The 230,686-nt window shown below is 71.6% G+C and carries 184 protein-coding genes, 3 tRNA genes, 3 rRNA genes and 1 riboswitch (2 of these 191 cut by a window edge); of the genes, 118 read left to right on the forward strand and 72 right to left on the reverse strand.

The window, feature by feature from the left end; genetic code table 11:
- Nucleotides 1-1,174 carry the final stretch of a penicillin acylase family protein gene (locus ACWG52_RS22065; protein WP_389815339.1) on the forward strand. The gene continues 1,700 nt to the left of window position 1, outside the view, so only the last 1,174 of its 2,874 coding nucleotides appear in the window; its start codon lies beyond the left edge, outside the window; its stop codon occupies nucleotides 1,172-1,174.
- Between the two features lie 23 nt (nucleotides 1,175-1,197).
- On the opposite strand, the gene ACWG52_RS22070 is transcribed toward ACWG52_RS22065, so the two are convergent.
- The gene (locus ACWG52_RS22070) at nucleotides 1,198-1,812 is read right to left on the reverse strand and encodes a 5-formyltetrahydrofolate cyclo-ligase (protein WP_389815342.1); all 615 of its coding nucleotides are present in this window, start codon (nucleotides 1,810-1,812) and stop codon (nucleotides 1,198-1,200) included.
- Nucleotides 1,813-1,907: 95 nt separating this feature from the next.
- On the opposite strand from ACWG52_RS22070, the gene galU reads away from it, so the two are divergent.
- From galU to ACWG52_RS22105, 7 genes are all read left to right on the forward strand, one after another.
- A complete protein-coding gene (gene galU / locus ACWG52_RS22075) occupies nucleotides 1,908-2,810 on the forward strand; it encodes a UTP--glucose-1-phosphate uridylyltransferase GalU (RefSeq protein WP_030717144.1) in 903 nt (300 codons plus the stop codon).
- Between the two features lie 4 nt (nucleotides 2,811-2,814).
- On the forward strand, nucleotides 2,815-4,194 hold the full coding sequence (gene glp / locus ACWG52_RS22080; RefSeq protein ID WP_389815346.1) for a molybdotransferase-like divisome protein Glp: 1,380 nt from the start codon (nucleotides 2,815-2,817) through the stop codon (nucleotides 4,192-4,194).
- A 74-nt stretch (nucleotides 4,195-4,268) separates the two neighbouring features.
- Nucleotides 4,269-4,748, forward strand: coding sequence for a cyclic pyranopterin monophosphate synthase MoaC (gene moaC / locus ACWG52_RS22085; RefSeq protein ID WP_030012065.1), 480 nt, complete (start codon nucleotides 4,269-4,271; stop codon nucleotides 4,746-4,748).
- Between the two features lie 92 nt (nucleotides 4,749-4,840).
- Nucleotides 4,841-5,332 carry a MogA/MoaB family molybdenum cofactor biosynthesis protein gene (locus tag ACWG52_RS22090; protein WP_390140425.1) on the forward strand — a complete coding sequence of 164 codons (492 nt, stop codon included), beginning with the start codon at nucleotides 4,841-4,843 and terminating at the stop codon, nucleotides 5,330-5,332.
- 17 nt (nucleotides 5,333-5,349) lie between these two features.
- Nucleotides 5,350-5,958 (forward strand): GNAT family N-acetyltransferase, encoded by a 609-nt coding sequence (locus ACWG52_RS22095; RefSeq protein ID WP_375937664.1) that lies wholly within the window; start codon nucleotides 5,350-5,352, stop codon nucleotides 5,956-5,958.
- Nucleotides 5,959-6,138: 180 nt separating this feature from the next.
- The gene (gene sepX / locus ACWG52_RS22100; protein ID WP_389815350.1) at nucleotides 6,139-7,179 is read left to right on the forward strand and encodes a divisome protein SepX/GlpR; all 1,041 of its coding nucleotides are present in this window, start codon (nucleotides 6,139-6,141) and stop codon (nucleotides 7,177-7,179) included.
- A gap of 78 nt (nucleotides 7,180-7,257) precedes the next feature.
- Nucleotides 7,258-7,331: transfer RNA gene (locus tag ACWG52_RS22105), tRNA-Ala, on the forward strand.
- A gap of 280 nt (nucleotides 7,332-7,611) precedes the next feature.
- Here ACWG52_RS22105 and ACWG52_RS22110 read toward each other — a convergent pair.
- The 4 genes from ACWG52_RS22110 to ACWG52_RS22125 all read right to left on the reverse strand — a co-directional run bounded on the left by ACWG52_RS22110 (nucleotide 7,612) and on the right by ACWG52_RS22125 (nucleotide 10,598).
- On the reverse strand, nucleotides 7,612-7,923 hold the full coding sequence (locus ACWG52_RS22110; protein WP_389815353.1) for a hypothetical protein: 312 nt from the start codon (nucleotides 7,921-7,923) through the stop codon (nucleotides 7,612-7,614).
- Entirely contained in the window at nucleotides 7,920-9,062 is a 1,143-nt protein-coding gene (locus ACWG52_RS22115) for a polymorphic toxin type 44 domain-containing protein (RefSeq protein ID WP_390168384.1), read from the reverse strand. The genes ACWG52_RS22110 and ACWG52_RS22115 overlap by 4 nt, the downstream gene beginning before the upstream one ends.
- A 34-nt stretch (nucleotides 9,063-9,096) precedes the next feature.
- Entirely contained in the window at nucleotides 9,097-9,417 is a 321-nt protein-coding gene (locus tag ACWG52_RS22120) for a hypothetical protein (RefSeq protein ID WP_390140402.1), read from the reverse strand.
- A gap of 194 nt (nucleotides 9,418-9,611) precedes the next feature.
- A complete protein-coding gene (locus ACWG52_RS22125; RefSeq protein WP_389815356.1) occupies nucleotides 9,612-10,598 on the reverse strand; it encodes an aldo/keto reductase in 987 nt (328 codons plus the stop codon).
- A 128-nt stretch (nucleotides 10,599-10,726) separates the two neighbouring features.
- Here ACWG52_RS22125 and ACWG52_RS22130 point away from each other — a divergent pair, with 128 nt between their 5' ends.
- Complete coding sequence (locus ACWG52_RS22130) at nucleotides 10,727-12,088, forward strand: CoA transferase (RefSeq protein WP_389815359.1); 1,362 nt, start codon at nucleotides 10,727-10,729, stop codon at nucleotides 12,086-12,088.
- Nucleotides 12,089-12,347: 259 nt separating this feature from the next.
- Here the strand turns inward: ACWG52_RS22130 and ACWG52_RS22135 are convergent, their stop codons facing one another.
- Nucleotides 12,348-12,845, reverse strand: a complete 498-nt coding sequence (locus ACWG52_RS22135) for a GNAT family N-acetyltransferase (protein WP_266360831.1) — start codon at nucleotides 12,843-12,845, stop codon at nucleotides 12,348-12,350.
- Nucleotides 12,846-12,883: 38 nt separating this feature from the next.
- Between ACWG52_RS22135 and ACWG52_RS22140 the strand changes: the two genes are divergently transcribed.
- Nucleotides 12,884-13,687, forward strand: coding sequence for an exodeoxyribonuclease III (locus tag ACWG52_RS22140; RefSeq protein WP_389815363.1), 804 nt, complete (start codon nucleotides 12,884-12,886; stop codon nucleotides 13,685-13,687).
- Here the strand turns inward: ACWG52_RS22140 and ACWG52_RS22145 are convergent.
- Nucleotides 13,669-14,370 carry a MerR family transcriptional regulator gene (locus ACWG52_RS22145; protein WP_389815366.1) on the reverse strand — a complete coding sequence of 234 codons (702 nt, stop codon included), beginning with the start codon at nucleotides 14,368-14,370 and terminating at the stop codon, nucleotides 13,669-13,671. The two genes, ACWG52_RS22140 and ACWG52_RS22145, sit on opposite strands and share 19 nt — an antisense overlap.
- A 177-nt stretch (nucleotides 14,371-14,547) precedes the next feature.
- On the opposite strand from ACWG52_RS22145, the gene ACWG52_RS22150 reads away from it, so the two are divergent.
- The 3 genes from ACWG52_RS22150 to ACWG52_RS22160 are packed head-to-tail and all read left to right on the forward strand — an operon-like array spanning nucleotide 14,548 to nucleotide 18,067.
- Nucleotides 14,548-16,233 (forward strand): flavin-containing monooxygenase, encoded by a 1,686-nt coding sequence (locus tag ACWG52_RS22150; protein ID WP_390168398.1) that lies wholly within the window; start codon nucleotides 14,548-14,550, stop codon nucleotides 16,231-16,233.
- On the forward strand, nucleotides 16,230-17,186 hold the full coding sequence (locus ACWG52_RS22155; protein WP_390140405.1) for an alpha/beta fold hydrolase: 957 nt from the start codon (nucleotides 16,230-16,232) through the stop codon (nucleotides 17,184-17,186). The genes ACWG52_RS22150 and ACWG52_RS22155 overlap by 4 nt, the downstream gene beginning before the upstream one ends.
- The gene (locus ACWG52_RS22160) at nucleotides 17,183-18,067 is read left to right on the forward strand and encodes an SDR family oxidoreductase (RefSeq protein ID WP_389815372.1); all 885 of its coding nucleotides are present in this window, start codon (nucleotides 17,183-17,185) and stop codon (nucleotides 18,065-18,067) included. Before ACWG52_RS22155 ends, ACWG52_RS22160 begins: the two co-directional genes overlap by 4 nt.
- Nucleotides 18,068-18,170: 103 nt before the next feature.
- Here ACWG52_RS22160 and ACWG52_RS22165 read toward each other — a convergent pair whose 3' ends face one another.
- Nucleotides 18,171-21,452, reverse strand: coding sequence for a S41 family peptidase (locus ACWG52_RS22165; RefSeq protein ID WP_389815375.1), 3,282 nt, complete (start codon nucleotides 21,450-21,452; stop codon nucleotides 18,171-18,173).
- A gap of 152 nt (nucleotides 21,453-21,604) precedes the next feature.
- Here ACWG52_RS22165 and ACWG52_RS22170 point away from each other — a divergent pair, with 152 nt between their 5' ends.
- Both ACWG52_RS22170 and ACWG52_RS22175 read left to right on the forward strand, forming a co-directional pair.
- Entirely contained in the window at nucleotides 21,605-22,195 is a 591-nt protein-coding gene (locus ACWG52_RS22170; RefSeq protein WP_030717084.1) for a TetR/AcrR family transcriptional regulator, read from the forward strand.
- 130 nt (nucleotides 22,196-22,325) lie between these two features.
- Nucleotides 22,326-24,527 (forward strand): MMPL family transporter, encoded by a 2,202-nt coding sequence (locus tag ACWG52_RS22175; RefSeq protein WP_389815379.1) that lies wholly within the window; start codon nucleotides 22,326-22,328, stop codon nucleotides 24,525-24,527.
- A 116-nt stretch (nucleotides 24,528-24,643) separates the two neighbouring features.
- On the opposite strand, the gene ACWG52_RS22180 is transcribed toward ACWG52_RS22175, so the two are convergent.
- Nucleotides 24,644-25,051: an SsgA family sporulation/cell division regulator gene (locus ACWG52_RS22180; protein ID WP_033226709.1), complete on the reverse strand. Its 408-nt coding sequence runs from the start codon at nucleotides 25,049-25,051 to the stop codon at nucleotides 24,644-24,646.
- Nucleotides 25,052-25,221: 170 nt separating this feature from the next.
- Here ACWG52_RS22180 and ACWG52_RS22185 point away from each other — a divergent pair, with 170 nt between their 5' ends.
- The 4 genes from ACWG52_RS22185 to ACWG52_RS22200 are packed head-to-tail and all read left to right on the forward strand — an operon-like array spanning nucleotide 25,222 to nucleotide 29,011.
- The gene (locus tag ACWG52_RS22185; protein WP_453125701.1) at nucleotides 25,222-26,292 is read left to right on the forward strand and encodes an energy-coupling factor ABC transporter permease; all 1,071 of its coding nucleotides are present in this window, start codon (nucleotides 25,222-25,224) and stop codon (nucleotides 26,290-26,292) included.
- A gap of 1 nt (nucleotide 26,293) precedes the next feature.
- Nucleotides 26,294-27,055, forward strand: a complete 762-nt coding sequence (cbiQ, locus tag ACWG52_RS22190) for a cobalt ECF transporter T component CbiQ (RefSeq protein WP_389815386.1) — start codon at nucleotides 26,294-26,296, stop codon at nucleotides 27,053-27,055.
- Nucleotides 27,043-27,816 (forward strand): energy-coupling factor ABC transporter ATP-binding protein, encoded by a 774-nt coding sequence (locus tag ACWG52_RS22195; RefSeq protein WP_389815389.1) that lies wholly within the window; start codon nucleotides 27,043-27,045, stop codon nucleotides 27,814-27,816. The genes cbiQ and ACWG52_RS22195 overlap by 13 nt, the downstream gene beginning before the upstream one ends.
- A 28-nt stretch (nucleotides 27,817-27,844) precedes the next feature.
- Nucleotides 27,845-29,011 carry a serine hydrolase domain-containing protein gene (locus tag ACWG52_RS22200; RefSeq protein WP_390140415.1) on the forward strand — a complete coding sequence of 389 codons (1,167 nt, stop codon included), beginning with the start codon at nucleotides 27,845-27,847 and terminating at the stop codon, nucleotides 29,009-29,011.
- Here ACWG52_RS22200 and ACWG52_RS22205 read toward each other — a convergent pair.
- Both ACWG52_RS22205 and ACWG52_RS22210 read right to left on the reverse strand, forming a co-directional pair.
- Nucleotides 29,000-29,494, reverse strand: a complete 495-nt coding sequence (locus ACWG52_RS22205; RefSeq protein WP_390140417.1) for a YbaK/EbsC family protein — start codon at nucleotides 29,492-29,494, stop codon at nucleotides 29,000-29,002. The two genes, ACWG52_RS22200 and ACWG52_RS22205, sit on opposite strands and share 12 nt — an antisense overlap.
- Nucleotides 29,495-29,605: 111 nt before the next feature.
- On the reverse strand, nucleotides 29,606-31,246 hold the full coding sequence (locus ACWG52_RS22210; protein ID WP_453125702.1) for a penicillin-binding transpeptidase domain-containing protein: 1,641 nt from the start codon (nucleotides 31,244-31,246) through the stop codon (nucleotides 29,606-29,608).
- A 153-nt stretch (nucleotides 31,247-31,399) separates the two neighbouring features.
- Between ACWG52_RS22210 and ACWG52_RS22215 the strand changes: the two genes are divergently transcribed.
- Both ACWG52_RS22215 and ACWG52_RS22220 read left to right on the forward strand, forming a co-directional pair.
- Nucleotides 31,400-32,152: a DUF6193 family natural product biosynthesis protein gene (locus tag ACWG52_RS22215; protein WP_389815400.1), complete on the forward strand. Its 753-nt coding sequence runs from the start codon at nucleotides 31,400-31,402 to the stop codon at nucleotides 32,150-32,152.
- Between the two features lie 171 nt (nucleotides 32,153-32,323).
- Nucleotides 32,324-32,587, forward strand: a complete 264-nt coding sequence (locus ACWG52_RS22220; protein WP_389815403.1) for a hypothetical protein — start codon at nucleotides 32,324-32,326, stop codon at nucleotides 32,585-32,587.
- 54 nt (nucleotides 32,588-32,641) lie between these two features.
- On the opposite strand, the gene ACWG52_RS22225 is transcribed toward ACWG52_RS22220, so the two are convergent.
- Complete coding sequence (locus ACWG52_RS22225; RefSeq protein WP_389815406.1) at nucleotides 32,642-34,411, reverse strand: dolichyl-phosphate-mannose--protein mannosyltransferase; 1,770 nt, start codon at nucleotides 34,409-34,411, stop codon at nucleotides 32,642-32,644.
- Nucleotides 34,412-34,550: 139 nt separating this feature from the next.
- Here ACWG52_RS22225 and rsmI point away from each other — a divergent pair, with 139 nt between their 5' ends.
- The 14 genes from rsmI to ACWG52_RS22295 all read left to right on the forward strand — a co-directional run bounded on the left by rsmI (nucleotide 34,551) and on the right by ACWG52_RS22295 (nucleotide 52,449).
- On the forward strand, nucleotides 34,551-35,408 hold the full coding sequence (rsmI, locus tag ACWG52_RS22230) for a 16S rRNA (cytidine(1402)-2'-O)-methyltransferase (RefSeq protein ID WP_389815442.1): 858 nt from the start codon (nucleotides 34,551-34,553) through the stop codon (nucleotides 35,406-35,408).
- A gap of 160 nt (nucleotides 35,409-35,568) precedes the next feature.
- Nucleotides 35,569-36,063 carry a hypothetical protein gene (locus ACWG52_RS22235; RefSeq protein WP_389815409.1) on the forward strand — a complete coding sequence of 165 codons (495 nt, stop codon included), beginning with the start codon at nucleotides 35,569-35,571 and terminating at the stop codon, nucleotides 36,061-36,063.
- Nucleotides 36,064-36,073: 10 nt separating this feature from the next.
- Complete coding sequence (locus ACWG52_RS22240) at nucleotides 36,074-36,964, forward strand: TatD family hydrolase (RefSeq protein WP_389815412.1); 891 nt, start codon at nucleotides 36,074-36,076, stop codon at nucleotides 36,962-36,964.
- 319 nt (nucleotides 36,965-37,283) lie between these two features.
- Nucleotides 37,284-38,576, forward strand: a complete 1,293-nt coding sequence (locus tag ACWG52_RS22245; protein WP_389815445.1) for a ubiquitin-like domain-containing protein — start codon at nucleotides 37,284-37,286, stop codon at nucleotides 38,574-38,576.
- A gap of 29 nt (nucleotides 38,577-38,605) precedes the next feature.
- On the forward strand, nucleotides 38,606-39,526 hold the full coding sequence (rsmA, locus tag ACWG52_RS22250) for a 16S rRNA (adenine(1518)-N(6)/adenine(1519)-N(6))-dimethyltransferase RsmA (protein WP_030717038.1): 921 nt from the start codon (nucleotides 38,606-38,608) through the stop codon (nucleotides 39,524-39,526).
- Nucleotides 39,523-40,467, forward strand: coding sequence for a 4-(cytidine 5'-diphospho)-2-C-methyl-D-erythritol kinase (locus tag ACWG52_RS22255; protein WP_389815416.1), 945 nt, complete (start codon nucleotides 39,523-39,525; stop codon nucleotides 40,465-40,467). Before rsmA ends, ACWG52_RS22255 begins: the two co-directional genes overlap by 4 nt.
- Nucleotides 40,468-40,740: 273 nt before the next feature.
- Entirely contained in the window at nucleotides 40,741-42,069 is a 1,329-nt protein-coding gene (locus ACWG52_RS22260; RefSeq protein ID WP_453125707.1) for an acyltransferase family protein, read from the forward strand.
- Between the two features lie 28 nt (nucleotides 42,070-42,097).
- Nucleotides 42,098-43,900, forward strand: a complete 1,803-nt coding sequence (locus ACWG52_RS22265) for an ABC-F family ATP-binding cassette domain-containing protein (RefSeq protein ID WP_389818203.1) — start codon at nucleotides 42,098-42,100, stop codon at nucleotides 43,898-43,900.
- 126 nt (nucleotides 43,901-44,026) lie between these two features.
- Nucleotides 44,027-45,649 (forward strand): outer membrane protein assembly factor BamB family protein, encoded by a 1,623-nt coding sequence (locus ACWG52_RS22270; protein WP_453125710.1) that lies wholly within the window; start codon nucleotides 44,027-44,029, stop codon nucleotides 45,647-45,649.
- 251 nt (nucleotides 45,650-45,900) lie between these two features.
- Nucleotides 45,901-47,523 (forward strand): outer membrane protein assembly factor BamB family protein, encoded by a 1,623-nt coding sequence (locus ACWG52_RS22275; RefSeq protein WP_453125712.1) that lies wholly within the window; start codon nucleotides 45,901-45,903, stop codon nucleotides 47,521-47,523.
- 43 nt (nucleotides 47,524-47,566) lie between these two features.
- Entirely contained in the window at nucleotides 47,567-49,276 is a 1,710-nt protein-coding gene (locus ACWG52_RS22280) for an outer membrane protein assembly factor BamB family protein (protein ID WP_389818194.1), read from the forward strand.
- A 142-nt stretch (nucleotides 49,277-49,418) separates the two neighbouring features.
- A complete protein-coding gene (locus ACWG52_RS22285) occupies nucleotides 49,419-50,111 on the forward strand; it encodes a response regulator transcription factor (protein WP_389818191.1) in 693 nt (230 codons plus the stop codon).
- A gap of 112 nt (nucleotides 50,112-50,223) precedes the next feature.
- The gene (galE, locus tag ACWG52_RS22290; protein WP_033226551.1) at nucleotides 50,224-51,183 is read left to right on the forward strand and encodes a UDP-glucose 4-epimerase GalE; all 960 of its coding nucleotides are present in this window, start codon (nucleotides 50,224-50,226) and stop codon (nucleotides 51,181-51,183) included.
- 498 nt (nucleotides 51,184-51,681) lie between these two features.
- Nucleotides 51,682-52,449: a LuxR C-terminal-related transcriptional regulator gene (locus tag ACWG52_RS22295; protein ID WP_386238478.1), complete on the forward strand. Its 768-nt coding sequence runs from the start codon at nucleotides 51,682-51,684 to the stop codon at nucleotides 52,447-52,449.
- On the opposite strand, the gene ACWG52_RS22300 is transcribed toward ACWG52_RS22295, so the two are convergent.
- A complete protein-coding gene (locus tag ACWG52_RS22300; protein WP_030659599.1) occupies nucleotides 52,408-52,905 on the reverse strand; it encodes a MarR family winged helix-turn-helix transcriptional regulator in 498 nt (165 codons plus the stop codon). The genes ACWG52_RS22295 and ACWG52_RS22300 overlap by 42 nt on opposite strands.
- A 161-nt stretch (nucleotides 52,906-53,066) precedes the next feature.
- Between ACWG52_RS22300 and ACWG52_RS22305 the strand changes: the two genes are divergently transcribed.
- On the forward strand, nucleotides 53,067-53,924 hold the full coding sequence (locus ACWG52_RS22305) for a trans-aconitate 2-methyltransferase (protein WP_389818186.1): 858 nt from the start codon (nucleotides 53,067-53,069) through the stop codon (nucleotides 53,922-53,924).
- A 2-nt stretch (nucleotides 53,925-53,926) separates the two neighbouring features.
- Nucleotides 53,927-54,319 (forward strand): VOC family protein, encoded by a 393-nt coding sequence (locus tag ACWG52_RS22310; protein ID WP_389818208.1) that lies wholly within the window; start codon nucleotides 53,927-53,929, stop codon nucleotides 54,317-54,319.
- A gap of 82 nt (nucleotides 54,320-54,401) precedes the next feature.
- Here the strand turns inward: ACWG52_RS22310 and ACWG52_RS22315 are convergent, their stop codons facing one another.
- From ACWG52_RS22315 to ACWG52_RS22325, 3 genes are all read right to left on the reverse strand, one after another.
- Entirely contained in the window at nucleotides 54,402-56,189 is a 1,788-nt protein-coding gene (locus ACWG52_RS22315) for an FG-GAP repeat domain-containing protein (RefSeq protein WP_390168388.1), read from the reverse strand.
- Between the two features lie 194 nt (nucleotides 56,190-56,383).
- Nucleotides 56,384-57,058, reverse strand: coding sequence for a TetR family transcriptional regulator (locus ACWG52_RS22320; RefSeq protein WP_386186608.1), 675 nt, complete (start codon nucleotides 57,056-57,058; stop codon nucleotides 56,384-56,386).
- Nucleotides 57,055-58,035, reverse strand: a complete 981-nt coding sequence (locus ACWG52_RS22325; RefSeq protein ID WP_375945000.1) for an acyl-CoA desaturase — start codon at nucleotides 58,033-58,035, stop codon at nucleotides 57,055-57,057. Before ACWG52_RS22325 ends, ACWG52_RS22320 begins: the two co-directional genes overlap by 4 nt.
- Nucleotides 58,036-58,390: 355 nt before the next feature.
- Here ACWG52_RS22325 and ppc point away from each other — a divergent pair, with 355 nt between their 5' ends.
- A complete protein-coding gene (ppc, locus tag ACWG52_RS22330; protein ID WP_389818181.1) occupies nucleotides 58,391-61,153 on the forward strand; it encodes a phosphoenolpyruvate carboxylase in 2,763 nt (920 codons plus the stop codon).
- 76 nt (nucleotides 61,154-61,229) lie between these two features.
- On the opposite strand, the gene pth is transcribed toward ppc, so the two are convergent.
- The 5 genes from pth to ACWG52_RS22355 all read right to left on the reverse strand — a co-directional run bounded on the left by pth (nucleotide 61,230) and on the right by ACWG52_RS22355 (nucleotide 65,433).
- A complete protein-coding gene (pth, locus tag ACWG52_RS22335) occupies nucleotides 61,230-61,820 on the reverse strand; it encodes an aminoacyl-tRNA hydrolase (protein ID WP_109780297.1) in 591 nt (196 codons plus the stop codon).
- Between the two features lie 98 nt (nucleotides 61,821-61,918).
- Nucleotides 61,919-62,503 carry a 50S ribosomal protein L25/general stress protein Ctc gene (locus ACWG52_RS22340; protein ID WP_389818177.1) on the reverse strand — a complete coding sequence of 195 codons (585 nt, stop codon included), beginning with the start codon at nucleotides 62,501-62,503 and terminating at the stop codon, nucleotides 61,919-61,921.
- A gap of 192 nt (nucleotides 62,504-62,695) precedes the next feature.
- A complete protein-coding gene (locus ACWG52_RS22345) occupies nucleotides 62,696-63,673 on the reverse strand; it encodes a ribose-phosphate diphosphokinase (RefSeq protein WP_030008898.1) in 978 nt (325 codons plus the stop codon).
- A 133-nt stretch (nucleotides 63,674-63,806) separates the two neighbouring features.
- Nucleotides 63,807-65,252: a bifunctional UDP-N-acetylglucosamine diphosphorylase/glucosamine-1-phosphate N-acetyltransferase GlmU gene (gene glmU, locus ACWG52_RS22350; protein ID WP_389818174.1), complete on the reverse strand. Its 1,446-nt coding sequence runs from the start codon at nucleotides 65,250-65,252 to the stop codon at nucleotides 63,807-63,809.
- 109 nt (nucleotides 65,253-65,361) lie between these two features.
- A tRNA-Gln gene (locus tag ACWG52_RS22355) sits at nucleotides 65,362-65,433 on the reverse strand.
- 161 nt (nucleotides 65,434-65,594) lie between these two features.
- Between ACWG52_RS22355 and ACWG52_RS22360 the strand changes: the two genes are divergently transcribed.
- Complete coding sequence (locus tag ACWG52_RS22360) at nucleotides 65,595-66,887, forward strand: sensor histidine kinase (protein WP_453125721.1); 1,293 nt, start codon at nucleotides 65,595-65,597, stop codon at nucleotides 66,885-66,887.
- A 606-nt stretch (nucleotides 66,888-67,493) separates the two neighbouring features.
- On the opposite strand, the gene ACWG52_RS22365 is transcribed toward ACWG52_RS22360, so the two are convergent.
- Together ACWG52_RS22365 and ACWG52_RS22370 are read right to left on the reverse strand one after the other, a co-directional pair.
- Nucleotides 67,494-68,000, reverse strand: coding sequence for an SUKH-3 domain-containing protein (locus ACWG52_RS22365; protein WP_389815641.1), 507 nt, complete (start codon nucleotides 67,998-68,000; stop codon nucleotides 67,494-67,496).
- A gap of 2 nt (nucleotides 68,001-68,002) precedes the next feature.
- A complete protein-coding gene (locus tag ACWG52_RS22370) occupies nucleotides 68,003-68,590 on the reverse strand; it encodes a YwqJ-related putative deaminase (RefSeq protein ID WP_237546034.1) in 588 nt (195 codons plus the stop codon).
- A gap of 230 nt (nucleotides 68,591-68,820) precedes the next feature.
- On the opposite strand from ACWG52_RS22370, the gene ACWG52_RS22375 reads away from it, so the two are divergent.
- From ACWG52_RS22375 to ACWG52_RS22385, 3 genes are all read left to right on the forward strand, one after another.
- Nucleotides 68,821-69,816 carry an SMI1/KNR4 family protein gene (locus ACWG52_RS22375; protein ID WP_390140705.1) on the forward strand — a complete coding sequence of 332 codons (996 nt, stop codon included), beginning with the start codon at nucleotides 68,821-68,823 and terminating at the stop codon, nucleotides 69,814-69,816.
- Nucleotides 69,817-69,823: 7 nt separating this feature from the next.
- Nucleotides 69,824-72,337, forward strand: coding sequence for an SUKH-4 family immunity protein (locus tag ACWG52_RS22380; protein WP_453125724.1), 2,514 nt, complete (start codon nucleotides 69,824-69,826; stop codon nucleotides 72,335-72,337).
- A 139-nt stretch (nucleotides 72,338-72,476) separates the two neighbouring features.
- Nucleotides 72,477-73,349, forward strand: coding sequence for a coiled-coil domain-containing protein (locus ACWG52_RS22385; protein ID WP_389815634.1), 873 nt, complete (start codon nucleotides 72,477-72,479; stop codon nucleotides 73,347-73,349).
- 38 nt (nucleotides 73,350-73,387) lie between these two features.
- Here the strand turns inward: ACWG52_RS22385 and ACWG52_RS22390 are convergent, their stop codons facing one another.
- Complete coding sequence (locus ACWG52_RS22390) at nucleotides 73,388-74,284, reverse strand: alpha/beta fold hydrolase (protein WP_389815631.1); 897 nt, start codon at nucleotides 74,282-74,284, stop codon at nucleotides 73,388-73,390.
- Nucleotides 74,285-74,365: 81 nt separating this feature from the next.
- Here ACWG52_RS22390 and ACWG52_RS22395 point away from each other — a divergent pair, with 81 nt between their 5' ends.
- Nucleotides 74,366-74,920, forward strand: coding sequence for a CGNR zinc finger domain-containing protein (locus ACWG52_RS22395; protein WP_389815628.1), 555 nt, complete (start codon nucleotides 74,366-74,368; stop codon nucleotides 74,918-74,920).
- 4 nt (nucleotides 74,921-74,924) lie between these two features.
- On the opposite strand, the gene ACWG52_RS22400 is transcribed toward ACWG52_RS22395, so the two are convergent.
- Both ACWG52_RS22400 and ACWG52_RS22405 read right to left on the reverse strand, forming a co-directional pair.
- Nucleotides 74,925-75,800 (reverse strand): hypothetical protein, encoded by an 876-nt coding sequence (locus ACWG52_RS22400; protein ID WP_453125728.1) that lies wholly within the window; start codon nucleotides 75,798-75,800, stop codon nucleotides 74,925-74,927.
- Between the two features lie 80 nt (nucleotides 75,801-75,880).
- Nucleotides 75,881-77,491, reverse strand: coding sequence for an MFS transporter (locus tag ACWG52_RS22405; protein ID WP_453125729.1), 1,611 nt, complete (start codon nucleotides 77,489-77,491; stop codon nucleotides 75,881-75,883).
- Between the two features lie 345 nt (nucleotides 77,492-77,836).
- On the opposite strand from ACWG52_RS22405, the gene ACWG52_RS22410 reads away from it, so the two are divergent.
- Both ACWG52_RS22410 and ACWG52_RS22415 read left to right on the forward strand, forming a co-directional pair.
- The gene (locus ACWG52_RS22410; protein ID WP_389815622.1) at nucleotides 77,837-78,613 is read left to right on the forward strand and encodes an ABC transporter ATP-binding protein; all 777 of its coding nucleotides are present in this window, start codon (nucleotides 77,837-77,839) and stop codon (nucleotides 78,611-78,613) included.
- A gap of 53 nt (nucleotides 78,614-78,666) precedes the next feature.
- Complete coding sequence (locus ACWG52_RS22415; RefSeq protein WP_389815653.1) at nucleotides 78,667-81,192, forward strand: ABC transporter permease; 2,526 nt, start codon at nucleotides 78,667-78,669, stop codon at nucleotides 81,190-81,192.
- Nucleotides 81,193-81,273: 81 nt separating this feature from the next.
- Here ACWG52_RS22415 and ACWG52_RS22420 read toward each other — a convergent pair whose 3' ends face one another.
- On the reverse strand, nucleotides 81,274-82,680 hold the full coding sequence (locus ACWG52_RS22420) for a DUF2079 domain-containing protein (protein WP_389815620.1): 1,407 nt from the start codon (nucleotides 82,678-82,680) through the stop codon (nucleotides 81,274-81,276).
- A 216-nt stretch (nucleotides 82,681-82,896) separates the two neighbouring features.
- Here ACWG52_RS22420 and mfd point away from each other — a divergent pair, with 216 nt between their 5' ends.
- On the forward strand, nucleotides 82,897-86,427 hold the full coding sequence (gene mfd / locus ACWG52_RS22425; protein ID WP_389815617.1) for a transcription-repair coupling factor: 3,531 nt from the start codon (nucleotides 82,897-82,899) through the stop codon (nucleotides 86,425-86,427).
- Between the two features lie 89 nt (nucleotides 86,428-86,516).
- On the opposite strand, the gene ACWG52_RS22430 is transcribed toward mfd, so the two are convergent.
- Nucleotides 86,517-87,230: a hypothetical protein gene (locus ACWG52_RS22430; RefSeq protein ID WP_389815614.1), complete on the reverse strand. Its 714-nt coding sequence runs from the start codon at nucleotides 87,228-87,230 to the stop codon at nucleotides 86,517-86,519.
- Between the two features lie 215 nt (nucleotides 87,231-87,445).
- On the opposite strand from ACWG52_RS22430, the gene ACWG52_RS22435 reads away from it, so the two are divergent.
- The 3 genes from ACWG52_RS22435 to ACWG52_RS22445 all read left to right on the forward strand — a co-directional run bounded on the left by ACWG52_RS22435 (nucleotide 87,446) and on the right by ACWG52_RS22445 (nucleotide 91,776).
- Nucleotides 87,446-89,506 carry a class I SAM-dependent DNA methyltransferase gene (locus tag ACWG52_RS22435; RefSeq protein ID WP_389815612.1) on the forward strand — a complete coding sequence of 687 codons (2,061 nt, stop codon included), beginning with the start codon at nucleotides 87,446-87,448 and terminating at the stop codon, nucleotides 89,504-89,506.
- 168 nt (nucleotides 89,507-89,674) lie between these two features.
- Nucleotides 89,675-90,271, forward strand: a complete 597-nt coding sequence (locus tag ACWG52_RS22440) for a hypothetical protein (RefSeq protein ID WP_390169140.1) — start codon at nucleotides 89,675-89,677, stop codon at nucleotides 90,269-90,271.
- Nucleotides 90,268-91,776, forward strand: a complete 1,509-nt coding sequence (locus ACWG52_RS22445) for a protein kinase domain-containing protein (RefSeq protein WP_389815608.1) — start codon at nucleotides 90,268-90,270, stop codon at nucleotides 91,774-91,776. The genes ACWG52_RS22440 and ACWG52_RS22445 overlap by 4 nt, the downstream gene beginning before the upstream one ends.
- Here the strand turns inward: ACWG52_RS22445 and ACWG52_RS22450 are convergent.
- On the reverse strand, nucleotides 91,760-94,192 hold the full coding sequence (locus ACWG52_RS22450) for a YfhO family protein (protein WP_453125732.1): 2,433 nt from the start codon (nucleotides 94,190-94,192) through the stop codon (nucleotides 91,760-91,762). The two genes, ACWG52_RS22445 and ACWG52_RS22450, sit on opposite strands and share 17 nt — an antisense overlap.
- Before the next feature lie 277 nt (nucleotides 94,193-94,469).
- Between ACWG52_RS22450 and ACWG52_RS22455 the strand changes: the two genes are divergently transcribed.
- Both ACWG52_RS22455 and ACWG52_RS22460 read left to right on the forward strand, forming a co-directional pair.
- A complete protein-coding gene (locus tag ACWG52_RS22455) occupies nucleotides 94,470-95,093 on the forward strand; it encodes a SurA N-terminal domain-containing protein (RefSeq protein ID WP_390169144.1) in 624 nt (207 codons plus the stop codon).
- 54 nt (nucleotides 95,094-95,147) lie between these two features.
- The gene (locus ACWG52_RS22460) at nucleotides 95,148-96,191 is read left to right on the forward strand and encodes a nucleoside triphosphate pyrophosphohydrolase (protein WP_390169146.1); all 1,044 of its coding nucleotides are present in this window, start codon (nucleotides 95,148-95,150) and stop codon (nucleotides 96,189-96,191) included.
- Nucleotides 96,192-96,272: 81 nt separating this feature from the next.
- On the opposite strand, the gene ACWG52_RS22465 is transcribed toward ACWG52_RS22460, so the two are convergent.
- The gene (locus ACWG52_RS22465) at nucleotides 96,273-97,484 is read right to left on the reverse strand and encodes a globin domain-containing protein (RefSeq protein WP_390140724.1); all 1,212 of its coding nucleotides are present in this window, start codon (nucleotides 97,482-97,484) and stop codon (nucleotides 96,273-96,275) included.
- Between the two features lie 115 nt (nucleotides 97,485-97,599).
- Here ACWG52_RS22465 and ACWG52_RS22470 point away from each other — a divergent pair, with 115 nt between their 5' ends.
- From ACWG52_RS22470 to ACWG52_RS22510, 9 genes are all read left to right on the forward strand, one after another.
- Complete coding sequence (locus tag ACWG52_RS22470; RefSeq protein WP_389815597.1) at nucleotides 97,600-98,886, forward strand: cytochrome P450 family protein; 1,287 nt, start codon at nucleotides 97,600-97,602, stop codon at nucleotides 98,884-98,886.
- Nucleotides 98,887-98,989: 103 nt separating this feature from the next.
- Nucleotides 98,990-100,006 (forward strand): transglycosylase family protein, encoded by a 1,017-nt coding sequence (locus ACWG52_RS22475; protein ID WP_453125735.1) that lies wholly within the window; start codon nucleotides 98,990-98,992, stop codon nucleotides 100,004-100,006.
- A gap of 276 nt (nucleotides 100,007-100,282) precedes the next feature.
- Nucleotides 100,283-100,456: riboswitch (cyclic di-AMP (ydaO/yuaA leader) on the forward strand.
- Between the two features lie 3 nt (nucleotides 100,457-100,459).
- Nucleotides 100,460-101,182, forward strand: coding sequence for a transglycosylase family protein (locus tag ACWG52_RS22480; protein WP_389815592.1), 723 nt, complete (start codon nucleotides 100,460-100,462; stop codon nucleotides 101,180-101,182).
- A gap of 292 nt (nucleotides 101,183-101,474) precedes the next feature.
- Nucleotides 101,475-102,755 (forward strand): phosphopyruvate hydratase, encoded by a 1,281-nt coding sequence (eno, locus tag ACWG52_RS22485; protein ID WP_030763520.1) that lies wholly within the window; start codon nucleotides 101,475-101,477, stop codon nucleotides 102,753-102,755.
- A 99-nt stretch (nucleotides 102,756-102,854) separates the two neighbouring features.
- A complete protein-coding gene (locus ACWG52_RS22490) occupies nucleotides 102,855-103,343 on the forward strand; it encodes an FtsB family cell division protein (RefSeq protein ID WP_030763523.1) in 489 nt (162 codons plus the stop codon).
- Nucleotides 103,344-103,415: 72 nt separating this feature from the next.
- Complete coding sequence (locus ACWG52_RS22495; RefSeq protein WP_033222694.1) at nucleotides 103,416-103,982, forward strand: DUF501 domain-containing protein; 567 nt, start codon at nucleotides 103,416-103,418, stop codon at nucleotides 103,980-103,982.
- Complete coding sequence (locus tag ACWG52_RS22500; protein ID WP_386226961.1) at nucleotides 103,979-104,920, forward strand: Ppx/GppA phosphatase family protein; 942 nt, start codon at nucleotides 103,979-103,981, stop codon at nucleotides 104,918-104,920. The genes ACWG52_RS22495 and ACWG52_RS22500 overlap by 4 nt, the downstream gene beginning before the upstream one ends.
- Nucleotides 104,921-105,321: 401 nt before the next feature.
- Nucleotides 105,322-106,704, forward strand: a complete 1,383-nt coding sequence (locus tag ACWG52_RS22505) for an NAD(P)/FAD-dependent oxidoreductase (RefSeq protein WP_375939406.1) — start codon at nucleotides 105,322-105,324, stop codon at nucleotides 106,702-106,704.
- A gap of 177 nt (nucleotides 106,705-106,881) precedes the next feature.
- Nucleotides 106,882-108,291 carry a class I SAM-dependent methyltransferase gene (locus ACWG52_RS22510; protein ID WP_389815585.1) on the forward strand — a complete coding sequence of 470 codons (1,410 nt, stop codon included), beginning with the start codon at nucleotides 106,882-106,884 and terminating at the stop codon, nucleotides 108,289-108,291.
- A 71-nt stretch (nucleotides 108,292-108,362) separates the two neighbouring features.
- Here ACWG52_RS22510 and ACWG52_RS22515 read toward each other — a convergent pair whose 3' ends face one another.
- Nucleotides 108,363-110,915: an ABC transporter permease gene (locus ACWG52_RS22515; protein ID WP_390140726.1), complete on the reverse strand. Its 2,553-nt coding sequence runs from the start codon at nucleotides 110,913-110,915 to the stop codon at nucleotides 108,363-108,365.
- Between the two features lie 55 nt (nucleotides 110,916-110,970).
- Complete coding sequence (locus tag ACWG52_RS22520; RefSeq protein ID WP_106971448.1) at nucleotides 110,971-111,735, reverse strand: ABC transporter ATP-binding protein; 765 nt, start codon at nucleotides 111,733-111,735, stop codon at nucleotides 110,971-110,973.
- A gap of 407 nt (nucleotides 111,736-112,142) precedes the next feature.
- Here ACWG52_RS22520 and ACWG52_RS22525 point away from each other — a divergent pair.
- Nucleotides 112,143-112,227, forward strand: a tRNA-Leu gene (locus tag ACWG52_RS22525).
- A 563-nt stretch (nucleotides 112,228-112,790) separates the two neighbouring features.
- Here ACWG52_RS22525 and ACWG52_RS22530 read toward each other — a convergent pair.
- Entirely contained in the window at nucleotides 112,791-113,273 is a 483-nt protein-coding gene (locus ACWG52_RS22530; protein WP_389815582.1) for a glycine-rich domain-containing protein, read from the reverse strand.
- A gap of 127 nt (nucleotides 113,274-113,400) precedes the next feature.
- Nucleotides 113,401-113,766 carry a DUF6415 family natural product biosynthesis protein gene (locus tag ACWG52_RS22535; protein WP_389815580.1) on the reverse strand — a complete coding sequence of 122 codons (366 nt, stop codon included), beginning with the start codon at nucleotides 113,764-113,766 and terminating at the stop codon, nucleotides 113,401-113,403.
- A gap of 191 nt (nucleotides 113,767-113,957) precedes the next feature.
- Here ACWG52_RS22535 and ACWG52_RS22540 point away from each other — a divergent pair, with 191 nt between their 5' ends.
- Nucleotides 113,958-115,181 carry a transcriptional regulator gene (locus ACWG52_RS22540; RefSeq protein ID WP_389815578.1) on the forward strand — a complete coding sequence of 408 codons (1,224 nt, stop codon included), beginning with the start codon at nucleotides 113,958-113,960 and terminating at the stop codon, nucleotides 115,179-115,181.
- On the opposite strand, the gene ACWG52_RS22545 is transcribed toward ACWG52_RS22540, so the two are convergent.
- Nucleotides 115,162-115,827, reverse strand: coding sequence for an HAD family hydrolase (locus tag ACWG52_RS22545; protein WP_375939418.1), 666 nt, complete (start codon nucleotides 115,825-115,827; stop codon nucleotides 115,162-115,164). The two genes, ACWG52_RS22540 and ACWG52_RS22545, sit on opposite strands and share 20 nt — an antisense overlap.
- A 186-nt stretch (nucleotides 115,828-116,013) precedes the next feature.
- Between ACWG52_RS22545 and ACWG52_RS22550 the strand changes: the two genes are divergently transcribed.
- On the forward strand, nucleotides 116,014-116,862 hold the full coding sequence (locus ACWG52_RS22550; RefSeq protein ID WP_375939420.1) for a Bax inhibitor-1/YccA family protein: 849 nt from the start codon (nucleotides 116,014-116,016) through the stop codon (nucleotides 116,860-116,862).
- A 118-nt stretch (nucleotides 116,863-116,980) separates the two neighbouring features.
- On the opposite strand, the gene ACWG52_RS22555 is transcribed toward ACWG52_RS22550, so the two are convergent.
- Nucleotides 116,981-117,211, reverse strand: coding sequence for a DUF4287 domain-containing protein (locus tag ACWG52_RS22555; protein ID WP_030724673.1), 231 nt, complete (start codon nucleotides 117,209-117,211; stop codon nucleotides 116,981-116,983).
- Between the two features lie 101 nt (nucleotides 117,212-117,312).
- Here ACWG52_RS22555 and ACWG52_RS22560 point away from each other — a divergent pair, with 101 nt between their 5' ends.
- Entirely contained in the window at nucleotides 117,313-117,651 is a 339-nt protein-coding gene (locus ACWG52_RS22560; protein WP_365264556.1) for a hypothetical protein, read from the forward strand.
- On the opposite strand, the gene ACWG52_RS22565 is transcribed toward ACWG52_RS22560, so the two are convergent.
- The 3 genes from ACWG52_RS22565 to ACWG52_RS22575 form a co-directional block, all read right to left on the reverse strand.
- On the reverse strand, nucleotides 117,635-118,450 hold the full coding sequence (locus ACWG52_RS22565; protein ID WP_030724676.1) for a hypothetical protein: 816 nt from the start codon (nucleotides 118,448-118,450) through the stop codon (nucleotides 117,635-117,637). The genes ACWG52_RS22560 and ACWG52_RS22565 overlap by 17 nt on opposite strands.
- A gap of 536 nt (nucleotides 118,451-118,986) precedes the next feature.
- Nucleotides 118,987-120,207 (reverse strand): acetyl-CoA C-acetyltransferase, encoded by a 1,221-nt coding sequence (locus ACWG52_RS22570; RefSeq protein ID WP_389815570.1) that lies wholly within the window; start codon nucleotides 120,205-120,207, stop codon nucleotides 118,987-118,989.
- Nucleotides 120,208-120,406: 199 nt separating this feature from the next.
- On the reverse strand, nucleotides 120,407-121,405 hold the full coding sequence (locus tag ACWG52_RS22575) for an SGNH/GDSL hydrolase family protein (RefSeq protein WP_033222709.1): 999 nt from the start codon (nucleotides 121,403-121,405) through the stop codon (nucleotides 120,407-120,409).
- Between the two features lie 128 nt (nucleotides 121,406-121,533).
- On the opposite strand from ACWG52_RS22575, the gene ACWG52_RS22580 reads away from it, so the two are divergent.
- Entirely contained in the window at nucleotides 121,534-122,916 is a 1,383-nt protein-coding gene (locus ACWG52_RS22580; protein WP_389815649.1) for a cystathionine beta-synthase, read from the forward strand.
- 388 nt (nucleotides 122,917-123,304) lie between these two features.
- On the opposite strand, the gene ACWG52_RS22585 is transcribed toward ACWG52_RS22580, so the two are convergent.
- Nucleotides 123,305-123,688 carry a hypothetical protein gene (locus ACWG52_RS22585; protein WP_389815566.1) on the reverse strand — a complete coding sequence of 128 codons (384 nt, stop codon included), beginning with the start codon at nucleotides 123,686-123,688 and terminating at the stop codon, nucleotides 123,305-123,307.
- Nucleotides 123,689-123,828: 140 nt separating this feature from the next.
- Here ACWG52_RS22585 and ACWG52_RS22590 point away from each other — a divergent pair, with 140 nt between their 5' ends.
- On the forward strand, nucleotides 123,829-124,671 hold the full coding sequence (locus tag ACWG52_RS22590; RefSeq protein ID WP_161296029.1) for a MurR/RpiR family transcriptional regulator: 843 nt from the start codon (nucleotides 123,829-123,831) through the stop codon (nucleotides 124,669-124,671).
- Between the two features lie 39 nt (nucleotides 124,672-124,710).
- On the opposite strand, the gene ACWG52_RS22595 is transcribed toward ACWG52_RS22590, so the two are convergent.
- A complete protein-coding gene (locus ACWG52_RS22595) occupies nucleotides 124,711-125,859 on the reverse strand; it encodes an FAD-dependent oxidoreductase (RefSeq protein ID WP_389815564.1) in 1,149 nt (382 codons plus the stop codon).
- Nucleotides 125,860-125,964: 105 nt separating this feature from the next.
- Between ACWG52_RS22595 and ACWG52_RS22600 the strand changes: the two genes are divergently transcribed.
- The gene (locus ACWG52_RS22600; protein ID WP_389815562.1) at nucleotides 125,965-126,522 is read left to right on the forward strand and encodes a TetR/AcrR family transcriptional regulator; all 558 of its coding nucleotides are present in this window, start codon (nucleotides 125,965-125,967) and stop codon (nucleotides 126,520-126,522) included.
- Between the two features lie 45 nt (nucleotides 126,523-126,567).
- On the opposite strand, the gene ACWG52_RS22605 is transcribed toward ACWG52_RS22600, so the two are convergent.
- Nucleotides 126,568-127,938 carry a type III PLP-dependent enzyme domain-containing protein gene (locus tag ACWG52_RS22605; RefSeq protein WP_389815559.1) on the reverse strand — a complete coding sequence of 457 codons (1,371 nt, stop codon included), beginning with the start codon at nucleotides 127,936-127,938 and terminating at the stop codon, nucleotides 126,568-126,570.
- A gap of 103 nt (nucleotides 127,939-128,041) precedes the next feature.
- Here ACWG52_RS22605 and hutU point away from each other — a divergent pair, with 103 nt between their 5' ends.
- The 8 genes from hutU to ACWG52_RS22645 all read left to right on the forward strand — a co-directional run bounded on the left by hutU (nucleotide 128,042) and on the right by ACWG52_RS22645 (nucleotide 137,810).
- Nucleotides 128,042-129,706 carry a urocanate hydratase gene (hutU, locus tag ACWG52_RS22610; protein WP_389815556.1) on the forward strand — a complete coding sequence of 555 codons (1,665 nt, stop codon included), beginning with the start codon at nucleotides 128,042-128,044 and terminating at the stop codon, nucleotides 129,704-129,706.
- Nucleotides 129,707-129,717: 11 nt separating this feature from the next.
- Entirely contained in the window at nucleotides 129,718-130,908 is a 1,191-nt protein-coding gene (locus tag ACWG52_RS22615; RefSeq protein ID WP_030724689.1) for an allantoate amidohydrolase, read from the forward strand.
- Entirely contained in the window at nucleotides 130,899-132,239 is a 1,341-nt protein-coding gene (locus ACWG52_RS22620) for a formimidoylglutamate deiminase (protein WP_389815553.1), read from the forward strand. The genes ACWG52_RS22615 and ACWG52_RS22620 overlap by 10 nt, the downstream gene beginning before the upstream one ends.
- A gap of 146 nt (nucleotides 132,240-132,385) precedes the next feature.
- Complete coding sequence (hutI, locus tag ACWG52_RS22625) at nucleotides 132,386-133,564, forward strand: imidazolonepropionase (RefSeq protein ID WP_389815551.1); 1,179 nt, start codon at nucleotides 132,386-132,388, stop codon at nucleotides 133,562-133,564.
- 113 nt (nucleotides 133,565-133,677) lie between these two features.
- Nucleotides 133,678-134,370: an LPXTG cell wall anchor domain-containing protein gene (locus ACWG52_RS22630; protein WP_375939440.1), complete on the forward strand. Its 693-nt coding sequence runs from the start codon at nucleotides 133,678-133,680 to the stop codon at nucleotides 134,368-134,370.
- 16 nt (nucleotides 134,371-134,386) lie between these two features.
- Nucleotides 134,387-135,415 carry a COG1470 family protein gene (locus tag ACWG52_RS22635; protein WP_389815548.1) on the forward strand — a complete coding sequence of 343 codons (1,029 nt, stop codon included), beginning with the start codon at nucleotides 134,387-134,389 and terminating at the stop codon, nucleotides 135,413-135,415.
- Complete coding sequence (locus ACWG52_RS22640; RefSeq protein ID WP_389815546.1) at nucleotides 135,412-136,512, forward strand: neocarzinostatin apoprotein domain-containing protein; 1,101 nt, start codon at nucleotides 135,412-135,414, stop codon at nucleotides 136,510-136,512. Before ACWG52_RS22635 ends, ACWG52_RS22640 begins: the two co-directional genes overlap by 4 nt.
- Before the next feature lie 14 nt (nucleotides 136,513-136,526).
- The gene (locus ACWG52_RS22645; RefSeq protein ID WP_390140732.1) at nucleotides 136,527-137,810 is read left to right on the forward strand and encodes a hypothetical protein; all 1,284 of its coding nucleotides are present in this window, start codon (nucleotides 136,527-136,529) and stop codon (nucleotides 137,808-137,810) included.
- Nucleotides 137,811-137,875: 65 nt separating this feature from the next.
- Here the strand turns inward: ACWG52_RS22645 and ACWG52_RS22650 are convergent, their stop codons facing one another.
- The gene (locus ACWG52_RS22650; RefSeq protein WP_389815543.1) at nucleotides 137,876-139,396 is read right to left on the reverse strand and encodes a peptide MFS transporter; all 1,521 of its coding nucleotides are present in this window, start codon (nucleotides 139,394-139,396) and stop codon (nucleotides 137,876-137,878) included.
- A gap of 496 nt (nucleotides 139,397-139,892) precedes the next feature.
- Between ACWG52_RS22650 and ACWG52_RS22655 the strand changes: the two genes are divergently transcribed.
- Both ACWG52_RS22655 and ACWG52_RS22660 read left to right on the forward strand, forming a co-directional pair.
- The gene (locus tag ACWG52_RS22655) at nucleotides 139,893-140,570 is read left to right on the forward strand and encodes a response regulator transcription factor (RefSeq protein ID WP_389815541.1); all 678 of its coding nucleotides are present in this window, start codon (nucleotides 139,893-139,895) and stop codon (nucleotides 140,568-140,570) included.
- A gap of 37 nt (nucleotides 140,571-140,607) precedes the next feature.
- A complete protein-coding gene (locus ACWG52_RS22660) occupies nucleotides 140,608-141,873 on the forward strand; it encodes an ATP-binding protein (RefSeq protein ID WP_389815538.1) in 1,266 nt (421 codons plus the stop codon).
- 11 nt (nucleotides 141,874-141,884) lie between these two features.
- On the opposite strand, the gene ACWG52_RS22665 is transcribed toward ACWG52_RS22660, so the two are convergent.
- Nucleotides 141,885-142,424, reverse strand: a complete 540-nt coding sequence (locus ACWG52_RS22665) for a GtrA family protein (protein ID WP_161296043.1) — start codon at nucleotides 142,422-142,424, stop codon at nucleotides 141,885-141,887.
- 211 nt (nucleotides 142,425-142,635) lie between these two features.
- Here ACWG52_RS22665 and ACWG52_RS22670 point away from each other — a divergent pair, with 211 nt between their 5' ends.
- The 4 genes from ACWG52_RS22670 to ACWG52_RS22685 all read left to right on the forward strand — a co-directional run bounded on the left by ACWG52_RS22670 (nucleotide 142,636) and on the right by ACWG52_RS22685 (nucleotide 146,683).
- Nucleotides 142,636-143,775 (forward strand): 5-(carboxyamino)imidazole ribonucleotide synthase, encoded by a 1,140-nt coding sequence (locus ACWG52_RS22670; RefSeq protein WP_389815534.1) that lies wholly within the window; start codon nucleotides 142,636-142,638, stop codon nucleotides 143,773-143,775.
- On the forward strand, nucleotides 143,772-144,308 hold the full coding sequence (gene purE / locus ACWG52_RS22675; RefSeq protein ID WP_375941143.1) for a 5-(carboxyamino)imidazole ribonucleotide mutase: 537 nt from the start codon (nucleotides 143,772-143,774) through the stop codon (nucleotides 144,306-144,308). Before ACWG52_RS22670 ends, purE begins: the two co-directional genes overlap by 4 nt.
- A complete protein-coding gene (locus ACWG52_RS22680) occupies nucleotides 144,305-145,486 on the forward strand; it encodes a dipeptidase (protein ID WP_326748206.1) in 1,182 nt (393 codons plus the stop codon). The genes purE and ACWG52_RS22680 overlap by 4 nt, the downstream gene beginning before the upstream one ends.
- Nucleotides 145,487-145,627: 141 nt before the next feature.
- Nucleotides 145,628-146,683, forward strand: coding sequence for a membrane dipeptidase (locus ACWG52_RS22685; RefSeq protein ID WP_389815531.1), 1,056 nt, complete (start codon nucleotides 145,628-145,630; stop codon nucleotides 146,681-146,683).
- Nucleotides 146,684-146,830: 147 nt separating this feature from the next.
- Here ACWG52_RS22685 and ACWG52_RS22690 read toward each other — a convergent pair whose 3' ends face one another.
- The gene (locus tag ACWG52_RS22690; RefSeq protein ID WP_389815527.1) at nucleotides 146,831-148,174 is read right to left on the reverse strand and encodes a UDP-glucose dehydrogenase family protein; all 1,344 of its coding nucleotides are present in this window, start codon (nucleotides 148,172-148,174) and stop codon (nucleotides 146,831-146,833) included.
- Between the two features lie 194 nt (nucleotides 148,175-148,368).
- On the opposite strand from ACWG52_RS22690, the gene ACWG52_RS22695 reads away from it, so the two are divergent.
- The 3 genes from ACWG52_RS22695 to ACWG52_RS22705 all read left to right on the forward strand — a co-directional run bounded on the left by ACWG52_RS22695 (nucleotide 148,369) and on the right by ACWG52_RS22705 (nucleotide 151,602).
- Nucleotides 148,369-149,526 carry an acyl-CoA dehydrogenase gene (locus tag ACWG52_RS22695; protein WP_389815523.1) on the forward strand — a complete coding sequence of 386 codons (1,158 nt, stop codon included), beginning with the start codon at nucleotides 148,369-148,371 and terminating at the stop codon, nucleotides 149,524-149,526.
- A gap of 134 nt (nucleotides 149,527-149,660) precedes the next feature.
- Nucleotides 149,661-150,743 (forward strand): mannose-1-phosphate guanylyltransferase, encoded by a 1,083-nt coding sequence (locus tag ACWG52_RS22700; RefSeq protein ID WP_389815519.1) that lies wholly within the window; start codon nucleotides 149,661-149,663, stop codon nucleotides 150,741-150,743.
- A gap of 139 nt (nucleotides 150,744-150,882) precedes the next feature.
- Nucleotides 150,883-151,602, forward strand: coding sequence for a polyprenol monophosphomannose synthase (locus ACWG52_RS22705; RefSeq protein WP_382548288.1), 720 nt, complete (start codon nucleotides 150,883-150,885; stop codon nucleotides 151,600-151,602).
- A 74-nt stretch (nucleotides 151,603-151,676) separates the two neighbouring features.
- On the opposite strand, the gene ACWG52_RS22710 is transcribed toward ACWG52_RS22705, so the two are convergent.
- Nucleotides 151,677-152,990, reverse strand: a complete 1,314-nt coding sequence (locus tag ACWG52_RS22710) for an LCP family protein (protein WP_390140736.1) — start codon at nucleotides 152,988-152,990, stop codon at nucleotides 151,677-151,679.
- 106 nt (nucleotides 152,991-153,096) lie between these two features.
- Here ACWG52_RS22710 and ACWG52_RS22715 point away from each other — a divergent pair, with 106 nt between their 5' ends.
- From ACWG52_RS22715 to ACWG52_RS22725, 3 genes are all read left to right on the forward strand, one after another.
- Nucleotides 153,097-153,633 carry an acyl-CoA thioesterase gene (locus ACWG52_RS22715; RefSeq protein WP_389815514.1) on the forward strand — a complete coding sequence of 179 codons (537 nt, stop codon included), beginning with the start codon at nucleotides 153,097-153,099 and terminating at the stop codon, nucleotides 153,631-153,633.
- 173 nt (nucleotides 153,634-153,806) lie between these two features.
- Nucleotides 153,807-154,955: an acyltransferase family protein gene (locus tag ACWG52_RS22720; protein ID WP_389815511.1), complete on the forward strand. Its 1,149-nt coding sequence runs from the start codon at nucleotides 153,807-153,809 to the stop codon at nucleotides 154,953-154,955.
- A 90-nt stretch (nucleotides 154,956-155,045) separates the two neighbouring features.
- Entirely contained in the window at nucleotides 155,046-156,569 is a 1,524-nt protein-coding gene (locus ACWG52_RS22725) for a glycosyltransferase family 39 protein (RefSeq protein WP_453125752.1), read from the forward strand.
- 22 nt (nucleotides 156,570-156,591) lie between these two features.
- Here ACWG52_RS22725 and ACWG52_RS22730 read toward each other — a convergent pair whose 3' ends face one another.
- Entirely contained in the window at nucleotides 156,592-158,085 is a 1,494-nt protein-coding gene (locus ACWG52_RS22730) for an LCP family protein (RefSeq protein WP_389815506.1), read from the reverse strand.
- Between the two features lie 176 nt (nucleotides 158,086-158,261).
- Between ACWG52_RS22730 and ACWG52_RS22735 the strand changes: the two genes are divergently transcribed.
- The gene (locus ACWG52_RS22735; RefSeq protein WP_161296056.1) at nucleotides 158,262-159,287 is read left to right on the forward strand and encodes a glycosyltransferase family 2 protein; all 1,026 of its coding nucleotides are present in this window, start codon (nucleotides 158,262-158,264) and stop codon (nucleotides 159,285-159,287) included.
- Nucleotides 159,288-159,361: 74 nt separating this feature from the next.
- On the opposite strand, the gene ACWG52_RS22740 is transcribed toward ACWG52_RS22735, so the two are convergent.
- From ACWG52_RS22740 to ACWG52_RS22755, 4 genes are all read right to left on the reverse strand, one after another.
- Nucleotides 159,362-161,077: an LCP family protein gene (locus tag ACWG52_RS22740; RefSeq protein ID WP_453125754.1), complete on the reverse strand. Its 1,716-nt coding sequence runs from the start codon at nucleotides 161,075-161,077 to the stop codon at nucleotides 159,362-159,364.
- 60 nt (nucleotides 161,078-161,137) lie between these two features.
- Nucleotides 161,138-162,871 (reverse strand): LCP family protein, encoded by a 1,734-nt coding sequence (locus tag ACWG52_RS22745; RefSeq protein WP_389815502.1) that lies wholly within the window; start codon nucleotides 162,869-162,871, stop codon nucleotides 161,138-161,140.
- Between the two features lie 221 nt (nucleotides 162,872-163,092).
- The gene (locus ACWG52_RS22750) at nucleotides 163,093-164,316 is read right to left on the reverse strand and encodes an LCP family protein (RefSeq protein ID WP_389815500.1); all 1,224 of its coding nucleotides are present in this window, start codon (nucleotides 164,314-164,316) and stop codon (nucleotides 163,093-163,095) included.
- Between the two features lie 214 nt (nucleotides 164,317-164,530).
- Nucleotides 164,531-165,280 (reverse strand): TIGR03089 family protein, encoded by a 750-nt coding sequence (locus ACWG52_RS22755; RefSeq protein ID WP_389815497.1) that lies wholly within the window; start codon nucleotides 165,278-165,280, stop codon nucleotides 164,531-164,533.
- Nucleotides 165,281-165,419: 139 nt separating this feature from the next.
- Between ACWG52_RS22755 and ACWG52_RS22760 the strand changes: the two genes are divergently transcribed.
- A complete protein-coding gene (locus ACWG52_RS22760; protein WP_389815495.1) occupies nucleotides 165,420-166,808 on the forward strand; it encodes a peptidoglycan recognition protein family protein in 1,389 nt (462 codons plus the stop codon).
- Between the two features lie 179 nt (nucleotides 166,809-166,987).
- Complete coding sequence (locus ACWG52_RS22765) at nucleotides 166,988-167,986, forward strand: DNA-3-methyladenine glycosylase family protein (RefSeq protein ID WP_389815493.1); 999 nt, start codon at nucleotides 166,988-166,990, stop codon at nucleotides 167,984-167,986.
- Between the two features lie 283 nt (nucleotides 167,987-168,269).
- Here ACWG52_RS22765 and ACWG52_RS22770 read toward each other — a convergent pair whose 3' ends face one another.
- The 3 genes from ACWG52_RS22770 to ACWG52_RS22780 all read right to left on the reverse strand — a co-directional run bounded on the left by ACWG52_RS22770 (nucleotide 168,270) and on the right by ACWG52_RS22780 (nucleotide 171,149).
- Nucleotides 168,270-169,568, reverse strand: coding sequence for a coenzyme F420-0:L-glutamate ligase (locus ACWG52_RS22770; protein ID WP_390140739.1), 1,299 nt, complete (start codon nucleotides 169,566-169,568; stop codon nucleotides 168,270-168,272).
- Nucleotides 169,565-170,524: a 2-phospho-L-lactate transferase gene (cofD, locus tag ACWG52_RS22775; RefSeq protein ID WP_389815487.1), complete on the reverse strand. Its 960-nt coding sequence runs from the start codon at nucleotides 170,522-170,524 to the stop codon at nucleotides 169,565-169,567. The genes ACWG52_RS22770 and cofD overlap by 4 nt, the downstream gene beginning before the upstream one ends.
- A 73-nt stretch (nucleotides 170,525-170,597) precedes the next feature.
- On the reverse strand, nucleotides 170,598-171,149 hold the full coding sequence (locus ACWG52_RS22780; RefSeq protein ID WP_389815484.1) for a cysteine dioxygenase: 552 nt from the start codon (nucleotides 171,147-171,149) through the stop codon (nucleotides 170,598-170,600).
- Nucleotides 171,150-171,778: 629 nt separating this feature from the next.
- Between ACWG52_RS22780 and ACWG52_RS22785 the strand changes: the two genes are divergently transcribed.
- The 3 genes from ACWG52_RS22785 to ACWG52_RS22795 all read left to right on the forward strand — a co-directional run bounded on the left by ACWG52_RS22785 (nucleotide 171,779) and on the right by ACWG52_RS22795 (nucleotide 177,403).
- Complete coding sequence (locus ACWG52_RS22785; RefSeq protein ID WP_003983763.1) at nucleotides 171,779-172,042, forward strand: WhiB family transcriptional regulator; 264 nt, start codon at nucleotides 171,779-171,781, stop codon at nucleotides 172,040-172,042.
- A gap of 250 nt (nucleotides 172,043-172,292) precedes the next feature.
- Entirely contained in the window at nucleotides 172,293-175,922 is a 3,630-nt protein-coding gene (locus ACWG52_RS22790) for a glycosyltransferase (RefSeq protein ID WP_453125758.1), read from the forward strand.
- A complete protein-coding gene (locus tag ACWG52_RS22795; RefSeq protein WP_390169158.1) occupies nucleotides 175,919-177,403 on the forward strand; it encodes a DUF5719 family protein in 1,485 nt (494 codons plus the stop codon). Before ACWG52_RS22790 ends, ACWG52_RS22795 begins: the two co-directional genes overlap by 4 nt.
- Nucleotides 177,404-177,477: 74 nt before the next feature.
- Here ACWG52_RS22795 and ACWG52_RS22800 read toward each other — a convergent pair whose 3' ends face one another.
- Nucleotides 177,478-177,957: a metallopeptidase family protein gene (locus tag ACWG52_RS22800; RefSeq protein ID WP_371587864.1), complete on the reverse strand. Its 480-nt coding sequence runs from the start codon at nucleotides 177,955-177,957 to the stop codon at nucleotides 177,478-177,480.
- Nucleotides 177,958-177,972: 15 nt separating this feature from the next.
- On the opposite strand from ACWG52_RS22800, the gene ACWG52_RS22805 reads away from it, so the two are divergent.
- The 6 genes from ACWG52_RS22805 to ACWG52_RS22830 all read left to right on the forward strand — a co-directional run bounded on the left by ACWG52_RS22805 (nucleotide 177,973) and on the right by ACWG52_RS22830 (nucleotide 183,661).
- Complete coding sequence (locus ACWG52_RS22805) at nucleotides 177,973-178,422, forward strand: DUF3499 domain-containing protein (RefSeq protein WP_389815644.1); 450 nt, start codon at nucleotides 177,973-177,975, stop codon at nucleotides 178,420-178,422.
- A 79-nt stretch (nucleotides 178,423-178,501) separates the two neighbouring features.
- Complete coding sequence (locus tag ACWG52_RS22810; RefSeq protein ID WP_389815474.1) at nucleotides 178,502-179,875, forward strand: phosphomannomutase/phosphoglucomutase; 1,374 nt, start codon at nucleotides 178,502-178,504, stop codon at nucleotides 179,873-179,875.
- A gap of 245 nt (nucleotides 179,876-180,120) precedes the next feature.
- Entirely contained in the window at nucleotides 180,121-180,306 is a 186-nt protein-coding gene (locus ACWG52_RS22815; RefSeq protein ID WP_030724745.1) for a Trm112 family protein, read from the forward strand.
- A 13-nt stretch (nucleotides 180,307-180,319) separates the two neighbouring features.
- Nucleotides 180,320-181,453, forward strand: a complete 1,134-nt coding sequence (locus tag ACWG52_RS22820) for an SIS domain-containing protein (RefSeq protein WP_389815470.1) — start codon at nucleotides 180,320-180,322, stop codon at nucleotides 181,451-181,453.
- A gap of 48 nt (nucleotides 181,454-181,501) precedes the next feature.
- A complete protein-coding gene (gene manA / locus ACWG52_RS22825; protein ID WP_389815468.1) occupies nucleotides 181,502-182,665 on the forward strand; it encodes a mannose-6-phosphate isomerase, class I in 1,164 nt (387 codons plus the stop codon).
- 72 nt (nucleotides 182,666-182,737) lie between these two features.
- Nucleotides 182,738-183,661, forward strand: a complete 924-nt coding sequence (locus ACWG52_RS22830) for a cation diffusion facilitator family transporter (protein ID WP_389815465.1) — start codon at nucleotides 182,738-182,740, stop codon at nucleotides 183,659-183,661.
- 58 nt (nucleotides 183,662-183,719) lie between these two features.
- Here the strand turns inward: ACWG52_RS22830 and lepB are convergent, their stop codons facing one another.
- Nucleotides 183,720-184,397 carry a signal peptidase I gene (gene lepB, locus ACWG52_RS22835; protein ID WP_389815462.1) on the reverse strand — a complete coding sequence of 226 codons (678 nt, stop codon included), beginning with the start codon at nucleotides 184,395-184,397 and terminating at the stop codon, nucleotides 183,720-183,722.
- A 381-nt stretch (nucleotides 184,398-184,778) separates the two neighbouring features.
- Here lepB and ahcY point away from each other — a divergent pair, with 381 nt between their 5' ends.
- Nucleotides 184,779-186,215 (forward strand): adenosylhomocysteinase, encoded by a 1,437-nt coding sequence (gene ahcY, locus ACWG52_RS22840; protein ID WP_389815459.1) that lies wholly within the window; start codon nucleotides 184,779-184,781, stop codon nucleotides 186,213-186,215.
- Between the two features lie 109 nt (nucleotides 186,216-186,324).
- Nucleotides 186,325-186,945, forward strand: a complete 621-nt coding sequence (locus ACWG52_RS22845; protein WP_390141770.1) for a hypothetical protein — start codon at nucleotides 186,325-186,327, stop codon at nucleotides 186,943-186,945.
- Between the two features lie 4 nt (nucleotides 186,946-186,949).
- On the opposite strand, the gene ACWG52_RS22850 is transcribed toward ACWG52_RS22845, so the two are convergent.
- Nucleotides 186,950-187,885, reverse strand: coding sequence for an RDD family protein (locus tag ACWG52_RS22850; RefSeq protein WP_453125763.1), 936 nt, complete (start codon nucleotides 187,883-187,885; stop codon nucleotides 186,950-186,952).
- Between the two features lie 112 nt (nucleotides 187,886-187,997).
- On the opposite strand from ACWG52_RS22850, the gene ACWG52_RS22855 reads away from it, so the two are divergent.
- The 6 genes from ACWG52_RS22855 to ACWG52_RS22880 all read left to right on the forward strand — a co-directional run bounded on the left by ACWG52_RS22855 (nucleotide 187,998) and on the right by ACWG52_RS22880 (nucleotide 195,466).
- The gene (locus ACWG52_RS22855; protein ID WP_389815452.1) at nucleotides 187,998-189,005 is read left to right on the forward strand and encodes a stage II sporulation protein M; all 1,008 of its coding nucleotides are present in this window, start codon (nucleotides 187,998-188,000) and stop codon (nucleotides 189,003-189,005) included.
- Nucleotides 189,006-189,601: 596 nt separating this feature from the next.
- Nucleotides 189,602-191,125: ribosomal RNA gene (locus tag ACWG52_RS22860) — 16S ribosomal RNA — on the forward strand.
- 279 nt (nucleotides 191,126-191,404) lie between these two features.
- Nucleotides 191,405-194,525: ribosomal RNA gene (locus ACWG52_RS22865) — 23S ribosomal RNA — on the forward strand.
- 77 nt (nucleotides 194,526-194,602) lie between these two features.
- Nucleotides 194,603-194,719, forward strand: a 5S ribosomal RNA gene (gene rrf, locus ACWG52_RS22870).
- The 16S, 23S and 5S rRNA genes sit together here, the layout of an rRNA operon.
- A 100-nt stretch (nucleotides 194,720-194,819) precedes the next feature.
- Entirely contained in the window at nucleotides 194,820-195,083 is a 264-nt protein-coding gene (locus tag ACWG52_RS22875; RefSeq protein ID WP_389818310.1) for a hypothetical protein, read from the forward strand.
- A complete protein-coding gene (locus ACWG52_RS22880) occupies nucleotides 195,080-195,466 on the forward strand; it encodes a hypothetical protein (RefSeq protein WP_453125765.1) in 387 nt (128 codons plus the stop codon). The genes ACWG52_RS22875 and ACWG52_RS22880 overlap by 4 nt, the downstream gene beginning before the upstream one ends.
- Before the next feature lie 11 nt (nucleotides 195,467-195,477).
- On the opposite strand, the gene ACWG52_RS22885 is transcribed toward ACWG52_RS22880, so the two are convergent.
- The 5 genes from ACWG52_RS22885 to ACWG52_RS22905 are packed head-to-tail and all read right to left on the reverse strand — an operon-like array spanning nucleotide 195,478 to nucleotide 200,986.
- Nucleotides 195,478-196,788: a DUF58 domain-containing protein gene (locus ACWG52_RS22885; RefSeq protein WP_390169281.1), complete on the reverse strand. Its 1,311-nt coding sequence runs from the start codon at nucleotides 196,786-196,788 to the stop codon at nucleotides 195,478-195,480.
- The gene (locus tag ACWG52_RS22890) at nucleotides 196,788-197,774 is read right to left on the reverse strand and encodes an AAA family ATPase (RefSeq protein WP_030388623.1); all 987 of its coding nucleotides are present in this window, start codon (nucleotides 197,772-197,774) and stop codon (nucleotides 196,788-196,790) included. The genes ACWG52_RS22885 and ACWG52_RS22890 overlap by 1 nt, the downstream gene beginning before the upstream one ends.
- Entirely contained in the window at nucleotides 197,771-199,042 is a 1,272-nt protein-coding gene (locus tag ACWG52_RS22895) for a DUF4350 domain-containing protein (RefSeq protein ID WP_389818303.1), read from the reverse strand. Before ACWG52_RS22895 ends, ACWG52_RS22890 begins: the two co-directional genes overlap by 4 nt.
- Nucleotides 199,039-199,719, reverse strand: coding sequence for a DUF4129 domain-containing protein (locus ACWG52_RS22900; RefSeq protein ID WP_389818301.1), 681 nt, complete (start codon nucleotides 199,717-199,719; stop codon nucleotides 199,039-199,041). Before ACWG52_RS22900 ends, ACWG52_RS22895 begins: the two co-directional genes overlap by 4 nt.
- Nucleotides 199,720-199,726: 7 nt before the next feature.
- A complete protein-coding gene (locus tag ACWG52_RS22905) occupies nucleotides 199,727-200,986 on the reverse strand; it encodes a hypothetical protein (RefSeq protein ID WP_389818299.1) in 1,260 nt (419 codons plus the stop codon).
- A 313-nt stretch (nucleotides 200,987-201,299) separates the two neighbouring features.
- Here ACWG52_RS22905 and mtrA point away from each other — a divergent pair, with 313 nt between their 5' ends.
- The 6 genes from mtrA to ACWG52_RS22935 all read left to right on the forward strand — a co-directional run bounded on the left by mtrA (nucleotide 201,300) and on the right by ACWG52_RS22935 (nucleotide 208,604).
- Nucleotides 201,300-201,989: a two-component system response regulator MtrA gene (gene mtrA / locus ACWG52_RS22910; protein ID WP_199810456.1), complete on the forward strand. Its 690-nt coding sequence runs from the start codon at nucleotides 201,300-201,302 to the stop codon at nucleotides 201,987-201,989.
- Between the two features lie 22 nt (nucleotides 201,990-202,011).
- A complete protein-coding gene (gene mtrB, locus ACWG52_RS22915; RefSeq protein ID WP_389818313.1) occupies nucleotides 202,012-203,946 on the forward strand; it encodes an MtrAB system histidine kinase MtrB in 1,935 nt (644 codons plus the stop codon).
- A complete protein-coding gene (locus ACWG52_RS22920) occupies nucleotides 203,936-205,810 on the forward strand; it encodes an LpqB family beta-propeller domain-containing protein (protein WP_389818295.1) in 1,875 nt (624 codons plus the stop codon). The genes mtrB and ACWG52_RS22920 overlap by 11 nt, the downstream gene beginning before the upstream one ends.
- Before the next feature lie 66 nt (nucleotides 205,811-205,876).
- Nucleotides 205,877-206,626: a ComF family protein gene (locus ACWG52_RS22925; protein ID WP_390141191.1), complete on the forward strand. Its 750-nt coding sequence runs from the start codon at nucleotides 205,877-205,879 to the stop codon at nucleotides 206,624-206,626.
- A gap of 326 nt (nucleotides 206,627-206,952) precedes the next feature.
- The gene (gene hpf, locus ACWG52_RS22930; RefSeq protein WP_030774206.1) at nucleotides 206,953-207,648 is read left to right on the forward strand and encodes a ribosome hibernation-promoting factor, HPF/YfiA family; all 696 of its coding nucleotides are present in this window, start codon (nucleotides 206,953-206,955) and stop codon (nucleotides 207,646-207,648) included.
- Between the two features lie 209 nt (nucleotides 207,649-207,857).
- Nucleotides 207,858-208,604, forward strand: coding sequence for a response regulator (locus ACWG52_RS22935; protein ID WP_389818289.1), 747 nt, complete (start codon nucleotides 207,858-207,860; stop codon nucleotides 208,602-208,604).
- 71 nt (nucleotides 208,605-208,675) lie between these two features.
- Here ACWG52_RS22935 and ACWG52_RS22940 read toward each other — a convergent pair whose 3' ends face one another.
- Nucleotides 208,676-209,848: a winged helix-turn-helix domain-containing protein gene (locus ACWG52_RS22940; RefSeq protein ID WP_390169284.1), complete on the reverse strand. Its 1,173-nt coding sequence runs from the start codon at nucleotides 209,846-209,848 to the stop codon at nucleotides 208,676-208,678.
- Nucleotides 209,849-209,857: 9 nt separating this feature from the next.
- The gene (locus tag ACWG52_RS22945; protein ID WP_389818284.1) at nucleotides 209,858-210,448 is read right to left on the reverse strand and encodes a GNAT family N-acetyltransferase; all 591 of its coding nucleotides are present in this window, start codon (nucleotides 210,446-210,448) and stop codon (nucleotides 209,858-209,860) included.
- A 240-nt stretch (nucleotides 210,449-210,688) separates the two neighbouring features.
- On the opposite strand from ACWG52_RS22945, the gene secA reads away from it, so the two are divergent.
- Entirely contained in the window at nucleotides 210,689-213,487 is a 2,799-nt protein-coding gene (secA, locus tag ACWG52_RS22950) for a preprotein translocase subunit SecA (protein ID WP_389818282.1), read from the forward strand.
- A 155-nt stretch (nucleotides 213,488-213,642) separates the two neighbouring features.
- On the opposite strand, the gene ACWG52_RS22955 is transcribed toward secA, so the two are convergent.
- On the reverse strand, nucleotides 213,643-214,068 hold the full coding sequence (locus ACWG52_RS22955) for an Rv3235 family protein (protein ID WP_390169313.1): 426 nt from the start codon (nucleotides 214,066-214,068) through the stop codon (nucleotides 213,643-213,645).
- 326 nt (nucleotides 214,069-214,394) lie between these two features.
- Here ACWG52_RS22955 and ACWG52_RS22960 point away from each other — a divergent pair, with 326 nt between their 5' ends.
- The 3 genes from ACWG52_RS22960 to ACWG52_RS22970 all read left to right on the forward strand — a co-directional run bounded on the left by ACWG52_RS22960 (nucleotide 214,395) and on the right by ACWG52_RS22970 (nucleotide 220,919).
- Nucleotides 214,395-214,895 (forward strand): DUF6912 family protein, encoded by a 501-nt coding sequence (locus tag ACWG52_RS22960; RefSeq protein ID WP_389816155.1) that lies wholly within the window; start codon nucleotides 214,395-214,397, stop codon nucleotides 214,893-214,895.
- Nucleotides 214,892-215,587 carry an HAD family hydrolase gene (locus ACWG52_RS22965; protein ID WP_389816158.1) on the forward strand — a complete coding sequence of 232 codons (696 nt, stop codon included), beginning with the start codon at nucleotides 214,892-214,894 and terminating at the stop codon, nucleotides 215,585-215,587. Before ACWG52_RS22960 ends, ACWG52_RS22965 begins: the two co-directional genes overlap by 4 nt.
- A gap of 367 nt (nucleotides 215,588-215,954) precedes the next feature.
- Nucleotides 215,955-220,919 (forward strand): NAD-glutamate dehydrogenase, encoded by a 4,965-nt coding sequence (locus tag ACWG52_RS22970; RefSeq protein WP_389816161.1) that lies wholly within the window; start codon nucleotides 215,955-215,957, stop codon nucleotides 220,917-220,919.
- Between the two features lie 118 nt (nucleotides 220,920-221,037).
- Here the strand turns inward: ACWG52_RS22970 and ACWG52_RS22975 are convergent, their stop codons facing one another.
- Both ACWG52_RS22975 and ACWG52_RS22980 read right to left on the reverse strand, forming a co-directional pair.
- Nucleotides 221,038-221,826 (reverse strand): ABC transporter ATP-binding protein, encoded by a 789-nt coding sequence (locus tag ACWG52_RS22975; RefSeq protein WP_453125771.1) that lies wholly within the window; start codon nucleotides 221,824-221,826, stop codon nucleotides 221,038-221,040.
- A complete protein-coding gene (locus tag ACWG52_RS22980; RefSeq protein ID WP_389816167.1) occupies nucleotides 221,819-222,733 on the reverse strand; it encodes an ABC transporter permease in 915 nt (304 codons plus the stop codon). Before ACWG52_RS22980 ends, ACWG52_RS22975 begins: the two co-directional genes overlap by 8 nt.
- 137 nt (nucleotides 222,734-222,870) lie before the next feature.
- Here ACWG52_RS22980 and ACWG52_RS22985 point away from each other — a divergent pair, with 137 nt between their 5' ends.
- Entirely contained in the window at nucleotides 222,871-223,497 is a 627-nt protein-coding gene (locus ACWG52_RS22985; protein ID WP_389816170.1) for a TetR/AcrR family transcriptional regulator, read from the forward strand.
- Between the two features lie 19 nt (nucleotides 223,498-223,516).
- On the opposite strand, the gene ACWG52_RS22990 is transcribed toward ACWG52_RS22985, so the two are convergent.
- From ACWG52_RS22990 to ACWG52_RS23010, 5 genes are all read right to left on the reverse strand, one after another.
- Nucleotides 223,517-225,763, reverse strand: coding sequence for a bifunctional glycosyltransferase/CDP-glycerol:glycerophosphate glycerophosphotransferase (locus tag ACWG52_RS22990; RefSeq protein WP_389816172.1), 2,247 nt, complete (start codon nucleotides 225,761-225,763; stop codon nucleotides 223,517-223,519).
- 155 nt (nucleotides 225,764-225,918) lie between these two features.
- A complete protein-coding gene (locus ACWG52_RS22995) occupies nucleotides 225,919-226,944 on the reverse strand; it encodes a carbohydrate ABC transporter permease (RefSeq protein ID WP_389816175.1) in 1,026 nt (341 codons plus the stop codon).
- A complete protein-coding gene (locus ACWG52_RS23000) occupies nucleotides 226,941-228,233 on the reverse strand; it encodes a carbohydrate ABC transporter permease (protein WP_389816314.1) in 1,293 nt (430 codons plus the stop codon). Before ACWG52_RS23000 ends, ACWG52_RS22995 begins: the two co-directional genes overlap by 4 nt.
- A gap of 49 nt (nucleotides 228,234-228,282) precedes the next feature.
- Nucleotides 228,283-229,641 carry an ABC transporter substrate-binding protein gene (locus ACWG52_RS23005; protein ID WP_453125773.1) on the reverse strand — a complete coding sequence of 453 codons (1,359 nt, stop codon included), beginning with the start codon at nucleotides 229,639-229,641 and terminating at the stop codon, nucleotides 228,283-228,285.
- A gap of 97 nt (nucleotides 229,642-229,738) precedes the next feature.
- Nucleotides 229,739-230,686: the end of an FtsK/SpoIIIE domain-containing protein gene (locus tag ACWG52_RS23010; RefSeq protein WP_453125775.1), read on the reverse strand. It continues 1,980 nt past the right edge of the window; the window shows 948 of its 2,928 coding nt (coding positions 1,981-2,928); its start codon lies off the right edge, out of view; it ends in the stop codon at nucleotides 229,739-229,741.

Here is a 230,686-nt window from a genome sequence, read left to right on the forward strand (position 1 = left end):
GATGCCCGCCCCGGGCTGGGACTCCAAGTACGCCTGGAAGGGCACCAAGGACGGCAACGCCGGCTACATCCCGCAGAGCGAGATGCCCTGGGACCAGAACCCGTCCCGCGGCTACATCGTCACCGCCAACCAGGCGGTCGTGGAGACCGGGACCGGCGCCGGCAAGTACCCTAACCTGCTGACCACCGACTGGGGCTACGGCGCCCGCAGCCAGCGGATCAACGACCTCATCGAGGCGAAGATCAAGGACGGCGGTCGGATCTCGACCGACGACATGCGCACCATGCAGATGGACAACAGCAGCGAGATCGCCGCGCTGCTGACCCCGATGCTGGCGAAGATAGAGGTCTCGGACCCGGGCGTGCGGGCCGCGCAGAAGCTGCTCGACGGCTGGAACTACACGCAGGAGCCCGACTCGGCGGCCGCGGCCTACTTCAACGCCGTCTGGCGCCACATCCTCAAGCTGTCGTTCGGCGACAAGATGCCCAAGGAGCTGCGGATCGAGGGCAGCTGCATGAGCGTCGTCGGCAACGGCACCGGCCCGGCCGACGACCTCGCCAAGACCGTCCGCGAATGCGGCACCCGGGGCGCCGACTCGGCGCAGCCCGACGGCGGCGACCGCTGGTTCGAGGTGGTCCGTCGCCTGGTCAAGGACGAGAAGTCGCCGTGGTGGAGCACCCCCAGGACCGTCACCCTGCCGGCGGCCACCAACCGTGACGAGCTCTTCGCCCGGGCCATGCGCGACGCCCGCTGGGAGCTGACCGCCAAGCTCGGCAAGGACCAGTCCACCTGGAGCTGGGGCCGCCTGCACCAGCTGACGCTGAAGAACCAGACGATCGGCACCGAGGGCCCCGGCTTCATGCAGTGGCTCCTCAACCGCGGCCCGTGGGACGTGGGCGGCGGCGAGGCCACGGTCAACGCGACCGGCTGGAACGCCTCCAGCGGGTACGGGGTCACGTGGGTGCCGTCGATGCGCATGGTCGTGAACCTCAACGACCTCGACAAGTCGCGCTGGATCAACCTGACGGGTGCCTCGGGGCACGCGTACAACGCGCACTACACGGACCAGACGACGATGTGGGCCAAGGGCGAGCTGCTGGAGTGGCCCTTCGGCAAGGAAGCCGTCGACAAGGCCACGGTCGACACCCTGACCCTCAAGCCCGAGGGCTCGTGAGGGGCAGGGCGCGGATCAGGTCGTCACACACTGAAGCGGCGCACCCCTGACGGGGTCGCCACCGCTCGTACGGGGTGGTCGTGCGGTTCCTCCGGGACCCGCGCGACCACCTCGTCGTCGTAGAGGAGCACCACCAGCGCGGGATGCGCCCCGGCGCGTTCCAGCCGCTCCAGCACCCGGTCGTACGAGCCTCCGCCGCGGCCGAGGCGCATCCCACGGCCGTCCACCGCGAGCCCGGGCAGCAGCACGGCGTCGGCCCCGGTGACCGCGTCCGGTCCGAGCGCGGGGCCGGTCGGCTCCAGCAGCCGCATCTTGCCCGGGTGGGCGGCCTCGGCGAGCGAGGCCGGGCCTTCGTACGCGGCCCAGTCGAGGTCGTTGTCGGGCAGCAGCAGCGGGAGCAGCACCCGCTTGCCGGCCGCGCGCAGGGCGTCGAGGAGGTCCCGGGTGCCCGGTTCGGTGCCGATCGAGACGTACGCCGCCACCGTGCGGGCGCCGGCCAGTTCGGGCAGTTCGAACGCCGTGACGGCGAGTGCGGTGGCCGCCGTGCGGCACTGTTCGGGAGACAAGGCGCGGCGCGCGGAGAGCAATTCTCGGCGCAGCTCGGCCTTGGCGGAAGCGAGGGGCGGGTTCTCTGCCACGAGGAAATCCAATATCCTTCCGAATCGGGGCATATCTGCACCTACCTGCTGCGGACCCGTCCGGTGTTCGACGGAAGGCCACTATCGTTCGGGGCATGACTATGTTGCACCCCGTGATCAAGAAGGCCGTGATTCCGGCCGCTGGCCTCGGTACTCGCTTCCTCCCGGCGACCAAGGCGACCCCGAAGGAAATGCTCCCGGTTGTGGACAAGCCGGCCATCCAGTACGTGGTCGAGGAGGCCGTCGGGGCCGGGCTCGATGACGTTCTCATGATCACTGGGCGTAACAAGCGTGCCCTGGAAGACCACTTCGACCGGAACTACGAGCTGGAGTCGGCCCTCATCGCCAAGGGCGACGACGACCGCCTGAAGAAGGTCCAGGAGTCCAGCGACCTGGCGACCATGCACTACGTCCGCCAGGGCGACCCGCGGGGCCTGGGTCACGCGGTGCTGTGCGCCGAGCCGCACGTCGGCCGCGAGCCCTTCGCCGTCCTGCTCGGTGACGACCTCATCGACCCGCGCGACCCGCTGCTGCGCCAGATGGCCGACATCTACGCCCGCACCGGCGGCACCGTCATCGCGCTCATGGAGGTCGACCCGGCCAACGTCCACCTCTACGGCTGCGCCGCCGTCGAGGCCACGGACGAGGAGGACGTGGTCCGCATCACCGGCCTCGTCGAGAAGCCGGACCCCCAGGACGCCCCCAGCAACTACGCGGTCATCGGACGCTACGTCCTCAACCCCGCGATCTTCGACATACTGCGGGAGACCGAGCCGGGCCGCGGTGGGGAGATCCAGCTCACCGACGCCCTGCAGAAGCTGGCCGCCGACGAGACCGTCGGCGGTCCGGTGCACGGCGTGATCTTCCGGGGCCGTCGCTACGACACCGGGGACCGCGGCGACTACCTGCGGGCCATCGTCCGTCTCGCGTGCGAGCGCGACGACCTGGGCCCCGAGTTCCGCACCTGGCTTCACCGTTACGTCACGGAGGAGATGTAGCACCTTGAGCAGTTCCGCACCGCAGCATCCACGCTTGGCGGGCGGCCACCGTCTGTGGTCCGTGGACGAGCACCTCGCGGACGTCCTCTCGGCCGTCCGGCCGTTGGAGCCCATCGAGCTCCAACTGCTGGATGCCCAGGGCTGTGTCCTGGTCGAGGACGTGACCGTGCCCGTCGCCCTCCCGCCCTTCGACAACAGCTCCATGGACGGCTACGCCGTCCGAACGGCCGACGTCCAGGGTGCGAGCGAGGAGTTCCCCGCGGTGCTGACGGTCGTCGGGGACGTCGCGGCGGGCAGCGGTGAGCTGCCCACCGTGGGCCCCGGCGAGGCTGCCCGGATCATGACCGGTGCCCCGCTGCCGCCCGGCGCGGAAGCCGTCGTACCGGTCGAGTGGACCGACGGCGGCACGGGCGGCGGCGCGGCCGCCGGGATGACCCCGGCCAGCGCCGCCCCCGAACACGCGGGCGGCGAGGTGCGGGTGCACCGCGCCGCCGAGGCCCGGGCGCACGTCCGCGCGCGCGGCAGCGACGTCCAGGCCGGCGACCTTGCCCTCGCGGCCGGCACGATCCTCGGGCCGCCCCAGATCGCCCTGCTGGCCGCCATCGGGCGCGGCACCGTACGGGTGCGGCCGCGCCCCCGCGTGGTGGTCATGTCCACCGGCAGCGAGCTGGTCCAGCCGGGCGAGGCGCTCACGGCGGGCACCATCTACGACTCCAACAGCTTCGCGCTCGCCGCGGCCGCGCGGGACGCCGGAGCCATCGCCTACCGGGTCGGCGCCGTCGCGGACGACGCCGACACCCTGCGCGCCACCATCGAGGACCAGCTGATCCGGGCCGACCTGCTGGTCACCACGGGCGGGGTCAGCGTCGGCGCGTACGACGTCGTCAAGGAGGCGCTGTCCTCCGTCGGGCACTCCGACGCGGTCGAGGGCGCGGACGGCGGGGCCGCCCGCGGGGCTGACGGCGGCCGGATGGACTTCCGCAAGCTCGCCATGCAGCCCGGCAAGCCGCAAGGCTTCGGCACGATCGGCCCCGACCACACCCCGCTGCTGGCGCTGCCCGGCAACCCGGTGTCCTCCTACGTCTCCTTCGAGCTGTTCGTGCGCCCCGCCATCCGCGCCCTCATGGGGCTGCCGGAGTCCGAGGTCCGGCGGCCGAGCGTGCGCGCGGTGCTGGACGCCGACAAGGCACTCGGCTCCCCGGCCGGCCGCCGCCAGTTCCTGCGCGGCACGTACGACGCCGAGAACGGCACGGTCAGCCCGGTCGGCGGATCGGGCTCCCACCTGATCGCCGCGCTGGCGCACGCGGACTCCCTGATGGTCGTACCGGAGGACGTCACCTCGGTGGAGCCGGGGACCGAGCTCGAAGTGATCCTGCTCGGCTGAAGTCGGGCCGGTGCGGGTAGCGTGTGTCGCACCACACAGGCTCCCCGGGGAGCCCAGAGCGGAGCGGCGCAGCAATGAGTACCGAAAGCAGGCTCACCCACATCGACGAGGCCGGCGCGGCCCGGATGGTCGACGTGTCCGGGAAGGACGTCACCACCCGGACGGCACGGGCCAGCGGACGCGTCCTCGTCGCCCCGCGGGTGATCGAACTGCTGCGCGGCGAGGGTGTTCCCAAGGGCGACGCCCTCGCCACCGCGCGCATCGCCGGGATCATGGGGGCGAAGAAGACCCCCGACCTGATCCCGCTCTGCCACCCCCTGGCCGTCTCGGGCGTCAAGGTGGACCTGCGGGTCGCCGACGACGCCGTCGAGATCCTCGCCACCGTGAAGACGACCGACCGCACGGGCGTCGAGATGGAGGCGCTGACCGCCGTCGCGGTCGCGGGCCTCACCGTGATCGACATGGTGAAGGCGGTCGACAAGGGCGCGGTCATCACGGACGTCCGGGTGGAGGAGAAGACCGGCGGCAAGTCCGGCGACTGGGCGCGCTCGTGAACGCCCCGCGCGGCGGCGACGTGCACAGCCACAGCCACGGCACCCCCACCCCCGACGAGCCGGCGGGGTCCCCGCGGACGCTCGGCCGGGCGCTGGTCGTCACGGCTTCGAACCGCGCCTCGCAGGGCGTCTACGCCGACAAGGGCGGCCCCCTGCTGGCCGAGGCGCTGGAGCGGCTCGGCTTCACCGTGGACGGCCCGCGGGTCGTCCCGGACGGCGACCCCGTGGAGCAGGCGCTGCGCGAGGGCGTGGCCGCCGGGTACGAGGTCATCCTGACCACCGGCGGGACCGGGATCTCGCCGACCGACCGCACCCCGGACGCCACCGCGCGGGTGCTGGACTACGAGATCCCCGGCATCCCGCAGGCCATCCGTGCCGAAGGCCTGGCGAAGGTGCCGACCGCGGCCCTGTCCCGGGGCCTGGCGGGCGTGGCCGGGCGCACCCTCATCGTCAACCTCCCCGGCTCGACGGGCGGGGTCCGCGACGGCCTCGCCGTCCTGGCGCGCGTCCTGCCGCACGCGGTGGACCAGATGCGGGGCGGAGACCATCCCCGACCGGCGGCACCCTCCGGGAGCCCGAGCTGAACGGCCCGACCTGGCCGGTGGTCCTGTCGGACGGCGATGTCACCCTCCGGCCGATAAAGCTGCGGGACCAGAAGGCCTGGCGCGAGGTCAACCGGCGCAACCGCGACTGGCTCCGGCCGTGGGAGGCCACGATCCCGCCGCCCGCGCCGTGGGGGCCGGTGGTCCAGCGGCCCACGTACCGCCAGATGGTCCGCCATCTGCGGGCGGAGGCGAACGCGGGCCGGATGCTGCCCTTCGTCATCGAGTACCAGGGCCGCCTGGTGGGCCAGCTGACGGTCGCCGGGATCACCTGGGGCTCGATGTGCGCCGGCCACATCGGCTACTGGGTGGACCGCGAGGTGGCGGGCCGCGGCGTGATGCCGACGGCGGTCGCGTTGGCCGTGGACCACTGCTTCGGGAAGGTCGGCCTGCACCGGATCGAGGTGTGCATCCGCCCCGAGAACATCCCGAGCCGACGGGTCGTGGAGAAGCTGGGGCTGCGCGAGGAGGGGCTGCGGCCGCGTTATCTGCACATCGACGGGGCCTGGCGCGACCACCTCGTCTACGCGGTGACGGTCGAGGAGGTCCCGGAGGGGCTGCTGCGCCGCTGGCACCGGGCGCGCCACTCGCCGTCCCCGCCGAAATAGCGGCGGTCTCACCGCACACCGATAAGCGAATATTTGTTCGAATTAATGGCCTCGGGTAACCGATTCGCCCATAACCTGATCCGAAGAATCACAAAAAAAGTCCGTGATATCAGCGAGATCGTGCGACACACCGGCCCAATTGGCCGATCCCCTCGGCCGCGCCCCTCTACGGTGTGAGGTGTGAGCAGCAGCGGCCTCATCTACGCAGTCATTGTCGGGGCCTGGGCCGCCTACTTGGTGCCCATGTGGCTCCGGAGGCAGGACGAGCTGAACGAAGCCCGTCCGACGGAACGCTTCTCCACTGCCATTCGGCTGCTTTCCGGCCGAGCGGGAATGGAGCGCCGTTACGCCAAGGGGCTGCGTGAGCGCGGTGACGAGCAGGCGGAGCCCCAGCCCCACGCGGACCCGGACGCCGCGACGGAAACGGTTGATTCCGTCGACGCCGACGCCCGGGCCTTCGGCGTGCCCCCGACCAGGGCGGAGCCGAGACCGGCCACCGTCGAACGGGAGCAGCGCGCGGAGCGGGCCCGGCGCGAACAGCGCCTCCAGGTCCTCGCGCGCCGCCGGCGCACCACCGCGCTCCTCTTCCTGGTCTTCACCGTCGGCGCGGTCGTCGCCGCGGTGGGCGGCCTGCACTACCTGTGGGCGCCCGCCGTCCCCGCGCTGCTGCTGAGCGCGTACATCGTGCACCTGCGGGTCCAGGAACGACGGCGCTACGAGTTCACCATGGACCGGCGGCGCGCCGAGGCGGCCGCGCGGCAGCTGCGGGAGAACCGCCCGAGCCGCCGGGAGCCCGAGGCCGCGTCGGGCGGCGAACCGGACCCCGCGCCACCGGTCTCCCCGCAGGAGGCCGGACGGCGCGCACTGGTCGAGCAGACCGATCACGCCGAGTGGGTGGACCAGCAGCGCGAGCGCGAACGCGGCCCCGCCCGCGGTGAGAGCTGGGAGCCCGTCCCGGTCCCGCTGCCGACGTACGTGACCGCCCCGGTGGCCCCCCGCGCCACGGGCCCGGCGGCCCCGGACGCCTGGAGCGCGACCCGCTCCAGCACGGCCGAGCCGACGGAACCCCGCCTGCGCGCCCAGCCCGCGGCCCCCAAGTCGGAGCAGGGGCCGGACCCGAAGGCCCAGACCACCCCGCGCCCGCGCGGCCAGGGCCGGGGACGCACCCCGCTGTTCGACCAGTACGAGGGCGAGGACCGCCCGCGCGCCGCGAACGAGTGATCGATGACCTGCGCGGACGCTCCGGGATATCGGTTTTGGAGCACCCGCGCGGGGATGCTAATGTTTCACACGTCGCAAGGGCCTGTGGCGCAGTCTGGTAGCGCACCTCGTTCGCATCGAGGGGGTCTGGGGTTCAAATCCCCACAGGTCCACAGACGACAGTTCGCGAGTAGCTCTCGGGAACGTCACGAGATCCCGTCCGGTCGAAAGACCGGGCGGGATCTCGGCGTTTGTGGAGCGTGCTGCCGCAGGCCCACCGACTCGGCTTCTGTGCAGGGTGGATGAGTGTTCGGCTCGGCATGCGTTCGGGCCGGGGCCGCCTCCCGCACTCGCTCCAGGCTGGAGCTCCCCTTTCCGCAGGGCCACACATCGGCACGGCCGGCCCTCGGTGGGGGTGGCGGATCGGCGCTTCACCGCGCCCGGGTGGTCTCGTCAGCAGCGGTAGCCGTCGGGGACCTGGAGGAGGGCTACGAAAATCCACACCATGACCGCGGTGCCGGCCGTGCCGCCCAGGAGGGCGACCGTGAGGTTCCAACGTCCCACGTACCCGATGAGCACCGCCCACCACGCCGCTGCCGTGATCGCGAGCAGGGCTCCGTAGAAGATCAGCGCGAGCCCGTTGGCCGCGCTGTTCACCCCTACGTCACATGCCCGCCAGGCGGCTGCCAGCAGTACCGACCCGAGCACGCCGGCGGCCAGACCGGCCACGGGGGCGACCGCACAGCCCCACTGCCCCCGCGTCACTTCCGATTCCTGACCTGCGGGACGTTCTCGCCGTTGCGCTGCGCTTGTTCCATCCGGTCCATCGCGTCGTTGATCCCTTGCCGGAGCTGTTCCTCGGTCAGGTTGTCGCCGTACTTGTCGTAGAGGTCCATGCCGACGCGCATGGTGATCTGATCGCCTTGGTCGTCGTCCCCGGTGAGTAGCGTTTCTCCAAGGGAGGCGCCCTTGATCAAGGTGTCCGCGTCGAAGCCGGCCGCACGGCCGACGTATCCGTAGTGGACGTTGGAGTAGATGTCGTAGAAGACTTCGCGGTTCGTTCCGGGCTGCTTGAAGTAGTAGTCGTCACGCGTCTGAAGGTCGTACCGCTCCTGGAGCTGCGGCTTGTGGTCCCAGTCCTGCCCCGGAGCCACCTTCACGCCCCACATCGTCAGCGCCGCGTTGATGTCGGAACCGTAGTTGCGCCCGAATTCGTACCACTCGGGTTTGTCCAGCAGGGAACGTATCTGCCCGACCGTGTCCGACTTCGCGTTCCGCTTCATCTCCTCGAAGATCCACGTCTCGGCATCGGTGAACTTGTGCTCGCTCCGCGCCGCCCCCGTCGGCGGGATGACGGGACTGGCCGAGGCGTTGAACCCCCCGACGGTGCCGTCGAGGACGTTCCCGTCCACGACCACGGCTTCGAGCGCCTGCTTGACGGCCTTGTCGAACTCGTCCACCGCCCTCACCGCCGCGGCGATGTGCGTGGTCCAGGACTCCTCCACGCTCTTCAGATCCGGGTCGCGCCGCAGCATCCGTGCTTGCGCGGGGTCCTGGACCCGCGTGAAGTCGAAGGTCGCACGTCCCTCTGCCGAGACCGCCATTCCCGCGGCCACGGCGTCGTCCCGCGCCGATTCGACCTTCTTCTTCAGGTCCACGAAACCGGTGTGCGCGTCTGTCAGGAGCTTGGCCACTGCCTTCGCCTCGGTCTGCGCTGACTTGTACTCGCGCCGAGTCGTCGCGAACTTGGTCTGCGCCGCTTCCACACTGAACCCGAGCCAGTTCTGCCCCAGGGTGATCTTCTGGACCGTCTCCCCGTAGCGCTCTTCCACCTTCGACAGATCAGCGGCCACGGATTGCCACTTCTCCGCGGCTGTCGTCAGGACGCCGAGGTCAGTCGTCATGACTTCCTGGTACGTCAACACGTGCCCGATCCCCCTACAGTCCTTCGAGCTTGGATTTCGGTCCCAGTGTCCGCAGTTCGTCACCTGTGTGTACGTCGTTCCGCACGAACAGGCCCGAGGTGCCACGCAGGGAGGTTTTTTCGGCGCTCAGGCGTCCCATCAGCGTCTTGACCTGCTGGTTCCAGGTCTCCGTCAACTTCTTCAAGCCGGAAGCCGTCTCCCAGCCGTCAAGGGTCCTTGCCGCCGCGCTCGTGTTTTCCTTCGCACCGTCTGAGGCCTTCTGGGTGTTGGGCTCCAGCTCGGTCTCGATGGTGTTCGCGGCTGCCTTCTTGTCCGTAGGAGTCGAGCTGAACACGCTTCCACCTCCCGGAGTCAGGAAGCCGCCCGGTACACCATCAGCGCGGTTCAGTTTTGGTCCTGTGCTGTTTGCGTCTCCTGACATGCTCATCCTCCCCAGTTCCCTGGTTCGGATCGTAGGTGGCCCCCGAGCCGCAGCCATAGGTATGGCCAGAGGTGTCCGTAAACAGCCGTCGGGCGCGTGCTTGTGGGTCAGTGCGCCGTGTCGAGGCGGGTGCGCTGGGTCGGGGTGAGGTCGAGGTCGACCGCGGCCAGGTTCTCCTCCAACTGGGCCACCGAGGAGGCGCCGACCAGGGGCAGGACCGGTATGTCGCCGCCCATCAGCCAGGCCAGCACCACCTGGTTGACGGTGGCTCCGGTCTCGGCGGCCACCTCACGGACCGCGCGCAGTCGCGGCTCGGTACCCGCGTGGTCGAAGCCCGGACCCAGCGGCTTGTCCTCGCGGACGTAGGCGCCGGCGATCAGCGGGGAGTACGCGACCTGCGTCAGCGACGGGTTGTCCCGGACGTAGCTGAGCAGATCGCCGCCCACCAGGCCCTGGTTGCCGTCCGGCGAGCGCAGGCTCGGCAGATCGGTGCGCTGGCGCAGGTAGCTGTGGTGGTGCTGGAGCACCTCGTAGCCGGGGACGCCGGCCGCCGCGGCCAGCGTCCGGGCGCGCTCCACCCGCCAGGCCCAGTGGTTGCTCGCGCCCAGCAGGCCCGCCGTGCCGTCCGCGACGACCTCGGCGAAACCGCGGACGGTCTCCTCCAGCGGGGTGTTCTCGTCCATGATGTGCGCGTACAGCAGGTGGATGCGTTCGATGCCGAGCCGCTCCCGGCTGCGCTCCGCGGACTCCCGGATGACCTTCGCGGACAGCCCCTCCACATCGAGGCTGAAGCCGCTCGTGGGCTGGTTGGGGCGGGCGCCCAGCTTGGTGGCGACGGTGATCTCGTCGCCGATGCCGCGGCTGCGCAGCCAACGGCCGACCAGTTCCTCGCTCTCCCCACCCTGGGTGCCGTTGACCCAGAACGCGTAGTTGTTGGACGTGTCGACGAAGGTGCCGCCCGCTTCCACGAAACGGTCGAGGATCGCGTACGACGTGGCCTCGTCGACGGTGGTGCCGAAGGTCATCGTGCCGAGGCTCAGCACGCTCACTTCGCGGCGGGTCTCGACGGCGGTGCCGATGACGCGGTACTTCACGGTGATGCCTTTCGGTTCAGGGATGTCCGGCCCGCGGGCCGGCCGCACAACGTACCCGACACCACCGGCCGGGCGAAGTGCTTATTTCCTCGGTCCCGTCGGGGAGTTGGCCGGGCGAGGATGCGTTCATGACGATCGGTGAGGAACGAAGCAACGGAACGGCCCAGGCCTGGGAGGCGCTCGGCGGGGCGCCCGAACTCGTCGGGCGGGTGCGCCACCGCGGGGTCGGCGATCTGGGACAAGGGCCGCTGCCGGTGGCCGAGTTGGCCCGCGCCACCGTCGCGGCCTGCGGACTGGCCGCCGGGGAGCTCGCCGCGGTGCGGGCCGGGGGCGGGGCGCGGGACGTGGCTCCGCTGGTGGTGGACGAGGGCGCGGTGGCCACGGCGTTCGTCAGCGAGCGACACCTGCGCGTCGAGGGTCGCGCACCGGTGACCTTCGCGCCGTTGTCCGGCTTCTGGCGGACGGCGGACGGCTGGGTACGGACGCACGCCAACTATCCGCACCACGAGGCCGCCTTGGTACGGGCCCTGCGGCTGCCGTCGGCGACGCCGGAGGCGGTACGTGCGGCGGTCGGCGGGCGGACGGCGGTCGAGGTGCAGGAACTCGCCTACGGGGAAGGTGGACTCGCCGTCGCCGTGGCGCGGGAGTACGGGGAACCGCAGCCGCTGCTGGAGCCCGTACGGGAATCAGGGGCGCGGGGCCGGCCGCTCGGCGCGGCCCCGGCCGGCCGGCCCGCCGCGGGGGTGCGGGTGCTGGACCTGACCCGGGTCATCGCCGGGCCCGTCGCCACGCGCACGCTCGGGCTGCTGGGGGCGGACGTGCTGCGGATCGACCCGCCGGGGCTGCCGGAGTCGGACGACGCGTACGCGGACACCGGCTTCGGGAAGCGGTCGGCGCTGCTGGACCTGGCGGAGGCCGAGGACCGGGCCGTCTTCGAGGGGCTGCTGGCCGAGGCGGACGTGGTGGTGACGGGCTACCGGCCGGGGGCGCTGGAACGGTACGGGTTCGGGGCGCGGGAGCTGCTGGAACGGTGGCCGGGTCTGGTGGTGGCCGAGCTGTGCGCGTGGGGGTGGCGGGCGCGGGGCCCTTGGGCGGGGCGGCGGGGGTTCGACTCGCTCGTGCAGGCGGGGTACGGGATCGCTGCGGCGTGTGGGGAGCCGGGAGGGGAGCCCGGAGTGCTGCCGGCGCAGGCGTTGGACCACGGGACGGGGTATCTGGTGGCGGCCGGTGTCCTGCGGGCGCTGGCGCAGGGCGGTGGGCGGGGGCTGCGGTTCTCCCTGGCGGGGACCGCGTCGTGGCTGGTGCGGGGGCTGGGGCGGGAGCCGGTGGGGGCGCCGGTGGGGGCTGCGGGGGGCTACTCGGCGGAGCCGTGGCTGCGGGTGACTCCGTCGGGGTACGGGGTGCTGCGGCACGCCGCCAGTCCCTTCGGGGAGTGGGCGTTGGGGCCGTCGCGGTGGGGGGCCGATCGGGCCGGCTGGCTCCCGCGGTAGGGGTGGACGGGTGCGGCGCCGTTGCGGGGGCGCCGCCCCCGGACCCCCGCGCCTCAAACGCCGGCGGGGCTGGAGGGGGAGCCTCGGACGTCGGCGGGGCTGGAGGGGGAGCCTCGGACGTCGGCGGGGCTGGAGGGGGCGCCCCGAATGCCGGCGGGGCTGGAGGGGGAGCCTCGGACGTCGGCGGGGCTGGAGGGGGCGCCCCGAATGCCGGCGGGGCTGGAGGCGGCGCCGGCGGGACTGGGAGAGCCGGTCGGGGTCAGGCTTCGGTCAGGGGCTTGGTCATGCAGCGGCTCGACTCGTAGAAGCGGTAGTGGCCGAACTTCTCGGACAGGGCGTAGCCCGAGGAGAGGTACAGGGCTATCGCCTCCGGCTGCTGGTCGCCCGTCTCCAGGACCATGCGGTGGCGGCCCGCCGCGCGGGCGTCCTCCTCCAGGATCGCCAGGATGCGGCGGGCGAGGCCCAGGCCCCGGGCCTCCGGGACGACGTACATGCGCTTGAGCTCCGCGTCGCCGTCCGCGTAGCCCTCGTCGTTCTCGTCCTGGGTGCGCCAGCCGCCGCTCGCCACCGGGGTGCCCGTGGCGTCGTAGGCGAGCAGGTACAGGCCGTGCGGCGGCACGAACATCGCCGGGTCGAGGTGGGTGGCGTCGCCCTCACCGTCGTACCGCTCCTGGTACTCCAGCTGGACCTGGTCGTTGAGTTTGACCGCGTCCGGGTGGTCGTACGGCACGGTGCGGAGGTCTATCCGGTGAGACATTCGAATATCGTACGGAACCCTCCCGCTATGGTGCTGGGATGCTCACTGTGACCTCCGTGAATGTGAATGGGATCCGCGCCGCCGCCAAGAAGGGCTTCGGGGCGTGGCTCGACGGAACCGACGCCGATGTGGTCTGCCTGCAGGAGGTACGGGCCGAGGAGGGGCAGATCCCGGACGGGATCCGGACCCCCGCGGGCTGGCACACCGTCTTCGCTCCGGCCGCCGCCAAGGGGCGGGCCGGGGTCGCGCTCTACACGCGGCGGGAGCCCGAGCGCGTGCAGGTGGGATTCGGCAGCGCGGAGTTCGACGACAGCGGGCGGTACCTGGAGATCGATCTGCCGGGTGTGACCGTGGCCAGCCTCTACCTGCCCTCGGGCGAGGCCGGGACGGAGAAGCAGGACGAGAAGTACCGGTTCATGGACGAGTTCCTGACGTACCTGGCGGCGCTGAAGGTGCGGGCCGCCGCCGACGGCCGCGAGGTCGTGGTGTGCGGTGACTGGAACATCTGCCACCAGGAGGCCGACCTCAAGAACTGGAAGACGAACCGGAAGAACGCGGGCTTCCTCCCCGAGGAGCGGGAGTGGCTCGGCAAGGTGTACGCGCAGGCGGGCTACGTCGACGTGGTGCGGGAACTGCACCCGGACGCCGAGGGGCCGTACTCCTGGTGGTCCTACCGCGGGCGGGCCTTCGACAACGACGCCGGCTGGCGGATCGACCTCCAGGTGGCCACCCCCGGGCTGGCGGCGAAGGCGGTGAAGGCCTTCGTGGAGCGGGCGGAGACGCACCCCGAGCGCTGGTCCGACCACGCGCCCGTGACCGTCGTCTACGAGCTGGGCGCCTGACCCGGGCCGTCCGGGCCGCCCGAAGCAAGTAGGCGGTCCATCGCCATCGTCAGCTCGGCCTCGACCACGCTCTTCGCCAGCGGGCGCAGGCGGGTGAGGGCGTCGGGTGACATGTGGGCCGATATGAGATCGGTGAAGAGCAGGGCCATCGCGTCCGCGTGCTCGCGGACGCGGCGGCCGGTCTCCAGGACGGCCGCCAGCGGCACGCCCTCGCGGACCAGGGCCGAGGAGACGTCCAGCAGGCGGCGGCTGACGTGCACGATCGCGTCGCCGTCGACGGCGACGTAGCCGAGGTCCAGTGAGGCCGCCAGGTTCTCCGGCGTGACCTCGCCCTCGAAGTAGTCGGCGAGCGCCTCCGGGGTGAGCCGGACCGGGGTCTCCTCGGACCAGCCGATGCCGAGCAGCTCGCCGAGCTGGCCGACGTCGCGACCGCTCTCGAAGGCGGCGGTCAGCTCGGCGATGCCGCCGAGGGTGTGGCCGCGTTCCAGCAGGGCGGCGATGGTGCGCAGCCGGGCCAGGTGGTGGTCGTCGTACCAGGCGATGCGGCCCTCGCGGCGGGGCGGTGGGAGCAGTTTGCGCTCGCGGTAGAAGCGCAGGGTGCGGACCGGGATGCCGGCCGCTTCGGCCAGTTCCTCCGTGCGGTACTCGCGCACCGTCTTCGCTTGCGTCTCTTCCTTCGCCACAGACGCACCTTATGGCGTACCGGCAGTAACTTTCCGGGTCCGCCCCCTACCCATGAGTACGGAGCTGCTCTACCCTCCCGATTGTGCCAGTGATTGCTGGCAGTGTTTCGATGGTGTGGCGTTGCGGTGCGGTGCGTGGCTGGGACTGCGGATGAGCGGAAGGCGGCGGGCATGGGCATGGGCGGGACGAGCGGCAAGGACGGGCGCGAGCACGTACGGGTGGCGGTGATCGGGTCCGGATTCGGCGGGCTCGGCGCGGCCGTACGGCTGCGACGTGAAGGGATCACGGACTTCGTCGTACTGGAACGGGCCGACTCGGTCGGCGGCACCTGGCGCGACAACAGCTACCCGGGGTGTGCGTGCGACGTGCCCTCGCACCTCTATTCGTTCTCGTTCGCCCCCAACCCCGACTGGCCGCGGACCTTCTCCGGACAGCCGGCCATCCGCGCCTACCTGGAGCACGTCGCCGACACCTTCGGACTGCGCCGGCACATCCGGCTCGACACCGAGGTGCTGATGATGCGCTGGGACACGGACGAACTGCGCTGGGAGATCGAGACCTCGGCCGGGGAGCTGACCGCCGACGTCGTCGTCTCCGCGACCGGGCCGCTGTCCGACCCGAAGATGCCGGAGATCCCCGGGCTCGCCGAGTTCCCCGGCAAGGTCTTCCACTCCGCCCGCTGGGACCACGACTACGATCTGCGCGGCAAGCGCGTCGCCATGATCGGAACCGGTGCCTCGGCCATCCAGATCGTCCCGGCCATCGCCCCCGAGGTGGAGCGACTCACCCTCTTCCAGCGGACCCCGCCGTGGGTCATGCCGCGCACCGACCGGTCCATCACCGCGGTGGAGCGCTGGCTGCACCGCCGGCTGCCCTTCACCCGGGCGGCGCGGCGCGGGCTGCTCTGGGGGATCCGGGAGCTCCAGGTCAGCGCCTTCACCAAGCGCCCGAACCAGCTCGGCCTCATCGAGTCCCTGGCCAAGGCCAACATGGCGCGCTCGATCAAGGACCCGGCACTGCGCGCCCGGCTGACACCCTCCTACCGGATCGGCTGCAAGCGGATCCTGCTCTCCAGCGAGTACTACCCGGCGCTGGCCCGGCCCGATGTGGACCTGGTCGCCTCCGGGCTCAAGGAGATCCGCGGCTCGGTGCTGGTCGCCGCCGACGGGACCGAGACCGAGGTCGACGCGATCATCTTCGGCACCGGCTTCCACGTCACGGACATGCCGATCGCGGACCGGGTGGTGGGCGCGGAAGGGCGGACCCTCGCGGACGCCTGGAAGGACGGGATGCAGGCGCTGCGCGGGGCCACCGCCGCCGGCTTCCCCAACTGGATGACGATCATCGGGCCGAACACCGGGCTCGGGAACAGCTCGATGATCCTGATGATCGAGTCGCAGCTCAACTACATGGCCGACTACCTGCGGCAGCTCGGCATGCTCGGCGGGAAGGTCGCGCTCGGCGCCCGGCCGTCCGCCGTCCACCGGTGGAACCGGCAGGTGCAGGCCCGTATGGAGCGGACCGTGTGGAACACCGGCGGCTGCACGAGCTGGTACCTGGACGCGCAGGGACGCAACACGACGGTCTGGCCGGGGACGACGGGCGAGTTCCGTCGGGAGACGCGGAGCGTCGATCTGGCGGAGTACGAGGTCCTGCGGGTCGCGGAGCCGGAGCGGGTCCCGGTGGCCGTGGCGGCCACCGTTTCGCCTGCCGGTGCCGGTGCCGGTGCCGGTGTCGGTGTCGGCGCGGCACCGTTGCCGGGGGCTCTGCCCCCGGACCCCCGCGCCTCGAACGCCGGCGGGGCTGAGCGGGGCGGCTCAAGCGCCGGCGGGGTCGTATCCGAGGCGGAGGACGTCGCGTGAGTCGGCTGACGCATGTGGTCTCCGGGCCCTACGCCCCGCCCGTCGCACGGCGGGAGCTCGTCGCCGTCTCCGCCGACGGGGCCCGCCTGCACGTCGAGGTCCACGGGGACGAGGACGCGCCTGCCGTGGTGCTGGCCCACGGCTGGACGTGTTCCACCGCCTTCTGGGCCGCGCAGATCCGGGCCTTGGCCGCCACCCACCGCGTCGTCGCCTACGACCAGCGCGGGCACGGGCGCAGCCCCGCCGGCCGGGTGCACAGCACCACCGCCCTCGCCGACGACCTGGTGGCCGTACTGGAGGCCGCCCTCGCCCCCGGGGAGCGGGCGGTCGTCGCCGGGCACTCCATGGGCGGAATGACGATCATGGCGGCCGCGGGCCGGCCCGAGTTCGCCGCGCGGGCCGCCGCCGCGCTGCTGTGCAGCACCGGCAGCTCCCGGCTGGTGGACGAGGCGCTGGTCGTGCCGGTGCGCGCCGGGCGCGTCCGGACCCGTGTCACCGGCGCGGTCCTCGGCTCCCGCGCCCCCCTCGGGCCGGTCACGCCGGTGGCCCGGAAGGTCCTCAAGTACGCCACCATGGGCCCCGGTTCCGCACCCGACAAGGTCGAGGCGTGCGCCCGTATCGTCCACGCCTGCCCCACCGGGGTGCGTCACGCCTGGTCGCAGGTGCTGGCCGGCCTGGACCTCGACGCCGACGTGGCCCGCCTCACGGCACCCACCGCCGTGATCGGCGGCACCGCCGACCGGCTCACCCCGATCGTGCACGCCCGCGGGCTCGCGGCCGCGCTGCCGAACTGCGTGGGCCTGACCGAGCTCACCGGCATGGGGCACATGACGCCGGTCGAGGCCCCCGAGGCCGTCACCGGCGTCCTGCGCGAGCTCGCCGAGCGGTACCTGGGTACCGCGCGACCCGACACCACCGATCTGGGCACCACCGAGAAGGAGAAGACGCCGTGAGCGCTCGCAGGAGTCTGGAAGGCCAGGTCGCCGTCGTCACCGGCGCCGCCCGCGGGGTCGGCGAGCTGCTGGCCCGCAAGTTGTCGGCCCGAGGCGCGAAGATCGCCCTCGTCGGCCTGGAGCCGGAGGCCCTCAAGGAGGTCTCCGAGCGGCTGCACACCGACAGCGACCACTGGTACGCCGACGTCACCGACCACGAGGCCATGGCCCGCGTCGCCGAGGAGGTCAAGCAGCGCTTCGGCAAGGTGGACGTCGTCGTCGCCAACGCGGGCGTGGCCGCCGGCGGCCCGTTCGCCGACTCGGACCCGGACGCCTGGCGCCGGGTGATCGAGGTCAATCTGATCGGCGGGGCCGTCACGGCCCGCGCCTTCCTGCCCGTCCTGACGGAGAGCCGCGGCTACTTCCTCCAGATCGCCTCGCTCGCCGCGATCACCCCGGCGCCGATGATGACCGCCTACTGCGCCTCCAAGTCCGGGGTCGAGGCCTTCGCGCACTGCCTGCGCGCGGAGGTCGGGTACAAGGGGGTCAAGGTCGGCGTCGGCTACCTCTCCTGGACCGACACCGACATGGTGCGCGGCGCCGACCAGGACGAGGTCATGCGGGAGTTGAGGCAGCGGCTGCCGTGGCCGTCGAACCGTACGTACCCGCTGGGGCCGGCCGTCGACCGGATCGTCGCGGGCATCGAGCGGCGCTCGCCGCACGTGTACGCGCAGTGGTGGCTGCGCGGCATGCAGGGGATGCGCGGCTACCTGCCGGGAATCATCGCGACGGTCGGGCAGCGCGAGATGAAGCGCTTCGAACCGCGCCTGGGCGGTGTGTCCAAGGGGCTCGTCGGAGCCGGCGGGGCGGCGGACGAGAAGGAGCGCACACAGAGTCACTGATCGACCCAGGCTTCCGGCCCGTCCGTCACGGGCCCGCACACGGCGCCGAGGGGCGCGATCCCCGCTGTTCCCGGGATCGCACCCCTCGCGCACGCGGTACCGCTCACTCCCTGGGGGGCAGCTTCGGACGGCGCCGGTCCGGTACGTCGGTGTAGCCGGGCGGCACCGCGGCCGGATCCTGTTCCAGCAGTTCCAGCGCCAGGTGCACGGCGTCGTCGAGTTGGGCGTGCCGCCCCTCCGCCCAGTCGAGGGGGGTGCGCTGGATCTCCAGGTCCGGCTCCACGCCGTGGTTCTCCACCGACCAGCCGTACTCCGGGAACCAGGCGGCGTTCATCGGCACCGTGATCACCGTGCCGTCCCCGAGCGTGTGGCGGCCGGTCATGCCGACCACCCCGCCCCAGGTGCGCAGGCCCACCACCGGTCCCAGGCCCAGCAGTTTGAAAGCGGCGGTGATCATGTCCCCGTCCGACGAGGTCGCCTCGTCGGCCAGGGCCACGATCGGCCCCCGGGGCGCGTTGGAGGCGTAACTGACCGGCTGGGCGTTGCGCGTCAGGTCCCAGCCGAGGATGGAGCGGGTCAGCTTCTCCACCACCAGCTCACTGATGTGCCCGCCCGCGTTGCCGCGTACGTCCACGATCAGCGCGGGCCGGGACATCTCCATCCGCAGGTCGCGGTTGAACTGGGCCCAGCCCGAGCCGCCCATGTCGGGGATGTGGAGGTAGCCGCAGCGGCCGCCGCTGATCTCCCGGACCGCCTCGCGCCGCTTGGACACCCAGTCCTGGTAGCGCAGGGGCCGTTCGTCGATCAGCGGCACGATGGCGACCCGGCGGGCCCGGCCCTCGCCCGCCGCGGGCTGGAAGGTCAGCTCCACCGTGGTGCCGCCGGCGGCCGCCAGCAGCGGGTAGGGCCCGGCGACCGGGTCCACCGGGCGGCCGTCCACGTGGGTGAGCACCGCGCCCTCCCGGATGCCGGTGCCGGCCAGCGGGGAGCGGGCCTTGGAGTCCGAGGACTCGCCGGGCAGGATCCGGCTGACCACCCATTCCCCGTCCCGGGGGAAGAGGTTGGCGCCGAGCAGGCCGATGGCCCGCTGGTAGTGCGGCGGTCCCTCGTTGCGGCGCGCGGGGGAGACGTAGGCGTGCGAGGTACCGAGTTCGCCGAGGACCTCGCGCAGCAGGTCGGCGAACTCGTCGGGCGAGGAGACCCGTTCCACCAGGGAGCGGTACTGGGCCAGCACCCCGTCCCAGTCGATGCCGCACATCTTCGGCTCCCAGAAGTACGCGCGGATGATCCGCCCGGCCTCCTCGTAGGCCTGGCGCCACTCGGCCGCCGGGTCCACCTCGTGCAGGATGCGCCGCAGGTCCAGGTAGACGGTCGAGTCGCTGTCGCCCGACTCGGTCGCCGGGACCGCGCGCAGGTCGCCGTCGTCGTTGATCACGAGCCGGGTGCCGTCGCCGCTGACCGCGAACCAGTCCAGCCCGGAGGCCAGTTCGGTCTTGCGGGCCTTGGTGAGGTCGAAGTGCTCCAGCGTCGGCTTGCCGCTGATGTCGGCCGGGTTGGCGAAGGTCTCGCCGAGCGCGCCGGAGATCGGCCAGCGCAGCCACACCAGCCCGCCGCCGTGCACCGGGTAGAGGGCCGAGTACTTGGACGCGGTCACCGGGAACGGCGTGACGCGGCTCTCCAGTCCCTCCACCTCCACGGTCACGGCGCCGTCGGCCTCGCCCGAGTCGCCCTCGGCCACGTCGAGTCCGCCGGCCGCGGGCCGACCCTCGGCGGACAGCGCGAAGGGGGAGGGGGTCGCGGAGTTCAGCGGCACCAGGTACGGGCGGCAGCCCAGCGGGAAGGACAGGTCGCCGGTGTGCACGTCGTAGACCGGGTCGAAGCCGCGCCAGGACAGGAAGGCGAGGTAGCGCCCGTCCCGGGTGAAGACCGGATTCTCGTCCTCGAAGCGGCCGTTGGTGACGTCCACGATCGTGCGGGCGCCGGGGCCGGAGATCCGGGCCATCTTGATCTGCCGCAAGGAGCGCCCGATGCCCGGGTGCGACCAGGTCAGCCAGGCTCCGTCGGGGGAGAAGGCCAGGTCGGTGACGGGGCCGTTGATGGACGCGATCAGCTCGGTGACCTCGCCGTTGGACTCCTCGGTGGCGTCGAGGAGCAGCAGCCGGCCGTCGTTGGAGGCGATGGCGAGCCGCTCGCCGTCCGGGTCCGAGAGCAGCTCGGTGACCCGGCCCAACTGGCCCGAGGCCAGCCGGCGCGGCGCCCGTTCCCCGGAGGCCCGTGGCAGGTAGGCGATCTCGATCGCGTCCTCGCCCTCGGCGTCGGTGACGTAGGCGACCTGCCCGCCGCTGCCGAGCATCTCCGGCAGCCGGACGCGTACGCCCGGGGTGTCGGCGATGGTGCGGGCCGGGCCGTCGCGGTGGGTCAGCCAGTAGAGGCTGCCGCGCACCACGACCGCGCTGGCGCGCCCGGTGGCGTCCACGGAGAGCGAGTCGACGTGGCTGGCGGCCGGCACCTGGTACGTACGCCGGCCCGCGCGCGGGCCGCCGAGGCGGACGTCGAGCTTGCGCGGGACGGCGTCCCGGTCCAGGGACTCGACGAGCCAGAGGTCGCCGGCGCACTGGTAGACGACGCGGGAGCCGTCGCTGGAGGCGTGCCGGGCGTAGAACTCGTCGTGGTCGGTGTGGCGGCGCAGGTCGGTGCCGTCGGGCAGGCAGGAGTAGAGGTTGCCGATGCCCTCGTGGTCGGAGAGGAAGGCGATCCGGCCGTCCACGAACATCGGGGAGTCGAGGTGGCCCTCGACGTCCTCCAGCAGTCGCTGTCCGTGCAGCCACAGCCGGCCGGTGGCGCCGCCGCGGTAGCGCTTCCAGGCGGCCGGCTCGTGCGGGGGCTTGCCGGTGAGCAGCAGGGAGTGGTGCGCGCCCTCCTCGGTCTCGCGCACCTGGATGTCGGAGACGGGGCCCCAGGGCAGGCGGCCGCCGGGGCTGCCGTCGGTCGGGAGGCTGTAGGCCCAGGCGAAGTAGGAGAAGGGCTGGCTGTGCGAGGACACGGCCAGGATGTCGCTGCGGCCGTCCTCGTCGGGCGGGGTCCAGCCGCAGACGCGGGTGTCGAGTGCGCCCCAGTAGCTGAGTTGGCGGGCGGGGCCGCCGTCGACGGGGGCGAGGTGGATCTCGGGGTCGAGGCTGCGCCAGCTGGTGAAGGCGATGTGCTTGCCGTCGGGGGAGAAGCGCGGGTGGCCGACGCGGGTCCGGTCGACGGTGATGCGCCAGGCCCGTCCGGGGGTCTGGCCGTCGGGGACCAGCGGGGCGACCCAGAGATCGTCCTCGGTGGCGAAGCAGAGAAGGTCGTCGTGCAGGTGCGGGAACCGGAGGTACGCGACGTCGTGACTCACCCCCCAATGCTTTCCGCGTAGGGGGGCCCTGGCAACTCGTACAGGTGATCCATGACACTCCCCCAAGCGAAACGGAACGGTTTCGTTTCGCTTGGGGGAGGGGTATCGTCTTAAGCGTACGGAACAGTTTCGCTTCGACGGGAGGCACGGACATGACCGAGGCGATGGCGGCCCGGCGTAGCCGGATCACCCCGGAGCGGCAGGCCGAACTGCACGAGGCGGTCCTCGACCTCCTGCGTGACGTCGGCTACGAGGCGCTGACCATGGACGCGGTCGCCGCCCGTACGAAGTCCAGCAAGGCCACCCTCTACCGCCAGTGGGGGAGCAAGCCGGAGCTGGTCGCGAAGGCCCTGCGCTGCACGCAGCCGGTCTCGCTGCGCGAGATCGACACGGGCAGCCTCCGCGGGGACTTCGCGCGCATGGTCGAGCACTCCGACGACGCGCAGATGGCCAAGGACACCGCGCTGATGCGGGGTCTGGCCCATGCCGTCCACGAGAGCCCGGAGCTGCACAAGGCCCTGCGCGACCTGTTGGTCGACCCGGAGATCAACGGTCTCCAGGCGATGCTGCGGCGTGCGGTGGACCGGGGCGAGATCCGCCCGGACTGTCCCGCGCTCGACTTCGTACCGCACATGCTCATCGGGGCGTTCATCGCGCTCCCGTTGATCGAGGACCGCCCGGTGGACCGGGCCTTCCTCGGTGACTTCATCGACGCCGTGGTCTTCCCCGCCCTCGGCGTCTGATCCTCACTCCTCCCCGTCCCCAGCACGGCTCCTCGCTGTTCCTGACACGCCGCTCTCGTCGTCGGGCCGGCTCCTCATGCCCTGATCCGATCCGGATCCATCCCACGACCTGAACGGGAGAACCACCGACGTGGCTACCTTCCTCTACCGACTCGGCAGAGGCGCCTTCCGGCGCCGCGGCCTCGTCGCCCTCCTCTGGGTGGCGCTGCTGTTCGCCGCCGGCTTCGGCGCCGCCTCGGCGGGCGCGCCCACCTCCGGCTCCTTCTCGATACCCGGTACGGAGGCCCAGAAGGCCTTCGACCTGCTGGACGAGCGCTTCCCGGGGATGGCCGCCGACGGCGCCACCGCCCGGATCGTCATCAAGGCCCCCGAAGGCGCCAAGATCACCGACCCCGGCCCCAAGGCCGAGGTGCAGAAGATCGTCACCGGGCTGAAGACCGGACCGGGCGCGGCGGAGATCTCCTCGATCGCCGACCCGTACGAGGCCCAGGCCGTGAGCCAGGACGGCTCCACCGCCTACATCAGCGCCAAGTACACCGTCAACGGCATGGAGCTGAAGGACGACACCCGCGAGGCCCTCAAGGTCTCCGGTGAGGGCGCCAAGGCCGCCGGCCTGAACGTCCAGATCGGTGGCGACGCGCTGATGGCGGCCCCCGAGACGGGCTCCGGCGAGATCATCGGCATCGCGGTCGCCGCGATCGTCCTCGTCATCACCTTCGGCTCGCTGATCGCGGCCGGTCTGCCGCTGCTGACCGCGCTGATCGGCGTGGGCATCGGTGTCTCCTCCATCACCGCGCTCGCCAACGTGCTGGACCTCGGCAACACCACCGCCACCCTCGCGACGATGATCGGCCTCGCGGTCGGCATCGACTACGCCCTCTTCATCGTCTCCCGCTACCGCGTGGAGCTCGCCGAGGGTCGGGCGCGCGACGAGGCCGCGGGCCGCGCCGTCGGCACCGCCGGTTCCGCCGTCGTCTTCGCGGGTCTGACCGTGGTCATCGCCCTGGTGGGCCTGGCCGTCGTCAACATCCCGATGCTGACCAAGATGGGCTTCGCGGCCGCGGGCACCGTGGTCATCGCCGTGCTCGTCGCGCTGACCCTGGTCCCGGCCATCCTCGCCTTCGCGGGCAGGATGGTGCTGCCGGCGGGCGAGAAGAGCCGGCTCTTCGGCAAGGGCAAGCCGGCCGGCGCCGAGAAGAAGGCCAACGGCGGCACCCGCTGGGCCCGCTTCGTCCTGCGCCGCCCCGTCATGGTGCTGCTGGCCGGTGTGATCGGCCTCGGCGTCATCGCCATCCCGGCGAGCAAGCTGGAGATGGGCCTGCCGGACGACGGCGCCCAGCCGGTCTCCACCACCCAGCGCCAGGCGTACGACATGCTGTCCGACGGCTTCGGTCCGGGCTTCAACGGCCCGCTGATGGTGGTCGTCGACGGCGACAAGGCGCTCGCCGACTCCACCGTCGACCGGATCAAGGGCCTGGACGGGGTCGTCGCGGTCACCCCGCCGACCCTCAACAAGGCCGGCGACGCCGCGGTCATCACCGTCATCCCGAAGGACCGCCCCTCCTCCACGCACACCGAGGAACTGGTCCACGAGATCCGTGACGGCAGCGACGAGAACGTCCTCGTCACCGGCGCCACCGCCATGAACATCGACTTCTCGCAGAAGATGAACGACGCGCTGCTGCCGTACCTGGCGCTCGTCGTGGGTCTCGCCTTCCTGCTGCTGATGCTCGTCTTCCGCTCGATCCTGGTCCCGCTCAAGGCGGCCCTCGGGTTCCTGCTCTCGGTCGTCGCCGCGCTCGGCGCCGTCGTCGCGGTCTTCCAGTGGGGCTGGCTCGGCTCGGTCTTCGGGGTGGAGCAGACCGGTCCGATCATGTCGATGATGCCGATCTTCATGGTCGGTGTGGTCTTCGGCCTGGCCATGGACTACGAGGTCTTCCTCGTGACCCGGATGCGTGAGGCGTACGTCCACGGCGAGCGCCCGGGCCAGGCCGTGGTGACCGGCTTCCAGTACAGCGCGCGGGTCGTCGTGGCCGCCGCCGTCATCATGATCGCGGTGTTCGCGGGCTTCATCGGGGCCAGCGAGCAGATGGTCAAGATGATCGGTTTCGGTCTGGCCGTCGCCGTCTTCTTCGACGCCTTCGTGGTCCGCATGGCCATCGTCCCGGCGGTGCTCGCCCTGCTCGGGCACAAGGCCTGGTGGCTGCCGAAGTGGCTGGACCGGCTGCTGCCGAACGTGGACGTGGAGGGCGAGAGCCTGCGCAAGCACCTGGAGAAGTCCTCGGACTCCCCGAAGGGCCCGGACAAGAACCGCGAGCTGGTCGACGCCTGAACCTGACGGCCTCGTACGGGCCGACAGCACAGGCACAGCACCGCACAGCACCGCACGACGCAGCCCGGCCCCGTACCGCCTGATCACCAGGTGGTACGGGGCCGGGCCCGTTGGGCCTATCGGGTGGCGGACGCGGCGGACACCGCGGGCGCGTAGGTGCGGCGGAGGAACCGGCGCAGCGCGGCGATGTCGAACTGGACGACCGCGACGCCCTCGGGGGAGTGGAACTCGACGACCGCCTGGACGCGGCCGCAGGGCCAGACGCGTACGTCCCCGGTCCCGGTCGGAGCCTGGAGCCCGGCCTCCAGCAGGGCCCGTGGGAAGACCCACTCGTTGTCGGTGCCCTCGGGGGACAGGCCTGCCGGGAAGACGATCCGTACGGCCAGCGGCTCGGCGGCGGCGAAGCGCAGGGCGACGGGGATCGTCCGGTAGAGGGGATCGTCCGTGATCACACGGGCGCGTACCCGCTCCTCGACGGCGCTTGCGGTGGCGGTCGCTGGTGGATTCTCGGCGGTGGCTGACATCGACAAGACTCCTCGAAATCGGAACATTTGCGTCCGTTTGTCCCGTCCAGCCTCGCACATTCCCACGAAAGCGCGCGGTTCTATTTGTGATGCCACCGCTCTTGCCAACGGTTTGCAACTGGGCACTATGGTTGAACAGCTAAAGACTGAGTAAGAAGCGGAGCCACTCCATGCATGTGCCCGACGGATTCATCAACGCACCCGTGTCGGTGGCCGCCGGAGTGGTGGCCGCCGCCGCGGTGGCCGTCAGCCTCCGCGGCGCCCGACGCGAACTCGACGAGCGCACCGCGCCGCTCGCCGGTCTCGTCGCCGCCTTCATCTTCGCCGTCCAGATGCTGAACTTCCCGGTCGCCGCCGGCACCAGTGGCCATCTGCTGGGCGGCGCGCTCGCCGCGATACTCGTCGGCCCCTACACCGGCGTGCTGTGCGTGTCCGTCGTCCTGCTCATGCAGGGCATCCTCTTCGCCGACGGCGGCCTGACCGCCCTCGGCGTCAACATCACCGTCATGGGCGTCGTCACCGTCGTCGTCGCCCACGCGATCTTCCGCGGGCTGCTGCGGATCCTGCCGCCCACCCGCCGCTCGGTGACCGTGGCCGCCTTCACCGGCGCCCTGCTCTCCGTGCCCGCAGCGGCCGCCGCCTTCACCCTCGTCTACGCCGTCGGCGGCACCACCGACGTGCCCATCGCCAAGGTGATCACCGCCATGGTCGGCGTGCACGTGCTCATCGGCATCGGTGAGGCCGTCATCACCGCGGCCACCGTGGGCGCCGTGATCGCCGTCCGTCCCGACCTGGTGCACGGCGCCGGCCAGCTGACCTCGCGCCTGAAGCTGCGCGTCGACGGCGCGCTCGTCGACGCGCCGGCCGCTGCCGCCGCGCCCGCGCCCGCCGGCGCCGGCTCGACCCGCAAGGTGTGGGTGACCGGCCTGGTCACCGCCCTCGTGCTCGCCGGGTTCGTCTCCTTCTACGCATCCGCCGACCCCGACGGCCTGGAGAAGGTCGCCGCCGACAAGGGCATCGACGAGAAGGTCGAGGAGCACGCTGCGGCGAACTCCCCGCTCGCCGACTACGGCGTCAAGGACGTCGACGACGCACGCCTGTCCGGCGGCCTCGCCGGGGTCATCGGCGTCGGCGTGACCGTCGTCGCCGGCACCGGCATCTTCTGGGCCGTGCGCCGCCGCCGCACGGAGGACCTGACCGCGACCTCCACCGCCCCTTCCACCTCCGCCTCGGCAGGCTGACATGGGGGCCGGCCACGCCCACAAGCTCTACCGCGAGGGCCACTCGCCGGTCCACGATCTGCCCCCGCACTGCAAGCTCGCCGCGACCCTGGCCTTCGTCGTGGTCGTCGTGTCCACACCGCGCGAGGCGGTGTGGGCCTTCGGCCTGTACGCCGTCCTCCTCGCGGCGGTGGCCGCCGTCGCCCGGATCCCGGCCGGCTTCCTGCTCCGGCGGCTGCTGATCGAGGTGCCCTTCGTCGCCTTCGCCGTGCTCATGCCCTTCGTCGCCGAGGGCGAGCGGGTGGAGGTGCTCGGCATGTCCCTCAGCGTCTCGGGCCTCTGGGGCGCCTGGAACGTCCTCGCCAAGGGAACCCTGGGCGTGGCCGCCTCCGTCCTGCTCGCCTCGACGACCGAGCTGCGGGCCCTGCTGCTGGGCCTGCAACGGCTGAAGCTGCCGCCCCTGCTCGTCCAGATCGCCTCCTTCATGATCCGCTACGGCGATGTGATCGGCGACGAGCTGCGCCGGATGTCCATCGCCCGCCGCTCCCGCGGCTTCGAGGCCCGCGGAATCCGGCACTGGGGGGTGCTGGCCAAGACCGCCGGCGCGCTGTTCATCCGCTCCTACGAGCGCGGCGAGCGGGTCTACCTCGCCATGGTCAGTCGCGGCTACGCCGGTTCGATGCCGGTGATCGACGAGGTCGCCGCCACGCGCGCCCAGTGGGCGTACGCGTCCGCACTCCCGGTGACGGCCCTCGCCGTCTGTCTGATGGGATGGACCCTGTGACCCGTACTCCCTCACTCCCTCCCTCCCTCGAAGTCGCCGGCCTCGCCTACGCCTACCCCGACGGCCACCAAGCCCTCTTCGGCGTCGACCTCACCGTCGGACAGGGCGAGCGGGTCGCCCTGCTCGGACCCAACGGCGCGGGCAAGACCACGCTGGTGCTGCACCTCAACGGCATCCTCGCCGGCGGCGTCGGCACGGTGACCGTCGCCGGGCTGCCGGTGGAGAAGCGCAACCTCGCCGAGATCCGCCGCCGGGTCGGCATCGTCTTCCAGGACCCCGACGACCAGCTGTTCATGCCGACCGTGCGCGAGGACGTGGCCTTCGGCCCGGCGGCGGCCGGCATGCGCGGCGCCGAGCTGGAGGAGCGGGTCCGGGAGGCCCTCGACCAGGTCGGCATGGCGGACTTCGCCGACCGGCCGCCGCACCACCTGTCCTTCGGCCAGCGCCGCCGCGTCGCGGTGGCGACCGTCCTGGCCATGCGGCCCGACATCCTGGTCCTGGACGAGCCCTCGTCCAACCTGGACCCGGCCTCGCGCCGCGAGCTCGCGGACATCCTGCGCTCGCTGGACGTGACCGTGCTGATGGTGACGCACGACCTGCCGTACGCGTTGGAACTGTGCCCGCGCTCGGTGATCCTCAGCGAAGGGGTCATCGCGGCCGACGGCCGCACCCAGGACCTGCTGTGCGACGAGAAGCTGATGCGGGCCCACCGGCTGGAGCTCCCCTTCGGCTTCGACCCCCGTTCGGTATCGGTGGCATAAGCACCGGTCCGCGTTTGTTGGACCGCACGTGGACATCCATGGTGTGGTGACGGAGGGCTTCGAGCCCGTCAGGGACGCGTTCGTACGCAACTTCGAGGTGCTCGGGGACCGGGGCGCGGCCGTGGCCGTGTACCGCGACGGCCGCAAGGTCGTCGACCTGTGGGCCGGCACGAAGGACGCGCACGGCACCGAGCCCTGGACCGAGGACACCGCGCAGATCGTCCGCTCCGCGACCAAGGGCGTGGCGGCCGCCGTGCCGCTGCTGCTGCACCAGCGCGGACTGATGGACCTGGACGCGCCCGTGGGCTCGTACTGGCCGGAGTTCAAGACCGGCGGCAAGGAACGGATCCTGGTCCGCGACGTGCTCGCGCACCGGGCGGGCATACCGGCACTGGACCGGGGGCTGAGCGCCACCGAGTCCGCCGACGGGGTGTCCGGGGCGCACGCGGTCGCCGCGCAGCGGCCCTTCTGGGAGCCGGGCACCGAACACGGCTACCACGCGCAGACCTACAGCTGGCTGCTGTCCGAGCTGGTGCTGCGGGCGACCGGCCGCACCCTGGGCTGCGTCCTGGCGGAGGAGATCGCCGAACCGCTGGGGCTGGAGTTCTGGATCGGCCTGCCGGAGACCGAGACCCACCGGGTGGGCCGGGTCGCGCCGGTGGAGCCGCCCGAGAGCGCCGGCACGCTGCGGACCCGGCCGAGGCGCAACGTGTCCGAGGCCTACGCCGACCCTGACTCCCTCACCCGCCGCGCCTTCGCCGCCATCGACCCGCTGCCCGACGAGAACGACCCCGCCTACCGGGCCGCCGAACTCCCCGCCTCGAACGGCATCGGGACGGCCCGCGCCCTGGCCCGGTTCTACGGAGCCACCATCGGCGTGGTCGAGGACGGCGCGCGGATCTTCACCCCGGCCACCACCGCCCTCGCCGCCCAGGAGCACTCCGCCGGGCCGGACCGGGTGCTCGTCGTGAACACCCGCTTCGGCGCCGGCTACATGCTGCACGGTCCGGCCTCGCCGCTGCTCTCGCCGGCCTCCTTCGGCCACCCCGGCCGCGGCGGCTCCCTGGCCTTCGCGGACCCGGAGGCGGGCATCGGCTTCGGCTACGTCACCAACGCCCACGCCAAGTCGGTCACCGCGGACCCGCGGGCACAGGCCCTGGTCCGGGCCCTGAAGTCGGCCCTGTCAGCCCTCTGAGTCCCGCGCGGCCCCCTCGCGTACGTCGGCGAGCGTGGCTCCCGCGTACGCGATGAGCTCCTGCGGGGCCATCGGGAACACCGTGGTCGGGGTGCCGGCCGCCGCCCAGATCTCCTCGTGGGCCAGCAGTGAGCGGTCGGCCAACACCCGGGTCCGCGTGCGGTGCCCGAAGGGCGGGACCCCGCCGATCGCGTAGCCCGTGGTCTCCCGGACCAGGGCGGCGTCGGCCCGCGTCACCTTCCCGGCGCCGAGCTCGCGGCGTACGGCCTCCACGTCCACGCGCGAGGCCCCGTCCATCAGGACCAGCACCGGGACCCCGTCCGCGGCGAAGATCAGCGACTTGACGATCTGGCTCAGCTCGCAGCCGATCGCGGCCGCCGCGTCGGCGGCCGTCCGGGTCCCTTCGGGGAAGGTCCGGACGGTGAGGTCGAGGCCCAGCCCGGCGAGGGCCTCGGCGAACAGGGGGTGCGTGGACGTCGTCATGCCGCGACGCTATCGCCGCCGGGCGCGGCGACACGACCGATTTCGGCCGGGACCGAGGCCCGGGACCGAGGCCCGGGCCCGGTCGCGTCGCCGACACCCGGTCGGCCCCCGTCAGCCCGCGTTCAGCACCTGGGCGACGATCGGGCCCGCCGCCTCGCCGCCGTGGCCGCCGCCCTCCACCATCGCGGCCGCGGCCACGTCACCGCTGAAGCCGGTGAACCAGCTGTCCGGGCTCTCCCCGGCGCCGCCGACCTCCGCCGAGCCGGTCTTGGCGCCCTTGTCCGCGCCGCGGACCGAGGCCATCGCCTTCTGTGCGGTGCCGCTGGTGGCCGTCAGCTTCATCATGCCGACCAGTTGCTGCTGCACCGAGGACTTCATCCTGCGCTCGGCCGTCGCGAGCTTGCGGCCGTCGAGCTCCGGCGAGACCAGCACCGGCTGGCGGAAGACGCCGGTGCGTGCCGTCGCGGTGATGGACGCGACGTTCAGCGGGTTCATGGTGATCTGACCCTGGCCGATGTACTCGGCGGCCGCCGCAGCGCCCGTGGCCGGCGGGACCTTGCCGTCGGTGGACAGGATGCCGGTCTTCCAGTCGAGGCCGATGCCGAAGACCTCCGTGGCCTCGTCCGGCAGCGCGGAGTCGTCGTCGACGGGCTTGATCTGCTTGATGAAGGCGGTGTTGCACGAACGCGCGAACGAGGTCGCGAAGTTGGTGCCGGGCGGCAGATCGAAGTGGTCCAGGTTGTGGAACTCGCGACCCCAGGTCACCGTCTTCTCGCACGGCGCCGGCTTGTCCGCGGCGACCAGGCCGCGGTCCAGCAGCATCGCCGCCGTCACGATCTTCATCGTGGATCCGGGCGCCCGGTTGCCCCGCATCGCCGCGTTGAAGCCGTCCTTGCGGTGGTTCGCGACGGCCAGGATGTGCCCGTTGCTCGGCTGCACGGCGACCACCGAGGCCTCCGGGAACTTGGCGACCGCCTGCTCGGCAGCCGCCTGCACCTTCGCGTCCAGGTACGTCTTGAGGGTGCTCGGCTCGCCCTCGACGAGGGTCAGCAAGGTCCGCTTGGGGGCGTCCTTGGCGGCCGGTTCGATCCACAGCTCGGCCCCCGCCTTGCCGCCCGCCTTGCTGCCGTAGCTCTGGCGCAGCTCGTCCAGGACCTGGCGCAGCGAGGGGTACTTCTCCGCGGTCAGCTCCTCGCCGTTGCGGTCGACCGCCTTGACCGGCGGGTTCGCCGGAGCGCCCGCGCGCAGCTTCTCGTCTTTCTGGAGCTGCGGGTGGATCACCGAGGGCTTCCAGTCGACCAGCGGCTTTCCGCTGGTCAGCCCACGCACCACGGTCAGCTGGGAATCGTAGGCGAGCGGCTTGGTCGTGCCCTCGTACGTGATCTCCGCCTCGACCTTGAACGGCACGACGGTGCCGTTCGGCGTGCCGGGGGTGATCACGATCTTGGACACGTACGACTTGGTCCTGAAGTCCCCGACCGCGGCCTGCGCGGCCGCGGCGTTGTTCGTCAGGTCGGCGGCCACCCGCTCGTCCCCGGCCGTCCACGCGGCCAGGAAGGCCTTGGCGGTCTTCGCGGCGTCCTTCTCGCTGACCGGCCCGCTGCCCTTCTCGGCCTGGACGGAGGTCTCGCCGTCCGGGCCCTTACCCTCTCCGTCGGCGTCGCCGACCAGCGTGTACACCCCGTACCCGGCGCCGCCGACCAGGGCGAGGAACACCCCGCCGATGACGGCACCCTTCGCTGCCCCGTTCACTTGAGTCCTTCCCCCATGAATACGGCTCTCTGAACATGTTCAAAGAACCCTTGGTGCGGACTTTACTCTGTGCAGCCTTCCGGTACGTCGTTGTTACCGGACCGCGACATCCGGCGGAAGTCCCGGCTCGCGGGCCGGGCACAATCGGGAGCTGTGTCCACACCTCCCGATCCCGCCGTCCTCTACCCCGACGTCGCGGCCCACGGCAGCCTCGCCGCGGCGCTCCGAGCCGCCGCTGACGGCCGCCTCGACGCCGTCCTCGTGGCCTCGCCCGACTCCGGTCCACTGATGTACGCGAGCGTCGCGAGCGCACTGCCGCACCGCCGGCCGCTGCGGATCGACGCCTCGACACGCGAGCGGTGCTGGTCGATCCGCGGCGGGGAGCCGTTCCAGGGCATGTGCCTCATCGACGGGGACACGGACGACCTGGCCCAGGTCGCCAGGGCGGCCCGGGCCTGGCACGACGGCGAATCCCTCGACGACATCCGGCGGGCGGCCCCGTTCGCGCACCTGACCGGCCGCTTCGAGGTGCCCGACCTCGACCCCGTCCGCCTGGTGGAATCGGAGTGGCAGGGCATGCTCCGGGAGGCGCGCGAGCTGGAGTACGCCTGGCAGGCGCACTACCAGGCCCTCATCGAGGCGGCCCACGCCGAGCCGGCCCTGCGCGCCCTCTACCCGTTCACGAGCCACTGGACGCTGCGCTTCTCCTCCACCACCCGCCCGAGCCTGACGCTCGGCAGCCCGTGCCTGAGCGCGGGCGGCGACGGCACGTACGGGGTGGGCACCGGCTTCATCACCCCGAACCTCGGCGTGTTCACCACGGCGTCCGAGGCCGCGGCGCTGGCCGTGCGCCATCTGCCGACCGACTTCGGACCGGTCACGCTCGGCCGGCCGCTCAAGGCCTAGGCCGGCCCGAACGTGCGTGCTCCGGTGCCGTGTTCTAGCGTCGGAAGGGCGAGGGTGACCGTTGCGCCGAGCCGGTCGCCCACCGGAGTGCCCGCTCCCCACCGCCGCCCCCGCCCGCGGTCCGGCGCGTCGGCGGACCGCGTGACCCACCGAGAGAGCAGGTGCATCCGCATGCGTCCGTCGACTCGTATCCCCAGCGTCCTGGCAGGCCTCGCCCTCGCCCTCGGCGGCGCCGTCGTCGCCGCCCCGTCCGCCCAGGCGGACGTCAAGGCGTGCGAGCAGTACGTCGCCCAGCACGCCCCGAAGGCCACGGACGGCGCCGGGGAGGCGTGCTACCAGGGGTACATCGGCAACCTGACCAGCTGCAACGCCAGCCTGGTCGCGGTCGGCGCGAGCAAGGACGCCGCGCAATCCGCCTGCGAGGCGTCCCGGTAACGGCGACGACGAGGGCCCCGACGCCGTCCGGCATCGGGGCCCTCGATTCGGCTGCTAGACCCAGGTGTCCAGCCACATGCGGCCGCGCCAGGAGTCCATCGGGAGGGTCTGGCCCGTGTAGATGGGCCAGAAGTAGATGAAGTTCCAGGCGATCAGCAGGACCAGGACGCCCGCGCCGATCGCGCCCAGCGCCCGGCGGCGTTCGCTGGATCCGGCCGGGCCCAGCAGGGCGCCGATCATCATCGCCACCGCCAGGCACAGGTACGGGACGAAGACCACCGCGTAGAAGTAGAAGATCGTCCGCTCCTGGTAGTTGAACCAGGGCAGCAGACCCGCACCCAGCGCGCACGCGATCGCGCCCGCCCGCCAGTCACGGCGGAAGAACCACCGCCACAGCACGTACAGCAGCGCGAAGCAGCCCGCCCACCACAGCAGCGGGGTGCCCAGGGCGAGCACCTCGCGGGCGCACTTGCCCGCCGCGGTCGCCGGGCAGCCGTCGGTGCCGGGTTCGGGGGACTCGTAGAAGTAGGAGACGGGCCGGCCCAGGACCAGCCAGCTCCACGGGTTGGACTCGTAGGTGTGCCCCGAGGTCAGGCCCACGTGGAAGCTGTAGACCTCGGTCTCGTAGTGCCACAGGCTGCGCAGCCACTCCGGCAGGAAGCTCAGCGAACTGCCCTGGTCGTACTTGGCCGCCCAGTCGCGCAGATAGCCGCCCTTGCCGTTGTCCGGGCTGAGGATCCAGCCCGACCACGAGGCCAGGTACGTGGCGATCGCGACCGGGACGGTGGACACGAAGGCGGGCAGCGCGTCGCGTCGCAGCATCGAGGCGTACGGGGCCCCCGCGCCCGCGGTGCGGCGCGCGGCGGCGTCCCACAGCACGGTGAGGACACCGAAGAAGGCCAGGATGACGAAGCCGTTCCACTTCGTGCCCGCGGCCAGACCCAGGCAGACGCCCGCCAGGATCCGGTACGGCCGCCACCCCAGCCGCAGCGTCTCGGCGATCTTCGCGTCGGGCCGGGTCCGACCCTCCTCGTCCACCGGCAACGCGTCCGCGAGCCGGGCTCTGGCCCGGTCGCGGTCGATGAGCAGGGCCCCGAAGGCGGCGAGCACGAAGAACATCAGCACCAGGTCCAGCAGCGCCGTCCGGCTCATCACCAGGTGCAGACCGTCCACCGCCAGCAGCGCGCCCGCCAGGCAACCCAGGAACGTCGAGCGGAAGAGGCGGCGCCCGATCCGGCACAGCATGAACACCGACAGGGTGCCCAGCACGGCGGTCATGAACCGCCAGCCGAAGGGGGTGAAGCCGAACATCCACTCGCCGAGCCCGATCACCCATTTGCCGACCGGCGGGTGCACGACGTAGCCCGGATCGGTCGGGAGGGCGACCCCGTCCGGGTTGGCGAGGATCGAGGCGTCGATGTCCTTGGGCCAGCTCGCCTCGTAGCCCTGGCGGATCGTGGCCCAGGCGTCCTTGGCGTAGTACGTCTCGTCGAATATCACCGCCTTGGGGCTGCCCAGGTGCACGAACCGCAGCACCCCGGCCACCAGCGCCACCAGCAGCGGCCCCACCCACGAGACGATCAGCCGCCAGGTCCCCCACACCTGCGGTGGCAGGCCGAAGGTCATCCACAGCTGCTCGGACGGCTTGGCGTACGGGGGCACCAGGCGGGTGCGGACGTCCGCGCGCGCGGAAGCGGCGGCGGGCGGCACGTAGCCGAAGCCGCGCAGTCGGCGCAGCCAGGTGGGCGGCTCGTCCTCGCGTCCCGCCGTCGAGGCGGGCGGTGCCCCCGCGGGGCTGGGCGGTGGCGTCGCGGTACTGGTCACCGGCACATCGTAGGGAAGAGATCTGTGTGCGCCACCAGTGGCGTGGGGCGGCGAGGCACGGGGCTGAGAGGATGGGCGGGTGACGACTGACCAGCCCCGCGGTACCGAGCCCACCACCACCGCCGCCCCGGCCGAGGGCCTGATGGGCACGCTCGTGCTCGCCGGCACCCCCATCGGCGATCTCGCGGACGCCCCGCCGCGACTGGCGACCGAGCTGGAACGGGCCGATGTGATCGCCGCCGAGGACACCCGGCGGCTGCGCCGGCTGACCCAGGGGCTCGGTGTGCACACCACCGGGCGCGTCCTGTCGTACTTCGAGGGCAACGAGTCGGCGCGCACCCCGGAACTGGTCGAGGCCCTGACCGGCGGCGCGCGCGTCCTGCTGGTGACCGACGCGGGCATGCCCTCGGTCTCCGACCCCGGCTACCGGCTGGTCGCCGCCGCCGTGGAGAAGGACATCAAGGTCACCGCCGTCCCCGGGCCGTCCGCGGTGCTCACCGCGCTCGCCATGTCCGGGCTGCCGGTGGACCGGTTCTGCTTCGAGGGGTTCCTGCCGCGCAAGGCGGGGGAGCGCCTGAGCCGACTGCGCGAGGTCGAGGGCGAGCGGCGCACGCTCGTCTACTTCGAGGCCCCGCACCGACTCGACGACACCCTGGCCGCGATGGCCGAGGTCTTCGGGGTCGACCGGCGGGCCGCCGTCTGCCGCGAACTCACCAAGACCTACGAGGAGGTCAAACGCGGCGGGCTCGGCGAGCTCGCGGCCTGGGCCGCCGAGGGCGTGCGCGGGGAGATCACCGTCGTGGTCGAGGGCGCCCCGGCCGCGGTGCCCGGCGATGTGGACGACGAGGAGCTGGTGCGCCGGGTACGGGTGCGCGAGGAGGCGGGGGAGCGGCGCAAGGAGGCCATCGCGGCGGTCGCGGCCGAGATCGGCGTACCCAAGCGCGAGGTGTTCGACGCGGTCGTCGCGGCAAAGAACGCGGCACAAAAGATGCCGTAGGCAGGTAAAGGGCTAGCCTGAAAAGCAAAGCTCAGACCGCGCAACGGGCACTTTCGGAATGAGTCGCCCAAGGACCGTCCAACAGTAGACAGGGCCTGATGCGCTCCCGCCCGTCGAGGCGTCCACTGGCAATGGCACCAGTGGAACAAGAGGAGCTGGCATGAGTGAGATCGCAGACACCCCGGTACCCGTCCCCGCCGCAGTCCCTGTCGCTGTGACCGCTTCCGACGTGCACACCGTGCACGAGGCCTACTCCTTCGCGTGCATGAGGTGCGGGTACGGATGGGAGCAGGCGTACGCGATCGAGCACCACGTCGACGCCAAGGGCGAGCCGTTCATCATGTACAAGGTCGACGACGAGCGGGTGCCCTCCCCCCTGTCCAACCCGACCTGCCTGAACTGCGGCGGACACGTCGTACGGATCATGCGGGCCGGACAGGTCTCCTCGGTGATGGGGATGATCGACCACATCTACCACCACCAGATCGCTCCCGGGATCGCCGGACCCGTACCGGCCGGGGCGAACGTCCCCCGGCAGCCCAGGCCGCGCAGGTCCGCCCGGTCGCACGCCTCGCCGGGGCCGGTGGCCGTCGACCCGACCGAGGAGCGCCGGGGCCTGCTCTCCCGTCTGAAGGGGCTCTTCCGCCGGTCATAAGATCGGCCGTATGAGCACACGCGTGGAGAAGACGCAGCCCAAGGACGCACCGCCGCCGCTGCCCGAACCCCTTCGGGTGGCGGTCGCGGACTCGCACACCCACCTCGACATGCAGGCGGGGACCGTCGAGGAGGGCCTCGCGAAGGCCGCCTCGGTGGGCGTGACCACCGTCGTCCAGGTGGGCTGCGACGTGAAGGGCTCCCGGTGGGCCGCCGAGACCGCGGCCGCGTACGCGAACGTCCACGCGGCCGTCGCCCTCCACCCCAACGAGGCCCCGCGCATCGTCCACGGCGATCCGGACGGCTGGTCGCGGCAGGGCGCCCGGTCCGGGGGCGGCGAGGCCGCGCTCGACGAGGCGCTCGCCGAGATCGAGGCGCTGGCCGCGCTCGACCACGTCAAGGCGGTCGGCGAGACCGGCCTCGACCACTTCCGCACCGGGCCCGAGGGCATGGCCGCGCAGGAGCGCTCCTTCCGCGCGCACATCGAGATCGCCAAGCGGCAGGGCAAGGCGCTGGTCATCCACGACCGGGACGCCCACGCGGACGTGCTGCGCGTCCTGCGCGAGGAGGGCGCCCCCGAGCGGACGATCTTCCACTGCTACTCCGGGGACGCCGACATGGCCCGCGAGTGCGCCGCCGCCGGGTACTACATGTCCTTCGCCGGGACCGTCACCTTCAAGAACGCCCAGCCGCTGCGCGAGGCCCTCGCCGTGGCCCCGCCGGAGCTGGTGCTCGTCGAGACGGACGCGCCCTACCTCACCCCGGCGCCGTACCGAGGACGGCCCAACGCTCCGTACCTCATTCCGCTGACGGTCCGGGCGATGGCCGCGGTCCGCGGTATCGACGAGGACGCGATGGCCACGGCGCTGGCGGCCAACACCGCCCGCGCCTTCGACTACTGATCCTCCACCCGATCCGACACGCTGAGTAGTCGATCCGCTTTGGAGCGTGACGATTCCTCCGCTAGGGTGCCGTGCCCGCACCAGAGGGTGCCGGATCACCAGTGGAGCGAGCGTCGTGAGCGATACGCAGGGCAGTCACCGCCGTGGCGGTCCCCTCCCCGAGGCGTACGAGGCCCAGCCCGTGGCCCCCTCCATGGCACGGTCCTCGGTCCGGCCGGCCGGTACGGGTGATCCCGGGCCCGCGGCCTGGGCCCCGGAGCCGGCGCTCCCGGCCCCGGAGGTCCCGGCCCCGCGCGGCGGGCGCCGTCGCCGGCCCGGCATGTCGCCGGTCGAGCTGGCCGAGGCCGACACCCTGGCCGCCGCGCCCGTGGCGCCCGGCTCGGGCCGCCGCCGAGCCGTGGCCCCCGCGGCCGCCACACCCACCCTCGCCCCGGCCCCCGCCCCGCACGCCCCCGCCCCGGCGGGGGCGGTGCCCGGCCGACGCCGGGCCCGGGGCCGCTCCGCCCCCGTCGAGACCCTCGGCGGGAACTGGCGGCGGATCGTGCCCCAGGCCCTCGTCGTCGCCTTCCTCGCGGGCGGCACCACGGCGTTCGTCGCCGCCGACAAGGCCGTACGCCTCACCGTGGACGGGGTCCCGCGCAACCTCCACACCTTCGCCGACGACATCGGCGAACTGCTCGCCGCCGAAGGCCTCGGCGTCGGCCCCCACGACCTCGTCGCCCCCGCCCCCGGCGAAGCCCTCACCGACGGCGAGGAGATCGTCGTCCGCTACGGCCGCCCCCTGCGCCTGACCCTCGACGGCCGGCAACGCCAGGTGTGGACCACCGCCCGCACCGTCGAGGGCGCCCTGCGCCAGTTCGGCATCCGCGCCGAGGGCGCCTACCTCTCCGCCCCCCGCACCGCCCCCGTCCCCCGTGCGGGCCTGGCCCTCAGCGTCCGCACCGAACGCAGCGTCACCTTCATGGCCGACGGCCGCGAACGCACCATCCGCACCAACGCCGCCACCGTCCAGGAAGCCCTCGACCAGGCCGGCATCACCCTCCAGGGCCAGGACACCACCTCCGTACCCCCCACCGACTTCCCGCGCGACGGCCAGACCGTCACCGTGCTCCGCATCACCGGCACCCGCGAGGTCCGCGAGGAGCGCATCCCCTACGCGACCGAGGAGGTCGAGGACCCCACCCTGTTCGCCGGCACCGAGGTCGTCGAGCGCGCCGGCCGCCCCGGGGCGCGCAGGGTCACGTACAGCCTGCGCACCGTCAACGGGGTCCGGCAGAAGCCCCGGCCCATCGCCGACGAGGTCGTCCGCGAGCCCGTCACCCAACTGGTCAAGGTCGGCACCAAGGCGCTGCCGAGTTCCGTCTCCGGTGCCGACGGCCTCAACTGGGCGGCCCTCGCCCAGTGCGAGTCCGGCGGCCGCCCCGCCGCCACCGACGCCTCCGGCACCTACGGCGGGCTGTACCAGTTCGACGTCCGCACCTGGCAGGGCCTCGGCGGCAGCGGCCGCCCGCAGGACGCCTCGGGCGCGGAACAGACGTACCGGGCGAAGAAGCTCTACGTGCAGCGGGGGGCGAGTCCGTGGCCGCACTGCGGCCGCAGGCTCACGTCGTAGCGGGCGCGGCGATCTGAGACGCTTTACCGGTGAGCACCGCAGAGCAGCAGCCCGAGAACACCGAGAACACCTCCCCCGCCGCGCCCGACGCCCTCCTCGGCCCGGCCGACATCAGGGAGCTGGCCGCCGCCCTCGGCGTACGCCCGACGAAGCAGAAGGGGCAGAACTTCGTCATCGACGCCAACACGGTGCGCCGGATCGTGCGCACCGCCGAGGTCCGCCCGGACGACGTCGTCGTCGAGGTCGGCCCGGGACTCGGCTCGTTGACGCTCGCGCTGCTGGAGGCCGCGGACCGGGTCGTCGCCGTCGAGATCGACGACATCCTGGCCGCCGCCCTGCCCGCCACCATCGAGGCCCGGATGCCCGCGAAGAAGGACCGCTTCGCGCTGGTCCACTCCGACGCGATGCTCGTGACCGAACTGCCCGGCCCTGCGCCGACCGCGCTCGTCGCGAACCTGCCGTACAACGTGGCCGTACCCGTCCTGCTCACCATGCTCGACCGGTTCCCGACCATCGAGCGCACGCTGGTGATGGTGCAGGCGGAGGTCGCCGACCGGCTGGCCGCCGAGCCCGGCAACAAGGTCTACGGGGTGCCCTCCGTCAAGGCCAACTGGTACGCGCACGTCAAGCGGGCCGGAGCCATCGGCCGCAAGGTCTTCTGGCCCGCCCCGAACGTCGACTCCGGTCTCGTCTCGCTGGTGCGCCGCACCGAGCCCATCAAGACCACCGCCACCAAGGCCGAGGTCTTCGCGGTCGTCGACGCCGCCTTCGCCCAGCGCCGCAAGACGCTGCGCGCCGCGCTGGCCGGCTGGGCCGGCTCGGCGGCGGGCGCGGAGGCCGCGCTGGTCGCCGCCGGCGTCTCGCCGCAGGCCCGCGGGGAGTCCCTGACGGTCGAGGAGTTCGCGGCGATCGCCGAGCACAAGCCCGCGGCGGAGAGGCCCGCACTGTGAGCACGTTCGCCACGTCCGGCACACCCGGCACACCCGGCACGCCCGTGACCGTACGGGTCCCCGCGAAGGTCAACGTCCAGCTGGCGGTGGGCGCGGCCCGCCCCGACGGCTTCCACGACCTGGCCAACGTCTTCCTCGCCGTGTCGCTGTTCGACGAGGTGACGGCCACCCCGGCGGACACCCTGACCGTCACCTGCGAAGGTCCGGACGCCGACAAGGTCCCCCTGGACCGCACCAACCTCGCGGCGCGCGCCGCCGAGATCCTCGCGGCCCGGGCCGGGCTCGAACCCGCCGTCCACCTGCACATCGCGAAGAACATCCCGGTCGCGGGCGGCATGGCGGGCGGCAGCGCGGACGGCGCGGCGGCCCTGCTGGCCTGCGACACCCTGTGGGGCCTGAACACCCCGCTATCCGAACTCCTCGACATCTGCGCGGAGCTCGGCAGCGACGTCCCCTTCAGCCTCGTCGGCGGGGCCGCGCTCGGCACCGGCCGGGGCGAACTGCTCACGCCGGTCGGGGCGGGGACGTTCCACTGGGTGTTCGCGGTCGCCGACGGCGGACTGTCCACCCCGGCGGTGTTCCGCGAGTTCGACCGCCTCGCCGAGGCCGCCGGTACGGCGATCCCCGAGCCGCAGGCCTCGCCGGCGCTGCTGGCGGCGCTCGCCTCGGGCGACGCGGAGGCGCTGGGCGCGGCGCTGGCCAATGACCTCCAGGCGGCCGCGCTCTCCCTGCGGCCCCAGCTCGCGCGGACGCTGGCCGCGGGCGTGGACGGCGGTGCGCTCGCCGCGCTGGTCTCGGGATCCGGGCCGACGACGGCATTCCTGTGCCGGGACGCGGAGTCCGCGGAGAAGGTGGCGGCGGCTCTGTTCGCGTCCGGCACGTGCCGGGCCACGCGGATCGCCTCCAGCCCTGCCCCCGGGGCCACGGTCCTGCCGTCCTGACACCGCGGCTGAAAACCCAGCCCCGCCGGCGTTTGAGGCGCGGGGTCCGGGGCGGAGCCCCCGGGGGACGGCCCGAGCCGGTTCTCCTTCCTGCGGGCCGGTCGCCGGGGGCGCTGCCCCCGGACCCCCGCGCCTCAAACGCCGGCGGGGCTGGATGTGCGCCCGGCGGGCCTGTTCTTCAGCCCCGCCGGCGTTCGAGGCGCGAGGTACTCAGGGCTGAGTTGAGTATCCGCGCCCTGTCGGGAGACACCCGGCAGGGGCGACCGTGGGCCCATGACAGCCACCGCACGGGACCTGACCGAGGCCACCCCCGCCGACCGCGACCGGTACGTCGACCTGCTGCGCGTCGCCTCGCTCGGCACCGTCATCGCCGGGCACTGGCTGATGGCCGCCGTCAGCGGCGACGGCATAGGGAATCTGCTCGCGCTCGTGCCCGCCCTCCAGGTGCTCACCTGGGGGCTGCAGATCATGCCCGTCTTCTTCTTCGTCGGCGGGTTCTCGCACGCCCTGTCCTACCGTTCCCTGGCTCGTCGTACCGACGGGCCCGTCTACGCCGCCTTCCTGCGCGCCCGGCTCCAGCGGCTGCTGCGCCCCACCCTCGTCTTCGTCCTGGTGTGGGCCGCGGTCGCGCTCGCCGTGCAGCTCGCCGGGCACGGCGGCGGAACGCTGGCCGGGGCAGCGCTGCGGCTCGTCACGCAGCCGCTGTGGTTCATCGGGATCTACCTCGCCATGGTCGCCTTCACCCCGCCGCTGCTGAAGCTGCACGAGCGCCACGGCTGGGCCGCCTTCGCGGCCCTGGCCGGGGCGGCCGCGCTGGTCGACGTACTGCGCTTCGCGCTCGGGGTCCCCTACGTGGAGTTCCTGAACTTCGCCTTCGTCTGGCTCGCCGTCCACCAGCTCGGCTTCCTGCGCGCCGACGGCCGCATCCGCCGGCCCGCCCTCCTCGCCGCCGCGGGACTCGCCGGCGCCGCCCTGCTGGTGGCGTACGGCCCCTACCCGCTGTCCATGGTCGGGATGCCCGGCGAGAAGGTCTCCAACATGGCCCCGCCCACCCTGGCGCTGCTCTGCCACGGCCTGTGGCTCGTCGGCGCCGTCCAGCTGGCGGCCGGGCCCGCCACCGCGTGGCTGCGCCGCCCGCGCGTGTGGCGCGGGGTGGTCGCGGCCAACGGCCTCGCCATGACCGCCTTCCTGTGGCACCTGACCGCGATGCTCGGCGTGTACGCCGCCCAGCTCGCCCTCGGCCTCGACCTGCCGGCCCCCGCCACGGCCGGCTGGTGGGCGCAGGTACCGGTACGGATGCTCGCCGCAGCCGCGCTGACGGGGGTTCTCGTCGCACTGTTCCGCCGCTTCGAGACGCCCCGGCCGAGCGCGCCCGCCCCCGCCCGGCGCACCGGCGGCCCCGTCGCCGCCCTCGGGATCACCCTGTGCCTGCTGGGCGTCCTGGGCCTGTCCATGACCGGACTCGGCGGGCTGCTCGACGGACACAGCGCGACGCTGATCGCCCTGCCCGTCACCGCGCCGGCCGCGATCGCGATGGCACTGGGCGGCTGGTATCTCGTAGAACGGTCTGCCCCGGCCCGGAGGGTTAGGCTGAGGGGCTGATCCACACCCTTTCCCTGGAGCGCGTCTGATGGCCGTCAATCTGGTCAATGTCGAGGCAGTCAGCAAGGTGTACGGCACACGTACCCTGCTGGACGGCATCTCCCTCGGCGTGTCCGAGGGGGACCGGATCGGCGTGGTCGGCCGCAACGGCGACGGCAAGACCACCCTCATCCGGATGCTCGCCAAGCTGGAGGAGCCCGACACCGGCCGGGTCACCCAGTCCGGCGGCCTGCGCATGGGCGTCCTCACCCAGCACGACTCCCTCGACCCCCGGGCGACCATCCGCCACGAGATCATCCGGGACATGGCCGACCACGAGTGGGCCGGCAACGCCAAGATCCGTGACGTCCTCACCGGACTCTTCGGCGGCCTCGACCTGCCCGGCTTCGGCCAAGGCCTCGACACCGTCATCGGCCCGCTCTCCGGTGGCGAGCGCCGCCGGATCGCCCTCGCCAAGCTCCTCATCGCCGACCAGGACCTCCTGATCCTCGACGAGCCCACCAACCACCTCGACGTCGAGGGCATCTCCTGGCTGGCCAAGCACCTCCAGGAGCGCCGCTCCGCGCTCGTCTGCGTCACCCACGACCGCTGGTTCCTCGACCAGGTCTGCACCCGCATGTGGGACGTGCAGCGCGGTGACGTGCACGAGTACGAGGGCGGCTACAGCGACTACGTCTTCGCCCGCGCCGAGCGCGACCGCATCGCCGCGACGGAGGAGTCCAAGCGGCAGAACCTGATGCGCAAGGAACTGGCCTGGCTGCGCCGCGGCGCACCCGCCCGGACCTCCAAGCCCCGATACCGCATCGAGGCGGCCAACGAGCTGATCGCCGACGTGCCGCCGCCGCGCGACACCAGCGAGCTGATGCGGTTCGCCAACGCCCGCCTCGGCAAGACGGTCTTCGACCTCGAAGGCGTCAGCGTCCACGCCGGCCCGAAGGAACTGCTCAAGCACCTCACCTGGCACCTGGGCCCCGGCGACCGCGTCGGCCTCGTGGGCGTCAACGGCGCCGGCAAGACCTCTCTGCTGCGCGCCCTCGCCGAGGCGGCCCGCACCCAGGGCGAGGTCCAGCCCGCCGCCGGCAAGATCATCGTCGGTAAGACCGTCAAGCTGGCCTACCTCTCCCAGGAGGTCGGCGAACTCGACCCGTCCCTGCGCGTCCTGGAGGCCGTCCAGCGCGTCCGTGACCGCGTCGACCTCGGCAAGGGCCGCGAGATGACGGCGGGCCAGCTCTGCGAGCAGTTCGGCTTCACCAAGGAGAAGCAGTGGACGCCGGTCGGCGACCTCTCCGGTGGTGAGCGCCGCCGCCTGCAGATCCTGCGCCTGCTGATGGACGAGCCCAACGTCCTGTTCCTCGACGAGCCCACCAACGACCTCGACATCGAGACCCTGACCCAGCTGGAGGACCTCCTCGACGGCTGGCCCGGCTCGATGATCGTCATCTCCCACGACCGCTTCTTCATCGAGCGCACCACCGACACGGTGATGGCGCTGCTCGGCGACGCGAGCCTGCGGATGCTGCCGCGCGGCCTGGACGAGTACCTGGAGCGCCGGCAGCGGATGATCGAGGCGGCCGCTCCCGCGCCCGTCCCGTCCACCGGCGCCGCCAAGTCCACCGCCTCGGGGGACTCGCGTGCCGCGAAGAAGGAACTCCAGAAGATCGAGCGGCAGTTGAACAAGCTGTCCGACCGTGAGGGCAACCTGCACGCCCAGATCGCCGAGAACTCCACCGACTACGACAAGGTGGCCAAACTCGACGCGGAGCTGCGCGAACTCCTCTCGGACCGCGACGACCTGGAGATGCGCTGGCTTGAACTGGCCGAGGAGGCCTGAGCGGAGCCCGAGCGGAACCGGGCCGGTCACACCCTCGGAACGGGGGCGGACCGGCCCGGTGCGTGGTCGCCGGCAGTGGTAGAAAGGTCATCCTCCTCGACCTCCTGATGCCGAAAGCGTGCGCTGATGACCGAGCTGCCCCAGCCGCCGAACCAGCCGCCGAACCGGCCGCCGACGCCTTCCGGGTACGGGCATCTGCCGGGTCCGCCGCAGCAGGGTCACGGATTCCCGCCGCCGGGCGAGAACCCGTACGCGCAGCAGCCCGGGTACCTGCCGCAGCCGCCCACCGTGTCGCAGCAGCCGGCCGGTCCCGGTGGCCCCGGCTCCGGGCCGGGCATGGCGCCGAAGAAGAAGCGCACGGTGCTGATCGCGGCGTCGGTGGCCGCCGTCCTCGTCCTCGGTGGTGTGGGCCATGTGGCCTTCTCCGGTGAGGACAAGGGGCAGAAGCCGGTCGCGCAAGGGTCCGCCGACGCCAAGCCCTCCGGTTCCCCTTCGGTGGACAAGGGCGACGGCAACGGGAACGGCGGCGGCCGGCAGGTGGACCTGAACTCCGGCCGCAAGCAGGGCGAGGACAAGGTCCTGTGGCTCAAGACCACCAAGATCGACGGCCCCGGCATGGGCGTCGAAGCCGCCGGCCAGTGGGTCGTCGGCGACACCGTCGTCAAGAGCCTCTGGAGGAACCTCACCGGCTACGCGGTCACCGACGGCAAGGAGAAGTGGACACTCCCCTTCCCCGCCCAGATCTGTTCCGTCGCCCCACAGAGCACGGCCGAGGGCCGAACGGTCGTCATGTACCGCGACGGCGAGGGCGAGAACACCTCCTGCAACCAGCTGCGCGTGGTCGACCTGAAGGCGGGCAAGGAGGTCTGGTCGAAGGAAGTGCCCAGCGAGGGCGTCTTCGACAACTTCACCACCCCCACCCTGTCCATGATCGGGGACACCGTCACCGTCAGCCGCGGCGGCACCGCCAGCGCCTTCAGGATCAGCAACGGCGACAAGCTGTTCGCCAACCCGCTGGGCGACGGCTGCAACGCGGACTCCTACGAGGCCGGCAACGGCAGGATGATCGCCCTGGCCACCTGCTCGGACGAGGACTCCACCGCCGAGGTCCAGGGCATCGACCCCGTCACCGGCGCGAAGGCCTGGGCCTACCGGCTCCCCGCGAAGTTCAAGGTCACCAGCATCTACTCGGTGAACCCGACCGTCATCGACATCGGCGACGAGAAGACGAAGCAGCGCTCCATCGTGGTCCTGGGACCCGACGGGAAGCAGACCGCCACCCTCGCGGGCGAGGGCAGCTTCGCCGTCGGCTGCGGCGACACCGGCCTCTTCCGCTCCCTGGTCACCTGCCCCTCGGCCGTCGTCGACGGGAACTCCCTCTACCTGCCCACCGCGGCGGGCACCCGCAAGACGAACGAGATCGTCGCCTTCGACCTGACCACCGGCAAGGAGAAGTGGCGGGTCCCGGCCGGGGACAAGCGCACGCTCACCCCGCTCAAGGCCCTCGACGGCCGGCTCATCGCCTACCGGAAGGCCGAGCAGGAGCAGGGCGGCGAGGTCCTCTCCGTCGAGGCCACCGGCGGCACCCCGACCGCGCTGCTGCGCCACCCCTCGGGCCCCGCCGCCCCGATCGAGCGGACCTTCACCCTCCCGAAGCTGGACTACGTGGACGGACGGTTCTTCATCTCCTCCACCCGGCTGCGGGCCCAGGGGCAGGACGAGAAGCTCCTGATGGTCTTCGGCACATGAGGACCCGTCGGGCCCGGTGCGATCGGGCCCGGCGAACTCCTGCCGAGCCGCCAGGATTTGGTGGCGCATCGAGGCGGGAGGCGCGGGGAAGCCTGGATTCCGCCGGTCTTCGGGGGCAACTGGCCGGATAACGGCGGCGTCACGGGCCGGTCCTCCCTTGGGAACAGGGGACGGACCGGCCCGATGTATGAGCGCTGTCAGTGATAGAAAGGTCATCCTCCCCGACCTTCCCGATGCGAAAGCGTGCGCTGATGACCGAGCTGCCCCAGCCGCCGAACCAGCCGCCGACGCCTTCCGGGTACGGGCACCTGCCGGGTCCGCCGCAGCAGGGCTACGGGTTCCCGCCGCCGGCCGAGAACCCGTACGCGCAGCAGCCCGCGTACCCGCCGCAGCCGCCCACCGTGACGCAGCAGCCGGTGGGCCCCGGTGGCCCCGGCCCCGGCTCCGGGCCGGGCATGACGCCGAAGAAGAAGCGCACGGTGCTGATCGCCGCGTCGGTGGCCGCCGTCCTCGTCCTCGGTGGTGTGGGCTATGTGGCCTTCTCCGGTGACGACAAGGACCCGAAGCCGGTCGCGCAGGAGCCCACCGACGCCAAGCCCTCGGGCTCTCCCACCGTCGACAAGGGCGACGGCAACGGGAACGGCAACGGCAGCGACATCCCGACCGACCTCAACGCGGGCCGCAAGCCGGGCGAGGACAAGGCGCTCTGGCTGAACACGGTCAAGATGGAGGGCCCGGGAGCCGGTATCCCGGCCAAGGGCCTGTGGGTCGTCGGCGACACCGTCGTCAAGACCGTCGACAAGGCCGTCATCGGCTACGGCGTGGGCGACGGCAAGGAGAAGTGGAAGATCGACCTCCGCACGGAGATCTGCGGACTCACCGGTCAGACCAGCCCCGACGGCCGGACCGTCATGGTCGTCAAGAACGCCGACGGCTCCAACTGCAACCAGATGAAGCTCATCGACCTCAAGGCCGGCAAGGAGGGCTGGACGAAGGAGCTCGCCATGGAGGGGCTGTTCAAGACCGCCGCCTCCGCCACGGTCTCCCTCGACGGCGACACCTTCGCCCTCGCCTGGATGGGGGGCCAGAGCGCCCACCGCCTGAGCACCGGCGACAAACTCTTCTCCGACGCGGGCCCCGAGGGCTGCAAGCCCATGACCTACGCCGCGGGCAACAACAAGATGATCGCCGTGGCCCTCTGCATGGACGCCGACCGGACCATCGAGATCCAGGACGCCGACCTGACCACCGGCAAGAAGACCTGGAGCTACCGCCTGCCCAAGGGCTTCCAGGTCAACGCGGTCTACTCGGTCAGCCCCACCGTCATCGACGCCGGCAACCGCGACACCAAGGAGCGGGCCATCCTCGTCCTCGACGAGAAGGGGCAGAAGCGCAACACGCTCTCCGGTGACGGCAACTTCCTCGTCAACTGCGGTGGTTCCAGCTCCAGCGACGGCCTCCAGAACTGCGGGAAGTCCGCGGTCGACGCGGACACCGTCTACCTCTCCGCCGGGGACAAGACCACCGGCAGCGAGATCGTCGCCTTCGACCTCGGCACGGGCAAGGTCAAATGGCGCGCCAAGGCCGGTGACAAGAAGGTCCTCGCCCCGCTCGAAGCCGCGAACGGCCGGCTGACCGCCTATCGCGCCAACGTCGGCGTCGCCGACGAGCCCGGCGAGATCGTCTCGTTCCCGGCCGGCGGAGGAGAGCCCACGACGCTGCTGAAACTCCCCTCGGGCACCTCCGCACGGATCGAATCCTCCTTCCTGACTTCCCAGAGCGCCGCCTACGCGGACGGGCGGTTCTTCCTCTCCGTCACCCGGCTGGCGGGCGACAACAAGGACGAGAAGCTCCTGATGGCCTTCGGCAAGTGACAACGCGTCCCACGACCCGCCCACCGAGAGGCAACAGCAACCGATGAGTATCCCGCCGCCCCCCAGCCAGCCGCCGTCCGGCGGCTTCGGAGCCCCGCAGGACCCGCCGCCCGGCGGATTCGGCGCGCCCGTGCCGCCGCCCGGACCGGCCGCGCCACAGGCCGGGCCCCCACAGCAGCCCGCGTACGGGTACCCGCAGACCGGCCCCGGCTACGGCTACCCGCAGCAGCCCGGCAACCCGCCGCCGTTCGGCGCCCCGGGCGCCCCCGGCGCGCCCATGGCCGCCCCGCAGTCCCCGGCCCCGGCCGCGGGCTCCGGCAACGACAAGCGCACCCAGCTGATGATCGTCGGCGCGGCCTTCCTGGCCTGCGTCCTCATCGTCGGTGGCGGCCTCTGGTACACCTCCGGCGACAGCGGCGGCGGGAACAAGGCCGACAGCAACCCGAGCGCCTCCCCGGGCAACGACAAGCCCGGGGACTACGTGGCCGGCACCGAGAAGGCGCCCGGCAACCCGAAGTCGAAGCCGCTCCTCAACCAGCCGAGCCCGGTGCCGGGCGATGTCGCCAGCGTCGCCGGCTCCTGGGTGACCGAGACCACCTACATCAAGTCCGACCTGTCGAAGGTCGTCGGCTACAACCTCGTCGACGGCGGCAAGAAGTGGGAGCTGCCGCTGCCCGGCGAGCTCTGCGGCGCCACCAAGCACGTCAGCGACAAGAAGGCTGCGGTCCTCTTCAAGGCCGCCCAGCCGACGCCCGAGAACAAGTACGTCGCGTGCACCGAGGTCGGCGTCATCGACCTGGAGAGCGGCAAGCTGCTCTGGTCCGGCAACGCCAAGAGCGCCACCGGCGGTGACAAGCCCGTCACGTTCAACACCATCACCCTCAGCGGCCAGACCGTCGCCGCGGCCGGCATCTCCGCGGGCGGCGCCGCCTGGAACCTCGCCGACGGCAAGTCCCTGTGGCTGCCCAAGGTCGACGGCGAGAGCTGCCGCGACGTGGGCTACGGCGGCGGCGAGGCCCTCGCCGCCATCCGCAAGTGCGGCCAGAGCCCCAACTACACGCTGTACGGGCAGCTGCTCGACCCGGCCACGGGCGCGCCCACCGTCTCGTACAAGCTCTCCCCGGGCATCGAGGACGCGTACATCGTCTCCACCAAGCCCCTGATCGTGGGGGCCGACGTCGGCAAGACCGCGAAGAACGCCACCGGCGTCAGCGACCTCTTCGTCGTCGACCCCAAGGGCGAGCTGAAGGCCCGTATCCCGCTCGCCTCCGGAGACTTCGGCGCCAGGTGCAGCTCCGAGGTCGAACGGTGCATGAACATGGTGGTCGGCAACGGCCGGATCTACCTGCCGTCGTACGAGCACCAGGGCCAGGCCTCCAGCTCCCGCACCAACGAGCTGCTCTCCTTCGACCTGGAGACCGGCAAGCAGACCACCGACCGCGCCGACGCGGGCGAGCGGTACACGATCTTCCCGCTGCGCATGGACGGGTCGAACATCATCGCCTACAAGCGGCCCCCGTACGACAAGGGCGGCCAGATCGTCAGCATCGACAGCAGGACCATGAAGGAAACCCTCCTCATGGAGAACCCGGCGGACAAGGCGAGCCAGCGCGCCGAGACCGGCTTCTCGCCCGAGTACTCCGAGTACCGCTACCACAACGGGAAGTTCTTCATCTCCCGCACGATGGTCAGCAAGCCCTACTCGGACAAGGCGGACCCGGAGTACCTCTTCGTCTCCTTCTCCGCGAGCTGACGCACACCGCGCCCGCTCCGCAGCACGCCACGGAAGCCCCCGAACGGTCCGCACCGATCGGGGGCTTCTGCGCGGTATCCCCCTCGCATCGTCGAACAAGCGTGTAGCTTGCCGGGTCAGAAGGGTGGGGGGTGGTTCCTCGATGGGCGTACGGGTCGTGGTCGTGGACGAGCACCGGCTACTGGCCGAGGCACTCGCCTCTGCCCTGAAGCTGCGCGGCCACCGGGTACTGGCCGCCGCCGCTCCGGCGGCGGGCGCCGCCGAGCTGGTCATCAGCCGTGCGCCGGAGGTCTGCCTGTTCGGCACCGCCACCCCCGCCGAGCCCGGTGTCTTCGAGCCCGTCGTGCGCGTCAAGCGGGAGCGCCCGCAGATCGCCGTGGTCGTCCTCGGCCCGGTGCCCAGCCCGCGCGGGATCGCGGCCGCCTTCGCCGCCGGAGCCTCGGGCTACGTACGCCAGGACGAGCGGATCGAGGGCGTGGAGCGGGCCCTGGCCAAGGCCAGGGCGGGGGAGGTGGCGATCGCCCCGCAACTGCTGCAGGGAGCCTTCGCCGAGCTCCTGAACCCCGCCGCGCAGCCCGACGACGAGGGCAGCCGGCTGCTGCGGCTGCTCACCCCGCGCGAGGTGGAGGTGCTCGTGCGGGTCGCGGAGGGCGAGGACACCCGGCTGATCGCCGCGGGCATGGAGATCGCCCCGAGCACCGCCCGTACGCACGTGCAGCGGGTGTTGATGAAGCTGGGCGTGGGGTCGCGGCTGGAGGCGGCCGCGCTGGCCGCCCGCACCGGTCTGCTGGACCGGGCGCTGCCCGTGCTGCCGGCCGCCGGCGCGCGCGACTGACGTACCGGTCGGTCCGGCCGTCCGATTTCCCCAAGGGCGCGGAATCGGGTAAGCCAGTGTCCAAGCACGCGCACGTACCCGCGCGCGCTCCCCCGCGAGAGGCAGTAGGCGAGTGAGCAAGTACCTGGTAACCGGTGGCGCAGGATACGTCGGCAGCGTGGTCGCGGCCCACCTTCTGGAGGCCGGCCACGAGGTCACGGTCCTCGACGACCTGAGCACGGGCTTTCGCGTAGGGGTCCCGGAGGGCGCCACCTTCATCGAGGGCCGGATCCAGGACGCGGCCCGCCACGTGGACTCCTCGTACGAGGCGGTGCTGCACTTCGCGGCCTCCTCGCAGGTCGGCGAGTCCGTGGTGAACCCGGGCAAGTACTGGGAGAACAACGTCGGCGGGACGCTGGCGCTGCTGGCCGCCATGCGCGGGGCGGGCGTGCGCAAGCTGGTCTTCTCCTCCACCGCCGCCACCTACGGGGAGCCGACGGAGGGCCTGCTCACGGAGGCCTCGGTGACCGCGCCGACCAACCCGTACGGCGCCTCGAAGCTGGCCGTCGACCACATGATCGCGGGGGAGTGCGTGGCGCACGGCCTGGCCGCGGTCTCCCTTCGCTACTTCAACGTGGCCGGCGCCTACGGCGCCTTCGGCGAGCGGCACACCCCCGAGACCCACCTGATCCCGCTGGTCCTCCAGGTCGCGCTGGGCGAGCGCGAGTCGATCTCGGTGTTCGGCGAGGACTACCCGACGCCGGACGGCACCTGCGTACGCGACTACATCCACGTCGCCGACCTGGCGGAGGCCCACCTGGCCGCCCTGCGGGCCGCCACCGACGGGGAGCACCTGATCTGCAACCTGGGCAACGGCAACGGGTTCTCGGTCCGCGAGGTCGTCGAGACCGTCCGCAAGGTCACCGGCCGGGACATCCCCGAGGTGGTCGCGCCGCGCCGGGCCGGCGACCCGGCGATGCTCGTCGCCTCCGCGCGCACGGCCCACGAGCGCCTCGGCTGGACCCCGAGCCGCTCGGACCTCACCGGGATCATCACCGACGCGTGGAACTTCGCGCGTACGCACTCCTCCTGAACCTCCCGGAGCGCCCGGACCTCCGGTACCCGTCCGGACCTCCCCGCTTCCGCACGCCCCCCGCACCCCGATCGGTGCGGGGGGCGCGTGCGTGTCGGTCGTGCGCCGCGGACGGGCGCTGTGCGCGGGCGCCCGGCGCGCACACGCCGGGTGAAATGCCCCCCGTGCAACTGCCCGGGGCACACGCCGGTACCGAAGCCGCCATCAGGACCTTCAGGGCAGGCGATTTCAAGCCAGTACAAAGCCGGTTCGCAGCGCCCGCGCCGGAAAATCCCTGGGAAAACTTCTGCTATTCGGCCAACCGTCGGACGCCCACGGCCCTACGCTGATGCGTGACACCGGTGGGGGCCGGTGTTGATTCAGGGGTCGAGACAAGTCGGGTACGGCGTCCGGTCCGGGGTAGTGCAGAGATGTCTCGGCGGCGGCCGGGGCAGCTGCGGATCACCCGGTCCGGGCGCCGTACCCGCCGTCGTCCGTTCCCCTACCCTTGGGGGTTTTGTGGTTCGTATCCGGGTTCTCGTCGTCGACGATCACCGCATCTTCGCCGAATCGCTCGCAGCCGCGCTCGCGGCCGAGCCGGACGTGGACGTGTCCGCGGCCGGCAGCGGCCCCGCCGCGCTGCGTTGCCTCGAACGCGCGGCGGCCGAGGGCCGTCGCTTCGACGTCCTGCTGGTCGACGCCGATCTCGGCGCGGCCCCGGGGGCCGTGCCCGCCCAGCGGGAGTCCGGCTCCGGGCCGCCGCCGGCAGTCTCGGACGGGATCGCGCTGGTCGCGGGGGTGCGGGTGTCCCACCCCGGGGTCCGTACCGTCGTGCTCGCCGAGCGCGACGACCCCCGTCGGGCCGCCCTCGCGCTCCAGGCGGGCGCCTCGGGCTGGGTGGCGAAGGACTGTTCGCTCTCCCGGCTGCTGGCCGTGATCCGCGGGGTCCTGCGCGAGGAGACGCATCTGCCGCCCGCGCTGCTCACCGGGGTGCTCCGGGAACTGACCGCGGCGCGCAAGCACCGCACGGACAGCGAGCGGCTCGTGGAGTCGCTGACCCCGCGTGAACACGAGGTGCTGCGCTGCATGGTGGCGGGGCTGGGCCGCAAGGACGTCGCGGCGCGGCTGTTCCTGTCCCCGCACACGGTCCGCACCCACATGCAGAACGTGCTGGGCAAGCTCGGGGTGCACTCCACGCTGGCCGCCGTGGCCCTGGCCCGGAGGGCCGGCGTACGACCGGCGGACCTAGCCGGGGATGTTGTCGAACGGAGCGGTCAACTGGCGTAGCAGCCCGGCGAGATCGCCGCGCTGGCTCTGCGAGAGCTGGGCCAGGATCGCCCGTTCCTGGGCCAGCAGCCCGGCGAGGGCCTGGTCGGCGCGGTCCCGGCCCTCGGGGGTGAGCCGCACCAGGACCCCCCGGCGGTCGCTGGGGTCCGGGAGTCGTTCGACGAGGCCCTTCTTGGCGAGCCGGTCGATGCGGTTGGTCATGGTGCCCGAGGTGACCAGGGTCTGGGTCAACAGCTGTCCGGGGGAGAGCTGGTAGGGGGCGCCGGCGCGGCGCAGCGACGTCAGGACGTCGAACTCCCAGGGCTCCAGGCCGTGCTCGGAGAAGGCCAGCCTGCGGGCGCGGTCGAGGTGGCGCGCGAGCCTGCTGACGCGGCTCAGGACCTCGAGCGGTTCCACGTCGAGGTCAGGGCGCTCCCGCCGCCATGCCGCCACCAGTCGGTCGACCTCGTCCTCCATGCCGATCAGTGTAAGGGGTCTGTCGATGTGAAGTCTCTTCATACCGAGTATCTCGACCACGAGTATCTTGACATCGAGATATAAAGGGGGCGAGCATGGGGCATGGAGGGGGCCGGAACGGATTCCGCTTCCGATCGCCCCGCCAGCAGGGAGGCTCGAACATGTATTCCGATACCGCGCGCGCCGGGACCCCCACGTCCACCGCGCCCTCCGCCCCCACCTGGGATCCCCAGCAGTACCTCCGGCACTCGGGCCACCGCACACGGCCCTTCCTCGACCTGCTCACCCGCATACCCGAGCTCCCCCACGGTCCCGCCCGTATCGCCGACCTCGGCTGCGGCCCCGGCAACGTCACCACCCTCCTCGCCGAGCGTTGGCCCGATGCCCGCATCACCGGCTTCGACCTCTCCCCGGAGATGCTCCACCGCGCCACCGAGGAGTACGCCGGGCCCACCCCCGGCGGCGGCAGCCTCGAATTCCGCCACGGCGACCTCGCCACCTGGCTCCCCGAGGAGCCCTACGACCTGATCGTCTCCAACGCCGCCCTCCAATGGGTCCCCGGCCACCCCGGCTCCTTCGGGGCCTGGATCAACGGCCTGCGCCCCGGTGGCACGTTCGCCTTCCAGATCCCCGGCAACTTCACGGCCCCCAGCCACGCCCTGCTCGCCGAGCAGTGCGACACCCCGCGCTGGCGGGCCCGGCTCGCCGGCCACGGCGCCCGCTACATCCATCTCCTCGAACCCGCCGAATACCTTGCCCGGTTCACCGAGCTCGGCTGCGCCGCCGACATCTGGGAGACCACCTACCACCAGCTGCTCCAGGGCCCCGACCCCGTCCTCGACTGGGTCAAGGGCACCGCCCTGCGGCCCGTCCTCACCGCCCTCGGCGAGGACCGCGACGCCGTGGACGCCTTCCTCACCGAATACCGTGACCGGCTCCGCGCGGCCTACCCGACCGGCCCGCGCGGCACCGTCTTCCCGTTCCGCCGCATCTTCGCCGTAGCCCGCAAGGAGGCATGACCGTGCTGACCGCAGTCGACCACGTACAACTCGCCGCGCCGCCGGACTCGGAGGACCGGCTCCGCGCGTACTACACGGACGTCCTCGGCATGACCGAGATCCCCAAGCCGCCCGTGCTCGCCGCCCGCGGAGGATGCTGGTTCGCCGCCGGACCGGTCCAACTGCATCTCGGCGTCGAGGAGGACTTCCGGCCCGCCCGCAAGGCCCATCCGGGGCTCCGGGTGACCGACATCGAGGCGTACGCGAGCAGACTGCGGGAGCGGGGGGCCACGGTGGTCTGGGACGACGACCTGCCGGGCCACCGCCGCTTCTACTCCGAGGACCCCGTCGGCAACCGGCTCGAATTCCTGGAACGTCACCACCCCGAACCCGCGGCTCCGGAACCCTGCGCATAGGACGTGGCGGGAGGCATGACACGACGGCGCCCCGCCACCGGGTCCTCCGGTGGCGGGGCGCCGTCGTGCAGGTGTCGGGCGGTCAGCCGATGCTGCGGTAGTTCAGGCCGCCCTTGAAGAAGACGGGCCCGGTGAGGACCTCGCTGCCGAAGAGGCTCTTGCCTCCCTCGGAGCGGAAGACGTTGCCGTTGGCATCGGTCAGGACCAGGTCCGCCTTGCCGTCACCGGTCAGGTCGCCGGGGGACACGGCGTCCTTGAAGTTCTGGTAGCCGCCGCCGACCAGCCAGCGGGCGGCGAACGGCGCGTTCGCCTTGCCGGCGCCCGGGTGGAAGTACAGGTCGCCGCTGTTCGTGATGCCGACCGCGTCGGCGTAGCCGTCGCCGTTGAAGTCACCGGAGGCGACCAGCCTGTACTGATCCCAGCCGTTGCCGACGTTGACCGGGGCGGCGAAGGCGTTGCCGGTGCCGTTGCCCTGGTGGACGTAGAGGTTGCCCCAGATGTCACGGGTCAGCAGGTCGCCCTTGCCGTCGCCGGAGACGTCGCCGCCGCCGACGACCAGGTTCGTGACGCCCCACCAGTCACCGGCGATCGGCTGGTTCGTGCTGCGGTTGGTCAGACCCCACTGGTTGAACTGGAACTTGTGGCCCCAGTTCACCTTGTCCAGGCCGGAGGCCACGACCAGCTTCGACCCGTCGTCCGGCCAGACGAAGTCGCCGGCCTTGCGGGGATCGAAGAGCGAGCCGTCGCTCATGGCGTTGTGCGACCAGTACTGGCCGGCGGCGTCGAGGGTGCCGACGTTGTGCTTGCCGTAGACCGGCGTGACGCCCGAGCCGAGGAAGAGCTCGGTGCTCTTCCAGTTCGAGCCGCAGTCGTACTGCGGGGAGAACAGGCCGTTGCCCTGGGAGAAGTGGCAGAAGAGGTCACCGGTGACGGTCACGCCCATCATGTCGGCCTTGCCGTCGCCGTCGAGGTCGTCGGCCGCGATGATCTGCGTGTAACCGGTCCAGCCGCTGGCGATCTGGTTCCGCCACTCCAGCGGGGCGGCACCGTTGCCGGTGCCCTTGTGGATGAACAGGTCGCCCGTGTACGTGCGGCCCATGACGTCGCCGTCGCCGTCGCCGTCGATGTCGCTCAGGCCGACGATCTGGTCGTACTGGTTCCAGCCGCCGCTGACCTTGACCCGGTCCGCGAACGGGTTGGAGAGGTTGCCGGTGCTCTTGTAGTAGTACAGGTCGCCGGCGTGCGTACGGGCGAGCAGGTCCGGACGGCCGTCCTTGTTCAGGTCGCCCGCGGCGATGACGCGGTTGTAGACCTGCCAACCGGTGCCGGTCCACTTCGGAGCGCCGGCCGTGCCGCCGGAGGTCTCGCGGAGCTGGAGCTTGCCGTCGAAGGTGAGCGTGAGGATCTCGGGGTTCCAGCCGCCGCCGACGTTGCCGAGGGCAATGATGTCCTTGACCGTCTCGGTCTCGTCGCCCTCGATGCGGAAGTCGGTGGACGGACCGCCCTCGGGGGCGCCGGTCGCGAAGACACCGGTGTAGCCGAGCGTCGAGCGGAAGACCAGGTCGCTGAAACCGTCGCCGTCGAGGTCCAGACGCGGCTGCGCCACGCTGCTCGCGGCCGCGAGGCCCTGCGGAGCCGCGGCGCGCGCGCCCTTGTCCTTGGCGGGCGCCTTCGGCGCAAGGACGCCCGGGGCCGGGGTGGCGGCGTGCGGGACGGTGGACTTGGGGGCGGTCGAGGCCTTGGCCGTGGCGGGCGCCGGGCGGTCCGAGGCCTTGCCGGCGGCGGTCGCCTGACCCACGGAGAGCAGGGTGCCGGCGGAGAGGGCGAGTGCGGTGCAGGCCGCGATGCGGCCGAGGCGCGAAGAGCGCAAGAGGGTTCCCCCGTGATCGCAGGTAGAACCGGGTGGCCGTGACGAGGACGACCGGCGCACGCGGAAAGCGGCGCTGCGGATCGTCTGGACGTCCCCCCCGGGAAGTGATCACACAGTACCGCTGCATTTCCCGAGGTAGAAGTGGTTTTCTGCACAACCTTTCGATTTCGGGGCGGCGTGGCGCCGCCGCCCGCTCAGCTCTTGCGCCGGCCCACCAGCTGCGGCTTCGACTCCAGCCCGTCCAGCCCGTGCCAGGCCAGATTCACCAGGTGCGCCGCCACCTCGGCCTTCTTGGGCCTGCGCACGTCCAACCACCACTGCCCGGTCAGCGCCACCATCCCGACCAGCGCCTGCGCGTACAGCGGGGCCAGCTTGGGGTCGAAGCCCCGCGCCTTGAACTCCAGACCCAGGATGTCCTCGACCTGCGTGGCGATGTCGCTGATCAGCGAGGCGAAGGTGCCGGTCGACTGGGCGACCGGGGAATCGCGGACGAGGATGCGGAAGCCGTCCGTGTAGGACTCGATGTAGTCCAGCAGCGCGAACGCCGCCTGCTCCAGCAGCTCCCGCGGATGCCCGGCCGTCAGCGCCCCCGTCACCCCGTCCAGCAGCTGGCGCATCTCCCGGTCCACGACGACCGCGTAGAGGCCCTCCTTGCCGCCGAAGTGCTCGTACACCACCGGCTTGGAGACCCCGGCCTTCGCCGCGATCTCCTCCACCGAGGTGCCTTCGAAGCCCTTCTCGGCGAACAGCGTCCGGCCGATGTCCAGCAGTTGCTGGCGCCGCTCCGCGCCCGTCATTCGAACCCGGCGGCCGCGCCTGGGCTTGTCGCTGCTGGAATTACCGCCGTCGATCGCCACGCCCCCCATCATGCCGCGTTCGACTCGATTTCCCTGCGCCGGGCGTCGATGCGGGCCGCCGACGGCCAGCGGACGTCCGTCGCCCAGCCCAGCTGCTCGAACCAGCGGATCAGGCGCGCGCTGGAGTCGACCTGGCCGCGCAGCACACCGTGGCGCGCCGAGGTCGGGTCGGCGTGGTGCAGGTTGTGCCAGGACTCGCCGCACGAGAGCACCGCCAGCCACCACACGTTGCCACTGCGGTCCCGGGACTTGAACGGCCGCTTGCCCACCGCGTGGCAGATCGAGTTGATCGACCAGGTCACGTGGTGCAGCAGCGCGACCCGGACCAGGGAACCCCAGAAGAACGCCGTGAACGCGCCCCACCAGGACATCGTCACCAGACCGCCCACGAGCGGCGGGATCGCCAGCGAGAACATCGTCCAGAAGATGAAGTCCCGCGAGATCCGGCGGATCGCCGGGTCCTTGATCAGGTCGGGGGCGTACTTCTGCTGATCGGTCTGCTCCTCGTCGAAGAGCCAGCCGATGTGCGCCCACCACAGCCCCTTCATCAGGGCCGGCAGCGTCTCCCCGAACCGCCACGGCGAATGCGGGTCACCCTCGTGGTCCGAGAACTTGTGGTGCTTGCGGTGGTCCGCCACCCAGCGCACCAGCGGCCCCTCCACCGCCATCGATCCCATCACCGCGAGGACGATCCGCAGCGGCCGCTTCGCCTTGAAGGAGCCGTGCGTGAAGTAGCGGTGGAAACCGATGGTGATCCCGTGGCAGGCCAGGAAGTACATGAACACCATCAGGCCCAGGTCCAGCCAGCTCACCCCCCAGCCCCAGGCCAGCGGCACCGCCGCCAGCAGGGCCACGAAGGGCACGGTGATGAACAGCAGCAGAGCGATCTGCTCGATGGACCGCTTGTTCTCGCCGCCGAGCGTCGCGGACGGCTCGGATGTGTCGGAGGGTGCGGAGGCACCCTCGATCAGATCGGGACTGGTGGTCATGGGTGTCCCCTGGGGGGTGAGAGAAGTCGGCAGGCTCCCTGGTCACGGAACCCTACGGACCCGTAACCTACGGCATCGTAAGTATGGCAAAGCCGGGTACGCAGGCAAGAGGGACAGCGCCGGGAGAAGGAGCGCGCGCGAGGTGTTCACGCGCCGCCTGATGAGACGTTTGTCCAGGCACACGCGTCGGACACCTATCCTGGGTCCCGTCGGACAGCGCGGTCCGCACGGGCAGCCCGAGCTGCGCATCAGGAGCGGAGATCCCGCCCCCGGACCGAGTCCGGGGAAGGCATCACCGCACGTCGCCGGGAGCCCACCGCCCAGTAGCGCTCGAACACTGCAAGGAGCCGCACCTGTGAGCAGTGCTGACCAGGCCCCCCAGGGCCAGGCCCCCGTCACCCAGGCCGAGACCGCCAACGCGGAACTGCGCGCGGACATCCGCCGCCTCGGCGACCTCCTCGGGGAGACCCTCGTACGCCAGGAGGGCCAGGACCTCCTCGACCTCGTCGAGCGCGTCCGCGCCCTCACCCGCACCGACGGCGAGGCCGCCGCCGCCCTCCTCGGTGACACCGATCTGGAGACCGCGGCCAAGCTCGTGCGCGCCTTCTCCACCTACTTCCACCTCGCCAACGTCACCGAACAGGTGCACCGCGGCAAGGAACTGCGCGCCCACCGTGCCGCCGAGGGCGGGCTCCTCGCCCGTACGGCCGACATGCTGAAGGACGCCGACCCCGACCACCTGCGCGAGACGGTCAAGAACCTCAACGTCCGCCCGGTCTTCACCGCGCACCCCACCGAGGCGGCCCGCCGCAGCGTCCTCAACAAGCTGCGCCGCATCGCCACCCTGCTGGAGGAGCCCGTCACCGGCGCCGGCGACCGCCGCCGCCACGACCTGCGCCTCGCGGAGAACATCGACCTCGTCTGGCAGACCGACGAGCTGCGCGTCGTGCGCCCCGAGCCCGCCGACGAGGCCCGCAACGCGATCTACTACCTCGACGAACTGCACGCCGGCGCCGTCGGTGACGTCCTGGAGGACCTCGCCGCCGAGCTCCAGCGCGTCGGCGTCGAGATCCCCGCCGGCACCCGCCCGCTGACCTTCGGCACCTGGATCGGCGGCGACCGCGACGGCAACCCCAACGTCACCCCCGAGGTCACCCGGGACGTGCTGATCCTCCAGCACGAGCACGGCATCACCGACGCCCTGGAACTCATCGACTACCTGCGCGGACTCCTCTCCAACTCCATCCGCTACACCGGAGCCACCGAGGAACTCCTCGCCTCCCTCCAGGCCGACCTGGAGCGCCTCCCCGAGATCAGCCCGCGCTACAAGCGGCTGAACGCCGAGGAGCCGTACCGCCTCAAGGCCACCTGCATCCGGCAGAAGCTCCTCAACACCCGCGAGCGCCTCGCCAAGGGCATCCCGCACGAGGAGGGCCGCGACTACCTCGGCACCGCCGAGCTGCTCACCGACCTCACCCTCATCCAGACCTCCCTGCGCGAACACCGTGGTGCGCTCTTCGCCGACGGCCGCATGGACCGCACCATCCGCACCCTGGCCGCCTTCGGCCTGCAGCTCGCCACCATGGACGTGCGCGAGCACGCCGACGCGCACCACCACGCGCTCGGCCAGCTCTTCGACCGGCTCGGCGAGGAGTCCTGGCGCTACGCCGACATGCCGCGCGAGTACCGGCAGCGCCTGCTCGCCAAGGAACTGCGCTCCCGTCGCCCGCTGGCGCCCACCCCGGCCCCGCTCGACGCCGCCGGCGCCAAGACCCTCGGCGTCTTCGGCGCCATCAAGGACGCCTTCGAGAAGTTCGGTCCCGAGGTCATCGAGTCCTACATCATCTCGATGTGCCAGGGCGCCGACGACGTCTTCGCCGCCGCCGTCCTCGCCCGCGAGGCCGGCCTCATCGACCTCCACACCGGCTGGGCCAAGATCGGCATCGTCCCGCTCCTGGAGACCACCGACGAACTGCGCGCCGCCGACGTCATCCTCGACGAGATGCTCGCCGACCCCTCCTACCGACGCCTGGTCTCCCTGCGCGGCGACGTCCAGGAGGTCATGCTCGGCTACTCCGACTCCTCCAAGTTCGGCGGCATCACCACCTCCCAGTGGGAGATCCACCGCGCCCAGCGCCGACTGCGCGACGTCGCCCACCGCTACGGCGTGCGCCTGCGCCTCTTCCACGGCCGCGGCGGCACCGTCGGCCGCGGCGGCGGCCCCTCCCACGACGCGATCCTCGCCCAACCCTGGGGCACCCTCGAAGGCGAGATCAAGGTCACCGAGCAGGGCGAGGTCATCTCCGACAAGTACCTGGTCCCCTCACTGGCCCGGGAGAACCTCGAACTGACCGTCGCCGCCACCCTGCAGGCCTCCGCCCTGCACACCGCGCCCCGCCAGTCCGACGAGGCCCTCACCCGCTGGGACGCGGCCATGGACGTCGTCTCCGACGCCGCGCACGCCGCGTACCGTGCACTCGTCGAGGACCCCGACCTGCCCTCGTACTTCTTCGCCGCGACCCCCGTCGACCAGCTCGCCGACCTCCACCTGGGCTCCCGACCCTCCCGCCGCCCCGACTCCGGCGCCGGACTCGACGGCCTGCGCGCCATCCCCTGGGTCTTCGGCTGGACCCAGTCCCGCCAGATCGTCCCCGGCTGGTACGGGGTCGGCTCCGGCCTCAAGGCCCTGCGCGAGGCCGGCCAGGAGGACGTCCTCGCCGAGATGGGCGGACGCTGGCACTTCTTCCGCAACTTCCTGTCCAACGTCGAGATGACGCTGGCCAAGACCGACCTGCGGATCGCCCGCCACTACGTCGACACCCTCGTGCCCGACCACCTCAAGCACGTCTTCGCCCGCATCGAGGCCGAGCACGAACTCACCGTCCGCGAAGTCCTGCGCATCACCGGCGCCGAGGAGCTCCTCGGCTCGAACCCGGTGCTCCAGCAGACCTTCGCCGTACGCGACGCCTACCTGGACCCGATCTCCTACCTCCAGGTGTCCCTGCTGGCCCGCCAGCGCGCGGCCGCCGCCCAGGGCGAGGAAGCCGACCCGCTGCTCGCCCGCGCCCTGCTGCTCACGGTCAACGGCGTCGCCGCGGGCCTGCGCAACACCGGCTGAGCCCTCCGCGGGGGCCCGGCGCCCCGCACACGAGGAAGCCCCCGTACCGGCCGGTGCGGGGGCTTCCTCGTGTCCGTCAGGAGTTGTACGTCGACTGGGCGCGCTCCAGGCCCTCGGCGATCAGGCACTCCACGGAGTCGGCGGCCCGGTCCACGAACCAGTCCAACTCCTTGCGCTCCGTGGAGGAGAAGTCCTTCAGCACGAAGTCCGCGACCTGCATCCGACCCGGCGGACGTCCGATGCCGCAGCGCACCCGGTGGTAGTCGGGGCCCATGGACTTGGTCATCGACTTCAGGCCGTTGTGCCCGTTGTCCCCGCCGCCCAGCTTCAGGCGCAGCGTCGGGTAGTCGATGTCCAGCTCGTCGTGGACCGCGACGATCCGCTCCAGCGGCACCTTGTAGAAGTCGCGCAGTGCCGTCACCGGTCCGCCGGACAGGTTCATGTAGGTCATCGGCTTGGCCAGCACCACCCGGCGGTTGGCCGGTCCCGGCGGGCCCATGCGGCCCTCGACCACCTGGGCGCGGGCCTTGTGCGCCTTGAACTTCCCGCCGATCCGCTCCGCCAGCAGGTCGGCCACCATGAAGCCGATGTTGTGGCGGTTGCCCGCGTACTCCGGTCCCGGGTTCCCCAGGCCCACGATCAGCCAGGGCGCCGCGTCGTCCGACATCAAAAGCTCCTCGGTTCCTCTACGAAGACGACCGCCGTCCCGCTCCAGTGGAGCCGGACGGCGGTCGGTCAGCAACTGCTGAGGGGGTGGGGTGAGGCTCAGGCCTCGTCGCCCTCGGCGGCCTCGGCGGCCGGCTCCTCGGCCTGCGGGGCCACGACCTGCAGAACGGCGATGTCGCCGTCGACGGCCAGGGTGGTGCCCTTCGGGAGGACCAGGTCCGACGCGTGGATGGTGGCGCCGGCCTCCAGGCCCGCGATGGAGACGGTGACCTCGGTCGGGATGTGCGTGGCCTCGGCCTCGACGGAGATGGTGTTCTGGAGGGTCTCCAGCATGTTGCCGCCGGCGGCCAGCTCGCCCTCGGTGACGATCGCGACGTCGACGGTGACCTTCTCGCCCTTCTTGACGATCAGGAAGTCGACGTGGGAGACCGAGCGCTTCAGCGGGTGCTTCTGCACGGCCTTCGGGATGACCAGCTCGGTGCCGGCGTCGCCCAGGTCCAGGGAGATCAGGACGTTCGGGGTACGCAGCGCCAGCTGAAGGGCGTGGGCGTCGACGTTGACGTGCTTCGGGTCCGTGCCGTGGCCGTAGATGACGGCGGGGGTCAGGGCGTCGCGACGGGCCTGACGGGCAGAGCCCTTGCCGAAGGTGTCACGGATCTTGGCGGAAAGCTTGACCTCGGACATGCTCACTCCTCGTGGGGTGACGGAAATGGACGGAAGTCACCCGGCCGGAACGGCCTGCTACGAAGAGCGCGTCGATAACGGAGCATCCGTACCGCAAACAGGTACGGCCTCCCTCGCCGAGCAACTCATGGAGTGTACCCGGCGGGGGAGGCCGCACCAAAAGGATCTACCGCGGAGCGGTCACCTCGGGTTCTACTGCTGCTCCTCGAAGAGGCTGGTGACCGAGCCGTCCTCGAAGACCTCGCGCACGGCGCGCGCGATCATCGGGGCGATCGACAGCACCGTGATCTTGTCGAGCTCCAGGTCGGACGGGTCCGGCAGGGTGTTCGTGAAGACGAACTCGCTGACCTTGGAGTTCTTCAGACGGTCGGCGGCCGGGCCCGACAGGATGCCGTGCGTGGCCGTCACGATGACGTCCTCCGCGCCGTGCGCGAAGAGCGCGTCGGCCGCGGCGCAGATGGTGCCACCGGTGTCGATCATGTCGTCGACCAGGACGCAGACGCGGCCCTTGACCTCACCGACGACCTCGTGGACGGTCACCTGGTTGGCGACGTCCTTGTCACGGCGCTTGTGCACGATCGCCAGCGGCGCGTCCAGGCGGTCGCACCAGCGGTCGGCCACGCGCACGCGACCGGCGTCCGGGGAGACGATCGTCAGCTTGGTGCGGTCCACCTTGGCGCCGACGTAGTCCGCGAGGACGTTCAGGGCCGAGAGGTGGTCCACCGGGCCGTCGAAGAAGCCCTGGATCTGGTCCGTGTGCAGGTCGACGGTGAGGATGCGGTCCGCGCCCGCGGTCTTCAGCAGGTCGGCGACCAGACGGGCCGAGATCGGCTCGCGGCCCTTGTGCTTCTTGTCCTGGCGGGCGTACCCGTAGGACGGGACGATCACCGTGATGGAGCGTGCCGACGCGCGCTTCAGCGCGTCGATCATGATCAGCTGCTCCATGATCCACTTGTTGATCGGAGCCGTGTGGCTCTGGATCAGGAAGCAGTCCGCGCCGCGCGCCGACTCCTGGAAGCGGACGTAGATCTCGCCGTTCGCGAAGTCGAAAGCCTTGGTCGGCACGAGGGCGACGCCCAGCTGGTGCGCAACCTCCTCGGCCAGCTCGGGGTGGGCGCGGCCGGAGAAGAGCATCAGCTTCTTCTCGCCGGTCGTCTTGATCCCGGTCACAGCACAGTCTCCTCAGACGTGTTGAAGCTGCTCGCCCCCATGTGCGTCCGTCCCGCACACGGTGAGCCAGCCGAATTGCGTGCACCTATCACGGTACGCCGTCGCGGCCGTACCTGTTTCCGGTCAGTTCACCTCAGGGGCGCTCGGCGTCCTCCGAGGCCGCCGACTGCGCCGCCGTGGCAGCCGCGCTGCCCGGACGCTTGCGGGCCACCCAACCCTCGATATTCCGCTGCTGGCCACGGGCCACGGCCAGGGCGCCGGGCGGAACGTCCTTCGTGATCACGGATCCGGCGGCCGTGTAGGCGCCGTCCCCGATGGTGACGGGAGCCACAAACATGTTGTCCGAGCCCGTCTTGCAGTGTGAGCCGATGGTGGTGTGGTGCTTGTGCTCACCGTCGTAGTTCACGAACACGCTCGCGGCGCCGATGTTGGTGTACTCGCCGATCGTCGCGTCGCCCACGTAGGACAGATGGGGGACCTTGGTGCCCTCGCCGATCGTCGCGTTCTTCATCTCGACGTACGTGCCGGCCTTGGCCTTGGCGCCGAGGTTCGTGCCGGGGCGCAGGTAGGCGAAGGGGCCGACGCTCGCCTGCGGGCCCACGACCGCGCTCTCGGCGACCGTGTTGTCCACCCGGGCGCCCGCGCCCACGTGGGTGTCCTTGAGCCGTGTGTTGGGGCCGACCTCGGCGCCCTCGGCGATGTGCGTGGTGCCCAGCAGCTGGGTGCCGGGGTGCACGATCGCGTCCTGGCCGAAAGTGACCGTCACGTCGACGAAGGTGCCGGCCGGGTCGACGATCGTGACGCCGGCGAGCATGGCCCGCTCCAGCAGGCGTGCGTTCAGCAGCGCGCGGGCCTCGGCGAGCTGCACGCGGTTGTTGATGCCGAGGATCTGCCGGTGGTCGCTGCCGACGGCCGCGCCGACGCGGTGCCCGGCCTCGCGCAGGATGCCGAGGACGTCGGTGAGGTACTCCTCGCCCTGGCTGTTGTCGGTACGGACCTTGCCGAGCGCGTCGGCGAGCAGGGCGCCGTCGAAGGCGAAGACGCCCGAGTTGATCTCGCGGATCGCGCGCTGGGCGTCGGAGGCGTCCTTGTGTTCGACGATGGCCGTCACGGCGCCGCCGGCGTCGCGGACGATGCGCCCGTAGCCGGTGGAGTCGGGGACCTCGGCGGTCAGCACGGTGACGGCGTTGCCGTCGGCCTCGTGCGTCCGCGCGAGCTCGGCCAGGGTCTGCCCGGTCAGCAGCGGGGTGTCGCCGCAGACGACGATCACGGTGCCGTCGATCGGCCCGCCGAGCTCTTCGAGCGCCATGCGGACGGCGTGTCCGGTGCCGTTCTGCTCGTACTGGACCGCGGTGCGGACGTCGGCGTCGATGCCGGCCAGGTGCGCGGTGACCTGCTCCCGGGCGTGGCCGACGACCACGACGAGGTGCTCGGGGTCCAGCTCGCGGGAGGCGGCGACGACGTGACCGACGAGCGAGCGCCCGCAGATCTCGTGGAGAACCTTGGGAGTCGCCGACTTCATGCGGGTGCCTTCACCCGCTGCGAGTACGACGACGGCTGCCGGGCGGTTGGCGCTCACGGGTGTGCCCTTCGGCTTCGGGGGTGGACCCGTGCAGGATACCGGGGCGTCGGTGCCCCCGAACGAACACGGGCCCCGACCTTGAAGGTCCGGACCCGGAGTCGATCAGCTCCCCCGCCAGGACTCGAACCCGGACATAAGGCACCAAAAGCCTCAGTGCTGCCAATTACACCACAGGGGATAGTAAGTGTGGCTCAATCAGACATTTCGGCGTACCGATCAAGCTGGCCGTCCCTACTATGCCGTACCACCTGCCCTCACCGCGACGGTACCCGTGCGCGCCTTTTCGGTGGCGGGGTATTTCCCCGGGGCGCCGCGCAGGCCGCCCGTACGCTGGACGGCATGACCGAAACGGGGGAAGTGGAAGGGCGGGCCGGCCCGCCCTTGTGGTGGGCGCGGCGGCGGGATGCCGTGTGGGACGTGGCGCTCGGCGGGGTGTCCGCCGTGGAGTGCGCCTGGGAGGGCGTGCCCTTCGCCGCCGAGGCGGGGCTGCCGACCACGGTCGGAGTGCTGTTCGGGTTCGTGGTGGGGGCCACGCTCGTCCTTCGCCGGCGGTGGCCGATCGCCGTGGTGCTCGTCGGGATCGCCGTGTCACCGGCCGCGATGGGCTTCCTGCTCGCGGTGGTCGGGATGTACACGCTGGCCTCCTCCGAGGTGCCCCGGCGGATCACGGCCACGCTGGCCTCGATGTCGTTGGCCGCGACCTTCGTCGTGATGTACATGCGCACCCGCGGGGACGTCGAGGCCGACCCGACGCTCGTGGTCGTGCTGTCCGTCTTCGTCGCGGTGGCGCTGACCGTGCCACCGGTGCTGTTCGGGCTCTACATCGGGGCCCGGCGCCGGCTGATGGAGAGCCTGCAGGAACGTGCGGACTCGCTGGAGCGGGAGCTGTCGCTGCTGGCGGACCGGGCGGAGGAGCGGGCCGAGTGGGCCCGTACGGAGGAGCGCACCCGGATCGCGCGGGAGATGCACGACGTGGTCGCCCACCGGGTGTCGCTGATGGTGGTGCACGCGGCCGCGCTGGAGGCGGTGGCCGTCAAGGACCCGGCGCGGGCCGCGAAGAACGCGGCTCTGGTGGGGGACATGGGACGGCAGGCGTTGACGGAGCTGCGCGAGATGCTCGGCGTGCTCCGGGCGCCGCCCAAACCGGCGCCGGCTCCCGTACCCGCACCCGCACCCGACCTCGTGCCGGTCGCCGCGGTCGCGGCCGGCGCCGTTGCCGGGGCCGTCTGCGGGGCGGAGGACGGGCCCTCGCTCGGTGAGCTGGAGGCACTGGTCGGTCAGTCGCGGGCGGCGGGGATGGCCGTCGAGATGCTGGTGCACGGCGAGTGCGCGGCGTACGCGGCGGACGTCGAGCAGACGGCGTTCCGCGTGGTGCAGGAGGCACTGACCAACTGCCACAAGCACGCCCCGGGCGCACGGGTCGTGGTGCGGCTCGCGCACCGCGCGGGGGAGGTGGCGATGCAGGTGGAGAACGGCCCCTGCGACGGCAAGGCCCCCGAACCGGGCCTGCCGAGCGGCGGGAACGGACTGGTCGGGATGCGCGAGCGCGTGCTGGGCCTGGGCGGGGTGTTCGTGTCGGGCCCGACGGACGCGGGCGGCTTCAAGGTCTCGGCGGTCCTCCCGACGGCTTAGGCGGTCCGCTCCCGCGGCGGGTGGCGGTCCGGGTCGACCGTTCCGCTCCCGCGGCGGGTGGCGGTCCGGGTCGACCGTTCCGCTCCCGCGGCGGGTGGCGGTCCGGGTCGACCGTTCCGCTCCCGCGGCGGGTGGCGGTCCGGGTCGACCGTTCCGCTCCCGCGGCGGGTGGCGGTCCGGGTCGGCCGGGCCCGATCCGTATCGGTCTGCCGGGCGGGGTCCGATGACGGTGCGGGTCGGTCCGCGGGGCCGGGCAGGGGTGTCTCCTCGGCTCGCGCGATGCGGGCGTGTCTCGGCTGTGGGCGGTGGTTGCGCGCTCGTCCTGCGGGGACACCCCTGCCCGTCCCCGCTCCCCACGCGTCGGGGCGGCTTCGGGGGGCACTGTCGAAGTCCTGCCGTGGGGCGGGGACACGGCGGAGTGTCCCCGCAGGACGAGCGCGCACCCCCGCGAACAGCCGAGAAAGGCAGTACCGCGCGAGCCGAGGAGACACTCCGGCGGGGCACCGCCCCACACCACCCAGCCCCGCCGGCGCTTGAGGCGCGGGGTCCGGGGCGGAGCCCCGGAACCACCGATCGGCCGGAGCCCCCGCAGCGGCGCCGCACCGGCTAGGTGGTGAGGCGGGTCGGCTGGAGGCCCGTCAGGAGGAGGGTGAGGGCCTCGTCGAGGTCGGAGCCGAGGTACCAGTCGCCGGTGTGGTCGATGCCGTAGACACGGCCCTCGCGGTCGATCCCGAGGTGGGAGCCGCCGTCGGCCTCGACGCCCAGCGGGCAGAGCTGGGTCGACAGGGCCCGGCCCAGGTCGGCGAAGGTGCGCGCGAGGTGCAGTCCGGTGAGCGGGTCGATCCTGACGGCCGTGGGGGCGATCTGGCGGCCGGGGCCCTGCCCGGCGACCGTCAGGCCGCCGAACTCGGCCCACGCCTCGACGGCGGCGGGGAAGACGGTGTGCCGGTGTCCGGCGGGCGTGGTGTGGTCCCGCAGGGCGTCGGCCCAGTACTCGGCCTGTTTGATGTCCCACCGGCCGGGTTCCCAGCCGGCGGTGCGCAGGGCGGAGTCCACGGCGACCGGGAAACGGGTGGCCGAGGAGCGGTCGTAGGAGGCGGAGGCGGCTGTCATGGCTACTCGGAGGGGGTGAGGTCGACGGAGCGTACGCCGAAGTGGGCGAGGAGTGCGTCGCAGGACCGGCAGGGCGCCGCGTAGCTGCCGTGGAGGGGGTCGCCGTCCTCGCGGATGCGCCGCGCGGTGATCTTCGCGTGCTTGAGGGAGCGGCGGGCCTCGCTCGGCGAGAGGGGCTTGCGGGAGGCGCGGCGCGAGCGGGCGCCCTCGACGGCGGTCAGGTGGCGGGAGAGCAGGATCGCCTCCGGACATCGGCCGGTGAAACGTTCGCGCTGGCCGCTGGTGAGGGTGTCGAGGAAGTCCTGGACGAGCGGGTGGAGCGTGGGCGGCTGGTCGGCCTTGCCGGCGGTGCCGGTGAGGGTTTCGCCGCGTACGGAGAGGGCGGCGGCGACGGTGGGGAGGATGCCGTCCCGGCGGAAGCGCAGGACGGGCACGGCGGGGCGGCCGTCGGTGCTGCTCCAGCGCAGGCGGGGGTCGCCGGCGGGACCGGCGGCCTCGCCGGTCGGGCCCGCGGCGCCGGGAGCGCCCGGTGTGCCTGGTGCGTCCGGCGTGGTGTCGCCGGATTCTGTACGTGTTGCCGTGTTGTGCATGGTCGCGCTTTCCCTCCCGTGGCGGCGGTGGTGACCGCTGTCGCTCACGCCCCCGTGCTGCGGGGACAGCCTGTCAAATGTCACCTGTCATGCGGAAGCGGGGTCGAATATTCGTATCAATTCGGATGTTCCTGGCCCTCGGGCGGGTGCGCCGGTCGGGCGCGGGTGAGGCTCTTGCCCCAGCGCATAGGCTGTGGTGAACCAGCCAGATCCAGCAGGGGGCTACCGCCATGACGACAGGTCGGCTCGGGCAGCAGGCCGCGCCACCCAACGCCGCTTACTCGGGGCAGGTCGTGCATTTCCCGGACCCGGTCCGGGCCGCTCGGCATCCCCACGGGGTGCGGATGGACGGCAATGGGCATCCGGACTTCTCCGCCTACGCGCGCGCGGCCGTGGAGATCGCCGAACCGCCGGAGGGCTTCGGCGTGGACGAACTGCGACTGACGGACTACGTGTCCGCGAACGCGGCGATGAAAGCCGCCGGGCACGAGCTGTGGGACACGGTCGGGCCGGTGGCGACCCCGCACGGCTGGACCTGGCACCACGTGGCCGGTTCGCGGCGCATGGAGCTGGTCCCGGTCGAGGTGAAGGCGCTGCTGCGGCATCACGCGGGCCTGGCGACGGCGCCGGTGGACCACGAGAAGCGCGGCACTCGGCCGCTCCAGGAGGTGCGCCCCGCGCACCTGGGGCTGCCGAAGTCGGTGGTGTCGGTCGCCGAGGAGCAGGTCCAGGGCGTCGAGGAGGACCTCGGCTACCGGCTGCCGGAGGCGTACCGCTCGTTCCTGAAGGCCGCGGGCGGCTGCGCACCGGTCGGCGCGGGGCTGGACGTGGACCTCGGCCTGCTGGTGGACCAGCCGTTCTTCACGGTGCGTGAGGAGGCGGCGATCAACGACCTCGTCTACGTCAACAAGTGTCTGCGCGACCACCTGACGAAGGACTACCTGTGCGTGGCCTTCGTCCAGGGCGGGCTGCTCGCGCTGAAGGTCAAGGGTGAGGGCATCGGCTCGGTGTGGTTCTCCCCGTACGACGACGCCCGCGACCGGGACGGCTGGTCGGTCCAGGAGCGCGTGGAGCGGTTGTTGCTGCCCTGCGGTGCAGATTTCGACGCCTTTCTCGAACGGCTGGCCGGTAACCCGCCGGAGCTGGAGACGGTGGCCGGTCTGATGGTGGACGGCGGATTCGCACGTTCGGTTCCGGTGTCGGGTTCGGCACCGGTGGAGGGGTGAGCGCGCGATGGTGACGTTTGCGCAGGCGCAGGAGCGCGCCGAGGAATGGATCAACGGGGACGTGCCCGCGTACCAGCACCGAGAGGTGCGCGTACGGGAGTTCGGGCTCGGGTTCGTGGTGTGGGCGGAGGACCGCGCGGCCGGTCCCGTGTCCGGTGGTGGGCGGCAGCGGCTGGTCATCGCCCGGGACAGCGGGGAGGTGACGCTGTGGCCGGGACTGCCGGTGGGCGAGGTGATCCGCCGGTACGAGGAGGAGTACGGGGCCGTGGCCGTGGCCGCGTCGGAGGCCTCGGTGCCGCCGCCGCGGATCGACTCGGAGCAGACCTCGTTCATGCTGAGCCCGCCGGAGTGGCTGCAGGAGGCCGCGGACCGGGCGGGCATCGCGCCGAGGTCGACGGCCGCGCCGGCTCCGGCCGCGCCCGTGGACCTCGTGGCCGGGCCCGGGCCCGAGCCCGAGCCCGAGCCCGCATCGGCTCCCGCGGCGCCGGCGCCCGTCGAGGCCGTGCCGCTGCGACGCGGGGGCGAGATCCCCTACGAGCCCACGGCCAACGACGGGGTTCCGGCGACGCCCCCGGCTCCGGCCGCGGTGCCGATCGGTGCCACGCCCTGGGCGGGCACCGATGTGAACTCCGGTTCGGACGACGCGTCCGTACCGCTTCCCGCGACCGTGTTCGCGCCGCCGCTGTCCGGGTCGGACCTGGAGGACGCGCCGTCGTCCGGGGTGGCCCCGGAGGCGAAGACCACGCTGATGCCGGGCGGCAGCCAACTGCCGAGGACCGCGGTCGTACCGGCGCTGGGTTCGCCGGGCGACGCGGAGGGCGGTTCGCAGGGCGGTCCGGCGGGTGGTTCGTCGGCGAGCGACATCGCGGACGCGCCGACCAGCAAGGCCCAGATCTCCCGCCCGTCGACGCCGCCGGGTCCGCCCGGCGCGCCCGGCGGGGCGCACCACGCCGCCACCATGCTGGCCGGCCCCGGTGTTCCGCAGCCGCCCGGTCCGCCCGGTCCGCCCGGTGCTCCGGGTGCGGGTCAGCCGCCGGCTCCTCCCGGTCCGCCCGGGACCCCCGGGTCGTTGGGGCGTGGGCTCGACCATGCCGCGACGATGCTGGCCGGTCCGGCCGTCACCGGTCAGCCGCCGGCGCCTCCCGGCCCCCCCGGTGCTCCCGGGGCGGGCGCGCCTCAGCCTCCCGGTCCTCCCGGTCCGCCCGGGGCTCCGGGGTCGTTGGGGCGTGGGCTGGACCATGCGGCGACGATGCTGGCCGGTCCGGCCGTCACCGGTCAGCCGCCGGCGCCTCCCGGCCCGCCCGGGGCTCCTGGCGCTCCTGGTGGCGGGGCCCATCACGCCGCCACCATGCTCGCGGGTCCCGGCGTACCGCAGCCGCCCGGTGCCCCCGGTGCTCCCGGTGCTCCCGGTGGCGGGATCGACCATGCCGCCACGATGCTGGCCGGCCCCGCCATGGTGCAGCCGCCCGGGCCCCCCGGCCCGCCGCCCGGCGTGCCCGGTGGTCCCGGTCCCGGCGCGGCGCAGCCTCCCGTACCGACCGGTGCGCCCACCGTCGGTCCCGGATACCAGGCCGTGCTCCGCTACCGCGCGCCCGACGGCTCCGAGCAGCAGCTCATCCGCCGCTCGGCGCCCGGTACCCCGCACCCGGAATGGCAGATCCTCTACGAGCTGCGCGCCATGAACGTGCCGCCGCAGCAGGTGCTGGAGCTGCACACCGAGCTGGAGTCCTGCGAGCTGCCCGGCGGTTACTGCGCCCGGATGATCCGGGAGACCTGGCCGCAGGTGCGGATCACGAGCGTCGCCCCGTACGGCCAGGACCACGCGGGCCGGCAGCAGGGCATGCGGCATCTGCTCACCCACCAGGGCGAGCTGCACCAGGTGGCGGACGGTCCGGCACGCCCCGCGCCGGTACGTGCGCCGCTGCCGCAGGTTCCGCTGCAGCCGGCGATCCCGCTGGAGGCGATCGCGCAGGAGCTGACGGCGGCCTTCGGTCCGCAGGGCGTGTTCCGCTTCGACCAGCGGGCGGTGTCCCGGCAGGGTGTGCCGGAGATCGTGGCGCAGACGCTGATGTGGTCCGGTCTGCCCGTCGATTTCGGGCCGTTCTTCTGGGCGCAGGCGGTGCCGGGCCAGCCGGTGCCGACGCTGGCCGAGCTGGCTCAGCAGCGGCAGGTGCAGCCGGCCTCGGACGCGGGCTCGTACCTCGTCGTCGGCAGCGACTTCGGCAAGGCGCTGTGCGTGCAGTACGGGACCGCGCACATCGTGGCGGTGCCGGTCGAAGGCGGCCCGGGAGGCGCTCCCGTACCGCCGCAGTTCGTGAATTCGAGCCTGCCGCAGTTCGTACGGTCCCTCGCGATGCTGGGTCACATGTGGCGGCTGCGCCAGCATCTGACGCCGGAACAGGCGGGGCGCTGGACCGTCGATTTCCAGGCGAATCTGGCCGGACTCGACAGTGCGGCGCTGGCCTCGCCGGAGAGCTGGTGGTCGGTGCTGCTGGAGCAGATGTGGGACGGGCTGCTCTGATCGGCTGACCGTGTGAATGTGTGATCGGTCGGGTGGCCGGGTCGGGACCTTCGAACAGGGTCTCGGCCCGGCCATTCCGGCTTCTGGGATCAAATGGCGCATCCTTGACGGGAATCCCCGCGAGAGAGGCGCATCCAGGATGAGTGCACCCATTGCGACCGTGCGCGGTCGTGGCTACCGCATGGAAGAGGTCGACCGGTACCTCGCCCGGCTCTCCGGGAGCCGGGACGAGGCCTGGGAGCGGGTGGCACGGCTGACGGTCCTGGCCAAGCAGATGGAGGCGGAGGCGGCGAGGCTGCGCGAGGCGGTCTCCGCGCTGGCTCCGCAGACGTACGACGAGCTGAGCGAGCGGGCCCGCCGGATCCTGCTGCTGGCCGAGGAAGAGGCGGACGCCGTACGGACGGACGCGCGGGTGGACGCGGCGGCGACGATGGGCGCGGCCGAGGCACGCGCCGACCGGGCGGCGGAGCTCGCGCGGAACGACGCGGAGGCGGTGCGCGAGCAGACGGAGGTCCGGGCCCGGCAGGGGCTGTTGCGGGCGCAGCGCGAGGCGGACGACGCGCGGGCGGGGGCGATGGAGGACGCGGCGGCGTGGCGGGCGCAGGCGACGGCCGCGCTGGCGGAGACGCGGCGGCGGGCGGAGGCGGAGCGGTCGGAGCGCGAGCAGGAGCAGACGGAGCGCCGGGAGGCGGCGGAGCGGGAACTCGCGGCGCGGGAGGCGGATCTGGAGGCGCGCCACGCGGAGCTGGAGCGGTACGCCGAGGCCCGGCTGGCGGAGGCGCGCCGCGATTTCGCCGAGGCGGAGGAGTCGGCGCGGCACGGGCAGGAGGACGCGGAGGCCCGGGCGGCCGAGCTGGTCGCGCAGGCGCGGGTGGCGGAGGAACGGATCGGGCGGGAGACGCGGGGGATCCTGCGGGAGCACGGGGAGGCGGCGGAGGAGATGCGGGCGCACATGAACCACGTCCGATCCAGCCTGGCGGCACTGACGGGTCGGGCCCCGGCGGAGGGCTAGGGCGTGTCCGCCGCCAGGAACGAGACCGGACCGCGCACTCAGTACGCGGCGGTGACCGTCGGGCGGAGCTGGGTCAGGAAGTCCTCGATCAGCGGGGCGATCCGCGGGAGGTGGGTCTCCAGGGCGAAGTGGCCCGCGCCCTCGAAGACGTGGACCTCGGCGTCCGGGGCGTCGCGGAGGTAGGCCTTCGCGCCCGCCGGGGTGAAGAAGGGGTCGCCCGCGCCCCAGACGACCAGGACCGGGATCCGGGCGGTGCGCAGCCAGGCCTGCCAGGCGGGGTAGTGGGCGAAGTTCGAGGCGTAGTCGAAGGCGAGGTCGGCCTGGGCGTCGGCGCGGCCCGGCAGGCCGAGGTGGCGCACGTCGAGGGTCCAGCTGTCGGGGGAGAGGAGGTCGGTGTCGGCGACGCCGGTCTCGTACTGGAAGCGGGTGCCGTCCAAGGTGAAGAGCCCTCGGACGCGCTCCTCGTCGCCGGGGACCTCGCGCCGGAGCCCGGTGAACGCGCGGGCCGCGTCCGAGAGGCCCTCCTCGTAGGCGTTGCCGTTCTGGACGATCAGCCCGGTCACCCGCTCCGGCCGGCGTGCGGCGATCCGCAGGCCGATCGGGGCGCCGAAGTCGAAGACGTACAGGGCGAAGCGGTCCAGGCCGAGGGCGTCGGTGAAGCCCTCCGTGATGTCCGCGAGCCGGTCGAAGGTGTACGTGAATCCGGCTGGCGCCTCGGTGCGGCCGAAGCCGGGGTGGTCGGGGGCGATCAGGCGGTACGGGGTGTCGCCGAGGGCGTCCATCAGGCGGGCGAACTGGTGCGAGGCGGTGGGGAAGCCGTGCAGGAGCAGCAGGACGGGGCCGTCGGCGGGGCCGCTCTCGCGGTAGGCGACGCGGACCCCGTCCACCTCGACGGTGCGGTGCCGGATGGTGGGAATGGTGCGACGAGCGGTCATCACATGCCTCCTGCGTCCTTGTTTCCATTAGCTTTGCCGATGATCGCTAATGGGTCAAGTGGTTGCAGTAGCATTAGTGGCGTGACAGTGACCTTTCCGCTCATCGGTGAGCCCCTCGCGCTGGACCTCCTCAACACCGAGGCCTCGGTGGGCGACCTCGTCGCCGACCCGGCGGGGCTCACGGCCTGGCTGGCCGCGCAGGCCGGGCGGCTGACCCCCGTCGACGTCGTGGGGGAGGGGGAGGTGGCCGCGGTCCGGGCCCTACGGGCGGCCGCGCGCCCGGCGCTCGACGCCGTGCGGCGCGGCGAGCGGCCCCCGGCCGGGGCGCTCGCCGTGCTGAACGAGGCCCTGGCCGCGGCGCCCGCGCACCGGGTGCTGGCCTGGACCGAGGAGGGTGGGCTCGCCGCCGACGCGCAGCGGCCGGCGGATCCGGCCCGGCGGCTCGCGGCGGAGTTGGCCGAGGCGGTCGCGGAACTGCTGACGGACCCCCGGGTGGGGCAGGTGCGCGGGTGCGAGGCCCACGACTGCGTGCTGCTGTTCCTGCCGGCGCACCCGCGACGCCGCTGGTGCGTGGCGTCGGTCTGCGGGAACCGGGCCCGGGTGGCCCGCTACTACGCCCGCCACAAGGGGGACTAGCCGGTCAGGCCGTCGGTCGCTGCTGGGCCGGGACCGGGACGGGGGGCTTCGGCGCGGGCTCGTAGCGGTACGGGTCGCTGCGGAGGCCGCGAGCCGTGACGACCACCGTGAACGGAGGTGTGCCCGGGGCCGGGAGGGTGGCGGTCAGGGCGCCCGTCAGCGGGTCGGTCCCGGTCGGGAGCGGGGTGTCGTCGACGGTGAGGAGGGTCGGCGGGCCCGTCGGGACCGGGGTGAAACCGCCGCCCTCGACCGTCAGCCGGCCGTCCTCCAGGGCGACGTTCGTGATCACCGGGTTGGGGCGCACGGCCATCTTGTTGACCAGGTACGCGCCCGCCGGGGCGCCGGTCAGGGCCCACATCTCGGCGGGCAGGCGCGGCAGTCCGCCGCCCACGTCCGCGAGGAAGAACAGCACCACGTACAGCATGGTGACCGCGCTGAGGACGACGTACTGGAGGTCCACGAGGTCGGTGCGCCCGCTGTCGTTCGCGATCAGCTCCCGCAGCGGCCGCCGGCCCGACTCCGTCGGCTTCGCGGCGGGCTTGGCCATGCTGCCGTGCTCCACGCGCAGGCCGACGACCGCCTTCGCGGCGATCAGGGCCACGTACGGGCCGCCGAGCAGCGGCAGGTACACCGTCGTCAGGGTGGACAGCGGGCCGACGGCGCCCCGGAAGTACGCGACGCCGCCGCCCGCGGTGAGCCCGTAGCCGAGGATCGCCAGCAGCAGCCAGACCAGGATCACCGTCCAGGCGAGGGCGAGCACGATCGACGTGGAGAGGCGGCCGTCGCGGCCGGTGACGAAGCCCGGGTCGCGGCCGAGCCGCAGGCAGATCGGGCCGGCCAGCGCGGCCAGTAACGCGAGTGCGCAGAGTGCGGATGCCATGTCGTCGTCCCCCCGGAAACGGTCCTGGCACGAGGGTTACCCACTGGCCCGGCCATGACAAGGCGACTTTCCGCGTACCCCTAATCCTCCTCGCGCAGTTCCGGCAGGACGGGGAAGCGTCGCGGGGCCACCAGCAGCAGGACCAGCAGCGCGGCCACGGCGGCGGCCGTGGCGCCGAGGAAGATGTGCTCCACGGCGGCGGCCACCGCCTCGCGCAGGTGGTCGGCGGCGGCGGCCGGCAGCAGCTCCGGTCGGTCCAGTGCCTTCGCCACGTCGTCCAGGTGCTCCGGCAGGCCGGAGACGGGGGCGTCCGTCAGGCGCGCGGCGAAAGTGGCGTTGGCCACGGCCGCGAGCAGGGCGGCGCCCACGCTCTGGCCGACCTGCCGGCAGAACAGCACCGAGGCGGTGGTGGTCCCGCGCTCGGCCCAGCCCACGGTGGACTGGACCCCGACGATCAGTGGGAGCTGGAAGAGGCCGAGGGCGCCGCCCAGCAGCAGCATGATCAGTGCGGGCTGCCAGGGTCGGGCCGGATAGGGCAGCAGGGTGAAGGAGAACAGGATCAGTGCGGCGAGCGCGATCCCGACGGCCGCGGTGTCGCGGAAGCCGATGCGCCGGTAGACGTGTTGGCTGCAGGCGGCGGTGACGGGCCAGCTCAGGGTCATCACCGACATGACCAGGCCGGCGCCGACGGGGCCGAGGCCGAGTACGGACTGCGCGTAGGTCGGCATGAAGACCATCGGGGCGACCATCAGCAGGCCGAGCGCCCCCATGGCCAGATTGACGGCGGCGATGGTGCGCCGGCGCCACACCCAGCCGGGCAGAATCGGTTCCTCGGCCCGGCGTTCCACCCGGACCACGACGGCGGCCAGCAGCGCGCTCCCGCTGAGCAGCCCGAGCGAGGGCGCGGACAGCCAGGGCCAGGCGACGCCGCCCTGGACGAGTGCGAAGAGCAGCAGCCCGCCGCAGGCGAAGACGGCCAGCGCTCCCGCCCAGTCGACCGGTCCCCGGCGGCCGGGCGACCGTACGGGCTCGGTCAGGTGACGGGCGATCATCCACAGGGCGAGGCCGGCCAGCGGCAGGTTGATCAGGAAGATCCAACGCCAGTGCGCGTACGAGGCCAGCAGCCCGCCGAGCGCCGGGCCGGCCACGGCCGAGGTGGCCCAGACGCTGGACATCCGGGCCTGGATCCGGGGGCGTTCCTTGAGCGGGTAGAGGTCGGCGGCAAGCGTTTGGATCGTGCCCTGGAGGGCGCCGCCGCCCAAGCCCTGGACGATGCGGAAGGCGATGAGGGCGGCCATGTTCCAGGCGGACGCGCACAGCAGCGAACCGACGAGGAAGAGGCCGATGCCGAAGAGCAGGACCGGCTTGCGGCCGAAGGTGTCGGACAGCTTCCCGTAGACGGGCAGGGTGACGGTCACCGCGAGCAGGTAGCCGGAGAAGAGCCAGGAGAAGACGGAGAACCCGCCGAGGTCGCCCACGATCTGCGGGACGGCGGTGGCCACGATGGTGCTGTCCAGGGCCACGAGGGCCATGCCGAGCATCAGGGAGGCGACCACCGGGGTCGGCGGCCGCGCGGCCGGCTTGTCCGCGGCGGCGGCGCCGGTCGCGCTCCCGGCCGGAACGGGGGTGTCGGCCGCGGGCCCCGAGGGTGTGCCGTCCGGGCCCGCGCCCGTGCTCTCCGCCGATGCCACCGAGATTCCTTCCCCCTGCACGTAACTCCGGGGAACACCATCTCACCGCCACCTGCAGGGCGGTATCCCTCAGGGTCCGTACGCCGAAGGGTGCAGATCCCCTAAGGGTCCCTCCGCACTACGGGCCAGGGGCCGTTCCTCCCGGCGGAGGAGGTGAGCGGCCCTTACGCGGTCTTGACTGGAACCTACGCACAACAAGGCCGGGGGGTGGGGTTAACCCCCGGGCGGATACGGCGATGGGCACCAGCGCGCCGAGCTTCCGCCCGGCGGAGACTTCATGACGGCGACGCAGGCACCGACGCAGACGTACGCATTCGAAGAGGGAGAAAGACCGTGACAACGGCTATGACCGAAACCAGGCACGGGGGTACTGGAGGGCATGCTGCCGTCGCGGCCCGGGCACGCAAGGTCGTCAAGGCCTACGGCTCCGGGGAGACGCGCGTCGTCGCCCTCGCCGAGGTCGACGTCGACATCATGAGCGGCCAGTTCACCGCGATCATGGGCCCCTCCGGCTCCGGCAAGTCCACGCTGATGCACTGCCTCGCCGGTCTCGACACGGTGACCAGCGGCCAGATCCACCTGGACGACACCGAGATCACCGGGCTGAAGGACAAGAAGCTCACGCAGCTGCGCCGCGACCGGATCGGCTTCATCTTCCAGGCCTTCAACCTGCTGCCCACGCTCAACGCCCTGGAGAACATCACGCTCCCCATGGACATCGCGGGCCGCAAGCCCGACGCGGAGTGGCTCAACCGGGTCGTGGAGACCGTGGGCCTCGCGGGCCGGCTCAAGCACCGCCCGACCGAGCTCTCCGGCGGCCAGCAGCAGCGCGTGGCGGTCGCCCGCGCCCTCGCCGCCCGCCCGCAGATCATCTTCGGTGACGAGCCGACCGGAAACCTGGACTCCCGGGCGGGCGCCGAGGTCCTCGGCTTCCTGCGCCGCTCGGTGGACGAGCTCGGCCAGACGATTGTCATGGTCACGCACGACCCGGTGGCGGCCTCCTACGCGGACCGGGTCATCTTCCTGGCCGACGGCAAGATCGTCGACGAGATGCACGGCCCCACCGCCGACCAGGTTCTCGACCGCATGAAGGACTTCGACGCACGCGGGCGGACCTCGTGAGCAACACCGTCCTGAAGACCTCGCGACGCAACTTCATCGCCCACAAGGGGCGGATGGCGCTCTCCGCCGTCGCCGTCATGCTCTCCGTCGCCTTCGTCTGCGGCACCCTGGTGTTCACCGACACCATGAACACCACCTTCGACAAGCTCTTCGCCGTCACCAACTCCGATGTGACCGTCACGCCGAAGGAGGCGAAGGCGGGGGAGGAGACCTCGGACCGCGGCCGCCCCGAGACGCTGGCCGGCTCGGCCGTCGAGCAGGTGCGCAAGGTCGAGGGCGTCAAGAGCGCCGAGGGCGGCGTCGTGTCGATGTCCGTCACGGTCGTCAACGCCAAGAACGAGAACATGGGCTCGACCACCGGCGCCCCGACCATCGCGGGCAACTGGAGCGACAACGAGCTCAAGTCCATGAAGATCACCTCGGGCAACGCGCCGCGCGGCCCGACCGAGGTGATGGTCGACGCCGACACCGCCGAGAAGCACCACCTGAAGCTCGGTGACGAACTGCGCACCATCGCCATCACCGGCGACACCCGCGCGAAGATCAGCGGTATCGCCACCTTCACCGTGACCAACCCGGGCGCGGCGATCGTCTACTTCGACACCGCCACCTCGCAGCAGGCGCTGCTCGGCTCCCCGGGCGCCTTCACGCACGTCAACGTCACCGCCAAGGACGGGGTGAGCGACGAGCAGCTCAAGCAGAACATCGCGAAGGCCGTCGGCACGGACACCTACAAGCTGCAGACCGCCAAGGAGGCGGCGGACGCCAACCGCAAGGACGTCGGCTCCTTCCTGAACGTCATGAAGTACGTGATGCTCGGCTTCGCCGGGATCGCCTTCCTCGTCGGCATCTTCCTGATCTTCAACACCTTCTCGATGCTGGTCGCCCAGCGCACCCGCGAGATCGGCCTGATGCGCGCCATCGGCGCCGACAGCGGGCAGGTCCTGAAGTCCGTGGTCGTCGAGGCCTTCCTGCTCGGCGTCGTCGGCTCGATCCTGGGCGTCGGCGCGGGTGTGGGGCTCGCCATCGGCCTGATGCAGCTCATGGGGTCCATGGGCATGCACCTGTCGACGGACGACCTGACGGTCGCCTGGACCACTCCGGTCATCGGCGTCGTCCTCGGCGTCGTCGTGACCGTCGTCTCCGCCTTCATCCCGGCCCGCCGGGCCGGCAAGGTCTCCCCGATGGCCGCGCTGCGCGAGTCCGGCACGCCGGGCGACAAGAAGGCCGGCGTGGTCCGCGCCGTCCTCGGTCTGGTCCTCACGGGCATCGGCGGCGCCGGTCTCTACCTCGCCACGGCCGCCGAGAAGGCCGGACCCGGATCGCTCTGGCTGGCCCTGGGCGTCGTCTTCACCCTCATCGGTTTCATCGTGATCGGCCCGCTGCTCGCCGCGGGCGTGGTGCGGGTGCTCTCCGGAGTGGTGCTGCGGCCCTTCGGGTCCGTGGGCCGGCTCGCCGAGCGCAACGCCCTGCGCAACCCGCGCCGCACCGGTGCCACCGCCGCCGCGCTGATGATCGGCCTCGCGCTGGTCGCCTGCCTGTCGGTGGTCGGCTCCTCGATGGTGGCCTCCGCCACCGATGAGCTCGACAAGTCGGTCGGCGCGGACTACATCGTCAACTCCGAGACCGGTCAGCCCGTCCTGCCGCAGGCCGAGCAGACGCTGCGCGCCACCAAGGGCCTCGACCACGTCACCGCCTACCGCGAGGTCGCGGCCAGGATCACGGCCCCCGACGGCACCTCCGAGGAGGACGGGCTCGGCGCCACCGACCCGACGTACGCCAAGGACATCCGGCGCAAGATGGTCGCCGGCGAGCACGCCGCGGCGTACGGGGCCAACGCGATGTCGGTCGGTTCCGAGTACGCCACGAAGCACGGCGTCAAGGTCGGAGACGAGCTGACGGTCGCCTTCACCGGCGGCAACACGGTCAAGCTGAAGGTCGCCGGGATCACCAGCGACGAGGGCAACCTCGACAAGGGCATGAAGTACATCAGCACCGAGACGGCCCGGGCGAACGTCCCGGCCGACAAGCTGCCGCTTCCCTTCATGCTGCTGGCCAGCGCCCAGGACGGGCAGTCGGACGCCGCCTACGGGTCGGTCAAGACGGCGATGGCCGAGTACCCGCAGTACAAGGTGCGCAACCAGACCGACTACAAGCAGGCGCTCAAGGACCAGGTCGGCCAGCTGCTGAACATGGTCTACGGCCTCCTCGGCCTCGCGATCATCGTCGCGGTCCTGGGCGTCGTGAACACCCTGGCCCTCTCGGTGGTCGAGCGGACCCGTGAGATCGGCCTGATGCGCGCCATCGGCCTCTCCCGCCGCCAGCTGCGCCGCATGATCCGCCTGGAGTCGGTGGTCATCGCCCTCTTCGGCGCCCTGCTCGGCCTCGGCCTGGGCATGGCCTGGGGGATCGGCGCCCAACAGCTCCTGGCGCTCCAGGGCCTGAAGGTGCTGGAGATCCCGTGGCCGACGATCCTCGGGGTGTTCGCCGCCTCGGCCTTCGTGGGCCTGTTCGCCGCACTGGTCCCGGCCTTCCGGGCAGGACGGATGAACGTACTGAACGCGATCGCGAGCGAGTAGAGGCTCACGGTCGTTCGGGGGAATGCCGGTCCGGGACCTTCGGGTTCCGGACCGGCGTCGTTTCCGGGGACGGCTCTCCGGTCACTGCCGCTGCATCAGGACGATGCCGCCGGCCTCCCCCACCAGGGTGAACCGCTCGCCCGGGTGGAGCTGGTGGGCGTAGTCGGTCGGATCCTCGCCGGCCCACTTGGAGGAGTTGTCGATGGTGATCCAGTCGGGGACCACGCCCTTGCTGCCGCCGATCCACAGCACGCGGCAGCGGGAGGTCAGCCGGGTCAGCGGGGTGGTGTCGGCCTCCACGGTGGCCCCGTCGGGGATCCGGTCCAGGAGCCGCTCGATCGCCGTGACCCGCTCGGGCTTCTGGTACGTACGGGCCTCCGCGAGCTTGGCGGTCGGCATGGCGGTCGCGCTCAGGGCGAGGGCGGCGGCCAGGACGGCGGCCGGCAGCTGCAGGGCGTACGAGCGCAGCCAGGGCCGCTCGCCGCGCCGCACGGTGTCGATGGCGTCGACCAGGGCGAGCGTCACCACGGGCATCAGGACGGCGCTGTAGTGCCAGTCGGTGGACCAGTAGTGGTCGTCCCCGGACAGGAACCGCCAGCCGAGGGTGGGCGCGGCCACCAGGAGCAGCGGCGAGCGCAGCGCGAGCAGCCCGGAGGTGGGGATCAGCACCCACGCCAGGGTGGTGAGCTTGGTGCCGATGCCGCCGAGCGGACCCGCCCCGTCGATCTTGTCCCAGTAGCCGTAGCCCGCGGTGGCGAAGGCCGGTATGAACACGGTGAACACCAGGACGGCGAAGACGCAGGCCGCGGCGGCGACGCCGAGCGCGGCCACGCAGATCCGGCGGTTGCCGTCGCGGGCCCGCCAGGCCACCACCACGGCCAGCGCGGCGAGCGTGAAGCCGAGGTCCTCCTTGACGAGGACCAGCGGCAGCCCCCACAGCAGGGCGGCCCGCCAGCGCCGGGCGAGGACCGCCTCCAGCGCGAAGGCCAGCAGCGGCACCGCGAAGGCGATCTCGTGGAAGTCGAACTCGACGGCCCGCTGGATCCCCCAGGACAGCCCGTACGCGATGCCGACGGCGATCCCGCGGGACCGGCCGAGGAAGCGTACGGCGGCCCGGGTGACGGGCACGGCCGACAGCGCGAACAGCGCGGACTGCACGACCAGCAGGGTGAGCGGACCGGGGAAGACCCGGTAGACGGGGGCGACGAGCGCGATGATCGGGCTGAAGTGGTCCCCGAGGATGTTGGCCCCCGGCCCCTTCAGGTCGACGACGGGCTCCTGGAGGTGCGCGTACGCGCGGATCGCCTGCTCGAAGATCCCGAGGTCCCAGGAGGCCCAGTCCATCCGCCGGAACCGGCCGACGGACAGCACGAGGTAGACGAGGAACAGCCCGGTCGCGACCAGCCAGGGCGGAGCCCACACATACCGTCCCGGCCGGACGGGTGCCGGTACCACCGGCGCCGGGCGGGCTATCGCATCGCTCGTCACGGACTCGTGCTCCTCCGGGGAAAGTCGTCTCCCCGGCGGAAGACGACGCGGCGAGCTCGGACAGTCACAACACGAACATCGTAAAGCGGCGCGCGGGGCGTCGTCGTAGGGTGGGAACCCCCGGCCCGTGCGACGTGTCGGGCCCTTCGCGTTGCCCGCTCCGCACCCCCGCACCTTTCACAGCCCCAGAACTTCACCGGACGGAAAGCCTCTTTCATGAGCCTGCACGGACTGCTCGACGCCGTCACCCGTGATGCCGCCCTCGCCGAGGCGGTCACCGCGGCCGGGGACGGCAAGCGCATGCACGTGGACCTGGTCGGCCCCGCCGCCGCGCGGCCCTTCGCGATCGCCGCGCTGGCCCGGCGGACCGGGCGGACCGTCCTGGCGGTCACCGCCACCGGGCGCGAGGCCGAGGACCTGGCCGCGGCGCTGCGCTCGCTGCTGCCCCCCGACGAGGTCGTGGACTACCCGTCCTGGGAGACGCTCCCGCACGAGCGGCTCAGCCCGCGCAGCGACACCATGGGCCGTCGGCTCGCCGTCCTGCGCCGCCTCGTGCACCCGAGCGAGGACGACCCGGCCGCCGGTCCCGTGAGCGTGCTCGTCGCACCCATCCGCTCCGTGCTCCAGCCGCAGGTCAAGGGGCTCGGGGACCTGGTCCCGGTCAGCCTGCGCCAAGGCGGCGGCGCCGACCTCGGGGAGATCACCGAGGCGCTGGCGGCCGCCGCGTACGCGCGGGTCGAGCTCGTCGAGAAGCGCGGGGAGTTCGCCGTGCGCGGCGGCATCCTCGACGTGTTCCCGCCCACCGAGGAACACCCGCTGCGCATCGAGTTCTGGGGTGACGAGGTCGAGGAGATCCGCTACTTCAAGGTCGCCGACCAGCGTTCCCTGGAGATCGCCGAGCACGGGCTGTGGGCCCCGCCCTGCCGCGAGCTGCTGCTGACCGACGCGGTACGGGAGCGGGCCGCGGCCCTCGCCGAGGCCCACCCCGAGCTCGGCGAGCTGCTCCACAAGATCGCTGAGGGGATCGCCGTGGAGGGCATGGAGTCCCTCGCCCCGGTCCTCGTCGACGAGATGGAACTGCTGATCGACGTCCTGCCCGCCGGGTCGATGGCCGTGGTCTGCGACCCGGAGCGGGTCCGCACCCGGGCCGCCGACCTCGTGGCCACCAGCCAGGAGTTCCTGATGGCCTCCTGGGCGGCCACCGCGGGCGGCGGCGAGGCCCCCATCGACGTCGGTGCCGCCTCCCTGCGCGGGATCGCCGACGTCCGCGACCGGGCCCGCGAGCTGGACATGATGTGGTGGTCGGTGTCCCCCTTCGCCGCCGACGAGAGCGCCGGCGGCGACACCCTCAAGCTCGGCATGCACGCCCCGGAGGCCTACCGCGGCGACACCGCCCGGGCGCTGGCCGACACCAAGGGCTGGATCGCCGACGGCTGGCACACCGTCTACCTCACCGAGGGCCACGGCCCGGCCGCCCGTACGGTCGAGGTGCTCGGCGGCGAGGGCATCGCGGCCCGGCTGGAGCCGGAACTGCGTGCCCTGGAGCCGAGCCTGGTCCACGTCGCCTGCGGTTCGATCGACAACGGATTCGTCGACCCGGTGCTGCGCCTTGCCGTCCTCACCGAGACCGACCTGACCGGCCAGCGCACCGCCACCAAGGACCTCGGCCGGATGCCGACCCGGCGCCGCAAGACGATCGACCCGCTGACCCTGGAGGCCGGCGACTACATCGTCCACGAGCAGCACGGCGTGGGCCGTTACGTCGAGATGGTCCAGCGCACGGTCCAGGGCGCCACCCGCGAGTACCTGCTCGTCGAGTACGCGCCGGCCAAGCGCGGGCAGCCCGGCGACCGGCTCTACATCCCCACCGACCAGCTGGAGCAGGTCACCAAGTACGTCGGTGGCGAGGCCCCGACCCTGCACCGGCTCGGCGGCGCCGACTGGACCAAGACCAAGGCGCGCGCGAAGAAGGCGGTCAAGGAGATCGCCGCCGACCTCATCAAGCTCTACAGCGCGCGTATGGCGGCCCCCGGCCACACCTTCGGCCCGGACACCCCCTGGCAGCGCGAGCTGGAGGACGCCTTCCCGTACGCGGAGACGCCCGACCAGCTCACCACCATCGCCGAGGTCAAGGAGGACATGGAGAAGTCCGTCCCGATGGACCGGCTGATCTGCGGCGACGTCGGTTACGGCAAGACCGAGATCGCTGTGAGAGCCGCATTCAAGGCGGTCCAGGACGGCAAGCAGGTCGCCGTCCTCGTCCCGACGACCCTCCTCGTGCAGCAGCACTTCGGCACCTTCTCCGAGCGCTACAGCCAGTTCCCCGTCAAGGTGAAGGCGCTCTCGCGGTTCCAGAGCGAGAGCGAGTCCAAGGCCACCCTGGAGGGCCTGCGCGAAGGCTCGGTGGACGTGGTCATCGGTACCCACCGGCTGTTCTCGCAGGAGACCCGGTTCAAGGACCTGGGCCTGGTCATCGTCGACGAGGAGCAGCGGTTCGGCGTGGAGCACAAGGAGCAGCTGAAGAAGCTCCGCGCCAACGTCGACGTGCTCACGATGTCCGCGACCCCGATCCCGCGCACCCTGGAGATGGCGGTGACCGGCATCCGCGAGATGTCGACGATCACCACCCCGCCGGAGGAGCGGCACCCGGTGCTCACCTTCGTCGGCCCGTACGAGGAGAAGCAGATCGGGGCGGCCATCCGCCGTGAGCTGCTGCGCGAAGGCCAGTGCTTCTACATCCACAACCGGGTGGAGTCCATCGACCGGGCGGCCGCCAAGCTGCGCGAGATCGTGCCCGAGGCGCGGATCGCGACGGCCCACGGCCAGATGTCGGAGCAGGCGCTGGAGCAGGTCGTCGTCGACTTCTGGGAGAAGAAGTTCGACGTGCTCGTCTCGACCACGATCGTCGAGTCGGGCATCGACATCTCCAACGCCAACACCCTGATCGTGGAGCGCGGCGACAACTTCGGCCTGAGCCAGCTGCACCAGCTGCGCGGCCGCGTGGGGCGTGGCCGCGAGCGCGGGTACGCGTACTTCCTGTACCCGCCGGAGAAGCCGCTGACGGAGACCGCGCACGAGCGCCTCGCGACGATCGCCCAGCACACCGAGATGGGCGCCGGCATGTACGTGGCGATGAAGGACCTGGAGATCCGCGGCGCGGGCAATCTGCTCGGCGGCGAGCAGTCCGGTCATATCGCGGGCGTCGGCTTCGACCTCTACATCCGCATGGTCGGCGAGGCCGTGGCCGACTACCGGGCCGCGGTCGAGGGCGGCGTGGAGGAGGAGCCGCCGCTGGAGGTCAAGATCGAGCTGCCGGTCGACGCGCACGTCCCGCACGACTACGCGCCGGGCGAGCGGCTGCGTCTGCAGGCGTACCGGTCCATCGCCTCCGCCACCTCCGAGGCCGACATCAAGGCGGTACGGGAGGAGCTCACCGACCGCTACGGCAAGCTGCCGGAGCCGGTGGAGAATCTGCTGCTGGTGGCCGGGCTGCGGATGCTGGCCCGGGCCTGCGGGGTCGGGGACATCACCCTCCAGGGCAACAACGTCCGGTTCGGGCCGGTGGAGTTGCGCGAGTCGCAGGAGCTGCGGCTCAAGCGGCTCTATCCGGGGACGGTGCTCAAGCCCGCCACCTCGCAGGTGCTGGTCCCGCGCCCCAAGGCGGGCAAGATCGGCGGCAAGCCGGTGGTCGGGCGGGAACTGCTGGCCTGGACGGGGGAGTTCCTCACCACCATCCTCGGCTCGTAGGAGCCGGAGCGCCCCGGGGGGTGACGACGGGAACGGCCGTGGCCGGGGACCTCACAGGTCCCCGGCCACGGCCGTTCCGCGTCCCCGGCTCAGCCCGGCTGGTCGGCGTCGATGACGTCCTTGCCGGTCGGCGCCTCGGTGTTCACCGGCTTGTCGAAGCCGCTGAAGGAGACCTCGGCCGGCTCCTTGCCGGTGATGCTCGCCTTGAGCAGGTAGGGCTTGCCCTCGGTGGCCACCTGCAGGGTCTCGGTGCCCTCGTCGGTCTTCGTGGTCAGGGTGAGGGCCTTCTGGCCGTCGACCGAGGTGACCTTGCCCTTCTCGGCGCCCTTGCTGTCGTCGAACTCCTTGAGGAGCTCGTCCAGGTCGCAGAGGGAGGCGAGGTCCTTCGAGTCGGCGTCCGAGGCCTTCGACTTCAGCCAGTGGCCGGCCAGCTGCTTGATCGCCTCGTCCGCCTCCGCCTTGGGCAGGTCCTTCATCTGGGAGCGGTAGAAGGGCTCGTCCGCCTTGATGAACACGAACTCGGAGGCGCGGAGCATCTCGAAGGAGCCGTCCTGGCCGGCGATCGTGCCCCGGCAGTCGCCGGACTTGCTGACGGCCATGTTCAGCTCCAGCGGCTTGCCGTCGTCCCAGACCTTGCCGCTGACGGTGAGCGAGGCGGCGCCCCGCAGGGCGTCCACGGACTTGTCCGCCACCTCGGAACCGGTCAGGTCCGCGAACGGGCCGGACGCGAAGCATCCGGTGAGGCCGAGGGTGGCGGCGCAGGCGAGGGCGGCGGTGACGGTGAAGCGGTGAGCGGTGCGCATGGGGACTCTCTAGGGCTTCTGGAAGGTGGGGGTAAAGGAAGATTAAAGGAGAAGCGGAAGATTGTATTCCGTCTGCGGTGGATCCCGGCAGTCCGGCGGGTGATGGCGTGCCGATCAGAGCAGATTCTTGTGAACCGAGTCAACATGCTTCTCAGGGATTCTTGAGTTCACGCTGTGAATCGGTCTCTCCGGTGTGAGCGGGTAAGCTCCCCGGCATGCCCGAGGAGAACGCCGCCGCAGAGGTCACCGCCGCAGAGGTCGCGGCGGCCGAGGTCACCGCCGCCGAGGTCGCCCGCCTGGCCGGCGTCGGCCGCGCGGCCGTCAGCAACTGGCGGCGCCGCCACGCCGACTTCCCCAAGCCCGTCGGCGGCACCGAGACCAGCCCCTCCTTCTCCCTGGACGAGGTGGAGCACTGGCTGCGCGCCCAGGGCAAGCTCGCCGAGGTCCCGCTGCGCGAACGCGTCTGGCAGCAGATCGCCGCCCACCCCGGCGGGGCCGTCGTCGCCCTCGTCCAGGCGGGCGGCGCCCTCCTCGTCGTACGGGACCGGCCCACCGACTGGCTGGAGCTGACCGCCGTCTCCGACGCCCGCATGGCCACCCTGCTGCGGCCCGTCCTCGACCGGGCGCTCGACGCCCGCCTCGGGCCGGGCCACGCGCTCGCCGAGATCCCGCTGCGCCCGGCCGCCATGCCGCTGCTGCGGGCCACCGCCGAACTCGCCGCCGAACTCGGGGCCCGCCAGGCCTTCGAGTTCCTCCTCGGGCGCCACCTCGACGCCAACCCCCGCCAGTACACGCTCACCCCGGACGGCCTCGCCGCTCTGATGGCCGCCCTCGCCGGACCTGCCGTCCGCACCGTCCTCGACCCCGCCTGCGGCACCGGCACCCTGCTGCGGGCCGTCCGCGGCGCCACCGCCCTGTACGCGCAGGACTCCGCGCCCGAACTCGCCGCCCTCGCCGCCCTGCGCCTCGCCCTGAACGGAACGCCCCAGGTCCGCGCCGCCGCCGCCGACAGCCTGCGGGCCGACGCCTTCGCCCAGGACACCGTCGACGCCGTGCTCTGCCACCCGCCGTTCAACGAACGCGCCTGGGGCCACGAGGAACTGGCCTACGACCCGCGCTGGGAGTACGGCTTCCCGGCCCGCACCGAATCCGAACTCGCCTGGGTCCAGCACGCCCTGGCCCACCTGCGCGAGGGCGGCACCGCCGTCCTGCTGATGCCGCCCGCCGTCGCCGCCCGCCGCTCCGGCCGCCGCATCCGCGCCGACCTGCTGCGCCGCGGCGCGCTGCGCGCCGTCGTCGCGCTCCCGGCCGGCGCGGCGCCCCCCTACGGGATCCCCCTGCACCTGTGGGTGCTGCGCCGACCCGCCCCGCACGCGGCGCCCCCGGCCGGGCTGCTGCTCATCGACACCGCGGCCCTCGCCTCCGACGACCGGCCCCGTTCCGCCTGGCCCGCCGTGCACGAAGCGGTGCAGGACGCCTGGAGCGCGTACGACCGCACCGGCTCGGTGGCGCAGGCGCCGGGCGTCAGCCGCGTCGTCCCCGTCATCGAGCTGCTGGACGACGACGTGGACCTCACCCCCGCCCGCCACCTGCCCCCGCCGACCGCCGGGGGCGGCCCGGCCGAGCTGACCGCCGTACGGGAGCGGCTCGGCGAGACCCTCGGCCGGGCCGCCCGGCTCACCCCGCCCGCCGCGGCGGCGCCCGCCGGCGGTACGGTCCGGCCGCCCATGACCACCGTCGGCGAACTGGCCCGCGCCGGAGCCCTGGAACTGCACACCGGCACCGGCGGCGGCACCGGCTCGGCTCCCGTCCTCACCGAACAGGACGTCTTCACCGGGTCCGGCCCCACCGGCACCCTGGCGCCCACCGCCGACGAGCCCGTGCTCACCGCCCCCGGCGACGTCCTCGTCCCCCTCGTCGGCGGCGCCGCGATCGCCCGCGTCGTCGACGAGGCCACCGCCGGCGCGGTACCCGGCCGCGGCCTGGCCCTGCTGCGCCCGGACCCGGCCGCCCTCGACCCGTGGTTCCTGGCCGGATTCCTGCGCGGCACCGCCAACACCCGCCGCGCCAGCAGCCACGCCTCCACCGCCACCCGGCTCGACGTCCGCAGGCTCCGACTGCCCCGGCTGCCCCTGGCGCAGCAACAGGGCTACGGGCTGCGCTTCCGGGCGCTCGCCGAGTTCGAGGACGCGCTACGGCTCGCGGCGCGGCTCGGCGAACAACTCGTCCAGGGTTTCCACGACGGCCTCTCCGACGGCACGGTCACGCCGGAGTGAACAGCCGTGCAGCGAGCGTGCAACGGTTGCGCGCATCCCCTCACCCCTGGCCGGGAACGCTGTATACCCTCAGACCCGAAACCTCTTCCGCACGGCCCGTCAGGAGCAGCGATGCACGGCCCCGGCCTTCCGCCGCAGCACGGCCCCCAGTCCGATTCCGGGGGTGTGATGGCATTGCGCGTGGTGTTCGTGCTGCTGCCCATCCTCAGCTGCGGCTTCCTCGCCTGGGGTTCCCTGCTGCGGCTCGCCCTGGTCACCCGCAAATCCCGTGACTGGACGCTGATGGTGGTCAGCGGCGTGCTGGCCGTCGTGTGGATGACGCTCATCCAGATCGACCCCACCCCCGACGTCAACGGCTGGCAGGGCAACCTGGGCGCCGGCGGCTCGATCTTCAGCGGACTCGCGATCTGCGTGTACTTCCTCGTCGCCGACATCAAGCACCACGAGGCCCGGCGCACCGCCCCGACCGCGCAGTGGTACCCGACGCAGTCCGCCCCGTACACCCACCCGCAGTCCTCCGGGCCCGCCTACGGATACCCGCCCGCCACCGCCACCACCCGGCCCTCCACCCCGACGTCGACCCCGACCCCGACGCCGGTCCCCGCGCCCCCGCAGGTGCCGCCGCAGCCGACCCCGCCCCCGCGCATCGGGCAGGTCCGCGCCGAACTCGACGAGCTCAGCGAGCTGCTGCGCAAGCAGACCCCGCCGACCGGCGGCCCCCGCACCGACCCCCACCAGACCCCGTTCCAGGACCCGCACCAGTGACCGACCGGCTCATCGGCGACCGCTACCAGCTCGCGACCGTCCTCGGCCAGGGCGGCATGGGTCAGGTCTGGACCGCCTACGACCGGCGCCTCGACCGCCGCGTCGCCGTCAAACTGCTGCGCCCGGACAAGGTCGCCGGCCCCGGCACGGTCGCCGAGGAGCTGCGCCGCCGCTTCGTCCGCGAGTGCCGGGTCACCGCGCAGGTCGACCACCCCGGCCTGGTCACCGTGCACGACGCGGGCAGCGACGGCGACGAACTCTTCCTCGTCATGGGCTACGTGGAGGGCGCCGACCTCGCCGACCACCTCGCCGAGCACGACCCCTACCCCTGGCAGTGGGCGGTCGCCGTCGTCGCGCAGCTGTGCTCGGTCCTGTCGGCCGTGCACGCGGTGCCGATCGTGCACCGGGACCTGAAGCCGCGCAACGTGATGGTCCGCCCGGACGGCACCGTGCTCGTCCTGGACCTCGGCGTGGCCTCGGTGATGGACACCGACACCACCCGCCTCACCAGCACCGGCTCGCCCATCGGCAGCCCCGCCTACATGGCCCCCGAGCAGGCCATGGGCGGCGCCGTGGGCCCGTACACCGACCTGTACGCCCTCGGCGTGCTGCTCTACGAACTCCTCACCGGCAACGTCCCCTTCGCCGGGTCCACCGCTCTCGGAGTCCTGCACCGCCACCTGTACGAGCCCCCGGTCCCGGTCCGCCAGATACGCCCGGAGATCCCGCCGGATCTGGAGAAGCTCCTGCTCCACCTCCTCGCCAAGGACCCGCAGGACCGGCCCTCCTCGGCCCAGGAGGTCTACGAGGCCCTGGCCCCGCTGCTGCCCGCCCGCGACAGCCGCACCCCGTCCGGCCCGCTCGACCCGACCCGGCCCTTCCTGCGCCCGCAGGCCCCCTGGCCGGACCGGGCCGCGGTCGTCCCCCCGCGGCCGAGCACCCCGCCCGCGCCGCCCAAGGCCGACGTCCCCGGCGCCGTGGACGAGGCCCGCAAGGCGCTGGACGAGGGCCGGCTCACCCAGGCCGTGGACATCCTCGGCGGCATCCTCCCGGCGGCGGCCGCCGAGCACGGGGAGCACTCCCCGGTGGTCCGCTCCCTGCGCAAGCAGTACGCCGCCACGCTCATGGACGACGGCCAGTACCGGCGCGCCCTGCCGGAACTGCGCCGCCTCGCCGACGAGTTCCCGGCCGGGGACCCCCAGTCGCTGCGCTTCCGCTACGACTCGGCCCAGTGCCTGGAGCAACTCGGCGAGCCGGCCGCCGCCCTGGCGGAGTACCGCTCGCTGCTCCCGTTCTTCGAGAACCACTACGCCAACCCGGATCCGGGCCTGCCGCTGGAGGTCCGCCGGCGGATCGCCCACCTGCTGCTCTCCCTCGGCGACCGCCAGGCGGCCCACGACACCCTGGCCCGGCTGCTGTTCGACGCCGAACGGCTGCACGGCCCGGCCCACCCCTTCCCGGCCGAGATCCGCCGCACCCTGCACTGGCTCAGCCAGGTGCGCTGACCGGCCGGGCCCGTACCCGCAGAGCCGTGATCAGCACGATCCCCAGCGCGCCCGCCGCGACCGCCACCCCCGGGACCAGGCCCGGCGGGCGGAACACGCAACTCACCGTGGTCGTGCCGGGCGAGATAGGGATCGCCACCAGACCCAGGTGGTCGGTGGCCGGGCGGCCGTCGCAGGTCCAGCCGGCGATCGCGGGGACCGACAGGACCGCCGTGCCGGTCGCGCCCGGCGGGAGCGTGGCGTGGACCTCGGACGGACCGACCCGGACCGAGGTCGCGGACGTTGCCCGCAGGCCGGCCACCGCGCGGTCGAGCCGCGCCCGGTCCAGGCAGGCGAGGGTCCACCGCGGCGGCGGGGCCGCGTCGAAGACCAGGGCCGAGGAGCCCCCGCGGGAGGGGCCCAGCGGCTGGAGCGCCGCCCGGTTGCGCGGGGCGTTGCCGTTCAGGCGGAAGGCGGGGCCGTCCGCGAGGCGGGCCGTCGCGTTGTACTCCGGGGCCCACAGGTAGGCCTCCGTGCCCGCGCGGCAGACGCCGGGCGCGAGCGGGTCCTCGTACACCCGGGCGCCCAGCAGCAGCTCCTGGTTGGCGAAGGGGGAGTCGTCGGCGTAGGAGAGGGCGGCGCCGGGTGGACGGGTCGTCACCAGCGGGGGCACCTCGGCGCGCCGCACCGTGCCGTCGGGCCGCAGCCGGGCGCCGACCGCGAAGACGGCGTCCGTCACCGGGTTGTCGATGCTCTGGACGTTGCGTCCGCGCGAGGTCCAGCCCGCCCCGAGCGCGACCATCGTGCGGGTGAACACGTCGGGAGTGTGGCTGCTGTAGTACGAGCCGCCCTCCCCGCCGAGCAGCAGCGGATCGTTGCCCGTCAGAGCGGGCCGGCCCGGGTCGGTGCGGTAAGCGGGCCAGCCCTCGGCGGCGGCCAGGGCCTCGGCGCGCGCGGTGTGCGCCGGCCCCCAGGACGGGTAGTCGTCCAGGCCGCCCAGCTTGCCCCGGTGGCCGTAGGCGATGGTGGCGGCGGCCTGCGTCAGCAGGACCAGCGCGAGCACCCCGGCAGCCGGCCACGCGAGGCGGCGGTGGCGCAGCGCCCACCAGGCCGCGGCCGCGAGCGCCAGCCCGCCGCCGAACAGCGCGTAGCCCGCCGCCGTCACCAGCGGGCTGTCGTACGCCCACAGCGCGGCCCCCGCCAGGACGCCCGCACCCGCCACCAGCGCCGGCGGCCGCGGCAGACCGGCGGCCAGTCCGGTCCAGGCGGCGATCACGGCGATCCCCGCCAGTACGAAGGTCTGCCGGTACGGGCTTCCGTTCGGGGTGGCGAACAGGTGCCAGGCCAGGTGGGTGGGCGCCCACTGGAGGGAGAGCCCCACGGCCACGGTCAGTCCCGCCCAAGCCAGCCGGGTGCGGGCGGGGACCACCCGGTGGAAGGGCAGGGCGGCCACCAGCAGCAGCGTTCCGGTGCCCACGAACACGGCGGGGGAGGAGAAGGAGTAGGTGCCCGGCAGCAGCCGCGCGAACAGGTCGGCCGCGGAGACCGGCCGGAACTCCTTGACCCACCCCGGGTACGCCTGCCCGGAACTGAGGAAGAGGGGAAGGAGCACGGGCGCCGCGAGCGCGATCCCGAGCACGGTCGTGCCGGCGCCCCGCGCGATCACCGACAACCGGACGCGCACGCCCTCCCGGGTGAGCACCACCCGCACCAGCAGCACCAGGGCCGCGCCCAGCGTCGCCATGTAGGCCGTGTAGAAGTTCGCCGTCCAACAGACCGCGACGACCAGCGGCGCGAGCAGGATCCGGCGCCCGCGCAAGGCCCATTCACCGGTCAGGCACAGCAGCGGGAAGGCGATCAGCCCGTCCAGCCACATCGGGTTGTAGGCGGCCTCGATCACCGACCAGCCGCACAGCGCGTACGAGGCCCCGAGCAGCCCGGCCGCCCACCAGGGCCCGCGGCGCTGCGTGCGCAACAGCCAGGTCATCGCCGCCGCGGCGGCCGCCGTCCTGACCACGGTGACGACGTACACGGCGAGGTCGATGTCCGCACGCGGGAAGAGCCCGACGAGGACGGCGAAGGGGCTGGTCAGATAGGTGCCCAGGTCCGGCAGGAAACTCATGCCGTATCCGGAGCGCCAGTTGAACAGCAGCCCGCCCTCGGCCCGGCCGTGCAGCAGGTCCCACAGCTGCGCGTGGAAGGGGACGAACTGGTTGCCGAGGTCGTTGACGCTGCGGTGGCGCGCTCCGTAGGGGAACACGCGGGCGGCGGCGTCCCCGGCGCACACGGCCACCGTCGTGAGCAGGGCGGCGAGCGCCGAGCCGAGCAGACTCCGGCGGCGCGGTGAGGGGCGCAGGGACGGGCGCGGCGAGCGACGGGGTGCGGGACGCGGCGGGGTACGCGGCACGGGGCGCGGCGAGCGGTGCGTTGTCGACATGGTGGGGCGACCTTGGCAGTGCCGGGTGACCGAAGGATGGCCTCAGGGTTGCCGATGGCCGATCCGGCCGTCCCCGGACCGCGAGGTCCCCCGGACGGGTGACGGGTGGCGCGCCGGACCCCCGGAAGCCCGCCGACTCGCCTATGAACGGTGCGTGTTCGGTCCGCGCGCGAATCGTTGGTCGAACCAGTGGTCCGGATCACCGTGACCTCATAACATCGATCACCGCACGGCCCTTTGTGCACCGACGCACAATCTCCCGGCCCTGGAGGCTCCTTTGCACCGTCGCACAGCGCTCTCCGTATCCGCCGCCCTGCTGGTGGCGGCGCCCCTGCTGTCCGCCTGCTCGGGCGAACCGCGCCCCGGCACCGCGGCCGTCGTGGGCGGCGAACGGATCACCACCTCCGCGCTCCAGGCCCAGGTGAACGACGTCCGAGCGGCGCAGAACCGTTCCGGGCAGGCCGCCGCCGAACTCATCGCGAGCACCCCCCACCTGGAACGGCAGAAGCTCGACGCCCTCCTCCAGAGCCGGATCATCGACAAGATGGCCGACACCGCGGGGCTCACCGCCACCCAGAAGGACATCGAGGACGAACGCAAGGCGTACGTCGAGGAGAACGGCGGCAACGAGCAGTTCGAGGCACTGCTCCTGCACAAGGGGGCCATGGCCCCCGGCCAGGTCGACCGCTTCCTCCGCGACCGGGTGCTCCTCACCGCGCTCACCGCCAAGTACGGAGCCGGGAAGCTGGAGGAGCCGGCCCGCGCCGCCGTCGAGGCCCTCCACATCGAGGTGAACCCGCGCTACGGCGTCTGGGACGCCAAGGAGATCAAGCTCGGCACCGGGCAGACGCCCTGGATCAACCAGCGGACGCGCCCCGAGGCGGCTCCCGCCGGGGCCTGACGCCCCGGGGTCCCCCAGGCCCGGGGGCCGGCCCGGCGGAGGTAGGTTCGGAGGGTGACCGACCACTCCGAACCCACCGCCACCCCCGACGCCGACGAGCCCACGGGCCGCATCGTCCTGCTGACCACCAGCCACCGGGTCGCCCCCGGGGTGCTGTCCTGGCCGGCGTGGCAGACCCTGCACGCCGCGGACCGGGTGCTGTGCGCCGACCCCGGCCACCCGCAGCTGCCGTACCTGCGGGAGGCCGGCATCGAGGTCGCGTTCGAGAGCCCGGACGCGCACGCGCTGGTCGAGGCCTGTGCGGGCGGCCGCACCGTCGTCGTGCTCCCGGGCGGCGAGGGCGACCAGCGGCTCACCGACGGGCTGGCCCGGCTGGCCGGCTCGGGCCGGGTCTCCATGCCCGACCTGGAACTCCTGCCGGGCTCGTACGACCTGCCGGGCGCCCGCCTGCTCGACCTGGTCCAGGTGATGGACCGGGTCCGGCGCGAGTGCCCGTGGACCTCCCGGCAGACCCACCGGGGCCTGGCCAAGTACGCGATCGAGGAGGCGTACGAGCTGGTCGAGGCCATCGAGGACGGGGACCGCGAAGAGCTGCGCGAGGAGCTCGGAGACGTACTGCTCCAGGTGGTCTTCCACGCCCGGATCGCCGAGGAGGCCGGCGGAGACGGCGGGGACGACGAGGACGACGAGGGCGCGAACGAGGCCTTCTCCATCGACGACGTAGCCGGGGCGCTCGTCACGAAGCTGATCCACCGGCACCCGCACGTCTTCGGCGACGCGAAGGCCGAGACCCCGGAGGACGTCAGCGCGCACTGGCAGCGCACCAAGGCGGTGGAGAAGCGGCGCGCGTCGGTCACCGACGGGATCCCGGTGGGCCAGCCCGGTCTGGCGCTCGCGGCCAAGCTCGCGGGCCGGGCCCGTACGGGCGGCGTGGCCGTGGAACTGCCCCGCGGCGAGGGCATCGGGTACGAACTGCTGGAGCTGGCGGCGCGCGCCGAGGCGGCGGGGATCGACCCCGAGACCGCGCTGCGCGCGGCGGCCCGCGCCTACCGGGACGCGATCCGGGCGGCCGAGGGCCTCACGGAGCCGGGCGAGTAGCGAGCGACCCCTCCGTTCGGGCCAGGGCCTGTCTTTCGGATCATGCCGGGCCCGCGGCCGGCCTGATCCAAAAGACAGGCCCTAGTACTCCCTCGGCGCGCGGGCCGAGGGGTCGAGCCAGTGGGGCGCCGGGCGGTCCAGGAACCACTCGCCGAAGCCCAGGGGGCGCTCCCCGTAGCCGTGGCCGTGGGCCGGTACCGCGTCGTGGAAGAGGCGGCCGGGGCGGGCGCCCAGTTCGCGGAGCAGGTGGGCGGTCTCGTCGACGAACTGCGGCGGACCGCTCAGATAGACGTCCTGGTCCGGCCACAGGCCCCGGTGGCCGAGCGCGGTCGCGAGCCGGTCGGTGGCCTGGTTGCGGTGCTGCCCGGGGGCGGGCGTGATGTAGGTGACGGCGAGCCAGCCGCAGCGGGCGGCGTACGCGTCGATGAGCGGGCGGTCGTAGAGGTGCGCGCCGTCCCGCGCGACCACGAAGAGCCGTACGTCCTGATCGGGAGGGCGCTCCGCGAGGTCCTCCAGCAGGGCCCGGATCGGCGCCCAGCCGGTGCCGGCGGCGATCAGGCTGACCGGTCGGTCCTCGCGGCGGAAGGTCAGCTGCCCGCCGGCGGCGCCGAGCCGCACCATGTCGCCCGGCCGGGTCTCGCGGACCAGGGTGGTGCTCAGCCGGCCCTGGTCGACCCGGCTGACGTGCAGGTCGAGGGTGCCGTCGGGGCGGGGGGCGTTGCCGATGGAGTAGGTGCGCCAGGTCGTCGGGAGGCGCCGGCTGCTCACGCTCGTGTACTGGCCGGGGAGATAGGGGAAGGGGGCGTGCGGCCGGAGCGTCAGGACGCCTATGTCCGTCCCGTACTGAAGGTGGCGTACGACCTCCGCGTCCCACCACGGCGGGTCCACGCCGGAGTCGGCGCCGGCCGTCATCGCGTCGGCCATCACCTGGTAGGCCTCGGCCCAGGCCTTCTCGACGGACGGGGTCCAGGCCGAGCCGGAGGTCTCCGCGAGCGCGGCGAGCAGGCTGGCGCCGACGGCCGCGTAGTGCTCGGGGCGGACCAGGAACTTGCGGTGGTCGCGTCCCAGGTCGCGCAGGTAGGGGCCGAGGGTCTCGTCGTCGAGGTGGGCGATCACGTGGGTGAGCGCGGCGAAGAGCCGGTCCCGCTGGCGTTCCATGTCGTGGAGGGAGTCCGGGAAGAGGGCGCGGACCGAGGGGTTGTGCCAGAAGAGGTGGGAGTAGAAGAACTTGACGGCGTGCTCGGCCCGTCGCTCCACCACCGCGAAACTGCTCTTCAAGATCCTGACGTCCACAAAACCGAAAGTAGGAATGCCGGAGAAGTTCAGGTCAAGAGATGGACGATCTACGGACAGCCGCGACGAACCACCCATATCGGATGGGGGTTCGGTGCCGGGATACGGTCATCAGGTGCACGAGCAGACCTCCGGAACCCCCGCCGAGACCCCCGCCGACACCCCTTCCGCCGAGGGTCCCACCCTCTTCGACTGGGAGTTCGCGACCGACCCCTACCCGGCCTACGCCTGGTTGCGCGAGCACTCCCCGGTGCACCGCACCAAGCTGCCCAGCGGGGTCGAGGCCTGGCTCGTCACCCGGTACGCCGATGCCCGTCAGGCCCTCGCCGACCAGCGGCTCAGCAAGAATCCGGCGCACCACGCGGAGCCGGCGCACGCCAAGGGCAAGACCGGGATCCCGGGGGAGCGCAAGGCCGAGCTGATGACGCACCTGCTCAACATCGACCCGCCGGACCACACCCGGCTGCGGCGGCTGGTGTCGAAGGCGTTCACCCCCCGCAGGGTCGCCGAGTTCGCCCCCCGGGTGCAGGCGCTCACCGATCACCTGATCGACGCCTTCGCGGCGAAAGGTGAGGCCGATCTCATTCACGAGTTCGCCTTCCCGCTCCCCATCTACGCCATCTGCGAGATGCTCGGGGTCCCGCGCGAGGACCAGGACGACTTCCGCGACTGGGCGGGCATGATGATCCGCCACGGTGGTGGTCCGCGCGGCGGAGTGGCCCGGTCGGTCAAGCAGATGCGGACCTACCTCGGTGAACTCATTCACCGTAAAAGGGATGATCTGGGCGACGATCTGATCTCCGACCTGATCCGGGCGAGCGATCACGGGGACCATCTGACGGAGGGTGAGGCCACCGCCATGGCCTTCATCCTGCTTTTCGCCGGTTTCGAGACCACCGTGAACCTCATCGGCAACGGGGTCCACTCCCTCTTCATGAACCCCGAGCAGCGCGAGCGCCTCCAGTTCTCCCTCGCCGCCGGGGAGAGCGAACTACTGGCCACCGGGGTCGAGGAACTGCTGCGGTACGACGGCCCGGTGGAACTCGCCACCTGGCGGTTCGCCACCGAGGCGCTGACCCTCGGCGGCATGCGGATCGAGGCGGGTGATCCGGTTCTGGTGGTCCTCGCGGCCGCCGATCGGGATCCGGAGCGCTTCGCGGAGCCGGACACGCTCGACCTCTCCCGGACCGACAACCAGCACCTCGGGTACGGTCACGGCATCCACTACTGCCTCGGCGCTCCGCTCGCCCGGCTCGAAGGGCAGACCGCGCTCGCGACTTTGCTGACGCGTCTACCTGATCTGGAACTGGCTGTTCCGCCTCAAGACCTGCGCTGGCGCGGGGGGTTGATCATGCGAGGGCTACGTACTCTTCCCGTTCGATTCGCGGCTCAAAACACTTGAGCGAAAACTGATTAAAAGTCAGATCCGACTTGAACTTGTGACAATCGTTCGAAGGCCGCTAGGTTCTGCCGTTACCTAGCTGTTATGCGAAAGGTGATCCTTCATGCTCTCCGGGAACGGCCGTCACAGACGCCCCCGCCAGGTCCCCGCGCTGGTCGTCACAGCCGGTGTCACTGGCTCCGCGTTGGCCATGCCACTGCTGGCCGCCACCAGCGCCACCGCCGCCGACACGTCCACGTGGGACAAGGTCGCCGAGTGCGAGAGCGGTGGCTCCTGGAGCGCCAACTTCGGCAGCGGCGCCTACGGCGGACTCCAGTTCACCCAGGAGGAGTGGCAGAGCGCCGGCGGTCTCGAGTTCGCCGAGCGCCCCGACCTGGCGAGCCGCTCCCAGCAGATCGCGGTGGCCGAGCGGGTGCTCGGCTCCACGGGGCCGCAGGCGTGGCCGCTGTGCGCGGCCTCGGCCGGCCTGGTCAAGGAGAGCCCCGCCGCACAGGTGGACCCCGGTCTGCCCGGCGGTCAGGGCTCGGTCGCTCCCGCGCCGTCCCGTCCGGACGAAGCCGTTCCGTCGGCCGGTGGTGGCAAGCCGTCCACGGACTACGGGTCCCCGACCCCGGCCCCGTCCGGCACCCCGTTCCTGATTCCCGACGCCCCGTCCATCGGACTGCCCGTCATGCCCGCGCCGGACGTCCCGACGACGCCTCCGGTCGAACCGACGGCTCCGGTCCGGCCGGGCGACCCGACCGGTACGCCGACCCCCGTCGACCCGACGCGGCCGGCGGACCCGACCACGCCGCCCACCACCGCGCCCGTCACGCCGGGGCTGCCCCCGGTCGACCCGACGGCCCCTGCGAACCCGGAGGTCCCGCAGACCACCGGTGCCACTCCGGTCGAGGGCAACGGCAAGCACCGCGGTGCGCCGGAGACCGGGCCTTCGGCCCTGCCTGACGTCTCGTCGAACCCCGTCTACACGGTCCAGGCGGGCGACAGCCTGGCGACCATCGCGGTTGCCAAGGGCGTAAAGGGGGGCTGGAACGGTCTCTACCAGGCCAATGAGCAAGTCATCGGCGAGGACGCCGACCTCATCAAGCCCGGCCAGAATCTGGATCTAACCACCCAATAAGGACAGTTCAGTTATCCGGAAAGAGTTGAATGTCGGATTTCTGTAAGTGAGACATGTGTCTCTTCCGGTCAACTGGCGTGTCTCACCCGGGGCATTGCGCAAACCCTGCCCTCACCTGCGCAAACACCCCTGTGAGGGACGCAAGTAGGGGTCGTTTCTCCCCGATGTTGCTCGTTGAACATCGGGGAGAGACCTGTCTACCTTCTGAATCGCTCGCCACCGCGAGCTCCTTCGACCGCATCGCCGAATCCTGCCGGCGGACGGAGGGAACAGTCGTCGCGTCAAGCGCCGAAGGCAGGAGCGGGGGAACCAAGGTAGGTGCCGGGAGCGGCCGTCGAGAAGACGGTCACGCCACCGGCTTGGGGTCAAGACGTGCGCTAGGTCGCACGGCCGGGCAACTCACTCGCCCGAACCCGACAGCTCACCTCGTAGGCGTCGGTGAGGAGAAACTCCATGCTGCTTTCCGGCAAGGGCAAGCACCGTCGCGGTACTGCAATCGAGCGGTCTGTCCGGATCGTCACGCTCGCCGGTGTCGCCGGTGTGGCCGTGGCCGCCCCCCTGATGGCCGCGGGCACCGCCAGCGCCGCCACCTCGTCCGAGTGGGACAAGGTCGCGCAGTGCGAGTCCGGTGGCAACTGGGCCATCAACACGGGCAACGGCTACTACGGCGGCCTGCAGTTCTCGCCCTCCACGTGGTCCGGCTTCGGCGGCAAGTCCTACGCCCCGCAGGCCAACCAGGCCACCAAGGCACAGCAGATAGCCGTCGCCGAGAAGGTCCTCAAGACCCAGGGCAAGGGTGCCTGGCCGTCCTGCGGCAAGGGCCTGTCGAACTCCTCCTACACCGGTGGCGGCGCCGAGACCCCGGCCTCCAAGCCGCAGTCGAAGCCCAAGGCCGAGACCAAGAAGACCGAGACCAAGAAGACCGAGACCAAGGCCGCGCCGAAGCAGGAGACCAAGCGTCCCGCGGCTCCGACCACCCGCTCCGAGCGCGCCGAGGCCCCGGTCGCGCCGAAGACCGGCAACGGCTCGTACGAGGTCAAGTCGGGCGACACCCTGGGCACCATCGCCGAGGCCAACGGCGTCAAGGGCGGCTGGCAGAAGCTGTTCGAGCTGAACAAGGACATCGTCTCGGACGCCGACCTGATCTTCCCGGGCCAGAAGCTGAAGCTCAGCTGAACACCGCGGTGAAGCCGCGCGAACATCTACGCGGCGTCAGCTGACCCCGTGCAGGATGTCCACCGCCCGGCGCGTGCCCCACGCGCCGGGCGGTGCCGCGTCCGCCTCCCGAAACCCGATGATCAAGCGACTCTATGTCCCGGAAGAGGGGTATTCGGTCCCTTTTTCGTCCCAGGGTCCGGGCGGTCGGGCGGCCCAGTGCCCGGAGCCGGTTAGGCTCTAGGCGGCAAGGCCATCCCACGGCCTGACATGCCACCGCACACTCAGCGTCACATCCCAGAAGGAGATGCTCGTGCCGTCCATCGACGTCGTCGTAGCCCGGGAAATCCTGGACTCCCGAGGCAACCCCACGGTCGAGGTCGAGGTGGGCCTCGACGATGGCAGCACCGGCCGTGCTGCAGTTCCGTCCGGCGCCTCCACCGGTGCATTCGAGGCCATCGAGCTGCGTGACGGTGACCCCGACCGTTACTTCGGCAAGGGTGTCGAGAAGGCCGTCCTCGCCGTCATCGAGCAGATCGGCCCGGAGCTCGTCGGCTACGACGCCACCGAGCAGCGTCTGATCGACCAGGCCATGTTCGACCTGGACGCCACCGACAACAAGGGCTCGCTCGGCGCCAACGCCATCCTCGGCGTGTCCCTGGCCGTCGCGCACGCCGCGTCCGAGGCCTCGGACCTTCCGCTCTTCCGCTACCTCGGCGGTCCGAACGCGCACCTGCTGCCCGTTCCGATGATGAACATCCTCAACGGTGGGTCGCACGCCGACTCCAACGTGGACATCCAGGAGTTCATGATCGCCCCCATCGGCGCGGAGTCCTTCTCCGAGGCGCTGCGTTGGGGTGCCGAGGTCTACCACACCCTCAAGAAGGTCCTGCACACCAAGGGCCTCTCCACCGGCCTGGGCGACGAGGGCGGCTTCGCCCCGAACCTGGAGTCGAACCGCGCCGCGCTCGACCTCATCATCGAGGCCATCAAGCAGGCCGGCTACACCCCGGGCACGGACATCGCGCTCGCGCTCGACGTCGCCGCGTCCGAGTTCTACAAGGACGGCCAGTACGAGTTCGAGGGCAAGTCCCGCTCGGCCGCCGAGATGACCGACTACTACGCCGAGCTCGTCGAGGCGTACCCGCTCGTCTCCATCGAGGACCCGCTGTTCGAGGACGACTGGGACGGCTGGAAGACCATCACCGACCGCCTCGGCGCGAAGGTCCAGATCGTCGGTGACGACCTGTTCGTCACCAACCCGGAGCGTCTGGCCCGCGGTATCGAGGAGGGCTCCGCGAACGCCCTGCTCGTGAAGGTGAACCAGATCGGTTCGCTGACCGAGACCCTGGACGCCGTCGAGATGGCCCAGCGCAACGGCTTCAAGTGCATGATGTCCCACCGTTCCGGTGAGACCGAGGACGTCACCATCGCCGACCTCGCCGTCGCCGTGAACTGCGGTCAGATCAAGACCGGCGCCCCGGCCCGCTCGGACCGTGTCGCCAAGTACAACCAGCTGCTGCGCATCGAGGAGATCCTCGACGACGCCGCGGTGTACGCGGGCCGCTCCGCCTTCCCGCGCTTCAAGGGCTAATCACCCCCCTGAGGGGCTGGCCTCCGTACGTCCCCGCACTCGGTCCCGTACCGTGTGCGGGGACGTATTGCGTAGTGCGTACCTAGGGGAGGCGGACCAATGGCCGGGAACCGGGATCGGTTCTCCACCTTCTCCACCGCGACCAGGCTCAAGCAGCTCGGGGAGCGGACCGCCGCCCACGTCTACCGGTCGCAGTCGCGGCGTCAGGTCCGCCGCAGCCGGCTCACCGGCCGCGCCGCGCTCCTGGTGCTCGTCCTCTGTACGCTGGTCGTCGCCCTCGCGTACCCGATGCGCCAGTACGTCTCCCAGCGCTCGGAGATCGCGAAGCAGCAGCGGGCCGCCGCGGCCGCGCGGGACCGCCTGGAGCGGCTCCGCGACGAGAAGGCCCGCTGGCAGGACGACGCCTACGCGGAGCAGCAGGCGCGCAAGCACCTGCACTTCCTGCGCCCGGGGGAGATCGGCTACATCATGAGCGACCCCGGGGCCCAGCCCCCGCAGCCGCACCGCACCGGTCAAGCCGGCTCCGACCGCCCCTGGTACTCCAACGTCTGGGACGGCGTCGACAAGGCCGACCGCCCCGGCGAGTGATCCGGCCCGCAGGGCCGAAGCACCACAGCACCGCAGCACCCATCCACGAGAACGAAGAGACTTCCTCCAGGCATGCAGACGCCCCCGCCCCAGACCGACCGGACCGAGCCGACCGACGCGGACATCGAGGCGTTCGAGCAGCAGCTCGGCCGCCCGCCGCGCGGGCTGCGCGCCATCGCGCACCGCTGCCCCTGCGGGCAGCCGGACGTGGTGGAGACCGCCCCGCGGCTCCCCGACGGCACCCCCTTCCCGACGCTGTACTACCTGACGTGCCCGCGCGCGGCCTCCGCGATCGGCACGCTGGAGGCGAACGGCGTGATGAAGGAGATGCAGGCCCGGCTCGCCGAGGACAAGGAACTGGCCGCCGCCTACCAGGCCGCCCACGAGGACTACATCCAGCGGCGCGACGCCATCGAGGTGCTCCAGGGCTTCCCGAGCGCCGGCGGCATGCCGGACCGGGTGAAGTGCCTGCACGTGCTGGTCGGCCACTCCCTGGCCGCCGGCCCCGGGGTGAACCCGTTCGGCGACGAGGCCCTCGCCATGCTGCCGGAGTGGTGGGCCAAGGGCGCCTGCGTCGTGCCGTGCGGGGAGAAGAAGACGGACGAGAAGGAGACGGGCGAGAAGGAGTCGGGCGCGTGACCCGGGTCGCCGCCGTCGACTGCGGTACGAACTCCATCCGGCTGCTCGTGGCGGACTGCGACCCGGCCACCGGCGAGCTGATCGAGCTCGACCGCCGGATGACGATCGTCCGGCTGGGCCAGGGCGTGGACCGGACCGGCCGGTTGGCCCCGGAGGCGCTGGAGCGCACCTTCGCCGCCTGCCGCGAGTACGCGGGAGTGATCAAGGAGTTCGGCGCGGAGCGGGTGCGCTTCGTGGCGACCTCCGCCTCCCGGGACGCCGAGAACCGGGCGGACTTCGTCCGGGGGGTCCTCGACATCCTGGGTGTCGAGCCCGAGGTGATCTCCGGTGAGCAGGAGGCGGAGTTCTCCTTCACCGGCGCCACCAAGGAGCTCACGGCGCACGAGCACCTGGAGCGGCCGTTCCTGGTGGTGGACATCGGCGGCGGCTCGACCGAGTTCGTGGTCGGCGAGGAGCACGTACGGGCCGCCCGGTCCGTGGACATCGGCTGCGTCCGGATGACCGAGCGGCACCTGGTGGTGGACGGGGTCGTCACCGACCCGCCGACCGCGGAGCAGGTCGCCGCGATCCGGGCCGACATCGAGGCGGCGCTGGACCTGGCCGCCGAGAGCGTCCCGCTGGCCGAGGCGCGCACGCTGGTCGGCCTGGCCGGCTCGGTGACCACGGTCGCCGGGATCGCGCTGGAGCTGCCGGCGTACGAATCGTCCGCGATCCACCACTCCCGGATCTCCTACGAGCAGGTGCGCGCGATCAGTGAGCGCATGTTGACGCAGACGCACGCCGAGCGCGCGGCGATCCCCGTGATGCACGCGGGCCGGGTGGACGTGATCGGCGCGGGCGCGCTGGTGCTTCTGGCGATCATGGAGCGCATCGGCGCTTCCGAGGTTGTCGTGTCGGAGCACGACATCCTCGATGGAATCGCTTGGTCGATCGCCTGAACGACCTTCGAAGCAGGTTGTGAGGGGCTGTCGCGGGGCCGTTGGACCCGTGATCCACATTAAGTTCGTGAAGTTCTTCACAAGGAAAAAGGGTCTGTGAGGCCGGCGGAAGGGTCCTTTGGGGCCCTCCGGGGCCCCGCAGGCCCTTTTTCGCGTGCGTTCGTGCGATCGACGGAGGCGACGGGATCCGCGTCAGAGGTATGGACGAAGCCCTGTGGTCCAGTCCGCTTTCGGCCTTGGAGGCCAGTTCAGGACGGGTGAACAACGACTCCGGACGTCTTCTGGTTCCCATCGTGCGTCATGACCTCCGTCACGTGGGCGGCGGAGTGTAGCAGAGGGTCTCTCAGTCCTTGTGAAGGGGCTCACGAGCGACACCCCTTTGGGTGCTGGATACTCGTTCCATGAGCACCACGGAGCGTCCCAGGATCCTCGTTGTAGGAGGTGGGTACGTAGGCCTGTACGCAGCCAAGCGCATCATGAAGAAGATGCGCTACGGCGAGGCGACCGTCACGGTCGTCGACCCGCGCTCGTACATGACCTACCAGCCCTTCCTCCCTGAAGTGGCCGCAGGCAGCATCTCGCCTCGGCACGTCGTCGTCCCGCTGCGACGCGTGCTGCCCAAGGCAGAGGTTCTCACCGGCCGGGTCACCAGCATCGACCAGGACCGCAAGGTCGCCGTCGTCACGCCGCTCGTCGGCGAGGCGTACGAGCTGCCCTTCGACTACCTGGTGATCGCGCTCGGCGCCGTCTCCCGCACCTTCCCGATCCCCGGCCTCGCCGAACAGGGCATCGGTATGAAGGGCGTCGAAGAGGGCATCGGCCTGCGCAACCACGTCCTTGAGCAGCTCGACAAGGCCGAGTCCACGACGGACGAGAACGTCCGCCGCAAGGCCCTCACCTTCGTCTTCGTCGGCGGCGGCTTCGCCGGTGCGGAGACCATCGGCGAGGTCGAGGACATGGCTCGGGACGCCGCGAAGTACTACTCCACGATCAAGCGCGAGGACATGCGCTTCATCCTGGTCGACGCGGCCGACAAGATCCTTCCCGAGGTCGGGCCCAAGCTCGGCACCTGGGGCAAGGAGCACCTTGAGTCCCGCGGCATCGAGATCTACCTCAACACCTCCATGGACTCCTGCGTGGACGGCCACGTGGTGCTGAAGAACGGCCTTGAGGTCGACTCCAACACCATCGTGTGGACCGCCGGCGTCAAGCCGAACCCGGTGCTGGCCCGCTACGGCCTGCCGCTGGGCCCCCGCGGCCACGTGGACGCCCAGCCGACCCTCCAGGTCACGGGCACGGACTACATCTGGACCGCCGGCGACAACGCCCAGGTTCCGGACATCGCCTCCCGCAAGGCCGGTGTCGAGAACGCCTGGTGCCCGCCGAACGCCCAGCACGCGCTGCGCCAGGCCAAGGTCCTCGGCGACAACGTCATCTCGGGCATGCGGGGCTTCCCGCAGGCCGAGTACTCGCACTCCAACAAGGGTGCGGTGGCGGGCCTCGGCCTCCACAAGGGCGTCGCGATGATCGTCATGGGCAAGACGAAGATCAAGCTCAAGGGCCGGCTGGCCTGGTACATGCACCGTGGCTACCACGGCATGGCCATGCCGACCTGGAACCGCAAGATCCGCGTCTTCGCCGACTGGACCCTCGCGATGTTCCTCAAGCGCGAGGTCGTCTCCCTCGGTGCGCTGGAGACTCCCCGCGAGGAGTTCTACGAGGCCGCCAAGCCGGCGCCGGCTCCGGCCGCCGCCGCCGCCCCGGCCGCGAAGGCCAAGGCCTGACCGGTGTGACCGGCAGGACCTGAGCTCCACCTGCTCCCTTGCTCCATCCGCTTCACCTGTACGACCTGTACGACCCCGAAGGGGCCGCCCGCCATCCGTGGTGCGGGCGGCCCCTTCGGCGTACCCGGGGTCAGGGATGGGTAGACGGAGGGGTCGGAGCTTTTGTGGAGGTGCGCCATGACCGACGCCGCGCCGCGGCTCGCCGTTGTTGCCGAGACCCTGCTGGGTGCCCCGCTGCCGGTACGTCTGCGGGCCTGGGACGGCAGCGAGGCCGGCCCGCCCGACGGCCCCGTACTCGTCATCCACGACCGCCGCGCCCTGCGGCGGATGCTCTGGAGGCCCGGCGAGCTGGGGCTGGCCCGAGCCTGGGTGGCAGGCGAACTGACGGTCGAAGGCAATCTGTTCGACCTGCTGGACCGGGTGGCGGGCCTGCTGTGGGAACGCGGGCCGGACCAGCCGCCCGTCGGCCCCACCGTCTCCACCGCCCAGGGCGGTCCCGGACCGTTCGCGACCCTCACCGGCCTCGCGCGCCGCGCCGGGCTCCCCGCCCTCTCCGACCTCCCGGGGGCACGGTGGCGCGACGCCGCCCACCGGGCCGCCGCGCGCGAGCTGATCGCCCTCGCCGGACCGCTGCCCCCACCCCCGCCCCCCGCCGAGGAGGCGGCCTCCAGGCGGGGCGGAGCCCGCCACAGCAAGGGCCGCGACCGCCGGGCCGTCAGCCACCACTACGACGTCGGCAACGACTTCTACGAGCGGGTCCTGGGCCCGTCCATGGTGTACTCCTGCGCCTACTGGAGCCCCGGCTCCACCCTGGCCCGGGCCCAGCACGACAAGCTCGACCTGGTCTGCCGCAAGCTCGCCCTGCGCCCCGGGGACCGGCTGCTCGACGTCGGCTGCGGCTGGGGCTCCATGGCGCTGCACGCGGCCCGCGAGTACGGCGTCCGGGTCACCGGCGTCACGCTCTCCCGCGAGCAGGCCGTGTACGCCCGTAAACGGGTCGCCGACGAGGGACTGACCGACCTGGTGGACATCCGGATCCAGGACTACCGGGACGTCAAGGACGGCCCGTACGAGGCCATCTCCTCCATCGGGATGGCCGAACACGTCGGAGCCGACCGCTACCGGGACTACGCGCGCACCCTGCACGCCCTGCTGCGTCCCGGCGGGCGGCTGCTGAACCATCAGATCGCCCGCCGGCCGGAACCCGACGAGGAGGCGTACCGGATCGACGAGTTCATCGACGCCTACGTCTTCCCCGACGGCGAGCTCTCGCCGCTCGGCACCACCGTCGGCGAACTGGAGCGGGCCGGCTTCGAGGTCCGTGACGTCGAGGCGCTGCGCGAGCACTACGGGCTGACCCTGCGGGCCTGGGTGGCCCGGCTGGAGGAGCACTGGGCGGAGGCGGTACGGCTGACCTCGCCCGGGCGGGCCCGGGTCTGGCAGCTCTACATGGCGGCCTGCGCGTTGGGCTTCGAGCGGGGCCGGCTCGGGGTCAACCAGGTGCTCGCGGTACGGCCCACGGCGGCCGGGGACGCCCGGCTGCCCCTGCGGCTGCGGACCTGGGACGCGGAAGCAGAAACGGTCTAGCAAGGAGGACATGGACGCGGAAGGGCCCCGGGCATCGCCCGGGGCCCTTCCTGTCGTCGTCCGTGCCGTCGCTACTCCGTCTTGATGGCGGTGAGCATGTTCAGGCGGGCGGCGCTGCGGGCCGGCCACATGGCGGCCAGGACACCGACCACGGCGGCCAGCAGGAGGAAGATGCCGATCCGGTCCCACGGGAGGATCAGTTCGTAGTTCGGCATGGACTTCGCCAGCGTGCTGCCGACGGCCCAGGCGAGGAAGACGCCGATGGCGACACCCAGCGCCGCGCCGAAGAGCGAGATCGACACGGCCTCCAGGCGGATCATGTTCTTGACCCGGCCCCGGTCGAGACCGATCGCCCGCAGCATGCCGATCTCCTGGGTCCGCTCGAAGACGGACATCGCCAGCGTGTTGACCACACCGAGCACCGAGATGAGCAGTGCCATGCCGAGCAGGCCGTACATGACGTTCAGCATGGTGTTGATCATGCCGCCCATCTCGTTGCGCATGTCCTGCTGGGTGGCGACGTTGATGGCCGGGTTCTTGCCGAGCGCGTCGACGACCTTCTGCTGACCGGCCTTGGAGGCCCCGCCGTCGACGTTGACGTACACCTCGGAGACGGCGCTCTCCTCGCTGTGCTTGCTGAGGATCTTGTCGTCGAGGACGTACGGGGAGAGCAGGCCCTCCATGTCCTTGTAGACCGCGCCGACCTTGAGGGTCTCCGTCTGGCCGTCCTCGTACTTGACGTTCACCGTGGAACCGACGGCGAGGTTCGCCTTCTTCGCGGTCTTCTCGGCGACCAGGATCTCGCCCTTGCCGAGGGAGTCCAGCGAGCCGCTGACGGTCTCGATGTTCAGCAGCTGACCGATGCCGGCCGGGTTGACGCCGGAGGCGGACCGGAAGTCGTCGCCGACCATGAAGTACCCGGCGGTCTGCGGGGAGACCGCCTTGATGCCGGGGGTCTTGGCCAGGGTCTCGGTCACCGACCGGTCGAGGTAGCCCATGCCGCCGGCCATGGAGACCTTGTAGTCGGCCTTGAGCTTCTCGGTGCTCATCCGGTCGACGACCTTGCCGACGGTGATGCCGAGCACCGACAGGGTGGTGACCAGGGTCAGGCCGATCGCCAGCGAGGCGGCGGTGACGGCGGTGCGGCGCGGGTTGCGGACGGCGTTCTGGGAGGCCAGCTTGCCGGGGATCCCGAACGCCTTCTGCAGCAGCGGGCGCACGGCTCCGATGACCGGCCTGGCGAGCAGGGGCAGCAGCACGATCATGCCGATGAGCATGAAGAAGGCGCCCGCGCCGATGGTCATACGGCCGCTGTTGCCGCCGCTCGAGACGCCGAGCAGGACCAGACCGATACCGATGACGCTGATGATCGAGCCGATGATGTTGCGGACGAGCAGGGACTTCGCGCTGGCCGGCAGGTGGGCGCTGCCCATGGCGGCGACCGGGGCGATCTTGCCGGTGCGCCAGGCCGGCAGCACCGCGGCGACCGTGGTGACCAGGACGCCGATGACCAGGGCCGCGACGATGGTGTTCGGGGCGATCACGAGGTCACCACCCGGGAGCTTGGCGCCGAACGATTCGAGCACGGAGCGCATGCCGACCGCGAGGCCGATGCCGCTGAGCAGGCCGACGACGGCGGAGACGACGCCGACGACCAAGGCCTCGGCGAGCACCGAGCGCATGACCTGACCCCGGTTGGCGCCGATGGCGCGCAGCAGGGCCAGCTCCTTGGTGCGCTGGGCGACCAGCATGGTGAAGGTGTTGTAGATCAGGAAGATGCCGACGAAGAGCGAGATGCCGGCGAAGACGAGCAGCATGGTGCCCATCTGGCCGAGGCCCTTCTCGATGTCCTTGGCCTGCTTCTCGGCGAGCGCGGCGCCCGTCTGGGCGGTGGTGTGCTTGCCGTCGACGAGCGGCTTGATGTCGGCGAGCAGCTTCTCGTCCGAGGTGCCGGGCTTGGCCGCTACCGACATCTCCTGGAAGTAGCCGGGCTTGAGGTACAGCTCCTGGGCGACCTTGGTCTCGAAGAGCACGAGGCTGCCGCCGGCCTGGACGCCGCCGTCCTCGGTGGTGAAGATGCCGGCGAGGGAGTACTCCTTCACCGGGCCGTTGGTGGCGACGCGCACCTTGTCGCCGACCTTGTACTTGCCCGTCTCTGCGGTCGCCTTGTCGAGCGCGATCTCGTCGGCCTTGGCCGGGCCGGCGCCCGCGATGAAGGCGTAGCGCGGGTTCTTGCCGTCCTTGACGGGCGTGAAGTTGGAGCCCTGGTTGGACCAGCCGGCGCCGATCAGCTTGCCGTTCTCGTCGCCGACGCCGGCGAAGCCGGTGACGCGTCCGGAGACGGACTCGACGCCCGGGAGCGCCTTGACCTTGTCGAGGGTGGCCTGGCCGAGGCCCGGCTCGCCCTCCTTCTCGCCCTGGTCGTTGCGGCCCTGGCCGTAGGAGGTGACGGAGACGGCGACGCCCGCGTAGTCCTTGGCGGACTGGCCGGACAGGGACTTCTTGAGGGTGTCGGTGAAGACGAGGGTGCCGGAGACGAAGGCGACGCCGAGGGTGACGGCGAGCACCGTCATCAGCAGTCGGGCCTTGTGCGCGAGGACATTGCGCAGGGCTGTACGGAACATGGGTTTCGAGTCCTGGGGCTGGAAGTCTGGAGGAGGGCTTCGGAGGTGGCCCGGATCAGCTGGTGCGGCCCTTGGCGTCGAAGGCCTTCATTCGGTCCAGCACGCCGTCGGCGGTGGGGTTGTGCATCTCGTCGACGATCGCGCCGTCGGCGAGGAAGATGACGCGGTCCGCGTAGGAGGCTGCGGCCGGGTCGTGGGTGACCATCACCACGGTCTGGCCGAGCTCGCGCACCGAGTTGCGCAGGAAGCCCAGGACCTCGGCGCCGGAGCGGGAGTCGAGGTTTCCGGTGGGCTCGTCGCCGAAGATGATCTCCGGGCGGGAGGCCAGGGCGCGGGCCACGGCCACGCGCTGCTGCTGGCCGCCGGAGAGCTGGGTGGGGCGGTGGGACAGGCGCTCGGAGAGGCCGACCATGTTGATCACGGTGTCCAGCCACTGCTTGTCGGGCTTACGGCCGGCGATGTCCATGGGGAGCGTGATGTTCTCCAGGGCGGTCAGGGTCGGCAGCAGGTTGAAGGCCTGGAAGATGAAGCCGATCTTGTCCCGGCGGAGCTGGGTGAGCTGCTTGTCCTTGAGGCTCCCGAGCTCGACGTCGCCGATGCGTACGGAGCCCTCGGAGAAGGTGTCGAGTCCGGCGACGCAGTGCATCAGCGTGGACTTGCCGGAGCCCGAGGGGCCCATGATCGCGGTGAACTGTCCCTGCGTGAAGTCCACGCTGACCTTCTTGAGGGCGTGCACCTGGGTCTCGCCCTGGCCGTACACCTTGGAGAGGCCGGTGGCGCGGGCGGCCACGGCCTGGGAGGTGTGCGGGGCGTAGTTCATGGTGGTCACGGGACGGCTCCTCGGTCTGCGGTGCGGGACGTTTCCATCCTCACCGCGGGTACCCCCGCTCCGGATCAGCCGCCGTGCCTGTTCCTCGGCCCACTGGAGTCTGACGGCGGACGGGCGCGTGTCCTCCTCTGGTATGACAGGAGCCTGACCAAACGGGTGGTGGCCCGGGGTGGCGGGAGGGTGGCGCGGGGGGTGGCGAGGGCCATCGAAATCCCGTCATTCCCGTACAGGTGGTGATCGACGTCCAGAACGGGCCGACCGTGCATTCTCGGGCCTGACGAACCCTCAAGCGCCAATAAAATCAGACAACATCGGAAAGTTCGCAGGTTGGCACGGGGAGTGATCCGGATAGGCTCGACTCAGCGTTCAAGGCTTTTTCACGGGGGCCGCCACGCCTTGCCCGGATGGTGGAATGCAGACACGGCGAGCTTAAACCTCGCTGGCCTTCGGGCCGTGCCGGTTCAAGTCCGGCTCCGGGCACCATCAATGGCACGGTGCCCGCCCTCGGGGGATCGACCGATGGTGAAGGCGGGGGACGCGAGCGCCGCCCACACCTTCCCGCACGACAGTCCCGAGACCTTTCCCGGCGACGTCAACAGGACCGGACCGCCGTCGCTCGCCGAGCCGGGTGAAGACCGACCGGTACGCCTGCGACCGACCGGCCCCACCGAGTTCCCGTCGATCGAGCGCCCTCAGGATTCACGGAACGAGGCTGCCCCGAGCGGATGGCATCTCCGACCGGGGCGCATTCTCGTGAATCAGGCCTCAGACGGGCAGCAGGTCCCGCACTGGATGTTCCGAGGCGTGCGAGTCTTCGGATTGACCATGATCGTCACCCCGGCTCCGTGGGGGCAGATTCGGCGGGCCCGCCTCCCGGGCAGGCGTTCGACCCGGTTCGCACCCCAAAGCTCCACCACGTCGCGGAACCGAGGGTCGACCCACACCCTCCGCCATGCTTCCTCTTCGCTCACCGCAACCCCTTCCTCGCGGAATGTGGTCGACAGTAGTGCAGTGGTGGTTCCCGGAGCCTGCTCCGGTCGAGGACATCAGGCGGCCGGCGGCGGGGCGGCGCATGCGGACCCGCCCTCGGTGCACTCGCTGTGCATGCAGTCACCGGCGTCGATCTCCACGTCCGACAGGGGTCCCCACAGGTACGCGTCCGGCTCGTACCCGGCCTCCCTGATCGCATCCATCGTGCGATCCAGGGTGTCGGCGTCACGCCGCAGCGATTGCGGGCCTTCAGGCCGGTGGTCGACGAACCGGCCTCCTGCGCTGCACAGCTCCCGGTACAGGGCAGTGTGGAGGATCAGCGCGTGCCATCCCAGATCCACCGACTTGGACGGCCGTAGGTGCCGGCCGGTGGCCCGTGTTGCCGCTGCTACGAACTTGAGGGCCTCGTCGACGATGCGTACGGCCAATGCCTCCGTCACGCTCGCGTTGTCGCGTTGAACGAGGTGCACGACGCGGGTGAACCCCTCGTCCGACAGGAGATGTCGGGCGGAGGGATGCAGAGCGGTGGGTGTTGCCATCGGTATTCCTTTCACACCGGAAGGGGTGACCGGCGACCCGAGGAGGCCGTCCGGGCCGAAGGGTGAGAGTGAGGGGTGCGCCGGTACGGGTAGGAGCGTCCGTCCTCGGGGCAGATGGGAGTGGCGGTCATGGCCCTCCGTCCGCGACCTGTGGACAAGCCGCGCGGCCCGTTGCACGGCCGCATCCGCCCTCTTCCGACAAGGCGTTGTGGAGCGTCCGAACGACGCGTGCGAGGCTCCGCGCGTAACTCCAGTTGCCGAGGGGCTCGTCCTCCGGCCCGCGCGACCTCAGATGGCTCCAGTCCTGAAGGCACCTCCTCACCGCAGGTGCGTCGACGAGGTGCCGGGCTCGGGCTGTATAGCGCTCGCCGTAGGTGAGCAGGTCATCCGTGAGTGAGGAAAGCTCGGTGGCGTCGGGTTTCAGGTTGTACGACCCGAGAGCTCGGCGGACGAGTTTCGTCACCTCGGTGATTTCATCTTGGCTCGGCTGCATGCAGGTGCTCCTACCGTGGTCAGCGTGCGGTGAGGACACTCTGAAGGGAAAGAAGTCCCATCGGGAGGACTTTCATCAGGGCTTTCTCTGCAACAGAAGAGGACTTGTATGGGCTCGTTCCGGTGAATGGTCCCCTAGGGCAGGGCTTCCTGGGAGAGTGGCCATCTACCCATCCCTCCATGGAGGTTGGAATGAGCCGACCTACAGGTAACGCACGGCTGCGGGCCGCCCGGATCGCAGCCGGGTACCCCTCGCAGCAGGCCCTCGCAGACGCGCTCACCGCTCGTGGTGTACCCGTGGGCCTCCGGCAGGTTCGTCGCTGGGAGTCGGACGCGCCACCGCTGCCGCAGCCCGACATTCGGCAAGCCCTTGTCGAGCTGCTCGGGAGAGACCCGCACGAGCTCGGCTTCAGCGTGCCTGCCGAGCCGGTTCGCCGGACAGTGGCGAGCGCTCTGCCGCCCGCCGACCGAGGCCCGCTGCGCACCCCGAGCCCGCTGCAGCCGGCAAGCGCCGCCACAGACTTTCTCGCTGTGACCCGGGCGCACCGGCGCCTCTATTGGACCGTCGCACCGGCCACACTCCATCCAGCCGTCAGCGCGCACGCGACACTCGGCGGACAGCTCATGGACGCGACCGCCGGCCTGACCCGCCAAGGCCTGGCTACGGCCCTGGCCGAGTCCTGGCTTCTGGCAGGGCGGGTGGAGTTCTTCGACCTGCGGGAACCGTCTCGGGCCGGGGATACGTGGGTACGGGCCCTCCAGGCCGCGGGTGAGGCCGACGATGCGCTGTTCGGCGCGGCTGTCCTGGCACACATGGCTTTCATCCCAGGATGGGCGGGCCAACACGCGGCGGCCGCGGAACGCATGGTCGCGGCCCGTACATACGCCCGCCGGGGCCCGGCGAGTCCGGAGTTCCTGGCGTGGCTGGACGCCGTCGAGGCCGAATGCGAGACCCGCTGCGGGAACACCCGGGCCGCGCTCAACCTGATCGCCCGCGGTGAGGCCGTGCTGGCGGCGGGAGGCGATCACATGACCCCCGACTGGATGGACTGGTTCAGTCCGGTCCGACTCGCCGCGTTCAAAGGCAATACGCAGTTGATTGCGGGTCACCTGCCGCAAGCACGAGAGACGCTGCTACGCGTTCTGGAGGAACTCCCCGAAGACGAGGACAAGCAGCGCACGGTCGTCCTCGGGGACCTCGCTGCCGTGGAAGCCGCAGCCGGCCGCCCGGAGGAGGCCGCCGCGTACGCGGTCAGCGCGCTCCTCCTGCTCGAGAGGCACTGGTACGCGACAGGCCTGGAGCGGGTACGCGACGCACGGCGCGCTCTCACCCCGTGGCAGCATGAGCAGTGCGTTCGCGACCTCGACGACCGGCTGTACGGCTGGGGAGCGGTGGTCAGCGCTCTCGCACGTTGAACTCGGCGATCCGGGCCGGCAGCTCCGCCAGGCTCTCCACCCGGAACGTCGGCAGCTCGCGGGCCTCGGCGGTGGTCCACTGGATCGTGGCCCACGGGCCCCGGCGCACCAGCGCGGTGTGCATCCCCGCCGCGGCGCCGGGACGCAGGTCGTTGTCGACACGGTCGCCGACGTAGAGGATCTCGTTCGCCGCGAACGGGACCACCGCGGCGACCCGGACGAAGAACTCGGGGTCCGGCTTGCTCGCACCCCAGTCGTCCGAGGTCCCGATCAGGTCCACGTCCTTCGTGAAGAGCTCGCGCAAGAGGCCGCCGGCACGAACGGTCTGGTTGCCCGCGATGCCGAGCCAGAGGCCATCGGCGCGGAGCCGCGCGAGCGTCGGCCGTACGTCCGGGTAAAGGTCCTCCTCGCCGAACCACTCCGGCCGGCCGGCGGCCGCACGAGCCTCCCGCTGCTCGGCCAGGTCGAACCCGGGTCGGAACTCCTGGAACACGTCGCGGTAGTCGCGGCCCTGAGCGATGACTGCGCCGAACACGGCTGCGAACGTGTGCCTCGGTACGTCGAGCCAGTCGGCCCAGGTGCCGTACTCCCTGGTCTCGTCGACCAGGCACTCTCCGACGTCGAAGACCACAGCGCGAATCGTCATGCGGGTCAGGGTAAGGGGAGGTCGCAGGTGCGTGAGCGCCCTCGTCGACGGCCGGGCCTGCCACCTTTTTATTCACTGCGTTCCGACGTGGCCTCTCCTAAGATCCTCCTCCAGCAGTAGGGTGCTTTCTTTGCGAGCGCATTACTCTTGTTGCAAGGCCGCGCTCGGTGGCCACGGAGGAGTGAGATGAGGAGCAGTAACCCGGTCTTCTCGCGACGGGGGTTCAGCCGCGACAACGGTGGCTACGCGGGCTTTGACGCGCAGCCGCAGCAGGCCGGGACCAACCCGTACGCGACCAACCCGTACGCCGCCGACCCGACCACCGGCATGCCGCAGGCCCCGGCCCGCGCCAACGTGATGACCATGGACGACGTCGTGAGCCGCTCGGCCATGACGCTCGGCACGCTCATCGTGACGGCCACCCTCGCCTGGGTGGCGCTGCCGGTCGACCCGGACAAGCTCGGCATGTCGTACGGCATCGCCATCGGCGCCGGTCTCATCGCCTTCGTCTTCGCGATGATCCAGTCCTTCAAGAGCAAGCCCGTCCCGGGCCTGATCCTGGCGTACGCGGCCTTCGAGGGCGTCTTCCTCGGCGTCATCAGCGCGGCCGTCAGCACCTACCTCGGCCCCGGCGTGGTCATGCAGGCCGTGATGGGCACGATGTGCGTCTTCGCCGCCGTGCTCTTCGCGTACAAGATGCGTTGGATCCGCGTCACCCGGCGCTTCTACGGCTTCGTGATGGCCGCGACCCTCGGCTTCATCCTGCTGATGCTCGTGAACACGCTGTTCGCGGTCTTCGGCGGCGGTGACGGCCTCGGCTTCCGCAGCGGCGGCCTCGGCCTGCTGTTCGGTGCCATCGGTGTCATCCTCGGCGCCTGCTTCCTCGCCCTCGACTTCAAGCAGGTCGAGGACGGCATCGCCTACGGTGCCCCGCGCGAGGAGGCCTGGCTGGCGGCCTTCGCCCTCACCATGACCCTGGTCTGGATCTATGTCGAGATGCTGCGCATCTTCTCGATCCTCTCGGGCGACGACTAGCAGGACCCGCACGCCGACCACCGGCCTGCGCACAGCATGGGGAAGGCCCCGCGAGCACTCGGCTCGCGGGGCCTTCCCGCGCATAGGGGTACGGGAAACGGGGTCGGGGGAGAGGGGCTCAGCCGAGCCGGCGTGCGGCTCTGCGCAGGTCGTACTCGTGGATGATCGCCTTGGCCTGGCCGTACGACAGCTCGTGCGCGCCGCGCAGCCAGCTGACCTTCTCCTCGAACCGGACGAGTGAGGGGCCGTCGTCCACGGTGCGGAGCCAGTCGGAGACTTCACGACCGGTGGTCTGGGGGATTCTGTCGATCATGTTGCGGTGGGTCTGTTCGGAGAACTCTACGGACATGGGCGCCTCCGGAGGTATCGCCGTGCTGTTCTCTTCACGCCACCGTGCCGGAGAGTTCGCCCGTTGGCAATGGGGCCCGGGCGGCGCGTAAGGTCGGCCGGGTGCTTGATACTTCGCCCCTGACCGCCGTCGTGGAACGTTTCGCCGACCGGCTGCGGGCCGCGCCGCAGAGCCGCCTGCAGCAGGGTGCCGCCGCCGCGGCGCTGGACCTGGCCCGCGAACTCTCCGTACGGGCCCAGCGGATCGAGACCCCCGGGCAGGAGCCGAAGGAGGTGCCGGACGCGGGCATCTTCGTCGTCGGCGATCAGGTGGCGGTGACCGGACTGGACCTCGCCGAGGCGCTGCGCGCCGCGGCCCCGGACAGCGCGAAGGCCCCGTCCGAGGTGCTGGACGAGGCCGTGCGACTGGTGGAGCGGGCGGAAGTCAGAGCGATGCGATGACGCGGTCCGCGAGGATGTAGACGTTGCTGTCGGGGTCCTCGGTGTCACCGCAGGAGAAGGTCAGCGCGTAGGCGCCGGAGATGCCCGAGCCGCCCAGCAGGACCGGCGCGGTGCCCGAGCGCAGGGCCTCGGCGAGCCGCTCCGCGGTCTCCCGGTGTCCCGGCGTCATGCACAGCGTCGTGCCGTCGGTGAAGACGTACACGTCGAGGGTGCCCAGCGGGCCCGGACGGACGTCCGCGAGGGCCGTACGGGCCTCCGCGAGCTCCTCCAGGCGGTTCACGGTGCGCTCGTGGTCGGCGCCGGGGTGCGAGGCCTGGACCGGTACGAAGTCGGGGTGCGAGGGGTGGCGCCGGCGCGCGGCGGCGAGCTCGGCCGAATCCTCGGGATACCCGGGGAGCTCGTCGAGGATCTCCTCGCCGAGTACGGGCTCCAGCCCCACCAGGTCGGCCTGCCGGGGCAGGAAGACCGGGCTGTCCTCGCCGAGCCCGGGCAGGCCGCCCAGCAGCGAGGGGGCGTCGGCGGCGTCACGGGCCTCCTGCGCGGCCCAGAAGGCCCGCGCCTCGGCCAGCTCGCGCTCGCGCTCCTCGGCGAGGGCTTCGGCCACGGCGGCTCGTATCTCCGCGGCGGGGGACTCCACGGCGCTGCGGGCGTGCGGGACGGTCGCACCGCGAGGGTGGACCGGCACCGCCAGCTCGGTGCGCAGGGCGGCGACCTGCTTGCGCAGACCATGGACGGCGTGCAGCGCAGCAGCGCCCACGGCCGTGGCAGCGGCCGTGGTCAGCAGCAGGGCAAGAGACATGGCGCTCACTGACTAACTCCTGAGGTGATTCGATCCCCCGACTTCCTACATCAGAGTGTCCCGACCTGGGAATGGCGTGCAGTGCATTACGTCACGAAATGGACAGGGCTTTGGTCACACCAGCCGCATCCGTACCAGCCCTGACCTGGTTAAACACCGATCCCCCAGGAGATAGGTCACATCCTGGGGGAAATTTGGTCACAGGTCGGCCGCGAACGGGTTAGAACCGGTGTCAGTACGCCGCAAGGGAACCTCCCGGATCCCTTGCGGCGCCTGGGCCCATCCTTGATCGAACGCTCGCTCGGCCGCGGCGGCCCCTACCCTCCGCTACGGCTCAGCTCAGGCGCTCGTTTCTTCGGTCGCGCTGATCCTCGCCACCGCTGCGGGCAGGTGCCGCCACTCGTTCCTCGGGCGACCCCTACCCTCCGCTCCGGCTCAGCTCAGGCGCTCGTTTCTTCGGTCGCGCTGATCCTCGCCACCGCTGCGGGCAGGTGCCGCCACTCGTTCCTCGGGCGACCCCTACCCTCCGCTCCGGCTCAGCTCAGGCGCTCGATGACCATGGCCATGCCCTGGCCGCCGCCCACGCACATGGTCTCCAGGCCGAACTGCTTGTCGTGGAACTGCAGGCTGTTGATCAGCGTGCCGGTGATGCGCGCACCGGTCATCCCGAACGGGTGACCGACGGCGATGGCTCCACCGTTGACGTTCAGCTTCTCCAGCGGGATCTCCAGGTCCCGGTAGGACGGGATGACCTGGGCCGCGAAGGCCTCGTTGATCTCGAAGAGGTCGATGTCGCCGACCGTGAGGCCGGCCCGCTTCAGGGCCTGCTTCGACGCCTCGACCGGGCCCAGGCCCATGATCTCGGGGGAGAGGCCGGTGACACCGGTGGAGACGATCCGGGCCAGCGGGGTCAGGCCCAGCTCGCGGGCCTTGGTGTCGCTCATGATGACCAGCGCCGCGGCGCCGTCGTTGAGCGGGCAGCAGTTGGCGGCCGTGACCAGGCCGTCGGGGCGGAAGACGGGCTTGAGGCCCTGCACGCCCTCCAGGGTCACGCCGGCGCGCGGGCCGTCGTCCCCGGAGACGACCGTGCCGTCCGGGGTGGTGATCGGGGTGATCTCGCGGGCCCAGAAGCCGTTCTTGATGGCCTCTTCCGCCAGGTTCTGCGAGCGGACGCCGAACTCGTCCATGTCCTGACGGGTCACGCCCTTGATGCGGGCCAGGTTCTCGGCGGTCTGCCCCATCGCGATGTACGCGTCCGGGACCAGACCGTCCTCGCGCGGGTCGTGCCAGCTGGAGCCGGTCGACTCGGCCACGGCCTTCGTACGGGCCTCGGCGTCCGCGAAGAGCGGGTTGTGGGTGTCGGGCCACGAGTCCGAGTTGCCCTTGGCGAACCGCGACACCATCTCGACGCCCGCCGAGATGAAGACGTCGCCCTCGCCCGCCTTGATGGCGTGCAGCGCCATCCGGGAGGTCTGCAGCGACGAGGAGCAGTAGCGGGTGATCGTGGTGCCGGGCAGGAAGTCCATGCCCATCTGCACGGCCACGATGCGCGCCAGGTTGTTGCCCTGCTCGCCGCCGGGCAGACCGCAGCCGAGCATCAGGTCGTCGATCTCGCGCGGGTCCAGCCCGGGGATCTTGGCCAGGGCGGCCTGGATGATCGTCGCGGTCAGGTCGTCCGGCCGCACGTCCTTGAGGGACCCCTTGAAGGCGCGCCCGATCGGGGAGCGGGCGGTGGAAACGATGACGGCTTCGGGCATCGGGACTCCAAGGGTGTGTTGCGGCTCTGTGCGGGACCGCAAGCGAAGTTACCGCCCCGTACGGTCCAGGTCACCGGCCGGGGCGTGTGACACGGGCCGCACTCGCCCACGGCATCCGGCCGTAGGCGCGGGACATGACGCGGTTCCGGGCGCCCGGACGGGCGGTGCGCACCCGCGCGGAGCGCCCGCAGGGCGCCTTCTACGGGACCACGGGCTGGGCCGGGTCCGTGGCGGGCACCCGACGCCGCCGGCGGTGCTTGAGCAGCACCCAGGGGCCGCGGGCGGCCGTGACCTCCGTACCCGCCTGGCCCGCCGCGGCCGACGCGGCCTTCGCCACCGGCAGCATGTCCTCGTCCCGGGACACGTCCAGCCGGTCCGACTCCGGCCACAGGCCCAGCGCCGCGCACAGCGTCGGCAGCACGGCCATGGCGGCGGTCGCGTACCCCTCCGCCGACGGATGGTAGGAGTCCGGGCCGAACATCTCGCGCGGGTTCGCGGCGAACTCCGGGCCCAGCAGGTCTCCCATGGAGACGGTTCGGGCACCCAGCGCGACCACTCCTATGGTCTGCGCGGCGGCCAGCTGCCGCGAGACCCGGCGGGCCAGCCAGCGCAGCGGCTGGTAGACCGGCTCGATCGTGCCCAGGTCCGGGCAGGTGCCCACGACGACCTCGGCGCCGGCCATGCGCAGCCTGCGCACGGCCGCGGTCAGCAGACGCACCGACTGGGTCGGTGGCATCCGGCGCGTCACGTCGTTCGCACCGATCATGATCACGCAGACGTCCGGGGGCGGCGCGAGGCCGTCCAGCAGCAGGCCGACCTGCCGGTCCAGATCGTCCGACATGGCCCCCGAAAGGGCTACGTTGCGCAGCTCCACCGGCCGCTCGGCCACCGCCGCCAGCCCGGAGGCCATCAGGGCCGCCGGAGTCTGCCGGGCCCGCCGTACGCCCAGTCCCGCGGCCGTGGAATCACCCAGCATGCCCAGCCGCAGCGGGCCCGGGCTCTGCTCCGGCCCGCCGAATTCGCTCCCGTACAGCCCGTCGGCGCGCGGTGGCTCGGGCAGCCCGGACCCGACCGCCCGCCTCGCGAACTGCATCTCGGCCACCACCAGCCCGACCGCGGCGGCCCCCACCAGTCCGAGTCCGCCTCCGCCGTACGCCGCCCCCGCCGCGATCCGGCGGGCTGTCCTCGCCCTGGACATCCTTCAGGCCACCTCCTCGGTCCTCATTGATCCCTACCTGCCCCGTACGTACGGTCGGCCAATCCCTTTCCGCATACTCTGGCCGGACCTCCCGGAGAACCCGTGGAGTCCCCTCCTTGGAGAACATGGTGCAATTCCACGACTCGATGATCAGCCTCGTCGGCAACACCCCGCTGGTGAAGCTCAACCGTGTGACCGAAGGCCTGCAGGCCACCGTCCTTGCGAAGGTCGAGTACTTCAATCCCGGTGGATCCGTGAAGGACCGGATCGCCGTACGGATGATCGAGGCCGCCGAGCAGAGCGGAGCCCTCAAGCCCGGCGGCACCATCGTGGAGCCGACCAGCGGCAACACGGGTGTAGGACTCGCCATCGTGGCCCAGCAGAAGGGCTACAAGTGCATCTTCGTCTGCCCTGACAAGGTGTCCATGGACAAGATCAACGTGATGCGCGCGTACGGCGCCGAGGTCGTGGTCTGCCCGACCGCCGTCGACCCCGAGCACCCGGACTCGTACTACAACGTGTCCGACCGCCTCGCGCGTGAGCCCGGCGCCTGGAAGCCCGACCAGTACAGCAACCCGAACAACCCCCGTTCGCACTACGAGACCACCGGCCCCGAGCTGTGGGACCAGACGGACGGGAAGATCACCCACTTCGTCGCGGGCGTCGGCACCGGCGGCACGATCTCCGGTACCGGCAACTACCTCAAGGAGGTCAGCGGCGGGAAGGTCAAGGTCATCGGCGCCGACCCCGAGGGCTCGGTCTACTCCGGCGGCTCCGGCCGTCCGTACCTGGTCGAGGGCGTCGGCGAGGACTTCTGGCCGACCGCCTACGACCCGAACGTCACCGACGAGATCATCGCGGTGTCCGACAAGGACTCCTTCCAGATGACCCGCCGCCTGGCGAAGGAGGAGGGCCTGCTCGTCGGTGGCTCCTGCGGCATGGCCGTCGTGGCCGCGCTCAAGGCCGCCGAGAGCCTGGGCCCGGACGACGTCGTCGTCGTCCTGCTGCCGGACAGCGGCCGCGGCTACCTCAGCAAGATCTTCAGCGACGAGTGGATGGCGGGACACGGCTTCCTGGAGGAGGCCGGCCCCGCCGCGCGCATCGGTGACGTGCTGAACGACAAGGAGGGCGGCATCCCCTCCCTCGTCCACATGCACCCCGAGGAGACCGTCGGCGAGGCCATCGAGGTCCTGCGCGAGTACGGCGTCTCGCAGATGCCGATCGTCAAGCCGGGCGCCGGTCACCCGGACGTGATGGCCGCCGAGGTCATCGGCTCCGTGGTCGAGAAGGAGCTGCTGGCGGCGCTGTTCGCCCAGCGGGCCTCCCTGACCGACCCGCTGGAGAAGCACATGAGCTCCCCGCTGCCGCAGGTCGGCTCCGGCGAGCCGGTGTCCGAGCTGATGGCGGTGCTCGGCGAGGCGGACGCGGCGATCGTGCTGGTCGAGGGCAAGCCCACCGGTGTGGTGAGCCGTCAGGACCTGCTGGCCTTCCTGGCCAAGGCCGCGAAGTAACCCGCGGGGCGCCCGGGGGCGGAGCGCGGGCCCACGGCCCGCGTCCCGCCCCGGGCCCGTGGCGCGGCCGTCGCGCAAACGGTACGGGCATGACACGTGACGGCAGCACCCGCTTAACACGGCTCGGGCACAGTGGTGGTTGTCGGCAGGGAGGACCGGGAGACCGGAACCCGGCCGGCACCACGGAACGGCGTGTGCGTACCTCCGGAGCGGCTCCCGGACCTCGCGTACGCCACGGACGCGGACGGCCCTGACCCGGCCGTGTCCTTCGCGGGGACCGCCGTCGTCCCGCCCCTCGGTCACCCGAGGGTGCGGCGGTCCCCGCGCGTTCCAATTTTCCGGGCCCGGTTCGCCTGCGGATCCGGCGCGGATTCCCGAGCGGGTGTGGTCAGCCCGCGTCGTCCGGCCGGGCGCGCCGCAGGCGGGCGGCGTGGATGAAGTTCACGCCCACGATCCCCGCCCAGGTGACGATCAGCCCCGGCAGCCGCGCCTGCGTGGCGGCGATCGCCGACAGCGGGACCGCCAGGACCAGCGTGATGATCGCGAAGCCGAAGCGTTCGCCGAAGTTCCCGTCCCCCGGGGCGGCGGACGGCGTCCGGCCGTCACCGCGGGCCGCGGACAGGCGTTCCTCGGCCAGCCGGCGCCGGACCTGCGTGTCGACCTTCTCGACGAACGAGTCCACGAGCGCGGCCTCGTACTCCGGACCCAGCTCGCGGCGGGCGTCCAGCGTCGCGTCGAATTCCTTCTTCAGCTCTCGGGCGTGCGCGTCCATGCCCCCACCGTAGGAACCCCGGCGGACCACGGCACTGGGGCTAGCACCCCTATCCGGATCGCGGGCACGGCTTGCCCCGCTGCATAACCGCATGCAGAGTGCTCCGTGACTGAATAACTCACCGGGACGGAGGGGACGGGATGAGTGACAGCCCGGCCGCGCGGCTGCAGAAGCTGTTCGAGGGGCACCGGCTGACGCCGACCCAGCGACGGATCGCGCACTGCATGGTGCGCGGGGCGGCAGAGGTGCCTTTCCTGTCGAGCGTCGAGCTCGCGGAGCTGGCCGGGGTGAGCCAGCCCTCGGTGACCCGGTTCGCCGTGGCGCTGGGCTTCGACGGCTATCCGGCGCTGCGCCGCCACCTGCGCGAGGTGGCCCCCGCCGAGCGGCCCGAGGTCGCGCGGGAGGACTCGTACAACGAGTACCAGCAGGCCGTTCTCGGCGAGATCGAGAACCTGCGGCAGCTGGCGGCGATGCTGGCCGATCCCGCGCCGGTCCAGGAGGCGGGGCGGCTGCTCGCCGCCTCGACCCCGCTGCTGGTGCTCGGGCTGCGGGCGGCCTCCTCCCAGGCGCGCGGGTTCGCGTACTTCGCGTCGAAGGTCCACCCGGACGTACGCCTCCTCGACGAGGGCGGCTCGATGATGGAGGACCGGATCGACGCGGCGCGCTACGAGGGCGCCACGGCGCTGCTCTGCTTCGCGCTGCCCCGCCACCCCCGGGAGGTCGTGGACACGCTGGAGCGCGTCCGAGGGGCCGGCCTGACCGTGGTCACGGTCGCCGACTCGGCCTTCGCCCCGGTGGCCCGCCACTCGGACCTGCTGATTCCGGCGCAGGTCGGTACCGGGCTGGCCTTCGACACGGCGTGCGCGCCGATGCTGCTGGGGCGGGTGCTGCTGGAGTCGATGGCGGACGCCCTGCCGGACGCGCAGGCCCGGCTGGAGGCCTTCGACACGCGGGCGGCGGCGCGCGGCCTGTTCGTCGAGTGAGCGGCGGAGTGAGCGGCGGAGTGAGCCGTGGAGTGAGCCTCAGCGGTAGGTGAGCTCCGCCAGCTCGGCGGCGAGGCGGTCACGCAGCGCCGGGACGCGGGCGAGCAGCGGCAGCAGGGCGTTGCGCGCGGCGCGCAGGACCGGGTTGCGGGTGGTCGCGGCCCGGGTCATCCGGTGCGTGAGGGCCACCACGCGCCGGGCGACGGGGCGCCGCCGGGCCTCGTAGTCGTCGAGGTCCCCGGTGACCAGGGCGCGGCCGAGGGCGTAGCCGTCCTGGATGCCGGTGTTCATGCCCTGACCGCCGGCCGGGCTGTGCACGTGGGCCGCGTCCCCGGCGAGCAGCAGCCGTCCGGCGCGGTACCGGTCGGCGACCCGGTGATGGATCCGGAACCGGGAGGACCAGACGAGTTCGCGGACCGCGGCCCGGCCGGGGACGCGCTCGTCCATCAGGGCCCGGACGAAGGCGAGGTCCGGCTCGGCGGGGGCCTCGGCGACGGCGGCGACGATCCGGTAGTGCCCTCCGGGCAGCGGGGCGACCACGGTGGGCCCGGCGGTACCGAAGGCGAGCGTGACCTCGTGCGGGCCCGGGGCCCAGTCCATGACCACATCGGCGAGGACGAAGGACTCCGCGTACGCACTGCCCTCGAAGGCGATGCCGGCGGCCCCGCGGACCACGCTGTGCATCCCGTCGGCGCCGACCGCGTGGGCCGCGCGCAGGGTCTCCCCGGTGGCGGTGGTGAGGGTGACCCCGTCCGCGTCCTGGGTGACGGAGGTGACCTCGTAGGGGCGGTGGACGTCACCGCCCAGAGCGCGCAGGCGCGCCAGGAGCACGGCTTCGGTCTCGTACTGGGGGACCATCAGCGCGTACGGGTGGGCCGTGGGCAGGCCGTCGAAGTCGACGGCGGCGAGCGGGCGGGCGCCGTCACGGATCCGGAACCGGGTGACGCGGACGCCGCGGCCGACGAGCTCGCCCGAGAGGGCGCCGCTCGGATCGAGCTCGTCGAGGACCTCCAGCGTGCGGGCGTGCACGACGGCGGCGCGGGAGGTGTTGGCGCCCTCGGCCTGCCGGTCGAGGAGGACGAAGTCGACGCCGGCCTCCGCCAGGGTCACGGCGAGGGCGAGGCCGGTGGGTCCGGCGCCGACGACGGCCACGTCCGTACGGGTCGGGAGTGCGGCGGTGCTGGTCATACGGGCCTCCTCCGTCAGGCCAACGCTTGTTGGCCAACAGTTGTTGATATGAGAGTGCGCCTCTCCCGCTGGTATGTCAACGCTTGTTGGCCTACGCTCGTTGGCATGACCGCGCGACGCACTTCCGACACGACCAAGACGGCGATCCTGCGGGCGGCCCGGGAGCGCTTCGCCGCGCAGGGCTACGAGCGCACCACCATCCGCGCCGTCGCGGCGGACGCGGAGATCGACCCGTCGATGGTCATGCGCTACTTCGGCAGCAAGGAGCGGCTCTTCGACGCCGCCCTCGCGGTGGACCTGCGCCTGCCCGACCTGGGCGCCGTGCCGGCCGGGGAGCTCCCCGCCGCCCTCGTGCGGCACTTCGTGGAGCGGTGGGAGGGTGATCCGGCCGACGACGCGCTGCTGGTGCTGTTGCGCTCGGCGGTGACGAACGAGCAGGCCGCGGCCCGGATGCGGGAGGTCTTCGCGGCGCAGGTCGCTCCGGCGTTGGCGGCCGCCGTCGGCCCGGAGCGGGCCGCGGCGGTGGCGGGCCTGGTCTCCGCGCAGCTGCTGGGCCTGGCCCTGACCCGCTACCTGCTGCGCCTGCCGGGGGTCGTCGCGCTGACCCCGGCCGAGGTCGTGGCGGGCGTCGCCCCGGCCCTGGCGGCCACCCTCACCGGCTGAGTCCGTCGCCCGGCGGGCGGAGCGGCGGGGCGCCGCCCCGGGTGCTCACAGCAGTGCGTCCCGCAGGTCTCCGCCCGCTTCCGCGACGATCGCCGACACGTCCTGCGCGGGGCGCACCAGACGGAAGGCGACCTCCCCCGACTCCGTGACCGTGAAGCCGTGGACCGCCGGCCGCGGCAGGCTGTTGTAGCCGTAGTGGGCCGTGAAGAAGTACGCCCCGGTGTCCGGGACGCCGATCAGGTCGCCGGGGGCGAGCAGGGGCAGCTCGCGGGCGGTCGCGAGCAGGTCCCCGGCGAAGCAGGCCGGGCCCGCGACGTCCTGGGCCACCGGGTCGCCGGTCTTCGGGGCGCCCTTCGCGTCGTACGGCAGGATCCGCACCGGCCAGGCCGCCGGGGCGTACGCGGTGCGGGTCGCCACCTGGACCCCGGCGTGGGTGAGCGCGATCGACCGGGAGCCGCTGGTCTTGGTGTACTCCACGCGGGCCAGCACCAGGCCGTGCTTGGCCAACAGGGCGCGACCGAATTCCGTGACCAGGCCGTACGAGCCGTCGAACAGGGCGGGGACCGCCTCGCGCAGCGCCGCCACGTAGCCCGCGAACGTCGGGGTCTCCTCGTCGGAGGCGAAGTTCACCGGCAGGCCGCCGCCGATGTCGAGGGTGTCGACCTGGCGTCGCCCGGCCGCCGCGTTGATCTCCTCGGCGAGCGCGTGGAGCTCCCGTACGCCTTCCGCGATCAGCGGCAGGGGTACGCCCTGGGAGCCCGAGTGGATGTGCAGCCGGGTGAGCCACGGCCGGTCCAGGTAGGCGCGTACGAGCCAGGCGCGCGCGCCCGGGTCGCGCAGGGCGATCCCGAACTTCGAGGTGGCGGTGGCCGTGGACAGGGCGTCGATGGCGCCTGCCCCGGTCTGCGGGTTGATCCGTACGCCGATCGGGGCCGCGGGGGGCGTGGCCGACCGGCCGACGAGCCCGTCCAGGCGGGCCAGCTCCTGCGGGTTGTCGGCGTTGACGGCGATGCCCAGGGCCAGGGCCTCGCGCAGCTCGGCCGGGGTCTTGGCGGGGGAGTCCAGGACGGTCCGCTCCGCGGGCACCCCGGCCGCCCGGGCCAGCGCCAGCTCCCCGGGGCTCGCCACCTCGCAACCGAGCCCGGCGTCGGCGAGCAGCCGCAGGACCGGGACGAGCGGGGCGGCCTTGACGGCGAAGGCGTGCAGGACGGGGGTGCCGGGCGCCAGGGCGGCCGCGAAGGCGCCGGTCAGGGCCGCGGCGGAGGCCCGGATCCCGGCGACGTCCAGCAGGCAGACCAGGGGCCGTGCCTCCTCGCCCCCGCCCACGAGGCCCTGCTCGACGGCGGCCCGCACGGCCGGATCCCGGCGCCCCGCGGCGCTCGCGGCGACACCCTCGACCTCGCTGTTCGCAGCCATTCGGCCATCCCATCACCCGACGGGGCCGAACGCAGCTGTTGACTGAATCTATTCAGGGCAGGAGGATGTGAATAGATTGACCAACATCGGAGGAGGCACCGCCATGTCAGGACCCCGCCCCGTACGTGCCGCGCGAGGCACCGAGCTCAGCACCCTGGGATGGCAGCAGGAGGCCGCCCTGCGGATGCTGCAGAACAACCTCGACCCCGAGGTCGCCGAGCACCCCGACAAGCTCGTCGTCTACGGCGGCACCGGCAAGGCCGCCCGCGACTGGCGCTCGTACGACGCGATGGTCCGCACCCTGCAGACCCTCAAGCAGGACGAGACGATGCTGGTCCAGTCCGGCCGCCCGGTCGGCGTGATGCAGACCCACGAGTGGGCGCCGCGCGTCCTGCTCGCCAACTCCAACCTCGTCGGCGACTGGGCCAACTGGGAGGAGTTCCGCCGCCTGGAGCACCTGGGCCTGACCATGTACGGCCAGATGACCGCCGGGTCCTGGATCTACATCGGCACCCAGGGCATCCTCCAGGGCACCTACGAGACCTTCGCCGCCGTCGCCGCCAAGAAGTTCAACGGCACCCTCGCGGGCACCATCACCCTCACCGCCGGCCTCGGCGGCATGGGCGGCGCCCAGCCGCTGGCCGTGACGATGAACGACGGCGTCGCGATCTGTATCGACGTCGACCCGCGCGCCATCGACCGCCGCATCGAGCACCGCTACCTGGACGTCAAGGCCGACAACCTCCGCCACGCCCTCCAGCTGGCCGTCGAAGCCCGCGACGCCCGCAAGCCGCTCTCCATCGGCCTCCTCGGCAACGCCGCCGAGCTGCTCCCGCAGATGCTCGCCGAGGGCGCCCCGATCGACATCGTGACCGACCAGACCTCGGCCCACGACCCGCTCGCGTACCTGCCCGTCGGCGTCGACTTCGACGACATGGCTTCCTACGCGGCCAAGGACCCGGCCGGCTTCACCACCCGCGCCCGTGAGTCCATGGCCAAGCACGTCGAGGCCATGGTCGGCTTCATGGACGCCGGCGCCGAGGTCTTCGACTACGGCAACTCCATCCGCGGCGAGGCCCAGCTGGCCGGCTACGACCGTGCCTTCGCCTTCCCCGGCTTCGTCCCGGCCTACATCCGCCCGCTGTTCTGCGAGGGCAAGGGCCCCTTCCGCTGGGCCGCCCTGTCCGGCGAGGCCTCGGACATCCACAAGACCGACAAGGCCATGCTGGAGCTCTTCCCGGAGAACGAGTCCCTGCACCGCTGGATCAAGATGGCCGGCGAGCGCGTCCACTTCCAGGGCCTGCCCGCGCGCATCTGCTGGCTCGGCTACGGCGAGCGCGACAAGGCCGGCGAGCGCTTCAACGACATGGTGGCCGACGGCACCCTCGCCGCGCCCCTGGCGATCGGCCGCGACCACCTCGACTGCGGCTCGGTGGCCTCCCCGTACCGCGAGACCGAGGCCATGCTCGACGGCTCCGACGCGATCGCCGACTGGCCGCTGCTCAACGCCATGGTCAACGTGGCCTCCGGAGCCTCCTGGGTCTCCATCCACCACGGCGGCGGCGTCGGCATGGGCCGCTCCATCCACGCGGGCCAGGTCACCGTCGCCGACGGCACCCCGCTCGCCGGTGAGAAGATCCGCCGCGTCCTCACCAACGACCCGGGCATGGGCGTCATCCGCCACGTCGACGCCGGCTACGACATCGCCGAGTCGGTCGCCGACGAGCGCGGCGTCCGCGTCCCCATGCGTGAGGGCGACGACGCGTGACCTTCCACGAGATGTGGGCGGAGCTCGCGCCCATCGGCCGCGACGCCGGCACCGGCGGATACCGCCGGTACGCCTGGAGCGGGGCCGACGCCGACTGCCGGACCTGGTTCCAGGAGCAGGCCGAGGCGCGCGGGCTGACGTACGAGACCGACCGCAACGGCAACCAGTGGGCCTGGCTGGGCGACCCCCTCGCGGGGGACGCCGTGGTCACCGGCTCGCACCTGGACTCCGTCCCCGACGGCGGGGCCTTCGACGGCCCCCTCGGGGTGGTCTCCTCCTTCGCGGCCCTGGACGAACTCCGCAGGAGGGGCGCGGAGTTCTCCAGGCCGCTGGCCATCACCAACTTCGGTGACGAGGAAGGCGCCCGCTTCGGGCTCGCCTGCGTCGGCTCCCGGCTCGCCGCCGGACAGCTGACCAAGGAGAAGGCGTACGAGCTGCGCGACGCCGAGGGCATCTCCCTGCCCCAGGCCATGGAGGCCGCCGGCTACGACCCCGAGGCCATCGGGGCCGACCCCGAACGCCTGGGCCGCATCGGCGCCTTCGTCGAACTCCACGTGGAACAGGGCCGGGCCCTGGACCTGTCCGGGGACCGGGTCGGCATCGCCTCCGCGATCTGGCCGCACGGCCGCTGGCGGTTCGACTTCCGCGGCGAGGCCAACCACGCCGGCACCACCCGGCTGGTCGACCGCCGCGACCCGATGCTCACCTACGCGTCGACCGTGCTGGCCGCCCGCACGGAGGCGGCCCTCGCCGGGGCCGTCGCCACCTTCGGGAAGATCGCGGTCGAGCCCAACGGGGTCAACGCCATCCCCTCGCTGGTGCGCGGCTGGCTCGACTCCCGGGCCGCCGACCAGGCCACCCTCGACACGGTCGTCACGGCCATCGAGAAGGCCGCCCGCGAGCGCGCCGACCAGGACGGCATCGACCTCGACATCGTCCGGGAGTCCTTCACCCCGGTCGTCGAGTTCGAGCACGCCCTGCGCGACGAGATGAACCGGATCCTGGGCGGTTCGGTCCCCGTGCTCGGCACCGGGGCGGGACACGACGCCGGGATCCTCTCGGCGGCCGTCCCGACCGCCATGCTGTTCGTACGGAACCCGACCGGCGTCTCCCACTCCCCGCGGGAGTTCGCCGCCGAGGACGACTGCGTGGCAGGCGTCCTCGCCCTCGCCGACGTACTGGAAGGCCTGGCATGTCGTTGACGACGTACTGGCTGGAGCACGCCTGGCTCGGCACCCACGTCGAGCCGGGCGTCGCCCTGGAGGTCACCGAGGACGGGCGGATCGGCGCCCTGCGCACCGGGGTCGAGACCCCGCCGCCCGGCGCCGAGGTGCTGCGCGGCCTGACGATCCCCGGGCTGGCCAACGCACACAGCCACGCCTTCCACCGGGCCCTGCGCGGCACCGTCCAGGTCGGCTCGGGCACCTTCTGGACCTGGCGCGACCTGATGTACAAGGTCGCCCAGAACCTCACCCCCGACAGCTACTTCGCGCTCGCCCGCGCCGCCTACGCGGAGATGGCGCTGGCCGGCATCACCAACGTCGGCGAGTTCCACTACGTCCACCACGCGCCCGGCGGCACCGCCTACGCCGACCCGAACGCGATGGGCGAGGCCCTGATCGAGGCCGCCGCCGCGGCCGGGATCCGGATCACGCTCCTGGACACCGCGTACCTGTCCTCCGGCTTCGGAGAGGCCCCCAACAGCCACCAGCTGCGCTTCTCCGACGGCACCGCCGAGGCCTGGGCCGAGCGCGCGAGCGCGCTGAAGCCCCGCGAGCACGCCCTGATCGGCGCCGCGATCCACTCGGTCCGCGCGGTCCCCGCAGCCGAACTGGCCACCGTGGCCGGCTGGGCCGAGGAGCGCCGGGCGCCCCTGCACGTCCACCTCTCGGAGCAGACCGCCGAGAACGACGCCTGCCAGGCCGCCCACGGACGCACCCCGACCCAGCTGCTGGCCGACCACGGGGTGCTCGGCCCGCGCACCACCGGCGTCCACAACACGCACCTCACCGATGTGGACATCGCCCTCCTCGGCGGGACCGGCACGGGCACCTGCATGTGCCCCACCACCGAACGCGACCTCGCGGACGGCATCGGCCCGGCGACCCGGCTCCAGCACGCGGGCAGCCCGCTGTCCCTGGGCAGCGACAGCCATGCCGTGATCGACCTGCTCGAAGAGGCCCGCGCGATGGAGCTGAACGAGCGCCTGCGCAGCCGCACCCGGGGCCACTGGACGGCGAACGCCCTGCTCACCGCCGCCACCGAGGACGGCCACGCCGCCCTCGGACTCCCGGACGCGGGGCGCCTGGAGGCGGGCGCGCTCGCGGACTTCACCACCATCGCGCTGGACTCCGTCCGTACGGCGGGTCCGCCGGCGCGGCTCGGCGCCGAGACGGCGGTGTTCGCCGCCACCGCCTCGGACGTCCGCCACACGGTGGTCGGCGGCCGCCACGTGGTCCGCGACGGCCACCACACCCTGGTCGGGGACGTCCCGTCCGCCCTCGCCGAATCGATCGCAGCCCTGCGCGGCTGACCGTCGCGGGGCTCCGCCCCGGAACCCGCGCCTCAAACGCCGGCGAGGCTGGATTTTCAGCCCGTCCGGCGTTTGAGGACCGGGTCCGGGCAGAGCCCGGGAAACGGCGAAAGGGCGGGGCGGGGAGAGCAACCTTGAGAGGAACCATGACCACCACCTGCATCACCAACATCGGCAGCCTCGTCACCAACGACCCGTCCGTCGGCGACGGTTCACCCCTGGGCCTGATCGAGAACGCCGCCGTCGTCATCGACGGCGACAAGGTCGCCTGGGTCGGCCCCGCCGCCAAGGCGCCCGACACCGACGAGGTCGTCGACGCGCAGGGTCGGGCCGTCATCCCCGGCTTCGTCGACTCCCACTCGCACCTCGTCTTCGCCGGCGACCGCACCCAGGAGTTCAACGCCCGGATGTCGGGCCGCGCCTACTCCGCCGGCGGCATCCGCACCACCGTCGCCGCCACCCGCGCCGCCACCGACGCCGAGCTGGAGGCGAACCTCGTCCGCCACCTCGACGAGGCCCGCCGCCAGGGCACCACCACCTTCGAGACCAAGTCCGGCTACGGCCTCACCGTCGCCGACGAGGCCCGCGCCCTGCGCATCGCCGCCGCGCACACCGAGGAGGTCACCTACCTCGGCGCGCACATCGTCTCCCCGGACTTCGCCGAGGACCCGGCCGGCTACGTCGACCTCGTCACCGGCGAGATGCTGGCGGCCTGCGCCCCGTACGCCCGCTGGGTGGACGTCTTCTGCGAGAAGGGCGCCTTCGACGGCGACCAGGCCCGCGCCATCCTCACCGCCGGCGCCGCCGCCGGGCTGATCCCGCGCGTGCACGCCAACCAGCTCTCCTACGGGCCCGGCGTCCAGCTCGCCGTCGAGCTCGAAGCGGCCTCCGCCGACCACTGCACCCACCTCACCGACGCCGATGTCGACGCCCTCGCCCAGGCCGCCGGCACCACCGTGGCCACCCTGCTGCCCGGCGCCGAGTTCTCCACGCGCGCCCAGTGGCCCGACGCCCGGCGCCTGATCGACGCGGGCGCCACCGTCGCCCTGTCCACGGACTGCAACCCCGGCTCCTCCTACACGAGTTCGATGCCCTTCTGCATCGCGCTCGCCGTCCGCGACATGCGGATGACCCCCGACGAGGCCCTCTGGTCGGCCACCGCCGGTGGCGCCCGCGCCCTGCGTCGCGACGACATCGGCTTCCTCGCCCCGGGAGCCCGCGCGGACCTGGCCCTGCTGGACGCCCCGAGCCATGTCCACCTCGCCTACCGTCCGGGCGTACCGCTGGTCTCCGGCGTCTGGCAGCGGGGGCGCCGCGCCTACTGACGAACAGTCGATCCCGGGTTGTCCTTTGTCTTCCCTCCGTAAGGGCCCGGGCGTACCTTGAGCCACCGATCTGATGTGTCGTCAGTTTTCTGTGGCCCGAGGGGAAGACGAAGGTGTCCGACCGCAAACGCTCCACCGCGCTCGCGCTGGCCTCCGCGCTGGCCGGATCGGCGGTGCTGTTCACCGCCCCCGCGGCCCATGCCGCCGTCGTCGACGTCGCCTACGACTGCAAGACCCCGATCGGGGACAAGTCGGCGGTGTCGCCCATCGACATCAAGTCCGTCAAGGAGGGGGACGGGTACAAGCTGACGATGTCCTTCCAGAAGGGCGTCTCGTCCAGCCCCATCGAGCTCGGCAAGGGCGCCATGAGCCCCAGCGCCGTCATCGTCGTCGGCGGCGCCGAGAAGGTGTCCGTACCGGTGTCGGGACCGTCCAACCCCGAGGCCGTGCCCCCGGACACCCCCATCAAGATCACCGACCTCTCGGGCACCTACACTCCCAAGAAGAGCGGCAAGGTCACCTTCACCGCCGGCGTGCTCACCATCAAGGCGATGGGCACCACGACCACCTGCACCCCCGGCAACAACCCGGGACCGTCGCTCGAACTGGACGTCACGGCGCCCGGCGGCGGGGGTGGCGGAGGCGGGGGCACGCAGCCCGGCGCCGACACCACCGGCGACACCCTCCCGCAGACCGGGCCCACCGACTCCGCCCTGGCCCTCGGCACCCTCGGCGGAACGGTGCTGCTCGCCGGCGCGGCCGGTGTGCTCTGGCTGACCCGGCGCGGGCAGCGGGCCCGGTCCTGAACGGAGCACCTCGGTCATGCCCGTGCTCCACTCCCTCAGGCGCGCCGCCGTCGTCCTCCTGCTCGCCGCCGCCACGCTGTACGCGGCTCCCGCGCGCCCGGCGGCCGCCGACGAGCCGGGCTGGACCGCCGAGCCCGCCACCGGCGCGGCGGCGACCGCCGTCCGCCCCTCCTTCTACCTGGCCGGCGCCCCCGGTACCGTGCTGGAGGACCGCCTCGCCCTGGCCAACACCACCGACCAGGAGCGCACGATCACCCTGCGCGGGGCCGATGCCTACAACACGGCCGACGGCGCCTTCGCGGTCCGCCCGGCGACGCCCGGAGCCGGGGCCGCCGCGACCACCGGGGCCACCGGGGCCGGTTCCTGGATCAGCTTCGGGGCCGCCACCACCGTGAAGGTCCCGCCCCGTACCCGGGCCCTGATCCCCTTCACCCTCACCGTGCCGCCCGCGTCCCCGCCCGGCGACCACCCCGCCGCCGTGATCGCCACCGAGGGCGGCCACGAGGTCGGGGTGCGGGTCCACCTGCGGGTCGGCGGCCCCACGCTGGCCGCCCTCACGGTCGAGGACGTCGCCGTACGGGGCCGGGGCGCGGCCGCCGTCATCGCCTACACCCTCGTCAACCGCGGCAACGTGGCCCTCACCCCGGAACTCCGGGTCCGCGCCGAGGCCCTGGTCGGCGAGCCGGCCGACCCGCCCCGCGGCCGCACCCCGCCGATCGAGCTGCTCCCCGGTCAGCGGGTGGAGCTCACCGAACCCTGGCCCGGCGCCCCGGCCTTCGACCGGGTCCGCGTCACCCTCACCGTGACCGCCCCCGGCGGAGCCCGCGCGGTGGCCACCGGATCGCGGTGGCTCGTCCCCTGGGGCCTGGTCGGCCTGCTCGGGGGCGGCCTGCTCGGCCTCGGCGCGACGACCGCCGCCGCGCTGTACCTCGTACGCGGCCGGCGACCCGAACCGGGAAGCCCGGCACCGGCGCCGGACGGGCCGTCCGCGGCCGGACCGACACCCCCTGCACCGCACCACGAACTGACGGGAGCCGCCAGGTGAGAAGAGTCGGAGCCCTGCTGGCCGCGGGGCTGGCGGTGTGCGCCCTGGCGCTGTCCCCCGCGGGCCCGGCCGCCGCCGCCGAGGGCAAGCCGGCCGTGGCGCTCTCGCTCCAGGAGGCCGCCAAGGGCACCGGGATCACCGTCACCGGCACCGGCTGGCCGGCGAAGACGCTGGTGATGCTGCTGGTCTGCGGTCAGAACATGATCGGCGGCACCAACAGTTGCGCCAACGCCGACGGCGCCGCCGTCTCGGTCGGCGCCGACGGGAGCTTCACCGCGCAGCTGCCCGTGGTGGCACCGCCCAAGCCCTGCCCGTGCATCGTCAACGTCACCTCCGTCAACGGCGACCAGTCCACCGTCGCGATCCCCTTGAAGATCACCGACCATCCGGTCGCCGAGTTGCCCGCCGAGTCCGGCACGGCCCGCCTCGCGATGCTCACCGGGGTCCGGCTGGAGGGCGAGGACGGGGTGCTGACCTGGTTCGGCGCCCCGCCCACCCGGAAGTTCAAGGTCACGGTCGGCAATCTCGGCCCGGTCCCGGTCAAGGACCCGGTCTTCCAGCTCGGCACCGCGCACGGGGTGTTCGCCCCGCTGTGGGAGGAGGCCCGGTGGAAGGGCACCATCCCGCCCGGCGGGAAGGCGGAGATCGCGCTCGACGTGAGTCTGGCCGCCGGCGCCCACGGGGACTACACGATCTCCCTCAAGTACGGCGAGACCGTGGTGGCCGCACAGCCCTGGGGCGTGGACCGCCCGTACGGGGTGCTGCTCTTCTGGGGTCTGCTCCTGCTGGTGATCCCGGCCGCGGTCTTCCGTATCGGCATGGCGGTCGTCGACCGGGTCCGACCGGGCGCCGCCCCCGCCGCCGGCCGCCACCGGGGCGTACGGCTGCCCGACGCGGCCTCCGCGGTGACGGCCCGGCTGCCGCGGATCGGGTCCCCACGGCCGCCCGAACGGGCCCCGGGCTCCGACGGCCCGGAGCCGTCCCCCCAGACCACCACGGCGGTCCTGCCGTGGTTCACCCCGGACAGCGCGCCGGGCACAGCACCACAGGCGTCCGCACCGTCTGAGAACCGTTCGACGACGAAGGGACATTCGTGAATACCCAACGGAGGGTGAGCGCGGCCGTGATCGCGCTGCTGCTCGGCGGTGCCGGTATCGCCATCGGAGCCACTCCCGCCCAGGCCGCGGAGACCAAGTTCAACGTCAAGTGCGTTCCCCCGGCCGGGGGCGGCGCTCCGGTGGAGGGGGAGACCACCGCCAAGGTCACCGCCCCCGCCTCGGCGAAGGTCGGCGACGAGGTCGACGTGTCCTGGGAGACGGTGAAGCCGGCCTCGAACAACACGGACCTGATGGACATCCCGCAGGACGCGGTCCAGCCCACCGGCTGGATCACGGTCGGCGGCGGGGGCGGTGAGCTGAAGGTCGTCGGGGAGAAGAAGAACCCGCCGATCCCGAAGAAGGCGCCCATGCAGATGTCCGTGATGAAGGGCAAGCTGAAGCTCACCAAGGCCGGGAAGATCACGCTGACCCCCGGCAAGTACGACGTGGCCGTCACCTTCTCCTTCGGCACGTTCGTCACCAAGTGTGCGCCGACCGGCGCCGTGGGGGTCGGGGCCACCATCGACGTGGCGGCCGGCTCCAGCGGTGGCACGACGACCGGTGGCACGACGACGGGCGGCACGACGACGGGCGGCACGACGACCGGTGGCACCACCACGGGCGGTTCCACGACCACGGGAGGTTCCACCGGAGGCGGAGGCGGCCAGACCGACTTCCCGGGCAAGGCGGTCGAGGTGGCCTTCGACTGCGGGCCGGTCGTCCCGGGGGGCATCAAGACCCCGGTCACGATCAACGCCAAGAAGAACGGCGGCAGCTACGACCTGACGGTCAAGACCGCCAAGGGAGCGATGGCGGCGCCCATGGCCCTGCCCGCGGGAGCGCTCAAGCCCTCCATGGACGTGAAGCTCGGCGGGGCGGACAGCGGCACGGTCAAGGTCTCCGGCCCGGCCAACGCGGAGCCGATCCCGGACAAGGCCCCGGTCAGCCTCAGCGACATGACCGGTACCTACAAGCCCGGGAAGAGCGGCAAGGTGACGCTGAGCCCGGACCAGCTGACGATCGACGTCACGATGGCTCCCGGCTCCACCCCGATCAACGTCCCCTGCAAGGCCGCGAGCAGCGGGGTGTCGCTGGAACTGGACACCGCCGCCCAGCCGGGCGGCTCCGGTTCCTCGACGTCCTCCTCCGGCAGCACCACCTCGGGCGGTCTCGCCGAGACCGGCGCGGAGGACGAGGGCGGCATCAAGGCCCTGGCCCTGGTCGCCGGCACGGTGATCCTGCTCGGCGGGGCGGTGTTCACCTTCACCCCGTGGCGCCGCCTGCGCGGCACCCGCTGACACGAGAACGGCCCGGCACACCTTCCGGTGTGCCGGGCCGTTCCGTGGGACGGGGAGCCGACGGGTCAGCCCATGCCGTCCATCAGCTGGTTGACCTTCTTGCGGTACATGAAGATCGCGAGGCCGGCGAGGACGGCGGCGACGGCCTGGAAGAGGATGACCCCGACGCCGTTCAGCTGCACGTCGGCGAGACCCATCAGACCGGTGATGCAGTCACCGGCGGTGACGGCGAGGAACCAGACGCCCATCATCTGGGAGCCGTACTTCTGCGGAGCCATCTTCGTGGTGACCGACAGGCCGACCGGGGAGAGGCACAGCTCGGCGAGCGTGTGCATCAGGAAGATGAGCACCAGCCACCACATGGTGACCTTGGTGTCGTTTCCGGCGGTCTGGCTCAGCGGGATCGCGAAGACGAAGAACGAGGCGCCGACGATGATCAGGGCCACCGAGAACTTCACGATGGTGCTGGGCTCGCGGTTGCGGCGGGCCAGGGCCACCCACGCGGCGGCGAAGACCGGGGCCAGGGCCACCACGAAGAGCGGGTTCAGCGACTGGAAGATCGTGGTCGGGACTTCCCAGCCGAACAGGGCGCGCTCGGAGTTCTTGTCACCGAAGAGCGAGAGGGTCGAACCGCCCTGGTCGTAGATCATCCAGAAGACGGCGGCGGCCACGAAGAACCAGATGTAGGCGCTCATCCGGGTCTGCTCGACGGTGGACAGGTCCCGGTCCCGCTTGATGCGGACGAGGACGGCGACCGGGATGAGCAGACCGGCGATGGTGATCGGGTACAGCGCCCACTTGATGGTGAACATGTCCGCGGCGACGACGGCGCCGTAGAAGACGGCGATGACGGCCAGGACGGCGAGGGCCTTGACGATCACGGCCTTGCGCTCGACCGCGGACAGCGGGTTCGGGACGATGCTGCTCTGCGGGCTCAGGGTGCGGCCGGCGAGCAGGTAGATCACGAGGCCGATGCCCATGCCGACGGCGGCGAGCGCGAAGCCGAGGTGCCAGTTCACGAGCTCGCCGACCATGCCGATGCCGACCGGGGCGAGCAGGGCGCCCACGTTGATGCCGATGTAGAAGATCGTGAAGCCGCTGTCCCGGCGCGGGTCGTCCACACCGCGGTACAGGTGGCCGACCATCGTGGAGATGTTGGCCTTCAGCAGACCGGAGCCGACGGCGACCAGCAGCAGACCGACGAAGAACGACAGCTGGCCGGGCAGGGCGAGCGCCACGTGGCCCGCCATGATCACGGCACCGGCGATGGTGACCGTCTTGCGGGCGCCCCAGACGCGGTCGCCGAACCAACCGCCGGGCATGGCCATGAGGTAGACCATGGCGACGTAGACGGAGTAGATCGCCGTGGCCGTCGCGGCGGTGAAGCCGAGGCCACCACCCTGGCTGCCGGTCGCGGCGTCGACACCGCCGGAGACCAGGTACAGGACGAGAAGCGCACGCATGCCGTAGTAGGAGAAGCGCTCCCACATCTCGGTCATGAACAGCGTGGCCAGGCCGATCGGGTGGCCGAGGACGGTCTTCTCGTGAGCGGGGCTCGGTGAGGCCGTCGTCAGGCTGGAAGCCATGGTCGATCCTTGCTTGCTCGGGACGCTTCGGCTTCGTGAGCTCATCCGCGCCCGGTGGGGGGTGGCCGGCACCGGTGGACGGATCTCCCACCCCACGCCTCGGGGCCCGCCCCACGGGGATGGGGGCGGCAGGACATCCGTCACCGGGATCCACGCCCTCCCGCGCATCTCACGCGAGGGGCCCGGCCAACAGGTCATTCACTGTCGTCACGATCGGCCGGGCCGGCCCTTGATCGGACCGTCCGTCCGGTTCAGGACAGAAATAGAGACCTTTGTGCTGCTTTTCGGCACAAAGGTCCCTGAGGTATTGCATCAGGCGTCTCGCCACCATACGACACGACACTGCGGCATATGAAAGGACTTGAGAGATGGATCACAAGGCGCGCCGGGAACCGTTCGACCATATTCGAAGGCGCTCGGTCGCTCATAAGCGCAGATAGAGAGGGGTCCTCCCGGGGGCCTCTGGATTCAGCCGCCGCGCACTACCATCACCCACATGACGCGTGTACTGCTCGCCGAGGACGACGCATCCATCTCGGAACCCCTGGCCCGCGCCCTGCGCCGGGAGGGGTACGAGGTCGAGGTCCGGGAGGACGGCCCCACCGCCCTGGACGCGGGACTGCAGGGCGGCGTCGATCTCGTCGTCCTCGACCTGGGACTGCCGGGCATGGACGGCCTGGAGGTGGCCCGCCGGCTGCGCGCCGAGGGCCACGGCTTCCCGATCCTGGTCCTCACCGCCCGGGCCGACGAGGTCGACACGGTCGTCGGCCTGGACGCCGGCGCCGACGACTACGTGACCAAGCCCTTCCGCCTGGCCGAACTGCTCGCCCGGGTCCGGGCCCTGCTCCGGCGCGGCGCCACCGAGACCCCGCAGCCCCCGGCCACCCACGGCGTGCGGATCGACGTCGAATCGCACCGGGCGTGGATGGGGGAGGAGGAGCTCCAGCTCACGGCCAAGGAGTTCGACCTGCTGCGGGTCCTGGTCCGCGACGCGGGCCGGGTGGTCACCCGCGACCAGCTCATGCGCGAGGTCTGGGACACCACCTGGTGGTCCTCCACCAAGACCCTCGACATGCACATCTCCTGGCTGCGCAAGAAGCTGGGCGACGACGCCGCCAACCCCCGCTACATCGCCACCGTGCGGGGCGTCGGATTCCGCTTCGAGAAGAGCTGACCGCCTCCTACGCCCCACCTGGGGCATGCTCTAGGGCATGCGCCGCCGCCTCATCAACTCCACGCTCGCCGTGGTGCTCGTCGTGATCGCCGTCTTCGGGGTCTCCCTCGTCATCGTGGAGACCCGGACCATCACCAGCAGCGCCCAGGACCGCATCGAGTCCGAGGCGCTGCGGCTCGTGGGCATCGTCGAGGCGAACGTCCTGGAGAAGAAGCCGATCGACCCCGTGGCCCTCGGCGAACAGCTCGACTCCGGCCACCACGCGCGGATCACCGTCCCCGGCCAGCCGGTCGTGCAGGTGGGCGCCCCGATCCCCGACAGTGTGATCCGCGGCACCGCCCGCGGGGAGCAGGGCGAGGTCGTCATCGTGGAGGAGTCCCGCTCCACCGTGACCCGCGAGGTCGGGCGGACCCTGGCCGTGGTCGGCGCGGTCGCCCTGCTGGCCGTCGTGGCGGCCGTACTCCTCGCCGTACGGCAGGCCAACCGGCTGGCCTCCCCGCTCACCGACCTGGCCGAGACGGCCGAGCGGCTCGGATCGGGCGACCCGCGGCCCCGGCACAAGCGGTACGGGGTCCCCGAGCTGGACCGGGTCGCGGACGTACTGGACTCCAGCGCCGAGCGGATCGGCCGGATGCTCACAGCCGAGCGGCGCCTGGCCGCGGACGCCTCCCACCAGCTACGCACCCCCCTCACCGCGCTCTCCATGCGGCTGGAGGAGATCACGGTCACCGACGACCTGGCGACCGTCCGGGAGGAGGCGACGATCGCCCTGACCCAGGTGGAGCGGCTCACGGACGTGGTGCAGCGGCTGCTCACCAACTCGCGGGACCCGCGGACGGGCTCGGCGGTCCCCTTCGACCTGGACGAGGTCGTCAAGCAGCAGGTGGAGGAGTGGCGGCCTGCCTACCGCAGTGCCGGCCGGGCCATCGTGCGGTCCGGACGGACGGGCGTGCGGGCCGTCGGCACCCCGGGGGCGGTCTCGCAGGTGCTGGCCACCCTGGTGGAGAACGCCCTGATGCACGGTGGCGGCACGGTCGCGCTGCGTACCCGGGTGATCGGCAACCAGGCGGTGCTGGAGGTCACGGACGAGGGCCCCGGCGTCCCGCCGGACCTCGGCAACCGGATCTTCGAGCGGGCCATCAGCGGCCGCAACTCCACCGGGATCGGCCTCGCGGTGGCCCGGGACCTCGCGGAGGCGGACGGCGGCCGCCTGGAGCTGCTCCAGACGCAGCCACCGGTGTTCGCGCTCTTCCTCAGCCGCACGGCGCCGGAACCGGCCGAACCGCAGACCACCGTCCGCTAGGGGGTGTGTGACTAGTTGTTCGCGGGCGCCGGCTCGGGCAGCGGTTCCGGCCTGCGGTCCGGCTTCGGCACGGGCGCCGGGTCCGGCATCGGCTCGCTCGGCTCCGTCGGCGCGGGCAGGGCCTTGAAGACCCAGGTCCGGTACGACCAGAAGCGGAAGACGGTCGCCGTCCCGATGCCGACGAACTTGAAGACGTTGGACGCGAGCGGCCCGTCCCAGCCGAACCCGTAGGTGGCGGTGTAGAGGACGCCGTTCTCGATGACCAGCCCGATCGCGCTGAACAGGGCGAACAGGGTCAGCTCCCGGGTGCGCCCGCTCTGCGCGCGGTCCCGGTAGGCGAAGTAACGGAAACCGAGGTAGTTCGTGGCGATGGCCACGACGGTGGCTATGACGCTCGCGCGTACCACCTGGAGGTCGGTCGTGTTGCGGATCAGGTTGAAGACACCCAGGTTGACCAGCACACCGAGACCGCCGACGGCCCCGAACTTGGCGACCTCCCGTGCGAAACCGCGTACGCGTTCGAGGAGCGATCCGTTCTTCGGCGTGCTCATGTGATGGTTCAGTCCCTGTCGGTCACCGCCCCGCGAGGGGCGTCCGGTGGTTTTCGTCAACCCAGACATGCTAAGTGTCCTCCGGTTGCTCCGTCTTTCCCATCCGGGACCGTGCGACGCAACGCACACGGGTACGCACACGGGAACGTTCTCGCCAGGGCTCAGCCCATGCGGGTCCTGATGGCCGAATACCGGCGGATACCCTGGAGAGGTGACGTTCCCGGTAGTCGGCATGGTCGGCGGCGGACAGCTCGCCCGCATGACCCACGAGGCGGGTATCCCCCTCGGCATCAGATTCAAGCTCCTCAGTGACACCCCGCAGGACTCGGCGGCCCAGGTCGTGAGCGATGTCGTCATCGGCGACTATCGCGACCTGGAGACGTTGCGTGCCTTCGCGCGCGGTTGTGACGTGATCACCTTCGACCACGAGCATGTACCCATGGAGCACCTACGGGCCCTGGAAGCGGACGGCATCCCCGTCCGCCCGGGGCCCGACGCTTTGGTGCACGCCCAGGACAAGGGGGTGATGCGCGCCAAGCTCGACGAGATCGGCGCGCCCAGCCCCCGCCACCGGATCGTGAGCGATCCGGACGACGTGACCGCCTTCGCGGACGAGGTGGGCGGGTTCCCCGTCATCCTCAAGACCGTGCGGGGCGGGTACGACGGCAAGGGGGTGTGGTTCGTCCGCACCCCCGAGGACGCGGCGGCCCCGTTCAAGGCGGGTGTCCCGGTCCTCGCGGAGGAGAAGGTCGACTTCGTCCGCGAGCTCGCGGCGAACATCGTCCGCTCCCCGCACGGCCAGGCGGTGGCCTACCCGGTCGTCGAGTCCCGCCAGGTGGACGGGGTCTGCGACACCGTGATCGCCCCGGCCCCGAACCTCTCGGAGGCCCTCGCGGGCGAGGCCCAGGCCCTCGCCCTGCGCATCGCCAAGGAACTCGACGTGACCGGCCACCTGGCCGTGGAGCTGTTCGAGACCACCGACGGTCGGATCCTGGTCAACGAACTGGCGATGCGCCCGCACAACAGCGGCCACTGGACCCAGGACGGGGCCGTGACCTCCCAGTTCGCCAACCACGTGCGCGCGGTCCTGGACCTTCCGCTGGGCGACCCGCGCCCCCGCGCCACGTGGACCGTCATGGCGAACGTGCTGGGTGGGGACTTCCCCGACATGTACGCGGCGTACCTGCACTGCATGGCCCACGATCCCCAGCTGAAGATCCACATGTACGGCAAGGACGTGAAACACGGTCGCAAGGTCGGCCACGTCAACACCTACGGCGACGATCTGGACGATGTGCTGGAGCGCGCACGCCACGCCGCCGACTACCTCAGAGGAACGGTCACGGAATGAGCACCACCGCCGCAGGACCTGTCATCGGCATCGTCATGGGCTCCGACTCGGACTGGCCCGTGATGGAGGCCGCCGCCCAGGCCCTCGACGAGTTCGAGATCCGCTACGAGGTCGACGTGGTCTCCGCCCACCGGATGCCGCGCGAGATGATCGAGTACGGGGAGCGGGCCGCCGGCCGCGGACTGAAGGCGATCATCGCGGGCGCGGGCGGAGCCGCCCACCTGCCCGGCATGCTCGCCTCGGTCACCCCGCTCCCGGTCATCGGCGTGCCGGTGCCGCTGAAGTACCTCGACGGCATGGACTCGCTGATGTCGATCGTCCAGATGCCGGCCGGGGTCCCCGTCGCCACCGTCTCGATCGCCGGCGCGCGCAACGCGGGCCTGCTGGCCGTACGGATGCTGGCCGCGCACGACCCGGAGCTGCTGGCCCGGATGACCGACTTCCAGCAGGAACTCAACGACCAGGCCACCGAGAAGGGCAAGCGGCTGCGTACGAAGGTCGCCGGCTCGGAATCCTTCGGGTTCGGCAAGTGAGCGCCGCGCAGCGTCTGGACGAGGCGCGCGAGCTGTTGGCCGAACACCCCGTCGTGGACGGCCACAACGACCTGCCCTGGGCGCTGCGCGAGCAGGTGCGCTACGACCTGGCGCGCCGGGACATCGCGGGCGACCAGTCCGCCCACCTGCACACCGACATCCCCCGGATGCGCGCCGGCGGGGTCGGCGCGCAGTTCTGGTCCGTCTACGTGCGGTCCGACTACGCCGGTGACGAGGCGGTCAGCGCCACCCTGGAGCAGATCGACGTCGTCGCCCAGCTGATCGACCGTTACCCCGGCGACCTCGTGCGGGCGCTGACGGCGGACGACATGGAGGCGGCCCGCGCCGACGGCCGGATCGCCTCGCTGATGGGCGCCGAGGGCGGCCACTCCATCAACAACTCGCTCGCCACCCTGCGCGCCCTGCACCAGCTGGGCGTGCGGTACATGACGCTCACGCACAACGACACCATCGACTGGGCGGACTCGGCGACCGACGAGCCCCGGCACGGCGGTCTGACCGACTTCGGCCGCGAGGTCGTCCGCGAGATGAACCGCGTCGGCATGCTGGTGGACCTCTCGCACGTCGCCGCGACGACGATGCGCGACGCCATCGCGGTCTCCGCCGCGCCGGTCGTCTTCTCGCACTCGTCGGCGCGGGCTGTCTGCGACCACCCGCGCAACATCCCCGACGACGTGCTGGCGCTGCTGCCGGCCAACGGCGGGGTGGCGATGGCCACCTTCGTCCCGAAGTTCATCCTCCCGGCGGCGGTCGAGTGGACCCTGGCCGCGGACGAGAACCTGCGGGCGCACGGCCTCCACCACCTGGACACCACCCCCGAGGCGATGGCCCTGCACCGGGCCTTCGAGGAGGCGCGCCCGCGCCCCGTGGCCACGGCCGCGACGGTGGCCGACCACCTGGACCACATGCGCGAGGTGGCCGGCATCGACCACATCGGCATCGGCGGGGACTACGACGGCACGGCCTTCACCCCGTCCGGCCTGGACGACGTGGCGGGCTACCCGAACCTCGTCGCCGAGCTGCTCGCGCGCGGCTGGTCCAAGGCCGACCTGGCACAGCTGACCTGGTCCAACGCGGTACGGGTGCTGCGCGACGCGGAGGCGGTCGCCCGCGACCTGTCGGCCTCCCGGGGCCCGTCGAACGCGGTGATCCGCTAGCGGACGCGGTGCCCGGCGGGGCGCGGTGACGGGGCGACCCGCGGGGTCACTCGAACGCTGCGTCCGCCGGGCGGCTCCGCCGTCCCGCGTGTCACGGTGGCAGCACCTCTCCCTGCTGCCGCCGAGACCGGAGCGAACGCCATGGCCGACCTGCAGGATGAACCCCACTCCGTGGGCATCGGAGCCGACGACCTCCCCGCTCCCGCGGTGGCGGCGGGCGCCCTCGACCGGGCCGTCGCGCTGCTGGCCGTCCATCCCGTGGTCGACGGGTGCAACACGCTGGTCCGGACCCTGCACCAGCGCCCGTACCACGACATCGAGACCTCGGACACGGGCGTGGACACCGACATCCCGCGGCTGCGCGCCGGGGGAGTGGGGGCCCAGTTCTGGTCCCTGCTCGTGCCGTCGGCGCGCGAGGACGCCTCCGGCGACCAGGTGCTCTCCGACACGTTGGACCAGATCGACACGGCGCTGACCCTGATGCGCCGCTATTCCGACAGCCTGCTCCTGGCCCTCACGGCCGACGACCTGGCGGACGCCCGCAACCGCGGCCGCATCGCCTCGTTCCTGGGCCCGGTGCCCGGCCGCACCCTCACCGACTCCCTGGGCGCGTTGCGCGCCTTCCACGCGCTGGGCGTACGGATCCTCGCGCCGGCGGGAGCGCCTTGGGCGCGGGAGGAGCTGACGGCCTTCGGTCACGAGGTGGTCCGCGAGGCGAACCGGCTGGCGATCCTGCTGGACCTGACGGACTGCCCGCCGACGGTCGCCTGCCGACTCGCGGGAGCCTCCAAGGCCCCGGTGATCATCTCGAACACGGCGGCCGCCTCGCTCAACCCGCATCCGGGGAACGTGACCGACGAGGTGCTGGCCGCGCTACGGGAGGCGAACGGCCTGGCGATGGTCACCTTCGACACCGAGCGCACCGGGGACTCCCTGCACGCGGTGGCGGACCACCTGGACCACGTACGGGCGATCGCGGGCCCGCACGGCGTCGGACTCGGCGCCGGCTTCGGCACCGGACCGGCCCACCCCCGCCCGACGGGCCTGACCGACCCCTCGGGCTATCCGCGACTGATCGCGGAACTGCTGGAGCGCGGCTGGCCGGAGTCCGAGGTGGCCCTGCTGACCTGGGGCAACGCCCAGCGGGTGCTACGCGACGCGGAATTCACCTCCCGCGCGGCCGGCCACCGCCGTTGAGACTCGGCCTCCCGAGAACCGCCCCGCCGCACCAACTCAGCCCCGCCGGCGTTTGAGGCGCGGGGGTCCGGGGGCGGAGCCCCTGGCAGCGGCGCCGCACCGGCGCCCGCACGGCCCCGGGATCCGCACCCCCGCCCGGCCCGAGGGCTAGGCCCGCGGACGCCCCATCGCCCGGTACGTCCAGCCTGCGGCCCGCCACCGCTCGGGGTCCAGCGCGTTGCGGCCGTCCAGGATGAGACGGTCGGTGACCACGCCGCCCAGCTCCGCCGGGTCGAGTTCGCGGAACTCGCGCCATTCGGTGAGGTGCAGGACGACCTCCGCGCCGCGGGCGGCGGCCATCGCGGAGTCCGCGTAGCCCAGCGTCGGGAAGAGGCGGCGGGCGTTGGCCATGCCCTTGGGGTCGTAGACGGTGACCTGGCCGCCCTGGAGGTGGATCTGTCCGGCCACGTTCAGCGCGGGCGAGTCCCGTACGTCGTCGGAGTCCGGCTTGAAGGTGGCGCCGAGCACGGCGACCCGCTTGCCGAGGAACGAACCGCCCACGGACTCCCGGGCCAGCTCGACCATGTGCCCGCGGCGCCGCATGTTGATCGAGTCGACCTCGCGCAGGAAGGTCAGTGCCTGGTCGGCGCCCAGCTCGCCGGCGCGGGCCATGAAGGCCCGGATGTCCTTGGGCAGGCAGCCGCCGCCGAAGCCGATCCCCGCGCGCAGGAACTTCGCGCCGATCCGCTCGTCGTAGCCGATGGCCTCGGCCAGCTTGGCCACGTCGCCGCCGGCGGCCTCGCACACCTCCGCCATCGCGTTGATGAAGGAGATCTTGGTCGCGAGGAAGGAGTTCGCGGCGGTCTTCACCAGCTCCGCGGTCGGGAAGTCGGTGACCACCAGCGGGGTCCCCTCCGACATCGGGGTCTCGTACACCTCCCGCAGCAGCTTCTCGCCGCGCTCGCCCTGGACGCCGATGACGATCCGGTCGGGGTGCAGGGTGTCGTCGACCGCGAAGCCCTCCCGCAGGAACTCCGGGTTCCAGGCCAGCTCCACGTCCGCGCCCGCCGGGGCCAGCTCCGCGAGCTTCACCGCGAGCCGCTCCGCCGAGCCCACCGGCACCGTGGACTTGCCGACGACCAGGACCGGCCGCGTCAGGTGGGGGGCCAGCGAGGCCATCGCGGAGTCCACGTAGGACATGTCGCAGGCGTACTCGCCGTGCTTCTGCGGGGTGTTCACGCAGACGAAGTGGACGTCACCGAAGGCGCCGACCTCCTCCCAGGAGGTCGTGAACCGCAGCCGGCCGGTCGAGCCGGGCAGTCCGGCGACGTGCTTGGCCAGCAGTTCCTCCAGCCCGGGCTCGTACATCGGGACCCGGCCGGTGGCCAGCATCTCGATCTTCTCGGGCACCACGTCCAGCCCCAGCACCTCGAAGCCCAGCTCAGCCATCGCGGCGGCGTGGGTCGCACCGAGGTAACCGGTGCCGATCACAGTGATCCTGAGGGGGGCCATGGGTGCTCCAGAGGTGCGGGGCCGTTTGCGGCCACTGAGCATAGTCGGGCCCGTCGGCGGGGACGTTCCCGAAGGAACCACCGCTGTCACCCATCTCACGTGGCCCGTCCATATCGCCATCCGTGACCGGACCACTAGGCTTGGGTTACTTAACGGTAGTTAGCATCACGCATCACCCTGGGGAGTGAGAGATCTTGGCGGGTTCTGCCGACTTCGACCTGTACCGCCCGGCCGAGGAGCACGACATGCTCCGCGAGTCGGTCCGCTCGCTCGCCGAGGCGAAGATCCTGCCGTTCGCGGCCGCGGTCGACGAGGAGTCCCGCTTCCCGCAGGAGGCCCTGGACGCCCTGGTCTCCAGCGACCTGCACGCCGTGCACGTGCCGGAGACCTACGGCGGCGCGGGCGCCGACGCCCTCGCCACCGTGATCGTGATCGAGGAGGTGGCCCGTGTCTGCGCCTCCTCCTCCCTCATCCCGGCCGTGAACAAGCTCGGCTCGCTCCCGGTGATCCTCTCCGGTTCCGAGGAGCTCAAGGCCAAGTACCTGGGCCCCCTCGCCAAGGGCGACGCGATGTTCTCGTACGCGCTCTCCGAGCCGGACGCGGGCTCCGACGCCGCCGGCATGAAGACCCGCGCCGTGCGCGACGGGGACTTCTGGGTGCTCAACGGCGTCAAGCGCTGGATCACCAACGCGGGCGTCTCCGAGTACTACACGGTCATGGCCGTCACCGACCCCTCGAAGCGCTCCAAGGGCATCAGCGCCTTCGTCGTGGAGAAGAGCGACGAGGGCGTGTCCTTCGGCGCCCCGGAGAAGAAGCTCGGCATCAAGGGCTCCCCGACGCGCGAGGTCTACCTCGACAACGTCCGGATCCCCGCCGACCGCATGATCGGCGCCGAGGGCACCGGCTTCGCCACCGCGATGAAGACCCTGGACCACACCCGCATCACCATCGCGGCCCAGGCGCTCGGCATCGCCCAGGGCGCCCTGGACTACGCCAAGGGCTACGTCCAGGAGCGCAAGCAGTTCGGCAAGCCGATCGGCGACTTCCAGGGCGTGCAGTTCATGCTCGCGGACATGGCCATGAAGATCGAGGCCGCCCGCCAGCTGACCTACTCGGCCGCCGCCAAGTCCGAGCGCGTCGACGGCGACCTGACCTTCTTCGGTGCCGCGGCCAAGTGCTTCGCCTCCGACGTCGCCATGGAGGTCACCACGGACGCGGTCCAACTCCTGGGCGGCTACGGCTACACCCGCGACTACCCGGTGGAGCGCATGATGCGCGACGCCAAGATCACGCAGATTTATGAAGGCACGAACCAGGTCCAGCGCATCGTCATGGCGCGCAACCTGCCCTAGGGCGGGCGCCCTTCGAGAGGCCCCGGCCGGACCCGGCCGGGGCTGCTTCGTGCGGCGCATCGGCATGGCCGTCGCACACCCCCGGATGGGCTAAATTTGGACCCTCGTATGCACAATCGGTTGGGGAGTACGCAATGACGGAAGCGATCCTGCTAGTTGGCGGGCAGGGCACGCGTCTGCGCCCCGTGACGGTGAACACCCCCAAGCCGATGGTTCCGGCAGCAGGTGTCCCCTTCCTCGCACACCAGATAGCCAGGGCCGCTGCCGCCGGCGTCACCCACATAGTGATGGCCACCTGCTACCTCGCCGAGGTCTTCGAGCCCTACTTCGGCGACGGATCGGCCTTCGGCCTCACCCTTGAGTACGTGGTCGAGGACGAGCCCCTCGGTACCGGCGGCGCCATCCGCAACGCCGCCCAGCGGCTGCACGGCGGCCCGGACTCCTCCGTCCTCGTCTTCAACGGCGACATCCTCACCGGCCTGGACATCGCCGGCCTGGTCGAGTCCCACAAGGCCGCCGACGCCGACGTCTCCCTGCACCTCGTCAGCGTCGAGGACCCCCGCGCCTTCGGCCTGGTCCCCACCGACTCCGAGGGGCGGGTGCTGGCCTTCACCGAGAAGCCGCAGACCCCCGAAGAGATCATCACCGACCAGATCAACGCCGGCTGCTACGTCTTCCGCCGCGATGTGATCGACTCCATCCCGGCCGGGCGTCCCGTCTCCGTCGAGCGCGAGACCTTCCCCGGTCTCCTCGCCTCCGGGGCCAAGCTGCACGGCGTCACCGAGAACACCTACTGGCTGGACCTCGGCAAGCCGGAGTCCTTTGTCCAGGCTTCCGCCGATCTGGTACGAGGCGTCGTGTCCTCCCCGGCCGTTCCCGGCCCCCGTGGTGAAGCCCTGGTGCTCCCGGGCGCCCATGTGGCGGACGGCGCGAAGCTTTCGGGAGGTACTGTGGTGGGCGCTGGTGCCCGGATCGAATCGGGCGCCGTCGTCCAGGGCTCCATCGTGCTCGACGGCGCGATCATCGGTCCGGACACGCACGTCAGCGCCAGCCTGGTCGGCGCCGGAGCCTCGGTGGGATCGCGCACAGTCCTGGACGGCGCGGTCATCGGCGACGGTGCGGCCGTTGGGGCTGACAACGAACTTCGCGCAGGGGCGCGGGTGTGGTGCGAGGCTGAACTGCCCGCGGCCGCAGTCCGCTTTTCCTCCGACCGGTGACCCCGGGCGGGGACGCGCGTACCGACCGACTTCAGTGAGGCATACCCCTGTGATAGGCGAGCAGCAGACTTCCCGCGCCACCGACATCGTGACCACCAAGCTTCCCGACGCGTGGGGCAAGACCCCGCTCACCGTGGTCATGCCCACGTACAACGAAGCCGGCAACCTGCCGGGCATGGCCGAGCTCATCATGGGCCTGGACCAGCCCGGCCTGCGCCTGCTGATCGTCGACGACTCCTCGCCCGACGGCACGGGCCGGATCGCCGACGAACTCGCTGAGGGCTACCTCACCGAGGACGGCGCCCCGCGCATGTCGGTGCTGCACCGCACGGCGAAGGACGGCCTCGGCCGCGCCTACGCCGCCGGCATGGCCAAGGCCGTCGAGGACGGCGCCGAGTACGTGCTCCAGATGGACGCGGACGGCTCCCACCCGGCCGGCAAGATCGCCGAGATGCTGGGCGTGGCCCTGTCCACCGGCGCCGGTCTCGTCGTCGGCAGCCGCTACGTCCCGGGCGGCACCCTGTCCGACGCGTGGGGCGCGCACCGCAAGCTGCTCTCCCGCTGGGCCAACGCCTACGCGAGCACCATCCTGGGCACCCGCGTGCGCGACATCACGGGCGGCTTCAACCTGTGGAGCGCCGAGGCGCTGCGCGCGATCGACCTGGCGTCGGTCGGCAGCGCGGGCTACAGCTTCCAGGTGGAGATGAAGTTCAAGGCGCTGCGCCGCGACTTCCAGGTGATGGAGGTCCCGATCCACTTCGAGGACCGCACCGTCGGCGAGTCCAAGATGAACCTCGCGGTCCAGCTGGAGTCCATCGCCATGCCGTGGAAGCTGCGCGCCCGCGCCGGCAAGCGCTGACCAGCTCTCACGCGCTCACGCTCTCACGGAAAATGGGGCACCCCTTCAGGGTGCCCCATTTTCCTTGCACCGGGTCACTGGCCGCGGACGGTGACCTTCTCGTCGTTCTGGATCTCCTTCACCAGCTGCTGCACCTTCGCCTTGTCCCAGACGAGGTTGCCGCCGCGCTGGCCGGAGATCGGCATGTTCATCGAGACGCCGTCACCGCCGTTGACGCCCTTCATCGCGAAGAACATCTGGCCCATGTCCCACAGGCCCATGTCCTTGTCCACGATCAGCGTGTCCAGCCCGGCTCCCAGCATCGGGTACAGCGCGAACGGGTTCACGATCGTGGACGGCGTGGCCGCCTGGCTCGCCAGCGCGGACAGGAACTTCTGCTGGTTCTTCGTCCGTTGAAGGTCCGACTCGGCGAAGGCGTACCGGGTCCGTACGAAGGCCAGGGACTGCTCGCCGTTCAGGGTCTGCTTGCCGGCCTGGAAGTCGGCGCCGGACTTCTCGTCCTTGAAGCCCTTCTCGATGTCCAGCTCCACCCCGCCCAGCGCGTCCACGATGTTCGCGAAGCCGGCGAAGCCGATCTCCGCGTAGTGGTCGATCCGCAGGCCGGTGTTGTGCTCCACCGTCCGCACCAGCAGCTCCGGCCCGTCCTCCGCGTACGCCGCGTTGAGCTTGACCCGGCGCCCCTGCGCGGGGAACTTCTTGCCCGACTCGGAGCCGACGAAGGACGGGATCTCCACGTCCGAGTCGCGCGGCAGCGAGATCATCGTGTTCCCGCTGGAGCACTTGGCGAGGATCATCATCGAGTCGGTCCGCTTGCCCTCGGCCGAGCCCGTGTGCAGCTTCTTCTTCTCCTCGTCGGACATGCCCTCGCGGCTGTCGGAGCCCACGATCAGGTACGTCGTGCAGTCGCCCTCCTTCGGGCGCTCGATGACCTTGGAGAGGTCCACCTCGCGGCGCACCTTGGAGTCCGCCCAGAAGTAGGTGCCCACCGTCGTCACCAGCAGCGCGGAGACCAGCACGATCGAACCGATCTTGATCCGCCTGCCCCAGTCCGGCGCGTGGCCGGGCCCCGACGGTCCGGACGGTCCCGGCACCCGCTGCGGCGGCACACCCGGCCCGCCCGGTCCACCCGGCCCGCCCGGACTTCCGCCCGCAGGCGTCCCGTAGACCTGGCCGGTGTTGTAGCCGCTGTCGTACCCGCCGTCGTACCCGCCGTGCTGCTGTGGCGGGACCCCCGGCCGGCCGGGCTGCGGCTGCTGCGGCGGTCGCGGAGGCCTCTGCGGCTGCTGCGGCTGCCGCTGCACGTGCGGCATCCGCTGCGCGCCCTCCGGCCGCGCCTGCGCGCTGCCGCGCCCGTACCCGTCGTCCCGCCGCTCCGGCCAGTCATTCATGTGCCCAAGAATGCCTGCCCGGGCGCGTCGTCCGACAGCCCGGGGGGAGGATCCGTACCGGGCTGTTGCAGAGCTGATGCCTCCGGCGCGCATCTAAGGTGTCCTTATGACAGAAACACCGGGCGAGCTGCCCGGGAAGCCGGTCTCGGCCTCCCGCACCACCCTCAGCCACATCATGACCGCCAACGACACCAACCTCCTCGGCTCGGTGCACGGCGGCGTGATCATGAAGCTGGTGGACGACGCGGCGGGCGCCGTGGCCGGCCGCCACTCCGGCGGCCCGGCGGTCACCGCGTCCATGGACGAGATGGCCTTCCTCGCTCCCGTGCGCGTGGGTGACCTCGTCCACGTCAAGGCCCAGTGCAACTGGACCGGCCGCTCCTCCATGGAGATCGGCGTACGGGTCCTCGCGGAGCGGTGGAACGAGTCCACCCCCGCCACCCAGGTCGGCAGCGCCTACCTCGTCTTCGCGGCCGTGGACGCCGAGGGCAAGCCGCGCCAAGTCCCGCCCGTCATCCCGGAGACGGAGCAGGACGAGCGGCGCTACCAGGAGGCCCAGATCCGCCGCACCCACCGCCTGGCCCGCCGCCAGGCCATCATGGCGCTGCGCGAGGAGCGTTCCGCCCAGGGCTTCGACGACTGAACCCGAGTGCGGGTGTTTCGGGTCACGGATACGCCGGGCGGCGGTCCGCCCGTGTGAGCCACCCGTAAAGTGGCGTCTGACGTCCGGGCGTGCCCGTCAGCAGATGCGACGTCAGATCCCTGAGCCGGACACATCGCGGAGTCGTGCCCCACATGTCGACTGTCATACCACCCATGCCTGTGCGTGATATCGCGTCGGCACAGCCGGATCGGCCGGCCGGGCGCGAGCCCCGCCGCCCCCGCCTCTACGTCCTGGACGGGCTGCGTCTCATAGCGGCGCTCGCGGTGGTGTCGTTCCACTGGGCCGGTGTCAACATCCACCCCGAGGTCTGGGGCCAGACCCCGCAGACCCTGATGCCGACCGTGCACCGGTTCGCTTCCTACGGGTGGATGGGTGTCCAGCTCTTCTTCCTGATCAGCGGTTTCGTCATCTGCATGTCCTGCTGGGGCCGGTCCCCCCGGGACTACTTCACCTCCCGGATCGTGCGGCTCTACCCCGCGTACTGGGTCGGCATCATCATCACCACCCTCGTGGTGAACTTCGCGGCGACCGTCCGCGCCGCACGCGAGCCGATGAGCATCAGCGACGTGCTGACCAACCTCACGATGCTGGAGCGGCCGCTCGGTGTCACCGAGGCCGACGGCGTGTACTGGACCCTCTGGATCGAACTCCGCTTCTACCTGCTCTTCGCCGTCGTCGCCGTCATGGGGCTGACCTACCGCCGGGTGCTGGCCTTCTGCGGGATCTGGACGATCCTCGCGGTGATCACGCCGAGCGCGGACAGCAAGCTCATGGACACGGTCTTCATGCCGCAGGACGCCCCGTACTTCATCGCCGGCGTGGCCATGTACCTGATCTACCGCTTCGGTGTGAACCCGATGCTGCTCGGGGTGGTCGGATTCTCCTGGCTGTACGCGCAGAACCGGCTCCACATCACCGTGGGCTCGTACGAGTACGAGGTGCACCACGACCTGTCCTGGCCCGTGATGGCGGCCATCTCCGCCGCGGCCTTCCTCGTCATGCTCGCGGCCTCGATGGGCGCCCTCAACTGGATCCGCTGGAAGTGGCTCACGGTGGCCGGCGCCCTCACCTACCCCGTGTACCTGCTCCACCAGGAGCTGGGCTGGGCGATGATCCGCTGGGGCCGCGACCACGGCATCGCCCCCTTCCAACTGCTCGCCCTCTGCCTGGCCGTGATCCTGCTGCTCTCCTGGCTCGTCCACCGGTTCGCCGAACGCCCGCTGTCGGCGCTCCTGAAGCGGCTGCTGGACGGGGCGAAGGTTTCGCTGCCCAAGAGCGACCCGCCGGTGCGGCACGGCTAAGCCCGGGCAGCGGGGCGCTCCTTGAGATTGGTTGCGGCCCCGGACCCTGATCTACCCTGTGACGTTGATGGATCCGGAAGGTACGAGCAGATGACGAGCAGCAGTACGGCTGTCGCGGCCGGGGTGGGCGGAACCCGCACCGCCGACGACGACGCAGCGGGCCGCCGGGGCGCTTCGCGCACACCGCGCTCGGCCCGCTTCGACTGGCTGTGGGCCGCCGTGCTGACCCTCGTGGTCGCCACCGTGGGCAGCGGCAACCCCCAGCCCTGGCGCGACGAGCTCGCCAGCTGGAACGCCGCGATACGCAGCACCGGCGACCTGATCGGGATGCTGGGCCATGTGGACGCCGTCTCGGGCCTCTACTACCTGCTGCTGCACGGCTGGATATCCGTCTTCGGCGACTCCGAGACCATGCTCCGGCTGCCCTCGGCGATCGCCATGGCCGGCGCCGCCGCCTTCGTCGTGCTGACCGCCCGCATGCTGTTCGACCGCCGCACCGCCGTCTTCGCCGGCCTGCTCTTCGCCCTGCTCCCGTCCGTCTCCCGGTACGGCCAGGAGGCCCGCTCCTACGCCTTCGTCGTGCTGGCGGTCACCGCCGCGACCTGGCTGCTGATGCGGGCGCTGGAGCGGCCGACCCCGCGGCGCTGGGCCCCGTACGCCGTCGCCGTGGCGGCCGCCGGACTGTTCCACATCGTCTCCCTGCTCTTCCTGCTGCCGCACGCCCTGATCGTGCTCCTGCGCCGGCGGCACGACCGGTACGGCCGCACCGTCATCGCCTACGCGGTGACCGTCGTCGTCAGCCTGCTCCCGGTGATCCCGCTGGTGCTGCTGGGGCAGCGCCAGGTCGGCCGCCAGATCAGCTGGATCAAGACCCCGCACCTGCGCAGCATCGCCGACGTGTGGGACGCCCTCTTCGGCTCCCCGCTCATCGCGCTCGCCGTCGCGGCGATGGCGCTGCTCCCGCTCGCGTGGAGTCGCGGCCGTCGGCCCGCCGTGGAGCTCGCGCTCGTCGGCGCGGCCCCGATCGCGGCCGCCTGGGTGGTCTCGCAGGGCAGCACCTCGTACTTCATGGACCGCTACCTGCTCTTCACCATGCCCGCCTGGGTGGTCCTCGCCGCCGCCGGTCTGGCCGCCCTCAGGCCCCGGCCGCTCGGGGTGGCCGGCCTGGCCGCGGTGATCCTCCTCGGCCTTCCCGACCAGCGCCAGATCCGTACGGAGACGATCAAGGCCGGCCGCGAGGGCGAGGAGGCCGCGGCGGTCATCACCAAGGGCTACCGGCCGGGTGACGGCTTCGTACCGGTCCGGGGCGCCGACAGCGTGTACATGACCGATTTCCAGGTCGAGTACTTCCTGCCGGAGCGGGTCGAGCTCCGCGACGTGTTCGCGCAGCGCTCGGCCGTGGAGAACGACGACCTGTTCCCGGTGGAGTGCAAGCAGCCCGAGCAGTGCCTCGGTACCACCCAGCGGGTGTGGGTGGTCACGTGGAGCGGTACGAAGAACCCGTACCACAAGCTCCCGGAGGCACAGGCCGAGGCGCTGGAGAAGCACTACAAGCTGGTCGAGACGAAGAAGGTCCACGGCCTCCAGGTCTCCCTGGTGGAGCGCGTCCGCTAGACGGCCGGCCGCCCGGCCGGGGCTACTTCCCGCAGACCACCTCGTCGCCCGTGACCACCCCGAAGGTGCCCTGGTAGGGGTCCTCGGCGCGCACCGGCACCACCTTGCGGTAGTCCGCCCCCGCGACCACCACGACCGTCCGGCCCTGGCCCGCCACCGCCCGCAGCTCGCTGCCCGGCAGTGCGGTCGCCACCGACCGGGCGGAGCGGTCCCAGCGGGGGTCGTACGTGATCACCGTGCGCTTGACCTCGCGGCTCGCGCCGTTGCCCGGGGCCCGGGTGGTGTCGAAGCCGGTGGCCCGCAGCGCGGCGTCCACCCGCCCGCCCAGGCCGTCGATCCGGGTGCCGTTCTCCACTTGGACCCGGACCTGGCGCGGGGGCACGTCCACGGGCACCGCCGCGGGCGGGCCGCCTGCCGGCTTCCCGGGCCGCGCCGGGGCCAGCGGCCGGTCCTGGCGCAGCGCCTCGAACAGCTTGGCCGCCTTCGGCTCGTCCCACTTCACGGTGGACCCGATGCCCTTCACGGGGAACGACGGGCTACCGATGGGCACCGAGGCGAACTCCGAGGAGGACGGGGTGAAGTCCCGCATCGCCTGCCCGAGGGCCAGCATCTGCTCCGAGCCGAAGTCCTTGTCGGCCCGGACCGAGCCGAGGAGGGTGGAGCTGACCTCCTTGAACTTCACCGGGTTCAGCAGCACCCCGCCCCCGGTCGCCTGCTTGATCAGTGCGGCGACGAAGCGTTGCTGGCGCTGCATCCGGCCGAGGTCGGAGGCCCCGTCGACATGGCGCGAACGCACGTACTGCAGGGCCTGTCCACCGCTGAGGCGGTGGCTGCCGGGCAGCAGGTCGAGGCCGGTGTTGCGGTCCCGCATGGTCTTGGCCGTGCAGATCTCCACGCCGCCCATCGCGTCGACCGTCTTCATGAAGCTGGTGAAGTCGACCTCCAGGTAGTGGTCGATCTTCACGCGGGTCATGTTCTCCACGGTCCGCACGGTCAGGTTGGGCCCGCCCTCCGCGTACGCCGCGTTCAGCCGCACGGGATGGGCCTTGTGCGCCTTGCCCGAGACGAGGTCCCGGTGGGCGGGCACCTCGGCGTAGCTGTCGCGGGGCAGGCTGATCACACTGGCGCGTTCCTTGTCCGCCGACAGGTGCACGAGCATGATCGTGTCCGTGCAGTGGCAGGGCGCGCCGCCCAACCGGTACTCGCGCTTCTCCTCCGGGGAGACCTTCTCCCGCCCGTCCGTGCCCACCAGCAGGAAGTTGAGGCCGTGTCCGGCCTGCGGGCGGTTCTTCATGTCCTTGAACGGGTCCACCCGCTCGATCCCGGTGTCCAGGCCGGTCATCACGGCGTGCCCGATGGCCCCGGAGCCGAGCACCGCCACCGACAGGCCGGCCGCGAGCCGGACCCCCCACCGGGGCCGACCGTCCCGGCGCCGGGCGGGACCGCCTCCGCCGCGTCGGGCGCGCTGCGGTCGGGGCGGCCCGTCAGGACGGGCGGGACGGTGCGGCTGGGGCACGGGGGACACCTCCGCGGGGGGCAGCAGGGACACCGGCCGGGGCACTGGCCGGATCAGCTGATTCGGCAGAACAGTAGGCCCATACGATCAGCAGCTGTCCTTACCGATCGCTCGGCGCGCACCCGGTTCCCCCGTACGCGGTAACGTGACACCGATACCCGACCTTGAAGGACCACATGCCCGCCCAGCAGCCCGCAGTCTCGGTGATCATGCCGGTGCTCGACGAGGAGCACTACCTCCGCGATTCCGTCCGCCACATCCTGGAACAGGAGTACGCGGGCGAGATGGAGGTGGTGATCGCACTCGGGCCGTCCACGGACCGCACCGACGAGATCGCCGCCGAACTCGTCGCCGAGGATCCCCGAGTCCACACCGTCCCCAATCCCACCGGCCGGACCCCGGCGGCCCTCAACGCCGCCATCAAGGCCTCGCGCCACCCGATCGTGGTGCGCGTCGACGGCCACGGCATGTTGTCGCCGAACTACATCGCCACCGCCGTCCGCCTCCTGGAGGAGACCGGCGCCCAGAACGTCGGCGGCATCATGCACGCCGAGGGCGAGAACGCCTGGGAAGAGGCCGTCGCCGCGGCGATGACCTCGAAGATCGGTGTCGGCAACGCCCCGTTCCACACCGGCGGCCAGGCGGGACCGGCCGAGACCGTCTATCTCGGCGTCTTCCGCCGTGAGGCGCTGGAACAGCAGGGCGGATACAACGAGGAGTTCATCCGCGCCCAGGACTGGGAGCTGAACTTCCGCATCCGCGAAGCCGGTGGTCTGATCTGGTTCTCGCCGGAGCTGATGGTCCAGTACCGCCCGCGCCGCTCCGTCAAGGCGCTGGCCAAGCAGTACAAGGACTACGGGCGCTGGCGGCACGTGGTGGCCCGCTACCACTCGGGCTCCATCAACCTGCGCTACCTGGCCCCGCCGACCCTCGTCTGCGCGCTCGCCGCGAGCGCGGTCGTCGGCGTGACCGTCTCCCCCCTGGGCTTCGTCCTCCCGGCCGGCTATCTCGCGGCGATCACCGCGGGCTCCGTACCGGCGGGCAAGGGACTCGGGCTGAAGGCCCGGGCGCAGATCCCCGTCGCCCTGGCGACCATGCACCTGAGCTGGGGCTTCGGCTTCCTGACCAGCCCGCGGGCACTGGCGAACAAGGTCATCGCGAGTCGCCGTCCGGCTGTGCGGCAGGACCCTTCGCAGGTCTGAGACGTACGGAAGGGGCCCGGCCCGGAGGCTGCGGATCGTCGCAGTCGCCGGGCCGGGCCCCTTTCGTGTGCGCGCTACCAGGTGAAGCCCGGCTGGATCGGCATGCAGGCGCCCTCGTTGTCGCCGTTGAGGGCGTGGGCCGAGGTCGGGGCCACGGTCGGGGCGGGCGGCGGCGGGGTCGGCGCGTTGCCGGTCCGCCAGTCCTTGCCGACGTACAGGGTGATCCCGGAGACCTCCTCGGACTTCTGCACCGCGGTGGCGGGCAGGCCCAGGGCGGTGGCCACGACGCCCGCGTCGGCCGCCTGGGCGTCCGTGGCGTAGCGGACCACCGTGGTGTCCTCGGCGCCGGTCCGGTTGTCGGCGGCGGCCTTGGTGAAGCCCTTGCCGGTCAGCAGCGCGGCCACCTCGTTCGACCGGTTCTTGACCCGGGTCTCGGCGCCGTCCTTGCCGCTCGTGGCGTTGCGGACGGAGACCGCGATCTTCGCGGGAGCCGAGGCCGGCGCCGTGGTCGCGGCGGTGCTCGGGGTACCGGGAGACGTGCTCGGGGTGCCCGGGGTCGCGGAGGCGCCCGGTGAGGGGGACGCGCCGCCCTCCGGGGTCGCGTTGCCCTTGCCGTCGAGCGCGATGTCCTCGCGGACCATCCGGAAGACGGCCTCGGCCTCGTTCGCCATGGGCTCGACCCGACCGTCCAGGCCGGGCTTGGTGCTGTAGACCCAGGGCATGGTGGTCATGGTGATCCGGCCCGGGGGCACCTTCTTGAGCTCCATGCTCAGGTCGTACAGCTTGTCGATCTTGTTCAGGCCGGTGTCCACGACCATGGCGTCGATGGCCGCCTGTGCCAGGCTGTTGAGCTTCACCGGGTTGGTGAGCTTGGCGTTCTTGCGGAACTCGCGGGCCATCGACGTCATGTACTGGTGCTGCGCGTGGGTGCGGCCGATGTCGGTGCCGTCCTCGAAGCCGTAGCGGGTGCGCAGCCACTGCAGGGCCTGCTCGCCCTGGATGACGCTCGTGCCCTTCGGCAGCTTCAGGCCGGAGCCCTTGCCGTCCCGGGTACGGGAGTGGACGTTCTGCTCGACGCAGACCGGGACGCCGCCGATGGCGTCCGCCATCGAGACCACGCCCTTGAAGTCGATCATCATGAAGTGATCGATGGGGATCTTGGTCAGTTCCTGCCAGGCGGCGACCGTGCAGCCCGGACCGCCGCGCTGCAGGGACTCGTTGGTCTGGACGAGGCCCTTGCTGGCGGGGTGCACCTTGCCGCCCGGCTCGGTGCACTTGGGCATCATCAGCATCGTGTCGCGCGGCATCGAGACCACCGACATGTTGCTGCGGTCGGCGGACAGGTGCAGCAGCATCTGCACGTCCGCCAGCGGCGGGCCGTCGAAGGTGTCGGTGGCCCCGCCGAGGGCCTGGTTCGCGGCGTCGTCGCGCGCGTCGGAGCCGATCAGCAGGATGTTCAGAGGGGTCTGCCCGAAGGCGTTGGGCTTGGAGCCGCCCAGTTTGGTCTCGCCGAGGTTCAGCGCGTCCGTATGGATGCTGCCGTTCAGGTGCTGGTAGTACAGGTATCCGGCGCCCGCCGTCCCGAGTATCAGCAGGGACAGCACGGAAGCCGTCCAGCGCAGCACGCGCCGTCTGCCCTCTTTACGGGGACGGCCGCCGTCCGAACGGCGAGCCGTTCCGGAGCCGCCCCGCTGTGGGGGCACTGTGCCGGAAGCGTCCGCCTCGCCGCCGGATATCTCCTCGCCGGCCTGGGCGGTCGCCCCCTCCCCTCGCACGCTGCTGTGCCTCACACGTCCCCCTCGGAATCCTTCATGGTCGACAGAGGGCCGGAATCACCGACCCGGTCCTGCTTACTTGGCGCAGATCGCCTTGTCGGCCTGCGCCTGCTGCACGTCCTCGGGCAGCTGCTGGGGCGCCGCGGGCGTCAGCGGGGCGCCCGGCTGCTGGAAGTCCGGACCCAGCGTCAGCTTCATCGGCGTCTTCGCCGAGGCATCGGCCGTTCCCACCTTCAGGGCGGTCGCGGGCAGGCCCATCATGTCCGCCAGCGCCCGGGCCTGGTCGGCCTGGTTGGGGGCGTACTCCAGCTGCGTGGCGTCGACCTTCGAGGGTGCGTTGCCGTCGTTGCTGGACTTGGACACGCCCTTGCTGTTCTGCAGCCAGTTCAGTGTGGTGGAGGCGGAGCCCTTGGGGCCGCCGCCGTTGTAGACGCTCACCCGTACGTCCGCCGCGGCCGCGCGGTTGCCCTGGAGCAGGGCGTCCTGCTTGGCCTTCGCGTCCGCGTCGGCCGCCTCCTTGGCGGCCTGTTCCTTCTTCTCGACCTCCGTGAGCGAGACGTCCCCCCGGATCATCTGCAGCAGCGGGTCGGCCAGGGACTTCTCGACGACGACGGTCGCCTTCTTGCCCTCCGGTTCGGCCGGATTGTCCTTCACGGGCAGGGTGGTGAAGGTGATGTTCTTCGTGTCGATCCCCTTCAACTCGCCCGCCAGGTCGGTGAGTTTGCCGATGGACCCGATCCCCGAGTCCACGCCCAGCGACTTGGTGGCGGCTTCCGCGAGGGAGAGGAACTTCTTGGGGCTGGTCAGCGTCTCCTTCGACTTCATCTCACGCATCATCGAACCCAGGAACTGCTGCTGGATCCTGATCCGGTCGAGGTCGCTGTTGTTGCCGAAGCCGTGCCGGGTCCTGACGAAGGCGAGGGCCTGCTCGCCCTCCAACCGGTGTTCGCCGGCATCCAACTTGAGGTGGGAACCCTCTTCGTCGTTGACGGCCTTGTCCAGGCACACGGGCACTCCGCCGACCGCCGTGCTCAGCGTCTTGACGGCGTTGAAGTCGGCCATCATGAAGTGGTCGACCTCGATGCCGGTGAGTTCCTTGACCGTTCGCATCGTGCAGCCCGCGTCCCGGCCCTCCTGGCCCAGGCTGGTGTTGAAGCGGGTGTTCTTGGTCGGCGCGATCGTCTTCGTCGATCCGTCCGGCTGTTTCGTCGGGCAGGCCGGGATGTTGGTGATCAGGTCACGGGGGATGGAGAGCGCGGTCGCGTTCGTCCGGTCCTTCGAGACGTGGAACAGGATCGTGGTGTCGGCGTGGCCGACGCTGTCCTTGTCCCCGTAGTTCTCGTTGCCCGCGCCGGTGCGCTTGTCCGTTCCGATCACCAGGATGTTGATCGGCTGGTCCTTCTTGAAACCACCGGTGCCGGCGCCCGCCACGTCGGTGACGCTGAGGTTGCCGTTCAGGTGGTCGTAGTAGAGGTAACCGGCCACGCCGCCGCCGACGAGCAGGAACGCCACCACGCCTCCGGTGATGGCCAGCGCCTTCTTACGGCCGCCACCGCCGAGCTTGCGGGAGCGCCCGCCGCGCCGACCTCCGCCCGGAGGCGGGTCGCCGCGCCGCGGCCGGGGTACTCCGGGGGTGGGCTTGGTCGGCGTCGAGGGGGCAGACGGCGATCTGCGGGGTGCGGTGACCTTGGGCCGCGCTTGCGCGGCGGAGTCGGCCAGTCGCAGTTCGTAGTTGCCGGTGCGGGGATTGAGTACCCACTGGTCTGCGGGGTCGATTTCGTCCGCCCGCCCACGGCTTTGCGCATCCACGGTTGCTCGAATCCTCCGTCGGTGCCTCGCGACGCGCCTCCCCCAGGCGCACGGTCAACGATCCGGCTGCTGGTGCCCGCCTCTGGTCCGGCCGGGCACCGGATCGCTCACCCTATCCGCCCTGTTCGGCGGCAAACCATGCTGGTGACAAATTCCACTCCCCTTATAACGGGGCGAACCGCCCATCCCACTCGGTTCGGTCACCGGCTTTTGGGATTGCTTTACCGGCAGTCGGCGTTGCCCGCAGTCGTTCCCGTGAAAGTAGGGACGGGTACCTGAGGTGTGATGGTTCCCTCGTTCGTGGAGTCCGTGTCCGAACCGGCCTCCGTGTCCGCCTCGGCGGCCTCGGCCGCGGCCCCCGTCGGGGTGGGCTTCGGCGGGGCGACCGTGACCGGCTTGTCCATCCGCAGCTGCTGGAACAGCCGCTCCGCGTCCGGCTCGACCAGCTCGTCCCGGTTCGGGTCGGGTACGTAGGGCTTGCGGGGCACCGTCAGGAACTTGACCTGATGGGTCGGGATGTCCCGCATGCCCCGCACGAGTTCGTACAGGCCGCGCAGCGAGGCCAGTCCCGGGTCCGTGGTCACCGAGGAGGTCGCCGCGTCCAGCAACGGATACAGCCGGGTCGGATTGAGCAGCACCCCGTTGCTCTGCACCTTCTTGACGAGCGATCCGAGGAACTGCTGCTGCCGGTCCATCCGTTCGGTGTCGCTGCCGTTGCCCAGGCTGTGGCGGGCGCGGACGTAGCCCAGCGCCTGCTCGCCCCGGAGGGTCTGGCGGCCGGCGGCGAGCCGCAGCTTGGCCTCGGAGTCGTTCACCGGCTCCTTGAGGCAGACCTCCACCCCGCCGATGGCGTCGACCATCTTCTTGAACCCGCCGAAGTCGATCACCATGTGATGGTCGACCCGGATCCCGGTGAGCTTCTCCACCGTACGGATCGTGCAGGCGGCCCCGCCCCACTGGAACGCCCAGTTGAACTGGGAGAACCGGGCGGCGGTGCGGCTCCCGTCCGGCTGCAGGCAGGAGGGGATGTCCGTCATCAGGTCCCGGGGTATCGACACCGCGGTCGCGCTCCGGCGGTCCTGCGGCAGGTGCAGCAGGATCGTGGTGTCCGAGCGCTGGGTGCCCCCGTCCTGCCCGTACCGGGCGTTGTCCTTGCCGGAGCGCGAGTCCGAGCCGATCAGCAGGATGTTCTGGGCCCCGGTGGCCAGGTGCGCCGGGCGCTCGCGCTCGTAGCGCCTCAGCTCGGCCGCGGCCGAGGTGTCCTCGGTGATGTTCCCGTCGAGCTTGTTGTAGAGCCACCAGCCGGTGGCCGTGCCCGCCAGGACCACGAAGGCCGTCCCGAGCCCGATCCGGCGCAGCACGCGGCGCCGACGCCCGCGGTTGCGCGGGGTCCGCCCCGAACCCCCGGCCGCGGTGCCGCCCGGTATGCCTGCGCTGTCCGTCACTGGCGTCCGTCCCCTCGCCGCTACGACTGTGGGCCGTCGGCCGTACGGGTGAGCACGGCCACTGCCGATGCTGCCCCCAGGGCGCCGGAGCAGCCCGGGGGCGGGGCCTTGTCTAGGGCCATGCGGGTGACAGATCGCCCGTACCTGACCTTCACCAGTGTGGCGGACAGGCCTCCGGACGGCGATCGGGCGGCGATGGGACGGTGGGCGGCGATCAGAGCGTGTGGGTGACGCGCTCGCTCTCCCTGCGCCGGTCCAGCCCGTCCGCCGGGAGCCGGTCCAGGTTCCGGCACAGCACCACGGACCCGCCCGAGGCCAGCGCGGCGTACAGCCCGCCCGAGAGGCCCTCCCAGGTGTCGTAGCCGAGCCCGGTGAGCACGCGCGCGTCCTCGCCGAGGCCGAGCTTCGCCGCGTCCTCGCGGGCGCGGGCCACCAGCTCGGTCTGCGTGAGCTCCGTGCCGTCCACGACCAGCGCAGGGCCCTCGGGATCCACCGGCACGAAGGGCGCGAAGCGGTCGCCCTGCCCCGGCACCTCCACCGCGTAGTCGACGAACCCGGCCGGCGGCTGCGGGAACCGTCCGCCCAGCGGCCGCAGCGCGAGCGCCACCCGCTCGCCGCCGCACGCCAGGGCCGGCTCCAGGGTGTCCGGCCCGCTGACGACGAGATCCGCACCGGCCGGGTCCTCGCCGATCTCCGCGACGACCCCGACGGACGCGCAGGCGAGCAGCCACACCGCGCTCTGCCAGTGCGCCGGGAGCATCAGCGCGAGCCGGTCCCCGGGCTCGGCCCCCAGGTCGCCCTGGAGCAGATTGGCGGTCTTGGCCACCCAATTGGCGAAGGTCGCGACGGACAATTCGACGCGCTCGCCGGTGGCATCGTCGTAGAAGGTGACGAGCGGGCGGCCCGGATCGGCGGCGAGCGCGGATCGCAGCAGGTCGGCAGGGGTGCGGTCAGTGGCGTTCACCCGGCCCAGCGTACGCGGGCCCGTCCCTCGTACGGGGGCGGCCGGCTCCTCCGTACGGGGGAGGGGTACGCGCGGCGCGTCGGACGGAGCGTCAGTTCTCGGATGGCGAGCGGCCGTCCGCGTGCTCACCATCCTTTTCATGCGTGGATTCCTTGCTTCCTCGATCGGCGTCGCGACGGCCGCCGTACTGGCCCTGCCCCTCGCGCTCCCCACTCCCGCCCTGGCCGAGACCGCCCCCGTAACCCCTGCCGGGTCCACCCAATCGCTGCCGCTCGTCCCGCTGGGACCCTCGGCGACGCGGACGCCCGGAGTCCCCGGAATGAGTGCCTCCGCCGGCCGCTCCGAGACGCAGGGCCTCACCGCCCGCGAGGTCAAGACGTTCTCGCTGGTCGGCGTGGTCTGGGACGACGCGACCACCGAACTGCACGGCCGGGTCCAGGTGCGGACCCGCTCCACCCGGACCGCCACCTGGTCGGACTGGCAGGACGTCGACACCCACAACGGCGAGCACGCCGCCGACCTCGACGCGGCGGAACGCGGCTCGCGGCAGATCCGCGGCGCCACCGCCCCGCTGTGGGTGGGCGAGTCCGACGCCGTGGAGGTCCGCGTCCAGGCCGAATCCGGCGCTCCCACCACCCGAGCCCCCTCCCGGCTGCCCACGGGCATGCGCATCGAACTCGTCGACCCCGGCGCGGACACCCCCGCCACGGGGTCCGACGGCAAGAACTCCGGCTCGGACGGCGACGGCAAGGGCGAGGTGGCGGTCCCCGCCATGTCGATGGGGACGGCCGAATCCTCCGCGGCGAACGTCCCGCACGCCTCGCTCGGCGCGAACGAGATCACCGCACTCGACAAGGCCGACTCCACCGCCGACGCCGTCTTCGCGAGCGACGGCGAACTGACCGCGGCCGCCGCCCCGTACATCGGCCCGCGCCCGCGGATCGTGACCCGCAAGGGCTGGGGCGCGGACGAGGGCCTGCGCGAGTCGGGCTTCGTCTACACCAGCACGGTCAAGGCCGCCTTCGTCCACCACAGCGCCTCCGGCAACAACTACGCCTGCAAGGACGCCCCGGCGGTCCTGCGCAGCCTGTACCGCTACCACGTGGTCAGCAACGGCTGGCGGGACCTCGGCTACAACTTCGCCGTCGACAAGTGCGGCACGGTCTACGAGGGCCGCGCGGGCGGCGTGTCCAAGGCGGTCCTCGGCGCGCACACCATGGGCTTCAACACCAACAGCATGGGCGTCGCGGTGCTCGGCACCTTCACCTCCACGGCCCCGCCGGCGGCGGTGGTCGACGCGGTCGCCCGGCTCACGGCCTGGAAGCTCGGCCTCTTCGGCCGGGACCCGCGCGCGAAGACCACCCTGACCTCGGGCGGGGGCAACCTCTTCCCCAAGGGCAGGAACGTGTCGATGAACGTTATCTCCGGCCACCGGGACGGCTTCGCCACCCAATGCCCGGGCACGAAGCTCTACGGCAAGCTCCCCACCACCCGCACGACCTCGGCCAAGCTCCAGGGCCGGCCGTAGCCTCCGGCGGGGTCGGCGGGGTCGGCGGGGTCCGCGGGCGCGGCGCCGTTGCCGGGGGTGCCGCCCCCCGCCCCGGCCCCTCGGACCACGGACACCCGCCCTGCCTGCGCCTCGAACGCAGGTGGGGCGGGAGCATCCAGGGCTCCGGGGACTCGGCCGGGCAGCGCTACGCTCGGGGCATGGCCGGCCGCTTCGATCCCCTCACCCGCGCCGCCGTCCGCGGCGGCCGGACCGACGTACCCGCCGGCCGCGCCGCCCCGGGTGCCGCCGGGGCCAAGGAACGCCGCTGGACCCCCGACGGCCCCGTCGACCTCGGGCTCGTCCTCGGCCCGCTGCGCCGCGGCCCCGGCGACCCCACCTTCCGCACCACCCCCGACGGCTCCGTCTGGCGTACCGGCCGCACCCCCGAGGGCCTCGCCGCCACCCTGCGCGTCTTCGGGACGGGCCCGGAGGTCACCGCCGAGGCCTGGGGCCCCGGCGCCGACTGGTTCCTCGAACAGTTGCCGGCGCTCCTCGGCGCGGGCGACGACCCCACCGCCTTCGTGCCCCGCCACCGCCTCGTGCACGCCAGCCACCGCCGTCGGCCCGGCCTGCGCCTCACCCGTACCGGCCTCGTCCTCGAATCGCTGATCCCCACGATCCTGGAACAGAAGGTCACCGCCGACGAGGCCTACCGCGCCTGGCGTCGCCTCGTCCGGCAGTACGGCGAGCCCGCGCCGGGCCCCGGCCCCGAGCTGTACGTCCTGCCCGAGGCCCGCACCTGGGCCATGATCCCGTCCTGGGACTGGCACAAGGCCGGGGTCGACGCCAAGCGCTCCGCCACCGTCGTGCGGGCGGCCCGCGTGGCGAACCGCCTGGAGGAGGCGGCCGCGATGGATCTGCCCGAGGCCGCACGCAGGCTGGAGGCCGTTCCCGGCATCGGCCCGTGGACCTCCGCGGAGACCCTCCAGCGCAGCAACGGCGACCCCGACGCGATCACCACCGGCGACCTCCACCTGCCCGGCATCATCGGCTACGCCCTCGCGGGCGACCGCGACGCGGACGACGCCGCCATGCTGGAGCTGCTCGCCCCGTACGCGGGCCAGCGCCACCGCGCGGCCCGCCTCGTCCTCCTCGCGGGCCGCACCCCGCCCCGCCGCGCACCCCGCATGCCCCGAAGCGACATCGGCCGCTTCTAGGGCGTGTCCGCAAACTCCCGCCTGCCCCGCAGCGCCCGGCACCGCACCTCGCCGCGTTGTCGGGGCGCCCGAGTACGTCCAGTACACGGGCGCCCCTCCGCCTTGCGATGCTTCCCCTCGGCCCTGGCGGGCCTGGGGAGACCCCATGGCACCGGACGCCGCGGGGCCCGCCCTTCGGGCGGCCGGCGCTACTTTGCGGACACCCCCTAGCGGGTGTCCTGCCGATCAGGCGCCCCCGGCAGGGCAGCGGCGGCCCGTCGGCCGCACGGGCTCGCCGCAGGCGTCACCGCACTGTGATGAAGTCCGCCGCGGAGCGTCCCGGCCGGTCCGGCGGGGCCGCCGCCGGGTGGCCGACCGCCACCGTCCCCATCGGGTCCCAGTCCTGCGGCAGCTCCAGCACCTCGCGCACCACGTCCCGGCAGAACATCGTCGAGGAGACCCACGCCGAGCCCAGCCGCTCCCCGGCCAGCGCGACCAGCAGGTTCTGCACGCCGGCGCCCATCGCGACCACGAACATCTCCCGCTCCGCCGTGTCCCGTCGGGCGTGCCCGTAGTGGTGCGCGCCGTCCGTCACCAGACACGGCACCACCAGGTACGGGGCGGCCCGCAGCACGTCCCCGCGCCGGACCCGCTTCGCGACGGACTCCTCGGACTTGCCGTCCGCGCGCAGGTCCGCGATCCACGCGTCCCGCATCGCGTCCAGCAGTCGCACCCGGGAGGCCTCGGACTCCAGCAGGACGAACCGCCACGGCGTCGTGTGGTGCGGGGCCGGGGCCGTCACGGCCGCCGCCACCGCCCGCCGTACCGCGCCCGGGTCCACCGGCTCGGAGGTGAAGGCCCGTACGGTGCGGCGCTGCGTCACGGCTTCCCGTACCGCCTCCGAGGTTCCCAGCCGGAACATGTCGTCGGCGGGGGAGCGCACCAGGTCCCGGGCCGAGGAGCCCTCGCCCAGGACGTGGGCCAGCCCGCGTACGACGGCCACCGGCAGCCCGGCCGCCTTGCCCTTGACCAGGTCACCGGCGGCGGCCAGCTCGTCGGCGGTGGCCACGACGGTCGCGCTCAGCGGGTTGCCGTGCGCGTCCGTGCCGCCGCGCAGGTCGTCCAGGACCCGCACCCCGGCCGAGCCGATCGCCACGTCCGTCAGGCCGGTGCGCCACGGCCGCCCGAAGGTGTCCGTCACGACCACGCCCACGTCCACCGACAGGGTGTCGCGCACGCCCGCGCGGATCGCGGCGGCCGAGCCGTCGGGGTCCTCGGGCAGCAGCAGCACCGTGCCGGGGGTGGTGTTGGAGGCGTCCACGCCGGCGGCGGCCATCACCAGGCCCTGCCGGTTCTCGACGATCCGCAGCGGACCCCGGCGCGCGACCACCCGCACGGTCTCGGCGTCGATCGCGGCCTCCCGCGACTCGGCGTGCACGATCCGACCCTCGGCCTTGGAGACGATCTTGGAGGTGACCAGCAGGACGTCCCCGTCCCGCAGGTCGGGGGCGGCCGTCGTGATCAGCTTCGCCAGGTCGTCGCCCGGCCTGACCTCCGGGATCCCGTCGAGCGCCCGCACCTCGTACGCGGGCACCCCCGTCACCGGGAGGCCTCCGCCAGCTCCAGCGCGGCGCGGGCCATCTCCGCGGTGGCCTCGACGTCGGTCATCATCAGCGGTACGGCACGGCAGGTGATCCCGGCGGCCTCCACCTCGGCGACGGTGTCCGCGTCGGAGGTGTCCACGAGCCAGCCGTCCAGCAGCCCGGTCCCGTAGTGCAGGGCGACCGCGGCGGCGGTGGACTCGACGCCCACCGCGGCCAGCACCTTGTCGGCCATCCCGCGCACGGGTGCGCCGCCGACGATGGGGGAGAGGCCGATGACGGGCGCCCCGGCGGAGGCCACGGCATCCCGGATGCCGGGGACGGCGAGGATCGTGCCGATCGAGACCACGGGGTTCGACGGCGGGAAGAGGATCACGTCGGCGGCGGCGATGGCCTCCAGCACACCGGGGGCGGGCTTGGCCTGCTCGGCCCCCACGGGTACGACGGCCTCCGCGTCCACCGAGGCGCGCAGCCGGACCCAGTACTCCTGGAAGTGGATGACGCGGCGCTCGCCGGTGCCGGCCTCGGTGATGGCGACGTGGGTCTCGACCCGGTCGTCGGACATGGGCAGCAGCCGGACACCGGGCTGCCAGCGGTCGCAGAGGGCCTCGGTGACGGCGCTCAGCGGGTAGCCCGCGCCGAGCATCTGCGTACGCACGATGTGGGTGGCGAAGTCCCGGTCGCCGAGGCCGAACCAGGTGGGTCCGACCCCGTACGCCGCGAGTTCCTCCTTGACGGTGAAGGACTCGTCGGAGCGACCCCAGCCCTGGTCCTCGTTGATGCCACCGCCGAGGGTGTACATCACCGTGTCCAGGTCGGGGCAGACTTTGAGCCCGAAGAGGTGAATGTCGTCACCGGTGTTACCGATGACCGTGATGTCCGCGTCGGGCACCGCCGACTTGAGTCCGGACAGGAACCGGGCGCCGCCTATACCGCCGGCCAGAACAACAATGCGCATGCGGACAGTCTGTCAGCCGAAGGCTGTCGTGGAGGGGTGGTGGTCGGGCCGATCGAGGTCAGGCCGATCGAGGTCAGGCCGGTACGGACGCGGTTTCGGCCGGGGAGCAGCTGTGCATCGGCATCTCGGTCAGGCCGGGGAAGTAGACGTGCAGGCTGACCGCGCCGTCGAGGGTGTCGTTGACGACCTCGTGGGCGCGGCCGGGGGCCAGGACGCGCTGGGTGCCGGGGCGGTGGGTGGTGCGGCCGCGGGAGGTGTGCTCGGTGAGCTCGCCCTGCAGGACGGTCATGACGCCGGAGGAGGCGCCGTGGTCGTGCGGGCCGCTGCCCTGGCCGGGTACCCAGCTGAGCAGCCAGACCTCGTATCCGGGGCCGGTGCGCAGCCGGTGGTACCAGCGGGTGGTGGCGTCGTACTCGACGAGGTGCTCCCAGGAGGCGCGGTCCTCGGCGATGGAGCGGGCGAGCCCGGCGAACTCGGCGACGGTGGCCGGGTGTTCCCGGGCGGGCTGGAGCAGGTGCTGGACGGCGAGGATGTCGCCGGCGATCTGGAGGTCGCTCTCGACCGCGGCGGGCGCGACGGACGCGGCGGCGGGAGCGGTGGGGGTGGCGCTGTGCGTGCTGTTCATCGTGGGGGTACCTCGACGGATGTCAGTCGTGCTGGCGGTTGCTGCGGGGGGCGGGCCGGAGCTCTGAGGAGCCGGGGCTCCGCGGGCATCAACAGCTGCAACAGCAACAGCGAACCTGGGCAGCGCACAGGAACCCACGAATGGGGGTCCGGGTGGTGGCTGCGGGCGCTGACATGCGAACAAGGAGAACGGCTGGGGGGCCTGACTGTCAACCCAATGTCCGGTTTGGGGTAAAAGTTTCACCTCATCCGGTTACCGTGCCCGGAGAAAGGTTTGTGCAGTGTGCGGCAGGGGATGTGGCGCTGTGTCGGCGCTCAAACCAGATCCCGACTTCCGTGACCTGAATGTGATCTGCGCCGCTTCTCCGGCCGGACCGCAACCCCGCCCGGAGGTGGCACGTGGAATACGGGTAAAGACGGCAACCTGTGGTGCCGGTGGCATGTGTCACGATTTTTGGCGATATGAACACTTTCTGCATAGGCTTGGTTCCGCAGAGTGAATAAGGGGCCCAATAGCAGATCTCGGCTTGACTGCCCCGGAGCCACGCACTTGTAATTTCACTCGTGTCGTTACGTAGCAATCAGTGACGGCATCGTCACGGGGACGCACAGACAGAGCGAGGGGCGCACATGACCGAGCTGTTTCAGGAACTGCTGGTCGAGGAGGCGGACGAAGAGCTCGGGTGGCAGGAGCGCGCTCTGTGCGCCCAGACCGACCCCGAGTCCTTCTTTCCCGAGAAGGGCGGCTCCACCCGCGAGGCCAAGAAGGTCTGCCTCGCCTGCGAAGTCCGCTCCGAATGCCTTGAGTACGCCCTCGCCAACGACGAGCGATTCGGCATCTGGGGCGGTCTGTCCGAGCGGGAACGCCGCCGCCTGAAAAAGGCAGCGGTCTGAAACGGCCGGCGCACCACCGACCGGGCACCTACCGCACATCGCACGACATATCGAACGCACCACGGCACGTACCGCAGAACCGGCAGCACGGGACGACGAGCACGACACACAGCACGGCACACGGTCCGCCTCCTGCACCTTCCCCGCAGGAGGCGGACCGCTGTCGTGGCAGCCGTTAGGGTGGGGCGCTGTCCAGCAGCCTCCGAGGGCACACCACCCCCGGACCCCCGGCCGGAGGGCCCGTACCGCGATGTCCCTGCACAGCCAGTCGACGGCCTCCTACCAGGCCCCCGCCACACCCGAGTTCCCCCGGCACGTCGTCACCGCGGTCCTCGTCGCCCATGACGGCGCCCGCTGGCTGCCCCGGACACTCGCCGGCCTCCTCGGCCAGGAACGCCCCGCGCAGAACCACGTCGCCGCCGACACCGGCAGCGCCGACGAATCCGCGCGGCTGCTCACCGAGGCCCTCGGCGACGACCACGTCCTGCACCTCGCCCGCCGCACCGGCTTCGGCACCGCGGTCGACGAATCCGCCCGCAGCGCGGGCACCCTGACCCCCGAGGACCTCCCGTACCTCAAGCGCCCCAGCGGCTGGGACCCGGTCAGCCGCACCTGGCGCGACGACACGTACGACCTACCCGACCTCCCCCACGGCGAACCCGTCCAGTGGCTCTGGCTCCTGCACGACGACAGCGCCCCCGAACCCGACGCCCTCACCGAACTGCTCCGCGTCGCCGACGAGAACCCCGACGCCGCGATCATCGGCCCCAAGCTCCGCGGCTGGTACGACAAGAAGCAGCTCCTCGAAGCCGGCGTCACCATCGCCCGCAGCGGCCGCCGCTGGACCGGCCTCGACCGCCGCGAACAGGACCAGGGCCAGCACGACCAGGTCCGCCCCGTCCTGTCCGTCTCCACCGCCGGCATGCTGGTCCGCCGCGACGTCTACGACGAACTCGGCGGCTTCGACCGGCGCCTGCCCCTGATGCGCGACGACGTCGACCTGTGCTGGCGCGCCCAGAGCGCCGGCCACACCGTCCTCGTCGCCCCCGACGCCGTCCTGCGGCACGCCGAGGCAGCCGCCCGCGAACGCCGCACCGTCGACTGCGCCGGCCGCACCACCGCCGGCCCGCACCGCGTCGACAAGGCCGGCGCCGTCTACACGATCCTCGCCAACAGCTCCGGCCGCGCCCTGCCTTACGTCCTGCTGCGCGTCCTGCTCGGCACCGTGCTGCGCACCCTCGCCTACCTCATCGGCAAGGCCCCCGGCCAAGCCGTAGACGAGCTCACCGGCCTCCTCGCCACCCTGCTCCGCCCCGGCCGGCTCCTCGCCGCCCGCAAGGCCCGCCGCCGCCCCGCCGTCCCCGCCGCCGACCTGCGCCCGCTCTTCCCCCCGCCGGGAGCCTCCCTGCGGGCCAACGCGGAACAGCTCGCCGGCTACTTCGGGAGCGACCGCGACACCGCGACCGCCCCCGCGGGCCGGCACGGCGGCGGCAGCGTCCTCGACGCCCCCCGCGAGGACGGCGACTACCTCGTGGAGACCGAGCGCTTCGCCCGCCTCAAGCGGCTCGCCCGCAACCCCGCGCCCCTCCTCCTCGCCCTCCTGGCCCTCGTCTCCCTCGCCGCCTGCCGCGCCCTGATCGGCGGCGGCTCCCTCATGGGCGGCGCCCTGCTGCCCGCCCCCGACAGCGGCTCCGACCTCTGGAGCGCCTACACCGACGGCTGGCACGCCGTCGGCACCGGCTCCACCGCCTCCGCACCGCCCTACCTGGCCGTCCTCGGCACCCTCGCCACCCTGCTGTTCGGATCCACCCAGGCCGCCCTGACCCTGCTGCTCGTCGGATCCGTCCCGCTCGCCGGCCTCACCGCCTACTTCGCCTCCCGGCCGCTCGTCGAATCCCGGCTGCTGCGCGCCTGGGCGGCCATCGCCTACGCCTTCCTCCCCGCCGTGACCGGCGCCCTCGCCGGCGGCCGCCTCGGCACCGCCGTCCTCGCCGTCGTGCTCCCGCTCCTCGCCCGCGCCGCCGTCGCCGCCTTCGACCTCGCCGACGGCGCGGAAGCAGCCGACCGACGGGGCGGCCGGCGCGCGGTGTGGACGTACATCCTGCTCCTCACCCTCACCACCGCCTTCACCCCCGTCGTATGGCCCCTCGCCGCCGTCCTCGGGATCGGCGCGCTGGTCCTGCGCCGGGCGCACTGGAAGGCGTACGGCCTGCGCCTGCTCGCCACCCTCGCCGTCCCGCTGCTCGTCCTCGCCCCCTGGTCACTGGGCCTGCTCACGCACCCCGGCCGCCTCCTGCACGAGGCCGGACTGCCCTACGGGGCCGGCTCCGCCGACGCCGTAGGCCTCCTCGCCATCAGCCCCGGCGGCCCCGGCACCGGCCCCGGAGCGGTCCTCGTCGGCATCGTCCTCGCCGCCCTGGCCGCCCTGCTGCGCAGCGACCGCGCCTTCGCCGTCCGCACCGCCTGGGCCGCAGCCCTGGCCGGACTGCTCCTGGCCGTCGTCCTCAACCGCACCGCCTGGGCCGGACCCGCCACCCTCGTCTACGGGCTCGCCCTCCTCGCGGCCGCCGTGCTCGGCGCCGACGGGGCCAAGGAACGCGTCGCCGCCCGCAGCTTCGGCTGGCGCCAACCGCTGGCCGCCCTCATCGCCCTGGCCGCCGCCGTGGGACCGCTGATCGCCGCCGCCACCTGGCTGGTGGCCGGGGCCGACGGCCCGCTGCAGCGCCGCGACCCCGTACAGGTCCCGGCCTTCGTCGCGGACGCGGGCGGCGACGACAACCAGACCCGCACCCTGATCCTCGACCTGGACCCGCCGGCCACCGTCTCCTACAGCCTCGTCCGCGGCTCCGGCGGCCGCATCGGCGACGCGGAGGTCACCGCCCGCACCGGCGGCGACGCCCGCCTCGACAAGGTCGTCTCCAACCTCGTCGCCGGTTCCGGAGCCGACCAGTCCAGCCAGCTCAGCGCCTTCGCCATCCGCTTCGTGATGTTCCGACCCGGCGGCCCCGAGGAGATCCGCCGCGTCCTCGACGCCACCCCCGGCCTCAGCCGTCGCCACCAGCAGGACGGCACCGCCCTGTGGGGCGTCGAACCCTGGCAGCCGCGCGCCGTCATCCTCTCCGGCAAGCAGGGCGAGGCCCCGATCCCCGTCGCCGCCGGACCCGTCGAGGCCCACAGCAAGATCCCCGCCGGTGACGCGGGCCGCGTCCTGCGCATCGCCGACCGGGCCGACGAAGGCTGGCGGGCCACCCTCGACGGCAAGGCCCTCAAGCCCAAGACCGTCGACGGCTGGGCCCAGGGCTTCGAACTGCCCGCCGACGGCGGCCGCCTCGACCTCGTCCACGAGGACTCCCTGCTGCGGACCGCCTGGTACTGGGCCCAGGGCCTGCTCGCCGTGGTCCTGCTGGTGATGGCCCTGCCCGGCCGCCGCGCCGAGCTCGACGACGACCTGCCCGAGGAGGAGACCGCGCTCCCGTCCCGGCCCGGCCCGGGCGACGCAGGCGAAGGCCGCCGCGCCCGCCGGCTGCGCGCCGAGGCCGAACCGGCCCCCGTACCGGTGGAGACCGCCGAGGTCGCCGACCCGTACGCGCAGATCCCGGCGCAGCCCGTGTACGGCGACGACGGCTACGCCTACCAGGCCTACGGCGACCAGGGCGGCTACGCGTACGAGCCGCAGCAGCAGGTCCCCTACGACCAGTACCCGCAGTACGACCAGCAGGGCGGACAGCAGGGCGGGCACGCCGGCCAGGCCTACGAGGACCCGTACCCGCAGCAGCCGCAGCACCAGCCGGTCCAGGACCCGGACCAGCAGCAGTACCCCTACCCGTACGAGCCCTACCCGCCGTACGACCAGCGCCCGGACGGGAGCCCCCAGCAGTGAAGCAGCGCGCACCCCTCACGCTGGCGGCGGTGACCGCGGCCCTGGCCGCCCTCACCGGCGTCGCCGCCCTCACCGCACCCGCCGCCGACGGCAAGGCGGCCGACGCCAAGGCCGCCACCGCGGCCCGCATGCCGGTGGAGCGGTCCCTGCTGGTGTGCCCCGGGCCCAGCTCCTCGGACATCGCCGAGACGACGTACACGGCCTTCACCCCCGGCTCCCCCGCCGGCGAGGGCAAGGGCTCGGCCCGGCTGCTCGGCGCGACCAAGGACGCCAAGCCGGTGCTGGAACCCAAGGAGGCGGGCAAGCCCTTCGGGGCCACCGCCAGCGGCGCCGACGCGCCCGCCCTCACCGGCAGCGCCGACGGCGCCCTCGCCCCCGGCTGGACCGCACAGCTGACCACCAAGGTCTCGGTCGGCCGCACCCGCGGCGTGCTCGGCGTCGGCTGCACCGCCCCCGGCACCGACTTCTGGTTCCCCGCGGTCAGCACGGCCAAGGGGCGCGAGGACTACGTCCACCTCACCAACCCCGACGACGCCGCCGCCATCGTCGACATCAAGATCTTCGGCCCGGACGGTCCGGCCAAGCCCGACGCCGGCACCAGCGAGAGCATCCGCGTCGACCCCAAGTCCACCAAGACCGTCCTGCTGTCCACCCTCGTCCCGGGCGCCCAGCTCGCGGACGCCACCGCCCACGTCACCACCCGCGCGGGCCGCGTCGGCGCATCCGTGCAGGTCGGCGAGGAAGGAGTGGGCGCCGACTGGCTGCCGGCCTCCGCCGACCCGGCGGGCTCGCTCGTCCTGCCGGGCATCCCGGCGGACGCCACCTCCGTACGGCTGGTCGTCTTCGTACCGGGCGAGGAGGACGCCGACCTGAAGGTGCGCCTGGCCGCACCGGGCGGCTCCATCAGCCCCGCGGGCAACGAGCAGCTGCACGTCAAGGCCGGAATGACGGCGGCCGTCGACCTCAAGGACCTGACCCGAGGCGAACCCGGCTCGCTGCTGCTGACGCCCTCCGACCCCAAGAAGTCCGCCCCGGTCGTCGCGGCGGTACGGGTGGTCCGCGGCAGCGGCGCCAAGCAGGAGATCGGCTTCGTCCCCGCCACCGGGCCGGTCGGCGTACGGGCGACCGTGGCCGACAACCGGCCCGAGGAGAACACCACCCTGCTGGCGCTGACCGCGCCGGGCGCCGACGCGAAGGTCAAGGTGACCGCCTCGCCGGGCACCGGCGGCGGCGAGCCGGCCTCCCAGGAGGTCATGGTCAAGGCGGGCACCACCCAGACGCTGTCCCTGGCCCCGGCGGGCGGAAAGGGCTCCTACGCCCTCACCGTCGAGACCGTCTCGGGCGGCCCGGTCCACGCGGCCCGCACCCTGTCCCTCCCGCACGAGGGCATCGCGATGTTCACCGTGCAGGCCCTCTCGGACGACCACTCCACGGTCTCGGTCCCCAAGGCCGTCCAGGACCTCTCCGTCCTGACCCGCTGACAGGACGGCGCCCCGGCACGCGCGAGGTGGGCCGGGGCGCCGACGGCCTCAGGGCGTGTCCGCGAAGTAGCGGCCTAGTTCTCGCCGTACCGGGGGTCGACCGTCTCCGGCGACAGCCCCAACAGCTCCGCCACCTGCTCCACGACGATCTCGTGGACCAGCATCGCCTTCTCGTCCCGCGTCTTGGTCCGGATCTCCACCGGCCGCCGGAACACCACGATCCGGGCCGGTCGCCCCTCGCGGGACTCCTGCACCGCGCCCAGCGGCACCGCCTCGTCGTTCCAGCCACCGTCCGGACCGCCCGGCGGCCCCGGCACGTCACCGATCAGGAACTCCACCTCGGACAGCTGCGGCCAACGTCGCTCCAGCCGCTCCACGGAGTCCCGTACGAGGTCCCCGAACAGCTCCGACCGGCTCGCCGACAGCGGCACCTGAGGAGGAGCCACCGGACCGCGCATCCCGCGCCCGTGCCGGTCCCGCCGGCGCGGGCGCGGCTCGGCCGGGGCCCCCGCGGGGGGCTCTGCGGGGCAGGGAGGAAGAGGGGTGTCCGTCACCCCCGCAGGGTAGCCCTGAGCACGACACGGGGGAGTGAGCGGCGGTGGAGTCGTCGCGGCCCGGTCAAGAGTGCGGTACCGTCCAACGTCGTGAGCCTTGTACGTCGCTGTTCGCGCACTGCGTGCGGCCGCCCTGCCGTCGCGACACTGACGTACGTCTACGCCGATTCGACCGCAGTTCTCGGCCCGCTCGCCACCTACGCCGAACCCCACTGCTACGACCTGTGCGCCGAGCACTCGGAGCGCCTGACCGCCCCCCGGGGCTGGGACGTCGTGCGCCTGTCCGACGGCTCCGGGCCGTCCCGCCCCAGCGGCGACGACCTCGAAGCCCTCGCCAACGCCGTACGCGAGGCGGCGCGCCCGCCCGAGCGGACGGTGGAGGCCGGCGGTTCCGGTCAAAGCCGCCCGGTCCCCGGCGAGACCCGTCGCGGACACCTGCGGGTCTTGCGCTCGCCCGATTCCTGACGCCAGGACCGTCTGAAAAGCCCCTCCAGGTTCGAGGTAGGTTTGCCGAACCGCACAGAACACCTCAGGAGGGCAGGCAGTGGCCGCAGATCTTACGAACATCGTCAAGGCATACGACGTACGAGGCGTCGTACCGGACGAATGGGACGAGCCGCTGGCCGAACTGTTCGGTGCCGCCTTCGTCGAGGTCACCGGCGCCACGGCGATCGTGATCGGCCACGACATGCGCCCCTCCTCCCCGGGCCTGTCCGCCGCCTTCGCGCGCGGTGCGGCCGCCCGCGGCGTGGACGTCACCCTGATCGGCCTGTGCTCCACCGACCAGCTGTACTACGCGTCCGGCGCGCTGAACCTCCCCGGCGCGATGTTCACGGCCTCCCACAACCCGGCCCAGTACAACGGCATCAAGCTCTGCCGCGCCGGCGCGGCCCCCGTGGGCCAGGACACCGGCCTCTCGCGCATCCGCGAGCTGGCGGAGCAGTGGACCGACGAGGGCGCCCCCGCCATCGCCGCCGGCACCGTCCCCGGCACGATCACCGAGCAGGACACCCTCGCCGGCTACGCCGCGCACCTGACGGGCCTGGTCGACCTCACCGCCATCCGCCCGCTCAAGGTCGTCGTCGACGCGGGCAACGGCATGGGCGGCCACACCGTCCCCACCGTCTTCGAGGGCCTCCCCCTCGACCTGGTCCCCATGTACTTCGAGCTGGACGGGACGTTCCCGAACCACGAGGCGAACCCCCTCGACCCGAAGAACATCGTGGACCTCCAGGCCCGCGTACTGGCCGAAGGCGCGGACCTCGGCATCGCCTTCGACGGCGACGCCGACCGCTGCTTCATCGTCGACGAGCGCGGCGAGGCCGTCTCCCCGTCGGCGATCACCGCCCTGGTCGCGGCCCGCGAGCTGGCCCGCAACGGCGGCAAGGGCACCGTCATCCACAACCTGATCACCTCCTGGTCCGTCCCCGAGGTCGTCCGCGAGCACGGCGGCACCCCCGTCCGCACCCGCGTCGGCCACTCCTTCATCAAGGAGGAGATGGCCAAGACCGGCGCCATCTTCGGCGGCGAGCACTCCGCGCACTACTACTTCAAGGACTTCTGGAACGCGGACACCGGCATGCTCGCCGCGCTCCACGTCCTGGCGGCCCTCGGCGGCCAGCAGGACACCCTCTCCTCCCTGGTCGCCTCGTACGACCGCTACGAGGGCTCGGGCGAGATCAACTCGACGGTCGCCGACCAGGCCGCCCGCGTCGCCGAGATCAAGGACATCTACGGCGCCCGCGAGGACGTCACCCTGGACGAGCTCGACGGCCTGACCGCGACCTCGACCGACTGGTGGTTCAACGTCCGCGCCTCCAACACGGAGCCCCTGCTCCGCCTGAACGTCGAGGCCCGCGACGCCGCCACCCTGGCGAAGACCCGCGACGAGGTCCTGGCCCTCATCCGCAAGATCTGACCCAGGCAAGATCGGCCCCGCCGGACACCTTCCCGTGCCGGCCGGGCCGAAGTCGGACCCGCCGGCGTTCGAGGCGCGGGTCCGGGCAGAGCCCGGTGCCCGGCAGAGCCGGGGTTCCCCCCGAGGGGCGGAGCCCCGGCGCCCGCCCGGCCCGCACGGGCGCCGCACCGGCGACCGTCGGCCCGCACCGGAGGTGACTCGGCGGTACGCTGACCCCCCAACCGCATGCCCGAAGGGAACGCCCCATGCCGCTCGAAGCCGGACTCCTGCAGATCCTCGCCTGCCCCGCCTGCCACTCGCCCCTCCAGGACAAGTCGGCCGACGAGACGGCCCCCGAGCTGATCTGCACCGGCCAGGACTGTGGCCTCGCGTACCCCGTCCGGGACGGCATCCCGGTCCTCCTCGTGGACGAGGCCCGCCGCCCCGCCTGATTAGGGAGCCCGCATGCTCGACGAGTCGCTCCTCGACGCCCCCGACGAACTCGCCCGCTCCGACCGCCGCGGCCTGCTCCGCGGCGCCGCCGAAGCCGGTGCCAGAGTCCGCACCGCGGCCCGGCACGCGACCGAGGCGGGCCTCGCCGACCTCCGCCCCGACGGCCGCCCCCGCACCGTCCTGATCGCCGGTCCCGGCACCGCCGCCACCGGCGTCGCCGACCTGCTCGGCGCCCTCGCCGGAGCCTCCGCGCCCGTCATCCGGCTGGATCCCACCGGCGTCGCCCACGCGGCCGGCGCGCTGCGCTGGGCGCTGCCGGGCTGGGCCGGGCCCGTCGACCTGCTGCTCCTCGCCACCACCGACGGCACCGAGCCCGGACTCGCCGTCCTCGCCGAGCAGGCGTACCGCCGCGGCTGCACCGTCGTGGCCGTCGCCCCCGAGCGCTCACCGCTGAGCGAGGCGGTGGACGGCGCGCACGGGCTCCTCGTACCGATGGCCAAGGCCCCGTACCAGGAGTACGACGAGTCGGCCGCCGCCGGACCCGGCGCCCTGTGGGCCCTGCTGACGCCGCTGCTGCTGCTCCTCGACAAGGTCGGCCTGATCACCGCCGCCCCGGACACGCTGCAGCTCGTCGCCGACCGGCTCGACCGGACCGCCGAGCGCTGCGGGCCCGCCATCGCCACCTACTCCAACCCGGCCAAGACCCTCGCCGCCGAGCTGGCCGACTCCCTCCCGCTCATCTGGAGCGAGGGCGCCGCCGCCGGCTCCGCGGGCCGCCGCTTCGCCGCGACCCTCGCCGAACTCGCCGGCCGCCCCGCACTGGCCGCGACCCTCCCCGAGGCGCTCCCCGCCCACGGCGTCCTGCTCGCCGGAGCCTTCGCAGCCGGAGCCGACCCCGACGACTTCTTCCGTGACCGGGTCGAAGAGCCCCAGGCCCTGCGCGCCCGCGTCGTCCTGCTGCGTGACCGGCCGGCCGGTGGCCTCACCGCCGCCCCCGCCGCACGCGAGCTCGCCCACAGCCACGACACGGCCATCAGCGAACTCGAACCCGAGGAGGGCGTGGAGCTGGAACAGCTCGCCGAACTCCTCGCCGTCACGGATTTCGCCACCGCCTACCTGGCGCTGGCCTCCGGGGGACGCACCTGAGGCACACATCCGTGCCCGCCCCTTCATCCAGATCCAGGAAGACGACCGATGGACCGCCTGACGAACACGATCCGCCCCTACGCCTGGGGATCCACCACCGCCATCCCCACCCTCCTCGGGGTGGAGCCCACGGGTGAGCCCCAGGCCGAGATGTGGATGGGCGCCCACCCCGGCGCCCCCTCCCGCCTCGACCGCGGAACCGGCGAGACCACCCTGTCGGACGTCATCGCCGCCGGCCCCGAGCGCGAGCTCGGCGCGGCCGCCGTCGCCAAGTTCGGCCCCCGGCTGCCCTTCCTCCTCAAGATCCTCGCCGCCGGCGCCCCGCTCTCCCTCCAGGTCCACCCCGACCTGGCCCAGGCCAAGGAGGGCTACGCCGACGAGGAGCGCCGAGGCGTCCCGATCGACGCGGGCCACCGCAACTACAAGGACGCCAACCACAAGCCCGAGCTGATCTGCGCGCTCACCCCCTTCGACGGCCTGTGCGGTTTCCGCCCGCCCCTGGAGGCCGCCGAACTCCTCGCCGGCCTCGGCGTCGACTCGCTCGAACCGTACGTCGACCTGTTGCGCGCCCACCCCGAAGAGGCGGCCCTGCGCGAGGTGCTCACCGCCGTACTGACCGCGGACCGCGCGGAGATGGCCCGTACGGTGACCGAGGCCGCGGCCGCCGCCGAACGCCTCGGAGGCCCGTACAAGCCCTACGCCTCACTCGTCCACGACTACCCGGGCGACCCCGGCGTGATCGCGGCCATGCTCCTCAATCACGTCCGACTCCAGCCCGGCGAGGCCATGTTCCTCGGTGCCGGCATCCCGCACGCCTACCTCGACGGCCTCGGAGTCGAGCTCATGGCCAACTCCGACAACGTGCTGCGCTGCGGGCTCACCCCCAAGCACGTGGACGTGCCGGAGCTGCTGAAGATCGTGAAGTTCGAGCCCAGCGACCCGGGCGTAATGCGCCCCGAGGCGACCCCCGAGGGCGAGGAGGTCTACGAGACCCCCATCGACGAATTCCGGCTCTCCCGCTTCCTCCTGGCGCCCGGCGGAGCCCCCCAGGTGCTCGCGGACGGGACCCCGCAGATCCTGCTCTGCACCGCCGGTTCCCCGCAGGCCGGCGAACTGACCCTGCGGCCCGGCGAGTCGGTCTTCGTACCGGCGGGCGAAAAGGTCGAACTCTCCGGAAGCGGGACGATCTTCCGAGCCGCCGTGGTGGTCTGACGTAGCGTCCCTCCCACGGGCTGCAACAATGTGCCGCCGGTAGTCAGTGGCTAGGAAGGACACCCTGCACCCATGAGCGCGTCGGGCGGTACCAAGGCGATCGTGGCGGCACTCGCCGCCAACCTCGCCATCGCTGTAGCCAAATTCGTGGCATTCCTCTTCAGCGGCTCCTCGTCGATGCTCGCGGAAAGCGTCCACTCGCTGGCCGACTCCGGGAACCAGGGGCTGCTGCTGCTCGGCGGCAAGAAGGCCCAGCGCGAGGCGACGCCGCAACACCCCTTCGGGTACGGGCGCGAGCGCTACATCTACGCCTTCCTCGTCTCCATCGTGCTCTTCACCGTCGGTGGCATGTTCGCCATCTACGAGGGCTACGAGAAGATCCACGAGCCGCACCCGATCGAGGCCTGGTACTGGCCGGTCGGCGTCCTGCTCTTCGCGATCATCGCGGAGTCCTTCTCCTTCCGTACGGCGATCAAGGAGTCGAACGAGATCCGGGGCAAGCAGACCTGGACCCAGTTCGTCCGGCGCGCCAAGGCCCCCGAGCTGCCCGTCGTCCTCCTGGAGGACCTCGGCGCGCTCGTCGGCCTGGTGCTCGCGCTCGGCGGCGTCGGCCTCGCCCTGCTGACCGGCGACGGTGTCTGGGACGGCATCGGCACCCTGTGCATCGGCGTCCTGCTCATCGCGATCGCGATCGTCCTGGCCGCGGAGACCAAGTCCCTGCTGCTCGGTGAGGCCGCCGGCGTCGAGGAGGTCGAGAAGATCAAGGCCGCGGTGGTCGACGGGGACGTCGTCACCCGCGTGATCCACATGCGCACCCTGCACCTGGGCCCGGAGGAGCTGCTGGTCGCCGCCAAGATCGCGGTCGAGGGCCACGACACCGCGACCCAGGTGGCCGACGCGATCAACGCGGCCGAGGCCCGCATCCGCGAGGCGGTCCCGATCGCCCGGGTGATCTACCTGGAGCCGGACATCTACCGCCCCGAAGCCACCAAGTAGCCACGAACACGTGAAGGCCCCCGCGAGCAGCAGCCCGCGGGGGCCTTCACGCGTGGTGCTACGAATCCTCGACGTGTACGGCGCCCCAGACGGGCCCCGCCGGTACCGGCTGCTTCCGCCGCGCCACCCGCGCGGCGATGCCCAGCCCGAGCGCCACGGGAAGGGCGAGGGATCCGACCCACGACGCCACGCCGCACGTCAACATCAGCGCGTTCTCCCACGGGACGCTGACCCCCGTCACGTCCGACACCGCCAGCGTGCCGTACTGGAGCTCCGGGAAGTAGCGGGAGTCCGCGGAGTTGCCCCGGTTGTCCCCCAGGACGAAGACCCGGCCCTTCGGCACCGACACGGCGAAGCTGAGGCCCGGGTCCCCGGGAGCGCCACCCAGGACGTAGGGCTCGTCGAGCGGCTGCCCGTTGAGGGTCAGGGTGGCGTCCCCCTTCGCGTAGGCGATGTGGTCGCCCTCCACCGCCACCACGCGCCCGACGGAGAGATACGGCCTCTGCCACGCGACGCTGCGGTAACCGACGACGTCACCACGACGTACCTGCGCCGGATCCTTCCTCAGCAGAAGCTCGTCCCCGTCCCCGAGCGTGGGCAGCATCGAGTCGCCGGCGAAGTACAGCGGCTCGAACCGGCTCACCATGAGCGCGACCCCGCCGACGTTCAGCGCGACGCCCGATATCAGGAGGACGATCGCCCATATCCGCAATTTGCGCCCAGGTCTGTGTTCCATGACTCCGTAGCCCCTCCCACCAGTGCGAACGGCCGGAAGACTACGGTCTGGCCGAAACCCTACGGAGGCCGGGTCCCGATCTTCGGATCTCCGTCCGTACCCCCTGGTCGACGCCCCGTCAGGCACGGCCCGCGCCCCCTCCGGGAAGGCGCCGTCCGCGCATCACCACCCGGTTTCTTCCTCGTCCGACTGGGGCTCGCTCCACCGATCGGTGTAGATTCGTGCCCAGTGTCAGGCGTCGCTGCTGATGGCGGGTCGGGCGGTCCCTGCGACCGGCCGAGGGGAGAGAGGACCCCCGACGGACTGTGCTCGGTGTCCCGTCCCCAGGACGGCGCACGGCCCAGCCGTACCCACCCTCTCGAACCATGAGGAGCAGCACCCATGGACTTCAAGGTCGCAGACCTCTCCCTTGCCGCGTTCGGCCGCAAGGAGATCACCCTGGCCGAGCACGAGATGCCGGGTCTGATGTCGATCCGCGCCGAGTACGCGGAGGCGCAGCCCCTGGCCGGCGCCCGCATCACCGGTTCGCTGCACATGACCGTGCAGACGGCCGTGCTCATCGAGACCCTCGTCGCCCTCGGCGCCGACGTCCGCTGGGCCTCCTGCAACATCTTCTCCACCCAGGACCACGCCGCCGCGGCCATCGCGGTGGGCCCGAACGGCACCCCGGAGAACCCGCAGGGCGTCCCCGTCTTCGCCTGGAAGGGCGAGACGCTGGAGGAGTACTGGTGGTGCACGGAGCAGGCGCTGACCTGGCCGAACACCCCCACCGGCGGCCCGAACATGATCCTCGACGACGGTGGTGACGCCACCCTCCTCGTCCACAAGGGCGTCGAGTTCGAGAAGGCCGGCTCCGCCCCGGACCCGTCGACGGCGGACTCCGAGGAGTACGCCCACATCCTCACCCTGCTCAACCGCACCCTCGGCGAGTCCCCCCAGAAGTGGACCCAGCTCGCGTCCGAGATCCGCGGTGTGACCGAGGAGACCACCACGGGTGTGCACCGTCTCTACGAGATGATGTCCGAGGGCACCCTGCTGTTCCCGGCGATCAACGTGAACGACGCCGTCACCAAGTCGAAGTTCGACAACAAGTACGGCTGCCGCCACTCCCTGATCGACGGCATCAACCGCGCCACCGACGTCCTCATCGGCGGCAAGGTCGCGGTCGTCTTCGGCTACGGCGACGTCGGCAAGGGCTGCGCCGAGTCGCTCCGCGGCCAGGGCGCGCGCGTCATCGTCACCGAGATCGACCCGATCTGCGCGCTGCAGGCGGCGATGGACGGCTACCAGGTCGCCACGCTGGACGACGTCGTCGAGACGGCCGACATCTTCATCACCACGACCGGCAACAAGGACATCATCATGGCCGCCGACATGGCCAAGATGAAGCACCAGGCCATCGTGGGCAACATCGGCCACTTCGACAACGAGATCGACATGGCCGGCCTGGCGAAGATCGACGGCATCGTCAAGGACGAGGTCAAGCCCCAGGTCCACACCTGGAAGTTCCCCGACGGCAAGGTCCTGATCGTCCTCTCCGAGGGCCGTCTGCTGAACCTCGGCAACGCGACCGGTCACCCGTCCTTCGTGATGTCGAACTCCTTCGCGGACCAGACCCTGGCCCAGATCGAGCTCTTCACCAAGCCGCAGGAGTACCCGACCGAGGTCTACGTGCTCCCCAAGCACCTCGACGAGAAGGTCGCCCGCCTCCACCTCGACGCCCTCGGCGTCCGCCTCACCACGCTCCGCCCGGAGCAGGCCGCGTACATCGGCGTCCAGGTCGAGGGCCCGTACAAGCCGGACCACTACCGTTACTGATCAACCCCTGATCAGTCTCTGATCAGCGGCGGCAGAACGTGAAGCAGGCCCCCGGCACCCGTGCCGGGGGCCTGCCCCGTATCCCTCGACCCCAAGAAGAGTGCGCACCATGCCCCGCGGCCGCTACTCGCTCCACGACCCGCACGACCACACCCCGCTCGGCGAGGAGCACTTCCACTGCGCGCCCGGCCCCTCCGGCTGGCGCTACGTCTCCCAGCTCACCGGCCCGGACGGCGAGCACCGCGGTTCCGTCGACCTGGCCGTCGACGAGCTGGGCCGCCCCATCCGCATGGAGCTCAACGCCGCGAGCTGGCAGGTGCGCGGCGCCGCCATCGACGGCGTCACCTGGGTCCGCACCGACCCCACCGGCACCGAGGCCACCGAGGGCAACATCGCCGCCCCCGGCTTCACCGGTACCTCCCCGGCCTTCCTCGTCGCCACGACCCGCCTGCTGCGCCTGGCCCCCGGCGCCCCCGCGACCCGCGTCCGGCTGCTGGCCCTCACCGACCCGGTACTGGCCCCCCGTACGGTCGATCAGGCCTGGGCCCTTGTCGCCCGGCAGGAACACCCCACGGACAGCGGCCCGCTGCTGGTGGACGAGTACCAGGTCAGCGCCCTGGACACGGGCGAGGTCCACACCGTCCACATCGCCGGGGACGTGGTGCTCTCGGCCCCCGGCATCGAACTCGAACACCTGGAGACACCGCCCTCGACCTTCGAGGAACAGTGACCGCTCAGGCGGGCGGCGCGAACCCGCCGGCGCGCGGAGCCTCCACGGGCGGTACGGGTGCGACGGGCGCCACGGGTGCCGCCGGCGCGGGAGCCACGTAGGGGACCGGCGCCACGACAGGCATCGTCCCCGGCATCGGCATCATCCCCGGCATCGGCGCGGACGCGTACCCGGTGCCGGGCCCGACGGCGGCCGGCCGGAACGCCCGGGCGGCGTCCCGCGTCTGCCGTTCGTGCACCACGGCCATCAGGAACGCGGCGGCCGGCACCCCGGCCGGAGGCGGCGCCCCGGTCCGCGCGACCAGATCGTCCGCGAGCCGCACCGCCATCGCGGCACCGACCTGCGGATCCAGCTGGTCCATCCGCGTCAGGTACTGGCGGATCGCCAGCCACAGCCCGTCCGGCACCGCCGACAGGTCCAGCCCGGTGAACCGCCCGGCCAGCCACGGCGGCGGCGGAGGCACCGGCATCACTCGCGTCCCCGGCACCCGCTCCCGGACCACCAGCGTCCCCGCGAACACGTCCCCGAGCCGCCGGCCGCGCGCCGACACCAGCGAGGCGATGCACGCGATGGACCCGAAGGTCAGGATCAGCTCCACGACCCCCATGGATCCGCGCACCAGAGCGTGCCGGAACCGGATCGGTCCGCCGTCGTCCCGGACGACCCGCAGCCCGCAGGCGAGCTTGCCGAGCGACCGCCCGTGGGACAGCGTCTCCACCGCGATCGGTACGCCGACCAGGAACAGCAGGAAGGTCGCCACGGCCACGGCCGCCTGGGCGGCCAGGTCCAACGAGGCGGTGGCCACGGTCAGCCCGACGGAGATGAGCACGTATCCGGTGACGTACACGGCCAGGTCCAGGAGGATCGCCAGCCCGCGGCTCGGCAGCCGTGCGGGCCGGAGCCCCAGGACGACCGCGTCCCCCGTCACCAGATCGCTCACCACAGCACCTCTCGTCCGACCTGCCCCGCCCCTGAGGCCTCCAGTCTGCCAAGCTGACCACACTAGGAATAGGCAATGGCCAGGGGACCTGGGACAGGGGAGCGGCAGCCGGATGGATCTCGACGTCTTCGTGACCGCACACCATGCGGAGTGGGACCGCCTGGAACAGCTCCTGGGCCGCGGCCGCAAGCTCACCGGTGACGAGGCCGACGAACTCGTCGCGCTCTACCAGCGCACCTCCACCCACCTCTCCCAGATCCGGTCCAGCGCCCCCGACCCGATGCTCACCGGCCGACTGACCCAGCTCGTGGCCCGCGCCCGCGCCACGGTGACCGGCACCCGCCGGGCCGGCTGGCGCGACGCCGCCCTCTTCTTCACGGCGGGCTTCCCGGCCGCGGTCTACCGCAGCCGCCGCTGGTGGATACCGACGGCGCTGCTCTCCACGGCGCTCGGCGTGCTCATCGGCTGGTGGATAGCCACGCACCCGGAGGTCCAGAGCGCCATCGCGGCCCCCGAGGAGCTGAAGGCGCTCACGCAGCCGGGCGGCCAGTACGAGACGTACTACTCCAGCCACCCCGCGGGCTCCTTCGCCGCCCAGGTCTGGACGAACAACGCCCAGGCGGCGGCGATCTGCCTGGTCCTGGGCGCGTTCCTGGGGATACCGGTGATCTGGATCCTCTTCCTGAACATGGCCAACCTCGGCGTGGGCCTCGGCCTGATGGCCTCGGCCGGCCGCCTCGACGTCTTCCTGGGCCTGATCCTGCCGCACGGCCTGCTCGAACTGACCGCCGTCTTCGTGGCCGCGGGCATGGGCCTGCGCCTGGGCTGGACGGTCATCGACCCGGGCCCCCGCACCCGCCGCACGGCCCTCGCGGAACAGGGCCGCACCGCGCTCGGCATGGCCATCGGCCTCGCGGTGGTCCTCTTCGTCTCGGGCCTGATCGAGGGCTTCGTGACCCCGTCGGGCCTCCCCACCTGGGCCCGCATCACGATCGGCATCGCGGCGGAGGTCGCGTTCCTGCTCTACGTCTACATCCTGGGCGGCAGGGCCGCGCGCGCCGGTGACGTGGGCGACGTGGAGGCGGCCGACCAAACGGCGACGCTCCCGACCGCGGCCTGATGTGCGTACCAGCCCGTTGAGCTGCTAGTCTCCTCGTCGTCCCGCGAAGACCGTTGACACGGAGCGCGCGGGGAGGTAGATTCGAACGGTTGCCTCGAACTGGACAAGTTCGGCAGCGATGGTTTAAACTCTCTCTCACCCCTAATACGGAATTGAATTCCATCGGGGTACAGTCGACTCCTCATTCAGGACTTCGAAGCCGGGAAATCCGGTGGAAAACTTCTGATAGAGTCGGAACCGCCGGAAAGGGAAAACGCGAAAGCGAATACCTGGAAAGCACCGAGGAAATCGGACACGAAAGAGTCTGATAGAGTCGGAAACGCAAGAACAGAACGAAAGCCCGGAGGAAAGCCCGCGAGGGTGAGTACAAAGGAAGCGCCCGTTCCTTGAGAACTCAACAGCGTGCCAAAAATCAACGCCAGAAGTTGATACCCCGTCCACTTCGGTGGATGAGGTTCCTTTGAAAAAGACCTGTGAGGTCGCCTTCGGGTGATGCTTGCAGGCAAAAACACAGCGAGGACGTTGTGGCGCGTCGGTCTTATTCCGACATGATGCGCCCGCTCTAAGTGATGTGTGCACCCGATCACGGGTAAACATTCATGGAGAGTTTGATCCTGGCTCAGGACGAACGCTGGCGGCGTGCTTAACACATGCAAGTCGAACGATGAAGCCCTTCGGGGTGGATTAGTGGCGAACGGGTGAGTAACACGTGGGCAATCTGCCCTTCACTCTGGGACAAGCCCTGGAAACGGGGTCTAATACCGGATACCACTCCTGCCTGCATGGGCGGGGGTTGAAAGCTCCGGCGGTGAAGGATGAGCCCGCGGCCTATCAGCTTGTTGGTGGGGTAATGGCCCACCAAGGCGACGACGGGTAGCCGGCCTGAGAGGGCGACCGGCCACACTGGGACTGAGACACGGCCCAGACTCCTACGGGAGGCAGCAGTGGGGAATATTGCACAATGGGCGAAAGCCTGATGCAGCGACGCCGCGTGAGGGATGACGGCCTTCGGGTTGTAAACCTCTTTCAGCAGGGAAGAAGCGAAAGTGACGGTACCTGCAGAAGAACGCCGGCTAACTACGTGCCAGCAGCCGCGGTAATACGTAGGGCGCAAGCGTTGTCCGGAATTATTGGGCGTAAAGAGCTCGTAGGCGGCTTGTCACGTCGGATGTGAAAGCCCGAGGCTTAACCTCGGGTCTGCATTCGATACGGGCTAGCTAGAGTGTGGTAGGGGAGATCGGAATTCCTGGTGTAGCGGTGAAATGCGCAGATATCAGGAGGAACACCGGTGGCGAAGGCGGATCTCTGGGCCATTACTGACGCTGAGGAGCGAAAGCGTGGGGAGCGAACAGGATTAGATACCCTGGTAGTCCACGCCGTAAACGTTGGGAACTAGGTGTTGGCGACATTCCACGTCGTCGGTGCCGCAGCTAACGCATTAAGTTCCCCGCCTGGGGAGTACGGCCGCAAGGCTAAAACTCAAAGGAATTGACGGGGGCCCGCACAAGCGGCGGAGCATGTGGCTTAATTCGACGCAACGCGAAGAACCTTACCAAGGCTTGACATATACCGGAAAGCATTAGAGATAGTGCCCCCCTTGTGGTCGGTATACAGGTGGTGCATGGCTGTCGTCAGCTCGTGTCGTGAGATGTTGGGTTAAGTCCCGCAACGAGCGCAACCCTTGTCCTGTGTTGCCAGCATGCCCTTCGGGGTGATGGGGACTCACAGGAGACCGCCGGGGTCAACTCGGAGGAAGGTGGGGACGACGTCAAGTCATCATGCCCCTTATGTCTTGGGCTGCACACGTGCTACAATGGCCGGTACAATGAGCTGCGATACCGTGAGGTGGAGCGAATCTCAAAAAGCCGGTCTCAGTTCGGATTGGGGTCTGCAACTCGACCCCATGAAGTCGGAGTCGCTAGTAATCGCAGATCAGCATTGCTGCGGTGAATACGTTCCCGGGCCTTGTACACACCGCCCGTCACGTCACGAAAGTCGGTAACACCCGAAGCCGGTGGCCCAACCCGTAAGGGAGGGAGCTGTCGAAGGTGGGACTGGCGATTGGGACGAAGTCGTAACAAGGTAGCCGTACCGGAAGGTGCGGCTGGATCACCTCCTTTCTAAGGAGCACAGTACCGATTGCAGACAAACGTTCTGCACGGTCAGCTCATGGGTGGAACGTTGATTAGTTGGCACGGTTTCCAGAACTCTCTGTAAGTACTGCTTCGGCGTGGAAAACAGTGAAGTCGAGGGGATCGTGCCTGGCACGTTGTTGGGTCCTGAAGGTACGGCCGTGAGGTCATGTCTTCAGTGCCGGCCCCGGTGAAGCATTCCTCAGGGAGTGTGTGACGGGTGGCTGGTCGTTGTTTGAGAACTACACAGTGGACGCGAGCATCTGTGGCCAAGTTTTTAAGGGCGCACGGTGGATGCCTTGGCACCAGGAACCGATGAAGGACGTGAGAGGCCGCGATAGGCCCCGGGGAGCTGCCAACTGAGCTTTGATCCGGGGGTGTCCGAATGGGGAAACCCGGCAGTCGTCATGGGCTGTCACCCACTGCTGAACACATAGGCAGTGTGGAGGGAACGAGGGGAAGTGAAACATCTCAGTACCCTCAGGAAGAGAAAACAACCGTGATTCCGGGAGTAGTGGCGAGCGAAACCGGATGAGGCCAAACCGTATGCGTGTGATACCCGGCAGGGGTTGCGCATGCGGGGTTGTGGGAATGAGCTTGATCGGTCTGCCGGCCGGTCGGCGAGTCAGAAACCGTTGATGTAGTCGAAGGACATGCGAAAGGTCCGGCGTAGAGGGTAAGACCCCCGTAGACGAAACATCAGCGGCTTGCTTGCTCATCTCCCAAGTAGCACGGGGCCCGAGAAATCCCGTGTGAATCTGGCGGGACCACCCGCTAAGCCTAAATATTCCCTGGTGACCGATAGCGGATAGTACCGTGAGGGAATGGTGAAAAGTACCGCGGGAGCGGAGTGAAATAGTACCTGAAACCGTGTGCCTACAAGCCGTGGGAGCGTCGCTGTATGTGCTTGCACATACAGTCGTGACTGCGTGCCTTTTGAAGAATGAGCCTGCGAGTTAGCGGTGTGTAGCGAGGTTAACCCGTGTGGGGAAGCCGTAGCGAAAGCGAGTCCGAACAGGGCGATCGAGTTGCACGCTCTAGACCCGAAGCGGAGTGATCTAGCCATGGGCAGGTTGAAGCGGAGGTAAGACTTCGTGGAGGACCGAACCCACCAGGGTTGAAAACCTGGGGATGACCTGTGGTTAGGGGTGAAAGGCCAATCAAACTCCGTGATAGCTGGTTCTCCCCGAAATGCATTTAGGTGCAGCGTCGTGTGTTTCTTGCCGGAGGTAGAGCACTGGATAGGCGATGGGCCCTACCGGGTTACTGACCTTAGCCAAACTCCGAATGCCGGTAAGTGAGAGCACGGCAGTGAGACTGTGGGGATAAGCTCCATGGTCGAGAGGGAAACAGCCCAGAGCATCGACTAAGGCCCCTAAGCGTACGCTAAGTGGGAAAGGATGTGGAGTCGCAGAGACAACCAGGAGGTTGGCTTAGAAGCAGCCACCCTTGAAAGAGTGCGTAATAGCTCACTGGTCAAGTGATTCCGCGCCGACAATGTAGCGGGGCTCAAGCGTACCGCCGAAGTCGTGTCATTGCAGCAACAGGGCCAACGCCCGCTGTGATGGGTAGGGGAGCGTCGTGTGCCGGGTGAAGCAGCAGCGGAAGCTAGTTGTGGACGGTTCACGAGTGAGAATGCAGGCATGAGTAGCGATACACACGTGAGAAACGTGTGCGCCGATTGACTAAGGGTTCCTGGGTCAAGCTGATCTGCCCAGGGTAAGTCGGGACCTAAGGCGAGGCCGACAGGCGTAGTCGATGGACAACCGGTTGATATTCCGGTACCCGCTTTGAAACGCCCAATATCGAATCAGGCGATGCTAAGTCCGTGAAGCCGTTCCGGACCCTTCGGGGAAAGGAAAGTGGTGGAGCCGACGAACCAGACTTGTAGTAGGTAAGCGATGGGGTGACGCAGGAAGGTAGTCCAGCCCGGGCGGTGGTAGTCCCGGGGTAAGGGTGTAGGCCGAGGGGTAGGCAAATCCGTCCCTCATCAAGGCTGAGACCTGATGCCGAGCCGATTGTGGTGAAGTGGATGATCCTATGCTGTCGAGAAAAGCCTCTAGCGAGTTTCATGGCGGCCCGTACCCTAAACCGACTCAGGTGGTCAGGTAGAGAATACCGAGGCGTTCGGGTGAACTATGGTTAAGGAACTCGGCAAAATGCCCCCGTAACTTCGGGAGAAGGGGGGCCATCACTGGTGATCGGACTTGCTCCGTGAGCTGGGGGTGGCCGCAGAGACCAGCGAGAAGCGACTGTTTACTAAAAACACAGGTCCGTGCGAAGCCGTAAGGCGATGTATACGGACTGACGCCTGCCCGGTGCTGGAACGTTAAGGGGACCGGTTAGTGACCTTTCGGGGTTGCGAAGCTGAGAACTTAAGCGCCAGTAAACGGCGGTGGTAACTATAACCATCCTAAGGTAGCGAAATTCCTTGTCGGGTAAGTTCCGACCTGCACGAATGGCGTAACGACTTCTCGACTGTCTCAACCATAGGCCCGGTGAAATTGCACTACGAGTAAAGATGCTCGTTTCGCGCAGCAGGACGGAAAGACCCCGGGACCTTTACTACAGTTTGATATTGGTGTTCGGTTCGGCTTGTGTAGGATAGGTGGGAGACTTTGAAGCAGCCACGCCAGTGGTTGTGGAGTCGTCGTTGAAATACCACTCTGGTCGTGCTGGATGTCTAACCTCGGTCCGTGATCCGGATCAGGGACAGTGTCTGATGGGTAGTTTAACTGGGGCGGTTGCCTCCCAAAGGGTAACGGAGGCGCCCAAAGGTTCCCTCAGCCTGGTTGGCAATCAGGTGTTGAGTGTAAGTGCACAAGGGAGCTTGACTGTGAGACCGACGGGTCGAGCAGGGACGAAAGTCGGGACTAGTGATCCGGCGGTGGCTTGTGGAAGCGCCGTCGCTCAACGGATAAAAGGTACCCCGGGGATAACAGGCTGATCTTCCCCAAGAGTCCATATCGACGGGATGGTTTGGCACCTCGATGTCGGCTCGTCGCATCCTGGGGCTGGAGTCGGTCCCAAGGGTTGGGCTGTTCGCCCATTAAAGCGGTACGCGAGCTGGGTTTAGAACGTCGTGAGACAGTTCGGTCCCTATCCGCTGTGCGCGTAGGAATATTGAGAAGGGCTGTCCCTAGTACGAGAGGACCGGGACGGACGAACCTCTGGTGTGCCAGTTGTCCTGCCAAGGGCATGGCTGGTTGGCTACGTTCGGGAGGGATAACCGCTGAAAGCATCTAAGCGGGAAGCCTGCTTCAAGATGAGTATTCCCACCTCCTTGAGAGGGTAAGGCTCCCAGTAGACGACTGGGTTGATAGGCCAGATGTGGAAGCCCGGTAACGGGTGAAGCTGACTGGTACTAATAGGCCGAGGGCTTGTCCTCAGTTGCTCGCGTCCACTGTGTTAGTTCTGAAATAACGAACAGCTGTGATTACAGCCAGCGTTCGAATTTCATAGTGTTTCGGTGGTCATAGCGTTAGGGAAACGCCCGGTTACATTCCGAACCCGGAAGCTAAGCCTTTCAGCGCCGATGGTACTGCAGGGGGGACCCTGTGGGAGAGTAGGACGCCGCCGAACAATCATTGCGGAAGCCCCGCACCAGCCCTTTACGGGTTCGGTGCGGGGCTTTTCTGCGTTCATCCCACAGATGATGTTTACGTCGACGTATACTCGGAACATGTCTGATGCCATGATCCGTGTGCCGGCCGAGGTGAGAGACCGCCTGGCCGTCATCGCCGAGTCCCGCGGGACATCCATCCGGTCTCTGGTGCAGGAGTTCGCCGAGACGACGCTGACCGCGGAGGAACGGCGGGAGCGAGCGGAGCGGGCCCGGGCCTATATGGCCGAGCACTTCGGGGTGGACGTGACCGATGAGGAGAGTGCGGCCATGGGGCGAAGGCTCCGTGAGGCCTTCGCGCGGCAGGAGGACACGGCCGCGTGATTCAGCACCACCTCGTCCTGGACACGCCGTCCTTGCTTGCGCTGTCCGGGAATCGGCAGGTGTCCGCGCTGATTCACCGTGCCCATCTCGATGCGGACACGCGGTTGTGGGTGCCGGTCCTGTCGGTTCTCGAGGCCGACGTGGTTCTCGCGGGGATCGCCGAGCACATCGGTCAGCTCGACGTGATCAACATGCTCGACCTCGACTATCCGGCCGTCCTGGCTGTGGCACAGATGTGCCGCGACGGAGTGCCGGCCGGTGTTGCAGCGGCCGCCCATGCCGCACGTCACCTTCCCGAGTGGGGTTCGCAGGCACTGGTTGCCACGGTGGAGCCGAAGGCATACGAGGGGCAGGGAGTGGGCGTCTTCGATCTGAACCGCTGAGCCTTCGCTCCTCAGAGGCGGCCGGCCGCCTTCAGGGCCAGGTAGGCGTCCGCCAGGGCCGGGGCCAGGGTGTCCGGGGTGGCGTCGACCACGTGGACGCCGTGGCGGGTGAGCTGGTCGGACGTGCGGCGGCGTTGGGATTGGGTCTGGGTGCCGGCGGCGGCCTCGTAGACCGCGTCCACCGACCCCCGTGATCTTGTCATGGCCGCGACGTGCGGGTCGGCGACCGAGGCCAGCACGACCGTGTGCCGCTGTGTGAGACGGGGGAGCACCGGGAGCAGGCCCTCCTCGATCGGAGCCGCGTCCAGGCTCGTCAGGAGGACCACCAGGGAGCGGCGTGGGGCGCTGCGGAGGATCGTGGAGACCAGGGTCCTGGCGTCCGTCTCGACCAGCTCCGGTTCCAGGGTGGCCATGGCGTTGACGAACGACGGGAGGGTGTCGGCCGCGGAGCGGCCCTGGACCTGGGCGCGCGGGCGGCGGTCGTGGGCCAGCAGGTCCACGCGGTCGCCTGCGCGGGTGGCCAGGGCGGCGAGGAGCAGGGCCGCGTCCATCGCGGAGTCCAGGCGGGGGGCGTCGCCGACGCGGCCCGCCGAGGTACGGCCGGTGTCCAGGCAGATGAGGATGTGCCGGTCGCGCTCGGGGCGCCAGGTGCGGACGGCCACCTTGTTCTGGCGGGCCGTGGCACGCCAGTCGATGGAGCGGGTGTCGTCGCCGGGGACGTAGTCGCGGAGGCTGTCGAACTCGGTGCCCTCGCCGCGGGTCAGGACGCTCGTACGGCCGTCCAGTTCGCGCAGGCGGGCCAGCCGGGACGGGAGGTGCTTGCGGCTGGTGAAGGGCGGTAGGACCCGGACGGTCCAGGGGGCCGCCTGGGAGCGCTGGCGGGCCCACAGGCCCAGAGGGCCGTAGGAGCGGATCGTGACGCGGTCGGCCTGGCGGTCGCCGCGGCGGGTGGGCAGCAGTCGGGTGGTCAGCCGGCGGCGTTCGCCCGCGGGCACCACCACCTCGTGGCGGGACACGGCGGTCTCCGTGCCCGGGAGCCAACTGCTGGGAGGCCAGGCGTCCCGTACGCGGGCCCGGAGCTTGCGGCCGCTGGGGTTGGTGACGGTGAGGTGGACCTCAGCCGGTTCGCCGAGGCGGACCGAGGTGTCTCCGGAGCGGGCCAGCACCAGGCCGCGTACGGGCGCCGCGAGGGCGCCGTCGATCGCGCAGGCCAGTGCGATCGGGCCGTTGACCGCGAGCATGCCGGTCCAGCTCGGTTCGAGAAGGCCGACCGGGATGCTGCCGAGGGCCGCCAGCAGGGCGGCGCGTCCGGTGAGGGCCATCAGCGCGGGACGGGGACGTGGGAGAGGATCGCCGTGATCACCGCGTCGGCGGTGACTCCCTCCATCTCCGCTTCGGGGCGCAGCTGGACGCGGTGGCGCAGGGTCGGCAGGGAGAGGGCCTTGACGTCGTCGGGGGTGACGTAGTCGCGGCCGGTGAGCCAGGCCCAGGCGCGGGCGGTGGCGAGCAGGGCGGTCGCGCCGCGGGGGGAGACGCCGAGGGTGAGGGACGGCGATTCGCGGGTGGCGCGGCAGATGTCGACGACGTAGCCGGCGATCTCGGGGGAGACGGAGACCTTGGCGACGGCCTGGCGGGCGGCTTCGAGCTGGGCCGGGCCCGCGACGGGACGGATGCCGGCGGCGTGCAGGTCGCGGGGGTTGAAGCCGGCGGCGTGGCGGGTCAGGACCCCGATCTCGTCCTCGCGGGAGGGGAGGGGGACGGTGAGCTTGAGGAGGAAGCGGTCGAGCTGGGCTTCCGGGAGGGGGTACGTGCCCTCGTACTCGACCGGGTTCATGGTGGCGGCGACCAGGAAGGGGTCGGGGAGCTTGCGGGGGGTGCCGTCGACCGTGACCTGGCGCTCCTCCATCGCTTCGAGGAGGGAGGACTGGGTCTTGGGCGGGGTGCGGTTGATCTCGTCCGCGAGGAGGAGGTTGGTGAAGACCGGGCCGTCCTGGAAGGAGAACTCGGCGGTGCGGGCGTCGTAGACGAGGGAGCCGGTGACGTCGCTCGGCATCAGGTCCGGGGTGAACTGGACGCGCTTGGTGTCGAGTTCGAGGGATGCGGCCAGGGCTCGTACGAGGAGGGTCTTGGCGACGCCCGGGACGCCTTCGAGGAGGACGTGGCCGCGGCACAGGAGCGCGACGACGAGGCCGGTGACGGCGGAGTCCTGACCGACCACGGCCTTGCCGATCTCGGTGCGGAGCGCTTCGAGGGAAGCGCGGGCGCTGTCCGCGGTCACTGCCGTGGACTCGGTGGCCGGGTACGTCATGACGTACGGACCTCTCTTTCGAGGGCGTCGAGGTGGTCGGCGAGCGCGACGAGTGCCGCGTCGTCGGAGGGGGTGGTGCCGAAGAGGAGGGCGGTCACGTCCCGGGGCTCGCCGGTCAGGCGGGCGGAGACGGCCGGGGCCAGTGCCGCGGGGTCGTGGGCCTGGGTGTGGGGTACGCCGACCAGTGCGGCGAGGCGTTCGCGGGTGGCGGCGCGCAGCACGGTGGCGGCGCGGTCGCGGGCGTCGGCCTTGCGGTAGAGGCGGGCGCGGCCCTCGGTGGCCTCGGAGGCGCGGATGACGACGGGGAGCTTCTCGGTGACGAGGGGGCCCAGGCGTCGGGCGCGCCAGAGGGCGGCGAGGACGGCGGCGACGAGGAGTTGGAGCAGGGCCCAGGACCAGCCGGCCGGGACGAGTTCGAGGAGGCTCTTGTCCTCGCCGGAGGGCGCCGTGTCGGGGTCGGAGTCCGCGAGGGACGGCAGGTACCAGACGAGGTTCGGGCGGGAGCCGAGGAGTTGGAGGGCCAGGGAGGCGTTGCCTTCGTCGGCGAGGGACTCGTTGAGGAGGATCGTCTCGGAGCCGAGGAGGACGGTGTCGCCGCCGGTGGGGCCGGTGGGGAGGACGAGGAGGGTGGGGTCGCCGCCGCTGGGGTAGCAGGCGGTGGCCGCGGGGAGGGTGGTGGTGTAGCGGAGGCCGCCGCCGGTGGCGGCGCGGCCGGCCGACGTGGCGGCGGGCAAGGTGCAGCCGGGGGCGGGGTGTTCGGTGTCGGCGTCGCCCGCGGTCTGCACGCCGGGGGAGAGCTCGGTGAGGCTGTGGCTGCTGGGGGCGACGAGGACGGTGCGGCCGCCGGAGAGGTCGATGGCCGAGCGGATGACGCCGCGTTGGGTGGCGCCGAGCCGGTCGGGGTCGGTGACCAGGAGGGTGGTGCGGGGGCCGGCGGCGTCGGCCGCCTCGCGGGCGGTGGTGACGACGCGGAGGGAGACGCCGCGTTCCTTCAGGAGCTCGGCGACGGCACGGCTGCCGAAGGGGTCGGTGGTGCGGGGGTCGAGGTAGCCGTGGTGGGAGCCGGAGTTGAGGGCGGCCGTGGCGATGACGCCGGCGGCGAGGACGGCGACGGCGGTGAGGGCGCGGCGGATCCGGCGGACGCGGCGGGTGCGCGCGTCGACGTCGGGGTCGCCGGGTGCGGGGGCGGGGAGGGGGGCGGTGCCCTCGGGCTCCCGCGCCTCGGACGCGGGCGCCGTCGGTGCGGCCGGGTCGGTCGGGCCGGTCATGCGGTGGGTCCCGTCAGCAGCGGCTTCGCGCGGTCCAGGGTCAGGTCGAGGGTGCGCACGCGTGCGTACGTGTCGGCGTCGGCGGTGCGGCCGCCGTAGGTGACGTCGTCGAAGGTACGGGCGGCGGCACGGAGTTCGGCGGCGTGGTCCGGGAGGGAGACGGCGGCCTCGGCGGCGGCCTCGTCGGCGGTGCGGCCGGGACGCGGGTCGAGCAGGGTGCGTTCCTCCAGGGAGCGGACGACGGCGCGCATGCGTTCCTGGACGGCCTCGGTCCAGCGGCCGGCGGCGGCGTGGGCGTCGGCGGCGGTGCGGTGGTCGGCGGCGCTGCGCGCGCTGTCGGTGAACAGGACACCGGCGCCGGTGGTGACGCGGCCGGGGGTGCCCAGGCGCCACCAGAGGGCGCCGACGGCGAGGAGGACGAGGACGAGGATCACGAAGAGGCCGAAGCCGCCTCCGGGGGTCGCCCCGGAGGCGGCGCCGAGCAGGTCGTCGAGCCAGTCGAAGAACTTGCGCACGGCGCGGTCGAACAGGCTCGGGTCGTTCTCGTGGTACATCGGCTTGGACAGTTCGCGTTCGGCCGCTTCCCTGGCGGGTTCGCGCGGTGTCGTCACCGGTGGTGTCTCGGCGCTCGGCAGGAGCGTCGTGGCGCGGGTGATGAGGCCCCCCGTACTCATCATCTGTGCGTCAGCCTCCGGTCGTGCCGTAGTTCTCCAGGCCGGCGGCCCGGGCGAGCTCCAGGTCGAGTCCCTCGCGGCGGATGCGCTGGTCGACGTAGAGCAGGACGGTGACGCCGGACTGGAACGGCATGACGATGGTCTGCGCGATGATCAGGCCGATCGCGGGGGCGATCAGTGCGCCCCAGTTGTTCATGCCGCTGCCGTCCTCCAGGGCGTCGATGCCACCGCTGAAGGCGAGGAGGCTGAGGATCTGGAACGGGGCGACGATCATCCCCGAGATGAAGAAGGCGATCAGGGCGGTGAGGATCGTGATGCCGAAGATCCGCCACCAGGTGTTCTTGACCAGCTTCGAGGAGCGGGCGAACGCCTTGAAGACCGACCCCTTCTCCAGCATCAGGGCGGGCGAGGCCAGGCTGAACTTGACGCCCAGCCAGACCAGGAGCGGCACCCAGACGAAGACACCGAGGATGACGAGGCCGACGTTGTCGGTGAGGGCGCCCGGCAGGATCAGGACGGCGCCGAGCAGGACGGCGCCGAGGGCCAGCAGCAGGGTGAGCCCGATCAGGCGCAGCAGCTGGGGGCGGGCCTCGCGCCAGGCGCCGGAGACCGAGGACTGCTGGCCGAGCACGGCGCGGCTGAAGACCATCGTGAGCATCGCGGTGACCACGATCGTCCCGAGGACCTGGATGAACTGGATCACCACGGAGGCGCCGAGGGTGCTGCCGAGCGAGTCGAAGACCTCTTCGGGGCCGGCGTCCGGGTCCGTGACGAAGGCGATGTCGTCCAGCATGAACTTCTGGACGATCACGCTGATGATCTGGACGACGGTGGCCACGACGAGGGTGATCGGCAGGACCGAGCGCCAGTGGGTGCGCATGGTGGCGACGGCGCCGTCGAGGATCTCGCCGAGGCCCAGGGGCCGCAGCGGGATCACACCGGGCTTCGCGGCTGCGGGTCGACCCCACTGGCCGGGGCCGCCCGGGTAGCCGTACTGGGAGCCGTACCGGCCCGCCTGAGGGGTGCCTGGCTGCTGTCCCCAGCCCGTGGTGGGCTGCGGCTGGGCCTGCGGGGTCTCGGGCGTGGTGCCCGGGCTCGACCACTGACCGGGCGGCGGCTGCTCGGCGGACCACTTCGGGCCGCCGGTGGGCTGCGCGGGCCGCTCGGGCTGTGCGGGCGCTGCGGGCTGCTGCGCGCCGCCGTCGGTGCCCGGCCGCTCGCCGTCGGACGGAGAGGATCCGGGCGAAGCCCAGCCCGGAGAGTCGTTCATCGTCACTCCTTCATGTGCGCCTGCCGCGGCGGGGCGCTGGTCGCTGCCATCGTGCCACGTAGGGGGCCCGAACGGAGTAGGGGGTGGGCGGCGGATCGGGCGCGGTGGCGGGGTGGAGAGGGCCGGTTCGGGGCGATCCTGACCGGTCGGTCGATCCCGGGCGGTGCCGCGGGGTCCTCGCAGCCCGTACCTTCAATAGTCGACCCGATCGGGGCAGACTGCGTGGAGCTGATCTCCACGCAGGTCCGAGGGTCGATTTCCAGCCCTTTTGGCTGTGGGACAGCTCACCGCCGGGTAACGATTAGCTAATGGGATGATGTCAAGCATGAAGGGACGAGTCCTTGTCGTCGACGACGACACCGCGCTGGCCGAGATGCTCGGCATTGTGCTGCGTGGAGAAGGTTTTGAGCCGTCGTTCGTAGCGGACGGCGACAAGGCGCTGGCGGCCTTCCGGGAGGCGAAGCCCGACCTGGTGCTGCTGGACCTCATGCTGCCCGGAAGGGACGGCATAGAGGTGTGCCGGCTCATCCGTGCCGAGTCCGGCGTGCCGATCGTCATGCTCACGGCCAAGAGCGACACGGTGGACGTCGTCGTGGGCCTGGAGTCCGGGGCCGACGACTACATCGTCAAGCCGTTCAAGCCGAAGGAGCTGGTGGCCCGTATCCGGGCGCGCCTGCGCCGGTCGGAGGAGCCCGCGCCCGAGCAGCTGGCCATCGGTGACCTGGTCATCGACGTGGCCGGGCACTCGGTCAAGCGGGAGGGCGCTTCCATCGCCCTGACCCCGCTCGAGTTCGACCTGCTGGTCGCCCTCGCGCGCAAGCCCTGGCAGGTCTTCACCCGTGAGGTGCTGCTGGAGCAGGTCTGGGGCTACCGGCACGCGGCGGACACCCGCCTGGTCAACGTGCACGTGCAGCGCCTGCGCTCCAAGGTCGAGAAGGATCCGGAGCGCCCCGAGATCGTCGTGACGGTGCGTGGTGTCGGCTACAAGGCCGGACCCAGCTGACGTGCAGTCCGGCACCTCCGGCATGTCCGGCAGGGTCCCGGGCGGCCTCCGCCCGTGGAAGTTGCGCCTCGGTCGGCTGTTCCGGGACCGTGCGTCGAGCAGCCGCGTCCTACGGCTCTTCGTCCGCGTGGCCCGTCGGCCGCTGCTTCCGGCTGTCCGCCTGTGGCGGCGCAACATCCAGCTCCGGGTGGTCGCGGCCACCCTGCTGATCTCGCTCGCCGTGGTCCTCGCCCTGGGCTTCGTCGTCATCGCCCAGGTCAGCAGGGGTCTGCTGGAGGCCAAGGAGGAGGCGGCGCAGAGCCAGGCCGCGGGCGGGTTCGCGGTGGCGCAGGAGAAGGCCAACGCCCCGGCCGCGGTGGACGGGCCCGACGCCACCGACAACAAGGTCGGCCGGGATGCCAGTACCTGGATGAACTCCCTGGTCAAGCAGTTGGCCAGTGGTGGGCAGACCGCCTTCGAGGTCGTCGCGCTGGGCGCGGGAACGGGCGACGAGGCGCTGCCGGGGACGCAGGGCGTCAAGGGGGCCCGGGCCTCCGGGAACGTGGACCCGACCGCCAGCGTCCCGCTGGGGCTGCGCCGGGCCGTCAACCATGCCACCGGCGCCTTCAAGACCTTCTCCGAGATCCGGTACACCAGCGGGGACGGGGCGAAGGAGCCCGAGCCGGCGCTGGTCATCGGCAAGCGTCTCTCGGACATCAACGGTGACCCGTACGACCTGTACTACCTCTTCCCGCTCACGCAGGAGGAGGAGTCCCTCAATCTGATCAAGGTCACCATCGTGACCGCGGGTCTGTTCGTCGTCGTCCTGCTGTGCGGGATCGCCTGGCTCGTCGTACGCCAGGTGGTGACCCCTGTCCGGATGGCCGCCGGGATCGCCGAGCGGCTCTCGGCCGGGCGGCTCCAGGAACGGATGAAGGTCACCGGTGAGGACGACATCGCGCGTCTCGGCGAGGCCTTCAACAAGATGGCGCAGAACCTCCAGAACAAGATCCAGCAGCTGGAGGAGCTGTCCCGGATGCAGCGTCGCTTCGTCTCGGACGTCTCGCACGAGCTGCGTACCCCGCTGACGACGGTACGGATGGCCGCCGACGTCATCCACGACGCCCGGGTCGACTTCGACCCGATCACCGCGCGCTCCGCCGAGCTGCTCGCCGGGCAGCTCGACCGGTTCGAGTCGCTCCTGGCCGACCTGCTGGAGATCAGCCGGTTCGACGCCGGGGCCGCGGCCCTGGAGGCCGAGCCGATCGACCTGCGTGACGTCGTGCGCCGGGTCATCGACGGCGCCGAGCCGCTCGCCGAGCACAAGGGCACCAGGATCCGGGTGCTGGGCGACACCCAGCCGGTCATCGCCGAGGCGGACGCCCGGCGGGTGGAGCGGGTGCTGCGCAATCTGGTCGTCAACGCCGTGGAGCACGGCGAGGGACGCGATGTGGTGGTTCGGCTGGCGTCCGCCGGTGGGGCCGTCGCCGTCGCCGTACGGGACTACGGGGTGGGGCTGAAGCCCGGCGAGGCCACCCGCGTCTTCAACCGGTTCTGGCGGGCCGACCCGGCGCGGGCGCGTACGACCGGCGGGACGGGCCTGGGCCTGTCCATCGCCGTCGAGGACGCCCGGCTGCACGGTGGCTGGCTGCAGGCCTGGGGCGAGCCGGGCGGCGGCTCGCAGTTCCGCCTGACGCTGCCGCGCACGGCCGACGAGCCGCTGCGGGGCTCGCCCATCCCGCTGGAGCCCGAGGATTCGCGGGCCAACCGGGCCCGGGCCGCGGCCGAGGCCGCGGGTGGCGCGGCGGAGCGTACGCCCGCGGAGCCGGGCGACCGTTCGCCGATACCGCCGCGCTCGCCCGTCGCCGGTGCGATGCCGGTGCCCGCCGACCCGACGGCCCTGCCGGGGAACGGGGCCAGGGTCGTGGCCCGCCCGGCCGACCAGGCACAACAGGAGGACCGAGCCGATGGACGCTGAGCCCTTGGACGCGCGGGCGGGGCGTGCGCGGGTGCGGCGCCGGCGGCTGCGGACCGTACGGGCGTACGCCTTCGGGGCGGTCGGGCTGCTGCTCGCCGGCTGTGCCTCCATGCCGGACAGCGGTGACATCCGCCCGGTGCAGGCTTCGCAGGGCGTGGACTCGCAGGTGCGGGTGTTCGGCGTACCGCCCGCGGACAAGGCCAGCCCGGCGGAGATCGTCGACGGCTTCCTGGAGGCGATGACCAGCGACGACCCGCAGCTGGAGACCGCCCGGAAGTACCTCACCGAGGCCGCCGCGAAGAACTGGAAGCCCGGCTCGGCCGTCACCGTGCTGTCCTCCGGGCTCAACCGGGTTCCCAACCGGGGCGAGAAGGACCCCGAGGGGCCCCGCTGGAAGGTGACCGGCAAGAAGCTCGCGACCGTCGACGAGCACAGCGCGTACCAGCCGCAGACGGGGGCGAGGGAGTACGAGGAGTTCCTCCAGCTCGTCCAGAACGAGGACAAGCAGTGGCGGATCTCGACCCCGCCGAGCGGGCTGGTGCTCAGCGAGTCGGACTTCCAGCGCATCTACATGCCGGTCAACAAGTACTACTTCGCGGGTGGAACGCTCGTCGCCGACCCCGTCTACGTGCGTCAGCGCACCGATCCGGACTCGCGGATGGACCCGACCACGCAGACCGTGCAGTCGCTGCTGGCCGGTCCTTCGCGGTGGCTGGCGCCGGTCGTGGAGTCCAGCTTCCCCACCGGTACGGAACTGGGTCCGGGCACCAAGTCCCTTTCGTACGACGGGCAGAACACGCTGCGCGTGCCGCTCAACGAGAAGGCCGAGAACGTCGCGCAGCCGCAGTGCAAGAAGATGGCCACCCAACTCCTCTACACGGTCAAGGATCTGACGGGCTCCCGGCTGGACCAGGTCGAACTGGTGCGGGCCGGCGGGAAGTCGACGTCGCTGTGCTCGGTGAGCGAGGTGAGCGCGAGCGCGATCGCGGGGCGGCCCAAGATTCCCGAGTTCCAGTACTTCGTCGACAACGACAAGCGGCTGGTCCGGATGAAGTTGGACACGAGCAGCGAGGACCAGCAGGCCCGCTTCGAATCGGTGCCGGGTCCGCTGGCCACGCCTCCGGGGTTCAAGGTCAGATCGGCGGCGGTCTCGCACGACGAGCGGCGGGCGGCCGTGATCTCCGAGGACGAGCACGCGCTGTACGTCGTCGCGCTGGTCGGGGGCGGGACGATGCCGCAGCCGTTGCCGATCGGCAAGGGCGGCAAGGCGGCGCTGCTGACCGCGCCGAGCTGGGACGCTTCGGGTGATCTGTGGGTCGCGGACCGCGACCCACAGGGCCTGGGGCTGTGGCGGGTGCCCGGTGGTGCCGGGACGCCGGAGAAGGTGCAGGTCGCGGGGCTCGACGGGCGGAAGATCGTCTCGTTGAAGGCGTCCGCGGACGGGGCGCGGATCGCGCTGCTGGTGGAGCAGCCCGACGGCAACAAGGTGCTCTACGTGGGGCGGATCGAGCGGCCCGACGGCAAGACGGACTCCTCGGCGGTGTCGGTGCGCGAGCTGCGTCCGGCGGCCCCGCAGATGGTCGACGTGACGGCGATGAGCTGGGCGCCGCGCGGGCGGCTGCTCGTGGTGGGCCGGGAGAACGGCGGCGTGCAGCAGGCCCGCTACATGCTGGCCGACGGTTCGATGGTCGCGGCGAGCCTGCCGGGGGCCACCGGGCTGTCGGAGGTGGCGGTCGCGGCCACGGAGGACGAGGCGAAGCCGAAGCCGGTGGTCGCCTACTCGGAGGACGGGATCGTGTGGCTGCCGCCGGGGGCGCAGTGGCGCACGGTGGCGGGCGGCCGGTCTCCCGTGTACCCGGGCTGACCGCCCTCGGGGAGCGGGTCGTCCACAGGGGTCGCGCGGTGGTGCCGTGCCCGTCAGTGTGGAGCCATGCGGGGTTGGTGGCAGGAGCTCGCCGGGCTGGTCCTGCCGGTGGACTGCGCCGGCTGCGGGGCGGTCCGGGTGCTGGTGTGCGCCGAGTGCCGGGATGCGCTGAGCGGGGCCGGGGAGGGGCCGGTGCGGCCGTCTCCGCGGCCCGCGGGGCTGCCGGTGGTACGGGCCGCCGCCGTGTACGAGGGGGCCGTACGGGGCCTCCTGCTGGCGCACAAGGAGCGCGGGGCGCTGCCGCTGGCCGGGGTGCTCGGTGCCGCGCTGGCGGTGGCTGTCGTGGGCGGCGCAGGCCGCGGTGGTGTCTGCGGGCCGGGTGGTGCGGGGGAGGTGGCGTTGGTCCCCGTCCCGTCGGCGCGGCGGCAGGTGCGGGCGCGCGGGCACGATCCGGCGCGCAGGATCGCCCTGGCGGCCGCGGGGCGGCTGCGGCGGGCCGGTGTTCGCGCGCGGGTGGCGCCCGTACTGGGGCTGCGGCGGGCGGTGGCGGACCAGGCGGGGCTGGGGGCCCGGCAGCGTCGGGAGAACCTCGCGGGGGCGCTGGCGGTGCGCCGGGGTGCGCGGGGGCTTTTGCCGGACGGGATCCGGATCGTGCTGGTGGACGACGTCGTCACCACGGGGGCGACGCTGGCGGAGGCGGCCCGGGCGGTGCGTGCCGCGGGGCTGGTCACGGGCCCGGGGGCGGTGCTGAGGGCGGCGGTGGTGGCCGCGCCGGCGGACTCGTTCGGACGGATCGAGCCGGTGCCGCGCGTTTGAGCAACTCGTACAGAAGAAAAATCTTGTGAATAGATTCGGAACTGGCGGGGAAGGCCCATCGTTGCAGGTAGTAAGAGGGAACAGCCACTTCGTCGGAAGTACATTCCGGTAGCGGGTGCCGACAACCGCCATAGAGGGATATGTTCGGTTGTAAGGAACTCAGGAGGCTGTCTCTCGACTCCGAAGTCGGTGGGGTGTTGATCTTGCCGATGGGGGAGGAGGAGGTGAAAGTCGCCAAGTCCGAGGCTCCGGCCTTCACCGGAGTCTGGTGCGAAAGGGAGACGCTTCGCCCCGTCGGGTGGAGCTCTCCGGGAACGGAGTTCTGCGTGGACATCGTCGTCAAGGGCCGCAAGACCGAGGTGCCCGAGCGGTTCCGCAAGCACGTGGCCGAGAAGCTGAATCCGGAGCGGATCCAGAAGCTCGACGCCAAGGTGATCAGCTTGGACGTCGAGGTGTCCAAGGAGCACAACCCGCGTCAGGCCGACCGTTCCGACCGCGTGGAGATCACCCTGCGTTCGCGGGGACCGGTGATCCGGGCCGAGGCCGCCGCCGCCGACGCGTATGCGGCGCTGGACCTGGCTCAGGACAAGCTGGAGGCCCGGCTGCGCAAGCAGCACGACAAGCGTTACACCCGCCGCGGCAGCGGCCGGATCCCGGCGGCGGAGGTCGCCGACGTGGTGCCGGGCGTCGCATCGCTGAACGGCAGCGGCCAGCCGGTGTCCGAGGAGAAGAACGACGGGGTACCGATCACCCGGATCGGATCCATCGAGGTGCAGGGCGAAGGCCCGCTCATCGTCCGCGAGAAGACCCACTCGGCCGCACCGATGTCGCTCGACCAGGCCCTGTACGAGATGGAACTGGTCGGCCACGACTTCTATCTGTTCGTCGACTCCGAGACGAAGTTGCCCAGTGTCGTCTACCGCCGTCATGCCTATGACTACGGAGTCATCCACGTGAACCCGGACGGTGCCTCCAGCTCGGAGGAGCCGCGGGGCGGCGCCGGTGGCGCGCTCGGCGGCTGAGGTCGATCACATCGGTCCGTCGCCCCCGCGCAGGCGCTCAGGCGCCTGCGCGGGGGCGTCTGTGTGACGGGTGTACGACGGGTATGCGCCAGGTGGCTCACTTGTGGCCCCCGGGCCGTGGTGCGGGCATGGAATCATGGCGTGCAGTCAACCGGCTGCGGTGTGTGTCCGGTTGGCCCAGCAGCTGAGCACATGCAGGGGGAGGAACGATGGCGGACAGCTTCGGGCCGGTGCACGGGGACGACGGCGTCGCGGGCTGCCGCGGGACGGACGACCCGGCGCAGGAGACCGCCCGGGAGCCCATCAGGGTGCTCGTGGTCGACGACCACGCGCTCTTCCGGCGGGGACTGGAGATCGTTCTCGCGCAGGAGGAGGACATCCAGGTCGTCGGTGAGGCCGGGGACGGGGCGGAGGCCGTGGACAAGGCGGCCGACCTGCTTCCGGACATCGTCCTGATGGACGTGCGGATGCCTCGGCGCGGTGGGATCGAGGCGTGCACCTCGATCAAGGAGGTGGCTCCCTCCGCGAAGATCATCATGCTGACGATCAGCGACGAGGAGGCGGACCTCTACGACGCGATCAAGGCGGGCGCGACCGGCTACCTCCTGAAGGAGATCTCGACGGACGAGGTGGCCACGGCGATCCGGGCGGTGGCGGACGGCCAGTCGCAGATCAGCCCGTCGATGGCGTCGAAGCTGCTCACCGAGTTCAAGTCGATGATCCAGCGGACCGACGAGCGGCGGCTGGTGCCCGCGCCGCGGCTGACGGACCGGGAGCTGGAGGTCCTGAAACTGGTGGCCACCGGTATGAACAACCGTGATATCGCCAAGCAGTTGTTCATTTCCGAGAACACCGTGAAGAACCACGTCCGCAACATCCTGGAGAAGCTGCAGCTGCACTCCCGGATGGAGGCCGTGGTCTACGCGATGCGGGAGAAGATCCTCGAAATCCGCTAGGCCGCCCCCGGAAGGGACGGCCTGGCCGGCCCACGGGATGTCCGGCCCGATCGGCAGGACATCCCCAGGGCTCAGAGCGCGGCCAGTTCCGCCGTGACGGCCGCCGCCTCCGCGGGTGAACTCGCGCGTTCGACGCGTACGTCCTCGCAGCCGACCCATTGCGCCGCCTCGCGCAGAGCCAGGGCCATCGCGCCCGCCGCCTTCGGGGAGGTGAGCGAGAGCTGCCGGGCGACCAGGGTGCGGCCCTCGCGGGCCGGGTCGACGCGGCCCTGGAGCCGGCCGCCCGCCAGCAGCGGCATCGCGAAGTACCCGTGAATCCGCTTCGGCTTGGGCACGTACGCCTCCAGGCGGTGCGTGAAACCGAAGATCCGCTCCGTGCGGGGGCGGTCCCAGACCAGGGAGTCGAACGGCGAGAGCAGCGTCGTGCGGTGGCGGCCCCTGGCGGGCTGCGCGAGAGCCGCCGGGTCCGCCCAGGCCGGCTTGGACCAGCCCTCCACCTCGACCGGGACCAGCCCGGAGTCCGCGACCACCGCGTCGAACTGCTCGCCCTTGAGGCGGTGGTAGTCCGCGATGTCGGCGCGGGTGCCGACGCCCAGGGACCGGCCGGCCAGGGCGACCAGGCGGCGCAGGCACTCGCGGTCGTCCAGGTCGTCGTGGAGCAGCGCGTCGGGAACGGCCCGCTCGGGGAGGTCGTAGACCCGCTTCCAGCCGCGGCGCTCGCTGCAGACCACCTCGCCGGTGTCCAGCAGCCACTCCACCGCGATCTTGGTCTCGGACCACTCGAACCACTCGCCGCCGTTCTTGGCGCCGCCCAGTTCGGTGGAGGTCAGCGGGCCGTCCGCCTTCAGCCGGTCCAGGACCGCCCGCGTCGAGTGCTGCTTGTCCTCCAGGATGTGCCAGCGGTGGCCGCGCGCCCGGTTGGCCCGGCGGCGGAACGCGAAATGCGGCCACTCCTCGATCGGCAGGATGCAGGCGGCGTGCGACCAGTACTCGAAGGCGTGCCGGTCCGACCAGTACGCCTGCTCGACGGCGTCCCGGCCCACCGCGCCCAGGCGCGCGTACGGGATCAGCTCGTGCGAGCGGGCCAGGACCGAGATGGTGTCCAGCTGTACGGCGCCCAGGTGGCGCAGGACCCCGCGGACCCCGCCGCGCCGGTCGGGTGCCCCGAGGAAGCCCTGCGCGCGCAGGGCGATGCGCCGGGCGTCGTCGGCGGACAGGGAGAGAGAAGCGGTGCCCGAAGTCATCCCGGCAGACTAGGACGTACCACTGACAGCGGGCAGGTAGGGCAGTCGCGAGGGCAGGCCCAGGTCGGAGGGGAGCAGGGCGCCGACCCAGCAGTCGCGGGCGGTGCCGCGCTGCTCGATGCCGGCCCGCATGACGCCCTCGACCCGGAAGCCGGCCTTCTCGGCCACGGCGCGGGAGCCCGCGTTGCCGACCTCGGCCCGCCATTCCAGCCGGGCGACGCCCAGCTCGGTGAACGCCCAGCGGGCGACGGCCAGAACCGCCTCGGTCATGTAGCCGTGGCCGCGGTGTTCCTTGGTCGCCCAGTAGCCGATCTCGTGGCTCGCGAAACCGCCGGTGCCGCGGACGTGCACGCCGACGGACGCGACCAGCGGGCCCCGCGCCCCCAGACGTACCGCGAAGGGCATGGCCGTGCCCTCGCGCCAGCCGGTCGGGGCGATCTCGTTCACGAAGGCGTGCGCGTCGGCGTGCTCGTAGGGGGAGGGGACCACCGTCCAGCGCTGGATGTCGGCGTCCTGCGCCGCGGCGTAGACCTCGTCCTCGTCCGCGGGGGTGAAAGGCCGCAATACCAATCGGTCCGTGCTCAGTGTCGTGGGCTCCATGAACGAATTCTGCTGCCGTCCCGGTGACGGGGGCGAACAATTTTCGGTGATCCCTCCGGGCGATGCGGCACCTTCGGTGTCCCCCGTACGTTCTCAATCCGGGCACCCGTGCCCTCAGGGAAACGGCGGACCTCCCGACGCGGCCACGTCCTCGCTTACGATGGCCGTTGCGGTGGGGCCCACCTGCCGTGCCCGTGTACGTAAAGTGCCCAGGCCCGACCGGCAAGGAGACAAACCTCGGTGTCCGTCTTCAACAAGCTCATGCGTGCAGGCGAAGGCAAGATCCTGCGCAAACTGCACCGCATCGCGGACCAGGTCAACTCCATCGAAGAGGACTTCGTCAACCTCTCCGACGCCGAGTTGCGGGCGCTCACGGACGAGTACAAGCAGCGTTTCCAGGACGGCGAGAGCCTGGACGACCTGCTGCCCGAGGCCTTCGCGACCGTGCGCGAGGCGGCCAAGCGCGTCCTCGGCCAGCGGCACTACGACGTCCAGATCATGGGTGGCGCGGCGCTGCACCTCGGCTACGTGGCCGAGATGAAGACCGGTGAGGGCAAGACCCTCGTCGGCACGCTGCCCGCGTACCTGAACGCGCTGTCCGGCAAGGGCGTCCACCTGATCACGGTGAACGACTACCTCGCCGAGCGTGACTCCGAGCTGATGGGTCGGGTGCACAAGTTCCTCGGCCTGGAGGTCGGCTGCATCCTGGCGAACATGTCGCCCGCGCAGCGCCGCGAGCAGTACGGCTGCGACATCACCTACGGCACGAACAACGAGTTCGGCTTCGACTACCTGCGCGACAACATGGCGTGGTCCCAGGACGAGCTCGTCCAGCGCGGCCACAACTTCGCCGTGGTCGACGAGGTCGACTCGATCCTCGTCGACGAGGCCCGTACCCCGCTGATCATCTCCGGCCCCGCCGACCAGGCCACGAAGTGGTACGGCGACTTCGCGAAGCTGGTGACCCGCCTGACCAAGGGCGAGGCCGGCCAGCCGCTGAAGGGCATCGAGGAGACCGGCGACTACGAGGTCGACGAGAAGAAGCGCACCGTCGCCATCCACGAGACCGGTGTCGCCAAGGTCGAGGACTGGCTCGGCATCGAGAACCTCTACGAGTCGGTGAACACCCCGCTCGTCGGTTACCTCAACAACGCGATCAAGGCCAAGGAGCTCTTCAAGGCCGACAAGGACTACGTCGTCATCGACGGCGAAGTCATGATCGTCGACGAGCACACCGGCCGTATCCTCGCCGGCCGTCGCTACAACGAGGGCATGCACCAGGCGATCGAGGCGAAGGAAGGGGTGGACATCAAGGACGAGAACCAGACCCTCGCCACGATCACCCTGCAGAACTTCTTCCGCCTGTACTCGAAGCTGTCGGGCATGACCGGTACGGCCATGACCGAGGCCGCCGAGTTCCACCAGATCTACAAGCTCGGTGTCGTCCCGATCCCGACCAACCGCGACCTGGTCCGCAAGGACCAGCCGGACCTGATCTACCGGACCGAGGTCGCGAAGTTCGCCGCCGTCGTCGACGACATCGCGGAGAAGCACGAGAAGGGCCAGCCGATCCTCGTCGGTACGACGTCGGTCGAGAAGTCCGAGTACCTCTCCCAGCAGCTCTCCAAGCGCGGCATCCCGCACGAGGTGCTCAACGCCAAGCAGCACGACCGTGAGGCGACGATCGTCGCCCAGGCCGGCCGCCGGGGCGCGGTCACGGTCGCCACGAACATGGCCGGTCGTGGTACCGACATCAAGCTCGGCGGCAACCCGGACGACCTCGCCGAGGCCGAGCTGCGCCAGCAGGGCCTGGACCCGGAGGAGCACATCGAGGAGTGGGCGCACGCCCTCCCCGCGGCGCTGACCCGGGCCGAGGCCGCGGTCAAGGCGGAGTTCGAGGAGGTCAAGGAGCTCGGCGGGCTGTACGTGCTGGGCACCGAGCGCCACGAGTCCCGTCGTATCGACAACCAGCTGCGCGGTCGCTCCGGCCGACAGGGTGACCCGGGCGAGTCCCGCTTCTACCTGTCGCTGGGTGACGACCTGATGCGTCTGTTCAAGGCGCAGATGGTCGAGCGCGTCATGGCGATGGCGAACGTCCCCGACGACGTGCCGATCGAGAACAAGATGGTGACGCGCGCGATCGCGTCGGCCCAGTCGCAGGTGGAGACCCAGAACTTCGAGACGCGTAAGAACGTCCTGAAGTACGACGAGGTCCTCAACAACCAGCGTGAGGTCATCTACGGCGAGCGCCGCCGCGTCCTGGAGGGCGAGGACCTGCAGGACCAGGTGCGCCACATGATGGACGACACCATCGACGCGTACATCGCGGCCGAGACGGTCGAGGGCTTCGCCGAGGAGTGGGACCTGGAGCGCCTGTGGGGCGCCTTCCGGCAGCTCTACCCGGTGAAGGTCACCATCGAGGAGCTGGAGGACGCCGCGGGCGACCGCGCGGGCATCACCGCCGAGTTCATCGCGGAGTCCGTCAAGGACGACATCCACGAGCAGTACGAGACGCGCGAGAAGACGCTCGGCTCCGAGATCATGCGTGAGCTGGAGCGGCGCGTGGTCCTGTCGGTGCTCGACCGCAAGTGGCGCGAGCACCTGTACGAGATGGACTACCTGCAGGAGGGCATCGGCCTGCGGGCCATGGCCCAGAAGGACCCGCTGGTCGAGTACCAGCGCGAGGGCTTCGACATGTTCAACGCCATGCAGGAGGGCATCAAGGAGGAGTCCGTCGGCTACCTGTTCAACCTGGAGGTCCAGGTCGAGCAGCAGGTCGAGGAGCTGCCGGTGCAGGACGCGGCGCCGTCGCTGACGAAGGAGCCGGTGGGTGCGCGTCCGGAGATCCGGGCGAAGGGCCTGGACGCTCCGCAGCGGCCGGACCGGCTGCACTTCTCCGCCCCGACGGTGGACGGGGAGGGCGGTGTCGTCGAGGGCGACTTCGACAGTGACGTCGCCGGCGGTGAGGGTGACGGGATGACACGGGCGGAGCGTCGCAAGGCGCAGAAGGCCGCGGGCGGGCGTCGCCGGAAGAAGTAACCCTGCGCAGGGTTGCGCGTGAGCTGTCGGCCGGGGCCGGGCACCTACGGGTGTCCGGCCCCGGCCGCGTCGTGCGAGGCCCCGCGTCGTGCGGTGCGGCGCCGCTGCTGGGGCTCCGCCCCAGACCCCGCGCCTCAAACGCCGGCGAGGCTGCATTACGGGCGGGGTCCCTGGATTTCCACCGCCGCGCAGCGCCAGCGGAGGTCCGGGCCCTGCTCGAGGCGGAAGGCCATGGCGGTGAGGCGGTCGCCGGTGGCGATGCGGGCGAAGGCCTCGATGACTCCCGGGCCGGGGGTGAAGCGTCCGCACCGGCGGATCACCGGGCGGAGGCGGTCGCGCAGGGGCTCCGTGGGGGCCAGGGTGATCAGCTGCTGGTAGGCGGGGCCGATGGTGTGGCCGAGGAGCGAGTGGACCGGGCGCAGGCCGCTGACCACCGCGAGGAGGTGTTCGGCGAACCAGTGGTGCGGACCCTGTCGCAGCGCGAGCGGCGGACCGGCCGGGCGTCGTGGGTCGCGGCGGCCCGCGGGTCGGGTCCGGGGTCGGCCCGCGGGCCGTCGGCGGCTGCCGTCGTTGCCGGTCATCGTGTCGCGCATCGTGGTGTCCATCGCGAGCTGCCCCCGAACAGGCCGGGCCCGGAGCGGTACCGGGCGGTAACTTGATGGGGAACTTCTACGGCCGCCGCACACGCTCCGCAACCACGCCGGCGACCCGCCCGACCACCGGCCCGCTTCACCTATCAGGGTGGGCGCCGGCCGGTCACCGGCCCCGGGCGACGCCCGTGCGCGTACCCGGGTGGACGGGCCCGGCTCCCGGTCCCGCGCCCCGAAGGGGGACGGAGTCCATCACCCGCCCGGCCGCGCCCGAGTCGTATCCTGAGGGCGTTTCCGACTACCGAAAGCAGCCGGCCATGCGCGTGTACGTCCCCCTGACCCTCCCCGGGCTCGCCGAGGTGCACAAGGCGGGTGAGCTGGGCCCCGCCCCGCTGTTGGCGTACGCCGTCACCCCCGGGCTCCGCGAGTGGTACGCCTCGGAGGACATGGAGGAGCTGGAGTACGCCGCCCTGAACCGGGCCGCGCTCGCCTCCCTGCGGCTGGTCGCGGCGGACGCGGGCGCCCCGCGCCGCCGCGTCGTGGTCGCCGTCGACGTCGACGACAAGGCCGCCACCGCCGCTCCCGGGGACGACGAGGCCGCTCTCGGCCGGGTGACCCTCGGCGCCGCCGTACGGCTCGCCGTGGCCGCCGCCGTGCACGTGGACGCCGATGACGCCGACGAGGACGTGGCCGCCGCCGTACGGGCCCTGGAGGCCGCCGATGGCGGGGACGCGGACGCGCAGGACACCGTCGACGCCACCGAGGACCACGAACTGCTGTGGTTCGGCGTGCAGGAGATTCCGGGGCTGCTGAAGTGACCGACACGACCACCGCGGCCACCGCCACGACGCTCCCGAACCACATCGTCTGGGACTGGAACGGGACGCTCCTGCACGACATCGACGCCGTCATGGTCGCGACCAACGCCTCCTTCGCCGAGCTCGGCTTCGCGCCGATCACCCTGGAGACCTACCGCGACCTGTACGTCGTACCCGTGCCGAAGTTCTACGAGCGCCTCATGGGACGGCTGCCCACCGACGAGGAATGGCTCGTCATGGACGACACCTTCCACCGCCACTACTGGGCCGCCGCAGCGGACTCCGGGCTGGCCGAGGGCGCCCGCGAGCTGCTCCGCGACTGGCAGCTGGACGGACTCACCCAGTCCCTGCTGTCCCTCGCGCCCCACGACAAGCTCGTCCCCCTGGTCCGCGCCCACGGCATCGACCAGCACTTCCTGCGCGTCGACGGCCGCGTCGGCCCCTCCCACACCTCCAAGGCGGGACACCTCGTACGCCACCTGGCCGCCCTGGACGGGACGGGGGTGACGGCGGACCGTACGGTCCTCATCGGAGACGCCGTGGACGACGCCCTCGCCGCCGCCCACGTCGGCGCCCGAGCCGTGCTCTATACGGGTGGCTCGCACAGCCGCAGCAGTCTGGAATCAGCCGGAGTACCGGTCGTGGACAGCCTGGCCGAGGCCGTCCGGACCGCTCGCGAGCTGGCCGGATAGCGACGCGACGGCCTGCTGCACGGACGGCCGGTCACGTCGCCGGCCAGAGTGTCAAAGTTCCACCCCAAGATTTGTACAGATGCAGCGAATGACGTCCTGGGGGTAGGTCGGGATAGCCTTGTACCCGTGATCAGCGCGATAGTCATCGGGGGCACCGAAGCCTCCGGCCTGCGCCCGGCGCACGACCGTGCCCGGGCCTTCGCTGATCCCCGCCCCCGGGACGTACAGCCGATCATGGCTCATTCCCTCCCGGTCGGCTCTCTCGACGGCATAGCGTCGATCCCGAACGGACACCCCGCCTCGCGGCGCTATGTCATTCCTTCCTTCATCTACGTCACGCAATGGCGCGCGACAGGAGCCAGAGGACATGCAGACCAAGCTGGACGAAGCAAAGGCCGAGCTGCTCGCACGGGCGGCCCGGGTAGCTGAGCACAGCCCGGCCGGGGGGCTACTTCCGACTGGGTCCGAGCGGGGAGGCCGTCCGGATCAGGACACGGTGCTCTCCTACCTCCAGCGCTACTACCTGCACACGGCACCCGAGGACCTCGCGGACCGCGACCCGGTCGATGTGTTCGGAGCCGCGCTCTCGCACTACCGGCTCGCCGAGAACCGGCCGCAGGGCACCGCGAACGTGCGCGTGCACACCCCCACGGTGGAGGAGAACGGCTGGACCTCCAGCCACTCCGTCGTCGAGGTCGTCACCGACGACATGCCCTTCCTCGTGGACTCCGTGACGAACGAGCTGTCCCGCCAGGGCCGCGGCATCCACGTCGTGATCCACCCGCAGGTCGTCGTCCGCCGTGACATCACCGGCAAGCTGATCGAGATCCTCGGCCCCGACTGCGACGCCCACGGCCCCGCCACCGCGCGTCCCCACGACTCCCTCGTCGAGTCCTGGATCCACGTCGAGATCGACCGCGAGACCGACAAGGCCGATCTCAAGCAGATCACCGCCGACCTCCAGCGCGTCCTGTCCGACGTGCGCGAGTCCGTCGAGGACTGGGAGAAGATGCGCGAGGCCGCGCTGCGCATCGCCGAGGGCCTGCCCGACGAGCCCACCGCCCCCGACCTGCGCGAGTACGAGCTCGAAGAGGCGCGTGAGCTGCTGCGCTGGCTCGCCGACGACCACTTCACCTTCCTCGGCTACCGCGAGTACAACCTCGTCGACGGGGACTCCCTGTCCGCCGTGCCCGGTACCGGCCTCGGCATCCTGCGCTCCGACCCGCACCACAGCGGCAAGGAGGACGGCCACCCGGTCTCGCCGTCCTTCAACCGGCTGCCCGCCGACGCCCGCGCCAAGGCCCGCGAGCACCGCCTGCTGGTGCTGACCAAGGCCAACAGCCGCTCCACCGTGCACCGCCCCTCGTACCTCGACTACGTGGGCGTCAAGAAGTTCGACGCCGACGGCAACGTCGTCGGCGAGCGCCGCTTCCTCGGCCTGTTCTCCTCCGCCGCGTACACCGAGTCCGTGCGCCGCGTGCCGGTCATCCGCCGCAAGGTCGCCGAGGTCCTCGCCGGTGCCGGCTTCTCGCCGAGCAGCCACGACGGCCGCGACCTCACGCAGATCCTGGAGACCTACCCGCGCGACGAGCTGTTCCAGACCCCCGTCGACCAGCTCCAGGCCATCGTCACTTCCGTCCTGTACCTCCAGGAACGCCGCCGGCTGCGGCTCTACCTGCGCCAGGACGAGTACGGCCGCTACTACTCGGCGCTCGTCTACCTGCCCCGCGACCGGTTCACCACCGGGGTGCGGCTGCGCCTGATGGACATCCTGCGCGAGGAGCTCGGCGGCATCAGCGTCGACTTCACCGCGTGGAACACCGAGTCGATCCTCTCCCGCATCCACTTCGTGGTCCGCGTCCCGCAGGGCACCGAGCTGCCCGCGCTGACCGACTCCGACGTCGAGCGCATCGAGGGCCGGCTCGTCGAGGCCGCCCGCTCCTGGGCCGACGGCTTCCAGGAAGCGCTGATCGCCGAGTGCGGCGAGGAGCGCGCCGCCGAGCTGCTGCGCCGCTACGGCACCTCCTTCGCCGAGGGCTACAAGGCCGACCACTCGCCGCGCGCGGCCGTCGCCGACCTGATCCACCTGGAGCGGCTCGCCGCCAGCGACCGCCAGTTCGCGCTCTCGCTCTACGAGCCCGTCGGCGCGGGCCCCGGCGAACGCCGGTTCAAGATCTTCCGTACCGGCGACCAGGTCTCGCTCTCCGCGGTCCTGCCGGTGCTGCAGCGCCTGGGCGTCGAGGTCACCGACGAGCGCCCGTACGAGCTGCGCCGCTCCGACCGGGTCAGCGCCTGGATCTACGACTTCGGTCTGCGGATGCCCCTCTCCGGCAACGGGGACAACTACCTCGGCGACGACGCCCGCGAACGCTTCCAGGACGCCTTCGCCGCGGTCTGGCAGGGTGACGCGGAGAACGACAACTTCAACGCCCTCGTGCTCAGCGCCGGGCTCACCTGGCGACAGGCCGTCGTCCTGCGCGCGTACGCCAAGTACCTGCGCCAGGCCGGTTCCACCTTCAGCCAGGACTACATGGAGGACACCCTCCGCAACAACGTCCACACCACCCGACTGCTGGTCTCGCTCTTCGAGGCCCGGATGGCGCCCGTGCGCCAGACCGCCGGCAGCGAGCTCGTGGACGCCATGCTGGAGGAGCTCGACGGGGCCCTGGACCAGGTCGCCTCCCTCGACGAGGACCGCATCCTGCGGGCCTTCCTCACCCTCATCAAGGCCACGCTGCGCACGAACTTCTTCCAGCTCAACGGCGTGGGCGAGCAGCACGCGTACGTGTCGATGAAGTTCGACCCGCAGGCCATCCCGGACCTGCCGGCTCCGCGTCCGGCCTTCGAGATCTGGGTGTACTCCCCGCGCGTCGAGGGCGTCCACCTGCGCTTCGGCAAGGTCGCCCGAGGCGGCCTGCGCTGGTCCGACCGCCGCGAGGACTTCCGTACGGAGATCCTCGGCCTGGTCAAGGCGCAGATGGTCAAGAACACCGTGATCGTGCCGGTCGGCGCCAAGGGCGGCTTCGTCGCGAAGAACCTCCCCGACCCGTCGGTGGACCGCGACGCCTGGCTCGCCGAGGGCATCGCCTCGTACAAGATCTTCATCTCGGCGCTGCTCGACATCACCGACAACATGGTCGCCGGCGAGGTCGTGCCCCCCAAGGGCGTGGTCCGCCACGACGAGGACGACACCTACCTCGTCGTCGCCGCCGACAAGGGCACCGCGACCTTCTCCGACATCGCCAACGGAGTGGCCGAGTCCTACGGCTTCTGGCTCGGCGACGCCTTCGCCTCGGGCGGCTCGGCCGGCTACGACCACAAGGGCATGGGCATCACCGCCCGTGGCGCGTGGGAGTCCGTCAAGCGGCACTTCCGCGAGCTGGGCCACGACACCCAGACCGAGGACTTCACCGTCGTCGGCGTCGGTGACATGTCCGGCGACGTGTTCGGCAACGGCATGCTGCTCTCCGAGCACATCCGCCTGGTCGCCGCGTTCGACCACCGGCACATCTTCATCGACCCGCACCCGGACGCGGCCACCTCCTACGCCGAGCGCCGGCGCCTGTTCGAGCTGCCGCGCTCCTCGTGGGCCGACTACGACACCTCGCTGATCTCGGCGGGCGGTGGCATCCACCCGCGTTCCGCGAAGGCCGTCCCGATCACCGCGCAGGTCCGTGAGGCCCTCGGCATCGAGGCGGGCGTCACCAAGATGACCCCGGCCGACCTGATGAAGGCGATCCTGCAGTCCCCCGTGGACCTGCTGTGGAACGGCGGCATCGGTACGTACGTCAAGTCCACGGCCGAGACGCACGCCGACGTCGGCGACAAGGCCAACGACGCCATCCGCGTCAACGGCTCCGACGTGCGGGCCAAGGTCATCGGCGAGGGCGGCAACCTGGGTCTGACCCAGCTCGGCCGGATCGAGTTCGCCCGCACCGGTGCGGGCGGCGAGGGCGGCAAGGTCAACACCGACGCCATCGACAACAGCGCCGGCGTGGACACCTCCGACCACGAGGTGAACATCAAGATCCTGCTCAACGCGGTCGTCACCGACGGCGACATGACCGTCAAGCAGCGCAACAAGCTGCTCGCCCAGATGACCGACGAGGTCGGCCGTCTGGTGCTGCGCAACAACTACGCGCAGAACGTGGCGCTCGCCAACGGCGCGGCCCAGGCCCCGAGCCTGCTGCACGCCCAGCAGCGCTACATGCGGCGCCTGGAGCGCGACGGACGCCTCGACCGGGCACTGGAGTTCCTGCCCACCGACCGGCAGATCCGCGAGCTGATGAGCAGCGGCAAGGGCCTGACCCAGCCGGAACTGGCCGTGCTGTTCGCCTACACCAAGATCACGGTGGCGGACGAGCTCATCGCCACCGAGCTGCCGGACGACCCGTACCTGCGCCGCCTGCTCTTCGCGTACTTCCCGGCCGCCCTGGCCGAGCGGCTCACCGAGCAGATCGACGCGCACGCGCTGCGCCGGGAGATCATCACCACCATCCTGGTCAACGACACCGTCAACACGGGTGGTTCGACCTTCCTGCACCGTCTGCGCGAGGAGAGCGGGGCCTCCACGGAGGAGATCGTGCGCGCGCAGCTCGCGGCCCGCGAGATCTTCGGCCTGGCCGACGTGTGGGACGCGGTGGAGGCGCTCGACAACAAGGTCGCCGCCGATGTCCAGACCCGGGTGCGGCTGCACTCGCGGCGCCTGGTCGAGCGCGGTACCCGCTGGCTGCTCAACAACCGGCCGCAGCCGCTCCAGATCACCGAGACCATCGCCTTCTTCCAGGAGCGGGTGGGCCAGGTCTGGGCCGAGCTGCCGAAGCTGGTGCGCGGCGCCGACCTGGAGTGGTACCAGTCGATCCTGGACGAGCTGACGGGCGAGGGCGTCCCGGAGGAACTGGCCGCCAAGGTGGCCGGCTTCTCCTCCGCCTTCCCGGCACTGGACATCGTCGCGATCGCGGACCGCACGGGTGCGGACCCGCTGGAGGTCGCCGAGGTGTACTACGACCTCGCCGACCGCCTGGCCATCACCCAGCTGATGGACCGGATCATCGAGCTGCCGCGGTCCGACCGCTGGCAGTCGATGGCCCGTGCCTCCATCCGTGAGGACCTGTTCGCGGCGCACGCGGCCCTGACGGCGGACGTGCTGTCGGTGGGCGAGGGCACGTCGACTCCCGAGGAGCGCTTCAAGGCGTGGGAGGAGAAGAACGCGGCGATCATCGGGCGGGCGCGGACGACTCTGGACGAGATCCAGGGGTCGGACGACTTCGACCTGGCGAACCTGTCGGTGGCGATGCGGACGATGCGGTCGCTGTTGCGCGTGCACAGCTGATCGCGGAGCTGTACCGAACGGGCCGGGCCCGGGACCTTGTGGTCCCGGGCCCGGCCCGTTCCTGGGTTTGCCGCCGGGTGCGGCGCCGCCCGGGGGCCCGGGCGGAGCCCGGGAAGGGTCAGCGGCCCGACGCGAAGGCCTCGTAGGCGTCGCAGACTTCGGAGGAGGGGCCGTCCATGCGGAGCACTCCGGCTTCCAGCCAGATCGCGCGGTCGCAGGTCTCGCGGACCGTGTTGATGCCGTGGCTGACGAGGAAGACGGTGCCCGCGCGCTCGCGGAGTTCCTCGATGCGGGCCTGGCTGCGGCGCTGGAAGGCGGCGTCGCCGGTGGCCAGGGCCTCGTCGATCATCAGGACGTCGTGGTCCTTGGCGGCGGCGATGGAGAAGCGCAGTCGGGCGCCCATGCCGGAGGAGTACGTCCGCATCGGCATGGAGATGAAGTCGTTCCTCTCGTTGATGCCCGAGAAGTCGACGATCTCCTGGTAGCGCCCGCGGATCTGCTGCTTGGACATGCCCATCGCCAGACCGCCGAGGACGACGTTGCGCTCGCCGGTCAGGTCGTTCATCAGGGCGGCGTTCACGCCGAGCAGGGACGGTTGGCCGTGCGAGTAGATCCGGCCGTGGGTCACCGGCTGGAGGCCCGCGATGGCGGCCAGCAGGGTGGACTTGCCCGAGCCGTTCGAGCCGATGAGGCCGATGGCCTCGCCCTTGTACGCGGTGAAGGTGACGCCCTTGACGGCGTGCACCTCCTTGACGCCCGCGGGCTCCTTGCGGGAGAAGACCCGGCTGAGCGCGGCGGTGGCCCCGCCCTTGCGGGCGCCGGCGCCGTGGACCTTGTACACGATGTGGACCCCGTCGGCGATGACGGTCGGTACCCGGGTGTCGGTGGTCGTCGCGGTGTCAGCCACGGCCGTACTCCTCTTCTGCCTTCCAGAACCAGATGAAGCCACCGACCCCGGCGAGCAGGGCCCAGCCGATGGCGAGGGGCCACACATGGGGCGGGAGCGAGTGGGCCTGGAAGCTGTCGATCAGCGCGAAGCGCATCAGGTCGATGTAGACGGCCGCGGGGTTGAGCTTGAGCAGCGTCAGCACCCAGTGGTGCGGCAGGTGGTCCGACTTGAGCATCTGGTCGATGGACCACATGACGCCCGAGGAGTACATCCAGGTGCGCAGCACGAAGGGCATCAGCTGGCTGACGTCCGGGCTCTTGCTGCCGATGCGCGCCATGATCATCGCGCAGCCGGCGGCGAAGACGGCCATCAGCAGGAGGGCCGGGACGGCCAGGAACCAGGACCAGGCGGGCCGCTGTCCGAAGGCCAGCAGCAGGATGACGAGGGCGCCCATGGTGACGAGCAGCTGCTGGAAGAGCTGGACGACGGTGGAGATGGGCAGGCTGGCGCGCGGGAAGTGCAGGGCGCGTACCAGGCCGCGGTTGCTGTGGACGGAGCGGGTGCCGGCGTTGATGGAGCTGCCGATGAAGTCCCAGACGAAGATGCCGGTGATCAGGAAGGGGACGTAGTCCGGCACGCCGTTGCTGGCCTTCATCACGATGCCGAAGATGAAGTAGTAGACGGCCGCGTTGAGGAGCGGGGTCACCAGGTGCCAGAGCTGGCCGAGCTTCGCCGTGCTGTAGGTGGCCTGCATACGGGCGGTCGCGTACGCGGTCACGAAGTGCCGGCGGTCCCAGAGTTCCGCGATGTAGCGGGGGAGCGTGGGGCGGGCGCCGCTGAGGGTGAGGCCGTGGGCGGCGGCGAGTCGCGCGAGCTCCGCGGAGGGCGGCGCGGGCTCGATCTTGGGTGCGGTCGCGGTGGTCACAGGTTTCGCTTTCGACGGGGTCAGTACGTCACTGCCGAGGTCGGGACGGGTCCGTATCGTCGCTACGTCGAAGCTAGGCCATGCCACGTCGGAACGCAACCGTATCGTCGTTACGTGGGCGCGGTTATGCTCTGTCCATGACCCCGGATCCCGCCACCTCCGCCGCCGCCCCCGCCCGTAGAGCCCCCGCCGGGGCCGCCGTCCTGCGCGCGGACGTGACGGAGGCGATCCGCGACGCGGTGGTGGAGGAGTTGGCCGCGGTCGGGTTCTCGAAGATGTCCATCGAGGGCATCGCCCGCCGGGCGGGGGTCGGCAAGACCGCCGTCTACCGGCGGTGGAAGTCGAAGCTGCACCTGGTGCTGGACCTGGTGGGGGCCTTCGCGGTGGACGGCCTGCCGGTGCCCGCGACGGGCTCGCTGTACGGCGACGTACGGGCCCTGCTGGAGGTCATGTCACACGTGCTGCGGCACCCGGTGGCCTCCGCGGTGATCCCCGACCTGCTCGTGGAGGCGGCACGCAACCCGGAGATCGCCGAAGCGGTGCGCGGCGCGCTGCTCGACGGGCAGCGCCGCATGGCGGAGGGGATCGTCTCGGACGCGGTCGCCCGCGGTGAACTCGCGGCGGGCATCGATCCGGCCCACGCCCTCGACCTGCTGATCGGCCCGCTCTACTGGCGCCAGGTGGTCGTCCGGGACGCGGTCACCGGGAGCCACCTCGACGTACTGGCCCACCAGGTGGTGGCGGGCCTCAAGGCGAGTTCCTAGAAGCTCCGGTTCCTGCCGGTCACGGCCGTACGGGGGTCAGGGCCGGCGTCGGCGCGGGCGCCGCGGGGGTCGGGCGGCGGTCCTCCAGGGGGACGACCGCCGGGATCGGGGCGGTCTGCCCGAGGAAGACCCGGCGCACCACCCGCTCCGCCGCGTGCCCGTCGTCGTGGGTGCAGAACCGCGCGCGGAACGCAGCCCGCAGTTGCGCGGAGCGCGAGCCCTGCCAGTGGCCCGTGCTGAAGATGTCCACCAGCTCGTCCTCGGTCCGGGCGATCGCGCCCGGTGGGCACGACCGCAGGTCGAAGTAGGTGCCCCGGGCCGCCTCGTACGCCTCCCGGTCGTCCGCGTGGATCACGATCGGCCGGTCGAGCGCCGCGTAGTCGAACATCAGGGACGAGTAGTCCGTCACCAGCGCGTCCGAAGCCAGACACAGCTCCTCCACCGAGGGATGGGAGGAGACGTCGATCAGCCGTGGGTGCGGGTCCGGGAAGGGCGGGACGTCCGCGTACGTGAGGTGGGTGCGGGCCAGGATCGTGAAACGCGGGCCCAGGTCCCGCAGCACCCGCTCGAAGTCCAGGTGGTCCGGCCGGCTGCGCCGGTAGTCGCGGTGCGTGGGGGCGTACAGGACGGCGGTCGAGCCCGCCGGGATGCCCAGGCGCTCGCGCAGCTCCAGCACCTCGGCCGGACCCGCCCGGTGGAAGATGTCGTTGCGCGGGTAGCCGTACTCCAGCGTCGTGTAGGAGGACGGGACGGCCTTCTCCCACACCAGGGTGGAGTGCCGGTTCGAGGAGAGCAGGTAGTCCCACTGGTCGGCGCCGCGCAGCAGGCCCGCGAAGTCCGTCGTCGGGGTGGCCGCCGGGCGGTCCTGGAGGTCGAGGCCCACGCGCTTGAGCGGGGTGCCGTGCTGGGTCTGGACCAGGACCTGGCCCGGGCGCTTGACCAGGGCGCGGTCGAAGTTGACATTCGTGACCAGGTAGCCGGCCCTGGCCAGGGCGGTCCAGTACGCCGCCGAGCCCGGGCGCAGCGCGGTCGTCTCGCGGGGCAGGGTCGAGGCGTGCCGCGGGTCGCAGATCCACGCCGTGCGCATCCGCGGCGCCAGCTCCCGCAGTTCGGCCTCGATCGCCGCAGGGTTGCAGGCGTAGCCGCCGTGCCAGTACGCGGAGAAGACCGCGAGTTCCGGGCGCACGGGCAGGAGGCGCTGGATCCGGTAGTGCAGGCGCAGGGCCGTCTCGCGCAGGCCCCGCCCCAGGGCCGCGGCCGCGCGGCCCAGCGCCGCTGCGCCGCCGCGCAGCGCCGACAACAGCCGGTAGGTGCGACGGGTGCCCAGCCGCATCAGCGTGTGCCGGACCCGGTCGGTCCGCGATCGCGGCGGCAGGGCGTCGCTGCCGCCGGGGACGTGGTGGCGGCGCAGCAGGGCGCAGGCGCGGGCGAAGAACTCGGCCCGGGCGGCGCGCGGGAGGCGGCGCGGGTCGGCGTACAGGGCGCAGAAGTGCTCGGCCATCCGGCGGTGCAGGGCAGGGCGCCAGCGCTCCAGCTCGGGGCGGCCGGCGAGGTAGCCGAAGACCCGGTCGTACTGGTCGAACACGTCGAGGTGGCGGCGGCTGGTGGTGGTCAGGATGGAGCCGGTGCGCCGCTGCCGGTAGTGGACGCAGACCCGGTCCAGGACGGCGACGGACTCCGCGGCCAGCAGGGCCGGGTAGGTCCAGGGGGTGTCCTCGTAGAGGCCGGGCGGGAAGGTGAGGCCCTCACGTTCCACGTACTCGCGGCGGTAGGTCTTGTTCCAGACGACCAGCAGCATGCCGAGGAGGGCCGGGCGGTCGGCGAGCCGGAAGCTGGCCGGGCCCTCCTGCGACAGCCGGTGGGAGAGGCTGTTGCGGACGAGTTCGCCGGTCCAGAAGGTGCGCGCGTAGTCGTAGACCAGGACGTCCGGGGAGCCGGTGGCCTTCAACCGGTCGGTGATGGCCTGCAGGGCGCCGGGGGCGAGGGTGTCGTCTCCGTCGAGGAAGATCAGGTAGTCGCCGGTGGCCCGCGCCAGGCCCGCGTTGCGGGCCGGTCCCGGACCCAGGTTGTGCGCCAGGTGGACGGCCGTCACCCGAGGGTCACGGGCCGCGTACTCGTCGATGATCGAACCGCAGGCGTCCGGGGAGGCGTCGTCGACCGCGATCAGCTCCAGGTCCGGGTACGACTGCCCCAGCACCGAGTCCAGACCCTCCTGGAGGTAGGCCTGGACCTTGTACGCGGGCACGATGACGCTGAACCGGGGCACGGCACATCCAGGGGTCGGCGCGGGCATTTGGCCCAGGAACCCCCGGTGTGGCGATCGGGTTACGCGGTGTGTGGCAATCGGGTTACGCCGTGTCGACGGGCCACGTCACGTGCCGTACGGAGGGCGGAGGAGGGGGCCGGGGCGCCGGGGCGGGGTCACTTGATGGCGCCGGCCATCACCCCCGAGACGAACTGCCGTTGGAAGGCGAAGAAGACGACGAGCGGGACGGCCATCGACAGGAACGCGCCGGGCGCGAGCACGTCGATGTTGTTGCCGAACTGCCGGACCTGCTGCTGGAGCGCGACCGTGACCGGCGGGTGCGCCGAGTCCGCGAACACCAGCGCCACCAGCATGTCGTTCCACACCCACAGGAACTGGAAGATGCCGAGCGAGGCGATCGCCGGTGCGCCGAGCGGCAGCACCACCCGGGCGAACAGCCGCAGTTCACCCGCTCCGTCCAGGCGGGCCGCCTCCAGCAGTTCGCGCGGGATCTCCGCGAAGAAGTTGCGCAGCAGGAACACGGCGAAGGGGAGTCCGAAGGCGGTGTGGAAGAGGACCACGCCCGCGGTGGTCTCGAACAGCCCGATGGAGCCGAAGAGTTCGGAGACCGGGATCAGTGCCACCTGCACGGGGACGACGAGCAGTCCGACGACGACCAGGAACAGCCGGTCCCGGCCGGGGAACTCCAGCCAGGCGAAGGCGTATCCGGCGAACGCGCCCAGCGTCACCACCAGCAGGGTGGTCGGCACGGCGATCGCGAAGGTGCCGAGGAGGGAGCCGGTGATGGTGTCGTTCGCCAGCAGCCGCTCGTAGTTGTCGGCCGTCAGCCGCGAGGGCGCCGTCAGCACCTGCCACCAGCCGCCGTTGTTGAGGTCGGTGGGGGAGAGGAACGAGGACAGCAGCAGCCCGAGGGTGGGCAGCAGCCAGAAGAGCGCCGCCACGACCAGGAAGACGCGCAGGGCTCCCCCGGCGAGCCGGGCGGAGGCGCGCGCGGCGTACGAAGGCCCGGTGCCGGCGAGAACGGCGGACGAGGACCTGGCGGACGAGGACCCGGCGGACGAGGACCCGGCGGAGGTGGACTCCGCCCGTGCGGGCCCGGCGGGCGAAGGTCCGGCCTGTGCGGGCCCGGCGTAGGTGGGTTCGGCCGCCGTCGGGTCCGGCGTCGCGTCGGTACCGCTCATCGGGTTCCCTCCTTGCGCAGCCGACGGATGTTCACGAGCATCACCGGGATCACCAGCACCAGCAGCAGCACCGCGATGGCGCTGCCCAGCCCCGGATCGGCGTCCGTGCCGAAGGAGGTCCGGTACAGCTGGAGCGCGAGCACGTTCGCGTCGTCCTGGACCGCGCCCGGCGCGATCACGAAGACCAGGTCGAAGATCTTCATGACGTTGATGACGAGGGTGACCAGCACGACCACCAGGACGGGCGCCAGCAGCGGGACGGTGATCCGCCGGAACACCTGCCACTCGTTCGCCCCGTCCACGCGCGCCGCCTCCGACAACTCCCGCGGTACGGCGGCCAGCCCGGCCCCGATCAGCACCATCGCGAAACCGGCCCACATCCACACGTACGCCCCGATGACCGCCGGGGTGACCAGCGCCGGGCCGAGCCACTGCACCCCCGCGTACGCCTCCCGGAAATTGGCCGCGGGCAGCCGCAGCAGGGCCCCGTCGGCCTTCGCCGACAGGGTGAAGGTGCCGTCGTCGCCGGCGGTCGCGGTGTCGACCACCCGGCCGTCCTTGACCGCCTCGATCCGCATCCCGGAGAAGCCCTGCTCGGTCGGGTCGACCACGTTCGTCGCCCCGCCCCCACCCCGGGTGAAGTCCTGCCAGACGGTGCCGGTGACCTTCCCCGGCACGGCCCCGGAGGTGCCCGCGGTACGCGTCCCGTCCGGCAGCGCCTCCGGTGCCACCCCGACCAGTGGCAACAGCACCGGGGTGCCGGCGCGGACGGGGTCGCGGGTGATGAAGGCGCCCCCGCCGGCATCCGCGAGCGGCGAGTCCCGGCCCGGGCGGGCCTTGGGGAAGGCCGAGGACTCCGCGAAGGTGTCGTGGACCCCGACCCAGACCGCGTTGGCGACCCCGCGGTCGGGATCGTGGTCGTAGACGAGCCGGAAGATGATGCCCGCGGCCAGCATCGAGATGGCCATCGGCATGAAGACCAGCAGCTTGAACGCCGTTCCCCAGCGCACCCGTTCGGTGAGCACCGCGAAGATCAGACCGAGGGCGGTGGCCGTGGCCGGGGCGAACACCACCCACAGCGCGGTGTTCCCCAGCGCGGTACGGATCGTGTCGTCGCTCAGGATCTCCCGGTAGTTGTCACCGCCGACGAAGGTGTCGCCGGAACGGTCGAAGAAGCTGCGGTAGAGGGAGTAGCCGATCGGGTGCACGACGAGCGCACCGAGCAGGACGAGCGCCGGGAGGAGGAACGCCGCCGCGATCAGGCGGCGGCGCCGCGCCTCCGCGGACACGACGCCCTTTCCGGCGGTGCGGGTGGCAGCGGCAGGGGCCGGCACGGGATCAGTTCCCGTAGGCCTTGGCCGCGTCCGCCTCCAGTTTCGCCTGGGTCCCCGCCACGTCCGACGGGTTCGCCAGGAAGTCCTGGAGCGCCTTCCACTCGCCCGCGCCCGGGGTTCCGCCGAAGGCCGCCGGAGCCTGGTCCGACATGTCGAAGCGGAAGTCGTCACCGGCGGCGATCAGCGCTTTGGCGATGTCCCGTTGGATGGCGTTCGGATAGGAGCTCGGGTTCACGGCCTTGTTCGGGGAGACGAAACCGCCCTGAGCCGCGTGGATCTCCGCCGCGTCCGGGGAAGCCAGGAAGGTCAGCAGGGCCTGCGCCCCCTTCGAGGGCTTCAGCGCGACCGCCACGTCACCGCCCGAGACCACCGGAGCCTTCGCGCCGACCGCCGGGAAGGGGAAGACGAGGGCGTCCTCACCGACCTTGGCCTGGGTCTGGGCGATGTTCACCGCCACGAAGTCGCCCTCGAAGACCATCGCCGCCGCCGGTCGGTCGCCACCGGTGAAGGTCTGCGTCACCGACTTCGGGAACTCGGTGGACAGTGCCCCGCTCGGCCCGCCCGCCAGGAAGTCCTTGCGTCCGAACAGCTCGCCGAGAGTGGTCAGCGCCTGTTTCACGCTGTCGTCCGTCCACTTGATCCGGTGCTTGGCCAACTGGTCGTACTTCTCCGGCCCGGCCTGGGAGAGGTAGATGTTCTCGAACCAGTCGGTGAGGGTCCAGCCGTCCGCGCCCGCCACCGAGACGGCCGGGGTGCCGGAGGCGGACAGGGTGTCGGCCGCGGTGATCAGTTCCTTCCAGGTCTTGGGCGGCTTCACCCCCGCCGCCTCGAAGGCCTTCGCGTTGTACCAGATCAGCGACTTGTTGGCGGCCTTGTAGTACACGCCGTACTGGGTGCCCCCGACGGCGCCGAGCGTGCGCCAGCCCTTGGAGTAGTTCGCGTCGAGCTGGGCGGTGGCCTCCGGGCCCAGCGGCTGCGCCCACTTGTTCTCGACCGCCGCCGTCAGCGCCCCGACCTGCGGGAGCAGTGCCACGTCCGGCGGCGCACCGCCCGCGATCTTCGTGCCGAGGAAGGTGACGATCGGGTCCTGGGCCGGGACGAAGGTGACGGTGGCACCCGTCCGCTTCTCGAACTCCTTCAGGACCTTGGTGAAGTTCTCCTGCTCCGGGCCCGTCCAGACAGCGGCGACCTCGATCTTCTCGCCGGGCAGTTTCGGTAACTGCACCCGCGGCGCGGCCGTGCTGCCCTCGGGGCCCTGTGGCTCCCGCGTCCCGTCGTCCCCGCACGCGGAGAGGGTGAGGGCGGCCGCCGCGGCGAGCGCCGTCCAGGTGAGTGTCGTACGGCTCGTTCCGTGCCTGCGCATGGTTCTGCCCCCGATGCCCGTGATGTGTCCTGGACCACAAGGTCTACGCCGAGCCGTGCGCCCCCGCAATACCGCCTCGCGGAGGCGCGGACGTGCGTCAGGGCGCGGGCGGGAACAGCACGGGTATCGCCGAGACCAGGTGCGAGGCCCGGTCCAGGGCGCTGGCCAGCAGTGCGAGGTCGGTGGGCCCGTTGCCCAGCTCACGTACCGGGCGGCGGGCCGGCGGATCACCCATCCGCTCCCACTCCACCGGGACCACCGTCGGCCGTTGGGTCGCCGTCCGGGGGATCCGGCCGGTGACCCGGCCGGCCTGGAACGGGACGGTCCGGCCGTCGCCGAAACGGAGCAGGCCGCGGCCCGGGCCCGGCTGGTCGGGGGCGTCGAGCTCCACCCGCAGGGTGGTCAGCCGGGCGAGCCCGGTGTCCGCCGTACGGTCCGGGCGGGCGCTGGCGGCCACCAGGTGCACGCCGAGGCGGGCGCCCTCGCGGGCCACCGCCTCCAGGGCCCGCACCACCGAGCCGGCGGCGGGGCGGCCCGTACTGCCCAGCCCCGGCGCGACCAGCGCGTCGAGGTCGTCCACGAGGACCACCAGGCGGGGCAGCGGGCTCGGCCCGGCCGGATCGGTACGGGTGGCCGCGGCCCGCAGCCGCAGGGTGCCGGTCCGCTGCGGGTCGAGGTCGCCGCGCTGCTCGCCCGGGGTGGGCCGGCGCGGCGCGACCATCCGGTCGGACACCTCGCGCTGCGCGTGCCACTCGGCGAAGGACAACTCCTCCAGCAGTTCGGAGCGGCGCTTGAGCTCCGCGCCGAGCGCCTGCGCGAACTCCCGCATGCGCAGCGGATCGGCGGCGACCAGGTGGGCGCAGACGTGCGGGAGTTCGGTGCAGGGCTGCAGCCCGTCGCCGCGCTCGCCGCCGGCCCCGTCGAGGAGGAGCAGTCCGAGCCGGTCGGGCCGGGCGGCCGCGGACAGCGACGCGGCCACCGAGCGCAGCAGCTCGGTGCGCCCGCTCCCGGCGGGCCCCTCGATGAGCAGGTGCGGGCCGTCGTG

The sequence above is a fragment of the Streptomyces sp. CLCI03 genome (genome assembly GCF_053615355.1).

Coding starts and splice junctions, on each gene's coding strand:
- ACWG52_RS22815 (WP_030724745.1), top strand. CDS start 180,121: ATGCCGCTCGAAGCCGGACTCCTGCAGATCCTCGCCTGCCCCGCCTGC.
- ACWG52_RS22370 (WP_237546034.1), bottom strand. CDS start 68,590: ATGCACAACACGGCAACACGTACAGAATCCGGCGACACCACGCCGGAC.
- ACWG52_RS22660 (WP_389815538.1), top strand. CDS start 140,608: ATGCGCCGCCGCCTCATCAACTCCACGCTCGCCGTGGTGCTCGTCGTG.
- ACWG52_RS22505 (WP_375939406.1), top strand. CDS start 105,322: ATGAGCACCACGGAGCGTCCCAGGATCCTCGTTGTAGGAGGTGGGTAC.
- ACWG52_RS22520 (WP_106971448.1), bottom strand. CDS start 111,735: ATGAACTACGCCCCGCACACCTCCCAGGCCGTGGCCGCCCGCGCCACC.
- ACWG52_RS22615 (WP_030724689.1), top strand. CDS start 129,718: ATGTGGGCGGAGCTCGCGCCCATCGGCCGCGACGCCGGCACCGGCGGA.
- ACWG52_RS22830 (WP_389815465.1), top strand. CDS start 182,738: ATGAGCGCGTCGGGCGGTACCAAGGCGATCGTGGCGGCACTCGCCGCC.
- ACWG52_RS22170 (WP_030717084.1), top strand. CDS start 21,605: ATGACCGAGGCGATGGCGGCCCGGCGTAGCCGGATCACCCCGGAGCGG.
- ACWG52_RS22325 (WP_375945000.1), bottom strand. CDS start 58,035: ATGACCACCAGTCCCGATCTGATCGAGGGTGCCTCCGCACCCTCCGAC.
- ACWG52_RS22510 (WP_389815585.1), top strand. CDS start 106,882: ATGACCGACGCCGCGCCGCGGCTCGCCGTTGTTGCCGAGACCCTGCTG.
- ACWG52_RS22545 (WP_375939418.1), bottom strand. CDS start 115,827: ATGACGATTCGCGCTGTGGTCTTCGACGTCGGAGAGTGCCTGGTCGAC.
- ACWG52_RS22115 (WP_390168384.1), bottom strand. CDS start 9,062: ATGACGACTGACCTCGGCGTCCTGACGACAGCCGCGGAGAAGTGGCAA.
- ACWG52_RS22185 (WP_453125701.1), top strand. CDS start 25,222: ATGCATGTGCCCGACGGATTCATCAACGCACCCGTGTCGGTGGCCGCC.
- ACWG52_RS22380 (WP_453125724.1), top strand. CDS start 69,824: ATGGTGACGTTTGCGCAGGCGCAGGAGCGCGCCGAGGAATGGATCAAC.
- galU (WP_030717144.1), top strand. CDS start 1,908: ATGACTATGTTGCACCCCGTGATCAAGAAGGCCGTGATTCCGGCCGCT.
- ACWG52_RS22440 (WP_390169140.1), top strand. CDS start 89,675: ATGGCATTGCGCGTGGTGTTCGTGCTGCTGCCCATCCTCAGCTGCGGC.
- ACWG52_RS22375 (WP_390140705.1), top strand. CDS start 68,821: ATGACGACAGGTCGGCTCGGGCAGCAGGCCGCGCCACCCAACGCCGCT.
- ACWG52_RS22945 (WP_389818284.1), bottom strand. CDS start 210,448: ATGGAGCCCACGACACTGAGCACGGACCGATTGGTATTGCGGCCTTTC.
- ACWG52_RS22260 (WP_453125707.1), top strand. CDS start 40,741: ATGACAGCCACCGCACGGGACCTGACCGAGGCCACCCCCGCCGACCGC.
- ACWG52_RS22240 (WP_389815412.1), top strand. CDS start 36,074: ATGAGCACACGCGTGGAGAAGACGCAGCCCAAGGACGCACCGCCGCCG.
- ACWG52_RS22410 (WP_389815622.1), top strand. CDS start 77,837: ATGACCGAAACCAGGCACGGGGGTACTGGAGGGCATGCTGCCGTCGCG.
- ACWG52_RS22360 (WP_453125721.1), top strand. CDS start 65,595: ATGACCGAAACGGGGGAAGTGGAAGGGCGGGCCGGCCCGCCCTTGTGG.
- ACWG52_RS22895 (WP_389818303.1), bottom strand. CDS start 199,042: ATGACCGGCCCGACCGACCCGGCCGCACCGACGGCGCCCGCGTCCGAG.
- ACWG52_RS22920 (WP_389818295.1), top strand. CDS start 203,936: ATGGACGCTGAGCCCTTGGACGCGCGGGCGGGGCGTGCGCGGGTGCGG.
- ACWG52_RS22940 (WP_390169284.1), bottom strand. CDS start 209,848: ATGACTTCGGGCACCGCTTCTCTCTCCCTGTCCGCCGACGACGCCCGG.
- ACWG52_RS22785 (WP_003983763.1), top strand. CDS start 171,779: ATGACCGAGCTGTTTCAGGAACTGCTGGTCGAGGAGGCGGACGAAGAG.
- ACWG52_RS22925 (WP_390141191.1), top strand. CDS start 205,877: ATGCGGGGTTGGTGGCAGGAGCTCGCCGGGCTGGTCCTGCCGGTGGAC.
- ACWG52_RS22705 (WP_382548288.1), top strand. CDS start 150,883: ATGCCCACGTACAACGAAGCCGGCAACCTGCCGGGCATGGCCGAGCTC.
- ACWG52_RS22555 (WP_030724673.1), bottom strand. CDS start 117,211: ATGTCCGTAGAGTTCTCCGAACAGACCCACCGCAACATGATCGACAGA.
- ACWG52_RS22275 (WP_453125712.1), top strand. CDS start 45,901: ATGACCGAGCTGCCCCAGCCGCCGAACCAGCCGCCGACGCCTTCCGGG.
- ACWG52_RS22935 (WP_389818289.1), top strand. CDS start 207,858: ATGGCGGACAGCTTCGGGCCGGTGCACGGGGACGACGGCGTCGCGGGC.
- ACWG52_RS22235 (WP_389815409.1), top strand. CDS start 35,569: ATGAGTGAGATCGCAGACACCCCGGTACCCGTCCCCGCCGCAGTCCCT.
- ACWG52_RS22150 (WP_390168398.1), top strand. CDS start 14,548: ATGGGCGGGACGAGCGGCAAGGACGGGCGCGAGCACGTACGGGTGGCG.
- mtrA (WP_199810456.1), top strand. CDS start 201,300: ATGATGTCAAGCATGAAGGGACGAGTCCTTGTCGTCGACGACGACACC.
- ACWG52_RS22140 (WP_389815363.1), top strand. CDS start 12,884: ATGCTCACTGTGACCTCCGTGAATGTGAATGGGATCCGCGCCGCCGCC.
- ACWG52_RS22450 (WP_453125732.1), bottom strand. CDS start 94,192: ATGTCGACAACGCACCGCTCGCCGCGCCCCGTGCCGCGTACCCCGCCG.
- ACWG52_RS22480 (WP_389815592.1), top strand. CDS start 100,460: ATGCTGCTTTCCGGCAAGGGCAAGCACCGTCGCGGTACTGCAATCGAG.
- ACWG52_RS22130 (WP_389815359.1), top strand. CDS start 10,727: ATGACGATCGGTGAGGAACGAAGCAACGGAACGGCCCAGGCCTGGGAG.
- ACWG52_RS22475 (WP_453125735.1), top strand. CDS start 98,990: ATGCTCTCCGGGAACGGCCGTCACAGACGCCCCCGCCAGGTCCCCGCG.
- ACWG52_RS22565 (WP_030724676.1), bottom strand. CDS start 118,450: ATGTCTCTTGCCCTGCTGCTGACCACGGCCGCTGCCACGGCCGTGGGC.
- ACWG52_RS22340 (WP_389818177.1), bottom strand. CDS start 62,503: ATGTCCGAGGTCAAGCTTTCCGCCAAGATCCGTGACACCTTCGGCAAG.
- mtrB (WP_389818313.1), top strand. CDS start 202,012: ATGTCCGGCAGGGTCCCGGGCGGCCTCCGCCCGTGGAAGTTGCGCCTC.
- ACWG52_RS22820 (WP_389815470.1), top strand. CDS start 180,320: ATGCTCGACGAGTCGCTCCTCGACGCCCCCGACGAACTCGCCCGCTCC.
- cofD (WP_389815487.1), bottom strand. CDS start 170,524: ATGCGCATTGTTGTTCTGGCCGGCGGTATAGGCGGCGCCCGGTTCCTG.
- ACWG52_RS22690 (WP_389815527.1), bottom strand. CDS start 148,174: ATGGCCCCCCTCAGGATCACTGTGATCGGCACCGGTTACCTCGGTGCG.
- ACWG52_RS22270 (WP_453125710.1), top strand. CDS start 44,027: ATGACCGAGCTGCCCCAGCCGCCGAACCAGCCGCCGAACCGGCCGCCG.
- ACWG52_RS22845 (WP_390141770.1), top strand. CDS start 186,325: ATGCCCCGCGGCCGCTACTCGCTCCACGACCCGCACGACCACACCCCG.
- hutU (WP_389815556.1), top strand. CDS start 128,042: ATGTCAGGACCCCGCCCCGTACGTGCCGCGCGAGGCACCGAGCTCAGC.
- ACWG52_RS22495 (WP_033222694.1), top strand. CDS start 103,416: ATGCAGACGCCCCCGCCCCAGACCGACCGGACCGAGCCGACCGACGCG.
- ACWG52_RS22415 (WP_389815653.1), top strand. CDS start 78,667: ATGGCGCTCTCCGCCGTCGCCGTCATGCTCTCCGTCGCCTTCGTCTGC.
- ACWG52_RS23005 (WP_453125773.1), bottom strand. CDS start 229,641: ATGCGCAGGCACGGAACGAGCCGTACGACACTCACCTGGACGGCGCTC.
- ACWG52_RS22685 (WP_389815531.1), top strand. CDS start 145,628: ATGGCCGACCTGCAGGATGAACCCCACTCCGTGGGCATCGGAGCCGAC.
- ACWG52_RS22600 (WP_389815562.1), top strand. CDS start 125,965: ATGACCGCGCGACGCACTTCCGACACGACCAAGACGGCGATCCTGCGG.
- ACWG52_RS22635 (WP_389815548.1), top strand. CDS start 134,387: ATGCCCGTGCTCCACTCCCTCAGGCGCGCCGCCGTCGTCCTCCTGCTC.
- ACWG52_RS22875 (WP_389818310.1), top strand. CDS start 194,820: ATGTCTGATGCCATGATCCGTGTGCCGGCCGAGGTGAGAGACCGCCTG.
- ACWG52_RS22780 (WP_389815484.1), bottom strand. CDS start 171,149: ATGAACAGCACGCACAGCGCCACCCCCACCGCTCCCGCCGCCGCGTCC.
- ACWG52_RS22180 (WP_033226709.1), bottom strand. CDS start 25,051: ATGTCAGCCACCGCCGAGAATCCACCAGCGACCGCCACCGCAAGCGCC.
- mfd (WP_389815617.1), top strand. CDS start 82,897: ATGAGCCTGCACGGACTGCTCGACGCCGTCACCCGTGATGCCGCCCTC.
- ACWG52_RS22855 (WP_389815452.1), top strand. CDS start 187,998: ATGGATCTCGACGTCTTCGTGACCGCACACCATGCGGAGTGGGACCGC.
- moaC (WP_030012065.1), top strand. CDS start 4,269: ATGAGTACCGAAAGCAGGCTCACCCACATCGACGAGGCCGGCGCGGCC.
- ACWG52_RS22605 (WP_389815559.1), bottom strand. CDS start 127,938: ATGGCTGCGAACAGCGAGGTCGAGGGTGTCGCCGCGAGCGCCGCGGGG.
- ACWG52_RS22320 (WP_386186608.1), bottom strand. CDS start 57,058: ATGATGGGGGGCGTGGCGATCGACGGCGGTAATTCCAGCAGCGACAAG.
- ACWG52_RS22530 (WP_389815582.1), bottom strand. CDS start 113,273: ATGGCAACACCCACCGCTCTGCATCCCTCCGCCCGACATCTCCTGTCG.
- ACWG52_RS22960 (WP_389816155.1), top strand. CDS start 214,395: ATGCGCGTGTACGTCCCCCTGACCCTCCCCGGGCTCGCCGAGGTGCAC.
- ACWG52_RS22575 (WP_033222709.1), bottom strand. CDS start 121,405: ATGTCCAGGGCGAGGACAGCCCGCCGGATCGCGGCGGGGGCGGCGTAC.
- ACWG52_RS22245 (WP_389815445.1), top strand. CDS start 37,284: ATGTCGCCGGTCGAGCTGGCCGAGGCCGACACCCTGGCCGCCGCGCCC.
- ACWG52_RS22650 (WP_389815543.1), bottom strand. CDS start 139,396: ATGGCTTCCAGCCTGACGACGGCCTCACCGAGCCCCGCTCACGAGAAG.
- manA (WP_389815468.1), top strand. CDS start 181,502: ATGGACCGCCTGACGAACACGATCCGCCCCTACGCCTGGGGATCCACC.
- ACWG52_RS22955 (WP_390169313.1), bottom strand. CDS start 214,068: ATGACCGGCAACGACGGCAGCCGCCGACGGCCCGCGGGCCGACCCCGG.
- cbiQ (WP_389815386.1), top strand. CDS start 26,294: ATGGGGGCCGGCCACGCCCACAAGCTCTACCGCGAGGGCCACTCGCCG.
- ACWG52_RS22570 (WP_389815570.1), bottom strand. CDS start 120,207: ATGCCCGAAGCCGTCATCGTTTCCACCGCCCGCTCCCCGATCGGGCGC.
- ACWG52_RS22890 (WP_030388623.1), bottom strand. CDS start 197,774: ATGACGTACCCGGCCACCGAGTCCACGGCAGTGACCGCGGACAGCGCC.
- ACWG52_RS22430 (WP_389815614.1), bottom strand. CDS start 87,230: ATGCGCACCGCTCACCGCTTCACCGTCACCGCCGCCCTCGCCTGCGCC.
- ACWG52_RS22655 (WP_389815541.1), top strand. CDS start 139,893: ATGACGCGTGTACTGCTCGCCGAGGACGACGCATCCATCTCGGAACCC.
- lepB (WP_389815462.1), bottom strand. CDS start 184,397: ATGGAACACAGACCTGGGCGCAAATTGCGGATATGGGCGATCGTCCTC.
- ACWG52_RS22585 (WP_389815566.1), bottom strand. CDS start 123,688: ATGGACGCGCACGCCCGAGAGCTGAAGAAGGAATTCGACGCGACGCTG.
- ACWG52_RS22220 (WP_389815403.1), top strand. CDS start 32,324: ATGCGTCCGTCGACTCGTATCCCCAGCGTCCTGGCAGGCCTCGCCCTC.
- ACWG52_RS22135 (WP_266360831.1), bottom strand. CDS start 12,845: ATGTCTCACCGGATAGACCTCCGCACCGTGCCGTACGACCACCCGGAC.
- ACWG52_RS22390 (WP_389815631.1), bottom strand. CDS start 74,284: ATGACCGCTCGTCGCACCATTCCCACCATCCGGCACCGCACCGTCGAG.
- ACWG52_RS22720 (WP_389815511.1), top strand. CDS start 153,807: ATGCCTGTGCGTGATATCGCGTCGGCACAGCCGGATCGGCCGGCCGGG.
- ACWG52_RS22900 (WP_389818301.1), bottom strand. CDS start 199,719: ATGATGAGTACGGGGGGCCTCATCACCCGCGCCACGACGCTCCTGCCG.
- ACWG52_RS22540 (WP_389815578.1), top strand. CDS start 113,958: ATGAGCCGACCTACAGGTAACGCACGGCTGCGGGCCGCCCGGATCGCA.
- ACWG52_RS22620 (WP_389815553.1), top strand. CDS start 130,899: ATGTCGTTGACGACGTACTGGCTGGAGCACGCCTGGCTCGGCACCCAC.
- ACWG52_RS22765 (WP_389815493.1), top strand. CDS start 166,988: ATGGCCGGCCGCTTCGATCCCCTCACCCGCGCCGCCGTCCGCGGCGGC.
- ACWG52_RS22735 (WP_161296056.1), top strand. CDS start 158,262: ATGCCCGCCCAGCAGCCCGCAGTCTCGGTGATCATGCCGGTGCTCGAC.
- ACWG52_RS22905 (WP_389818299.1), bottom strand. CDS start 200,986: ATGAACGACTCTCCGGGCTGGGCTTCGCCCGGATCCTCTCCGTCCGAC.
- ACWG52_RS22700 (WP_389815519.1), top strand. CDS start 149,661: ATGACGGAAGCGATCCTGCTAGTTGGCGGGCAGGGCACGCGTCTGCGC.
- ACWG52_RS22595 (WP_389815564.1), bottom strand. CDS start 125,859: ATGACCAGCACCGCCGCACTCCCGACCCGTACGGACGTGGCCGTCGTC.
- ACWG52_RS22885 (WP_390169281.1), bottom strand. CDS start 196,788: ATGGCCCTCACCGGACGCGCCGCCCTGCTGGCGGCCCTCGGCAGCATC.
- hutI (WP_389815551.1), top strand. CDS start 132,386: ATGACCACCACCTGCATCACCAACATCGGCAGCCTCGTCACCAACGAC.
- ACWG52_RS22305 (WP_389818186.1), top strand. CDS start 53,067: ATGTATTCCGATACCGCGCGCGCCGGGACCCCCACGTCCACCGCGCCC.
- ACWG52_RS22985 (WP_389816170.1), top strand. CDS start 222,871: ATGACCCCGGATCCCGCCACCTCCGCCGCCGCCCCCGCCCGTAGAGCC.
- ACWG52_RS22590 (WP_161296029.1), top strand. CDS start 123,829: ATGAGTGACAGCCCGGCCGCGCGGCTGCAGAAGCTGTTCGAGGGGCAC.
- ACWG52_RS22365 (WP_389815641.1), bottom strand. CDS start 68,000: ATGACAGCCGCCTCCGCCTCCTACGACCGCTCCTCGGCCACCCGTTTC.
- ACWG52_RS22515 (WP_390140726.1), bottom strand. CDS start 110,915: ATGTTCCGTACAGCCCTGCGCAATGTCCTCGCGCACAAGGCCCGACTG.
- ACWG52_RS22285 (WP_389818191.1), top strand. CDS start 49,419: ATGGGCGTACGGGTCGTGGTCGTGGACGAGCACCGGCTACTGGCCGAG.
- ACWG52_RS22300 (WP_030659599.1), bottom strand. CDS start 52,905: ATGGAGGACGAGGTCGACCGACTGGTGGCGGCATGGCGGCGGGAGCGC.
- ACWG52_RS22550 (WP_375939420.1), top strand. CDS start 116,014: ATGAGGAGCAGTAACCCGGTCTTCTCGCGACGGGGGTTCAGCCGCGAC.
- ACWG52_RS22490 (WP_030763523.1), top strand. CDS start 102,855: ATGGCCGGGAACCGGGATCGGTTCTCCACCTTCTCCACCGCGACCAGG.
- ACWG52_RS22205 (WP_390140417.1), bottom strand. CDS start 29,494: ATGACGACGTCCACGCACCCCCTGTTCGCCGAGGCCCTCGCCGGGCTG.
- ACWG52_RS22760 (WP_389815495.1), top strand. CDS start 165,420: ATGCGTGGATTCCTTGCTTCCTCGATCGGCGTCGCGACGGCCGCCGTA.
- ACWG52_RS22970 (WP_389816161.1), top strand. CDS start 215,955: ATGCAGACCAAGCTGGACGAAGCAAAGGCCGAGCTGCTCGCACGGGCG.
- ACWG52_RS22665 (WP_161296043.1), bottom strand. CDS start 142,424: ATGAGCACGCCGAAGAACGGATCGCTCCTCGAACGCGTACGCGGTTTC.
- ACWG52_RS22280 (WP_389818194.1), top strand. CDS start 47,567: ATGAGTATCCCGCCGCCCCCCAGCCAGCCGCCGTCCGGCGGCTTCGGA.
- ACWG52_RS22790 (WP_453125758.1), top strand. CDS start 172,293: ATGTCCCTGCACAGCCAGTCGACGGCCTCCTACCAGGCCCCCGCCACA.
- ACWG52_RS22265 (WP_389818203.1), top strand. CDS start 42,098: ATGGCCGTCAATCTGGTCAATGTCGAGGCAGTCAGCAAGGTGTACGGC.
- purE (WP_375941143.1), top strand. CDS start 143,772: ATGAGCACCACCGCCGCAGGACCTGTCATCGGCATCGTCATGGGCTCC.
- ACWG52_RS22435 (WP_389815612.1), top strand. CDS start 87,446: ATGCCCGAGGAGAACGCCGCCGCAGAGGTCACCGCCGCAGAGGTCGCG.
- ACWG52_RS22715 (WP_389815514.1), top strand. CDS start 153,097: ATGACAGAAACACCGGGCGAGCTGCCCGGGAAGCCGGTCTCGGCCTCC.
- ACWG52_RS22195 (WP_389815389.1), top strand. CDS start 27,043: ATGGACCCTGTGACCCGTACTCCCTCACTCCCTCCCTCCCTCGAAGTC.
- ahcY (WP_389815459.1), top strand. CDS start 184,779: ATGGACTTCAAGGTCGCAGACCTCTCCCTTGCCGCGTTCGGCCGCAAG.
- ACWG52_RS22710 (WP_390140736.1), bottom strand. CDS start 152,990: ATGAATGACTGGCCGGAGCGGCGGGACGACGGGTACGGGCGCGGCAGC.
- ACWG52_RS22385 (WP_389815634.1), top strand. CDS start 72,477: ATGAGTGCACCCATTGCGACCGTGCGCGGTCGTGGCTACCGCATGGAA.
- ACWG52_RS22535 (WP_389815580.1), bottom strand. CDS start 113,766: ATGCAGCCGAGCCAAGATGAAATCACCGAGGTGACGAAACTCGTCCGC.
- pth (WP_109780297.1), bottom strand. CDS start 61,820: ATGTCGGACGACGCGGCGCCCTGGCTGATCGTGGGCCTGGGGAACCCG.
- ACWG52_RS22400 (WP_453125728.1), bottom strand. CDS start 75,800: ATGGCATCCGCACTCTGCGCACTCGCGTTACTGGCCGCGCTGGCCGGC.
- ACWG52_RS22725 (WP_453125752.1), top strand. CDS start 155,046: ATGACGAGCAGCAGTACGGCTGTCGCGGCCGGGGTGGGCGGAACCCGC.
- ACWG52_RS22995 (WP_389816175.1), bottom strand. CDS start 226,944: ATGAGCGGTACCGACGCGACGCCGGACCCGACGGCGGCCGAACCCACC.